The organism is Alteromonas pelagimontana (genome assembly GCF_002499975.2).
GTDB classification, from domain to species: Bacteria; Pseudomonadota; Gammaproteobacteria; order Enterobacterales; family Alteromonadaceae; genus Alteromonas; species Alteromonas pelagimontana.
In genome coordinates this window covers 1499457-1730142 of record NZ_CP052766.1, presented here as the reverse complement: position 1 = coordinate 1730142, position 230686 = coordinate 1499457, and the positions used below count along the sequence as shown (strand labels likewise).

The following is a 230686-nucleotide window of genomic DNA, read 5'->3' as shown; positions in this document are numbered from 1 at the left end:
CCAGAACTAAAAAGTACCGTTGATGAGTCAATCTATGTAATAGGCGACTGCTGCGGTTTTCAACAGCAAGATGGCAGCTGGGTGCCGCCGCGAGCGCAATCGGCTCACCAAATGGCAACCACCGCCGCTACCAACCTTATCAACACTTTTCAAAATAAGCCTTTAAAAACCTACCGTTACAAAGATTATGGATCTTTGGTGCACCTAAGTCGCTACAGTACCGTAGGAAGTCTTATGGGGTCGCTGGCAAATAGCAGTATGTTCATTGAAGGGCGGCTGGCGCGGATAGTATATGTTTCTTTATACAATATGCATCAGTTTGCCGTACATGGCCGGGTGCGAGGATTTTTTACCTTATTAAGCCGTAAGGTAAGTAACATTGTTGGGCCTAAGCTAAAACTGCATTAATGCCAATCCGCAGCGCTAGTTGCAAGGCACTTAGATAAACGCCGGCACAAGGTACGCAAATGGGGCCTGGAATAAAGCCGTAAGTTAAGGCTTCTGTGGTAAATGCTTAATGTTGTCGCTACTTATCGAGAAGCCAGGTTACCCTGAACGGGAGCTGCCGTATCTATATGGCAGCGCCATATTCAACCGCAGGATGTCTTCAAGGAAGTTGTTATTACGACGGGACGGAATCATTCTGTTCGCTAGCGACATCTTGTTGGTTCAGGCTTTGCAGCGCGCAGTGCGGTAAAAACAGGTTTGTTTAATCTCAGAGAGGCATTAAAGGGTGAGCGCCCTGAAATTACGGCCCCAATAATATTATCTATACAACGCCCATAAAAAAGGAAGTGTGGATGAAGCCATTCCATCTTATCGCCGTTGTTGTTCTCATTGTTGCCACCATGTTTTATTACAGTGGTAATACGGTTTCTGACAACGCTACAACAGATTTCCCGCAGGTAATGACGCCGGGACTCCGCGATAAGGTTGATCGAGATGATCCAGTGACAGGCAGCCGTATCCCTGATGCGGGAGGGGCTTCGGTTGTCCCGCCTCCAACCAGCGGGTTACGATCTGATCCGGTAGCTGACAGGCCAGAATCTGAAGAAGCTCGGTTGCGAGAAACCATTCGAGCCGCGGAAACAGCACAAGAACTTGAAAACCTCTTCTTTACAACGCAAGGAATAAGCAGCGAGGTATTAGAGAAAGTGCTTCAAGATAAAGAAACCTTTCAGATACTGTTAGGCACGTTATCATCAATCTCTGCCAGCACAGTTGCTAATAATCGCGCGGATAAATTGCATCATGTTATTTACAACGAAGTGTCTCCATATATTTATGCAGAAGATTATGCCTGTGCAGGCATAATTTGTGCGCTACAGTTCACTTCTCCCGAAGCAGATACCAGCAAGTTTCGCGTATTCCAACAATTTCAAAATAACCATTTTTTCACCGGCACTTTATCAAACGCTAACGGTGACACAGATTATGAAATGCTGTTTTTTGCCAAAGATAGAAGCGATGAATTTTCTTCAACACCATAGTCAAAACCATAGCCGAAATCACAGATGAAATACTTTACGTTTTCTTTTCTACTAGCGTTATCAGCCTGTTCGAACAGCGACTGGCGTACAGCGTCGCGAGAGCCAGCGGGCATTGCTCCAGCACCTTCACAAGAAAAAGACGCAGTAATAGAAGTGTACGCTGCGGATGCATTTAGCTGGCGAGGTTGGCTGGCTGTTCATACCTGGATTGCAATAAAGCCTGAGAATGCTGAGCAATATACTGTTTATGAAGTAGTGGGTTGGCACGTCCGCCATGGCTCATCAGCCTTACGTCAGTATCATACCGCTACCCCGGATCGTTACTGGTATGGCGCGAAACCTTACAAGGTGCTGTCGATTATAGGCCCAAAAGCGGGTGACCTCATTCCAAAAATAAATGAGGCAGTGAAAGAATATCCTTGGGCAGACCAATACAGGCTTTTTCCCGGCCCCAACAGTAATACATTTCCTGCCTGGGTAGGCCTGCAAGTGCCGGAACTGGAACTAAAAATGCCGCTTCGAGCCATTGGTAGCGGCTACGCAAGATAGCTTTTTGATATGAGTGACTACTGATATGCAGACCGGCACTGCTGTACCGGCCTGTAATGGAAGGTAGAATTAATTCCCTAATAACTCAAACTTTAGCCAGTTGAAATTAACATCAGCACCGGTGAAGTTAATCCGTAAGGTTTGGCTACCGCCTTCGGTAATCGTCACCTGCCCCAACGAATGCGTTACAAAGCTTTGCCAGCCGCCGGTAGCTTCCACATTGTCGGTGGCAAATTCAGCGCCATTTAACGCTACAGTATAGCCTCCTGCCCCCGTATTTGACGCCACTCGAGAGGATACCTGGTACGTACCTGCCCCCAGTGTCACCGCATACTCAAGCCATTCCCCGCTTGCTGTCCAACCTACGTTATAGCCGCTGTTAATATCGGTGGTAGGTTCAATGTCGACATCATCGTTACGATACGCACCGCCGTTGTTGCCCGCGTCACTATCGTTCCAGTTGCTATAATTTTCTGCCTCAACAACCACGCTGGTGGTGACAAGCGTTTCGCATCCGCTCTCATCTACACTGGCCCCTGCAGGCGTATTAGCGCACTGATCTACGCCATCATTAACACCGTCTCCGTCAGCGTCGCCAGCAGATGTGGTTACTACTGAGTAGGTTTGGGGCGAGGTATCCGTTACTGCACCATTTGGCTGCAAGTAGGTAAACCAATACGTGATGGTGTCACCTGCGCTTAGCCCGTTAACACGTGTCTCATTGCGTCCAGCTTCAATATTCATCCGCAGGTTCTGCTGGTTTTGGCCATTGATGGTGTAGTGGACGTCAGCCCAATCGGCAGTGTTGACAAAAAATACTATGCTGTCAGCGCTGACTTGCTCAACACCAGTAGCGCCGTCACTAATGGCACAACCATTGCCATCGACTTGTGTTCCTGCAGGAGTGTCAGGACAGTTGTCTGCGCTGTCCGCTACGCCGTCTCCGTCGGAGTCGGAATTTTGGTTCACCGGCACGGGATTATCGCTACCCAGGATAGAAAATTCCGCAACCTGAGTCATACCGCCACTGTTGTTCATCATGTTAATTCGATAGAACTGCCAGGCAGTGGTGTTACTGAAACTGAATTCCCGTGTTTGAAAGCGTGAACTGAAATCTTCATTCGACCGGCTATCAAGCGTTGTCCAGGTTACACCATCACTTGAGCCCTGAAAATTCCAACTCATAGGGTCCCGCTCGGGCGCATCGTTTGCTGAGGTTATCCGGTATCCGCTGGCAGGATACGCGAAATCCGCAGTTTGATATTGCAGCCAGGCAGAGGCATGAAATGTTAAATACTTGGTAGTAGTATCATCATCAAAGGCGTTTTCAGCGCCTTCGTTTGCCGGTGAATCGTTATGCTGGGCGGTGAATGTGCCAGGCACGTCTGTTAGATCAATGGCATTTGAGGAAGCAGGACAACCATTGTTAGCCGCATCACCCGCTGTAGTTGGACACTGATCATCATTATCGTTGATACCGTCGCCGTCACTATCTTGAACCACTGGGCCACCGCCGCCAGTCCAGACAATGTCATCTAGCGCCATTTCAAAAGCGTAGGTGGGAATTTGTCCGTCTACCGAGGCTATGTTAAAAGGGTTTGAAATTGACTGCAGCGCCACCAGTGGTCCTGCTAAATCAGATACAGGTATAACGGCTTCCGCCCAATCACCGTTTCTCACCAGCCCGTATTTGGTAGTGTTGGCGGGAAATTCAATCCAGTTTTCGTTAGTGTAGGTATCTGCAATGCCCACTTTGAACGACACATCGGCAGGAATTTTAATTTTAAAGTGCACGTCGCCATCAGCAAAATTGCTCAGATCCCGCGGTTGACGTGACTGGAAGCCGCCACCAAACCACTGGCTTGGAGAATATTGCCACGCCAATACGTTATCACCTTCATAAGGTGGTGTGGTGCCATCGGTAATAGACGTCTGATTCCACACGTAGATATCTGCATCCACACCCGGCTCCAGTTTGTTATTGGTGGGAGTATTATCGGTAAACACACCAAAGGTGCCGGTTTCTTCAGGCACCGTATTGCCAAGGAAAATTTCGCCCTGGCCGTCTAACTCGTAAATTCGGACATAATCAACCACCATTTTCGCTGGAAGTGGCGCTGTAACCTGGCCGTTGGTCTGGGCATCGGTAAAAGTACCGCCGACTGCAAGGTCCATTAGCAGATAAAAAGGCTGCTGGAATTCATTGGACTCTTCGCTGATGGTAAAAGGTTGGGAATACATCTCGTATTCGACGCCACCATCCACAATTGCAAAGCGGATCTGTGATTCCGTCCAGTACAAACGATAGGTGACAAAACGATTCGCAAGAGACGAAGATGAGAGGTGGGCGTTGTCGGTTTGCCAGGCGGTGCTGGCAGCACAGGAAGGATTACCGTCGCTACATGCCGCATCTGCGTAAAAGATCAGGTTGGAGCCCACGTAATTATTAAGTGGAGCGCCGGGAAACCCGGCGTCGGCGCGTTGTGCAGCCGACTGCCCCATTTCCATAATATCGATTTCTCCTTTTGCAGGCCAGCTTGATGTACTGGTTCCCAACATCCACAACGCCGGCCACAAACCAGTATCAACGTTTGGCGTTTTAGTACGCATTTCAATCATGCCGTACTTTATCGCCAGCTTATTGCTACTTTGAATTTTACCTGAGGTAAACGCTTTGCCGCCGGTCGCCTGATTGCGCGCTTCCAGCACCAAGCCTTTATTTCCTGGCTCGCCAGCGATATCCTGAATATAGACGTTATCCTGGGCGTACCACTGCAGTTCCTGATTGCCCCACCCACACAAGCCTTGGGCACAACCATCGCCTTCATCAATGTTCCAGATATCGGTATTAAAGCTGTTAAAGTTGTCTTCCCAAATTAGGTTTCCCACTGCAGCGTGGGACTGACTACTACAAAAAGCCAATGCGCTGGCTAGTGCAATTTTAGATAATTGTCTGGAGGAAAGCGTAATTTTCCGCATCCTGTGAATCTCCTCAGTTGAGTTAATTTCTGCTATCACGTTGTCGTTGAGCAGTGGTAATTATTCAAAACCCAAGGCATTGGCTAAAGAAAATCCATTCAAAAAGCCAGGTTTCAGATAATCTTCAAGTAGCAGTGCTAAGTGAACGATCGGCGCTTTACTGCCTTTCACATCAACAACTCACTACCAAGCTGCTAATCATTTTCCCCAAGCGCAAGGCACTTATACTTATAATTTTCAACCTTGCATTAACTTAACCGTAACATGTAAGCGCTTTCAAATAAACCTTGGTTTGTTGCTTTTGAAGATTTCAAATCAATATGGTGGCGTAGAATCAGGCTTTTCGGGGCGGAAGATCGGAAGGTGCACAGTTGAGCAGTACGCTATCTGTGCGGTTCTTTAACTTGTAAGGCGGTTAAAGTCCACTTCAGGCAGGTGCTGAAAACCGGGCTTGGCTATATAGAATCCTTGTATAAGTGAAATACCGGCGTTAACCAACCACTCAAGCTCTTCTGCAGTTTCAACGCCTTCGGCTACAGGAGTAATATTTAAGTCATCAAATAAACGAAGCATGTGAGTCAGTATTGCCTGACGGGGAAAATCCCGATGGATGTTGCGAATTAGCGCAATATCTATTTTAACGATCTGAGTTTGCAAATTGGCCAATAACCCGAGCCCGGAATAGCCGGCACCAAAATCATCTATCGCAGTAGTAAAACCAAGCTCGCTGTAACACTGAATAATCTGATTAATATGGGCGGAATTTTGAATTCTCTCTGACTCGGTGAATTCGAACATAATTTTTTCGGTAGGAAAATCATGTGTTTTTGCCGTTTCCAGAGTATTGCGGATGCATCGCTGCGGAGTAAAAACAGCGTTTGGCATAAAATTAATACTAAGAAGACAGTCGATATTCAGTTCAGCAGCCATAACAATGGCTTTCATTCGGCAGCGCTGATCAAAAGTATAAAGGTTTGCTGCATTGACTTGAGAAATAATGGAAAAAGCAGATTCTTCATTGGTGCCCCTTACCAATGCCTCATAACCGAATACCGTGGCTGTTTTTACATTTACGATAGGTTGAAAGGCCATGGTGAACTCAAAATCAAGCTGCAGGCCTTCATTACAACCCTGACAATAGTTACGGCCTTTCTGCGGAATTTTCTCTGCCATTTTACATCACACTTTTGAAGGTTCGGTTAAGTGATGAGCACCTGGGTGAAGTGCAGTATCCTGATTTTCTTTTTAAAGAACATCAGGACATACCCTTGGCTCAATTAACGCTTAAACAGCTACTGTTTAACGCTCTCGCTGGAAAAATCCTATTCAGTGTATTACTAAGCATTTTCCAGTCGGAAGCCATTTTGTCTGCCTGTTGCTGAGTGAGAACACTTCCATATTTTGCTTCACGGTCAGCTTCTACTTTGTCATAATGAAAAATCTGCATATCAACATCATTACGGTTTTTAAACGCGTCGAACATGTTGTCGATATTATGTTGCGAATCATCAACAAAAACGATGGCTTTAAACTTTCGCTGCATTTTATCCAGGATACCATTAAGCATTTCGCCTTTATTCAGTCCGCTTGTCATCAAAATACCTTCCATATAACTGACTTCGCGTTTTCGCATTTCTTTAAATACAGGTGCACTGGCCCCTAAAGGCGCAAGTGCAGAGGGCGTAAAGTCAATTCCCCTTCGCTCCAGTTCACGCTCGGTGGCAGCGCGATACTTAGGTGCGCGAGAGGTAAGAGCAACCATGGTATTGCCTTGTTGCTGCCAATTTCGGATAAGCGCGGGAACATTCTGTTCAGTCAGTTGCATCGGTGCTAATTCATAAAGTAAACCGATGGTATCTTCAAATAAACACGCCACCTTTTCATCTTCTGTGGGCTTAATCGCTAACTTTTCGCGCTGCCACTGGTACCAGATATCCCCCCCTAAATCAGACGTACTGGTAAGCAGCGTATTATCGATATCTGACACAATAAGTACCTGATCGGCGCCATACCGCTTGTTTAATGCTGTAACAGCGGCATTTACATCGTTAAAAGCACTGACCTTGGTTACCGTAGTCGGAAAGTCCTGCTGAGGTACATTGGCACAGGCGGTGACAGAGAGTGACAATACTATGGCAAGGGCCATGTTTTTGAATATGATGTGCATGGTTTCTCGTTATGTTTCGCCCAACTTATCTGCCATAACCAGATCACAATTCTTACTGTGTCTATAGTGTATACAGCTGTGGGGATAATTGGTTTGTTTTGACGACGAATTTATGACTATTTTCTCTTTCCTTGTTAGAGAAAACAAGAACCAGACTCTTCAACGACATTGTTTCTTCCTTCAGATATCTCCGCAATATTGAGCCAGATGGTGGGAATGTATCGTTTAACGGAGCGTTTTTTTCCTAACTCGCCCCTATACTAATATTGTAAATAGTAACAAGAGACGCAAATGCAAAAGTGGTTATTGCTGGTAAGCTTGCTTTTTCTGTCGCCCTGCTGGGCAGACGGTAAGCAGGATGCTGTCAGTTTTCAAACTGCTGATGTTGTTGCTGCTGGTGACTATTTGCCAGAAGAAAAAGCAGAGAAAAGTGCGACCAGCGAGCCTGACAATCCAGATACGTTGCTGTTCGGTTGGCGTGAGCTGATCGATTCGAAAGTCCGTAGTTCGTACGCTGTAACAGCTTCGGCTTCTATTTTTAAGAATCAATATCCTTCCAGTATTCGTGCTCCGCCCGTTCTCCTTATTTGATGTTCGCAATCGTGCCTGATGGCGCGTGTAGTTTGTTAGCAAAATTTGAGGAAATTATTATGCACGTTTTACCTTTATATAAAATCGAAAGCGTTGATAAATTGGTGTGGCCTGTTGCGCCTACTCGCATTACAACCCAGTCTTCGGCGTTGACAATTTTTACCGATTTTAAAGAACATATGCCCTTGGTCATTGATTCTGCCACTCAGGCGGTGGAGCTGGAAAGGCTGATGAAGCAGTCGCATGTAAAAATGAAAATAGTGCTGGATCATAGCGGGCAATTTGCAGGGATTGTGACGTTAAATGACTTATCCGAACAGCGTATCATGCAAAAAGTGGCGCATGGCGCTACGCGTAGCGAGTTGAAAGCCATTGACTTTATGCAGCCAAAGTCGATGTTGCAATCTTTTGATTACGCCCAGCTTTCGCGCTCAACGGTGGGCGATATTGTGGAAACCTTAAAGGACAGTGGCCAGCATCATTGTCTGGTTGTCGATAGGGAAGCCCATGAAATCCGCGGAATAGTGAGTGTAAGTGACATTGCAAGACTATTGCGAGTGCCATTGGATATACAGTTGCAACCTTCTTTTTCAGCATTGTCGAAAGTCATTGCCGCGTAGCTTTAAAATAAGAGTAAGAAGCACCTCCGCTTCTTACTCTTTATTAAAATCTCATGCAAATGGAGCGGATACCACAGGACGTAAACGCTGAGTAAGTGCAGGCCCGAATGAGCACGTTCGGCTAAGAAACGCTAAGCTGGTTACTCAGCAAGAATTAAACGCGATTGAAAAGCGATCGGCGTAAGTGCAGCGGCATCTTGTCGTTATTTGCTGAATACAATCTGAGGAATTCGTTTTCATTCCGGTTTAGTATAACAGCCAAATTTTATCTTCCGTATTTCGCCATCGTATATAATTAAAATCATCCCTCAGCGCGCGTTGTCTTTCGAATAGGCAATTGTTATGAAGCAGGTTCACGGCGAATATCTCATTACTTTATCAGGTAATATCCAGTTAACTCAGGCGTATGGGCCTTGGAACAAAGAATGTGTAGAGGCCTTTATCTACGATTATCGACACGAATTAGGCGAGGCTGCGACAAAAAACTGGGCTGATATTGTGGTGTTGAAGGGCGAAAGCTTGCTTGTTCCGGATGCAGAAATTCTATTACAGGAAAGCGTGCTTAGGGTGTCGCAAATCGGGCTTCAAAGAGTTGCAATCGTGACAGGTGAATCTATGGTGAAAACAACCTCACAGATGCAACTCGATAGACTTTACAGTTCAACAGGCGTGCCGCACTGCTTTTTTTATCAGTATGCCGATGCAAAGCAGTGGCTAGCCAAGTTCGGTTTTGTGACTGAGCCCCATACCGAGAATGCCCATTTAGACAAACTGGGATGACCTGATTTCCTCCGTTTGCAGCTTAATTATAACAATGTTACGTTTTCTTAACAAACTGGAATGAATATCGCAAGGGATTCTAGCAGAAGAGGGTAGGGAACGTTGGGCAAAGTGCTAAGGGTTCCTACAAATGTATTTTTAAAATCAGGAGCACGTTCCTATGACAACGACTCACAACCCGCCTGCGGTGGTAATGAAAGCATTTACCTGGGCCTATCAGGAGTTAGGTTTGACCGCAAATGAAGCCGCAGTGATGTTGGGCATAAGTGAAGTGGCAATGCACGAAACTGCTTTGGTAGGTTTTGAGGTCGAAACACCGGAAAGCGAACTCCAACTGGCTTTTATCCGTTTGTATCATTTACTCTATGCGTTGTTAGATGGGGACACTGATCTCATGGTTGACTGGTTCACGCGCACTAATCCTCATCTGAATGTCATCCCTAAAACAGTTTGCCACAATCTACCCGGCATAGAATATGTAAATGATTATTTGGAGAGCATTCAAGGAAATAAGGAGATTACGGAGGTTTCATACATTACCGCGCATCCGCCTGAGGTAGAAACGGAGTTGGTGTCTCGTTAAAGACGGTCGCTTTTCCGCCGTATTTATCCGAAGGCTGAAGGATAACTGACTTCCCCAACAGGCGCTTCTCCTTCAAACACCGCTCCTAAAAAGTGAGTGGCCGGTACATCTGGATAATAAAGTCCTGCGATTGGCCGGAATCCGAAACGTTGATAGTAAGCCGGATCGCCGAGCAGTACACAGCCTTTGGCACCTGTTTCTTTTAGCAGCTCCACAGTGCTCTGAATCAGCTTACTTCCTCCGCCTTTACTTTGCCATTCAGGTATAACTGATACCGGACCAATTCCAAACCATTTCTTTGCACCAGAGGATATCGTCACTGGCGAGACTGCAATATGGCCTATCATTTTTCCATCTTCTTCGGCAACGCGAGATAAAATAAGGCGGCCTTCTTCTCGCAGTTCATCAACAATGCGATGCTCTTTATGATTAGAAAAAGGGGCATTTTTAAAAGCAAGTTTAATAATTTCCCGAATTTCAGAGATATCTTCGGGTTGTTCGGGGCGAATTGTGAGAATCATTTGGCTCAGCCTGTCCTTCAGTATAGTCCTTTTTACTTGGCTCGGTCCGATGTCGTCAGGCGCTCGCCACCGCAAAACCGCGCATAGGATCAGTAGCATTGTTAGTTTTTGCCTGCGCCGACATATCACGCTGCCAGTGAGAGAAAAAATGTAAGTTTACGGTTTCGAACTTCAACTGGTGGGTAAAATAGTGTTTGAGCTGGTTCATCACTGAAAATTCACACCCGACCCAGACAGCGGGCTTGCCCTGCGGTAATTTCAAATTCATCACGCTTTTAGCCAATGTCTCCAGGGGACCAGATTTCCAGATAATCTCAACGCCCGGAGGTTTATTAACCGGCATAATGTCTTTAAGTGAGGCGACATGAATAACTGCAAAGCCTTGCGTATTTGGAGCCAGGCTCTCAAGCTGATTAGCAATGGCTGACATACCTGTGGAATCACCGGCGAACAGCACCCAATCATAGTCGGTTTTGAAACTTTTCTGTGCTACAGGCCCTTTTATTACAATAGTGTCGCCAATTTTCGCCGACTGCGCCCAGCGTGCCGCGGGTCCAGGCGCAGAGGTCGTGGGCAAAGTGGCAATATCAAGGGTTAGCAGCTTCAATTTTCTTTCCACCGTGCGGATACTGAAGCTTCGAGAACAGCAATCTGCATAATCTTCAATGGCATCCTGTAAAGGCGATCCGTCGGCATTGAACTGAAGGTTGATATAACTCCCGGGCAATACTGGAGGGAATTTACGCATGGCTGAACCGCCTAACACAATGCGCTGAATATTAGGTGTCAGGGCTTCGGTTTTCTGCACCGTCAGGCGAAACGGCCGATTCACAGGAGTCAATGCCTGAAGACCTGTGACCACTAATTTACGAAACGCATTCATTATTGGCATCCGTGATCTGCTTTCAAATATATGAAATGAAGATACCTATGCCAGAATTAGTCCAACTTTTCGAAAATCTGGATCAATTTGAACCCTCGTTGGATCGCGCCTCCCAATCCTGCTGATCTTTGCGTTTATCCAGTTTATGTTGATCTTCCGAACGGCCCTGACGCCAGTAGCTGCTTATATAGAGAGACTGGTGAGTTACCTGCTTCTCATTACGAAGTAACGCACGCATTTGACGCATGGCAGAAAATTCACAGGCTACCCAGGCCGCAGGTTCTCCCGGCAACCACTCAAGTGCGGCAACGGTGTCACTTAATGCGGACACTTTTTCATCAGTTGTCCAAATGATTTCCACTCCATCTGGCTTGCGAAGAGTTTGTTTATCATTCTCACTGGTGATGTTTAGTACAGCGTAACCTTGTGTAGCGGCGGGCAGGTTTTCCAGATGACTGGCGATGGCGGGTAAGGATGTCATATCACCTGCAAAAATAACCCAGTCAAATGTCTCGGGTAGATCTTTTGTTGAACCTGGGCCGCCTACGAGTATTTGTTCACCCGACGCTGCGCGCCGCGCCCAATCCGAAGCAGGTCCGGAATGCCCGCCTTCCCCATGTAGTGCCATATCCACGGTTAACGTTTTGTTGGCTTTATCTAATGCGCGGATGGTGTAGGTGCGCATTTGCGTCTGCTCGCGATCGGTTTCAGGAGTCGTCACGGGGTTGCCATCAAAGTCGAAAAGAAATTTGATATAACTGCCGGGCGAGACATCAGGATAACTTGCTAAATCATCTCCAATTAGAGTAAGCCGCCGCATATTGTCAGTAAGAATTTCATTGGTATCTACAGTCAACAGGATGGGTTTTCTTTGCATATTATTTCTCTAATCATTCTAAATGATAACTATTATCATAGGTAATGGAAAAAGTAGCACGTTATATGCGATGAAACCTGAGTTACGTGAGAATAAAAGAGACAAAAAAAAAAGGGGCACTTAACAGGCCCCTATCGGTTTAATGACCGAAACTTTGGAATACACATGGAATCTTAAACAGCCAAGAGATGGGATAGGCTGCTTAAGAGACTGCACTGTAACAAGGGCTAAATGATTTTGCGGCCTGGAATATGATACTTAGGTATAATATCATATACCAATTGGTGGAGCTACGTGTCAGCGATAATATGTGGCGTATTGCTTCGCTATTCTTACTTGAAGTTATACTAATCCACATTGTTGCGGATTGTTAGTAATCATCAATGCGTGCAGCCATTCCATAAATAGAACCAGACGTTTAGGTAACTGTCGTCGAGAAGGATAAAGTACATTTACCGGCATGGGCTCGGCTTCATATTGCGGTAAAAAGGAAATAAGCTGGCCGGATTTCAAGTATTTCAATACTCCCATGGCGGGAATTTGTGCAATGCCCAAACCGTGTAAGCAGGCAGACAACTAGGCGTCGGTGCCGTTTACCGCCAGACTGCTGGCCATGGAGTAGTGGTGCAACTGATCATTTTTGATATATTCAAATATGGCATCGCCAGCCGTTAGCGGGGGCGAATAATCGATAAGACGGTGGCGAGAAAGTGCCTCTAAAGAATCGGGAACTCCGTATAGCTGGGCGTAGCCGGGGCTAACACAATTGATGATTCGATACCGAGTAAGTGGTTTGGCAATTAACGAGCTATCGAAAAGTTTTCCTACGCGAATAGCGCAATCAATGCCTTCTTTAACCAGATCCACCCGATGATCAGCGCTGCTTATTTTGAACTGCAACCGAGGGTAGGTCTGACTAAAGTCGTGCAAATGTGGAAGGACCACAGTAGACGCAAAGCGGCTTGGCATATCCACGCGCAGTACGCCTTTTACTTCATCCCGTGTATGTTGAAACTGGCTTTCCAGCGCATCCAGTTCAGCTAAGATATTGCGACACTGAGGCAGATAGGCCTCACCATCTTGTGTCAGTCGTACGCTACGCGTACTTCGATGAAGCAATCGCGTGCCGAGCGAATTTTCTAAGCCTTGAATAGCGCTGGAAATGCTGGACTTAGGCAACCCTAATGATTCCGCAGCTTTGGTAAAACTGCCTGAATTCGCCACCAACACAAACCGTCGCATTGCCTCCAGTTTATCCATATTTATTCGATTGTGCGTTTTTGATGAACAATGTTATCACTTGTACCGGGTTTCCTGATAACAGTAAACCACCTAGTCTTAACCTGCATATCATTTACAGGAGAACATTATGACTACACTTGCACTTATTACTGGCGGTAGCCGTGGTTTAGGAAAAAATACGGCGCTTGCTTTGGCGGACAGTGGTACTGACATCATCATTACCTACCATAGTAACGAAGCCGCAGCAAAAGAGGTGGTTACACGAATTCAAAATAAAGGACGCCAAGCACAGGCGTTACAATTGGATACTCGCGATATTGCTGCTTTGGACGATTTTATCAGCCGTCTAAAGGCATTGATGAGCAATGATTTTGGTTGTAAGAATGTCAATTATCTCGTGAATAATGCTGGCTCAGGGGTGCATGCGATGATGGCAGAAGCCTCAGAAGAGATACTTGATGATATGTTAAATGTACATGTAAAGGGGCCATTTTTCCTGACGCAAAAAATGTTGCCAGTTATGGCCGATGGTGGCCGTATCCTGAACATCTCATCTGGCTTAACGCGTTTTTCTTTTCCTGGCTCCGGCCCCTACGCTATGGCTAAAGGTGCTGTTGAAGTAATGACGCGATATATGGCAAAAGAGCTTGGCGAGCGGGGGATCCGCGTTAATACGTTAGCGCCGGGCGCTATTGAAACCGACTTTCGTGGCGGCGCTGTACGAGACAACAAGGAGATGAATGCGATGATCGCTTCTCAAACGGCACTGGGGCGGGTAGGTCTGCCCGACGACATCGGCGGTGCCATAAAGATGTTATTGAGCAGCGAAGCGGGTTGGATCAACGGCCAGCGTATTGAAGCCTCTGGCGGTATGATGCTTTAAGTTGGCTAAGCTGCACGTTCTGGTTATTAACTAACAGCCGTTCGTGATTGTGCTATCCATAGAAAGGCAAACGAATACATCATTCAGAACCCTGTGTATACACTGTGCAATACATGGATGCTGCGGCACAGCGATCAAAGAAGGTTTATAGCCTGTTGTGAATGATGTCGTCGTTATGACTCATAGCCAGGAAAGTCATTTAGATAAAGGGGAGCGTTCTGTCTGCATATCTGCCTCACAATACATCGCTGTAAGGACGTGTCTCTTCAACGATGAAAGCAATGGGTGTTGTTTAATTTCCCGGAAGATTGGAAATTCCATTTTGTCTTTGGCATCATGTGCGCCCCTCAGTAGATCAAGGGATTGAATTTATGATAAAAATACTGATATTACTGCTCGCTACATTATCGATTTCAAGCTGTTCACAGCGGCCAAGCTATAAGTCTATGCAGGAGAATTTTATCGCGCACAAAGCGACGTTTATTATGATTGCTAAAATGGCTTGTGACATTGGAAAAGAGCAATCCGTAAGCCGCTACTCGCTTGAGGGACAGTCCGAAAGAGAAGATGTTGTGCTGGAGCTTGCCGACACCTTGGGGATCAACAGCATAACGTACCAGAAAAAGTCGGAAAATTGCACGCTGCTGATGCCGGTTTGGGAAGACGATTCTACAGAAATACAGCAACAATTCGCCTATCGTTACAACATTTCCGAGCCGCGCCATTTTGATGCCGAATTCCATCAGTATGATGCTATCGCTTCGCGTATTTCTGAAGGAAAAGCCGATGAAGTTGCTTTTGATATGAAGCTTGCCAAACGGTGGTTCTTCTCTTTGCTTTATCGAAGCAAGCTTCATAGAAGTGTCGCAAATTAAATTTTTCTTTTGCTTATACTATTGCTCTATCTCTGAGTTAAACACACATCAATGAGGGTTAGTATTTTTTCGGATATTTCCCCGGCACCAGTATAAATTACTTTTACGGCCAAAAAAAAGCACCCGCCATAAAGCGGGTGAAAATCAGAGGTATTGATAGGCCTAGGACGGCCTGGAGGGGAGATTAACTGTCAACAGACAGTTCACTTACGACGTCCTCAACGTCATCAGTGTTCTTCGCAATGGCTATAGCCAAATCCCGTTCGCTTTCGGATTTCACTTTGCCTGATAAGGTAACAATCCCTTGTTGAGCGCGGACTTCTATGTCACCACCAGATAATTTAGACTCAAGGAGTAGGCGTGCTTTTATCACTGTCACTACTTTTGCATCCTGCAATTCCCCGGCGAACGATTTCCATTCATCGTCATGATTTTCTGGTGTAACAACGGTTAATCGGTTATCAACTCTGACTACTCCTTTTAGCGACTCCACCAATTCCGTGGCAAGTGCTTTGTCAACTTCAGTGTCAACTTTTCCGGTTAATATAACCGTGCCATCCCTGACATCCGTGTTAATGTCAAACGTGTTGAGTTTTCCGTTGAATAACAATGTCGCTTCTGCTTTGCCATCTATCCATGCATCCTTGGCCGACGCTTTCCATTCATTTCGCGATTCGTCAGCTAGCACCGGCAGAGAAGACATAGCAAACGTAGCGATCATTGCTAAAGAAAGAATATTCCTTTTCATTGCTATATCCTGTTATTCAAATATCCGTTATTTATCATAAAGCTATATCTGTGCCACATTTTTCTTATCATAAGTTTACGCAGTAACACCTTGAAACAAATGATTTTTTCCATATTTGTGTCTTTACGCTCTGAAACTTCAGGTAGGATCTGTGAAGATTTTACTCAGTGGTGTGTCGTTTCTTTCATACACTTTCTCACTATGGTTGAGAAAACAAAAAATAGTCTTTCAATGATGTAGAAACTCTCGGAATTTGCCAACTGAGCCAAGGCATCTTACTATTCTAAATTGCTCCATTTACAGACTCTGGACGAACGATGTTCAATAACCACTTAAAGGCAGAAATAATACAGTTAAAGGAAGAGCTTTTTCATTTACGCCAGATCCGGGAGAGCTTAGATACTGAAATGATTTATGTCCGTTTGGACAATCAGGGCGGTGTAGAATACGTAAATGAGAGTTTTAAAAAAGAACTAGGCTATCAGGATAAGGACATCGTGGGTAAAAAATTCCTACAGTTTGTGCCAGATATCGCAAGGTCAACTCCTCATTTTAAAAAGTTTGCCGCCTCTCTGAAAGATGCTTCTCATTATGCCGGTGTGGTGCAGTTTCTGAAGCGGGATAACAAAGAAGGATGGCTACGAACCATTATGCAGCCAGTCCTAAGCTCTCAAGGGGTGGTCAAATATTTTACCCTTCATTGCAGTGATCTCACACGTACAATTAAAACGTCGCTGGAGCATGAAAACCTTGTACAGGCTTTAACTCGTTCAACAGCGGTCATTGAATTTGATCTGGAAGGAAAAATTTTAACAGCCAATGATGCGTTTTTAAGTGCAATGAAATACCGATTGGAAGATGTAAAAGGAAAACATCACAGAATTTTCTGTGAACCTGAAGAGTACAATTCCAGTGATTACGAGAATTTTTGGAACCGGCTACGGAATGGCCAGTTCGTTGCAGATCGTTTTAAACGGATAGATAAGCAAGGTAATGCTGTTTGGCTCGAAGCCTCTTATAACCCGGTAGCTGATAGTCATAAGCGGTTATATAAGGTGGTAAAGTTTGCCACTGTAATTACTCCTCAGGTGGAAAGAGAGCTGGCTGTCTCACAAGCAGCAGATATTGCTTTTCACACGTCGAATCGCACTGATGACGCCGCTAAGCGAGGTCGGAAAGTGACTAATGAGCTGGTCGAAGCAATGAATGTTCTGGCTAGGCAAATGGAATCAGCCAGTAGTGGCATCGGTGCGCTGGATGAGCAGTCAGTGAAAATAAGCAAAATTATAAGCAGTATCAGCAGCATTGCCGATCAGACCAATTTGTTAGCACTTAATGCCGCAATAGAGGCCGCGCGGGCTGGAGACCAAGGCAGAGGCTTTGCTGTGGTAGCAGATGAAGTCAGACAGCTGGCGTCTCGCACCACATCCTCTACCGAAGAAATTGTTTCGGTAGTGCAACATAATCAAACGTTGGCAGCAGAGGCCGTGTCGTTGGTAAATCAAGGTAAGGCTCAGGCAGAACACGGCTTAGCGCTAGCTAGTAGCGCAGGTAGTGTAATTCAAGAAATTCAGCAAGGCGCTCAAGAAGTGGTTGATGCTGTAGGCCAATTCGCGGACCATCTCAAAGAATAATTTGCTGAGAGGGTGATACTCTCACTTTTTTTTAAAAACGATAGCGCTGCAGGATGTTGTATTCCAGCGCTCTACTTATTTAAGCCGCCGATATTTACCCCGTGGCCATTACCTCTTCTCGCGCTGAATGAGTTCACATCAAGGTAGATTAGTAAGGCAGCATTAAAAAACAAGTAAAAATCTCTTTCCCGACACGCTGTAAAATCGGCTCTGCTGGTGCCCCCATGCACCAAGACTTCGGCTAATAATTATTCACTGATTGTTTAAAAAACATTCGCGATCTCCTGCCCGCATTCTCTTATCAGCCTAAGAACAAAGACCTGGCACCGCCACATTTTAACAATATAAATTATTGCTTAGCGTACTAACTATATGGTATTTTAATTAGCACGCTAAGTAATTGAGGAGGTTCCATGGAAAGCCAAATAGGGTGGTTATTATCCCGAGCTGCTTATGGATGGCGAAACGCAGTTGATCATTACATGGCGGAAATAGGCCTGACACAGTCACGCTGGATGGCAATGCTTCATTTAGATCGCCTGGGCGAAGGGTGCAGCCAAAAGGAACTTGCCGATACGATGGGAATTGAACAGCCTTCCATTTTGCGCACTCTTAATAATTTGGAAGAGGCCGGCATAGTGGAGCGGCGTAATTGTGCGCAAGACGCCAGACGCAAAACGCTCTGGTTTACAGTGAAAGGGCGCGAATTACTCGAACAGGTTGAAGATAAAGCCAAAGCTGGGCGTCAGCACATGCTCGAGGGTATTTCACTCAAAGAGCGTAAAGAACTGGGCGTGCTATTAGACAAAGTGATCAGTAACTCTCAACATTTTTTAGAAGCGGAGAAAAAATGACAGCAGATGCACAATTTAACCGATGGATGAGGCGGGCGGCCGTTCTGTTCGTGTTGGTATTTGGTTACATTATGGTTGCTGATGTTACTATTCCTATGACGCCGCACTCAATGGTACAGCGCCCTGTAGTGGCCATTGCTCCAAGAGTTTCCGGTGAAGTTATTCAAGTTGCAGTAACCAACAATCAGCAAGTGGCTCAAGGAGACGTTCTATTTACTATCGATCCCCGAGATTATGAAATTGCGGTAGAAAAAGCGCAACTGGCGCTGAGTGAGGCCAAGCAGGAAAACGAAAACCTTCAGGCGCAGTTGGCCAAGGCTGAAGCGACTGTTGTTCAGGCTACGGTAAATCATGAGGAAACGGTAAGAGAACAAAAGCGGTTGAAAACGCTTTTAAGTCAGAATCTTGTAAGTCAGCAGCTGGTTGATCAAATGTCTGCTCAGGTAGATTCTGCGGCAGCAGAATTACAAGCAGCAATTCAAAGTAAAAGGTCGATTCAGGTACAACTGGGTGAGCAGGGTGATGAGAATCTTCGTGTACGAATAGCCCAAAACCAACTGCGTCAGGCCGAATTGAACCTGTCGCGAACCACAGTAACAGCGGCGGATGACGGCTTTATTTCTAATCTCCAGTTGACTCGCGGTGTTCAGGCGCAGGCAAACCAGCCCCTGATGTCGTTAGTGGTGACTGGCAAAGAACGCATTGCGGCGGATTTTCGCGAAAAAAGCCTTAATCAGATCAGCCAGGCGGCTACCGCACTTGTGGTTTTTGACGCGCTGCCCGGGAAAGTGTTCACAGGAAGGTTAACATCGAAAGATTTTGGTATTGCGGAAGGCCAGCTTTCTGCCGATGGTAAGCTGGCACAACCAGAAGAATCTGATCGCTGGGTACGAGATGCTCAGCGGGTGCGGGTATATATTGCTTTACAGGATGCTAAATTGCCGCCCTCGCTAGTGACAGGAGCCCGCGCAACGGTTCTGCTGGAAAAAAGCAGTTCAGGCTTTTTCCACTGGTTAGGTAAAACGCAGATGACTATCGTGAGTTTATTGCATTATGTCTACTGATTTTACCGTGCAGGAGCAACGTCGCCTTCTTCGAATTGCGTTTGGCGCGTGCATTGGTTTTACCATTTCGAAAGTGATGAACTGGCCCTACGGCGTTTTTTTTACCGTTTACCCTATGCTGCTTCTGGGCATGTTGCCCAAGTTTGATAGCTTGGTGGCTTTTCAGTTTTTAGGAAGCGTGACAATTACCGGAGTGGAAATTTATCTACTGAATATTTTCTTTAGTGAATCTCCACTGCTAATGACAATGGGCGTGTTTGCAGTATTTGCCGTACATTTTCGGTTTATGGCTGTGTCCTCGCATTTTATGATGTGGGCTTCAGGTCTCATTTCCTTGTCAGTGCTACTTCACTTTTCGAGTTATCCTGGCACGTCATTAAGCGATATGATGATGGCGACATTTTTGGCGACCTTAATTTCGGTATGCAGTGCAGCCTGCCTTTACTGGATTATTCCTGAAAAAGAGCCGGTGCCGATGCCGCCTAAGCAGCAATTATCAGCGCCGCAGATAAACCATCGCATGCTGATGGGCGCGTGCCTGGCTACCATCTCCTTTGTGGTATTTCAGATTTTTGACTTAAAAGATTCTTTATCTGCCCAGGTCGCCACTGTTTTGGTGCTATTTCCAATGACATACCAGGGCACACTTACCAGCGCATTCAAGCGCGCGAAGGGTGTGGCACTCGGCTGCGCATTAGGAATTACCGTACAAATTATGATGTACGACTTAATCCAGTATTTGCCGTTAGTGGTTCTGGTTATGTTTATGACCGTAATGTTTGCTGCAAAGCTTCATCTAATCGAAAGATCAGGTTCAGGGATGGGATTTGGCGCATTAACCACATTAGGCATATTATTTGGCCAGTATCTACAACCTAATGCGGATATGTTTTACAGCGGGTTATACCGGTTATCATCGGTGGTCGGCGCCCTGTGCGTTTTAATGATAGTTGCCTATTATCTTGATGGCTTTCTTAACAAATTTGCTGCCACTCAAAATACCTAGTATTGCAGGTCAATGGATACGGGATAACTACTTGACGGTACGGCAATGATTAGAGGTATAGTGATATACGTTAATCATCAGCAGGAGGCATAACGTGCACGATCACGGGCATCACGGGCACCATCATATTCCCCAAGATACCAGCCGCATTGGTTGGGCGTTTTGGCTGAATTTCATCTTCACTATTATTGAATTTATCGGTGGTTGGCTAACCAATAGTGTGGCGATCATGGCTGATGCCGTTCATGATTTGGGGGATTCACTTTCCATTGGCCTTGCCTGGTATTTGGGCAGGGTAGGGCACCGGCAAGCTACCGAACAATACAGTTACGGATATAAACGCTTAAGTTTATTAGGTGCACTGATAAATGGGGTGATACTAGTCATAGGTTCGGCGTGGGTATTATCAGAAGCGATCCCTCGGCTTTTGGCCCCTGAAATGCCTGGCACCGAGGGTATGATTGCCTTGGCCATACTTGGAATTGCCGTCAATGGATACGCTGCGTTTAAATTGCAAGGCGGCGGCTCCCTAAATGAAAAGGTGCTTAATTGGCATTTGCTAGAAGATGTATTGGGCTGGGTAGCCGTGTTAATTGTGGCTATTGTATTGCATTTTTATCACTGGCCTGTACTGGACCCTTTGCTGTCGGTACTGTTCACGTTATTTATTCTGTTTAATGTGTTGCGCTATGTTGTACAGACAATGAAGCTTTTTTTGCAGGCAAACCCTGACAGCGAACAACAGCGTAAGATGCGCGATGCGCTATTTGAAGTAGATCATGTAAAAGATATTCATCATATGCACTTCTGGTCTCTGGATGGCGAGCATCATGTACTGACGGCGCATCTTGTATTATCAGTAGACGCAGACGCTGTTTTGCTTAAATCGTTAAAAGAGCAGGTGGACGGCAAGCTTGCGCCTTTTTCGTTAGCGCATACTACCATTGAGTTTGAGTTGCCTGGCGAGTATTGCCGCGATGGAAATGAGCTTTATCCTGATTGTGACCATGACCATGACCATGACCATGACCATGACCATGACCAACAAAAAAGGGGCAGATAACTGCCCCTTTTCACTTTCTTTTAGGTCAAGCGCCTGATTATTTCTTGCAGTCGGCCGTATTGTCGCTTTTCGCTTCAAAACGAATATCTGAAACCCTCAAGCTGGTGGCACGCTCGCTGGTGATTAAAAGCGGCGTAAAGACTTCCCCAAACTGAGCGCCCATATCTTTTAAACAAGCAGTAGGGATGGTCACCGTTTGCCATTCTTGCGTTGGCTGTGCGTAGTCAGACAAATTAATGGCATTCTCGCAGTTTTCTTTGCAGGCAACAGAAAGCGCAAGACCTTCAGCCGTATCGCTCAACTGAATATCCATCTTCAGAGAACCGGTTTCTGTAGCGTAGTCCCGCAGATCTTCAGGAAACGGCGCAAAAAAGGCAACCTCGCCACCAGCGCTCTGCCAGGTGAGTTGCAGCGCATCTTCCTGAACCCGGCGGTCGGTGGTGCGAACTGATAAACCTGGTAATTCGAGAATATTGCTGTTCATCACCGCTTCTTCGGTACCTTTACGTGCACGTAGCTGCCAGGGCTTCTGCACGCTGAGAGCGAAGATATCATGCTGAGCAGCGGTACCATCCTCTGCCGTGTCAATGTCTACGGGCAGAGTATCAGAGAGCGTATCTTTTTCACCATACTGCAAGCCGTAGCCGTAAGGGAATAGCGGAGTTTGATCGTCTCCCCGATTCACCGTAGCCTGAGATGGCGTGGCCGGCCAGGAAAAAGATAATGCACCACTGACAGGAAACGGCGTGTCGCCTTGTGCATCTTTAAACAGAACATCGGCCACCCCGCCGCCTTCTGAACCCGGCAACCAGGCGACAACGAAAGCATCACTGGCGTTAAGTTCAGGGTTTACCCACAGCGGACGGCCAGTAATAAATACCGAAACAACGGGAATACCTTCAGCTTTTAACTTTTTCAGTAGCGCTAGATCTGATTTTTCGCCACGTTGATATTCAACGTTCGACAAGTCTCCATTACCCTCGGCATAGGGGTTTTCACCAAATACTACAATGGCGACATCTGGTTTTTCCTCATAGCTGCCGTCGGCGGAAAGGGTTGTACTGCCGCCTGCTTCACCGACTACTTCTTTGATACCGCCAAAAATGGAGGTAGCGCCAGGAAAGTCGCTGTTTTCATTGCCCGTGCCCTGCCAAGTAATGGTCCAGCCTCCGGATTGCTTGCCAATGTTGTCAGCAGCATCACCCGCTACCAGTATGTTTGCTTTCGGTGAAAGCGGCAGAATACCGCCTTTGTTTTTCAGCATTACTAAAGACTTGCGCACTGCTTCACGGGCGATAGCACGGTGTTCGTCTGAGCCAATAACGCTATTGTCAGCAGAAAGTGCGCGTTTGGCCGGTGACGGTAAATCAAATAAACCGGCCCGAATTTTTACCCGTAAAATACGACTTACTGCATCGTCTAGACGTGACTGCGGAATTTCTCCACTTTTCACCTGCGCAATCAAGTTCTCGTAAAGCGGCTTCCACGCGGCAGTAGGAACCATGTAGATATCCAAACCGGCATTAATTGCCTGAGAGCAGTTTTCGTTTGTGCAACCATCAATCTGGCCGTGACCGTTCCAATCGCCAACTACAAAGCCATCAAAGCCCATTTTGTCTTTTAACACGTTAGTCAGCAGATATTGGTTGCCGTGGATTTTTTTGCCATGCCAGCTGTTAAATGAGGCCATAACAGATTGAGCGCCAGCATTTAACCCTTGAACGTAACCTTGCGCGTGAATCTTAAACAGCGTTGCTTCATCAGCAAGATTGTCACCCTGATCGTCACCGCCTTCTGTACCACCATCACCGACGAAATGCTTAACGGTGGAAATAACGTGACGATCGTCAATATTGCCGTCGCTGATATCACCCTGTAAACCGCTAACAATAGCCCGAGCATATTTACCTACAATTTCAGGATCTTCGGAATAGCTTTCATAAGTGCGTCCCCAGCGATCGTCTCTGGCAACAGCGACAGTGGGGGCAAATATCCAGTCGATTCCTGTGGCGCGTACTTCCTCAGCAGTGGCAGTGGCAATACGGCGCACAACGTCAGGGTCGTTCATTGCACCTAAACCAATATTGTGCGGAAACAGTGTTGCGCCAATTACGTTATTGTGGCCGTGAACGGCATCTGTTCCCCACATGGTTGGAATGGTAGAGCCATCAATTGAGTCATCGACAGACGCTTGATACATCGATTCCGCCAGTGCTATCCAGTCTTCTACCGTAGCATGCTTATTATTGTTGGGAAATGCTCCTCCGCCGTTCAAATAAGAGCCAAAACCATATTTGCGCATGTCTTCCAAAGTTATATCGCGAATTTCAGGCTGGATGACCTGAGCCACTTTCTGCTCCAGCGTCATGTCGGCTAAAATAGCTTTTATTCGCTTTTCGACATCTTGCTGATTTGCGGTTTCATAATTCACCGCAGGCCAGTAGTCAGGCGCAGTGGTGTCTGATGAGGGAGGTAGCGTAGGCGTTGCCGCTGTCTTTTGACTGGTACTGTTGCAGCCAGCGAGCAGTAAAGTAACCAGCGTAGCGCTGGCGGTCTTTTTCCAGAAAGATGACTTCATTATCGAGTTCCTTTTTGTGTTGTCACAGGCGCAGAGCCAAATACGCCGTAATAAGCAATATAGACATAACAGACAAGCGGCAGCAGGAACGACAATTGCAGTCCGATTGTATCTGCAAGTACACCTTGCAACAGCGGCACGACTGCACCGCCGACAATAGCCAGACATAACAAACCTGAGCCTTTAGCGGTTTGCCGCCCAAGCCCCTTTAACGCCAGGCTGAAAATGGTCGGGAACATGATGGAGTTGAATAACCCGACAGCCAAAATTGACCACATCGCGATGGCCCCAGAAGTATTTACAGAAACCACAATCAATATGCAGGAAACCAGGCTATTAAAAGCCAGACATTTACCAGGACTGACTTTCTGCATTACCACAGCGCCGATGAAGCGGCCCACCATAGCGCCACCCCAATAATATGCCAGATAGCTAGCTGCTTGGCCTTCACTCATACTGAGCACATGAGATGAAGCAAAATAGTTTACCAAAAAGCTGCCGATGGAAACTTCTGCACCAACATAAGTGAAGATTCCCAGTACCCCGAGAACCAAATGCTTATGCCCCAGTACACTACTGTCGGGCGACGCTGCTAATTCAGCATCATTATCCTGAGTGGAAGGAAGCTTTACTTTTACCATCGCAATTGCCATCACCACAAGCACGCAGGCAAGGCCGAAATAAGGAGCAATAACGGAATTGGCATCAGTCTGTGCGCTCACTTCATCATGTGCAGCAAATAACAGCATGCCGCCGATGATGGGAGCGACAGTTGTACCCAAAGAATTAAATGCCTGAGTCATGGTAAGGCGACTCGATGCTGTTTTCGGGTCGCCCATGATAGTTACAAGCGGGTTAGCAGCCACTTGTAAAATAGTAATACCGGAGGCTAGAACAAATAGTGCGCCAAGAAACATCCAGTACTGCGCAAACATTGCCGAAGGTATGAATAGTAAACATCCTATTGCTGCAGTAAGTAAGCCCAGCCCAATTCCCTTCTGGTAACCAATTCGTTTTACCAGCAATCCCCCGGGCACAGAAATAAGAAAATACGCACCAAAGAAACAAGACTGTACCAGCATCGCCTGAGTATAGCTCAGCTCGAACAGCGCCTTAAGATGGGGGATCAGAATATCGTTCATAGCAGTAATAAAACCCCACATGAAAAACAGTGAGGTTAAGGTGCCGAGGACGAAGTTCGATGCTGAGTAAGGCGCTGACGCGTCTATTGGTGAAGATGATTCCATATAGTGTTCTCTTGTCATTAAAGGAAAACGAGCATTTTGATATTTTTAGTTTTTTTCCATTTAACAAAAAGGCTTCTTTACAGCGATTTTTGTTAAAATTGTGTTGGGAGTATATTCACAATTCAGCAAAATGCAAGCGCTTACATTTTGTGTGTAAAGTGCACACTTGTGAGGTCTCTTCGTGGGCACTGTCGCCGGCATTTGAAATTGATATTGGTTCCCGGCATCAGCGCCACTAGTAGGCAATACTAATCCGCAATGAAGTGCATCGCGAGCTGGGGTTATTTATTATAGAAAATCGATAAATATATTGGCAGTTAAACGACCCGTCGCGGGATTATCATCAATATCAGTGTCTGTGTTTACCAGCGTGGAATGTAACAAATTACCTGGATAAATGGCTAAACGATTGGGTTTGTATTCAATTTTGTCGTATAGCTCGTAATGATCGTTTGTCTCAGTGCAATAAGCCGGTAAGGGTTCCCCGAATTTCATAAAGTGCTCTTTTGTAGAATCCAAATAGACACTTTCTCGGGACGCCGTAATACTTTCGAATCCCGTCGGGCGGTGGCGAAAAAAGCCGGTATCACCATGACATCTATCACTTAGATAGTGTAAGACCGCGAAGTAATAGGGGTTAGTACTGTCAAAATGTGGTATTCGCTGCAACACGTGCAATTCTTCTGGCTGATGCGTAATCAAGGAATAGGTGGTGGCCTGTGGCTTTAGGTTCAAAGCCTCGGGGATCTTGTACAGCTCACATATCTGCAAGTATATGCTCTGCAACACCTTGATAACGTATGAACGCGGTAAGTTAGCTCTATTACCGGGGTAATAGGTGCTAGCGCGTGTGAACTGGCCAAACTCACATGCATTAGCAATAACATCTTTGGTATCCAGCAAAAAGTCATCGATGACCATAACAGGTGTCTGCTCTTTGCCAACTCTGATAATCTTAATTTCAAAATCAGGGTTAATAAGTTTTTTCTCAACTGGCATAATTTAGCTACCTACTGACTCAAACTCTCGTTGCCTGACAGTAATGCCTGATAAAATCCAGATGGTTAGGCCAATTATTCACCTTACGCTTTACCCCTGCTTTTATTGTATCGAGAAAATCCTTTAACTCTTTGTCACTCATTAAATCAACAATTGGATGGTATTGTTTGGGCATAAGACCCTGGCCCAGCATAACTTGAACCCAGGATGTCTCTCCAAAGAGTTCTTCAGCAAGTTTCAACGTTTTGCCACTTTGCTGAAATAAGTCCATTCGATGTTTTAGCGTGGTGGGTATCGACATATTTTTACAGTAGCGCCAAAAAGGCGTATCTGTTCTATCGGTAAGATGGTAGTGCAAAATCACGAAGTCTTTAATATTCTCGATTTCACTTCTGCACTGACGGTTGTATTCGTCGACTGACGCTGGGTTGATTCCCTCAGATGGGAACATTAACATAAGGCGAACTATCGACTGTTGGAATAAGTGAATGCTTGTGGATTCCAACGGTTCAATAAATCCTGATGATAACCCAATGGCCACGCAGTTTTTGTTCCAGTATTTACGGCGAGTGCCAGTACGATACTTGATTACACGAGGTTCATTGAGCAGTTTTCCTTCCACATTTTCGAGCAGTAACTGTTTGGCCTTTTCATCAGACAGGTACTTACTACAAAAAACTAATCCGTTTCCGGTACGGTTCTGTAGCGGTATGCGCCATTGCCAGCCGGCATCGTGAGCGATAGAACGTGTATAGGGAACGGCTTCGCCGACAGTTTCAGTTTGCACTGCAATGGCACTGTCGCAAGGCAACCAATGATCCCAGTGCTCATAGCCGGTATGCAGTGCTTGTTCAATTAATAAACCGCGAAAGCCACTGCAATCAATAAACAGATCCCCTTCAATCTCTTGCCCCGATGCCAGCGTTAACGATTTTATATAGCCGTTGTCTTCCCGCAGATTGACCTGGGTTATCGTACCTTCAGTGCGAACACAACCATGTCTTTGCGCCAAATTACGTAAAAACTTTGCGTAAAGGCCAGCGTCCAGGTGAAAGGCATAATTTTTGTCCTGATTAGCCAGTACGGCAAACCGTCCTTCGCGACATGCTAAATGCTCTGGGATATAGTCGCCGATTTCGGAGACCATGTTTTGCCTCAAACCCTTTAACCAAAAGTGCTGAAAACCGGCAGCCCAGCAGTCTTTCCCTAAAAAGCCAAATGAGTGAATGTAGTCCTGATTGATATCACGCCAATTCTCAAACGCTATGCCTAATTTAAAAGTGGCATTGGTCGCCGCCATAAATTCTGCTTCGTCGATACCCAGTAATTTATGTAGTACCAGTAGCGTGGGAATAGTTGCTTCGCCGACGCCAACAGTAGGAATGTCGTCTGATTCAACGAGGGTGACGTGTAAATTTTTACCTAATAATTTACTTAAAGCCGCCGCGCACATCCAGCCAGCGGTGCCGCCACCGGCAATAACAACTTTCTTAATTTGACTACTCATTGGTATCTTCCTTCAAAAGCATAGAACTGGTTCGGCTACACTTTTAGTTTATTCAGTAATTCAGCACGCAGTTTGCGCGCTTCCATGGGCGTCAGCGGCTGACTAAGCATGCCTTTCCGATCGTCGGGAATATGATCCTGATCACCGGGTTGATGTTCGAAAATATAGTGATCAAACAACGCTTTCCATGCCTTGCGTTGCGCAGGGGGAAGGTTTCTTAGACTTAAAATAGCCAACTCGAGAGCATTTTCAGGCCGTCCCATAAAGGCCGGACTATCCCGCCACCAGTGTGTAATTAATACGTTAAACGGGGTTAGCGCTTCTACATGATGCCACCACATACCCGGGAGGTATAGAGCATCTCCAGCATCCAGATCAGCAACCTGGGCTGCCTGTAGTGCTTGCTCAAATTTCGGGAATTTAGCAAAATCAGGATTGGCAAAATCCACCAGACTGATATCCCTCCCGCCAGGCGATAGCTCCATAGGTCCGACATATAAATTAGCAACTTGCTCGGGAGGAAAAAGCGTATAGCGCCGCTTACCGACAGCGCAGCATGCCAGATTGTTGGGAAAGTCATAATGGGCAGCGATGCGACTACGATTGCCAATCCAAATGTTGGTAAGCGGTTGCCATTCATCAAGTCCGGCAGAATTTTGATTGGCAAAGCCGGGCAGCCAACTATTTACCTCGGTTGAGGCAACGTAAATGGTCGGTGGAGTAGGGTCGTCTGCATGCTTAAAAATCCTATCGAGTATTTGATGTAAACTCGCTTTGACTGCTTGGCAATTAAAGCCGGACATATCATCATTATAAAAAACCCTACCTTTAATTGAGGGTTCACCGTAAGCAGTAAATACCAATTGGCCATTATATAAACTACGTAAATAATCTGCTGCTTTCTGCGGCGATTCGATTCCAGCCTGAACTATTGGCCATTCGTGAGCAAAACCTTTTAGGAGTATAGGCTCACTAGACTGCAGTACGTCCTGCGGGATCTGGCCGGGCTTACAGTCTGCTCGTTGTTGGATAGGGTTTTTTAGTGGCTGCATGATAGTAACGTCAATCTATAAACCTAATAACGCGTTTTTACGATTCATTAAATGTCGGATATTTGCTTGAGAAGCAATGGCCATATAAATGGGTTGTAAGTACTCTTGGCGGTGAAGCTGGGCAAGTTCATCTGCACTTAACTCGCTGAGCCTATCTTCATTGATAGTGTAAAAACCTAGCATTTGATATTGAGAGCCGTCATTTAACGTAATATCTAACGTAAAAGATTCGAGTAGCTCCAGTTCAATTAAGGTGTTAATAAACTTTTCACTATCTATCATGCCATGGTGAATGACTTCCAGCATATCGGCAACTGTATCCAGGTACGGGCTATTTCCGCCGTGAGGCAGGAACAGCGCTTCGCCTTTTTCAGTATTAACACGAGGATTTTCCAAATCAATATGTAACATACGTTGGCTTTTTTCTTCACCATTTTCCTGCACTTTATGAATGCCAATGGAAAAAGGTTGTCTGGCTATGGTTAACGGAATATAACCTGCGTCCCATTGGTTATCCTTTAAAAACAAATTTTCATTGTTTTCAAAGCCAAATAAAGCCACAGCGTAAAATTTCCCTGTATTGGCATCTTTGTGAAAAAACACCGGATAATAGGATTGTAAGCTTCTAAATTCTGAAGGAAAAGTAAGGGTATACCAGACGTTATCACCATAAGTTTCTGAACGCTCGATAATGACCTTTATGTCCTGGTGATCAACATTGTTTACTAATACATTTTTTGCCATAAATATTCCTGCTTATAATTCTGACTATAGCTTGTCTACTTTCATTAGATCTTGGGCAAGCCATATTTTTTTATTTTATTGAGCAACTCACGATTTCCCGGCAAAGCAGCTAATAAGTGTTTGCTATGCTGCATATTCTCAGCAAATAGCCGCTCTGCTTGTGCTGCTTTATTTTTTCTTTTTCTACCAAGTACGTCCCCACTTTCGAAGCCCATACCATACAAAATATATTGAAAACTAGCAGTGGGAAATAGCGCCTCCGTTTGCGGAATATCGTAGTGGCTAGGTGGCTGATACTGCCAAAGAGTCAGCAGTTGCTGTAACGACTCGGGAATGGTTTGATTGTCGCGGTTATCCTGCCAGTAGGCTGAATCCGTTCTTTTACTCAGTACGTAATGCAGTTTAAGAAAATCGATAATATTTTGCCAACGCTGGGAAAATTTCTGGTTAAATCGTTTTGCAACAATTTCCATATCCTGTTGAGTTCCAGGCAATTGCTCACTCAACATTTTGGCAGATAATTCAACTAAGGCTAAAGCTGAAGCTTCCAGAGGTTCAATGAACCCAGCAGACAAGCCAATTGCAACACAGTTATTTTGCCAGAACTTGCTTCGATAGCCAGGTTGAAAGCTTATTTTTCGCACCGCCACAGATTCGCTTACTTGCTGGCTTGCTGTCTGAGCAATATATTGGCGCAGCTGTTGCTCTGCGCTATCGTCAGAAATATGTTCGCTAGAATAGGTATGGCCAACACCGCGGCGCGAAGGCAAACCAATATCCCATATCCAACCTGCTGTTTGGGCTGTTGAGTGGGTAAAAGAATTGATAGGGCTATTTTCGCTGGCATAAGGCACATGGGCTGCCAGCGCTGAATCATTAAATAAAGTATGTTTACAATCAACAAAAGGTACCTTGAAATGCTGCCCTAACAACAGCGACTGACTGCCTGTGCAATCAATAAATAAATCACCGATAAGCTCGCCATGTTTGGCAGTAGCAATAGACGCAATATCGCCGTTTTCGGCGCTAGTGATGTGCGTGACATGGTCAATAACCTGCTTTACGCCTAATTTCTGAGTGCAATGCTTTTGTAAAAAGGCGCCTAACTTTGCAGCATCAAGATGATAACCGTAATTGGCGGCATAGGAATATTCAGCAGTGGAAATTTGTTTTGGCGCCAGATGCCTTTCGCTTAAGTGTCCTTGTGGACAAACGGCATTAGCAAAACTGATTTTGTCTTTATAGACTTGCCAGTATGGAGCAATATCTAATTCTTGATTACCTATCGGTAAGGTAAAGGGATGAAAGTAATGGTCGTTGCCATTTAGCCAGTTGTTAAACTGTGAGCCTTGTTTAAAACTGGCGTCGCACTCAAGAAGAAACTCGGTTTCGCTAATGCCCATTTTTTCTAAAGTGGCACGCATGGAGGGCCATGTTCCTTCACCCACACCCACAGGCGCGACAATATCTGACTCCACCAAGGTGATATTAATGGCATCATCGCCTTGCGTGTTATACTCAGCGGCAAGTACGCCTGCGGTTAACCATCCTGCGGAACCGCCCCCGACGATAACAATGTTGTTAATTTTGTCACTCATACTGCGTTACCTGAGTTTTAATTTTTCCTAAAGCCTTTTTGCATGTTTTGCCTTTCATGGTTGTCACACTTTGCTGGTTTTATAACACCTATGCATTTAAGAATTAACCAAAGAGTGAGTTAACAGTAAAAGCCTTTAGGAAAAAAGGCCACATGAACCAATTTGATTCAGCGGCCTTGATCAAGCTGCTATTAATATTCTAAGTTAAATTAGAATGTATAGCGTACACCTAAGTTATAACGGGCGCCCTGTTGCGTTACGTTTAACACCTGCGCTTCGCTGCGACCGCTTTGACGCAAATATTCGTTGGTAATGTTGATACCGTTTAAGAATAAAGTTAAACCTTCTACTTGCGGTACGTCATAACTCACGGTTAAATCTACCTGACTATAAGCTTCGGTATAGCGCGGAGACGGGCCCACATCGCCTTGGAAACCTGAAACCAGGAACTTGTCACGCCAGTTATAAGCAACACGGACCGACCAGCCATAGTTTTCATAAAAGCCCACTACGTTGGCAGTATCACTGATACCAAACTCGGCAGTTTGAGGTACACCAATAACGAAGTTGTTATAGGTGTTGTCGGTATCAACTTTGGTATAGTTAACTATGCCGCCAAACCCGGTATCCCAAAACAGGTGTTGAACCGCAAATTCAAGTCCATCAAAACCTTTCTCTTCACTTGAGTTAGAAGGTGTCTGGATTTTGAATTCAATTTCTTCATCCGTCTCGGGGTTAGCCAGTACTATGATATTGCCGGCCTCCATGTAGACGTGCTCTGGGTCGCTTTCGTGGTATGTATCATAGATATACTGACGTTGCTTAGCACCCTCGGGGCCTACTTCAGCCAATGCTTCTTCAAAATACGGACCATTGGCCGGAGTATAAACACCGAACTTAGTGGGCACGTCGATATACTCGATATCGTTAGTGACATCCTTCTTAAAATAACCCAGTGATACGTAGCTACCTTCGTCATAATACCATTCTGCCGATAGGTCATAGTTATCTGACTCCAAAGGTAACAGACCTACGGTACCGGTAGAGCCATTAAAGCCATCTATACGACCTGCTTTGGTGAGTACAGTACCAGCAATCATGTCGCCATAGCTGGGACGCCCAATGGTCTTGCTATAGGCGGCACGCAGTATTACATCCTCGACCACTTCTATATTAAAGTTAAAGCTGGGTAAAAAGTGATCGTAGCTACCGCTTTCACTTTCAAAAGTGGTCTCAGGTGCAGAAGGATCGCGTAAATAAACTTCGGAATCGCCCTGCCATTGCGCTACCATTTGGTAAACGGGTACTGCTGAGGTAGAGCTTACATCCGTATCTTCATAACGTACACCTATATGCACGTCATAATACATATCCGCAAAATCACCTTCATAATTGTACTGAAGATACACTGACTTCATTTCTTCTTTATTGTAGCGATCAGTTTGTGAGGCATAATCAGTAGATGGGCAGAAGGAGTTACCGCAATCGCCGATAGCTTGTAGGCTTAGTAGTTGAGCAGCTTGTTCACGGACACCATGAAAATCGAAATCAAAGTAGGTGTCCATAATTTCGAAATCTTCCATGCCATAAATACCCTGGAAGTCTTCAAAGTTGCCACCGCTGACATCATCGAATTGATCATAAATGCTTTCACGAGGGAAATATTTTTCGTCAAACATTCCAGCCTCGCCTTCACCACTCCAGTTACCGCGGTCAATATTTTTTGTTTGACCATGGTTTTCGGTGGTAGTTAACGCGATACCAAAATCAATACTACCCGCTTCTTCAAAAATATACTCACCGCGGAACTGAGCTTGTTTGACGTCGGCACGGTTGCGGTTGTTGATAAACGTACTACCGGTTACTAACATGTCTGAAGATTGAATGTCGTTACCACCACGAACCGCAAGTATAGGTAAGTCACCAGTAAAGTCAGTTGCTGTGGCCTGGCGCACAAAACCGGCCATAGCTAGGTTATTATTTGAGCCAAATTCATTGTTTGGTGTATTTTCAGCTGATGAATCATGGTAATCCAACTCTAGGGTTAAACTGTTATTCACTTCCCAGTTTAAATTTAGACCTAAAGATTTTGTTTCATCACGAACACCAAAATCACCCGCACCCATTGCAACGTCTTTTAGATCTGTACCATAGTCTTCTGAATAAAGTAGAGGAGTGGAGATAGGGCCATCTGTCCATACGTTTCTAGAAGGGGTAAAGTTATACCAGGCAGAAACATCATTAAACTGAGTGTCAGTATCTTTTTTAACATAGGTGTAATCTAACGTTGCAGTTAGGTTATCCATTGGGCGATATTGCAAGACTAACTGCGCATTACTGCGTTTGCGCTGTTGTTCTTCAAACTTATAAATAGTGGTTTGCGGAACAGAATAGATGTCACCTTCGCCAGGGCGATTGGTTTGGAACTCGTCTTTAGGTACGCCACCCCAGCCTGGATTAGCGCCAGGCGCACCGCTCCAATCCTGGTCAACTGTGCCTTCAAAACTGCGCCAGCCGGTGCCAACGTTAGCTTGTTGATTACCGCTTTCACGCTCTGAATAACTGGCAGAAATGGACACACCAAATTTTCCGTCATCAGAAGTATTGGAATAAATACCAGACAGCTCTGGAGTTGTACCACCGTCAGTAGCCGAGGTGTCATTGAGTACCTGTGCACTGACAGCTGCGTGTTGCCCAGGGTTATTTAAGGGGCGCGCGGTCAGAATGTTAATGGTAGCACCAATACCACCGGTGGGCACTTTGGCGTTGGAAGTTTTATACACTTCTACACCACTAACACTTTCAGCAGCAATGTTAGAAAAATCAAAGGAACGAGAGCCGGTAGTGGTTGGCAACTGTCTGCCATTTAACGTTACTAAGTTACGTGCCCCACTAAAACCGCGAACACTTACCTCACTACCTTCGCCATTAGCACGGTTAATTGATACACCGGTAATGCGCTGCAAAGATTCAGCTAGGTTAGTATCTGGAAACTTACCGATATCTTCAGCATTAATCGCATCAACAATACCGCTTGATGAACGTTTGACGTCCATGGATTTAATCATACTGCCACGGATGCCTGTAACATTGATGACTTCCACAGCATCGTTATCGTTTGAAAGCTCCTGTGCTGACAACGGCGTCATAACCATGGAACCGAGAATTAACGACAGGCTCGTCGCTAATCTACTTTTATTAAAGGTGCTAGTTTTCATGTGTGTGTCCCTTTGTGTTTGTTGACTCTACAGCAATATTTTTTGCCGTAATTTCCCCAGCTCTTACAAACTTTCAATGACTGGATTATCAATAAACGGTAAATGTAAGCGCTTTCAGGGAAAGTAAAACAAAAGTCTCAAAAGGTCAACAAATAGTTAACAAGCTGCCTAAATTTTGTATCACCTTTATGAATTCGCGTTTTTGTTGTCGCGAGGCTAACGGCGCTGGTAAGTGAATAAACCGGTTGACCGTTAGCGATTGGCTGAGCTACCTTCATTTGCAAGCATTTGTTAAGGCAGCGGTAATGGGCTTTCTGCTGCATCAACCCAATCAATAATTCGAATATCGATTGAAACGCCACATGAGAAAGTCCGGCTATTAAGGTGACGCTACGTTCTCGCGTACATATGCTTTGAAAAAAGCCGTATATTAGAATTGAAGTTAAGAGATGCGACATTGATGAGCCAGCCGCGCTTAAGTGTAAAGCCTGGTTATCGAACAATCTCAGGCAGTAACCGCTGGGCTTTACCAGCAGGAAGACAATAATGATAGAACAAGCAAGAAAGCAGCGGGTAGTTATAGCAGGCGGCGGCACGGCTGGCTGGATGGCCGCTGCGGCTATGACCCGAACGTTAGGCAAACAGGTGGATGTCACGTTAATTGAAAGCAGTGACATTGGCACTGTTGGGGTGGGCGAAGCCACTATTCCTACGCTGGTTTTCTTTCATAAACTTTTGAAAGTCAGCGAGCAAGAGTTTATGGCTGCCACCCAGGCTACCTTCAAGCTGGGAATAAACTTTGAAAACTGGAAAGAGGTAAACCAGAATTATCTACACGCTTTTGGTGTAACCGGAAAAGATTGTTGGGCTGCAGGCTTTCAGCATTTCTGGTTGAAAGGGTTGCAACAAGGCTTGAGCACAGACTTTGGTGATTACTGCCTGGAGCGGGTCGCCGCAGAAGCCGGTAAATTTGCCCATTTACCCAATAACGGGTTGAACTATGCTTATCATCTGGACGCCTCTTTATACGCCAAGTTTTTGCGTAATCTGGCCGAGAAGGAAGGTTTGCGGCGTATTGATGCTAAAATTCAGCAGGTATTCACGCGAGAAGACAACGGCTATATAGAAAGTGTCCTTCTTGATGATGGTCAAAAAATTGAGGGCGATCTATTTATTGACTGCACCGGCTTTCGCGGTTTACTGATTGAACAGACCCTGCACACCGGCTACGAAGACTGGTCGCACTGGTTGCCTTGTGATAAAGCAATTGCAGTACAAACGGAAGCGCAAGCTAGCCCTATTCCCTACACCCGCAGCATTGCTCATGAAGCTGGCTGGCAATGGCGAATTCCGTTGCAGCATCGTGTGGGTAATGGCCTGGTTTACTGTAGCCGTTATTGGTCTGATGACGAAGCCATGAGTACGTTGCTGAACAATATTGAAGGAACACCGCTTAATGAGCCTCGGGTGATTCCTTTTCGCACCGGCCGCCGCCTAAAGCAGTGGAATAAAAACTGCGTGGCGCTGGGGTTGGCAAGCGGGTTTCTTGAGCCGCTGGAATCCACCAGTATTCACCTAATTCAGCAGGGAATTGTGCGTCTGTTGCGAATGTTCCCTCATACAGAAATTCAACAAACTGATGTCGAGGAATATAACCGACAAACGGATTTTGATGTCGAGCACATTCGCGATTTCATTATTTTGCATTACCATGTTACAGAACGGAAAGATTCTCCGTTCTGGCGGCATTGTCGGCAAATGGAGGTGCCGACATCGCTGGCGCACAGAATTAAGTTGTTTAAGGAAACAGGACGCATATTTAGAGAAGCCAATGAACTGTTTGATGATTCCTGGCAACAGGTAATGATAGGGCAAGGGCTCATGCCAGCCAGCTATCATCCTATTGTTGATAACATGAGCCGGGAAGAATTAACGCATCTGTTAAGCCAAATCAGAAATAACATTACCCGCACCGTTGAGCGTTTACCTACCCATGAACAGTATTTAAAACAATACTGCCAGTAAATGCTGTGCAGGCTTCGAAACTTCGGAGCCTGCCGTTCTTGTACAAATTCAACCCATCCTGATACCTCACCACCTTATCCTTACCGCGTAAATCTTCTGAAACTTGTTGCGAAGAAAAGCTATATATCTCAATATCAAATGATAATCATTATCATTACTGTTCAAACATTGTGAAGTGTGTTTTAAGTTTCGCTGTCGCCGCTACTGTCATATCAACCGCTGTCAAAAGCGAAGATGGCATTGAAAAAGTGGTGGTGACAGGTACACGTACGCCAAAATTACTCGCCAGCTCTCCTGTTAAAGTCGATGTTATTGACGGTCAGGCCGTTGCGCGATTAAGCCGGGGCACTCTGCGTCAAGTGCTTGAAGTAATGCCTGGGGTGGTGGTTAAGCGTAGTGCCAAAGACGGTTACAACATTCAGTTAAGCGGTTTTAATGGTGACCACGTGCTGGTTCTATTAAACGGGCAGCCACTACTTGCGCCGACCGGTTCAGCAGTCGATCTGGATCAGATAAGCGTTAGCAATATTAAGCAGATTGAAATAGTTCGTGGCGCAGCTTCTGTACTTTACGGCAGCGCGGCCATGGGCGGCGTTATCAATATCATTACCGACACTCAACCTGCGTCACATTTAAAAGCAGATTGGGAGCTAGCACGAAATACGGGTAATGAAGTGGAAGGGGATGAATGGGGGCATCTTTATCGCCTTGAAGGTGCACAAAACTGGGACCACTGGCAGGCGACGTTTAACGCCCAGTCTATTGCCCAGCCGGGGTTTGATTATAACTCAGATACCATCAATCAAAATGGCGCAGAAGTCGATAAGTTATTCGCCAATGGCGGCTTACGATACAGCGAAGATGGGCTTGTAGTCAGTTGGAAATCCCGCTGGTTTAGCGAGGAAAAATACAAACCTGTGTCTGTCATACCCGGCCAGGCAGACATCATTTCCTATTTTTCCGATGTTAATCAGTGGCAGCATGATTTTCGTATCGAACAACCAAAAAACGGGTCTATTAATGCGCGCTACATCACTCACGATGAAACCAGCGGAAACACGAATGGATTAAGAAATACGTCGATTCAACTGGCCGAGCTGGAAGGTCAAAAAGTCTGGATGCGGGATAAGGTGGAGTGGGTTGGTGGTTGGGTTGTTCATCAGGATAAGCTGGACCAGATCCGTATAGATAGCACTATTCCAGAAGTCGATGATGCCTCTCGCAACAGCGTCGAAGCATATGGTCAGGGAAACTGGGAACTGCATGATAATCAGTATCTGGCGGGCGTTCGAGTGCAACGGGATTCAGACTTTGGCTGGCACCACGCTATCCGCGCCAGCGTAAGTGTACCGTTTCGGTTGGCCAATGCCCGCTGGACATGGCGCGCTGGGGTGGGTGAAAGTTATCGCGTTCCCAACTTAAAAGAACGCTACTACGTTTTTGACCACAGCAACTTAGGTTATATGGTATTGGGTAATGCCGAGTTGGTGCCAGAGACTGCGATTAGCGGCAATATGGGCCTCGCCGTAAGCTGGTGGACAAATAAAGATAGCTGGCAAGTTAACGCCGATATCAATGTCCATTATTCAGATGCTGACGACTTCATTACTACCCTTACTGATGCAGAGGCATCAGCCGAAAGTGGTTTGGATATTATGCAGTATCAGAATCTGGAGCAGGCGATTCTCTCTGGCTTCGATGCCTCTGTAGACATGACTTCCGACACCTTATCTTTGCAGCTTAACTACAGCTTCTTACACGCGCTTGACGGCAATGACAACCGTTTGCCCGAACGCCCCCGCCACCAGTTGAAAGCCTCTGCAACATGGAAGCTTCCACGGATGAGCGCCGACTGGCAGCTATATGGCGTTTATGAGGGAGATGTGGCGCCCAGCGAAAGTTATACCGGCGTGTATGAAGATACTTCCTTTACCTTGAATACCGTGTTCCAGCAGACATTAACCCCGCACTGGCAGTGGCGGCTTGGGGCAGAAAATCTACTGGATAATCATCAAAATACTGCGTTTAGTAATGCGGGATTATTTGACGCAAGAAGCCTTTCCAGCCGCCGAATTTACGCCGGTGTTACCTATCAGTTTTATTAAACAACGACAAAAGGAGTTCCTATGAAAACGCCAAGCTGGCTTTTCATCATAGCATGTATCGCAATGCTCACCGCCTGTGGTGGCTCAGGTTCAGATTCGCCTGCAACTGAGCCCACACCCCAAATCGGTTCAGACGAAGGTACCGGCAACGACGACAACACCAATCCAGTGGTAGAAGGAACTATTTACGGTCCTTACAGCACCGGCTCGGCCAGTGAACCTGCTACGGTATACTTCGATTTAGACTCAGGCGAAGTGGTGGACTTATCTGAAGCCGCGGCTGCAACAGACACTCAATGGGATATTGCGTTTCGCCGCACAGAGGTGATGGTAAATACCCATCAAGATACGGCTGTCAGCGTTTACTTTACCGGCAACAACGCAGATTTTTATGATAATGCCGGTGAACCCATTGCCAGCAGCTTCCTCAATGCAACAGTCGATAGTGAATTAGATGATTATCTTGCGGTTAAAGCCGCATCGATACCTGCGGCTGAAGAATTTATTACCGACTCAGAATCAGAGGTTATCGGCGATACCTTCTACAACTATGACATGAGCACGCATGTGGTTACCGCCGCCGATGATGTGTATTACGTAGTGGCGTCAGACGAAAATTATACCAAATTTCGTATCACTGATATCCAGACCGAAGGCCGCTTATTAGGCGAACTTATCCTTGGAATTGCGCATCAAAGCAGCCTGGATGGCGCCAGTGAATTTGCCGATGAAGTGTCTTTAAATCTAAACACGGTTGGGTGTAGCGAAGATATATATGTCGATTTTGATACTCAGCAAATCGTTACTGCGGCTGATGGCTGGGATTTATCCATTCCCTGTGGTGACGGCGCTGCTGAGTTTGCGCTAACTATTCCCGATGATGCTACGGTTTTAAAAACCGATATAGCGACCTTTGCTGGTATTGATGCCGAAGCCGCACCTTATTATGGCTTTAGCGCCAATCAGGTAACCCGCTATGCGTTTGATAATCAGCAGTGGTATTACTACGACACCACCAGCCACCTGCTTTACTCCCAGTTTGGCGTGTATCTGATCAAGGTAGGCGAGACAACATATAAATTTCAGATCACCAGTTACTATGATGATGAGGGAACATCAGGTAATTACAGCTTCCGTTTTGACCCTGTTGGTGAATAATGAAAGTTAATCTGAAAGCCGCTGCAGGATTAGTGTTGTCATTTGGTCTGTGGCTGGCTATGCCAGCGCAGGCTGAGGCTATACGAGTTGTCAGCGCTGGTGGAAGCGTAACCGAAATTATATTCGCCTTGGGTAAGGGCGATATTGTGGTAGCTACCGACAACACCAGCACGTATCCGCCTGAAGTAGAGGTTATCACCAAGCTTGGCTACTTTCGGCAGTTAAGCGCCGAGGGTGTGTTGGGGCAGCAGCCCACTCATCTTATTGGAGCTCAGGCTACTGGGCCCGACGCTATGCTTAATCAAGTTGCCGGCGCGGGAGTGAATGTCACCATTTTAGACGAGCAACGAAGTTTGGCTGGGTTGATAGAAATGATATCTGTAGTAGCGAAGCTGCTGAATGCAGATGCCGCAGGTGATGAACTAAAACGCACTATCTTGCAGGACGTTGAAGCTGCCAGAGCTCAAGCGAAAGCCGCTGATATTGCCGGTCTTACGGGTTTATTTGTGGTGGCAAACAGTGAGCGCGGTCTTACAGTGGCGGGTAACGACACCGTGCCCCAATCGCTTTTCGACGCGCTAGGAATCAGTAACGCCGCCAAGCAAGTAAACCAGTACAAGCTGATGGATAATGAATCGATTGTTAAGGCACGGCCTGACTTTATTTTAATTGCCAGTCATGCTGCAACAGACGATAGCGCCGTTACGCGCCTTTGCGACCATCCCGCACTGGCCGCCACTCCCGCTGGTCAGCATTGTACTATTGCGCCGCTCAAAAGCAGTATCGGGCTTGGCTTATCGCCTCGCTACGCGCAGGCTCTTCAGGCTGTCACGCAGATTGCCGGGCAGGCTCGCGCTGCTACTCGAGTACAAACTAAAATACGATGATTGCCCAAGCACCAGAGGTCTTACCGGACAATCGCCACTTTTACGCTCGCCATCGAGCGAGGCTGGTAGGTATTGCAGTGCTTTTCGCGCTTCTACTGCTAGCAGCTTACTTTGCGATAATGAGCGGAAACTTTCCTATTCCTTTTAGCGCATTGCTGCAGTCTTGGTTAAGGGCGGGGCCGTTGCCGACGGAACTCTCTACGCCAGCTTATATTGTAAGTCAGTTGCGTTTGCCACGAGTACTGCTTGCTGGGTTGATAGGCGCCATGTTGGGAATGTCCGGGTGTGCAATGCAAGGATTGGTAAGAAACCCGTTGGCAGATCCCGGTCTTATTGGAATTTCGGGTGGCGCTGCTGCCGCGGCAACGTTAAGTATGGCTGTATTTCCTCCAGCCATGGCTGAGTTAGCGCCATACTGGGTGACAATATGGGCGTTTGGCGGTGCACTTGCCGCAGTCTGGCTGGTAATTCGGCTTGCTAACACGCCGGCAGGATTATCTGTTGCCACTTTAATTTTAGCGGGCGTGGCAATTAACGCGCTAACCGGTACAGTGATTGGCGCGGTAAGCTACGTCGCCAGCGACGATGCCCTGCGGCAAATTTCCTATTGGACAATGGGTAGTCTGGCAGGAGCTAACTGGTCAACGCTGACAATAATTAACCCCAGATCGGCTTAAGCAACAACCATCGCATTGCGCTCAATGTCACTGATATTAAGGGATGGCTTGTTTTCTTTAAGACAATAAGCCACCAGACCAGCCATTAAATTGAGTGTAAAACCATTTATACTCCGATGCCTTGAGTGCTCAATGTATGAAATGTTCTTTAATTGGTCGTTGATAGTTTCAATAATGAAGCGCTTCGATAGCATCGCTCTGTCCCATAAAGACATCGCTTTTGCTTTCATATTTTTGCGAACCGTGGTGATAAGTTTGACGCCTTTCTCAAATAAATTAGCTTCTAATGCTTTGCTCAAATACCCTTTATCGCCATACAATTTGTCGGGTAAATGTCGAGCTAATTCTTCGACAGGTTTTGTGTCATGGACATTCCCCGTCGTCACTTTTGTCGCCACGATTTCACCCAGATGGTTCACTATCAAGTGTAGTTTAAAGCCGTAAAACCAGCCCATTGTTCCTTTTCCTCTTTGCGCTATCCCGTCAAAGGTTTTATGGCGAGGTATGCGAATGTTATGGCAAACCTTTAGGCTGGTAGAGTCAATGAATTCAATGCCTGTAGGCTTTCCCTTTAAAGTACTGAAGTAGGCACACATGGGCACAATTGTTCGCGGCATCACTTCTAAAAAGCGCGTATAACTAAGCAAATCCGGAAATGCGTTGCGATAAAATACTCTTACATATCCCGAGTAATAATTCTTAAAATCGCGATGATGTGACATGTGAAAACCGATGATGATTGTCATCATTTCACTCATTGACATACGGCACTCACGTCGTCGTCTTCTGGTGCCGTCTTCAAGTAGCTGCTTTTGCCATTGGGGAATAAACACTTTGCAAAAGTCATCGACATCGCAAAATAATTCAACTAGATTCTTCATGCCTGTTCCTTGTTGATTTGGTCATTTCTTTGTCGAAAGATCCGATCTTGGAACAGGCTTTTAGTTCAATTTCTTAAACAGGATTGGGGTTAATTACAACAACGGCCGCTGTCAGTTGCATAGGTTTATATTGCTGCCGTAGCGCCATGAACCTACTGGCCTTGGGCGAAAAAGACGCGCTGTATCTGGGCTTAAACGTCACGCGCTACAAGTCCCTGTTGCTCTGGCTAGTGGCGTTTGCAGTCGCAATGGCAACAGCGCTGTGTGGAATTATCGGCTTTGTCGGTTTAGTTGTTCCGCATATCGGCAGAACCCTGTTCGGCGTTGACCACCGTTACCTGATGCCAGTGACCGGATTGTTGGGAGCGCTGTTGCTGATTGTCGCCGACACGCTTTCCCGCGCATTGTTTCCACCTTTGGAAATACCTATTGGCATTGTCACTTCAGCAATCGGCGCGCCGTTCTTTCTATACCTGTTGTGGCAGCAAAAATCCAAATCCGGGAGGCTATTGTGAAAACGCCCGCTATCCTAAAAGTGGAAGGGCTGACTGTGAAACAAGGTAAACGGGTTTTGCTGGAAGATCTTTGCTTTACCGTTGCCAACAAAGAGTTTGTCGGCGTAATTGGAGAAAACGGCTGCGGAAAATCTTCACTCCTTGCTCATCTTAGCGGCACTGATGATACCGCTAATACCCAAGTGAGAATGAACAACCGGTTATTGAATAGCTATGATCCTAAGGAAATGGCTTGCCAGCGGGCGGTGATGCAGCAAATTACTACAGCGCCCTTCGGATTTCTGGTAGAAGAAATTTTACTGTTAGGACGTAGCCGTTATAAAGAATCCACCGCAAATGCACTGGCATTAATTAACGATGTTGCTCAATTACTTGATATCCGCCACCTGATCCCGCGCAATATACAAACCCTTTCAGGCGGTGAACGGCAACGGGTATTTTTGGCCAAGACAATACTGCAGCTGTTAAACGTGGGTACGCGTCTTCATATTGCAGATTTTACCGGTAAGCTTTTGCTGTTGGACGAACCGACTTCGGCGTTGGACATACGCCATCAAAAAGCTGTCATGGTGGCGCTACAAAGTTTAAAGCAGGCTGGGCTTGCAATAATCTGCGTTAGTCACGACATTAATTTGATTACCCCTTATTGCGACACTATTTTACTGCTCGCTAATGGCGGTTGTCTCGTGAAAGGCCCGCCAAAAGCGGTGTTGACGCAGCACTACCTTACACAATGTTTTCAAACGGAAATTGCGGTGCTGTATCGGGAAGACGGCTCACATTTTATTTCTTTTTAGAATAAGGTTTCATTATGACAATTCTTAATATTGCAATCGAGGCAAAGCACCTCTGCCGCAAAGAACATTCGGGAGTATTAAGCACTCATTCCACATCCATGCCCGGATATCCCTTCGGTTCGGTAGTTCCTTTTTTTCTTACCGCGCAGGGCGATGCCATTATCTACATTAGTAATATCGCCTTACATACACGAAATATCAAAGCTAATGATAAGGTAAGCCTGACGATTTTTGACGCTGAGCAAGACGATTCCCAGTCTAACGGACGGGTAACAATTATGGGTAACGCTGAATTGTTTGATAACGAAACAATTGCTGCGCAGTATTACCGGTTATTCCCGCAAGCACGAAAATATCAACAAACTCACGATTTTTATTTTTACAAAATCAAAACCGAGCGAGTCCGCTTTATCGGCGGGTTTGGTAAAATTCACTGGATAAATAAGGAATATTGGCAGGTAGAGGCTCAGGATTGGCATAGTGATCCCAGCAATATGATTGACCACATGAACAAGGAGCATCAGGATGCCATGCAAGCTATTTTGCAAGCCAACTTTGACGTAAAAGCTGAAAATATCACCATGAGCAGTGTGTTTCCTGAGGGCGCACATTACCTGGCTGCAGATAACTCTCCGGTGTATGTGCCATTTGCCACACCATGTGAAACGCCAACGGACGTGAGAAAAGCGCTGGTAAGACTGAGTCAGGAAGCGCGTCTTTTTCTAAGTAATACACCGCCTTGATTAGATGCATTCCTCTATCTCTGAACTAATTCCATATCAAGGTGGAGTAGTATAAGCAGAACGATGTGAATAATCCGGTTTACCATGTCCTGCCTGAAATAGGCGATGCCTGCTAGATCATGCCTTTTGCAGGCACTTCCTTCTTCTTTCTTTATCCATGGCAATGAGTGGAAAACGGTCTTATTCAGGCACCGGGGCGTTTGTTGCTATATCAACTTTCATAACGCCATAACTAAAAAATTTATGTAAACAATATGTGATAGCAAATGAAAGCGCTTACAAGTAATGGTAAAATATTAAGGTTTGAGGCGAAGCCTGTTGTTACTAGGCGCTACGAAGAAAAGACAGCCACATAAAAATTTGAGCCTGCTCCCAGCGTTTAGATTTCGCCATACTTTACATAAATTACTTTCGGGAAAAATTCTCCGTCATGGCTATAATTGCGAAGCCCAATACACCGTTTGCCGATCCTATGTTTACCATTGGTGTGGCGACATCCTCTTTCCAAATCGAGGGTGACGCTACAAATAGAGAGCGTTCTATTTGGGACACTTTTTGTGAACAGAGCGGTAAAATCCAGGATAACAGTAATGGACTGATTGCCTGTGATCACGTGAATCGCTGGCAGGAAGATATTGAAATTATAGGTTCGCTGAACGTCGACGCATATCGTTTTTCTGTCTCCTGGCCGCGTGTTATGAAGGCGGACGGCACTGTGAATCAGGCGGGGCTGGCTTTCTATATCAACATGCTAGATGCCTTGAAAAATAAAGGGATAAAAGCTTACGTGACGCTGTATCATTGGGATCTGCCGCAATTTCTTGAAGATAAAGGCGGCTGGCTTAACAGAGAAACTGCCCATGCCTTTGTTAAGTATGTGAATGTGGTCACCGAGGCTTTTGGCGATAGAGTGTTTTCCTATGCCACGCTCAATGAGCCTTTCTGTAGCGCCTATCTTGGTTATGAAATTGGTGTTCATGCTCCAGGAAAGGTAGGTAAGGAATACGGTAAAAAAGCCATTCATCACTTGCTGCTCGCTCATGGTCTGGCAATGCCGGTGATCCGTAAAAATGCGCCGCAGGCAGAGTGTGGTATCGTGCTTAATTTTACGCCTTTTTACCCGGCATCAGAATCAGTTGAAGACCGCGCGGCAACACAGCTCGTGCACGAACATTTTAACAATTGGTATATTCAGCCTATTATCGAAGGAAAATACCCAGCATTGCTTGAAAGTTTGCCCGAGGCCTATAAACCGGTAATCGAACAAAATGATATGGAAATAATTTCTCAACCCATTGATTTTTTAGGGGTGAATTATTACACCCGTGCGGTTGTTAAAGATAATGGCACTGAAGATCCTGACCAACTTCCTCCTCCAGATGGGTGTGAGACCACGGCCATGGGATGGGAAGTGTATCCGCAGGGACTCACCGATCTGCTGGTACAGTTACATCGCGATTATAAACTTCCACCTGTTATTATTACCGAGAACGGTCTTGCCAGCGATGATGTGCTAGAAAATGGAAGAATTGATGACACTCAGCGTCTGCGTTATTTGCAATCCCATATGGATGCGGTAAGTGATGCAGCTGCTCAGGGCGTCAAGCTTGCCGGTTATTTTGTCTGGAGCCTGTTGGATAATTTTGAATGGGCGCTAGGCTATGAAAAACGTTTTGGTATAGTTTACGTAGATTATAAAACTCAAAAGCGCACGCCGAAAGCCAGCGCCTTCGCTTTACAAAAGATGTTGTCTGAACGCAAAAAATAATGAAAAAAAACAGGTGTGTGCATGATCAGTAAGCGCGAAAAAGTAGCCTATGGTCTGGGAGATACCGCCAGTAATCTCATCTTCCAGACAGTAATGCTGTTCCTCACCTTTTACTACACTGATATTATCGGGCTTGCGCCAGCGGCTGTGGGCAGCATGTTTCTCGTGGTGCGTATTTTTGACGCAGTTACCGATCCTTTGATGGGGGCGATGGCAGATCATACTCGTACCCGCTGGGGATCATATCGGCCGTACCTGCTGTGGCTTGCGCTGCCGTTTGCTTTATGCAGTATTCTTGCTTTTACCTCACCACCTTTTTCTGCACAAGGACGGTATTACTACGCATTTGGTACCTACGCTTTGCTAATGTTGATGTACACCGCGATTAATATTCCCTACTCGGCCCTTGGCGGAGTAATGAGCGCGGATGCCAAGGAACGTGTCTCCATTCAGTCATATCGTTTCGTTTTCGCTATGGGTGGCGGCTTACTCGTGACTTCCTTTACCTTGCCACTTGTAGATTATTTTGGGCAGGGAGATCAGGCGCTTGGCTATCAGTACACCATGATTGCCATGAGTGTTCTGGGAATGTTGTTGTTCATACTTTGTTTTGTCGGAACCCGGGAAAGGGTTAAGCCCACCAGTGGTGTAAAATTTTCGTTTAAGACCCAGTTAACAGCGCTAAAGCAGAATGACCAATGCCGCGTACTCTGTGTGGTTGCCCTTGTTCTTCTTACCGGAATGGTGCTACGCAACACGCTGGCAATTTATTATGTAAAATATGTTTTGCAGCGTCCCGATGACGTTACGACGTTTGTGACGGCTGGTATGATCGGGAGTATCATCGGCTGCGGTCTGGCCAATCCTCTTGCACGGGTAATTTGCAAAGTAAAAGCGTACGCTGCTTTGCAGTTAATTAGTGCGGCGATATGCTTTATCAATTTTTTTATCCCGCAAGATGCGTGGTGGACGGCAATCAGTCTTCATTTTCTATGGGGATTAATATTGCAAATGGCCACACCGTTACTGTGGGCTATGATTGCCGATGTCGCTGATTACGGCGAATATAAAACCCAGGTTCGGCTAACGGGAATCACCTATTCTACCGTAGTATTTTTTATAAAGGTGGGGTTGGCGTTGGGTGGCGCTTTATGCGGATGGTTACTGGCGCTGTACGGGTATGAAGCTAATGTTTATAAGCCTGCTGTTGCTGATGGTATCGTCCTCTCTTTTTGCATGTATCCTGCTATCGCATCAATAGGTGTTGCGATTATTATGCGCTGGTATAAATTAGGAACCAACGAGGTAGCAACAATGCAGAGTGAACTTGCGTTGCGTCGGACTCAACTGGCCTGAAACCCAAAAAATTGCTCCCGCGCGGCCTCACGCCGACAACAGAACCCGTAAATTTCGGTTAAAGAAAAAATGGTACCAACATTCGTTTGGTGACATCAGGAATGATAAAAATATGGTGACGATCAAGCAGGTAAGCGAACTCGCTGGAGTTTCTTCAGCAACCGTATCGCGGGTAATTAATAATACCGACACGGTAAAAGAAAAAACACGGGAGCTAGTGCTAAATGCTATGTCTCAACTCGGTTATCGCCATAATGTGCTCGCGGCGTCGTTAGCGTCTAATAAAACCAACACCATTGGATACGTGGTTCCGGAGCTGCATGGCTCTTTTTTTGGTAGCATGATGGCCGGTTCTGAACATGTTTTGCGCAAAGCTAAAAAGCATATGTTTGTTGCTACAGGTCACAGTGACGAAGCGCTAGAAATGCAGGAAATTGAGGCGCTGTTAAGCCGGCGTTGTGATGCGTTGATTTTGCATGTTGAAGCTGTCAGCGACGATTATCTCATCCATCTTGCCAAACAAGATGTTCCTATGGTGATAGTGAACCGATATATCGAAGACATTGGTGATAACTGCATCAGCCTGGACAATGTTAAAGGTGGCTACATGGCTACCCGTCATCTTATCGAGCAAGGCCACAAAGACATTGCGTATCTCTCTGGTTCGCTATTTAAAGCTGATGGCGTAAATCGGTTGATAGGTCACAAGCAAGCGCTTGCTGAAGCGGGTATCGAATACAACCCCGAATTAATGGTAGAAGGAGACTTTCAGGCGAAATCTGGTGAGGCAGGGGTGTATGAATTGTTTGATGCCAAGCAACATTTTACGGCTGTTGCCTGCGCGAATGATGAAATGGCGTCTGGTGCTATTAACGCCTTACGAGCGCGTGGAAAACAGGTACCTGAAGATGTTTCTGTTATTGGTTTCGATAATATAGACTTCTCCAGTTATCTCACGCCAGCATTAACTACCATCAATTATCCGGTGCGTGATATTGGCGCAATGGCTGCCCGGTGGATTTTAAACCACGCCTATGGCGATCATAAAATGACGCTAACGCACATTCTCGAACCTGAACTTCTTGTCAGGGGCACGACGAGAAATCTCTGATCGATAACTGTCATTACAGCTATCTACTCTTGTTTCTTTACAGGATCTGCTCTGTTTCCTGGTACCGCTTTTTCGCCATTGGCGACGTTATGAAACACTGTTACTAACGCGGCATAAAGGCAGAAGCATCTGTAACGGTTGTGTGCGCAGGGCGAAACAGCAAATAGCTATACTAATGCGCCTTGATTAGACTGATTCCTCTATCTCTGAGCTGAGCACATTAAGGCTGATTATTATTAAATACCCGAAATCATCTACAGCGAATATTTTATTCAGAAACGCTTTATAAGTGCGGTGGCTTGCAATTGCACATAAAATAAAGGAAATTCGCCTTATATAAAAATTTCCCTTAATGTATCCTCTAATACCCTGTTTTCTCTATGGTCAATTGTCCAAAAGTAGAAACATGTTCTATTTTTAAACTCACAGAGGTGTTTGATACTATCGAGTATCTAAGCCACGAGGGAGCCGCCACGTTTTATCGGCAAAGTGGAGTAAGAAAAATCTATGCGCAATAACCAGCCCGTCACACAAAAAGAATACAAGTTTCCCAAAACATCGCGGTTAATATCTTCAACAGATCGCAGAGGGGTCATAAGTCATTGCAATAAGGAATTTATTGAAGTCAGCGGCTTCAGTAGAGAAGAGCTGGTGGGAAAGAACCACAATGTCGTTCGCCATCCAGATATGCCTGCCAGTATTTTTAAAGAAATGTGGAGCACGCTTGAAGCTGGCAAGATTTGGATGGGATTGGTCAAGAACAGAAGAAAAAATGGCGATCACTATTGGGTATCTGCCTACGTCACACCGGTATTTGATAAAGCTGAAGTTGTTGGATACGAATCGGTACGTGTTCCCGCGCTCGATTCTGAAATTCAGCGCGCAGAAAGAAGGTATTCACGATTAAGAGCCGGTAAGTCGAGTGCTGCTGTCAGCGAATTATTGTTTCATTACGTAAAGGCTTACACTCCTTTTTGGCTGATCGGCCTTCCGTTAGTGGTAGCAGTGGGCTTTCTTGGCGGTTGGTTGGCTGCGGCCGTCTGTATTGCTGGTTTGGTGACTATAGCGGGTTGGACGCTTAGCAAAGTCAAGAGCGAGTGGACTGCTTTTATGGCGCTAAGCCCGGAGAGTTACAGTAACGCGTTAGTCGCTCAAACATATTTTGGGGATTTTGGCGCGCGATCCCGCGCAAAACTCGTATTAGCTTGTGAACTTGCGCGCAGTCGCACTGCACTGACACGGATTGAGGATGCCGCTGCTGGGCTGAATAATATAGCCACGACTACCCATGAACAGGCGGAATTCACCAGTAGCGCGGTGGTTCAGCAAAATCAGGCGACGCAACAAATTGCGTCTGCAGTGATGCAAATGTCTCAGGCGATTCAGGAAGTAGCTGAAAGAGTAGAAATGAACGCAGAAAGTGCTAAGTCTGCATCTAGCAATGTCGAAACCGGAAACCGCAAAGCGGATGCTGCACTGCAAGCGATCAAGGAACTGAAAGAGGCGGTAAACTCGATCTCTGAGACAGTGCGCGAACTAGCACAATCCACCTCAGATATCGGTGAGGCCGCCAGTATTATTTCAACAATTGCAGAGCAGACTAACCTGTTAGCGCTCAATGCAGCTATTGAAGCGGCGCGAGCCGGAGAGCAAGGCAGGGGATTTGCCGTCGTTGCCGATGAAGTGCGTTCTCTTGCTTCCAAAACTCGACTGTCTACGGACAAAATCCACAACATAATTAAGATCTTAGCGGAACGTTCTGAAAGAGCTGTAAGAGTGTCTGATGCGGGGTTGGAATCCGCGCAACGTGGAACAGAAATCGTGGAGGAAACGCGACAGACCTTGGCTGATATTAATGTCGCTGTAGGCGGCATTGCAGAACAAACTGTCGAAATGTCTTCAGCAGTGGAGGAGCAAAGTTCTGTGGCTGACCATATCAATCAGCAAATTTCCGAAATTGCAGAAAGTGCGGGCGATACTCAACGCTCATCCGAAGCATCATTGAATGCCAGCATGAAACTTCGCGATACCGTTAATCAGGTACATTCCGTTATCGTCCGCTTCACTAACAAAAGTTCGAGGGGATACGATGACAAACGCTGATACCAGAGCTAAATAAACAACTGAGTAGCGTAACCTGCCTCACGACTAAACGGATGGCAGTTAAAACAAGTCGCGAAGCAGTATCCTGCGAACAGCTGCCTTTATAATGTTCACAGTTCTGGGATGTACGCCAAAAGCGCAGTAATAATTCTTTAGCGTTGGTTTAATCCAGTGTGTAAAGCCTGCTTATAGGCAGCTATTGCAGGCACAAAGCTGCATAACCAGGTAGCCGCAATCACACTAAGTACTACTATCGCGCTGGTAGAAGTGAAAAGATTCCCTGTGAGAAATAATCCGTATTGTTGATTAAGTAAGCTTGAGAAAATATGTAGCAGCCCACTCACTAAAGCAAAAGACAGGGCACAACCGCTGATGGTAATTATTAACGCTTCAGCTTGTACCAACCAGAGAATAGTTAGGGAGCCGGCACCCACAGCGCGAAGTAAGGCAATTTCATGTCTCCGTTCGCGCATCGAGGCTAGGAGCATAGTCATTAACCCTATCAACGACGAAAACAAAATCAGCAAGGAGATCCCCCGTAAGAGCTTCTCTACATTACCCATCAGTTGCCACAATTGAGCTAAAGCCACACCGGGTAAAATTGCCAATAGCGGCTCCGCCTTATACTGATTTACTATTTGTTGAACTTGTAACGCTGCAATTCGATTCTCCAACCCCAACAGTAACGCCGTAATTTTTTCGGGAGGGGAGGTTGAAAGGGTATGGGAGTCACCTTTTTCTTCAGCTGAAGTTGACGCCGCCTCTTCACCTTGCCTGTGAAAAGAGGGTAACGTACCATGTTCATGGGCGGCTTCAATGCCATGTAATGTCACGTGAACTGCTTTATCAACTGGCGTTCCTGTCGGAGCCAGAATGCCCACGACAGTAAAAGGATGCGTGTCGTGATGCGTAAAGCTGACCTTTCCCAATCCATGAGAGATCACAATTTTTGAGCCGATGGTATAGTTTAATTCTGCTGCGACTTCCGAACCCAACACAGCCGAATAATCGTCAATAAACTCATCTCCATCAGCAAAATTTAACGACTGCTTATTGCCGTACTTAAAATGTTTGAAGTAGTCATTGTTGGTTCCCACAACTCTAAATCCTTTATGGGCATCCCCCAGAGAAAGCGGAATATACCACTTTACATTCGGCTGGCTGGTTAACTGAGACACGCTATCCCAGCTGATTCCATTCGTAGCATTCCCGATGCGAAACACTGAATATAGCAGCAGGTTTAGCTGACCCGTTCGAGCTCCCACAATCATGTCAACATCAGAAACCGTCCGCGTAAAACTCTCTCGGACCTGACTTCTGATAAATTCAACGCTCAGCAACAGACTAACGCTGATAATTATTGATATCAGTGTTAATAGCACCGATACCCATCGGTTTTTTAAACTGGCGGCGGCAATAGTAAAGATCATGATCTGTTCCGGGCAGCCTGATTGATATCGCAGATATCAATCTTGTATTTGAAGAACCCAGCCAGAGCAGGATCATGACTAACAAATATCACAGCGCTGGCCTTTGCGGTCGCTAGTAGTAGTTCCATAAACTTATCTCTAGCACTGGCATCCAATGCAGAAGTGGGTTCATCTACTATCAGTAGTTCCGGCGCATTAATTAGTGCGCGAGCAATCGCTACGCGTTGTTGTTGACCAACGCTGAGATTATCTGCACGCTTCTCTAGCAAATCTTCAGAAAGCTGTAAGCCAGCAAACAAAGCATGAATTTTATCTTCTGTCAGCTCTTTGCCGCTTCCGCCAAAATATGCGGCAACTTCAATATTCTGTCTCACCGACAAATAGTGAATAAGGTTAAACTGTTGGAACACTACGCCTATATGCCGGGACCTAAATTTATCCCGCTGACGCACGGACAATGCTGAAAACGGTTGATCGAGTAATCGTATTTCACCTTCATTCGGCGACAGGGCACCAGTAATTAAATTTAGAAATGTACTTTTTCCTGTACCTGAGGCACCCGCAATAAAACAATGCTCATTACGCCCGAGCGACCACTGAGGAATTCGGATTACATCAGCTTCGCCGCTATGGTAGGCAAACTTAATATCCCGCAGGGCAACAGCCAGCGAAGATTCATTTCGGCACGGCACCGTAGAAGCAGCTTGAGCGGGCTGAGGCATTGTAATATTACTGAACACGGCTTCTCACATCTTTACGCATTAATGCCCCTTTATAACAGTGAGCGCCTTTCCCTTTCAATGCAAAATGTCCTGCCTGCTGCCGCTCCTGTCTTTTCTCCCGCTAAATGTTACAAAGCTAACCGTTAGCTTTTAACTTTACTACTTCGGCAGACTCAGCTTCTAAAACATTTTCCAGCGGCGCACCCTTAAGCAAACGTGCCACAATATCTTTGTTTTTCGCCAGCAGAATAGATAACTCTTCAGCCGTATCCACTTCAAGCTTGATACCTTTTGCATGAATATAACCTGCTAAATTATCAGCAACCTCTAGCATCTTATCGTATTGATCAGCGGCTTTCTTATCAGAGGTCACGAGTTTTTCCACTCCCTTATGAGTTACGACATACTGTGTACTAATCGCCATTAATTGCTCCAACAAGTTGTAAGGATGAGCTAATACCCTACCGCAAATAACTGTATAAATAAACAGTGCAAAGGATTAATTTTAACGTTAAGCAAGAAAAGCATATCACAGGAGGGGTCCGCCTATTTCAGTCGCTGCTGAAAATACGTGCTTAAGTAAGCTTGTGAGGCAACTGTTTAGACAGAGAAAAAACCTGAAAGGGGAACTCGCAATGACATGGCGCGTGCCCAACCCCCGCCTAGTTGATCCTAGGGCGTTGTCATTAGCACGTTATGTTATGGAGCTAATGATGGTGAACAAATGATGTTCACCAAACATAAACTGCCTAAGCACCTTAATCTATACGGCCTATGGGGGGCGGCTTCCGCGGCTTTACCACATTCGGTGAGGTAAAGAGTATGTTAGTGGTCATTCCCGCACTAACCAAAGCTAGTTCTTTCTCATTAAGTTCACGCATTATAATTCTAAAGTTGTTATATATGCTCATTTAGTCTTACTTTCCTCTCTTTTTTATCGTCAGATTACATTAGAATATTCATATGAATACCTGCTTGCTAGGATAGCAAAGCGATCATTGTCCGCAGTTGAATTAGAGACAAGGAAGGTGAGAAATGAGACAAGGATGTATCAAAGTCCTATTTTTTATATTAGGTTTTTTCTTTTCAAGCAGCTTTGCTACCAATCTGGATCTAGTAAATTTTACCCGTTCAACGAAAGATGCGCCTACTGGTGTTTTAGAAGCGATCGTTGTGAATGATTCAGGCATATGGTTAGGTGGAGAGAATGGTCTTTATGGTTTGGTGGGTAATGAGACTATCCATTTACATAGCAAAAACACCGTTTTAAATAGTAGCTATATCACTGACATAAAAGAGATAAATAAAAACGAACTTCTCATCGCAGCGTACGGCGATGGGCTCTATCTATTTAACGGTATTAGCAAGCGTTTCAAGAAGCTAAATCTACCTTCACAATTACTCACTTCTTACTGGAAATTTTCATCCAATGAGGATGTTATCGCTATTACGACTATAAACAATGTTTTGTTTATCGATCGTCAATCCTTCGAATATCTTTATGATCTAAAATCTCTCGGGGTTCACGTAAACGGAACTGTAATGGCTATCCAGATGGATCAGGACGAAAATGTTTTGTGGTGGATAGATTCTAATGCTGGTGTTTATTCACTATCGCTTACCAGCCGCTCCTGGACTTTACTTAAAAAAAATAAATATTTCAAGAACGCTAAAGAACTTTCTGCCATTTATGTAGAGAAAGATAAGATATATATTGGAACAGATATAGGCTTAACTATAATTCGGAGAGATAATTACCAAACGAAAACGATCTCCAGGAGAGGAAAAGGTACATCTAAACCGCGAACAGAAGATGAAATAAATAATATAAAGAGAAATCCGAACGGAAAATTATGGGTTTCGGCAGAAAAACTCTATGAGGTAAATATTGAAAAGGAAACTTTCACGTCTCCTCATCTTCTCTACCCTACTTTAGCAGGCGAATCAGTTCAAATTACCACAGAGTTTATATTTGATGATATTGGCAATCTCTTTGCTCTAGATTCTCAAAAAGGTCTTGTTATCTTACCGATTACCACTTCTGCAGTTTCTTTCATGGACCACTTAGGCGAAATTTTTAAAAAAAATATAAAAGAAGCTAAATTTGTTAACGACGAAGAATTTATTTATACCTCAGATGCCGAAGTAGGATTATACAATATTAAATCAAGAAGCTCTCGTAAGATCCGGACAGATACGAAATCACGATTATTAATTGCAAAAGCTTCAAAAGAGATTACAACGGTAGTTAGTGAAGAAGGTGAGGTATATGTCGTAAGTTTGACTGAGGGGCGTATTATAGATAAATATTCTATTCCTTTTGGTGTAACTGATTTTACATCGGTCTTGGATGCTGAAGAAAATGAAGATGGCGAAATGTACTTGGCTGTGGAAACTGGAAGTGGAGATTTTCTTATTTCTTCTTCAAACGCCTACAATAAAGTTTTTCTCTCCGGAGGTGTCTCGTCCTTAGATATTTTAGAAAGTGGAGATCTGGCTATCGGTGTAAATGCTGTTGGAGTTTATGCTCTAAGTCCGGCAGGAAAATTTAGAAAAATTACCGAAAATTATCCCTTTAACCTCAGTGCTTTCACGTGTCTATTTGATGATGGGGAAGGATTTTACTGGTTTTGTACTTCTGGCTCTGGGTTGAAACGTCAATCCAAGCTTGATAGAAAAATTGTGGATATAGAAAAAATTGATTCAGATTATATACGTGGCTTTAGCAAGCTGGGCGCAAATCGGTTTCTTGTATCTACTAATTCTGGGCTATTTACAATAGATGAGGCAGGAAACGAAATTTTCGAAGTCGGGTCTACCTTTGGCATTAAAGATTTTGATTTTGAATACAATGGATTAGTAGGCTCAAATAAATATACAGTCGTTATCGGGGATAACTTCAATTATATTTTAGACAATAAAAAGTTTATTCAGGCGGTTGAGAGCTATAAAGCACAGAAGAGTTTCGTAACTTTAAATTATTTTAGCGCGTTTGATGATAAGAGAAATATCATCGTACCATTTAATAAGAGGCTCTATGAGGCGATAGAAAGAGATGAAGAGTTAATTGTAGAATATTCGGAGTTTATTTTTGAAATCGGGTTAACGGTGACAAATTATCTGCAACGAAATTATCTTTCTACTGAATACAGACTTAAAGGTCTTAATGATGAATGGATTCAAGCAGAATCATCACATCCTAAAATCGTATATTCCTCCTTATCCCCCGGTAATTACGAATTCCAGGCAAGAGTAGTGGATCCTCGTAGTAAGGCGGAGCAGCCTGTATCTTCGTTGAAGATACGGGTACTACCGCCTTTCTGGTTGACCTGGCAAGCCTTTGCTATTTATGGCACTGTCTTTTTGTTGTTTTTGGTGTTTTGTTACCGCCGGTACAAGGGTTCTATTGCTATACAGGGCTCCCGTTTATCAGGAATGGTAAATGAAAAACAGGTGGCGCTCGAGGATAGCAACTCCTCTATAAAACGTATTTTACAACGCAAACAAACTCTATTCACCAATGTTTCTCATGAATTGCGAACGCCACTATCTTTGATTATTGGTCCGCTTGAGCAAATTAAAGAAAGTCCAGATGATGCAGGTAATCTGGAGCGTATAGATTTGATTGCACGCAACGCTAAACGCTTGCAAAGTTTGGTAAACCAACTGCTTGAAATTGAACGGCTAGAAACTATAAAAGAATTACCCAAACAAGCTTATGACCTAGATACCACGTTGCCCGCGATTATAGCCAACGTCAAGACTCTGGCGGATCTTAAACAACAGTCCTTTTCCTATACAACATCTGGCCATGGCACCATTCATTTACTACAGGATTCGCTGGAAAGGATTCTGTTTAATCTGGTTTCAAACGCAGTGAAGTATACCGCTGAAGGCGGGCGAATTTCTGTAAAGGTATCTTGTAGCGAACTCCATCTTGTTATCACAGTGTCGGATAATGGCGTTGGAATGACTGAGGAAGAGGTGAAAACTGTATTTAATCGCTTTACCCGGTTGCAAAACGTAGGCGATGAAGATGGTGTGGGGATAGGGCTGGCGGTAGTTAAAGAAAGGGTTCTTGCCAACGGCGGTTGGGTGTCGGTAAAAAGTCAACCGCAGCAGGGGAGTCGTTTTACTGTTCATTTACCCATGTTTGAAACCGAGTCACCCATCTTACAATCACTTGCACCGATAATCCCTATTGTTGAAGAAAATGAAGAACCTGATGTCGACGTGACCGAATTTGACGCTGGCTCTTCCAAGCCGGTTGTATTAATAGTAGAAGACAATGCGGAGATGCGTGCTTATCTTCATGATGTCTTGCGAACTGATTATAGGTGTGCCACTGCCAAAGATGGTAAACATGCTCTGGAAGTGGCTAGAGCCATTGTTCCAAACTTAATTGTCACTGACTTTATGATGCCGAAAATGGATGGGCTTGAATTAGCGAAAGCGGTGCGTGAGCACGACGTTATCTCCCATATTCCAATAGTACTGTTGACCGCAAGAGGCGACAGCAAAACCCTCACCGAAAGTCTGGTAGCAGATGTGGATTGCTACCTCACAAAGCCGGTGGAAAAGAGGGAGTTGAAGCTCCGCGTGCAGAACTTATTATCTCTTCGAAATACGATTACAAAAAGTCTCTGTGAACAAATAGGAAATTCTGCAACTGACTGCGAAGAAAATGAAAAATTGCCCGACTTCGCTAACGAAAAAGATCAGTCGTTTTATGTAAAGCTATCTGGTCTTTTGGAAGCCCATTATATGGAAGAGGGCTTTAACCGGACAAAAGCTTCGGAATTAATGGCAATGAGCGGTCGGCAGCTTCATCGCAAGATGGATGCGATGTTCGATCTCACTTTTGTTGATTATCTCAAACAATATAGACTAAAAAAGGCGAAAGCAATGCTTCTGAACGGAACCCAAATCACTCAGGTAGCTTATGATGTCGGCTTTAGTTCGCCCTCGTATTTCAGTAGCTGCTTTAAAGAGGCCTATGGAGCTACGCCTACTCAGTTTCTGGAAAGCGGGGAAAAAGGCTCCGTGAAGATCGGTGAACCTGTAACAGATTCTGTGTAGCTGCGATTCAGCTAATATATTTTGGCGTTCCTCGACCTCAATAAGAAAGAAAGCGACCCGGGCTGACAACTTGCCCGAAGGCTAACTTATCGCATCGATAAAATTGCCTAATCGGGCAGATGCAGGCTGACCATTTTGTAAACGCCGAGCATCTCTTGCCACTTCCTGCTGAAGTTCATCCTGAACCGTACGCAGCTCCGAATTCCAATCCTCCGCCCCGTTTTCCTCTGCTAACGCGTTTTGTGCGTCGATAAGGTTTTGTAATACCTCGGCTTCTTCGCGCAATACCTCAATAAGTTCCTCTGTTGTATCCACTTCAACAGGGTTCTCTGCTCTTAACGCCGCTAAACGAGCCTCTTCCTGCTCTGCTTCCGCTAATGCCTGCTGTTGTTGCAACGTAGGGCTCGTTTGAGTAGCAAGGGTATCGGCATTTTGTGAAACGACATCAGCGCCCGCTTCAGCTCTCGCGTCAGCCTCTTCGTTTATTTGTTCTTGTTGCTCTGCCTCGGCACGTCGTTCAGCATATAACTCTTGTTGCTCCAGGTCAGCTTCCCGTTGGCGTTGCTGTAGTTCTTCTCGCTCGCGAATTTCCTCTGCGAGTTCCCTCTGGCGCTGCTCTCTGGCTTCGATTTCTTCTCTTATCCGCGTTTCACGACGTTGTTCTTCTTCTTCCCGCCGCTCAACTCGCTCCTCTTGGCGATCTTCACGTTGTTCAATTTCTTCACGAACGCGTGCTTCTCGCGCACGCTCCTGCTCTTCAATATTTTCTGTCCGCTCAGCTTGACGCGTCTCACGTTGCTCAATCTGCTCCTGAACACGCTCTCGTCTATTCTCTACTCGACTGTCAGTGCGTTCAGCTCGTTCCTGCTGCCTTTCTTCCCTATTCGACACTTGCTCGTCAATCCGCTCCTGTAACTGCTCCCGCGCTTGTTGTTGAGCCTGAGCGCGCTCTTCCTGGCGAAGCGCTTGTTGCTCTCGAAGGCGCTCCAACCGCTGTTGCAAAGTCTCTTCCCGCAACCCTTGCTGGTTTGAGTGATCGGTCACAGGTTGTGCTTCCTGGGGAGAAGTTCTAACGCCAGAAGATTCAGTAACAAAATCACCTGATTGGTTCCTAATTGTCCGAATTTCTGCCAGAGCATTTGCAGGTAACTGACCAATTGTCATATTTGGCTCCTTACATATCAAACACACAGGAGAGGTGCTTGGGGTATTTCATCTTCTTGAGGTTGCAACATTGGCGCCACACCTTCTAGTACACGGCTTCTTACACAAGAAGCAGAATTCACGGGAAAAACATTTTTAATAGCAAAGGGTTACCCTTCAGTGGTAGCCTGCATTTTAGGCGGTGTCAGAAAGAGGCTTGAAAGGTGCCTGTGACTACCGTTATAGAATGTGTAATTTTTACACAATAATACGCAATCGGTATCCAGATACGAACAGGGTTTTATTATGATCTTACAAAAAAAGCTGCTGAGCTCTTTAGCGATGCTCAGTTGTTTAAGCGCTTCAGCTCAGGCAGAAAATGCAATTTTCTCCGCATCGCCCGTTACCATTGATGGTAAAGGTAATGAAGCAGTTTGGGCAAAGGCTGAATGGCATCCAATTGATCAGTTAATGGTAGGTGAAAAGCCCACTCCTCAGGATTTTTCAGGACGTTATAAAGCTGCCTGGGATCAAGGGCAGTTGTACCTGCTAGTAGAGATAGTTGACGATAAACTGGAAGATACGCATCCTAATCCAAAGGTCCAGTACTGGGATGATGACACGCTAGAGATTTTTCTGGATGAGGATACTTCAGGTGGCAACCACTTACACAGTTACAATGCCTTCGCTTATCACGTTGCTTTAGATGGTAATGTGGCAGATTTCGGTAATAACACCTCCGAAAAAGAGCAAGTGGTGTTATTAAATGATCATGTTAAAAGTGTGTGGACACGTAGCGATGAGGCTCCTTTCCCCTTAACCTGGGAAGTGGCAATAAAGGTTTATCCAGATAGCTATTCAATGTCAAAACCGGGGAAACCTGTGGTGTTATCAGAGAATAAAACATTGGGTTTTATGGTGGCCTATTGTGATAACGACGGCAGCGCTGAACGCGAACATTTCGTCGGCTCCCACGCCATTGAACCAGTAAATGGCGATATGAATCGTGGCTATATTGATGCTTCCGTATTTGGAAAACTTACTCTGGTGAAGCCTTAACTATAGCGATTGGTGTCACTCGCCTGTTGAGCCAGGCGCGATAGGTGCAATAGAGTTTGTGCAGCGTGGCGTGTGATTGATAGAAGTAAACATCTTCAACCTTGCGAGGGCGGGAGTGCGGCATAAGTCATGTTGTTCTGCCCGCATCATCACGTTGATCAAATGTCTTTTGAGCAGCTATCGAAGTAGGCCGAGCATTTCCTCATAGCCGCTGGAAACGCTAATTGCTTCGATGGGAATAGTTTTTAATTATAATAGCGGTCAATAAACTGGGCCGCCTTTTACATCGACTGTACTAATCGTCTATTTGAAGAGGCTGCGCCGGTAGCGTTTTTTCATCCCTTCGGATACTGGCATCCAGTTTCCTGAAGCTTTACCAGTGGCATTCTGGCGTCACCATGGCAGCGTAGAATTATTTGTCAGCAAGGCAAAAGGCTCCTGCTGAGTAAGTACGTGTTTAGGCGTCTCGGTACAGTAATTTTAATCTCCGCCGCCTACGATCTGCACTTGTGCCAAATCGGTGTCTCCTTTTATGACTTTATAAATGGCATCTTGCACAAGCGTGCGCATGCCGTCAGTCATGGCTTGCTTTTTCATTTCGGAAACACTGGCTTCCTTATATACCAAAGAACGCAGTTCAGGCGTCATACCCAACAACTCATGTACCCCGGTCCTGCCACGGTAGCCGGTTCCGCCGCACTCATCACAACCTTTTCCTCGATAGAGCATAACGGGCGTATCTAACTGCAGTTCGCCAATGAATTCCTTCCCATACTGACGCTCAATGAAAGAAATATCTTCAGCTGAGGCTTCATATGGTTCCTTACATTTTGCGCATATTGTTCGAATCAAGCGTTGCGCAAGAATGCCTACACAGGCATCGGAAAAGTTGACGGGATCTAATCCTAAGTCCAATAAACGGGTAATAGTTTCTGGCGCTGAATTCGTATGAAGTGTAGACAAGACCAAGTGGCCTGTTAGGGATGCTTCAATACCAGCATGGGCTGTTTCTTTATCCCGCATCTCACCAATAAGAATAATGTCAGGGTCAGCCCGTAGGAAGGCGCGCAGCGCATTGGCAAAAGTAAATCCTATTTTCGGACTTACCTGGACTTGTTGTAAACCTGGTTGGGTAATTTCCACCGGATCTTCGGCGGTCCAAATCTTTTTCTCCGGCGTGTTTAAATAACCTAATATCGCGTGCAGGGTGGTTGTTTTACCAGAACCGGTAGGCCCTACAACTAACAAAATGCCATGTGGTTTTTTTATCATTTGTTCAAGTCGCGTCATGCTGGCCGGAGCAATATTCATCTTTTCAATAGGCATGGCGCCGCCTGATGCCAGAATACGCATCACCACACCTTCACCCGCAACTGTGGGAATGGTCGCCACCCGCACTTCAACCAACTGGCCGCCCATCCGAAATGCCAACTTGCCATCTTGCGGTACTCGCTTTTCTGCAATGTTCAGATTTGACATTATTTTTATACGGGCAATAACGGCACTATGATGTGAGTTTGGCACCTGGTTCAGGTCCCGACAGACACCATCAATTCGCATGCGCACTCGCGTAGGAGCGTTCTTTTCAGGATCAATATGAATATCAGAAGCATTGAGTCGTTTGGCATCATGCAAAATACGGCTCACCAATCGTACTACGGCGGGGGCATCATCAGAAAGCTCATCAAGCATCTCTTCTTTATCTTCTGACGCTAAGCCGATTTCATCGAGAATTTCGCTCATTTCGCCCGGCGCGCCATTGCCGCCCCCTTCCCCCAGATACTGCAGTATGTGAGAGGGAAGACCTACAGCAATATCATACACATCAATGCCCAGGGCACTTTCAATTTCCATTAGTAAGGCAGCGTTATTGGGCTCAGCCATAAGTACAATGGGTTTGTCACGCACATCTGCTATTACGGCAACAAAGTTACGCTTTAAGTAGGATAGGTTCAGCCTGCTGTCACTTTGGTAAAGGTGATATTTATCGGGTAAATAAGGTAAAAAAGGTACCTGAAAGTGAATAGAAAGGGAGTTGCCGATCTGGGCTTCGCTGAGTCGATGCTCAGACATGAGCCTTTGGATTATCTGGCGATTGTCCTGGCTGGTTTCTACAAGCTCTTTTAATACCCTTTCGGTAAGAATGCCATGATGAAGTAACAAATCAAAAGGGTTATTTGTACCTCCCAGCTCATATCGAAATTTATTTCCTAAAATATCAGCTAGATCCCGAGCCAGGGTCAGGTCAGTATCATTGAAAGCTCCCACCTGCTTATTGATGATTTGTATGACGCCCATTAATACCCCTGCGTTCATTACCGGCACGCATAGAATGTTTTGAGTTTTGAAAGCGGTAGTTCGGTCAAATTTACCTGCAAATCGCAAACGAGGGTGAATACTCTGCAATTCATGAGTGTCATAGGGGTCTGAAATCATCAGAGGCTTTTGAGACAGCGCTACATAACCGGCAATGGATAAAGGACTGATGGGAACCTTAATTTCCATGGTCTCTGCGCCAGTTTTAAAACGGGCCACCAGATCCTGGTGCTGACTGCGCCGCTGAAAAATGCTCATGCGTTTGGCATCGAACAATTGCAGAATGATCGGCTCAAGCTCCTGATACGCATCCAGCAGCGATGAATGACCACTCAGTATTCCGTTAACTTCATCGAGTGCTTGTTGTACGGTTGTGCTCAGCATGTGCGACTTCTTTTGCAAATCCCTGATATTTTAGCGTTTGTACTTTTCTAAACTCATAAGAGGCCAAGAAAAATGCTTAGGGATAGATATGACGAATTTCAACCTATCCTACTGTTAGTATCTGGAGGTAGTCTAGCACTTTTGAAGCAACCCATTGTTATTAAACATAAGTAGAGATGAAAACGATGGAGAATCCCTTTTTCATAGTAATTTAACCGGTTTAGCTTGATGCGAAATCAGGAGAACACTTACTGTAAGCCACCCGATTAACTATCAATATTTTCCACTACAGATGAAGATATACCTAAATGTCGCTGACATTGCACTAAAGTTGATTAAGCAAACAGGTATATACTATGAGCGTTAGCGCTAGAGTTAAAACGATTATAGGTAGTTCAGTTGTTGTGAACCTCCGGTAAAAAAGCAAAGGGCTGCGCTGATGGCGGATAATCCCTTAATAAGTCCTAGCTTCGATAAATTAGTATGCGTAATTTTCCGTTTTGACAAGTTAGCCTCCGCTGCTCGTAACTAAAGAAAGTTGTATTGCTTATCGTATCGCGCAAGACGAGCAATAAATTCTAGCTGAAGAGAAATGTGAACGATATTTTTATGAAGAAGGCAAAAGATTCCTCGGCCTTCTTGCGGTTCAGCTATTCCTGTTTTTTAACGGCGCGAATGCATACCATCGTAGAAGCCCAAACCCAAACCTCTTCCAAATGCTTCAGCTTGGTCTAGCATCCAATTATAAGTAGAGATAGTTCCACCAACCGCAAACCATAGAGGCATGCCGCCTGAAACTTGCATAATTTCATTAGCTGATAATTCAGTTTTCATAGATATTTTACTCAACGTACCATTTTCGCCATATCATCAACAACGCCGTTACCAATCATTACATTGTTATAGAAATAGTCAGCGGCATAGCCAAAAGAATTCATTTTTCTGGTGAACCATTCGCTCATAAAACCGCCTGCAACCGCGTGTATTTCACTAGAGCGTGTTGATCTTTGTGGTATAAAAAATAAACGGCATGAAGACTGGTATAATCCATTTCGCCAAAAACAAACAATACCGAAATCAACATGCCGAGAACTATGTTAACAGATGCCCAATGGGCGATGCTATCCCGCGTAATGTATTTGAGTGGCCGAGTCTATTCAAAGCCGGAACACAGAATGACATTTGAAGGAATACTTTATCGTATGAGAACAGGTATTCCATGGCGTGACTTACCCTCAGAGTTTGGTGATTGGAGCGCCATCTTCCGGCGATTCAATTTATGGTCGAAAAAGGGTGTGTTGGCCTATATGTTTGAAATATTAAGCCGCGACAGTGATACCCAATGGCTGTTTCTCGATGGCAGTATCGTTAAAACACATCAACACGGGTGCGGTGCTGCGAGTGATCATGATGAAGCGATAGGCAAAAGCCGGGGCGGGAACTCGACGAAAATCCACTTAGCAGTGGATAGTGGAGGATTACCTGTCTATTTTGAATTATCGGGTGGGCAAGCGCATGACGTACGCTTTGCCGAGTCATTAGTGTTCAACTCGCCGGCAGCCGAAATAATTGTGGCAGACAAGGGGTATGACAGTGATGGTTTGAGAGAGACCATTGAGGCAACAGGTACAGTATCTAACATCCCGAGAAAGGCGAATAAAAAGCGTGGTAATGCGCATATGGACTGGTGTCTATACAAATATCGCCACCTTGTTGAAAATGCATTTTTGAAAGTGAAAAAATATCGGGCCATTGCGACGAGATATGAAAAACTAGCCAGAAACTACCATTCGATGGTATCTCTGGCTTTTATTATGATGTGGTTACCGATGTATGCTGAATAAAATATGTACAGCAAAGATCAACAGACTCTAGTTGATAATACTTCCATTATAATTTCCTTGTTAGATTCACGGGCATTCACAATTAAATGCCTCCTAATCTTACTAAGCTCAAACAAGAAGACTACTGCTCTGACGGACAAACTACTTCTGTTGCGAAAGCTCTGCTTGCTTACGCTCGTAACGCATTTTCCAGATAAAACCGAGGACAATAAACAGCAATGTTGTATTAAACCCTTCACTGTTATAGAAAGATACGTTATTGAACAAGCGATCATAAATAGAACCGCCGATCCCAACACATGCTCCAAAGCAAAGCATAGAAGAAAAAAAGAGGTGGATCTTTTTGTAATCACTCGCGGACACTTGCATTTTAAACGCTCTCATTGTTACCAAACCTTCACTGTATTCCTTAACCATTCATATAGGGAAGTGGTCGAAGGTACAGTTTCTCCTAGTTAAGTTATGAATGGGTGTGAGATATCGCTTAGAAATCCAACATTCTGCTTGCATTCAAACTCCACATCAGTATAATTCGCGCCCACTGCCCAAATGGGGGCATGGATTTTTAGCCGCAGCCACACTGCTTTTAGGGTGGATGCCGAAGTCGCAGAGTAAAAAACTGTAGCTGGCGTGTTAAAAGAAGAACAGGGTTCCGATTTGGAACCACCGGTTTACGCACATCTTTTCATCCCAAACAAAAGGGGAGTGAAAAGGTGAATTTTTTTGTTCTTTCGATTGGAGCTTAATCGATGCCAAATCAAAGAATTCGTATTCGTTTAAAAGCGTTTGATCACAAGTTGATCGATCAGTCTACGGCTGAAATCGTAGAAACGGCGAAACGTACTGGTGCTCAGGTCAGCGGTCCAATTCCTCTGCCTACTCGCAAAGAACGCTATACAGTTCTGATTTCTCCGCACGTTAATAAAGACGCGCGTGATCAATACGAAATCCGCACTCACAAGCGTTTGGTAGACATCATTGAACCAACTGATAAAACAGTTGATGCTTTGATGCGTTTGGACTTGGCTGCCGGCGTTGATGTTCAAATCAGCCTGGGCTAACAAGAGAGGGTTATAACAATGGCGATTGGTCTAGTCGGTCGTAAAGTGGGTATGACTCGCATCTTCACTGAAGATGGTACATCTATCCCTGTGACTGTTATCGAAGCGACCCCAAACCGTGTAACTCAGTTACGTACTGATGACACTGACGGTTATCGCGCTCTTCAGGTTACTGCTGGAACCAAGAAAGCGAACCGCGTTAATAAAGCAGCAGCTGGGCAATTTGCTAAAGCTGGTGTTGACGCTGGACGTGGTCTGTGGGAATTCCGTCTTGAAGATAACGAAGGTAGCGATATTGAAGTAGGCAGTGAAATCACTGTTGAAATCTTTAACGACACCAAGAAAATTGACGTGACTGGCACGTCTAAAGGTAAAGGCTTTGCCGGAGCTATTAAGCGTTGGAACTTTAGTGGCCAGCGTCAAACTCACGGTAACTCTCTTTCTCACCGTGCACCTGGTTCGATTGGTCAAAACCAAACGCCAGGCCGCGTTTTCAGAGGTAAGAAAATGGCTGGTCAACTTGGTAACAAGCAAGTGACTACGCAATCTTTGGAAGTCGTACGTGTGGACTTAGAGAACAACCTGATCCTAGTTAAAGGTGCCGTACCTGGCGCAACTGGCGGCGATGTTATCGTCAAGCCAGCTGTTAAAGCGTAACGTCTGGGGAGTGAACTGATGGAATTAACATTGAAAGACGCGCAAAGCGCTCTTGAAGTATCCGAAGCGACCTTTGGACGTGAATTTAACGAAGCCCTGGTTCATCAGGTAGTCGTTGCTTACGGTGCCGGTGCTCGTCAGGGTACTAAAGCGCAGAAAACGCGTGCAGAAGTTCGTGGTGGTGGTAAGAAGCCATGGCGTCAAAAAGGTACTGGCCGTGCTCGTGCCGGTACAATCCGCAGCCCAATCTGGGTCGGTGGTGGCCGTGCATTTGCTGCTAAACCTCGTGACTTTGATCAAAAAGTTAACAAGAAAATGTACCGTGGTGCTATTAAAAGCATCCTATCTGAGCTGGTTCGTCAAGAGCGTTTAGTCGTTGTTGAGAAATTTGGTGTTGATGCGCCGAAAACTAAAGCTCTGATCAGCAAACTGAGTGACCTTGAGTTAAGCGATGTTTTAATCGTGACAACCGAGGTTGATGAGAACTTGTTCCTGGCCGCGCGTAACTTGTACAAAGTTGATGTGCGTGACGTTTCAGGTCTTGATCCAGTTAGCTTGATTGCGTTTGAAAAAGTGCTAATCACTGCTGATGCGGTTAAACAACTTGAGGAGGCGTTAGCATGAGAGAAGAACGTCTACTGACGGTGCTTAAAGCGCCTCACGTTTCAGAAAAGTCGACTATGGCTGCTGAAGCGAACAACACAGTTGTATTTAAAGTAGCTAAAGATGCGAACAAGGCTGAAATCAAAGCAGCAGTTGAAAAACTGTTTGAAGTTGAAGTTCAGGGCGTTCGTACCGTAAATGTTAAAGGTAAGACTAAACGTCACGGTGCATCTTTTGGTAAACGCAGCGACTGGAAAAAGGCCTACGTGGTTCTTAAAGAAGGTCAGGACATCGACTTTGTCGGTGGCGCTGAGTAAGAAGGGGATTAGAAATGCCATTATTGAAAGCTAAGCCAACTTCTGCCGGTCGTCGTCACGTTGTTCAGGTTACTAACCCTGACCTGCACAAAGGTGCGCCGTACGCGCCTTTGCTTGAAAAGAACAGCAAGTCTGGCGGTCGTAACAACAATGGTCGTATTACCGTACGTCACATTGGTGGTGGACATAAACAACATTACCGTGTGATTGACTTTAAACGTAACAAAGATGGCATTCCAGCCACTGTTGAGCGTTTAGAATATGATCCAAACCGTTCTGCAAACATTGCTTTGGTACTGTATGCAGATGGTGAACGTCGTTACATCCTGGCACCGAAAAATATTAAAGCTGGTGACCAACTGAACTCTGGCGTTAACGCACCTATTAAGGCAGGCAACGCATTACCAATGCGTAACATGCCAGTAGGTTCTGTTGTACACGCTATTGAAATGAAGCCGGGTAAAGGTGCGCAAATTGCACGTTCAGCTGGCGCATACGCACAGATTCTAGCGCGTGACGGAAACTATGTAACACTTCGTCTACGTTCTGGTGAAATGCGTAAAGTATTGTCTGATTGCCGCGCCACCATTGGTGAAGTTGGTAATGCAGAACACATGCTGCGCTCACTGGGTAAAGCAGGTGCGACACGCTGGCGCGGTGTACGTCCAACCGTTCGTGGTGTTGCCATGAACCCGGTTGATCACCCACACGGTGGTGGTGAAGGTCGTACATCAGGTGGCCGTCACCCAGTCACTCCTTGGGGTATTCCTACCAAAGGTAAGAAAACTCGAAGTAATAAGCGTACCGATAAACTTATCGTACGTCGTCGAAACAAGTAATAGCGAGGATTCACCATGCCACGTTCTCTCAAGAAAGGTCCATTTATTGACCTGCACTTGTTGAAGAAGGTAGAGGCTGCAGTGGAAAAGAACGAGCGTCGTCCAATTAAAACTTGGTCACGCCGTTCCATGATCATCCCAGATATGATTGGGTTGACCATTGCGGTCCATAACGGTCGTCAGCACGTTCCTGTCATTATTAGTGACGAAATGGTCGGCCATAAGTTGGGCGAATTTGCGCCAACGCGTACTTACCGCGGCCATGTCGCGGATAAGAAAGCCAAACGATAAGGGGTAGGAAGATGGAAGCATTAGCTAAACACCGTTTTGCCCGTACTTCGGCACAAAAGGCACGCTTGGTTGCGGATCAAGTTCGCGGAATGCACGTAGAGAAAGCACTTGAGCTTCTGACGTACAGCCCAAAGAAAAGCGCAGTACTGCTTAAAAAGGTACTGGAGTCTGCGATTGCAAATGCAGAACACAATGAAGGCGCTGACATCGATGAATTAATCGTTGCGAAAGTCTTTGTTGATGAAGGCCCAACTATGAAGCGTATCAAGCCACGTGCTAAAGGCCGTGCTGATCGTATCTTTAAGCGTAGCAGTCACATCACTGTGGTTGTAGCGGATAACTAGGAGTAGATAATGGGACAGAAGGTACATCCTACAGGTATACGCCTGGGTATCAGCAAACCATGGACTTCTACCTGGTACGCTAATACCGCAGATTATGCGGATAACCTGTTTAATGACCATCAGGTACGTCAGTATCTGACTAAGCAACTGAAAAACGCTTCACTTTCTAAAATTGTGATCGAGCGTCCTGCCAAGAGCATCCGTGTGACTATTCACACTGCGCGTCCTGGTGTGGTCATCGGTAAGAAAGGTGAAGACGTTGAAAAGCTGCGCAGCTACGTATCTAAGCTAGCCGGTGTGCCTGCTCAGATTAACATTGCCGAAGTTCGCAAGCCTGAACTTGACGCACAGCTTGTTGCTGACAGCATTTCCAGTCAGTTAGAGCGTCGTGTTATGTTCCGTCGTGCTATGAAGCGTGCGGTACAAAATGCTATGCGTCTGGGTGCTAAAGGTATCAAAGTTCAAGTTGGTGGCCGTTTGGGCGGAGCAGAAATTGCGCGTTCTGAATGGTATCGTGAAGGTCGCGTTCCGCTGCACACTTTCCGTGCAGACATCGATTACGCAACCTCTGAAGCGGCAACTACCTACGGTATCATTGGCGTTAAGGTATGGATCTTCAAAGGTGAGGTTCTAGGCGGACTGCCTACAAACCAAGAGCAGACTCCACCTGCTCAACCTAAGAAGAAAGGCCGCAACGCTAAGCGAGAGGGCTAATCATGTTACAACCAAAGCGTACGAAATTTCGTAAACAGCATAAAGGTCGTAACCGTGGTCTTGCTATTGCGGGTAGCAAAGTAAGCTTCGGTACCTATGGCCTGAAAGCAGTTGGCCGCGGTCGCATGACAGCGCGTCAAATCGAAGCAGCGCGTCGTGCTATGACTCGTCACGTTAAGCGTCAAGGTAAAATCTGGATTCGGGTTTTCCCTGACAAGCCAATTACTGAGAAGCCTCTTGAGGTTCGTCAAGGTAAAGGTAAAGGTAACGTAGAGTACTGGGTATGCCAAATTCAACCTGGCCGCGTACTGTATGAGATGGAAGGTGTTCCTGAGTCTCTTGCACGCGAAGCGTTTGAACTGGCAGCGGCTAAACTGCCATTTAAAACAACCTTTGTAACTCGGACGGTGATGTAATGAAAGCAGCTGAACTGAAAGACAAAAGCGTAGAAGAGCTGAATGCAGAGTTATTAAACCTGCTACGCGAACAGTTCAACTTACGCATGCAGCATTCAACCGGTCAGCTTGAAAAAACTGCCCAGTTGAGAACTGTGCGTCGTACCATCGCGCGTGTTAAAACCATTCTGACTCAAAAGGCTGATGCGTAATGACTGAACAAAAAGTTCGTACAGTGCAAGGTCGTGTGGTCAGCAACAAAATGGAAAAAACCATCACTGTTGTTGTTGAGCGTTTTGTAAAGCACCCTATCTACGGGAAGTTCATCAAGCGTTCTACTAAACTACACGCACACGACGAGAGTAATGTTTGTAACGAAGGCGATATCGTCACTATTAGTGAATGTCGTCCTTTGTCTAAAAGCAAAAACTGGACTCTAGTCGATGTAGTAACTAAAGCTGGCGTATAATTTAGCTTTAGTTTCTGATAAAAAAGGGCCGCTCTTTCGAGCGGCTTTTTTGTATATCCGGACTATCAAAATTTCCTATTGCTCCGGCCCGGCCTAAGCTTTTCCTTCAGGATCTTAACGATCTGCTTGTCTGTGTCTCGGAGAGGTTTAGAAGAACTTTTTAAACCCATCAAAAAAATTTTCACCAATCCATGCGGTACGTGGCAGCTATTGAAAACGACAGGCATTCAAAACATAGCTGCGATTTGTTCATATAACCGCGGGATGCATTGTAATACTAACGTGCTCTGAACTGATTACACATCTAGAAGGATTAGTACAAGAGGCTTACAACCAATTCAAACTAGCAATCAGCTTTTCTACCGATTGACTCCGCGCTTTCTTTACTACACATTACGTTAATTTCGCCACTAAATTTCCACGTAGGAAACGATCGAAATAGTAATTGTAAAGAGTAATACCGTAATTTTAATAATTAATTAACTTGGTAGCCTGACGTAAATTTAATTACTATCAGGAACAAGGATGAAATTCTCAACATTCACTGGCATGGTCATAGCGGGATTTCTATTGCAGCCAGGAAGTAGCGAATCCGCTTCTTTGACACTAAATGAAAAAGAGTATTTTGAAACTCAGGGGCTGAATATTCTGGTTTTCAGCAATTGGTATAACGGTCTCTTTGGTGACTCTAAGATTAGCGGCGTGGAGGTCATCCATCATGGAAATCGCATGGCGACCAACGGGGACATTAGGTTAAGCGCCACTCCAGAGCAGTGGGATCCCATTCCAGAGTTCATCTCTCGTAAGGTTAATGAAAAAGAGCAGAGTATTGAAGCGTTCCTGAGGTATCCTGACTACAACTTCAGTTACTCAGTCAAAGCTACGCCAGTTGAAAACGGCGTGGAAATTTCAGTGAATGTTCCAAAAGCTGTACCGGCAGCGCTCGTCGGAAAAGCAGGTTTTAACATGGAGTTTCTTCCTGCTACCTACTTTGAAGCCTCCTTTTTGGCAGACGGAAATCCGGGACATTTCCCCATCTACCCTACGGGTAAAAAAGAAATTATCGGAAGTGTTGAGCCTGAGGCGCTTGCGTCAGGGAAGCATCTGGTTCTGGCCCCTGAAGATACCAAAAGACGGATTTCAATTAGATCGAACGAGAGCACTCTTAATCTTTATGACGGCAGAGGCAAGGCGCAGAACGGCTGGTTCGTAGTCCGCGGCCTATTACCAAAAAACAAAACCGGAGAAGTGTTAAAGTGGGCGATAACCGCCAGCATTCAAGAAAACTGGCTGCGCCAGCCGGTGATCGGACATTCGCAAGTGGGGTATCTGCCTTCACAGCAAAAAAACGCGGTAATAGAATTAGATGAAAATACGCCTGCGCTAGCAGAAGCGAAGTTACTTCAGGTGCAACCAGATGGTAGTAAAACTGTGGTGCTCAGCGAGAAGCCTCAGCCGTGGGGGAGCTACACGCGTTACCAATATGCCACCTTTGACTTTTCTTCAGTGACAACGCCTGGACTATATCAACTACAGTACGACGATACCGTAACTGCTTCCTTTCCAATCGGCGACAGCGTATACAAGAGTGCCTGGCATCCTACGCTCGATCATTATTTTCCAGTGCAAATGGATCATATGTTAATTAATGAAGCGTACCGGGTCTGGCACGGTGCTTCCCATCTGGATGACGCATTGCAGGCACCTCTGAATCACGAACATTTCGATTTGTACGCGCAAGGGCCGACCACCGACACACCCTACCAGCCGGGAGAGCATATTCCAGGTCTGAATGTGGGGGGCTGGTACGATGCTGGTGATTACGATATCCGTACCCAAACCCAATACGCAACCGTGAGTACCTTAGTTGCTGCCTGGGAGGAATTCGCGCTAACCAGAGATACCACTCTGGTTGACTATGAGCGGCAATACGTGGATATACACGTTCCTGATGGCAAGCCGGATATCCTGCAGCAAATTGAACACGGGACTCTTGCCCTGGTGGGACAATTTGATGCCGTGGGTCATGCCATTCCGGGCATCATTGTGCCGGATATCAGCCAATATACCCATTTGGGCGATGGTTTAACCATGACAGACAACCTGATATACCAGTCAGCTATGAAAGAGACCGAGGCTGACGGTGTCAACAGTGGCAAGTTTGACGACAGGTGGGCTTTTACCAGTAAGTCTACCCCTTTAAATTATGGTTCCATTGCTGCGCTGGTTGCTGCCAGCCGGGCACTGGCAGATTACAATCCACAGCTTGCTGAAAGGAGTTTCACTACAGCGGAAAAGGCGTGGGACGAAGAGGCCGCTAAGCAGCCAGATATTTTTAACCATGGCAATACCACAGGCGGAAGGCTGGAGCCGGAAAAGCTAAAAGCAGCAGTAGAGCTTTTAATTACCACCAAAGAGAACAAGTATAAACAAGCGGTTGCTGAGCTGTTACCTGAAATAGAGCAGCACTTTGGTGAAAATGCGATTTTGGCAGTACGGGCATTACCGCTGATGGATAAGGAGTATCGAAATCGTGTAAAAGCTGCAGCTGGCGCTTATAAACAGGAGCTGGACGTCATTGCCCAGCAGACACCGTACGGAGTGCTAATTACCGAGGGTGGATGGGCAGGGAACGGCACCGTACTGCAAATGGCAGTGAACCAGTACTACCTACACAAAGCATTTCCCGAGATGTTTAGTACGCAAAGCATCTATCGCGCACTGGATTATATTTATGGTACTCACCCTGATTCTGACATTTCTTTTGTATCTAACGTGGGAACAGAATCTAAAAAGGTGGCCTATGGTATGAATCGCGCCGACTATTCTTTTATCTCTGGTGCAATCGTGCCCGGTGTGCTTATTCTTAAACCGGACTTACCTGAAAACAAAGAAGACTGGCCGTTTATGTGGGGAGAGAACGAATACGTTATTAATCTTGGCGCCACTTATATTTTTACGGTCAACGCTGCGCAGGCATTAGCCAATCAACATTAGCACCAGGCAACAGGCAGCCTATGAAGCCGCCTCTATCTAAGAAGCGGCTCTTAACGTACGCAGTCGTGGCGGATTTGAATCAGCTATCCGCCGCGATTTAGCTTCTTCTGTACGGCGACGAACCTGTAGGTACCAAAAGCCAGAACGGCAATACCGCAAACTGAGAGAAGCCAGGCAATCGCTGTATAAGATTCCAATGAGGAAAAGAATTGAAACAAGACCGCAGATGCGGCGAGTAGCGATAATCCTGTGCGAATATAGGCGAGAAAAGTCCGTTCATTGGCCAGCCGAGTACGCTCCAGTGCCAACCGGTCTCGCGTATCTGTATTTTCAGCCATGATCACCTTACAAAATAAATAGCCTTACTGACTATAACGAAACGAACCCGAATACGTTCAACTTTAGTATCAGTTTTTTGTTCACGCCACCCAATCCATGTGTTTCCACGACATGCTGAGTCCGTATAGTTAATCAGGGAGAGATCGTGAATGATTTTAAATGACAGACCCTTTCAATTTTCGCTGAATGAACAATGACTAAAGGTGTAATAGCCAACCTGCTGGAACAGAGTTACGCTTGGCTAAATAGCTGTTCGTAAGTGTGCTACACATGAAAAGGCAAAACCGGGTATCATTCAGAACTGTCCGTAGGCGCTGTGCAACAACAGCATGGATGCTGCGGCTGAGCGCCCAAGGAAGGGTTTACAGCGTGTTCTATGGTGTCCTCGTTATGACTCATACTTCGAAACAGTTATCTAGTCGTTAAGAATAATTTTATGAATTTGTGAACAGCAAATTATAACTATTTTTAGTGTGACGATTTCTGTTCTATTCGTACGCGTACCCTGGAGAAAGACCTATTTAACGTTATAGCTATGGAAAAAGCGCTTGTTTACGCGCCTTGTCTCACCGCATCCATGGAGACTTCTAAGTTTAGTTATGAGCTTTTTGATTCAGCCACAGTAAGTTTAGAAGAACCACCGTATTCGTTAGATGATTCACCGACCAATTCGGCACCCCATTTCCGTAACCTTTCAAATCCAGCGAGACAACCACCCACTGCTATTAATGCCATAAGCATCCCGGTAAGGCCAAGAAAGGCTCTTTCAGAAAATAACGTCCAAATGAACTGGCCGACACAAAGAGTAGCCACCACCAGTAATGTTGGTTTACGACCAATTCTGGCTACAATAAATACCCCCAGCGGCGCACCCAAAGCCACAACCGGTGCTGCTGCCAACCAGTTTTCAAATACACCGGCTTGAAAGCCTTGACCAGGAAGCGTTTTTACCGCTACACCAAGAATGGAGGTAAAAGACATAATCACTACAGAGGTAGGAATGGCAATTTTCAAGTCTGCTCGACAGATCAATACCAGCGCGGTGTACAACACCATATCTATTCCCACCCCAGTTACTGAAGCAATGGTAGCGCCTGCCAATAGCCCTATCCACAAGCCCAAACGAAAGTCCCAATTCTCGTTAAATTCTGTCATGCCACTGTGCCCGGCGATCTCGCTAAGGCGGTATAAATGCAATAATCCGAAACTTGCCCACACTACGGCAAACACTAATTTTATCCACAGTTCGGGTACATGAGGCGCAATGAAGAAAATACCCAGTGGCGTGCCCACAAGTGACCCCAGCATAGCACCCTTTAAAATTGACCAAGCTAGTGGCTGGCGTCGGGCTAAAATAAAGATGCTGGCGCTGGTCATGCCTATCGCTTGAATGGCAAAGCTGAAATCTCTTCCTAAGCTGGCAGGCAGTTCGAACAGCAGAACCAGGACCGGAAAGCCGACAGTTCCTCCACCCATTGGGGTTGAGCCTGCCGCATAGCTACCAATTGCCATTGCCAGCGCCATAGGCCAGTGAGCCACAGCCTCAGGCCACAGACCTTCACCAGCAACCAGCCACAGCCATGCGCCATAGAATAGCCCCAACCATATAAACCACACCCATAAAAACTGCTTAGGTTTAGCCAGCAAGCCCATGTAAATACGCCTTTCGTTTCAAGTTGCGCGAGTATATCAACAAACTGTTAACACTTACTAGCGAGGAAGAAAATGTCGCTTACATGAGCAATCGTTTTTACTGAGACGGGAGTGGAAAGAGCTAAAATGGGTATGCTTGAAAATCTATACTCCTATAATAGTATGGAGAGCATAAAGCCAGAGTGCACCACCAGTGCTTGATAAGTTCCTCTTTTGCCAGTACATTATGACGCACTTAGGGGAGTAGTCTCTCGCTTCACGCGAGGAAATTGTCAACAATCTCCGGGCTAGATCGTCCGTGGCAATTTCGAGCCTTTTGGTTTTGACAAGACTTAAGACATATATTCATATCGGGCAGGTATGGAAATGTGTCTTATGATCTGGTTTCTGCCCCAAGGAAATTGTGTGCGACATCTCTATTTTATCCCTTTACCTATGCCTTCCTTGGGCTTGTTTGTCACCGGGTGTTCCGGCTATCGCCAGTTTATTCTCATCCTCTTCCCTACATTTCTCAATTTGATAACTTCCGAAAACAAAACAGAGCCATACCGGCCGGTTTTCTTTTCGGCTTGTAACACGTTTGATATATACAACCTGGGACGCTGCGCCCTTTCTCATTGCTTACCCAAAGCAACTACATCACTCCACGCACTGTGGCTTTAATAACTAGAATTAAGGAAAAAATATAATGCTCTTAGCATCATTGGCAATAATCGTAGGCTTCGCTCTGCTGGTTTGGAGCGCCGACCGTTTTGTAGACGGAGCTGCAGCGACAGCGTCTCATGCCGGGCTGCCTCCGCTTCTTATTGGTATGGTAATCGTTGGTTTTGGAACTTCAGCACCAGAAATGGTGGTTTCAGCCATAGCAGCATTAGACGGAAACCCGGATTTAGCCTTAGGAAACGCCATTGGCTCCAATATCGTTAACAGCAGTTTGATTCTCGGCGTGACTGCCGTTATCGCCCCTATTGCGGTTCATTCGAAAATTGTTAAAAAGGAACTTCCTTTGCTGCTATTAATCGTGCTGCTTTTAGGCGGCTTATTATTGGATGGTAACTTATCGTCAATGGACGCAGTGATATTGCTAGCAGGATTTTTTGGCGTCATCGGGTGGTCGGTTTTTTCTGCATTAAGTAGCCGCGGTGATGCATTAGAAACCGAGTTTTCGCAAGAAATGAGCGAACAGCAGATGCCGCTAGCAAGAGCAATAATGTGGTTAATTGTCGGACTGGCAGTGTTAATAGCGAGCTCGCGATTGCTGGTTTGGGGCGCTGTGGAAATTGCTTCCGCGTTGGGTGTGAGCGACCTGATTATCGGTCTTACTATTGTAGCTCTGGGCACATCTTTACCTGAACTGGCGGCATCCATAATCGCTGCGCGTAAAGGCGAGCACGATATAGCCATTGGTAACGTAGTCGGTTCTAACATGTTTAATATTCTCGCAGTTGTAGGCATTGCTGGCGCTATTGAGCCTATAAACCAATTATCCGCAGGTGTTTTAAGCCGTGACTGGGCAGTGATGTTTGCGCTTACCATTGGTATGCTGCTAATGGCTTACGGTTTTGGCAAACAGGGGCGAATCAACCGGTGGGAAGGCGGCTTGCTTGTGAGCGCGTATATCGCCTACAACGGCTTTCTTGCTTATCAGTTACTATTGTAGCCAGCGCGCTTTCGAAAATATTTTGAAAAACTCGAAGAAATATCCGAAGAGCGATTTTTTGTCACATACCTGTACCACAATCAGGTCGAGGGTCAGCGGTTTCAAGGCAGAAAGGTATCGCTACAGTTGAAGGCGGAGAAAGATGACCAGAGTAAGATTCTAAAAAAAGCGGCCAGCAAGGCTTAAAGCTTAAGCTATGAAGACTAAGAAATAGTCGGTGACGTTAATAATGCGCGTTCCCCAACCAGATGTGAAGTAATTACAACTACAAAACCACTGCACATGGTATGGAAATGTTAGGAAATAGTATGAATAGTATTATCGAATTTTTTACCGAGCATCAGTTGCAACTTATTGCGCTAGCAAAAAATGCTTTGCTTACGGTAGTTATTCTTTTAGCAGCAAGTATTGGCGCTAAAATTTTAAAGCAGGCAGTTTATAAAGCGGTATTCCGCCTGAGTAAACACGATGAAATCATTAGTAAACTGCTGATGTCTCTAGCAGGATACGTAGTTTATCTTATTGCTCTGGTCATTATTCTGGATCTCTTTGGCGTCAATACCGCCAGCTTAGTGGCGTTGGTGGGGGCGGCGGGTTTGGCTATCGGTCTGGCGCTAAAAGATACCTTAAGCAACGTTGCTGCAGGAGTGATGCTGTTGTTCTTAAAGCCGCTTAAAAAGACTGAATTTGTAGAAGTCTCCGGATTCTCTGGCAGCGTAACCGATTTGGGTTTGTTTACCACTCATCTTGAAACCGTAGACGGCTTGTTCATTTCCATGCCTAACAGCACGGTATGGGCCAGTACAATCAAAAATTTCAGTAGAAACACGCGGCGACGAATGGACATCACAGTAGGAATTTCTTACGGTGATTCAATTGAACAGGGGCTGCTTGCTTTGCGGGAGATGGTTGAAGAAGAGAGCCGCTTACTGACCACTCCAGAGCCTCAGTTTATTGTGCATACTTTGGCTGATAGTTCCGTCAACCTTCAGTTACGGGCGTGGGCGAATACCGTCGATTTCTGGGAAATATACTGGAAGTTCCAACGCACAATTAAAGATAAGATTGAGAGCAAAGGGCTTTCCATTCCTTTTCCGCAACGGGATTTACATATTATCCGGCACGACGCAGAATCGGCTGCGCAATAGGGTAGGGCGAGGCTGCAGGCCTCGCTACGCTAACAGCTAATCGCTATTTTCCTTGTCGAGAAGAATTAACTGTCAGCGTAAAAACTACTGCTAATAACGCCAGAAAGCTGGAAAGAACAGTGCAAGAACGGTAAAGTATTCAAGCCGACCTAAAATCATTGCGCCTGAAAGGAGCCAGCAGCCTTAAGAAGTCATCAAAAATTTCTTACCCAGATGCTGTATAGTCATCTCTGATGGCTCTGCTGGAGTTTCTTTGCTTCAGAATTCGGCCAAGAAACCGTCGTTTATTGTTAAAAATTATTCGCGAGCTCTCCCTGTTCTGAGTGCTCATCTGTGTTCGCCGGACACCGCTATTATTCTGCTTGCCCGTAAGCAGCACCTCTTCTGCCTTATCCGGTTACAAATATCTACATCTTGCTGCATAACTACAATGATATCCTTGCCAAACAAACGGCGTGCTCGACCGCTTTTGACATTCGTAACGTGAAGAACTTCAGGATTAAAAATTTGTTAGCGGTTCCTAATCATTATCAAGTAGCGCTAGCCATTGGCTTAGCGTTTATGTGCTTTACTGAGACGGCCCTTGCCAAAGGTGTCTCCGCTAATTTGCCTTTACAGGTGCATCCACGCGTCGAAGCCCAAATTGATAAACTGATGGCCATCACCAGCGGACCGCCGCTGACAAAACCCTACAAAGTGGTAGAGCTTGAGCGGCGCGTAAAGCAAATAGAGAGCAACTATCTTCAATTATTTAATGAATTAGACCTATACTTACAGAAGTACCAGAAAGCTGCGGGTATCACTGATGTTAATGCAACGGTAGCTGTCGCCGACTCAGGAGACATGTTACGGCCGAACACGCGAGGAGGCTTTTTTAGTGACAGCTATTCGTTTGGAGCCTCGGGCTTTTATCAGCCTTCCGACTACTTGCTGGTATCGGCTGGCGGTACTTTTAGTGAACACGCTGACTTTCGTCACACCAACACTTACGTTACCGTAGGAATGGAATATATCCAGCTAGAAGCGGGCTATCGGGAACACTGGTTTTCACCTTTTAAGTATTCTTCAATGTTAGTGAGTACACACGCCAAGACCTCACCTTCTGTTACATTTAGCAACGCTTCCCCCATTACAAGCTGGGACATACGCTACGAAATTTTTTACGCTAAGCTGGAAGAGGTTGAGGAAATCCGGCTCGGTGAAAATTATTATCACGGCAGTCCGCGTCACGGCGGCATTCACCTTAGCTTTTCACCGCTGGATTTTTGGTCTATTGGAATCAACCGAACCCTTCAATTTGGTGGCGGAGCGAGAAGTTTCTCCTTTGGCGATGTGTTTGAAGCACTGCTGAACCCAGCTGGCAAAGATAATGTTGGAGATATCGAAACCAATGATCCTAACTATGAGTTTGGCAACCAGCAGGCATCAGTGACAACTGTATTTAATCTCGATTGGGGAACGCCTTTTCAACTGTATGGCGAATTGGGCGGTGAAGATACCGTGGGCGAGTCAAATTACAGCCTGGGCAACCAGTCACTCTCTTTTGGAATTTATCTGCCTGCTTTAACTGATTCCGTGTCCTTACGTTTGGAGCATAATCAGTGGGCAACAAAATGGTACGTACATCATTTGTATCCAGCGGGCTACACCAATGCGGGAGTCATTATGGGCCAATGGGCGGCAGAGCAGCGGCTGGAAGGGACCTCACCGAAAGCGTCGGTAGACACCCTTGGCATTGACTGGCAAATCGATCCAATCCGCCGAATAGAAACGGTGGTATCGCTGATTCAGGCTGACGCAGAGGCGGCTGTAGAAAATTACGAAACAGGCTACCAGATTCAGCTTGATTACACCCAAATCACACCATATGGAGAAATCGGAGTAGGCGTGTTATTTGGCAAAAGCACATTAGGTGAAAACCAAAGTGCGTTACAACTCTCCTATTTTTGGTAATATGATGCCCGCTCTCATCGACCGGTTCCGCAATGCCAGGCGGGTGCTATACATGAGTCATCTTGCCCTGGGAGACTATCTCTATCAACGCACATTTTTGCAGCAACTGAAAGAAGCCTTTCCTCATATCGTCTTAGACGTTTGGTTTGATGACTTTAGACGGGTAGGAAAGTCCTGGCAGCAGGGTCGCAACGATATTATGTCTGAGTGGCTAAAAACGGAGCCATTTATTGATGCGTTTTACCCTCTCGTTAGCTGCCGACAAGAGCGACTGGCTCAGTTCAGGCAGGCAAAGGAAAAGCAGTACGACATTGTTCTGTTTATTGGTACAGCAAGAAGCTATCGCTTTGCCTATTATGCCAGACGGATTGGCGGTGAAAATGCGTATTGTGCTGGCGTGGTGGAAGATGCGGCGTGGAGCCCGGTGCGTCACTGGTTTTTTCGGCACCTTGATCTCTGCATTCAGGATACAGCCAAAACCCGTAAAACCTACGTGCTACAGTACTATGGTGATTTGTTCCGCCAGCTTACCGGAATTCATCCGGTAACAGAATTGAGCCCGTTGAAGATCCCCGAAACCAGCGCCAAAAAGGTGGCAGTACAACTGAAAGAATGGCACGCTCGCTTTAATACCCGTATGGCGTTAATGGTAAATGCTGTTTCCACCACACCGAAACGGGACTATCCGTGGAAGAAAATGGCAGATGTTCTTGAGCGTTTGTATCGCCAAAAGCCGGGTTGCTTGTTTATTGTTAATACACCGCCACATCTTGTGGATGAGGTAGAGGCACAAGTAAATCAATTGCATGCTGGCAAAGGAATACCCTGTGTGTGTTTCACCTCGCAAACAGGCGTAGACGAATTATCGGCATTAGTTGACAAAGTAGATGGTGTATTGAGCGTTGAAACAGCAATTATCCATTTCGCCGCAGCAGTAGGTACTCCGCTAGTGGCATTAATGCGCCAAAAAACCTCGAACTGGTGTCCACCGAGTGCCCAAAAAGCTTTATTTTCGCCTACCTATGTTGACGAGATTAGTGTGAGTGACGTCACCAATGCGTGTCTTCAATATTTGCTTTGATCTTCATCTACATGTGCGACGTCGGGGGTCTCCTGCGTGAAAAGGGATTGGTAGAGGGAAGCGTATTTTTTCGCCATGGCTTCAGGCGTAAAACTGCGGGTTACATGTTGGTAGGCGTGATTCCCAACCTTCTCGGCGAGTGCTTTATCCTGCAAAAGCCGCAGCACAGCATCCTTAAGCTGGCCAAAGTCGCCTGGCATGATCATCAAACCGCTTTTTTCATGCTCGATGATGTCCGGAATACCGCCTACCGGAGTGGTAATTATGGGACGTTTACATACCGCTGCCTGTAGCACGGTGACGCCCAAACCTTCGGCATACACCGGATGCAGTACCACATCAATGTTCGGTAAAATACGATTAACATGTTTGGTAAACCCGCATAATTTAACGTGGTCGTTTAACTGGTAGCGGTCGATAAGCGTCTGGTAATTTTCCTTCTGCCTTCCTCTGCCAAAGAGTAAACAGGTGATATCAGGATTTTCTGCAAGGATATCGGGCATAGAAACAATAATATCCGCTTGCCCTTTGCGGGGAGACAACTGAGCAAAGCTGGCGATTACCTGATGATGCGCCGGAATATTGTATTTTTTATTTAACCAATTGCGATTGGGTGAGTGGGTAAATTCCTTCTCTTGGACGCAGAAGGGGATAATGTGCTGCGATATATTCTCCGGACAGTGATTTTTTACTACCTCCTGTACACCGTGAGACACACTCACCACAGCCTGAAAGTGACTATATTTAAATTTAGCCAGCAGGCTTTCAGGATCGTCTGCGCGGCGGGTGCAAATAGCGGGAATACCAGAAATTTTAGCGGCCAACGCGCCCCATAAATCGCCCCCCCGGCGGCTATGCACGTGAACAATGTCAGGTTTATGTTCTTCAATAATATCCCGCACTCTGTACACGCTGGTAATATCCAGCGCACCTCCAAATGGAATGGGCAAAGTCTTGCAGTTTTTCAACGTTAACGTAGCCAGTTCGCTGGATTCCTGACACACCAGAATGTGTTCAAAATCATCTTCTGAAAGCGCGTTAATCAATAAAATGACCTGCTTTGCTCCTCCGTGAGCGCGTCTTCCGAATTCAAGGTGCATTATGCGCATCTTCATGACATTACTCCGAACGTGCCCAAAACAGGGAAGATTTGAGCTGTTAGATGACGCACGAGCTTACTGCGGCAAGGCGTAACTACCTGGCATAAAAATCGAGTTATAAAAGAAAAATGTAAGTGATGAAAAAGAATAATTGGCAGACAACGTACCATAAAATTTCCGTTAGCGTGGTGGACCACAAGGTTGTTGACGCAAGCATGTAGAGCAGAAAGCGTATCACTATTCGTAAACTGCCCACGTTTTTCCCATGCTTCAGTTCGATGATAAATATACGCTTAAGCAATGGGAATAGCTCTAGGGCGTGACCTTTTCTGTTCATTTTTGCAATCTGCCCGCAGCTTTCTTAATAAACCTGTCGTCCTTGTTGTTGCTCAATACTTACCGAGGCAAGAGCATGAGTGAGTAAAAATTCATCGATAGAAATAAGTAAAAACTTGTTATCCGAAAAGCCGTAAAGTCAAAGCAAAGATGTATTGGAAGGAATTGTCTCAGGCACATACAATGCGCGATAACCTTATCCACCGAGCCGCAGACAGAAAAAATGCTTCGTCTGCTCGTATAATAACCGGAATTCACATAATTAAATGAACCGTACCTCACCCTCATATCAGCCAACATTTATGCAGGAAGCGTGTCGCTGGCTGTATTCTTGGCTATTAGTGTTAATCATTCCTTTTGTGGCCGTTGCCTTACTGTTGCGAGGGAAAGGGCAAGACAAACCCGCTGGTCATAAAGCTTTGGAGCGATTGGGCGTAGCGCCAAAACCTGCCAGCCCGCAAGGCTACCTGTTTCACTGCGTCTCAGTTGGAGAAGTGGTTGCTGCTTCCGGACTTATAAAACGTATAATGCAGGAAGAGCCTGACATGGCGATAACCGTTACAACTACCACGTTAACGGGCTCAGCGCGCGTGAAGGAGATATTTGGAAACCGTGTTAATCACAGCTATTTGCCTTTCGATTTGCCGATTTGCATGTCAATTTTATTGAACCGATTATCGCCCAAGATGGTTGTAATAACCGAAGTGGAGTTGTGGCCTAATCTCATTCACACCTGTTGGCGGAAAAAAATTCCTGTTCTCGTTGTTAACGCTAGAATGACGGATCGCTCCGCTCGCCGATATAAAAAATTCGCGTCGCTATTTACGCCCATGCTCAATAAAGTGGCACATGTTTGTGCGCAAGGACAAAGAGATTACGACAACTATCTGCTACTTGGCATTCCCGCTGACAACTTGACTCTTACCAACAACATTAAATTTGATCAGGCGGCGGTGCAGTCAGCATCTGGACCTGCTTCTTTTATGAATGTTGCTTCATCCACACGACCAATTATTGTAGGAGGAAGTACTCATGAGCCTGAAGAAGCAATGTTACTGCAAGCGAGCCAAAGTCTGCGCAAGAAATTCCCTGACCTGCTTCTTATTCTGGTGCCACGTCATCCAGAACGTTTTGATGAAGTGGCCCGTGTGATCAAGCAGAAGGGAGCTGCATTTGTAAAAAGTAGCGAATACGACAGCGTGCCAGAGAATTGTGCAGTGGTCCTTGTTGATGAAATGGGTAAACTTAATCATGTCTACCAGATTGCCTCGATTGCTTTTGTCGGCGGGAGTATTGCCCAGCGCGGGGGGCATAACGCGCTCGAACCGGCAGCAGCAGGGCTCCCTGTACTGATGGGCCCCAGCAGACACAACAACCCCGAAATATGCCATCATCTGGAGCTACAGGGCGCATTAATTTTAGCTCGCGACAGTGACGATATTTCAGCACAGTGTGAACAATGGCTATTAAAGCCTCAGTTGGCTATCCAGTGCGGCGAGAGCGGCCGTAAAGTCATTTCAGATAATGCAGGTGCAACAGAAAAAGCCCTTGCCTGCATTCGAAGGTGCTTCAGTAAAGAAAGCTGAAGTTAAAAAGCTAAGGGAGCTGAATAAAAAACAGACCCCATGATGGTGCGATTTTTCAATATATTGCACCTCAAAAAAGAATGAAGGAATGCAGTAAAGATAAAGGGTTGGGTAACACTTTGATTTTTCAATATATATTTAAAGTTGGTATAGCGGTTGCTTTTATCTTGCCGACGCTGTAGTTCAGGTAGAAAACAAACAATCACGCAACCTAATAAGGTGCACCTGATTACACGTTTTCCAGGGAGACGTACCCTGCCACGTTGTGGCAGGGTACTATTTTCTTCATCTCTGCATTATACGAATTCTCGCGCTGAGAGAGCATACATCAATGTGGATTAATATCAGACCGGATCTCCCTCCGGAGCAATTAAACTTATCAGTCGCCAGCCCGGTTTAGGCAACAATTCTTTGCCAAACAAAACGGTGTGGGCTCTATTATTCTCATCAATAGCGATTAACGGCGTAGCTCTACCGCCATAAGTCTCCAGGTAGTTCGTGTAGCTAAACTCTTCTGTTAAACGCGTAGTTTTTACTAAAGCTCCCCGGGCCACCGCTGTCGCCAGGTACCCATAGGTTACGCCTTCGTCGAATAACGAAAGTTTCTGTGCATAGTGTTGTCCCACCTGATGACTGGGTCGCGTCGCCTGCTCATTATTAGTCAAACCCCATACCTTGTCTTTGCCCATAGTGTACTCAAAATGATAGGCCACCATTGGGTTAAGCTGTTTATAAGGAGACATAATAAGTACCGTACCAAAGGTATTCATTTCCATTGTTCGCGCTGCATGATCAGACATCGGGTTACCGAAGTACGCCGGTATTTCAGCCATTCTGGCCTCCCGAATTGCATCCCAGTTGGTATCGGCAATACACACAGGAATTTTTTGGTTGATCATTTCTTTTGCCATCATGCGATTAAATTTGCTGCCGCCAAAGATTAAAAAACGATTTGGCGCCGGAGCCCTTACTTGCAGAAGTTTGGCCACACTACGGGAGGTCAGGCTTTGCACCACTACTGTGGCAATAATGACGAGAAAAACGATAGGAACAATAACGCCGGCACCATCATATCCAATTTCTTCAAGCTTGAGTGAGAACAGCGCAGATACTGCGGCTGCGACTATACCCCGTGGCGCTATCCAACTAAGTAAAGCCATTTCCCGCCAATTAAGCCCGGTCCCGACGGCTGAAATTAACACTGACAATGGCCGAGCAATAAACATAATTGCACCCAACACTATTACCGCGCCTGCACCGACTTCAATGATTGAGTTCAACTCCAATCGAGTTGCCAGCAATATAAATAGACCCGAAATTAGCAGCACACTTAAGGTTTCTTTGAACTCCAGAATGTCTTCCACCTCAACGTTTTTCATGTTCGCCAGCATCATGCCAGTAATGGTAACAGCAAGAAGCCCTGACTCATGAGCAACATAATTAGAGGCAGCAAATACACCTAAAATGAGCGTAAGAACAGCCGTGTTTTGCAGGTAATGCGGTATCCAGTTATTGCGTAGCGCCAAGCCTAAAAAATAGCCGGAAAAAATACCTAAGAAGAAGCCAATTCCGATTGTTTTGCCAAAAGCAATGAGGGTGTGCGTAACTGCGGTGGCTTGAGATGCAACGATGTATTCAAACACTAAAACCGCTAACAAGGCGCCAATGGGATCAATAATAATTCCTTCCCAGCGCAAGATATTCGCCAAGTTGGTTTTTGGCCTGACCGTTCTGATCATCGGCACAATAACGGTGGGGCCTGTGACCGTCACAATTGCTCCGAAAAGTGCAGCCAACTGCCAGGATAAATCGAGAGCAAAGTGCGAGGCTACAGCTGCAACAATCCAGGTAACCAGAACGCCCACCGTGCAGAGATTACGCACCATGTTTCCGTGGCCGGCAATATCAGTTAATTTAAGGGTAAGCGACCCTTCGAACAGAATAATCGCAACAGATAACGACACCACCGGAAATAACAGGTCGCCAAATAACGCATCAGCGTCAAGTACATTAAAAACTGGTCCGATTATGATACCAACGATCAGTAAGGGTAAAATGGCGGGAAGACGGACGCGGTATGCCAGATACTGACAAGCAATAGATAACAGGCCAACACTGACCAGACTAAGTAACGGATCTGACAAATTTATTTCCTTATTTGATAACGCAAAATAGTAACTGGCGGTGAGATATGAGCAATATGATTGCTTTTCTTTGCTAGTTAATACTTAATGAATGAAAAGAAAGATGATTTTTTCGATATAAACGCTGAGGCTTTTGCTTTGCCGAACTTTCATACTATGAATATCCTGTCATTTTAAGATAGGGTATAATAGCAGCAACTGAATATCAGCAATTCATTTCCTTCGTGCAGTATGGATAAAAAGATGTCTGTAACCACCCCTATAAAACTTTTCTTCGCACTTCTGTTACTTGCCTGCGGAACATTGGCTCACGCGGGACCGATTAAAACCGATATCGTGCTGCTGGTGGATGAATCAGGCTCTATGGGGAATGGCCGGGATAGTCTTATTCATGCCAATTTGGCTGCTCATATCAACAGCTTTTCTGATGCTTTGGCTTCGCAAGGGGTTGAAGCCAGATTTGCTCTTATCGGATTTGGGTTGGCGGGTAATCTTTTTCGCCAGCTAAGTGATTTTGGTTCTGCTGAAACATTTTCTTCAGCCGCGAATCAACTATCATCTGGCGGTAATACTGAACCTGCCTATGATGCTATGGCATTTGCGCTGGATTCGCTCAACCGCTATTTTGTTACGCAGCCTTTAGCTTACGCTACCGACGCCATCAAAAATTTTATTCTATTTACTGATGAAGGCGACAACTCGCGAGAATTTGATAAAAGCGCTATTGCCACAACGCTGGCTGAGAATAGCGCTTTACTTAACGCAGTGGTGCCGTCGGATTCTTCCACAACAAGTGGTTTCGTTGAATTAGCGCTTGAAACTGGAGGCAGAGTATTTGATTTAAATGAGCTGGAAACCACCAGTGCCCAGCAGGCGCAATCTTTTCTTGCTCAATTAGGTTTAGCCAAAGCTGAAGAAACATTCGATTTCTGCCGCCAACATTCGATACATGCTGCCTGTAGCGGTGTTGGGCCGCCGTCTGTTTCAGAATCGGGAACTGGCGCGCTGGCAATGCTTTTCCTTACATGGCTGTGGTTCCGCCGCTTTATCCGAGGGTAATGCAGCGTTACCCTTACTCGCTTTAACGTATTGCGTTTCCCCCCAGACAATCTACCTATGGTGACTATTTTGAAAATCGCATCACTCTTGTGTGCAGTGATATATCTTTCCTCTTGCAGTTTATCGACCGCAGCTCCCCAGCGCGGATTTTCGGTCATTGACGAATACAAGCTTAACGACAAGCTAAAGGAAACATCGGGTCTTTTTTGTGAAGAAGACCGCGCCTATACAATCAACGACTCTGGTAATGCACCCTCTATTTTTCAGATTAATACGCAGGGTAAAATAATGCAGACATTGTCGTTAGCTGAAGGAAATTATGATTGGGAGACAATCACCGCTGACGTTGATTATTTTTATGTCGGCGATGTGGGAAATAATGCTGGTGATCGTCAACGTTTGATAATTGAGAAAGTGTCTCGGGCAACAAAGCAGGTTGAACTGTCAATCAATCTGAAATATCGAGATAATCAACCTAAACAGAATTTGCCTTACGCTCATGATTTCGACGCTGAAGCAATGGTAGCGAAAGACGGAGATCTCCTGCTTTTTTCAAAAAGCTGGGAAACGGGAGTGGCTCGGGTGTATCGTCTTTCTACAACGAAAAGCCACCAAACGCTTAAACCAATAGAGATGATTCATGACTTACCAGGCGTAATCACCGGCGCAGACTGGGATGCTGACAATAAACGTTTCCTCATCGTCGGCTATACCAGTACTCCTTTTGGTATATTTACTCCTTTTATCGCCACGCTGACAGAAAATTTTGAAGTAAAAACAGTCGATGCGTTGGATGGATACGGACAAGTAGAAGGGGTCTGCGCGTTTGCGAATAACGAGATATGGTTCAGCCAGGAAAGCGCTCCCTTTCACGATGCTAAGATTGTGAAAATCAAATTCAACTAGGACCTGTCTTGCTCGTTGCTGGTCACTACTCACTTAGGTACAACAAAACTCGGTCAGCAAAGGCCAACAGGCTCTCATTTTTCTGATTGGAAAATTGGCTCAGCATTATTCTTATACTCTTAAAGCTATACCTATTGCTCCGGCTTATCTGTTTATACTTTGTACAAGTGCGAAAAAGCTAACGTAAAGCAGAATCCGGAGAAACCTTGATGGGGCGTTTAACTAAGTCAGCTTGTGGAATGATAGTCTGGCTATGGAGCTTATCAGCCTTTTGCGCCACCTCAATCACGAGCAGGCCGGTGAGTGGTTAACCGATCAACTGGCACTGTCAGACAGCCTCAATGTGAGTTTTACTAAAACCAAAATTAGCTTTAAGGGCTGTAGCCAACGGGAATATCGTCTGGCCTTCGTGCAGGAAGTCACCTCTGGAATGGAACTTGAAGCAGTAATTCATTATGAAGAAGGGAAGCTGGACTTTGGCTTAACCGACCAAAAAGTGAGTTCTCAGGCTTACGAGATGATATCCTGGTGGCAGATGCACAATTACCGGCTGGGCCTAGGCAAAAAGGTGGTGGCTCGCCATGATATCGTATCTCCGCTGGCTACAGGATTTACCCTGCCTAAAAGTGAGGCTGTGGCAGTATACATAGAGCTTCCCGGGTTGTTTGAAGCTCACACAGTGGCTTTTGCCGCCATTCAGGAATCCTGGACAGCGCAGGAAGATATGTCGCTTCCCTGGCGTACCAGCAGAGACAACCAGTTAAACGTAAATTATACAATCGCGTTCTAAACTCACGTTGGTGGTAGCACAATCGGCACTAACGTGGAAATTACAGTAATTCGCCTCTCTGAGCTGATCTCACATCAAGGCGGGTTACTTATTGTTCAATAACTATTCGTGACTTACCCTCGCCACATTCTTTATCAAGTCTTGCGTTTCTAAAGCTTAAAACGCGAAACCTGACTGGCAAGCTCAGAAGCCAGATTATCCAATTGTTCACTTACTCTCACCAACTGTGATGCGGTTTCTAAATTATCATTACTGCTGGTACTGATATCATTGATGTTAACGTTGATATTTTCTACTACAACGGTTTGTTCTTCCGTGGCTGTGGCAACTTGGGTGTTGATGTCATTAATTTCATTGATACCAGCAATGATTGATTGGAGCACCTTATCAATTTCATTGGTAGCGGTAACCACGGCTTCTGTCTGAGCTTGGCTTGTTTGCATCTCAGCAACGGCTTGTCGCGAATCAAGTTGAAACTTATCAATTTTTTGCTGAATTTCGTCCGTCGCACTGGCTGCACGCTGGGCAAGAGCTCTCACTTCGTCAGCCACCACCGAAAAACCGCGGCCATGTTCTCCCGCTCTGGCCGCTTCAATGGCCGCATTCAGTGCCAGTAAGTTAGTTTGTTCAGAAATGCTGCGAATGGTGTCTAAAATACTACCTATGGCTGAAGTATGCTCATCCAACGCGCGAATAACATTGGCAACGTTAGTCACTTGATTAGCCAACTTTTTGATCAATTGAACTGCGTCTTTTGTTAACGTACGTCCCTGGTCGGAGGTGGTGCTAGATTCATTTGCGTGGCTGGCGGCTGCCATGGCTGAGCGCGCAATTTCATTTACCGTAGTGCCCATCTCGGTCAGCGCTGCTGCAACTTGCATAGTATGATCACGTTGTACCTTACTAATTTCCTCAGTTACGCGGGATTTGTCGGCCACATTTGATGCTGATTCTCTTAGCCGATTACTGGTTGCCGCAACAGCGGAAATGGTGCTGTGTAAGCTGGCAATAAAATTGTTAAACCCTTCTACCAGACGACCCATTTCCTTTTGTTCCGGCACATTAATACGCAAAGTAAGATCGCCCTCACCGCGACCAAGATTTTGAAAAACATCCGCGAGCCGCTCAATGGGCCGAGTAATACTGCCAGCTAACCAAACACCAATAGTCGCAAACACCACAGCAATCAGTAGCGCCCATAACACCATCTGCGTCGTGGCTTTATCCAGCTCGTCATAGAGTTCCGCTTCCGGCACCTGCGCAACGACGTACCAGCCCGCACTTTTAACAAAGGTACTGGCGAAAAGCATTTCCTCGCCATTCACTGTTGCCGTTGCCAAATTGAAGTCATTTTTGTTCAGCAACATTGCTGCGGCATCAGAACCTGCAATATTGCCAATGTTTGCGCTGCCCAACAGCTCCGTTTTTGAATGGGCGATAACTGTACCGTTGCCGTCCACCATAAACACCAATCCGGTCGCAGCAATCTTTACCCGGTTAAGAATATCGACAAGTTCGTCTACCGACTTCGCCACTCCGGACATGCCTCTGCCGTTTACCTGCTGGTAATTGGCGAATAACCGATAACCCTGACCCTTTTCGTTATATAAGCTTAGCGAAATGGGTTCGCCACTCTCTTTGTAAGCGAAAAACCAGCCATCCGCGTTATCATTCTGGAGTGTTCTTAGAAATCCTTCCTGATTCCAGTATTTGTAGGTGAAGCGGTCAACATATGATGCCACTGTCAAATTATTAAAATTTACCAAATCTTCCAGATAGTTTACTAATCTGGCTTCGCCCGCTTGTTCTGCACCCGCCGCTGACCAGGCGTTGATGTCAGGATTAGTGGCAATACTTTGGGCCACAGTTTTCATCACGCTGACTTCTTTGTCTACGCGATTGGCCACCTGCTTTACCATATTTGGCAGTTGTGCATCTTGCACGCTGTTATGGAGTAGGTCCCTGGCAATCCATTGGCTAATCGTTCCCACCAGAATAGTTGAGGCCAACACGGCCACGATGAGAGCAATAATAAGTTTTTGCTTGATGCTGAATGCGCTAAAGAACATAACTTCTGACCACGTTCGGTATGTTAATTGGAATGTTTTGTAGTTAATACTAATCCGCAATAATTTGTGCTCTCTCAGCGCGAGAAAAGCCGCGCATCGCTGGCCGCACCTTGCTGGCCGCACCCGAAGGGAGATAGAGAAATCCATCCCTGCGTTATTTCGGTTTGAAAGGCCTCAGCATCGCTTCACCAATGGGACTTGATTAGCTGGATTTCTCTATCTCTGAGCTGGTCACATTAATGAGGATTAGTATAAGACGTTGCAGAAACTGCCTCAGCAACGTCAGGTTTTTATTATATAGCTTTTGCGGCGGGCCAGAGCACTAAGTTGTTTAATGACCGTACCCTTATTTTACGCTTCCGCTCTACTTTGCCACAATTAACGTGTGCGGGTAAAATGAAATTAGCTCGGTGATAAACTCGAACAAAATTCCCGCGTTGAAGAGCGGGAGTTTGCTGATCGGCTACCTATACTAAATCTTTAGGGCTGATCACACATCAATGAGGGCTAGTATTAATTTTCGTTGTTCTTTTCGGGAACGGGAAAGCCTCTGTCGCGCATGAGTGCATCAACTTTCGCGTCGCGCCCTCTAAACGCGCGATATGCTTCTGCTGGGTCCATAGCATTGCGCACGGAGAACAGGTATTTCACCAGACGCTGACTTAACTCTTTATCATAAAATCCACCCGGGGCTTCAGCAAAAGCTTCTGCTGCGTCAGCCGTAAGCACTTCTGCCCACATGTAGCCATAGTAAGCAGCTGCGTAGCCTTCACTGGAAAATACGTGACCGAACTGCGGGCTGCGATGGCGCATAACTACTTCTTCCGGCATATTCAGTTTTTCCAGTTGTTCACGTTCGAATGCATCGGGCTCAATCTTATCTGGATCTGTAGTGTGATATTTCAGATCCATGATAGCTGATGCCATATATTCAGTGGTTTTAAACCCTTCATTGAACGTGGAAGCTTTTTTGATTTTGTCTACCAGTTGTTGAGGAATGGGTTTGCCGGTTTGATAATGCACCAAAAACTGATTAATGACTTCATCGGTGGTAAGCCAGCGCTCAAGGAGCTGCGACTGGAATTCCGTGTAATCACGCACGCCGGAATGAGACGAGGGATATTTTACATCTGCGGAAAGAAAGTGCAGGGCATGGCCAAATTCGTGGAAATAGGTTTCTGCATCGTCCCAGGAAATAAGCGTTGGCTCGCCATCTGCCCCTTTTACAAAGTTTGAGTTGTTGGAAGCTAAAACGGTTTCCCTGCCATCGAACGTGGTGTAAGAACGGTACGTTGTTGCCCAGGCTCCTGAGCGTTTTCCTTCGCGAGAAAACGGGTCGAGATACCAAAGGCCGATGTAGTCACCACTGTCTTTATCGGTGACTTCCCATACTTTTACATCCGGGTGAAACACGGGTACCTTGCCAGCCTCAACGGGGGCAAAGTGGAAGTTGAACAACCTGCCAGCAACGTAAAACATGGCTTCACGAAGTTTATCCAGTTGCAGATACTGTTTTACTTCGTTGGAGTCTAAATCGTATTTTGCTTTTCGCACTTTTTCGGCGTAGTAGCGGTAGTCCCACGGCTTAATGGTAATATCTGCGCCTTCTTTATCGGCAATTGCCTGCATATCAGCGACTTCTTCCTCTACCCGCGCAATTGCCGCCGGCCACACTTTCATCATCAGATCCATGGCGTTTTCCGGTGTTTTTGCCATACGATCTTCTAAGCGCCACAGAGCGTAATTGTCGTAGCCCATCAGCGCAACACGCTCATCTCTTAGCTTAAGAATTTTTTTGATGATTTCATTATTATCCTGAGCATCGCCGTTATCGCCGCGGTTGTAATAAGTGCGCCAGACTTTCTCACGCAGGTCACGATTGGTTGAATACGTCAGGAAAGGATCCATAGACGAGCGGGTATTGGTAATGGCATATTTACCTTCTTCACCGCGAGATTTAGCAGCTGCAGCGGCTGCTTTAACAAAAGTATCTGGCAAACCTTCGAGATCATCTTTAGTGATATAGGTGACATAACCTTCTTCATCTGCCAAAACATTATTGGAAAAGGTGGTGTATAAGGTGGCAAGTTCCTGATCAATCTCGGCATATCGCGCCTTCGCATCACCTTCAAGTGAAGCGCCATTGTGGGCAAAATTGTTGTAAGTTAACCAGGTAATTCGCTGTTCTTCTTCTGATAATGAATCTAGCTCGTCACTTTCGTAAACCGCTTTTACTCGTTCAAAAAGCTTTTTGTTCTGAATGATTTTTGAGGAAAACGCCGATAATTTGGGAGACATTTCAGCTTGAATCTCCCGAAATTCCGGACTCGACATATTCGATCTCCAAATGCCGTAATAGGTATAAACCCGGTCAAGTGCTTTACCTGCGCGCTCCATGGCAACAATTGTGTTGGCAAAGGTAGCGGGCTGTGCATTATTGGCTATGGCGTCGATTTCTTGTAAATTCAGCGCCATTGCTTTTTCCAGCGCCGGTTTAACATCTTGTAAATTCATTTTGTCGAACGCCGGCACGCCCCCGTACGGACCTTCGAAGGGTTGCAACAGTACGTTATCGAATTGCTCATGCTGGGCGGCGCTAGACTTGTCATGCGTGGCGGTTGGTGCGTGTTCTGCCTTTTGGTCTGAACAGGCGCCCAGTGCAAAAACTACGGCTATGGTGGTAAGTGATGCTGTAAACTTTCTCATGAAGTTTTCCTGTCTCATTACATAAATGGTCATACTAGAGGATACAGTTGGAAAATAATACGGCTGAGCTCAAAACGAGAAATCAGTGCCCTTTTAGAAGGACAGTAACCGACTGAAATACCCGGTAAAATCTGCCATAGCATCAGTGGAATTTTTTTGTTGAAAAACTATTGAATAACAGGGCGTTCAACCGCTACACTCCGCGCCTTTAATCATCTATAGCTATAGCGCAAATTTTCATGTTGGAACTGTTTTTACATAGCGCCCCCGTATTACTGGCGATAGCTTCTTTCTGGTCTAATACTGAGCGTAAATTGTTGATGCTAAATCTGGGTTTATGCATCACGATCACACTGTTGTTGGCGTTTCAGCAGGCATGGGGCGGCGTATTAGTGATGAGTGTAGCGGGAGCCAGTACCAGCTATAGAATTATTAGTGGCAAACTGCTGAGGCAGCGCCTGACGCTGCTGCTGATTATGCTGATGGCATCAATGATTGGTATCGTAAACAGTATGACTGGCAAAACCGGATGGATTGAGATATTGCCGCTCTTTACGTTTATCTTTTACCGCTTTGGTGAGTTGCGATGCAAGGAAGCGGGACTGCGTTTGTGCATGATTTCCGGCTCACTTATTTTCACTGGCTATGCCGTGATCACTCACACCTGGGGTGTGGCGATAACAGAAATGCTGTTTGCTTTATCGAACGGCTACTATTTTTATCGGATAAAGCGACGCGCTTTACCCGCCGCCCTATAAAATATCAGGCAAACACCACTGTTTTATTGCGGTGAATAATGACGCGGTCTTCCAGGTGATAGCGCACGCCATGAGCAAGCGCTGTCACTTCGCAGTCTTTTCCCTTGCGAACCATATCCGCTGCACTATCACTGTGGCTGATGCGTTTAACCGCTTGTTCAATAATCGGCCCTTCATCTAAGTCTTTAGTAACATAATGGCAGGTTGCGCCGATAAGCTTTACGCCCCTGTCATAGGCTTGCTGATAAGGCCTGGCACCCGCAAAAGAAGGCAAGAAGCTGTGGTGGATATTAATTGCTTTGCCCTGTAACTTATTGCATAGGTTGTCGGGCAAAATTTGCATAAATCGGGCTAATACGGTGAGGTCAATCTGATATTCATCCAGCAGTGTGCCAATCTTATCAAACGCCTTTTGCTTCCCTAGCGCGTTAAAATCAATCCAATAAAATGGCACTTCATACCAGTCAGCAAACTGTTTCATTTGCGGATGATTCGAAATAATGCAGGGAATATCGCAATTCAGTTCTTTAGTGTGCCAGCGGTGCAGTAAATCCACTAAGCAGTGAGAATCTATGCTGCCTAATAAAGCCACCCGTGGTTTTTGGCGCGAGTCAGACAATTTCCACTGCATCTGGTATTCCTGGGCAAGCGGCGTGAATTCCTGCACAAAGCTAGCGTAATCCAGCTTTATAGAATCAGCGCCAATTTCGTGGCGCATAAAAAATCGGCCGGTTTGCAAATCAGTGTGATGATTGGCTTCAACAATGGTGGCCCCATGGTCAGCCAAAAAACGTGAAACACTGGCCACAAGCCCAATCTGATCAGGGCAGTCGATAACTAAACGATAGGTTTGCTGCATGATATTTTCATTATTCCAAATGCGATGCCACTGTTTTACCCAGCCTTACGGGTTGTGTAAAGTGCAGAAAAAGTATAAGTCATATTAAGCCGCGCTTTAGCTGCTCGCGGATAGACAGAAGAGATTGAAGTTGCCAGCTTTGACGAACGGGGTAGACCACGCCCGAAGGTGTGGAGACAGATTCAAATAAATGAAAATGGTTAAAGCTACAGGTGACTGAGGGCGGTAACAGTGGTGCAGGGACGGCCGCTGTGACTTTGCGTACCAGTGTGACGTGGGGAAGGTATTCGCGATTGTCCAAGGCAATGCCAACACGGCGCGAGACCTGACGGATCTGTTTGGCCAACAGCGTTAATTCTTCTGGCACTTTAGTTGGGGCGGCAAACATAATTTTTGGCCCTCCCCACATGCCGGTAGAATCCAGACACAATGTTAAAGGCGGAGCCGAGATATCATCAAGAGCCTGAATGAGCGCTTCATGCTGCCGCGGGGTGACGTCGCCCAGAAAGGCCAGAGTAATATGGTAATTGGCTGCAGGAACCGCAACAGGTGTAGCAGCGGTTGATGCTCCAAAACGTTTTTTTACAGGTTTTTTTCCTGCTGGCTCGCGAGGAGAGATCTCCGGCAGTGCTTGTTGTCGCCAACTTTCCAGTGATAGCTTTTCCTTTGGGGCTAAGTCTAACCCAATAAAGCAACGCATTATCTTTTTCCTCTTTTACTCGTAGTATAACAGTGGATCGAAGCGCATATTCGTGGCGGGTAAGTAATGTTAATCCGCGCTGAGAGAGCACACATTATCGCCGATTAGTATAAAATGCCTGATATTTCCTCAATCTTCTGTAGAGCCTAATCATCCGACTGTATGAATACAAGCCACGTTAAGTTACCTGCCCAAGCCATAGTGGCACCGCTTTGCGGTGTAATTGACCACCGTAATGTTATTGTAGGAGCACCGCCGGGCGCAGGAAAGTCTACGTTATTGCCGATGGCGTTATTGTCGCATTTTCCCGCCGGGCGCATTGTTATGCTTCAGCCTCGTCGGGTGGTGGTGAGAAGTCTGGCTACCTTTTTAGCCTCCCAACTGGGTGAGCCGGTGGGGCAAACGGTGGGCTACCGTATACGCGGTGAAAGCAAGATTAGTCAGCAAACCCGACTTGAAATTATTACTGAAGGCGTTCTGACCAGAATGATTCAGCAAGACCCGGAGCTTTCCGGCGTTACGGTAATTATGTTTGATGAATTTCACGAGCGAAGCCTGCACAGCGATTTCGGTTTAGCATTGGCAATTGAGGTGCAGCAAGGGATACGCGACGATCTCCGTCTGGTTATTATGTCTGCTACGCTTGATGTGACAGCGCTACAGATGCTGCTACCAGATGCCGATGTGCTAACCAGCGAAGGGCGTATGTATCCGGTGCAGGAAAAATACGCCGGTCAAGGAGAAGCACGCACACTGCGGGATCGTATCGTCGCCCTGGTGCGCGATGTGATACACGATCAGGCGGGAGACATTTTAGTTTTTTTACCAGGAGCGGGAATCATCCGCGCTGTAGAGCAGCAGTTGGTTCAGCATGCGAATAACGGCGAAGTTATAGTTCATACTCTTTTCGGCGCGATGGAAAAGCGAGCGCAGGACGCCGCTTTACAGCCGGACCCGCAAGGCAGGCAAAAAGTGATATTGGCGACCAATATTGCCGAGACCAGTCTTACTATTGAGGGGGTAACGGTAGTCATTGATAGCGGCTTGGAAAATGTCGCCAGTTTTCATCCCGGCAGTGGCTTCACGCAGCTTAGCCAGCAACTGATTTCACAAGCATCCGCTACACAGCGAAAAGGACGTGCGGGGCGCCTCGGCCCCGGCGTTTGTTACAGACTCTGGGCACAGGAATATCAAAGTCGTTTGGCGCCACACTCGGTGCCGCAAATTCTACGGGAAGATGTGTCGTCGTTACTCTTAGAAGCATTAAACTGGGGAACTCAGCTTTCTGAGCTGGCGCTGCTGGATCAGCCGTCCCCTGCGCAACTGGATGCCGCGGTACAGCAACTTGAAGCTATCGGCGCACTGGATCCTCAACGCGGTATTACAGGCTATGGGCGAAAACTGGCTGAGTACCCCTGCCACCCTAAAATTGCTCACATGCTTATTCATAGCCACCACTGGGCGGTGCGACTTGAGCGCAAATTTCTGACGCAAGCTGCCGCAGTCATTGCCGCACTGGCGGAAGAATTGGGCGGCAACCACGGTTCACTTACTATTTCGGATTACATACAAGCGTTAGACGCCAGTGCAGTTTCACGGCTGACAGAACAGGCTCGACGATATCATCGTCTAAACGATCCCTCTGGACCAGAAGTTCATGTTAAGGCTTTGCCTTCGGAAGATCTCGCTTTGTGTATTGCATTGGCGTATCCAGAGCGAATTGCTAAAGCGCGCAGTAACGGTCAGTACCAGCTTGCCGGTGGAAAAGGGGCGGTATTACCCGCCGAAAAGACAATTTCAGCACCGTGGCTGGTGGTTTTGCACGGTCAGCAGTTGGGCGCAGACATAACCATGCGTTTGCTCGAACCTATTGCAGAAACCGTCTTACAATCGGTGTTTGCCGATGGATTTCGTTTTGTCGAGAAGGTAACGTTTAACGCCGAGAAAAAACAGATGGAGGCCCGGCGCGTCTATGGCTTCCACAAAATTCTGCTAAATAGTGAGCCAGTCGCACGCGTTCCTGATGCGGTGTGGATTAAAGCATGGCGGCATTATTTAGCGGAAGTTCCTATTGCAGAGCTCCCTGTAGACGATGAAGTCTGGCAATGGATGAACAGGCTGAGTCTGGCCCGTGCTTTACATCTTCCGCAACCTCAAGCTTATGATGCTCCACCGGAATGGCCTATGACGAAAAATCCTTTCACGTTATTGGAAAAAGACGTTGTAGACACTGCACTGGCAGCATGCCGTACGTTAAATGATATTAGAAAAATCAACTGGACTAAAAAGTTGCAGTTATCGTTACCCTGGTCTCAGCAACATGCGCTGGAAACCTTTTTACCAACAGTGTTTACTGCTCCTACCGGAAACCAACGTCACTTGGTTTATAAAAACGACGGCAGTGTAATGTTGTCAATAAAAATGCAGGAAATGTATGGTTTTAATACCAGCATTACAGTGGGCGAGGGCCGCAAAACGGTAACGGTGGAATTGCTGTCTCCTGCTGGGCGACCACTGCAGATGACTTCAGACTTAGGGGCTTTTTGGACAGGCAGCTATGTGGCTATACAAAAAGAGATGAAAGGTCGGTATCCGAAACACTACTGGCCCGACGATCCGACCACTGCCAGCCCCACCACTAAGACGAAAAAAGCAATGGATTGATTAATAACGCGATTTATTTTTAGTGAAACCCCCGGCAATAAAGTGACACATTAAATCTACTGATCACACTTTGCTGCCATTGGCATAGATCCTCAAGACATGCTTATATAAGTGAGTTGTATAAAACTTACACAAAGTCAAATGAGGGAGAAGACATGAGCAGAGTTGCATTGGTCACCGGTGGAACACGCGGTATTGGCGAAGCCGTCAGTCTGGCATTGCAGGAACAGGGCTACACGGTTGTGGCTAATTATGGTGGGAACGATGAAGTTGCAAAGGCTTTTACAGAAAGAACAGGCATTCCATCTTTTAAGTTCGACGTGTCAAATTTTGAGAAAACCAAAGCGGCAATGGATCAAATTGAAAATGATTATGGCCCAATCGATATTCTCGTCAACAATGCAGGGATCACGCGCGACGGTACCATGCACAAAATGAGCTTCGAGCAGTGGGATGCGGTGATACAAACCAATCTGGCATCCTGTTTTAACACTTGTCGGTGTGTAATTGACGGTATGCGCCAGCGCGGCTTTGGGCGTATTGTTAACATTGGTTCTGTTAACGGTCAGGCGGGGCAATACGGCCAGGTAAATTACGCTGCAGCGAAGTCAGGAATTCATGGTTTTACAAAAGCCCTGGCGTTGGAAGGGGCATCTAAAGATGTGACGGTGAACGCTATTGCACCAGGTTATGTCGATACTGATATGGTAAGAGCGGTTCCTGAAGAAGTATTGAAGAAAATTATTGCGACTATTCCGGTAGGGCGATTAGGAAAGCCAGAGGATATCGCCCGTAGCGTGTTGTTCCTCATTCGAGACGACGCGGGTTTTATTACCGGTTCCACGCTTTCTATTAATGGCGGTCAGCATATGTACTGACCGCCACGTGCAGCAGACAGTTAACTGGTGCTGTCTGCTGCCGGCGTCACGCCCATTGCTCTCATCACATCCAGACCAGGAAAGCCATCGGCAATCATATCATTCTTAATTTGATATTCTCTGATCCCCACGCGCGTGGCAGGACCGATAATGCCGTCGGGTTTACCCACGTCAAAACCCTTCTCATTTAGTGTTTTCTGCAAACGTATAATGTCATCCCGGCTATAGGCGGGAAGTTCGGGAAGCGACGCCATCAAACCAGATTCGCCCGCGATTCGATCTGCCAGTTTGCCTACCGCGATGGCGTAAAATTCAGAATTATTCCAGCGCATAATCACGCGGAAGTTTTTATATGCCATAAAAGCAGGGCCTTTATGACCGGCTGGCACCACCACGTAGCCTTCCGTTTCACCTTCGCCAAGAGGGCTGCCATCTGCTTTGGTAATACCCAATTTATTCCACTGCGAAAGGCTGCGCTGTTGTTTATAACCCGTCAGCCGATAATCAAAATCTTCTGGTAAAGTAATTTCACGACCCCAGCGAAAACCTGGCTGCCACCCAAGCTGAGAAAGAAAGTTTGCAGCAGAAGACAATGCATCTTCTTCACTGTCCCATAAGTTAATTTTGCCGTCGCCGTCACCATCAATGGCGTAACGGCTATAAGCCGAGGGCATAAATTGCGTATGCCCCATCGCCCCGGCCCATGAACCTACCATGTTGGCAGGCTCCAGCGCTTCCCGTTCAAGAAGAGCAATGGCAACCATCAGTTCCTGCGTAAAATAATTGCTTCTTCTCTCGTCGCAAGCAAGGGTGGTAAGGGAATCCAGCACCGGCATGGTGCCTTTATAGGTGCCGAAATTTGTCTCGAGCCCCCAGAAAGCAACGAGATAATGTGGCGGAACGCCATACTTATCGTTTAGTTGCTGCAACAGTTGCCGATGCTTTTCATACATCTCGTGGCCTTTGTTGATGCGCCACGGGGTTACCCGTTTGCTATAATACCCAGGAAAGGTCTGCACAAACTCGGGCTGGCTTCTATCCAGCTCAATGACCCGAGGCTGGAAGCTAATTTCGTCAAACACCTGCTTTGCGAGTTCGGCATCAACACCTTGCGACACTGCTTTTTCGGCAAGTGCGGTTTTACATTCATTAAAATTACTGGCGGCATGGGCTGAAGAAATCGCTGTCAAAAGCGACAGAATAGAAATGCGCAGCCCACACGATAATGTGCGTTTCATAACATCCACCTTTGCTGGTTAGATCACCATGCTACCTCAAGTGGCGGTATGTTAGCGAGGAGAAATCTGTCCAAGCGACAAGGTCTTTAACTACGCGTATTTGTGAATAAAATCCGTTATAAGAGGACGAATATGCCTTCTGAACTTGGAACCACTAAAAATTCCATAGTGACCGGCGCCTTGCTGAATGTGATGACGACGCATAGATTTGGGAATGTTTTTGCAGATATCCTGAGCTGCTTCAGTCTGGCCTAAACCGCAGATATCATCATCTGCACCTTCCACCGTCAATAAGGCAGTGTTATCGATGGCTTCAAAGTTTACCGGTTCGCCCTTGTAAGTAATGGCCCCACGAGCAATCTCATTATTTTTGAAAACTCGCTCAATGGTTTCAAGATAAAATTCGGCTGGCATATCGAGTACCGCCATGTATTCATCATAAAACGCGCGAAAACGATCGGCATCTTCTTCTTCACCAAACACGAGGTTTTGGAAAAAGCTCATATATTTTTGCATATGGCCCTGATGATTCATGCTGATAAAACCGCCCAGTTGCATAAAGCCGGGATATACCCGTCGCCCTTCACCGGGGTAGCCATACGGAACCTTCATAATAGCCACGTTTCTGAACCAGGACATAGAGCGTTCTTCCGCAAATTCATTGACTCGCGTTGGATTTTTACTGGTATCCAGAGGACCGGCCATCAACGTGAGTGATTTGGGTACGCACTTATTTTGTTTTTCTGCCATCACCGCTGTTGCAATAATGGCTTGCACGGTAGGTTGGCATATTGCAATCATATGCGTGCCGGGGCCCAAAAATTCCAGAAACTCGATGAGGTATTCTACGTAACAATCAAAGGTAAAAGGCCCTTCTGCTAAAGGAACTTCCCGGGCATCAGCCCAATCGGTCACATAAATCTCGTGATCCGGCAACAATGCTTCAACCGTGCCTTTTAATAACGTGGCAAAATGGCCTGATAACGGCGCGACCAACAAGACCTTATGGTCGTCTTTCACGCCCACACGGTTAAAGTGGATCAGGTCACAGAAAGGTTTACTAAATACTACATCTTCTTTTACGCGGCAGCGTTTGTTCTCTATTTTTATCTCGTCGATATTGAACCCCAGCTTTTCGTAGCGTTGTGTCAGCCGCATTGCAGTTTCCAGCGAAGCGCGGGTAAGGCGGCCGGGCAGAGTGTGGGAAAGAAGATTGGAAGGATGACTCGCAATGTCATTCATTAGGCTAAGTCCTTCATGCATAATATATGCACCGCGTGTCAGATACTCATAAGCCTGATAGTTCATTACGTCTCTCCTCAAAAGCTGACTGGGGTAAGACCTGGGTAGGAATTGTGGTATTAATTAGATACTAGCTGCAGACTGAGTTTTGGCAGCGAAATCCTGACCCATTCCTTTGAGCATTTCACCCGCTTTTTGCTGAGCTTCATTAAGAATCGTATAGCTGGATTTAGCTGTATCTGACATTGTTTCCTGCACACTTTCCATATAGGCTTTATTTGCTTGTGCCAGTGCAGTCACATCTCGCTGCTGAGAGATTTTCTCAAAATAAGACATTCCTTCGCTCATTAAAGAAGAGTACATTGAGCTTTGTTTTTCCACTAGCGTCTGCATTGTGTTTACATTCAGCGCGGCTAAATCGGTCATCGGTTTCATAGCGTTTTTCATTTGTTCATTCATTTGTTCAAACATGAGATATCTCCGTTATTTTAAATTAGTCTGTAGTTTTCGGCGTCGCTGGCTTCTTGGTGGCCGACGTGGTGTCACGCGACCGAGATGCTGCTTTCTTTGGCCCCGAAGACTGCGCGGCCTTTTCTGCCAGTTTCTTGGCTTCATCCGCAGCATTTTGTGTTGCAGCCTTTGTTGCCTCAGCCGTTTTGTCCGTGACTTCTTGCGCTGATTCAGCGGTATCTTTGGTTGCCTTTTGCGCCGCCTGAGCCACAGTTTTAGTGGTTTCTTCAGACGCTTTTTCGGCACTATTGACCATATCTGCCGTCTGTTCCACATTATCTTGGATATCAGATCTTACGGTAGATGCGTTGGTATCGAAGCTACTTTTCATAACGTCAACGACCTGCTCACGCATGTCGTTCAAAGCGGCAAACGTCTCTTTTGACGCGCTCGTGATGCGCTCTCTGAAAGATTCAGCGAACTCGGCATTAGCAGCTATCACGCCTTGCAGTTCTGTCTGCATAGTTACGCTTTCCATATACTTTACGCTGTCGCTCATCAGGCCGGTAAACAGCTCTGTCTGATGCAAAGAGAGCGTTTCAAGCGTCTTTGCGTTCACTTCAAAAAAAGTGTTTACAGGTTTAGAATTACTTTTCAGTTGTTCTGAAAACTTGTTAAACATATTTATCTCCCAACGAACCGTTATCCATTAAAGGAACAATCTAAATTGCTGCATCGCAGCATAGCGTTGAGTAAATAATAGACAATCGGCAGGGGAAGTCAAATGCTTTTGCTGCAAAGCAGCATAAAGGGTTAGAACAATAATTTATAAGCAGATGGTATTTCATGCTGCGGCGCAGCAAACCACGGCAGCACTATTTTTTGGATTTTTTCGCAGGGGACCAGGTTTCCATATTTTGCTCGACAATCTTGCTGAATATAGTAAAGGGATTGGAGTCCACCATGTTTTTCATCATGCCCTGCATCTTATCTTGCTGCGCAATAAAGTTTACCAGACTCTGTTCAAGATATTCACGCACATAAGGTTCCATATCGCTGTCATAAAACCGGATAAGTTGTTTTAGGAGCGTGTTGGTAAGTAGCGACTGATGCACGTTACTTTCCGATTCACTGATAATTTGCAGCAGCAGTGACTTGGTTATGTCTTCTTCAGATTTGGAGTCTATTACCTGGAAATCTTTGCGGTCATTGATCAGTGTCTTTATATAATCCAGATTTACGTACTGGCTACGGGATGTATCATAGAGTCGGCGGTTTGGGTACTTTTTGATAGTGATCATAACTGCGGCTCTGCATTGGGGAATTGGGTGAGAGTAGCGTAAAAGGGGAGAGGCAGGCAAGCGGATAGCGTAGCTCCCTATGAGAACCCGAAAGAAAGGCTACTTTACTAAATAGCGGTTTGTACGTGTGCTATACATAAAAAGGCAAAACGAGGAGATCATGATACCGTATTTTAAATGGTGTGTTCGGTATGACTCATACTTCGGAACAATTATTTAGGCATTTTAAAAAAATATTGAAGGATACTTTACTTAAGCGTCGTGTAAAAACGACACAATAAAGCCTCTGTGCGGCTGGATTTCAGGCTCGTAATCAGTAACCCGCTGTTAATTAGAGGTATTTGTGTGGTGGTATGATTTTGGCTTTAGCACTTAGGCTGGTTTACTTTTTAGCTAGCGCCCTTTTCCGGGGTCCCTAGATCTGACTTGGAGTCAATGATGAATAAATTCGCGAAAAATCTTCTCATGAGCGCCTTCGTTGCCGCCTGCGCTACTTCTTCTGCTTTTGCCGCTCAGGAAGGCGCTAACAATCAGGCTTCCGAAAGCCAGATGACTGAAAGCGCACCCCAGTCGCAAAACTTTGATGATGATACTTTGATGAAATTTACTGAGGCAATGCAGGCCGTAGGACAGGTTGCAAATAAATACGATGCCGAATTCAAGAAAGTAGAAAGTCCAGAAGAAGCAAAGAAAATTCAACAAGCTGCGCAAAGTGAAATGGTAGCAAAAATTGAAAAAACCGGTCTTTCTGTTCAAACGTACAGCACCATCGCTCAGCAAGTACAAGTTGACGAAAAGCTGCGTGACCGGGTTCTGAAAATGGCAAATATCGAAGAAAACAGTTAATTTTATTCAGGGCTGAGTTGCAGAATTTGTAGTGCAGTAGAAAAAATCTGCAATTGCTGTCCCAGTGTAGCCAAAAAATCTGACTTGCTTGTCACTGCTCAACATTTCACTTAGCTGATTAAGTTGGGTAGCTGGCGCAGCAGACCAAACAGGTTTATTAAGAGCAATACGCGGAAAGCAAATTCTAACAGGCTCTATAGTCGCTACCTAATGAAATAGAAGCAGAAAAGGAATTATTCCTTATCTGCTTTTTTTCGCCTTCTCTTTCTACTAAACCTCTGCCTGCGAGCTGATCACCCATTATTGCGGATTGGCAGTATTCTTTTTCTGGATTTCGCAGCTCTGGACCTGTGTCCTTACTATCAATGCGCATTACAGTTGGCGCCGCGCATAGCTTCCGGGGGCGGCTTCTATGACAGGAAAATCTTTATGTTTTCCCGGTTTTACTGCCGCAGTTTTTTGCTTGCCATGGGAAAGCAACCATTGATGCCAGTCTGGCCACCATGAACCCTCTTTTTTAGTAGCACCGTCAAACCATTCACTGGCAGTTGCTGGTAACTCTGCGTTTACCCAATGTGGATATTTTCCGCTTTCCGGGGGAGTAATTACCCCCGCGAGATGTCCGGAACCTCCTAAGACGAACCGCGTATCTCCTTTAACGAGTTGTGTACCTTTATAGGCGCCTTGCCACAACACGATATGGTCTGCCAGGGTGGAAAGGAAATAAACCGGCATATCAATATTTGCCAAATCGATAGGCACACCGTCTATTTGTATTCCACCAGGTTGTTTAAGCTTATCTTCCCAATATGTTGTCCGAATATACTGCTTAAAGCACGCTGCAGTTATATTAGTGGCATCGCTGTTCCAGAACAAAATGTCAAAAGGAGCCGGATCTTTCCCTTTTAGATAATTGTTGATGAAGTACGACCAAAACAGATTATTCTCTCTTAGCATACTAAAGCTCAGGCCCAAAATGCGGCCGTCGTAAATTCCTTTGAGTTCCGCATGTCGCTCCATAATCGGCAATGCTTCTTCGGTAAGATAATTACCCACTTCACCAGGCTCGCTAAAATCCAATAACGTGGTTAGAAGGGTCAGAGAGGCGATTCGCTCATCACCTTGAGCACGAAGATAGGCGGCCGTCATACCTAATAAAGTTCCGCCTACACAAAATCCAACCATATTCAGTTTGGATTGTTGGGTTATCTGGGTGACAACATCCATTGCCGCTAAAGGGCCTAGCCGCATATAACTGACAAAGTCATGTTTAGCCAAACTGGCATCAGGATTAATCCAGGAAATCATGAATACGCTGTGGCCCTGATCAAGCAGCCCGTTTACCACCGATTTATTCTCATCAAGATCCAGAATGTAATATTTATTGATAAACGGCGGGACAAACAAAATCGGCGTTGCGTAAGTCTTTACTTTTTTTGGCGCGTAATGAATCAGTTGCATCAACGGGTTCTGGTAAATTATTTCACCTTTCGTTGTTGCTAAATTTTCCCCCAGCGCAAAGGCAGACATATCAGTTTGCGTAATTTTAAACGCTTCAAGGGGGCTTTGTTCTAAATCATGCATGAAATTCTCAATGCCCTTGACCATATTCTGGCCTTTGGTTTTAAGAATTTCTTCACACACTTCGGGATTAGAAAGCAGATAATTCGTTGGTGAGACCGAATTGATATATTGGCGGGTATAAAATTTGACTTGCTCAGCCGATTTAGGATCTTTGAATTCCATGGATTCAATCATGCCTTGCAGCATTTTTGAATTAATCAGGTAAGCTTGTTTAAGATAACTGAACACAGGATTGTCCTGCCAGTCACTGTGAGAAAATCGCCTATCGTTACTTTCTTCGCTTACCACGGCGGCTGCTTTTTCTCCCAGCATTGCCTTCGTTGCTTGCTGCCACAGTTCAGTTTGTTGCCGCATGAAGTCCATCTGGTTCTGTATCAGCTTAGCGGAATTTACCTCAACCTTGCCCGCCAACATAGAATGGAGTTTTTCCGGATCAAACATTGCTTCGGTATCTGCACTGTCACTGCGGCGACTTAACACCTCCTGCACCATGGCATTAAACTGATGTGCGTATTTATTTAGCGTATCAAGAATATCATCTTCGTCTTGCTGTTTCACAAGACACCTCCACAGTTATTTTTTTGCAGTACCTGTTGAGGCTAATCCCTCGAACATTTTTTGATAGAACGAGAAAGCTTGCTGGCTACCATCAAGATACGGCTTTAGCATTGACATCATTGCGTCTGTGTTGCCGTTTTGCATCTGCTCTGAAAGTGTGGAAATGCTGGTTTCGTAAAGCTTGCTCATATCCGGCCATCCCATCAGTTCGCGGGCTTCTTTGGGTGATATATCAACGTCTACGGAAATTTTCATCGGTGTTTCCTCGCTGAAACGGGCATAGAAGAATTGGGTAATTACACTGGTAATTGTGCGCTTAAACCAGCAGAATTCACGCTGTGTTTTCCCATCATGGCATGATAAGTGGCTAAAAAACAAACGCAAGCGAAAAAAAAGCGCATTAGTTGGCTTGGGCTGTTCTTCAAACTGACGTTCGTCGGCATCGTGGTGCTCATTGGCTATATGATTTATCTTGATGCGCAGATCCAGCATACCTTCAACGGAAACAAATGGGAGGTTCCGGCCCAGATCTTCGCACGTCCCTTAACATTAAGTAAGCAGCAGGAAATTACACCTAAAGAAGTGCTGGAAGAATTACAACTGCTGGGTTATCGGAAGGTAAACCGCGCTGACAGTAGTGGTGAGTACACTTATCAAACCAACACGCTTACGGTAATGCGCAGGGCGTTTAATTTCGCTGACGGATTCGAACCTGTTCGAAAATTAAAAATTAATTGGCAAAGCTCAAAAATTGTCAGTATTGAAGATATCAATGCTCAGCAAAATGTAGGAACAGTAAGGCTGGAACCGTGGTTGGTGACACGGTTAGTCAGTAGCAGCCGCGAAGACCGGATGCTGGTGCAACTTGAAAACGTTCCAGAAATGTTACCCAACATGTTGACGTTGGTTGAAGACAAAAACTTCTATAGCCATTTTGGTGTTTCACCACTTTCTATCCTGCGCGCGCTGGTTGCCAATATTAAAGCAGGTAGAACCGTGCAAGGAGGCAGTACATTAACCCAGCAATTGGTGAAGAACCTCTATCTTTCACGGGAAAAGGCTATCACTCGCAAAATGAAAGAAGCGTTGATGGCAATAATCATTGACGCACGCTACAGCAAGTCGGAAATTCTGCAGGCTTATCTCAACGAAGTCTTTTTGGGTCAAAACGGTGATATGGCTGTACATGGCTTCGGGCTAGCGAGTTACTTCTATTTTGATCGGCCCGCAAATGAATTAAACGCGGCCGAAATGGCGACATTGGTGGCAATGATTAAAGGCCCTTCTTATTATAATCCCCGCAGCCATCCCGAGCGGGTGCTGGAACGCCGGAATCTGGTGTTGCGTGTGATGTTTGATGCCAACGAAATTGACAGGAATCAATACGAACAATACGTCAATATGCCATTAGGTTTAGCCTCCGGGGATAGTCTGGCAAGCGGCAAACATCCAGCTTTCATGGAGAAAGTGCGGCGAGAACTCACCGATATTCTTGCTGATCCCTCTTTGCGCGATTCCGGCGTAAAAGTTTTCACTACGTTGGATATTTACGCTCAGCGCCGGGCAGAAAAAGCAGTGCGTGAAACGCTAGAAGGTCTGCAGGCAGATCGCAGTGCGCAGCTAGAATCCGCCATGCTTGTTACCGATATTACCAGCGGCGAAATTCGCGCCATTGTGGGCGGCCGTAATACGGGTTACAAAGGTTTTAACCGGGCGCTAGATGCGCATCGGCAGGTGGGATCCTTGATAAAACCGGCGGTATATCTTACCGCTCTGGAAAATCCGGCAGAATTTAACTTAGCTTCACCGCTAGAAGATAAACCTATCACGTTAAAAAGCAAAGGCGGAAAACTGTGGTCGCCGCTCAATTCTAATAAAAAATTTCAGGGGCAGGTGCCGCTTATTACTGCACTGACAGAATCGCTTAATGTGCCAACTGTTAATCTCGGGATGCAAGTGGGTCTGGACAATGTGGCTGATACTATCAGCCGCCTTGGCGTTAGTACTACTGTGGATCGCGTGCCAGCGCTCACGTTAGGCGCTATGTCAATGGCGCCTGTGGAAATTAATCAGATGTACCAGACTATTTCTAATAACGGAAGGTACGTTCCGCTTCACACCGTGACCGCTGTAGTTTCGGCGAACAACCGTTTGCTCTGGCGACAGGCCGAATTTTATTCTCAGCGAGTAGATGAAGCCGCGACCTATTTATTAAATTACGCGCTATATAAGGTGACGATGGAAGGCACTGCGAAACGAGTTGGTAAAGCTTTTCCCAATATCAATATGGCAGGTAAAACCGGAACGACAGACGATTACAGAGATAGTTGGTTTACCGGCTTTGATCGCAATAACGTTATTACGGTGTGGGTGGGGAACGATAATAACGAACCTGTTAATCTTACTGGTGCCGGGGGGGCGTTGCCTGTTTACGTTAATTATCAGAAGTTGCAACAACCAAAATCGTTATCGCGACGTTTTCCCCAAGGCTTGGGGATAGCTCATTTTGATGCCGCCACAGGTGCGGTCAGCATCCCGGGTTGTCCTAATAGTATGAGTGTGCCTGCTATACTGGATGTATTGCCGCCCCCCAGCCAGGATTGTGCCGGCAAGCCAGTGCAGGCTCCTGAAGAGGAAAAGGGATGGTGGGAGCGCTTATTTGGTTCTTAAAGCAACAAAAAAAGCCCCGGAAAATCAGAACAACGCCAGGAAAATAGCTGTAATTAATACTAATCCCCCTTGATGTGTGATCAGCTCAGAGATAGAGAATTCCATCTAATCAAGGCGCATTGGTGAAGGAATGCCCAGGCCTTTCGAACCAATGTAACGCAGGGTAGATGGAATCCTCTATCTCCCTGCGGGCGCGGCTTTTTCAGCTTTTGAGCTGCGCCAATTGCGTTCGATTTAGCGCCACTAAACCTTCACGAAATTGGCTTGTCAAAAGTTGAAAAATTCTCGCGCTGAGTGAGCACACATTAAGGTGGATTAGTATAAGGCTTAGTCGCGAACTTCGTAACGTTATTCCGATTTTCCGGGGAATAGGTCCCAGGGAGTGGGATTAACACAAGCGGTGCACGAGCATTCGTACGCCGCTAAACAACATGGCTCCAACCAAGTAAGCCGCTATTGGACCAATAACAATAAGCAACAGTGCGCCGGAATGAATCATGGTTCTGTCCTTACACGTCATCATTCTCAGTTCGCACCGTCACATTCTCTTTTTTGACATTACGAACAGTAATTTTAGCGACCATTTCTTTTGGTTGGATATCTGGTTCAAACTGATGGCTGGCCGTCAACACCTCATACGTTACCTGAGTTGATAACTCTTGCTTGGTTAGTTGCCCAGCGTGAGTGACAAAAGCATCTATAGCACGTTGTAAAGGAGCCTGGGTTGAGTTTTCAGCAGCTACAGCGTTAGCAGTCATAATCCCAGTTAGGGTAAAAGCGGTGAGTACACGACGAAAAGTAAACATAAATCCTCCTGATATAATGGTAATTAGACACTGCACTGGTAATGACTGCGTGGCAGGTATCTCTTAAGTCGTTCACACTAAAGCGATAGTTGTGCCAATCAGAAAATAAAATATAAGATTTTGAAATATAACGATTTTTATTTTACTTTTTACAGGCGGGAGTTATCTGGAGGATGAGTGAAACCAAATTGTGGTGAGTTTTTTAAAACAGTTAGTGAAATTCACCAACTGTCTTAAAAAGGCGTTTGCCGTTATTGCATTGCGATAGCTATTTTCGCAATTTTTCTATGACGGTGATAACGCCAACTATTAATGCGCCAGCGATAAACCCTATTAACCCGTCAACTAAAACGGGGGTAACGGGACCTAAGGCAGGTATTGCTTTACTTGCCATCTCGGAAAGATGATGTAATTGAGGGATATTGTGGGTGAGAATACCACCTCCTACTAAGAACATGGCGATGGTTCCAATCAATGAAAGTGCTTTCATCAAAATGGGAGCCGAAATTAATAAGCCTCTCCCTAAGTTTCGCTGTAAGACATTCCAATTTCCGCTGAGGGACTTCTTCAACAGGTAATTGCCTAAGTCATCTATTTTTACGATACCCGCCACTAAGCCATAAACACCAGCGGTTATCAGTACGCTAAGGGCACATAGCACGCCCACCTGAGTGATAAAATTGGCTTCCTGCACACTACCTAATGCAATGACCACGATTTCAGCAGAAAGAATAAAATCGGTGCGAATGGCTCCTTTAATCTTTTCCTTCTCAAGTGCAACCAAGTCCACGTTTTCGTCTGCTAACTGGCGAAGACGTGCTTCTCGGTCTTCCTCACTAGGACGAAAAAATAGCCGGTGCAGTACTTTTTCCGAGCCTTCAAAACATAAATAAAGTCCCCCCATTACCAGGAGAATAATTACAAGAACGGGTACAAAGGCGCTAATTAGCAGTGCGGCAGGAACAATAATAACCTTGTTTAGCAATGAGCCCTTTGCCACCGCCCACACAACCGGCAGTTCACGTTCTGCCCGCACTCCACTAACCTGATTGGCGTTTAGCGCGAGATCATCTCCCAGTACCCCCGCAGTCTTTTTTGCGGCGACCTTAGACATAACAGAAATATCATCAAGAAGAGTAGCGATATCATCAATTAAGGCAAGTAAATTGGCTGCGGCCACGGTAAGGTCCTTGTTGGCAAATAAATAAGCATACTTGGGAATTTTGCTATAAAGCAACTTGGTGCAGAGGAAAACTCTCTGTTCTACATGGATAGTACTTGCTGTTTGTCGAGGATCACATGGAAAACTACCAAATAGCGTCAATATGTACAGCATTATTATCTATCTGAGCGGAAAATCTTCTCTTATACATCCTGTGTGATGGTCAAACTTCTTTTCTACTAACCGCAAAACGAGCGGCTTGGGGCCGTATAAGACTGGCAAATTATTCATTTGCGCTGGCGTGAAACTTTCTCGCTGCTAGCTGTCTTTCAAAGAACAATAGCTCTCCCACGGTTTTAGCGTCCTGATTTTATCTTTCTACTTATTTCCTCTATCTTCCTGTGAGCGCGGCCAGCAGGGCACGGCTTTTTCAGCTTTTGAGCTGCGCCAGCTGCGTTCGGTTTAGCACCACCAAACCTTCACAACACTGGCTTGTCAAAAGTTGAAAAGTTCTCGCGCTGAGTGGGCACACCTCAAGATGAATTAATATTACTTCCAACAGTAGCTTTTAGTTCGATAGCTGCCTTTTCCATTAAGCGAAACCTTACGGTCAACAAAAGAAATATTTAATAATACTTCCCAGCATGAATGACGATTTTACTTAATCTTCATTTTTCAGATAACAAGAAGTAATAGCTTGATTTTAATTTTACATAATTCAACGAAGCTTAAACAATTTAAAGTAGCGGCGCTGATAATTTGAGTTGTATTTCCATTTATCAAGATGTTCTATATCTTTTTCTTCTTCTATTGAAATCATCATTATCCGGAATATAAACCTTGTGCTTATGAAACCTTTACACGCCTGCGGTAATTTTTATGTTTAAAACTATGGGTCAAGTCTTTAATAATTACCCTGCCTAAAAATGTCTTATTGTTTAATGTTGAGTATTTTCTTTAACTTACAAAGAGGTATCGATATTGTTGATGACTGGGGATTTTTAAATGAAATTTTAAGAGGGTTTTAATAAAAGCATCGGCACAGTTTCTGCAAAAAGCCGTGTAGTCTTCTCACAAATATCAGTTTTTTTGAGGGGGATTTTTTACATATCTCAATATCTAAGGAGACGAGTAATGACAGAGAAAAATCAGTACACGATGCAGGATCCGCGGGAACAGTACCCTCTGCACAATCCCAAGGCTAACGATTCGCAGCCAGAGCCCGCCCTTGATAAAAAGCTAGACCCTAAAGCTGATCACGGTGAAGAAAGCTATCAGGGAGCCGGAAGATTGAAGGGTAGAAAGGCGCTGATAACCGGCGGGGATTCTGGTATCGGACGAGCGGTAGCTATCGCTTTTGCGCGCGAAGGCGCGGATGTAGTTATCAATTACCTTGAAAGTGAAGAAAAAGATGGTGCGGAGACGCTGAAGATACTGAAGGACACCGGCCAGCAAGCTTACAGTATAGTCGGTGATATCACCGATGAAAAGTTTTGTGAATCCCTTGTGCAACAAGCAGCGGACAAGCTGGGTTCGATAGATATTCTGGTAAACAATGCAGGTAAACAGCAGTTTGTTAAAGAATTGGCCGACCTTACCACCGAACAGTTTCAAAAGACCTATGCTACCAACATTTTTGCTATGTTCTGGATAACTAAAGCGGCTGTACCGCTGATGCCAGCCGGAGCAAGTATTATTAACACCACATCAATCCAGTCTTACCAGCCTTCCCCAGGATTGCTCGACTATTCATCAACTAAAGGCGCCATCACTGCGTTCACTAAGAGCTTGGCTAAAATGTTAATTGAAAAAGGCATACGGGTAAACGGAGTGGCGCCCGGCCCTATTTGGACGCCTCTGCAGCAAAGCGGTGGCCAACCTGAAGAGAAGTTGAAGGAATTTGGCGGACAGGTACCGATGGGCCGGGCGGGTCAGCCGGCAGAATTAGCTCCCATGTATGTTTATCTGGCGTCCCAGGAGTCGAGCTATGTAACAGCAGAAATAATGGGAGTGACAGGCGGTGGTCATCTTCCTTAAAAATGCCGACGAAAAGGTTGCCGAGCCTATCCTGATGCGCAACCTTTTATATTGAGAGACGCCGTTTTTGCGGCGATGGCATGAGGGTTAGCTGGGTACAGCTAACTCATCTGCATCAGGTAAAACCTTACGAACATAACAGTACTAAAGGAGAAAGTAATGTCTCATGAAATGTATCGTTCTTGTATAGATGCTTGTAACAGCTGTGCTACAGCGTGTTATCACTGCGCGACGGCCTGCCTAACCGAAGACGACGTAGCAAAAATGGAGGATTGCATCCGCACTGACTTAGACTGTGCGCAGATATGCCAGCTAGCTGCAGCTGCCATGGCACGTGGTAGCCAATATGCCAAACAGATTTGCAAACTGTGCGCCGAGATTTGTCGCAAATGTGGTGAGATATGCAAGCAGCATGAACATTCTCACTGCCAGGAATGTGCAGAGGCCTGCATGAAGTGTGCGGAAGAATGCGAAAAAATGTCTGCTTAATCGCAGGCAAAAGATAGAGAAGCCCTGGCAGTGATTATTAGCTTGTCAGGGCATTTTTTTGTTTCGTACACCGTCGCAGTAAATACCACAGATTAATCAGGGTTCCTTAGAATGATATTCTTTGAAAGTTGGTTTGAGATCTTCCGCGTTGCTGTTTCCGCTGTGGTTATCTATTTTGTGTGCATCATTTTCGTCAATGTATTCGGAAAAAGATCAACCGCAACTATGAATAATTTCGACTGGATCGTGACTGTCGCCGTGGGTTCGATATTAGGATCTTCAGTGTTGCTTAAGAAGGTAGTCATCCTCGAAGTTACAACGGGTCTTCTGGTTCTACTTTCTCTACAGTACATTTTCACGTTGCTTTCTTCTCGTTTCAAAGGCTTTGATAAACTAATGAAGAAGAATCCCGTTTTGCTTTATTCCAAAAGCGGCTATATCACGCAGAATATGCGAAGAGAGAGAATTACAATAGAGGAAGTCAAAATGAACATTCGTCAAAAAGGATATGTCGATGAATCCCGTATATCTGCTGTGATATTTGAGCCCAATGGACAGTTAAGTATTTTGCCTAAGCCAGGAGAGGAAAAAGGGATAGAGGATAGCGATAATTTATCTGCCAAACTCTCTTAAGAAGTTAACAAAACTTAGGGTTTTTATCGTCTTAATCTACTTGATTTCTATCGACCTAAATTTTAATGCTATTGGTGCTGCGGAATCATTATCTAAAAATGATCGCGAATCATTTACCAGAGAAAATTTCCAGGGCAACCGCATGAGTGAGCGAAAAGCCATCAGCTGAGAAACTTTCCTGTTTCTCAAGGCTGCTGAATATATATTTATTCACGCTCTTACTCTAAATCTATGCTGAGAATAATATTGGAGTGTCGCGAGAACAAACCGCGAAGGTAAATAATACGGCACCTTACTACCGCGGCTTTTAACTGATAATATTAATGGCCTTTAACAAATTTAAAGAAACGGCTGTCTTTATCGTCCTGGTACAAAAAGCTCAGATCGCTCTCGTCAAACGTGCTAAAAAATTCTTGCCACTCAACTTCTTCTAAATCGTCATCGTTAGAAAACTTGACTCTTAGTAGTCCGGCACCATCGCCATCGTCTTCTGTGCCTTTTACAATGGCGGGCTTGCCATCGTGCTTTTCAATCCAGGATTTTATTTTGTCATGATCTTTAGTGCTATTTGCAGAACTCATTGCTTTCTCCTGTCGTGGTTAATTCAAAGAGTTGAATTTGCCTGATTTTTACGTAAGGCGTCATAATCTGGATTATTCGAATCAGACTCTCCGTCGGCTTCGCACACGTAAATTTCATGGGCAATACGCTTGATATTGGTAAAGCCTGCTGCGCGTAACAACGCTAACACACCAGCATGATTTGCTGCCCACCAGTTAGTCGGATCATCAGCAAAGCGCTTTTCAATAAACGCCATTTGCGGCCAGCCGTCCTGCAACATAACTTCTCGTTTATCCAGTGGATAATTGTCTTTAACTTCTACTACTTTATCACCAGGCATTGTCATCGTTTGGAACACCATTGTGCCCCGACAACGCCGCCTGATGATATCCAGCGCTAAAAGAGGATAGCGCAGGTGATATAGCACACCCATAAACCATACGATATCGTATTGCTGATCATCATCAGCCAGCTCATAAACTGCTTGCTTTTTAAAGGTCACCTTCCCTTGGCTAGGCATCAACGATTGTGCCCATCGCGCCTGATTAAGGTAGTGGTCATCCAAATCTATAGCGGTAACATCCGCACCGCGCCCGGCCAGCTCAAAGCTATAAAAGCCGGCGTTACAGCCGATATCCAGTGCGCGTTTACCTGTGAGATCTTTTGGGATGTGGGGTTCGATTTGCTGCCACTTAAACTTGGGGAAATCTCCTAAAAAATGTTCCGGCGCAGTATGATTGCCGTCGGGCAGATGAAGGTTGTGGAACCATGGGCCAAGTTCGTCAATTTTTGCTTTGGTTGTCATATTCATTAGACTTTCCTTTAAGCTACTGAGCCGCTACAGAGGCGACACTTTCATCAATTGCGACTAATTCGTACCAGTAATTTTCCAGTTCCTGAGCACGATGCTCGCTGGTGTGATGCGCAAGTACTTTTTGGCGCAAATTATCGCCCAGTGTCGCTCTCTCGGCGTTACTCATGTTGAGATAGCGGGTGACATCGCTATGCGTACGGGCCAGCAAAATCTCATCATTAATGCTGAAGAACTCATCAATACCGGACCACACGTCACTGATGATTGGCGTGCCGCAAGCGGCAGCTTCAAACAGTCGTACGCTGGGGGAATATCCCGCGCGGATCATATCCTGTCGGGTTACGTTGAGAGTAAAACGCTGTTCATTATAAAAATGGCGGTGCAAGTGAGGCGGAATATGTTCGCTGTGTAATACATTGGCAGGCCAGCTTACGCTTTCAGGATACTGTGCTCCGGCAACATGCATTTGTAGCGACGATTGCTGGCGCGCAGGCTGTAGCAGCAATTCTTCTACCGTCGGCTGCCGATCATCGCTGTAGGTACCAAGGTAGCCGAGGTCATATTTGCGCTCCGTATCCTTTTCAGGATAGTAAAGTTCGGGATCAACAGAGCAATACAGCGGCTTGGCACAGCGCGCGCCGTACTTCTGCTCTAAAAATTCAAGAGTAGGCCCGCCGGTAAAAGACAGATAGAGATCAAAACGCGAGATATCATCCGCAGTGAGATATTCACATTCTTCTTTTGCCAATTTGGCAAGCGTGACCGGAGTGTCGATGTCATAAAAGGCAAAACACGGAGCTGATACCTTCTCAATAAGATCAGTCAGTGCAGCGGCATCGGGAGTGTATGAACCGAGAATAATAAAATCGGCATCATTTATTAATTCCCGATGTTTATCCAGTTCAGCCAGTTCCTGGTAAAGCACGGTTTGACAAAATGCTGGCTCTGGCATATCCCGATGATTGGCATACCAGGGAACATCTCTTTCAAAAAATGTCACCTGGTGGCCGCGCCGGTTTAATGCCTTAATCAGACTGCGAAATGTAGTAGCATGTCCGTTGCCCCAGGAAGAGGTGATAGATAAGCCAAAAAAAACAATATTTAGTTGCTTCACAAATTACCCTCTACTCTTTTATACATAGGCACGACTGGTGCGTTCGGCCTTCATAATCTGCTCGAATTGTTCTGCGCGATGACTATAAGTATGCTCTGCCAGCACGCGCGCTCGCGCCGCCTGACCAATGCTCTTAGCTCGCTCTACCGACAAATTTTGCAGGTGTGCAGTGACTTCATCACCATTTCGGGCAACCAATACTTCGGTGTCTGGCTCTAAAAATTGTTCTACACCTTGCCAATAGTCCATGATCAGACAGGCTGCGGCTCCGGCGGCTTCAAAAACCCGGGTAGGGGGTGAGAATCCTGTTGCTGCCATACTGTCACGGTTGATATTAAGTACCGCCAGCGGGCTACAGTTAAAGGCATTGTGATCCCGAGTATAAATATGACCGGCGTAATCTAAATTAGGAATGGTTTGCGCAACATCTTCCCATCCGCTGCCTCCTAACAAAAACTGCTTATCATGCAACTGCTGGGCAGGCTTAAAAAAGAACTCTTTCACTCTGGCTTCTCTATCGGGTAGACGATTTCCCAAGAACCCTAACAGTGCGGAGCTAAATCGTGAATCCGGTTCTACCGGGTGGTGAGTAGAGGGATCCAGCGCATTATAAATAGGCTGGCAATATTGCGCGCCCAGCTTGGTGTATTCGTCGATAACCGGATTGCCGCCACCATAGGTTAAGACCATGTCATATTCCGGAATTAACTCACGAAAGGGGTCGTTGGCGTTCTCTTTTACCCGTGCCAGCGTGGCTGGCGCATCAACGTCCCAAAATATTGTGGTGCTATCGCCACAATATTCCAACACTGCTTGCTCCAGCCATTCATCAAGCACGCCCACGCCACTGGCTTTTACCACAATGTCAGCCTTCGCTGCTTCTTTTAGCTGCGCCAGAGCTGCTTCTTCGGTAGGTTGATACACCCTGACCCGTGCCCAGGAAGGATCTTCCATATCACGGTGCTTCTGGCGATCAAACGCATCGGGTTCGTAAAATGTCACTGTGTGGCCGCGTTCGGCAAGGGCACGAATGATGCCACGGTAATAGGTTGCGGCGCCATTCCAGTAAGATGACACCAAGCTCGAACCAAAAAACGCGATGTTTAATTTCATAGATAAGTTTCCTGAGTAAGCAATTGTGAATCACGGGGCGTACTGAGGCTGCGAGGTTTCACATCCATACTGTTGCAAATTTTTAATAATTGGTCGACGCGGTGGGCGCAGGTGTGGCCAGAGAGAATGGTGTTCAGGGCATGTTGCGCCATTTCAGCAGCATAGTCGTCATCATTCAGTAGCGCTTGCATGGCTTTTTGCATCTGGTCGCCATTCTTGACAACAAGATAATCTTCGCCTGGAGTGAACAGATTTTCAGCATCTTCCCAGGGGGCGCAAATTAGCGGAATACCGCAAGCCATAGCTTCAAAAGGGCGAATGGTAGGAATACCCGGAAGCTGTTCGGTATAGAATTTACGTGGAATGTGCACCGTCATCCGATGATTGGCAAAGACGTCGGGCGCGCGAAAGTTGGCTAGCCAGCCGTGATACTTGATCTCCCAGGCTTTCAGTTTAGTCAGAACTTCCGGAGGATAACGAACACCAAAGATATTGGTGGTCAATTTAAGTTCCTGCGTGGGCTGAAACAGAAATTCCTGCAATGTCTGAGTGCGCTCATTGTCGCCCCAGTTGCCCACCCAAACTACATCTCCCTTTACAATATCGTCGCTTGGCTGGTGAGGGTAGAATACATTGGTATCAGCAGCCTCATGCCACGTCCACACCTGATTATGCCACCCGTGCTGCCGGTACACTTCGCTTAGCACCTCACCGAAAGCAAGAATGCCATCGTAATATTCAAGCTCGAAAGCTTTTATGCCGTTAGGATCGCTAATGGCGCGGTGATGGGTATCGTGAAATAGCAGGCGAAAAGCTGGATTGGTTTTTCTCACTTTGCCCAGGCCATTTACCAGCCAGTCTTCATTCCATTCGTGTACGATAACCACATCAGCGTTATCTGTGGCCTGAGTGAGATCCAACGAATTTTTGTCATATTGAATACTGCTTAGATTGGGATAGTGCTGGCTGAACTCCTTTAGCGGTTGCTCGCCATGATCTTTAACTAAGTTAGCTTTGCTCCAGCTATCAGCAGGTTCATAGGTTGTTACCGTATGTCCTTTAGCTAGTAATTCAGTGACAACGCCGCGCAAAAAGTGCGCGTTGCCGTGATTCCAGTCGGAAACCAGAGAATGGTAAAAAAGCACAAAATTCATAAAGTTACTCCAGCAGAAGCAAAAGACGTTTTAGACGGTGAATGGCGACTAGTTAACATCTGGTGATAAGTATCATAGTAGCCTTGCGCCATAGCGCTTTCGCTATAACGAGCCGCTCGGCGCTGGGCTTTCGCAGCTTGTAAGCGGCGTAGCTCGGGGTCGTCGGTTAGTGATGCTAACGCGGTGTTTAAAGACTGCGCATCATGAGGATTCACATAGGTTGCTGCATCTTCCCAGACTTCTCGCAGGCTCGGAATATCGCTTAGTACCAGCGCATTTCCCGCGCGCGCTGCTTCTAAAATAGCCAGACCAAAAGGCTCATAAAAGGCAGGGGCGACATATATCTGACTTTGGTAAAGCCATGGTGCCAGTTGGTCTTCTGCCAGCATTCCCAGACAGTGCACATTTTCAAATTCAGCACTGCCGCCGTTGGGATCCTCGCTTTGCCCGGCGACATATACCGGCCAGCTCAAATCAGCGCTGATGCTGGCAAGCAGAGCCAGATTTTTAGCTTGATCCCACAGTCGACCCGCGGCAAAAATGTAGGGCGCTGAGGGAATGTTCTGAGGTTCTTCCAGAATGGGCTTGGTGTCACTCGCGGGCAAGGCTGGCCAATCCCGGCCGTTATAAATTATCTGTGAGCGACGAACGGAACCGTATACGTTTTGAAAGCTATTCAACATTGCATAAGTAGGCGCAACTAACGTATCGACTGATTGCGCACTTGCAGTCACCATTGATTTATACTGCTTCCAGCGCTGTTCATCAGGATCACGACCCAGCGTGGCTTGCCACCAGGTATAAACGCAAGAGTGAACCACCATCAACACTGGTGCATGCCAATTGAGATCCCCATGCGCCAAGTCATTCAAGTGTACGAGATCCGGTTTATATTCCTCTTGCAGCTCCAATAGCCACTGGGCAGCTGCGTTTACATCCTGTTCCGAGTCTTCCATCCAGCACAGTCGAAAATTGCTTTCAAATATTGTTGTTGCGCTTAGCTGTGCCGATTGTCGGCGCTGCTGCTCTGTCATTGGCGCACCCATGGTGGCAAGACCTACCTCCACACCTAACTGATTGAGCGCACGACAAAGACTAATTGCATAGGTCCAAACTCCGCCGACGGTGTCAGCGGTCATCAGTATCTTCATCGCTGATAGATCCTGTCGATGATTTGAGCAACCGTGGCAACTTGCTCTACTTCAGCGTCAAAGCGAGGACTGGTACCCAGTTGCTGAGCCCAATGACATAAGGCGCGACCGCCCCAATCTTCGGGAAAGCTGGCTAATTGATTGCGCTGGGTTCCTCGCAAATGAAAAGTCTCAAAATCAAAGAAAGATCCATTCACATTGCGAAGCTCCATGCCTCCTTGGGTGCCAAAAAAGCGAGCACTAATGACCGCATCCTGGCCTGCATGTAAATTCCATGAGCAGCCTAGCTGTACATCGCAATTGCCCAGCTGGAAGCCAATATTGGCATAGTCTTCAACATCGTTAATCGGAGTTTGGAGACGGTTACCTCCCTTATATAAGTGACTGGATAAGCCACGTATCTCGTTGGGTCCCAGCAGCCAAAGCGCCAGGTCGATTAGATGAATGCCTAAGTCAATAACACAACCGCCGCCTGAGCGGGAGAAGTCATAAAACCAAGGCTTGTCGGGGCCGTACGCGTTGTGGAACACCAGCTCAACACTGAAAATTTCACCTAGCTCGCCGCTGTTGATCAGTTCGCGCATTTTCTTCACGCCATCAAGATAGCGATAGGAAAAGTCGATGCCGAGGAGCCTGTCGGCATTGCGAGCCGCTTCAATGACAGCCGTGGTTTCGTCGCTCGTGCGCGCCAGAGGCTTTTGACAAAACACCGCTTTTTTAGCGGCCAGGGCGGCTAAACATTGTTCTTTATGGAGCGCGCTTGGGGTGGCGATGACTACACCATCAAGATCATGAGTAAGAAGTTCTTCCAAAGAAGTTGTTACCTCAGCATCCTGTGCACACTTTTTTTGGGCCTCAAGCGCGTTCTGCTGATGAGAGTCACAAATCGCGGCAATTTCAGCGTGGCCGCTATTTGCCAGCGCTTCCATGCGCAACTGACCTATCCAGCCAGTTCCTATAAATCCCAGCCGTGGTTTTACGCTTGTGGCGGGCGGGGCATCCATTACTGCGGCTAACGTCATAGCTCAATCCATCCTTTAATAAATCCATCGGGTCGTTCTTCCATCATAGAAAACGCTTTATCCACTTCTGCTAACGAAAATTTATGAGTCAGTACTGATTCGGGTGATATCCTGCCACCAAGAGTGGCTTTTATGCCCGCACGCATGCCTTCAACATAACGCTCTGGCGCCCGCTCATGGGCGTTGATTACGTCAATTGCGCGCCAGTTCCAGGTTTGCATATTGACCTGGCGCAGCCCATCCTGATGAAAGCCAGCAATAATAAGTTTGCCGTACTCGGCAATCATTTCGGTGGCGGTATCTAAGGCAAACTGTAAGCCTGTGACTTCAATCACGCGCTGGCATCCCACACCGTTGGTTTTCTCAACAATTTTGCAGGCGTTGCCCCACCAATCTTCGGTATCCAGCGCTGTGGTGGCTCCGAATTCCAGCGCTTTATCTCGGGCAAACTGCCGTCGGGAAAGCACGTGGACGTTCGCTCCTGCTCCCACGGCCAACTGAACTAGCAGCAAGCCGAGAAAGCCAGCACCTACAATAGCCACATCTTGACCGGCCTGAATATCGGCGCGGCGAAAGATATTCATGGCACAGCCAATGGCCTCGCCGGGAAAAGGGCGACCTTCGAGCTCATCCGGTAGTAGAACCGCTTGTGAAGCGTCGGTACAGTCATAGTCGGCAAACCCATTTTCAGTCAAAAAAGCAACTCGCTGCCCTGGCTTAAAGCCGCCAACCTCAGAACCACACTCAACAACCCGGCCCCAAGGTTCGTGTCCAGGATTACCCGGCGGGAGCGGGTACTTTGTCCATTCCCGGCCCTGCCAATCAGGCAGGCTTGAAGCGCACACTCCACAACCTTCTACTTTGATTAGCAGTTCGTTGGCTTTAGGAGCAGCAATTTCACGTTCTTCTACCGAAACTGTTGCTGGTGCGCCGACTATTGCTGCGCGTTGCTGCATTTGTTGTTCAGGTAGCTTGCGGGCGAGGGCGTCAAGCAATTGCATGATGGTCAACTCCTTTTTTAGCCAATTGCAGGTTTAATGGGGAATAAGAAGTGTTTCGTTCGATCCATAAGCGCATATTAGCGAGCCCTTCTTCAATGCCGACTTGAGGTTTCCAGCCAGTGGCCTTTTCGAACGCGCTAGTATTAGAGACATAATATTTTTGGTCGCCTTGACGCCAATCGTCGAACCGGCAATCTGGTTTTACGCCAGTCAATGCTTCCAGCCGGCTTAATAATTCCCGTAAACTGATTGCATTGGCCTTGCCGCCGCCGATATTGAAGGCGCGCCCGGAAAGCTGCTGAATATTTGCCTGCGCGGTAGTCATAGCGTTAATTAAGTCTTTCGCATACAGCACATCACGAACCTGACAGCCATCCCCGTAAATGGTCAGCGGTTTATTCCGTAGCGCTTGCAGCAGGAAGTGAGCTACCCATCCTTGATCTTCAGTGCCAAACTGATGTTCACCGTAAATGCAGCTCATTCTGAAAACGACAGCAGGGAGGTTGTAGCTTCTGGCATAATCCAGTACGTATTGATCTGCAGCGCCTTTTGAACATCCATACGGACTATGAAAATCCAGATGCTGCTGTTCGCTCACGCCATTTTGAAACTGGGTCGCTTTGGGAACATACCTTTCGCCCCGCATTTCCAGCTCCACGTTTTCAAGCGCGCCGTACACCTTGTTGGTCGAGGTAAACAGCAAGGGCGGTGGCGACGACAGTCGGCGCATGGACTCCAGAACATTCAGCGTGCCGCGCAAGTTAATATCGAAATCGTATTCTGGGCTGTCAAGGCTGGTAGTCACCGCCACCTGAGCGGCGAAATGATAAACCTGAGAAGCGTGGTCAACGGCATCCCGCACCAGATGAGCATCGCGAATATCGCCGATTTCCAGTTGTACCTGATCGCCAAATTCGTCACACAGCCATTCAAGATTCTGCTCAACGCCAGCGCGGCCGAGATTATCGAAAATCAAGACTTGTTTGCCTTCGTTAAGTAAATGCTTGGCGAGGTTGGTACCCACAAAACCCGCGCCGCCGGTGATTAGCACTGGCTTTTCGTTTCGAGACGAGCTGGAGGCTTTGGAAATTTGTGGCCGCGGGCCGTTAGTCGGCGCACGTTTTAAACCAGCACCGCTGTCAAAAACCGACTGCGACAGTTTCCGCAACCCATCGATGCCACTTTGTTCCCAAATGCGGTAAATAAGTTTTGGCGTCCCGTCTGCCGTTTTCAAACCAAAGTGATAGTGGCGTTCATCTTCGTGAAAACCATCCTGATGGCTTTCATAAGGGTGAAGATCATAGCCGCAGTACCAGTAAATCCGATCTGCAGGTGCTTCAAGCACTTCAATGAATTTTTTAACCTGAATAATTTCGTCATGTCGCCAGGTGGAATATCCAACTTCGGTTATCCATACTTCGGGCTTAAGCTGGTGGTAATCCAGTACTTCTTTTACCTGACGGATTTTGTCGGCCCAGGTTTCTTGAGTGAACTCCCAGGTACCGGGGAAACCATGAATACCAACAGCGTCGAAATTCTGAACTACGCCGCGCTCACACATCAAACTAAGCCAATTGGGATCGGTAGGACACATGCCTGCTAATACCGTCTTTTTCCCCATTTCCCGGGCGCGCTTGGCTGCCATGGTGATCATTTCACTGAAAATTTCCCAGTTAGGATCCAGGTGCCAGTCCCAATCATTGAGGTTATTCGGTTCGTTCCAAAGTTCGATCCACGAAAAATGTTCGTCATAGTCGTTGATCATGGTTTCAACAAAGTGAACGTAGTAAGAAATATCCCGGGGCGGTGCCGAGGTCTTTTCTTCAATGCCGATTGACGGCGGTGTGTAGGTAAAGCATGGAAGAATCTGCACCTCTTTTGCCAGCGTGGGCACTAGCCAGCGAAACCATTCACGACCTTCTTCAGTGTGCCAATCGGCCCAGGAAAGGCCTGTGCGCAGATACTTGATATTTAATTTACGAAGATCTTTAATTAGCGCTAAGGCTCTTTCGTGCTCTCCAGGTCGCAGCCATTCCAGTACCCCCAGAGCGGGGGAGTTATTGGCGTTTTCTTCTCTCATCTGCTCAACCCCCTGCTGGATAACTCGCTACGCATGCTGTCAACGCGATCATTGGCGCTTTGTTTTTGCAGCCACTGAGCAAGCTCGTCCAACCCTTGCTCTAATGAAACCTGGGGGCGGTAACCCAGCAGCTTTTCCGCTTTGCTGATGTCACCGAAGCAATGGCGAATATCTCCTACCCGATATTCTCCGCACACTTCCGGTGTGAGATGGGATTTGCCCAGTTGAGCGGCGACCTTTTCGGCCAGTTCGAGAATAGAGTAATTATTTCCGCTACCGATATTAAAGACTTGTCCGTTGGCGGCATCGGATTCCAGTGCCTTTACACAGGCCTGGGCAATGTCATGAACGCTCACAAAATCACGCCTTTGCTGACCATCTTCAAAAATTACTGGTGCACGATCATTTAAATAGCGCGACGAAAAGATAGCAAGCACACCAGTGTAAGGATTAGACAGTGCTTGTCGTGGGCCGTAGATGTTGAAAAAGCGCAGGGCTGTGGTGGGAATGTTGTAGGCTTCACCTACCATCAAACAGAGCTTTTCCTGGTCATACTTGGATAATGCATAAACTGAGGAAGGAGCGGGAAGCTTATTTTCGTCAGTAGCAATGGGTCGTAAAACCTGCCCATTAAGTCGGGGGTCCCAATTGCTTTTCTTCAGCTCTTCCGGCGACCGTTCATGTGGAAAAACAGTATTACCACTTTCGTCCAAATAAGCACCTTCGCCATACAGACTCATGCTGGAAGCCACTACCAGCTTTTTCACAGGCTTTTTCGCTATCGCTTCCAGCAGTACCGCGGTGCCAACATTATTGGTTTGCGTGTAGTGACAGATTTCGTACATGCTTTGCCCAACACCCACCGCTGCCGCCAAATGAAAGACGGCATCGACATCTTCCAAAGCTTGTGTAACGGCGTCCATGTCTTGCACATCACCGCGCAATTTCTCTACTCGCTTGTCAAGATAGTCCGGCCAGTCATTGGTTTCATGAACCTGGGGAGTCAAGTTATCTAAAACCCGAACGTTATAGCCGGCTTGTAACAGTTGATCAGCAAGATGTGAACCTACGAAACCTGCACCGCCTGTTATGAGGATACGATCCTTCATTGTTATCTCCAGTAATTTTCAGAGGCTTTTATTAATGATCGAGAATGAATGCGCTCGCCGTTTTACAACGAACAAATATTGTTACCCTGTGAACGACGGGTTATTCAACCGGTCGCAATGGGCATAAGAACGGGTTCTTCATCCCGTCGTACAGCGCTTTTTACCGCCAGCAAATCATCAAAATAGCTGATTGTGCTCTTAAGGCCTTTCTCAAGAGGAATACGTGGTTTCCAACCCAATGCTTCCTTTGCTCGATTGATATCCGGTTTGCGCCGCACAGGATCATCTGTAGGAAGAGGGTGATAAACAATTTCTGATGTAGAGCCGGTCATGGCAATAACCTGATGAGCGAGTTCTTCTACAGTGAATTCGCCTGGATTACCAAGATTTACCGGTCCAACGAAATCCGAAGGTGAGAACATTAACGCCAGCAAACCTTCTACCAGATCGTCAACAAAGCAGAAGGACCGGGTCTGACTGCCATCGCCGTAAACCGTAATAGGTTCATTTTTCAGCGCTTGAACAATAAAGTTTGAAATTACTCTGCCATCATCCGGCTGCATGCCTGGGCCGTAGGTGTTAAAAATACGCGCAATTTTGACAGGTGTGCCGTAAGTGCGATGAAAATCCATACATGTAGCTTCGGCGCACCGCTTGCCTTCGTCATAACAGGCGCGGGGCCCGATAGGATTAACGTTGCCAAAATAATCTTCTGTTTGCGGATGCACACTGGGATTACCATAAACTTCGCTGGTAGACGCTTGCAGTAAAGTGGCATTACAGTTTCTGGCAAGCGTCAGCAAATTTGCCACGCCTAAAGTATTAGTACGGATGGTTTGGAGCGGGTCTGCCTGATACTGAACGGGAGAAGCGCAACAGGCGAGGTTAAAAATCCAGTCGACATCAATGTCTATCGGCTGCGCCACGTCTTGTTCAAGAAGAAAGAAATTTTCGTGAGATGACAAGTTGGCTTTGGTGCCGCTTGAAAAGTTATCTACACAAAAAACTTTGTAGCCATCACGTAATAACCGGTGACTTAGATTCGTACCTATAAATCCAGCCCCGCCGGCGATAAGCACTCTTTTTTTAAGATGTGCCATAGAACCTCCGTCGTAGAAACTAAAGAAGTTACCTAGTTACTGCATAAGGCATTCGAATGGGAGGAAATGCCATAAATGTGCCGCTTTATTAAACTTATTTAATGATTAGGTAGAGGGAAGGCTATAAGCTTCTACAGCAGTGTCTTCAAGGGGTAAGTTGGAATATTCTGAAAAGGTATAGCAATAGGTCGAAGAGTTTTAACATTCCGTTAAAGTTACACATCTTTTGTAATATTTTCTTAGTCAACGTTATTGCAAGAAGTGGAGGTTTGGAAATATTTGCAATTAAAACTGCTGGTTAAAGTATAGCCGACCTTTTTAACTTCTACCCCTCGTTACACCTACACTTTCTTTAATTTCATGCCTGCAATTCTTGTGACAGAACGCCTAAAATTGACCCGCATAGATAAGTAGTTACTCGTATGCTCACGGATCGACATTAGAATATCTGCGCACGTATGGCGCTGAAGATTTGTATCATCCTTTTGCACAACCGATTAAATTTTTAGCGAGCTCATTTGTCAGCAGGGTCTACACCTTGCTTGACCGTTTGCATCATTTCGTAAGGTGTTAAATTTCTATGGCAGAACAATTATCTTTGACCGGAGTGCTTAAGCATCTTGACGACGATGCCGATGATCAGAAACTTACGATTGGGCAGGTAGTAAGGACGTTTGGTGGTCGGGGCTACGGGCCCCTGTTACTGGCATTAACTTTAATTGAGATTTTACCTACTGGTGCGATACCAGGTGTACCTACTTTTGTTTCTGTGTTGATTGTAATGGTGGCGGGTCAATTGTTAGCGGGCCGGGAAAGCCCGAAGGTTCCTCAAAAGCTGGCGGAAAAAGGATTTAATCGAGATAAATTTACTAAAGCACGGGAGAAACTTTATCCTTATACCAATAAAATTGATCGAATATTAAAACCCCGCTTATCACAATTCACCAGCGATACAATGAAAAGAGTGGTGGGCGGTATCTGCATCCTATTGGCACTGGCCATGCCGCCGCTTGAATTGTTTCCTTTCGCATCATCAGCACCGGCGTTGGCCATTGCATTATTTGCAGTAGGTTTAAGTACCCGAGACGGGTTGGTTATTTTGATTGGTTTAATTACAGCCAGTATCGTAGCTGCCGGAACGGTATATTTACTGGCGTTCTGATCGGTTTTCTTCTGTCGGCGAGTCTGTTAGCCGTTTTTCTTGCGGATATCGCTTAATACGCGCATCAATATATTTGTTAATTTCACCGTTTCTTGGCGTGCACTTTAGTCTTCCCCCGGTCCATTGGCTAAACAGAGCCACAGTTTTGTTAATTGTACTTGAACAGTTCACATTCACTGGCGCGGGCGCATCACTGGCTTTCCCCTTTTCACTTCCTTTGCGGCTGTCTGTAATAACCGGAGATTTTTGCTGTTGATGATAATTTTTGGTGGCTTCTTCGGCTAACGCATCAATCTGAGCGCTCTGACGTTGGCTGAAATAATTATTAAGCGTTTGCCTTGTCGTTAATTTTGGCTTTACCGGGTGTTCAGGAGCAAAACTGTCTGAAACCTCACTGGTTGTAGCAGGTGCCGGTGTAATATTCGCTGGCTGTGCTGGCGCGGAGGCGGTCGGTGGATTCGCTTCTTCCTTCTTCTCCTCAGGGCTCCGTTCCTGCAGAACGCTTTTTTCTTCTGACAAAGATGGCGCTATCGGTGGTGCGGCAATAATTAGTTTTGCCTTTATGGGGGGAGAATAAAGCGTCTTTGGCGACCTTGAGAAAGAAGAAAAAATGACAATCAAAACGACTCCTGTGTGCAGCAACAGTGAAATTATCCACAGCCATCTGCCACTATTATTCCTGCCATGGGTTTTGGCCATAACAACAGCGCGCTCTGGCGCGTACACAGGGGCAATAATAGATGATGTCATACCTTGTTGCAGACCTGTCTTACCCTTGATAGTTCCCTGATTTTCAAATCGGGATATTTCCGTGAAATTGCGTCTGCACAGTCTTGGGCAAGAGCATGAATGAATAGAAATTCAGCAGATTAGAGAAATAAGCAAAATTTCTTACCGGAAACGCTGAAAATTGGCCCCTGATAGCTCTGCGGGAGTAACCCTGCTCCAGAAGTTAGGCCAAGAAATCTTCACTTATTGTTTAAAAATTATTCGCCATCTCTCCCTCCTGCACAGTCATGGTTCATTTACTGTGCGATGCACTGTCGAGGTGCATTAAAATTTAAGTAAATGTCTCCGTTAAATGTTAACTCTTTGATACTTAGACAATTTAATAATTGGCACAGCTCTTGTGTTACTGCTCAACAAGATACTCAATGTGCAAGAAAAGCCACTATTAATTGGGAGCAACGCAATGAAATTAGTCACAGCGATCATCAAGCCCTATAAGCTGGATGATGTTCGTGAAGCCATTTCCGAAATCGGTATCGACGGGTTGACCGTTACCGAAGTGAAAGGTTTTGGACGTCAAAAAGGCCACACTGAGCTCTATCGAGGAGCAGAATATCAGGTGGATTTTTTACCAAAAGTGAAACTCGAAATCGCTGTTCAGGATGATCAGGTCGAGCGTCTGGTGGAATCTATAGTGGACGCTGCTAAAACCGGCAAAATTGGAGATGGCAAAGTCTTTGTCTATGACCTTGAACACGCTGTACGTATTCGTACCGGCGAGTCAGATGGTGATGCGTTGTAGATAAGAATAATGAATTTGCGGAGATAAGCATAATGGAAACAACCTTTGAACTTGGGTATGCACTAGATACTTTTTACTTTTTAATATGTGGCGCCTTGGTAATGTGGATGGCAGCCGGTTTTGCCATGCTGGAAGCGGGGCTGGTACGAGCTAAAAATACAACAGAAATTCTAACGAAAAATATTGCTCTGTTCGCCATTGCCAGCACCATGTATATGATTTGTGGCTATAGCATTATGTATGACGGCGGCATTTTCTTAGATGGCATTATGATTGATGGCGCAACGGGCGTGACAGAAGAGCCAGCTACTTACGCTCCATCAGCGGACTTTTTCTTTCAGGTAGTGTTTGTGGCGACAGCGATGTCAATTGTCTCTGGTGCCGTTGCAGAACGTATGAAGTTATGGGCATTTCTGGCTTTCGCGGTAGTAATGACCGGCTTGATTTATCCTATGGAAGGTTCCTGGACATGGGGCGGTGACGCTGTTTTTGGTATGTATACGTTGGGAGATTTAGGCTTCTCCGACTTCGCAGGTTCCGGTATCGTTCACTTGGCTGGCGCGTCAGCGGCTCTTGCTGGCGTACTGATTCTTGGCCCCCGGAAAGGCAAATATACTGCCGACGGTAAAATTAACGCCATTCCTGGCGCAAACCTGCCTCTTGCTACCATTGGAACCTTTATTCTTTGGATGGGCTGGTTTGGCTTTAATGGTGGTTCAGTGTTAGCAACGGCAACTGTAGAAAGTGCCAACAGTGTGGCAGTAGTGTTTATGAATACCAATGCCGCTGCCGCCGGAGGTTGTATTGCTGCATTGATCCTCGCACGTATCATGTTTGGCAAAGCGGACCTAACAATGGCACTCAATGGCGCTCTTGCCGGACTAGTGGCTATCACTGCTGAACCTTCAACGCCTACTCCTCTGACAGCTACTTTATTTGGTGCTTTGGGCGGTCTGCTGGTGGTGTTCAGCATAGTAGCCCTGGATAAGCTGAAAATAGACGATCCCGTAGGCGCAATTTCAGTGCACGGTACCGCAGGGTTGCTTGGCTTGCTTCTGGTGCCTTTTACTAACGACGGAAGTTCTTTTACTGGACAGCTGGTTGGCGCATTAACCATCTTTGTATGGGTTTTCGTGGCGAGTCTAATTGTTTGGGTTATCTTGAAAGCGGTTATCGGCATTCGGGTAACAGAAGAAGAAGAGTTTGATGGCGTTGACGCAAGCGAATGCGGATTAGAAGCTTATCCAGACTTTACCGGCGGACGTTCGTAACCATTTTAAATGGAATAATGAGATCTTGAGCAGGCAACTATAATAATAACTGATAATGCCTGAGTCACCACTGTTAAGCCTCGAGGTTGCGAGGCTTTTTTCTATTAATACCGATCCGCATAAGAAGCGTTTAGCGCGTGTTGATTTTTGGTGCCCGGACTTGGTTCAAAATATACCTTTTTGATTGCAGCGGGAGCTATCTATCCTCGTTTTTTTCGACAGGATTGAGTACAACTTCATTTTACCAGAGCAATTGGCGAAATATCCGAAGCGCGGTACTCTCGGTTTAAGTAACTGGAGAAAATTATGAAAATACACAAGTTTTTGTTGGCGTTGACGCTGTTATGGTGTGCTCAAGCTGCAGGATATGACCGGGTTACGGGTGAAATGTTTGCCAGCCGTTCAGAGGTAATGGCTCAGCACGGTATGGCGGCCACTAGTCAACCATTGGCGACACAGGTCGCGTTGGATATTCTAAAGAAAGGCGGCACTGCGGTAGACGCTGCCATCGCAGCCAGTGCCATGTTAGGGGTGGTTGAACTAACAGGTAGTGGGGTAGGAGGTGATTTATTCGCTATCGTCTGGGATGCTAATAAGAAAACGCTCATCGGACTTAATGCCTCTGGCCGCTCCCCGAAGAGCCTCACGAAAAACTATTTTGCCGAACAGGGCTTGGTAAAAATTCCCTCTTTCGGCCCTCTTCCTGTTTCCGTGCCAGGGGCCGTAGATGGCTGGTTCATGCTTCACGAACGCTTTGGGTCTTTGCCGATGACAACGTTATTAACCCCAGCGATTGAATATGCCCGCAATGGCTATCCGGTTTCTGAGCTCGTTGCTTATTATTGGCAGATGAACGCTGATCGTATTGGCAAGTACGACGGCTTCGCCGAGACTTTTTTGCCCAATGGCAAAGCGCCCGCAAAAGGAGATATTTTTAAAAATTCGGCGTTGGCAGCAACGTATGAAAAGATTGCTACGGCGGGACGAGATGCTTTTTATAAAGGCGACATTGCCCGAACCATAGCTGCTTATATGAAAGAGCAAGGCGGCTTTCTCAGCTACGAAGATCTTGCCTCTCACAAATCGGAATGGGTATCGCCGGTTTCTACAAACTATCGAGGCTATGATGTCTGGGAGTTACCGCCCACCGGTCAGGGTATAGCTGCCTTGCAGATTTTAAATATTCTTGAGCGTTACGATTTAGAAAGTATGGGTTTTGGTTCCGCTGATTATATCCATACCTTCGTGGAAGCTAAAAAACTGGCCTTTGAAGACAGAGCAAAATTTTACGCCGATATGGATTTTAGCGACATTCCTGTGGATTGGTTGATCTCCAAAGACTACGCTGCCAAACGTCAGGCACTGATAAAGCCCGATAAAGCGAGTACCCACTATGATGCTGGCGTGTATGAGGGAGATACGGTGTATTTAACCGTGGCTGATAAAGAGGGCAACATGGTCTCGCTTATTCAGAGCAACTATCGCGGGATGGGGTCAGGAATGACGCCGCCGGGATTGGGCTTTGTACTGCAAAATCGCGGCGAATTATTCACTATGCAGGCCGGCCATGGGAATGAATATGCGCCTGGAAAACGCTCTTTTCATACAATAATTCCTGCTTTTGTTACGCATAATGGAAAACCATGGTTAAGTTTAGGAGTTATGGGGGGAGCAACGCAGCCGCAAATGCACGCCGAAATTCTGGTCAACCTTATTGACTTTGGCATGAACTTGCAGGAAGCCGGAGATGCTCCGCGAATTCTGCATAGCGGGTCAAGTAGCCCTACCGGCGCTCTCATGATGGATGCCGGTGAAGTGCATCTTGAATCCGGCTTTGAAGAAAAAGTAAAGCGTGAGTTAATGGAGCGAGGGCATGTTTTGCAGCCGGTGACCGGTGCCTATGGCGGTTATCAGGCTATCGGCTGGGACGCAAAAAGAAAATTTTTTATCGGTGCATCTGAAAGCCGAAAAGATGGACAAGCTGCTGGGTATTAGTCAAACTTAATGATCGCCAAAATAATATAACAGCCATATCGGGCAAGCGGAAAACTTAGCATGACTCAACCACAAAAAGGCGTGTGCGCTGAACCCAACCTGCATGCACAATATTTGTTACTGAACGTTGTTGACGAGGATAGTCAGGCCGTTCGGGCGAAGCTGGGGCGAGTGCTGGACATATTTGAACATTTTGAAAATGAACATTATGAAGCAATGGTCACCGGCGTTGTTGCTATTGGGGCTAATTACTGGACAGAACTGTATCCCGGTTTAATTCCAACCGAGTTGTCTCCCTTTCCCGAAATGCAGTGCGAAGATCGCAGCGCGCCGGTACAGCCATGCGATCTGTTCATTCAAATTCGCGCGGATCGGCTGGATATTTGTCACGCAGTAGGTCTTGAAGTGATGAACTTGCTGCGCCTGCATGTAGAGTTGGTAGAACAAATTCGTGGCTTTCGTTATTTAGATGGTCGCGATTTGAACGGCTATCTGTATGGTACCGATAATCCGCGGGGAATGAAGCGGCGGGAAGTGGCAATTGTCGGCGAACAGGATCCGGATTTTACCGGTGGCAGTTACATCCACGTGCAGCGTTATCGGCATGATCTGCGGCGCTGGTTTAGTCTATCTGAACGCCAGCAGGAGCAGGTGATGGGGACCAGTCGCCAGCATAATCTGCCGAGTCCGGAACAGACCGCAGCGTCTCATTGCATACGCGCCAGCGCCAAAGGGCCTGATGATGATACTTCGCGCTTGCTAAAACAGGGCATGCCATACGGTGACATGAATATTCAGGGTTTGGTGTTTGTCAGTTGCTCGGCCAGTTCACAGCCTTTTAAAGCTATGTTGCATAGCCAGATCGTCGGCCCAGGTGATGGAGACTATGACCGCTGGCTCGACTTTACCAGTGCGGAAACCGGCGCGGCCTTTTTTGCGCCATCAGTTTCATTTATTCGTAATGAGGGCCAACGTTAGCAAGATTATTACTTAACAAATCTACAAGCCGCCGGTCACTTCAATAAAACTGCCGGTGGTAAAAGAGGCGTCGTCAGACGCTAACCAGTAGATTGCTTTTGCCACTTCTTCTGCCCGACCGCCGCGTTTAAGAGGAATTTGTGCTTTTAAGCGATCTACCCGCAAAGGCTCACCTCCATCGCTGTGCATATCTGTATAGATTAATGCCGGTCGCACGCCATTTACCCGAACGCCCTGTGAAGCGACTTCTTTCGCCAGTCCTAAAGTTATTGTATCCATTGCGCCTTTTGAAGCGGCATAATCGATATATTCGTTAGGTGCGCCAGTTCTGGCAGCAGCAGAAGATACGTTCACTATTGCGCCGCCATTACCCCCGTAGCGGTAAGACATACGTTCGACCGCGGCTTTTGAACAAAGGAAACAGCTCATCACATTCGTCTGCATAATGTGGCTAAAACGCGCTTCGTCAATCTCTTCCATTCGTGACTGAGCTTGCAGAATACCGGCGTTGTTTACCAGCACGGTAACCGGGCCTAGCTCGTTGTCTACCGTATTAAAAAGGTGGGTTACCTCACTACCTATGGCGACATTGGCTTTGACGATAATACACGTAGCTCCCAGAGCCTGAACTTCAGCTTGAAGCTTTTCAGCAGCGGCGTTATTCGTGCGATAATTAATGGCTATTGCATAGTCATTTTTTGCGAACTCTAATGCTGTGGCCGCGCCTATCCCACGGCTTGCGCCAGTAATAATAACCACTTTTGAGGATTTGTTTGCCGACATTTAACCCCGTCCTGGCTGCAGAAATAAAAAGTAAGATGCAATAATCTGCTTTTACTGAATAGTTAAGGCTCCATCCCAGTTGCTCTCCAGAGCAGCATGCCGATATTGTTGGCAAACATCAATGTGATGCTGGGGCAGAATATCCTCAGGATTTATCTGCAAAGCGCGATGAAAATGATTAAGCGCGCCATCCCAATCCTGACGAATCCGACACGCCAGGCCTTCTACAATATGACTATTTATGGCGTAACGCTTTTGCTGCTCTTGCAGTGGCAGGTGACTTAACACTTCGTACACTTCAATTGGGGCTCGGCGCCCTTTTACCCGCACCCAGTCCAGCAGCCGCGTTTTAAGCGGATAATCTGCGCCCACGGTTTTCAGCAACTGAGCGCTTACTACGATATCGGCATTGTATTTAGGCGCGAGGGATTCCAGACGATAGGCAATATTGACACTGTCGCCCAGCACAGTTGTGTCCATGCGATCATCTGAGCCTACGGTGCCAATAATTACCGGCCCGAAATGAACGCCTATGCCGATATTTATTGCGGTATAGCCACTGTTGCGCCGATGTTCGTTATAAATAGACAGCGCTTTACGCAAATCAATGGCAGCGCTGATCGCATCTTGCGCTTTGTTTTTGTGGGTGCCGCCTGGGTGATCGAATAACGCCATAATGGCGTCACCAATAAACTTATCGATAAAGCCATTATTTTGATGAATGGGGTCGTTCATACGCAGGAAATAGGAATTGAGAAAATTCATCAGCTCCTGAGGTTTCATCAGTTCCGATAAGCCGGTAAAGCCGCGAATATCACAGAACAAAATAGCAACTTCATCTTCATCAGCATGCCCGAGCTCTAATGTGTTTGTACCGTGTTTGGCAAAGTGTTCAACGAATTGTCTGGGTACAAACTTTCGGAAAGTCTGTGTGAGTCGCATGGCCTCATCTGCCTTTTCCTTAAAACGCCTTTCTTTGTCCACCTCTGAAGCATTGTCACTGGACTTTGTAAGAAATTGAGGAGCCTTGGAGACAGCAGGGGTGGAGCTATGATGTTTTTGGCGTAGATACAGGAACGTGACTACAACGCTGTAACTAGCGGCAGCGATCAGCAGTACCAATAACAGCGTTGTGTAAGCCACGCCAGAGCCCTTATGGCGGCCTAATTAAAGGCTGCCAAATACCTTATCGGCTGCATCAAGGGTGGCGGCAATTACAGAAGCATCATGCATTTTAGAAACAAACCCTGCTTCATAGGAAGCTGGAGCAAGATACACACCCTGTTCCAGCATGCCGTGATAGAACTTTTTAAATTGTTCAGTATTGCAATTTATCGCCTGTTGATAATTGGTAACGCGTTTTTCCTCGGTAAAAAAGATGCCGAACATGCTGCCGGCGACATTGGTGGTTAAAGGAATGCCATGTTTGTCAGCCAACTTTGCAAAACCGTCTGCCAAAGCTTGAGTTTGTGCGAAAATTCCTTCGTACAAATTAGCATCCTGAAGCTGTTCCAGCGCCGCTAATCCTGCCGCCATTGCCACCGGATTGCCTGACAGCGTACCAGCCTGATACACAGGGCCAGTTGGGGCGATATGAGTAAGGATTTCGCGCTTTCCACCAAATGCGCCTACGGGCATTCCGCCACCAATTACTTTGCCCAGGCAGGTTAAATCGGGTAAAACCTGATAGCGTTCTTGTGCGCCGCCTCGGGATACGCGAAAGCCAGTCATCACTTCGTCAAAAATCAGCAGGCTGCCGTAGTCGTCGCAGATTTTTCGTAAGCCTTCGAGAAAGCCTTCTACCGGAGGAATACAATTCATATTACCGGCCACGGGCTCAACAATAATACAGGCAATGTCCTCACCTTCTGCTTCAAACACCGCTTTTACACTGTCGATATTATTATATTCAACGGTAATAGTATGTTCGGCGACGGACGCTGGCACACCGGGTGAACTAGGCACTCCCAATGTTAACGCGCCAGACCCGGCTTTAACCAATAATGAATCGGCATGCCCGTGGTAACAGCCTTCAAATTTTACAATTTTGTTGCGACTGGTGTAGCCTCTGGCTAAGCGGATAGCAGACATAGTGGCTTCTGTGCCGGAATTTACCATTCGAACCATTTCCATGGAAGGCACCATCTCAGCTACTTTTTCTGCCATGATTACTTCAGCTTCGGTGGGTGCGCCGAAGCTTAAGCCATTCGCAGCTGCCTGGATTACGGCTTCGCGAATTTTATCATTGTTATGACCGAGAACCATTGGCCCCCACGATTGCACATAATCAATATACTTTTTGCCGTCAGCATCCCAGATATAGGCACCGTCAGCTTTAGTAATAAAACGCGGTGTTCCTCCTACCGCTTTAAAAGCTCTAACCGGAGAATTAACTCCACCTGGAATGGTTTTTTGCGCGCGAGTAAAAAGTTCTTCAGATTTGTGCATGAAATTAACTGCTCTTATTGCTGTGCCATATGACATCGCGTTCGTACTGGTTTACCAGGTTTTCTACGCCTAGCGTTAGCGCGAACAGCGCCATTCTTACCAGTACGCCATTATCGGTTTGTCTGAATATAGCAAGGTTCGGGTTTAGATTTAAATCGTTATCCAGCTCATTGGCTTCTTTACGGGAATCCCGTGGAAGCGGATGCATAATAACGGTTTTGGACTGAAAATGTTTGGTGTAAATGGCCTGGTTGAGGCGAAACTTGCCCCGGTATTTGTTGGCTTCTTCCTGGGAAGGAAAGCGTTCTTCCTGAATACGGGTCTGGTAACAAATATCCGCATCCATGTTGCCTTCTAACTGATCAGTAATTGTCAGGCGGTGACCGGCATTTTCGATTGTATCGACAATGGGAGCGGGCATTGCCAGCTCTTTAGGTGAAATCAAGGTGAAATGCAGATTGTTGTACTGGCATAACATTTTCGATAAAGAGTGGACGGTGCGGCCGTATCGTAAATCCCCAATCATGGCGATATGTAAGCCATCAATATCTTTTCCGTGGTACTCGACTTCACGCTTAATGGTAAACAGGTCAAGTAGCGCCTGAGTAGGGTGTTCATTGGCGCCGTCGCCACCGTTGATCACCGGAACGCGACTGCCTTCGGCAAATTCTGCCACCGAGCCAGCGGCGGGATGGCGCATGGCGATAATATCTGAGTAGCCGCTGAGGACACGAGCAGTATCGTATAAAGATTCACCCTTTGCCAAGGCTGAGCTGCTCATGCCAGTGGTTTCACGAACCTCACCGCCAAGCAAATTAAATGCAGTGCCAAAGCTGACGCGTGTACGGGTGCTGGGCTCGAAAAAAAGATTGCCCAGAATGGCTCCATCCAGAACGGTAGTGCGTTTCTCTCTGCGGGCGTACGGCTGCATACTTTTGGCCACTGCAAAGATTTTATCAATGGCGTCGCGGTCAAATTGATTAACCGAAAGAATATGGTTGCCGGTAAAGTCTGACATGGTGCACTCATCAATCAATGAAAACTGGCGTAGTTTAGCAAAGTCCGCTGGTTCTGTAGAGCGTTCAAGTTTGCGGTGACAAGAATTTTATTATTGCTGAAATTATACAGGGCAACCGCATGAGTGAGTGAAAAATCATCGGCTGTGAAAAACATGTGAAATTTTCTTTTCCGCAACGCCGTAAAATCATCTCTGATGGCTCTGCTGGAGCATCCATGCTCCAGAAGTTCGGCCAGGAAACCTTCACTTATTGTTTAATAAGTATTCGCGATCACGCTCTGCGAAGTTATACCTGCCAAACGTAAACCGCTTGGTATTAATTGACGTGATTAGGCCACCCAAACGCCGCATGTGCCATTGAAAATAAGTATAAATGAACGTAACTGCAAGAAGCTCTCCCCTGTTAAGTACAATTTAAGATAAACTAGTGACTGATATCCTTCGTATTCTTCGAGAGTGTCGTGCAGCGATTTAATCAAAATCAGCAAAAAAAGCGTCAGCAACGCTGGTGGCGAACAGATTGCGAGCAATGTCGTCGCATGCGCCTGTATGCGATTTGGGCTTTGATAATGCTGGTGGTATATTTTTATGTCTTCAACTGAAGCCGAACCTATTTTTATCCGCGCAACATCTAAGCGCAACGGAATTACCACGCTCATCATTGGTATAACCGGCTTGTTATTATCGGCGTTGTGGCTGTCCGTTGCACCAGAATGGCTGTTCCTGGCAGGCGTATTCCTTACCAGCGCATCAATTGTCACTTTGCTTATTGGCTGGTTTAAGCTGCGTGAGCCCGACCACAGCATCGAAATCTCTCCCGCTGCTGTTGTTTATCATCACCGGCTAGGTAACTGGAGGCTTGACTGGGACAACATACAGCGAATCGATTGTCCCAGAGTGGCGCGGGGATTAGAACAGGTCGAATTAGAAGCTATAGGGTTCAGGCTAAAAAGTTATGATCCCTTTTTACGTAGCGTTTCCCCCCGGCTGGCCACCCATATTCTTATGGAACAGCGCCCATTGTTAATGCAAAATCCTGATACCAACTGCTCTACAGGTGCATGTTATGGCCACGAGATGTTCGATGATAAGCATTTTCAATTAGCAGACGGGGAAGTGCTATCGGGCGTGAAAGCTATGCTGGCTAATCGTATGACGCACCTTCGTGAAAGGCTGGGTTACGATGTCTTTATTTCCTCTGCGGATTTAGATCGCGAGCCATTGGAGTTTGTTAGTCTGATGCGTCAGTGTCAGCAAACCCGACATCAGGTGTTAGGTACTACCTAGGGCCTGCAAGCGTCGCCAAAAAGCTTTGTTATATACCTGCCTTGCTCATGATTTGCTTAGCTGACATTTCTTGACTAGAAGGGGCTTCGCCGTCTGCGCCGCGATCAAAACAGGTTTATTTATAACAGAGTTCGAACAGTGAAACATCTGAGCGGCGTTAACAATAGAAATGTGAATAAAGCGACAGTCTTCATTAAGCGCCTTTAACGTGCGAACGTGCGTCGCCTCAATAGCTTTTTGCAGGCTAGTGCGCCATTTCTCTCAGAAGCTTCTTGCCTTCGGCAGACACGATTTCGGCTTCCAGAATAAAACTGGGTAGATGTTCAGCAACAAGAAAGTGCTGTCCTAGTTTTAGCGCGCTTTCGAGCTCTTCAGCCAAGCTCTGAAGCTTGGGTACGCCGGTATAACAAGTGGCGCCATGAAGTTTATGGATCTCTGCTTGCAGCTCAGGGTAGTTACGGTTGTCCCATTCCTGCTTGATAATTTCGATAGAAGGAGAAAGCAGGCGGACAAAATCTCCAAGCAATTCCCGGGCGGCAGCGGAATTGTGATTACTGCGCTTTAATCCAAGTTGCCAGTCCAGCGTAGGCAAAGCGAGACTTGTGGGGGCGTTCGGCTGGCACCAGCGCTTGATCAAATCGAGCAGGGTGCCGATTTCCATCGGCTTAGGTAAATAGTCATCCATTCCCGATTGCAGTAAACGTTCCTGCTCTTCTTTAAAAGCATGAGCGGTGACTGCGATAATCGGCGTACCCAAATTTAGCGGCGACTGGCGAATAAGTTTCGATGCCTGTAGACCATCCATGCCCGGCATTTGTACATCCATGAGAATCAGATCGTATTCCAGCGACTGACATAAATTTACCGCTTCCTGACCGCTCATTGATGTGGTTAACCGGACGGGGGAATTATCCAGCCAGGTCTGCAGTAGCTTAAGGTTCATTTCCATATCATCCACCGCCAGAATACGTGCTTTAGGTAAATTACTGATTTTATCCTGCATGGGATTTTTGCTGCTTTTCGCGCGGTAATGCAGTAGACCGTCAAGTTTGGTCAGCGTGAAAGGCATACGGATTTGCGTGTGGAATTGTTGAGTCAGATTTGGGTATTGATTAAAAGGATCAGGTCCGGAATACCAAAGGATTCGCTTTTGCGCGGGGAACTGCATTAATTCGGCCAGCATGGTATTTCGCTGATCAAGTTTACTTACCGGCAATACTGCAAACAGATAGTCGGGGTTTATATCCACAGTACTGAGATACGCCAGCGACTCTACCGAAGTGACTTTTACTCCTAAATAAGTCAGCATGGTGGCAGAAGCGCGGCGCGTGCCCGGAACGGGATCAAACAACACGACCTGTTTATCAGTCCAGTCTGGTGAAGGCGTAAGTGAAAATTTTTGGCTTAGCTGATTGGTTCTTAACGTAACCATAAAAGTACTTCCCGCCCCAGGCGCACTTTTCAGGTTAAGGGTGCCGCGCATCAGGCGCACCAGTTCGCGACAAATTACCAGTCCTAACCCAGTACCCTGGTAATTGCGGTTAAGAGAATCATCAACCTGAGAAAAAGCATTAAAAAGTTTCTTTCGGTCCTGTCGGCTGATGCCAATCTCGGTATCTTCAATTTTAAATTCCAGCTCATGAATTCCATGAGGTAAGGAGCGTCCTTTTACCCCAAAAGTGATGGTGCCAGCAGAGGTGAACTTGAGCGCGTTACTCAGCAGGTTATTTAGAATCTGCTTTATGCGAAATACATCGCCGATGAGTTTTTCCGGCAACGGAGCAAGTTCATAAATAAATTCAAGCCGTTTGGAATGGGACGACTTAGACATAATCGTCACCATCTCCTCCAGCAACTGGTTTGGTGAAAACGGCTGATTATTAATTTGCAACTTGCCCGCTTCGATTTTGGAGAAATCCAGCACGTCGTTAACAATGCTTAACAGGTTATCTGCGGCAGTATTGATAATACGCACCTGCTCCTGCTGCTCTGAAGGTAGGGCAGTATGCGTGAGTTCCCGGCTGAATCCTAAAATGGCATTTAAGGGCGTTCGAATTTCGTGGCTCATATTGGCCAAAAATTGCGATTTAACATTGCTGGCTTTAATGGCATCTTTACGGGCAATATCCAGACGCGCGTTTTGCTCTTCTATCAGTTCCATGTTATGACGCAGATCATTGGTAGCCTGCTCTACTTCTGATTCAAGCTGGCTGCGGCTTTTTTCCATTAAAGCTAAAGAGAACAATGCCGCTTCTAAAAATACCCCCACTTGAAAGCAATAGGTGGTAAAGACATTGCTAGGCAGCAGCCCGATTAAACTTAACATGCCTACAATGGCGCCGGAAGCGAGCATCGTCCAGGCGAAAATGAAGTATCTGGCAGGCTGAAAACGATTAATGAAAGCTTCAAAACCCGCATAAATATAGCTGCAGATTGCCGCCATACCCACGCCGTAAACAATGTTGTTTTTCCAGATATGGGGCAACAGGTTTAACATACAGACAATACCGACAAATACCTGCGCTGCCAATAAAGCTAAAACAACGGGATGGGCAGTGGGAGCGTGATGTTTGGTTTCCAGAAAAAACAAGGTAAAAAGACCGGAGCTGATACCAATTACAACAAAAATCATTTCGGTGTGAGAAGCCAGCCAAGGCGGCAAACCTTCAGTGGCAAAAAGTTGAATGTGACCGCCCCAGACAAACTGCCAAAGAATAACGGCCGCTATATAACCTACATAGGCAATCAGGCTCGGTTCCCGCACATCCACGTAAAGCACTAAGTTATACACGGCAAGAATAAATAACCCGCCATAAAACAAGCCCCACAGCAGGCTATCTAATTGCGATTCATAGCTGTGACGTTTTTCCGGCTCAACGGCCAACGGCACAATAAGGCTGGAAGAGTGGCTTTCCACCCGCACAAATAATTCTAATGGCGTGGCGATTGGCAAACTGGCGCGTAACGTGGGTACGCGATAAATTTGTTCGCTTTGCAGTTTTCCCTGATGACTTTGTAAAATAACTTCATCACCAGCCACAAGATAAAAGTCCACTTTATCCAGCTGACTGAAATTGATAGCGAAAACCCAGTCAGTGGTATTACTGACATTGCTAAGCTTGTTATAAAGCCAAAGCCCACTGTTGTGAAAGCCGAAATTTGGATTGTCGTCGACGTGCCACTGAAAATCCTGACGATGTTTGAGCACTTCGCCGATGGTAAGAGGCGTTTCTCTCTCATAGTAAAACGCGAAGTTATTTGACAGTTCTATCTCTGCGTCTTCATCAAACAATTGTATGGTGGATTGTGCTTTTGCACTCGCACAAGCGAGCATCAGCATCACCCAAAGGCTGAGTTTTAACAATGTTCCGACGCGCATACGTGCTTATTTACAAAATTATAATTATGCGCTCTATTAAACCACCCCTAATCATTTTTGTACATTTGAAGAAAAGGTGGCTAAAAGAAGCTAATTCTGGAAAGGATGATTAGAGCATGTTGATCTTTGAAAAAATGAACAGCAAAGGCTAACACGCGCTATGGATTATGCGCGCCGCACAAATTACCGCGGAGCTGCGTATTGCGTTGAAGATGGCTTTGCCCCACAATAAAGTTAAGTTGTAGTGGTAAAAAACATAATGAATAAGGCTTCATGAGCGACCAGATCACCATCAATCGAGACGGAATTGAACAATTGCCGTTAAGGCGTTTCACCGAAGACGCCTATCTGAACTATTCTATGTACGTCATCATGGATCGGGCTCTGCCTCATGTGGCTGACGGCCTTAAACCCGTGCAGCGACGTATCATCTACGCTATGTCTGAACTTGGCTTAAGCGCTGCTGCCAAGTATAAAAAGTCGGCCCGGACAGTAGGTGACGTGCTCGGTAAGTTCCACCCCCACGGCGATTCAGCTTGTTATGAAGCTATGGTGCTGATGGCGCAGCCATTTTCTTACCGATATCCCTTAGTAGACGGACAAGGCAACTGGGGAGCACCAGACGATCCCAAGTCTTTTGCGGCCATGCGTTACACCGAAGCGCGGTTGTCGAAATTCAGCGAAATTCTGCTTAACGAAGCTGCCCTGGGAACGGTGGATTGGATACCTAACTTTGACGGCACGCTAAAAGAGCCAAAAATTTTGCCCGCGCGCCTGCCCCACATTCTGCTGAACGGCGTAACGGGAATTGCAGTGGGCATGGCTACAGATATTCCTCCGCACAACGTTCGGGAAGTGGCAAATGCCTGCGCAAAATTACTGGATAACAATCGTACCGAATTAGCCGAGCTTCTTGAAATTGTACAGGGGCCAGATTACCCCACAGATGCAGAAATCATTACTCCTCGAGCGGATATAGCTAAGCTTTACGAAACCGGACGCGGCTCAATAAAAATGCGTGCGGTTTATCATGAAGAAAGTGGCGATATCGTAATTACGGCGTTACCGCACCAAGCTTCTGGTGGCAAGATTCTCGAACAGATTGCCGGTCAAATGCAGGCCAAAAAGCTGCCCATGGTAAGTGATTTACGTGACGAATCCGATCACGAAAACCCGACGCGTCTGGTGATAACCCCACGCTCCAATCGGGTGGATGTTGAGCAGCTCATGCAGCATCTGTTTGCCACCACTGACCTTGAAAAGAGCTATCGGGTTAACCTGAATATGATTGGGCTGGACGGACGGCCGAAAGTCAAAGATTTACGCACTATTTTATCTGAATGGCTGGTGTATCGAAAAGATACCGTTACCCGCCGCTTACAGTTCCGGTTGGACAAAGTGCTTGCGCGGCTTCATATTCTTGAAGGTCTAATGATCGCATTTCTCAACATTGATGAAGTGATTGAGATTATTCGAACCTATGAACAGCCTAAAGCGGAGTTAATGAGCCGATTTTCATTGTCGGATAAGCAAGCGGAAGCAATTCTTGAGTTGAAATTGCGACACTTGGCAAAGCTTGAAGAGATGAAGATCAGAGGCGAACAGAATGAACTGGAAGAAGAGCGTGCTAAGCTGGAAACGCTGCTCGGCTCTGACCGCCGTCTTAAAAGCTTAATCAAAAAAGAAATTTTGGAAGACGCCGAAAAATACGGTGACGATCGCCGCTCACCGATAGTGGAACGTGGTGAGTCTAGAGCGCTTTCAGAAAAGGAGTTAATTCCTTCTGAAGCCGTGACAGTCGTGTTGTCGGAGAAAGGTTGGGCACGTTGCGCTAAAGGTCACGACGTAGACGCACAAGCACTGAGTTATAAAGCGGGCGACAGTTATCAGGTCAGCGCGACGGGCCGCAGTAATCAGCCTGTCGTGTTTTTAGACAGCTCTGGACGAGCATTTTCCTGCGATGCTCACAGCCTGCCATCGGCCAGAAGTCAGGGCGAACCACTGACAGGACGCTTCAGCATTGTAGGGGGAGAGCACTTTGCCCACGTGTTGATGGGGGGCGATAACCAGAAGTATCTTATGGCTTCTGATGCAGGCTACGGATTTGTCGGAACTTTTGCTGATATGGTTAGCAAGAATAAGGCGGGTAAAGCTTATCTATCTTTGCCTACGGGAGCGAAGGTCTTAACGCCACAGCGGGTGGGAGATATGGCCTCGGACTGGTGTATGTCTATTTCTATTGATGGGCGTATGTTGCTGTTCCCTATAAGAGATTTGCCGAGCCTGGGCAAAGGTAAAGGAAACAAAATTATTAATATACCTTCAGCAAAAGCGCAGTCACGGGAGGAATATGTCAAAGTTATTGCGGTTGTGCCTGCAGGGGCGTCTGTGAAGATAGTTGCAGGTAAACGTGCGATGACGCTAAGTCCCTCTGATCTTGAGCACTATCAGGGAGAAAGAGGGAGACGCGGAAATAAGCTTCCTCGAGGATTACAGCGTGTGGATGAAATTTCAGTTATCAAGTCGCAAATTTCTTCAGAATCATCTGAATCCTCAGACGACGATATAAACCTCTAGTCGAGATTTATTACTGCGAATCAGCGCGCAACGATCATGCGCGCTAGTTTTTTTATTATCCCGTAGTGCGTAGTGATCAATATCACTGCGGAACGCTATTACTTGCTCTTATGCGCCAGCTTGTGCGCGTGTTCCTCCCAATGTGCGCCGTCAAAAGACACTATTTTCAAGTTCGGCGCCGGATCGTCCAGGCATCTCGCGTTTACGCTTACACCATCTGGGTTAGACCGGGGAATATAAAACGATTTTATGCCGCAAGTACGGCAAAAATAATGTTTAGCCACTTTAGTGTTGAAAGTGTAACAGGCTAAATTTGATTCACCGCTTAGCAATTGAAAATCACGCTTTGGCACAATTAGGTGCAAATATCCCGACTTCTTACAAATCGAGCAGTTACATTCGTCTACCTCAATATCGTTTGCACATTGCACTTCAAAGGTAACGTCACCACAGTGGCAACTTCCAGAATAACGGTGTTTTTCAGTCATAATACTAATCCGCCTGAAACAAGAGAAAGAGGCCCAAAGTAACAATATTTGGTGGTAAGAAAAAGCCTGCTGAAAAGCGTTGAGGGAAAAGATTGTAAGAAAAGTGTGGGAAGTCTACGGGTAAAACAGGAGGTGCCACGTTGGAAGAAAGGCGATAACACAGTAATCAGAAGAAATAAATTTCCTTCTTGACTGAATGAACGTTTAACTCTCGCTTTATTTGCTTTCCCTCATGCTGCTTCGCCGCTGAAGAAAAAGGCCTTTGACGGCTTGCTGTGCTCTCCAGAGGAGATAAGGATGCCAGTGTTCTTTATCTTCGGAAGCAGAACTACCGGCTCCCAATAACTTATCAATTACCGGGAGCCGTCTCACGCTAAAGCTATTTACCCTTTAGCATTCGTACTTTCAAAGATTTTATCTGCCGAAGCGGCGACAAAGCCCTGGTACAGCTTACCTTCCGGCAACTTATAGCGCTGGGCAAATTCATAAAAGCAGCTGGGAATAGCCACTGTTTCATCAGAAAAACTCACCTCAGCACGGTCAGCCATCGTAGAAGACTGCGCCAGATATACCGATTCACCACCTTTAATTTCACCACCGGAAGTATTCAATACAACGCCGGCGTCTTTTAAAAGTGAATTCACTTCGGCCAATTCATTGGTTTGTCCTAAATGGTTCACGCTGACGGTAAAATGATTGGCTCTAAAACCCCAGGCCGCTAACCACGCCGCATATTCAGATTCACTCAGCAAGGTGTCATAGTCTTGCTTGGATACATCCCAATGACGACCTGAATAAAGAAAGTTATCTGCGGTGACCACATCTTCATCCATCTGATCAACCAGCTTTTGAATAATATTCTGCGCTTGATCAGAAAGTTCTTTTACCCGCAACTCGCTGATAAAGACTTTTGGCTTGGTGTCATCAGGATGCTCAAAATGCTTAGCAGTGAGCTTTTTAGCTTCAAAGTTGTAGTCGCCTTTCGCTTCGTAACCCAGGTTTAAAAAGTGCGCCGCCAACTTATCTAACGAGGTTTTGTCTAAATCAAAGGTGCGAAACGCTACATGATCATTAACGATTTCTTCACCATCTTCTTCACTAACCAGCAAAGCGTGAATTTTGTGAGCGGAAGGCGTAATAGACACGTAATCCTTCCACATGTTGCTATACAGTGCATCAATATCATTATGCATATCGGGTAAATCCTTCTTCGAATTACAGAGTCAGGCCAGGGCTTAATGCGCCAGGCAACGTCACTTTATCCAGTTCTACAGAGGCCACCGGATAAGCGCAGTAATCTGCTGCATAATAGGCACTGCCTCTGTGATTACCGCTTTCTCCAATACCGCCGAACGGCGCAGCACTGCTGGCGCCAGTGATAGGCCGGTTCCAGTTAACAATGCCAGCGCGAATACGTTGAAAGAAGTAACGATAATCTTCTTCGCTGTCGCCTAAGAAGCCAGCTGATAAACCAAAGCGCGTGTTGTTGGCTTCAGCAATGGCATTATCAAAATTATCGTAGCGAATGACTTTTACCAGCGGACCAAAGTGTTCCTCGTCTGGCAGCGCGTCTAACATATCTGTGACGTCGATAATTCCTGGAGTTACAAAACCTTTGGTTTCATCTTTTTGCGCTAACCGCACCAATACTCTGCCGCCCGCATTTTCAAGCTCATCTTGCGCTTTTACCATCATTTTCGCCGCACTAGCAGAAATCATAGCACCCATAAACGGCTGATCGTCGGCGTCATAATCACCAACCTTTATATTGTTGGTGACTTCAATAAGCCGGGTTATTAATGCATCACCCTGTTCTCCTTTGGGGATAAACAAGCGACGCGCGCAGGTACAGCGCTGTCCCGACGTAATAAACGCCGACTGTACAATGTCATGTACCGCTGCATCTGTGTCGGCAACATCTTTAACGATAAGCGGATTGTTGCCGCCCATTTCCAGCGCCAGAATTTTCCCCGGATGACCGGCAAATTGTTCATGAAGAAGTTTGCCGGTGCGAGAGCTGCCGGTGAAAAATAAGCCGTCCAGACCAGGATGAGAGGCCAGCGCTTTACCGGTTTCGACTTCACCTTGAACCAGATTGAGAACGCCGTCGGGCAACCCAGCCTGCGCCCACAGTTTCACCATTTCTTCGGCAACAAAAGGGGTTAGATCGCTGGGTTTAAATACAATAGTATTTCCGGCAATCAGGGCAGGAACAATGTGGCCATTAGGAAGATGACCTGGGAAGTTATAGGGGCCAAATACTGCTACCACGCCATGAGGTTTATGTCGAATAAATGCCTGACCCACCGGCATCGGGTTTTCCACTGTGCCTGTACGTTCATGGTAAGCCTTTTCAGAAATACCGATTTTGCCTATCATAGCAGCAACTTCGGTAGCGGTTTCCCATTCAGGTTTACCCGTTTCACGAGCAATAATTTTGCTAAGCTGCGCTTTATTCTCAGCAAGTAATTCGCCATATTTCTTGACGATGTTCAAACGTTCTTCAAAAGATTTTGCCGCCCACTGTGGAGCGGCATGTCTGGCGGCGGAAACGGCAGCATTAATTTGCGGGGATGTCGCTGATTTACCTTCCCAGATAACCACGTTTTTTGCTGGATCAACAGATTGAATGTCGTGTCCTTCACCAGCTATCCATTGACCATTGATAAAGTGCGTATTTTGCATGTAGGAATCCTTTTTTAGTCTCTGAATTTAACGGGGGCAAAGCGAATCGCATCCCCTTCTGAGAGGTTGAGCGCTGCTGCGGCCTGACGTGACAATACGGCAACCTGCTGTTCCTCACTCACCGCCATTTCAGTGGCGACTGCGCGAAAATCCTCGATAGAGGTGTTGATGATATAGCAGGTATGTCCATGTGCAGCTGTCTGATCGTCAATGACTATCGGCAGTTTACGACTGTTTTGCGCAGTGCGAATATGGCTCAGATTTGCTTCAACTGTTGGGCCGCCATCAAAAATATCTACATAGCCTCTGCAACTGAAACCCTCTTCCTGTAACAATTGCAGCGCAGGGCGGGTTTTGGTGTGTACCTGACCAATAACCTTCTGCGCCTCTTTACTCAGTAGATTTACGTAAATAGGGTATTTAGGCATCAGTTCGGCAATAAATACTTTATTGCCAATACCCGTTAAATAATCTGCGGTGGGGAAATCCATGTAGAAAAAGTGCTCTTCCAGCCATTCCCAAAAAGGTGAACGTCCATCATCATCACTCACGCCTCGCATTTCTGCGATAACAGTTTCTGAAAACCGTTCACGGTGTTCCATCATAAACAAAAAACGCACCTTCGAAAGAAAGCGACCATTGATGCCGCCTCTCGCCTGCTCACGCAGGAACAACGTGCAAATTTCTGTTACACCGGTGTAGTCATTACAGAACGTTAAGATTTCCGCAGTGTTATGAATGTTAAGTTCTCTGGAAGCGTGCACCACTTTGCCTAAGTGATAATGATAAAATGCATCGTCCAAACCGACAGCAGCTTCAATACCTGTTGTACCGACAACTTCACCTGTCAAAGTATCTTCCATAACGAACAGGTATGACTCGCTACCAGGCGACATAGCATTTTTGGCGAATGACGCTTCAGCTCGGTCTATCTTTTTTTTCAACAGCGTTTCGTTGACTGGCAAAGACGTAAAGCCTATGCCAGATTCAACCGCAATATCATGCAACGCTTGATAGTCCTTCGCTGTGATAGGGCGAATAATCTTCATGTTCGCTTACTCCACAAACTGCAAAAGTGAGTTACTTGGCGTTAACAACGGCAGCAACAGCACGCTCAAAACGCGCCAACCCTTCTCTAATATCTTGCTCTGGAATGATTAAAGAAGGTGCGAAACGCACCACATTCACGCCAGCGACAAGGCACATTAGTTTTTCGTTAGTCGCGGCATTAAGAAAATCACGCGACCGGCCTGCATATTCTTCGTTTAACGCACATCCTAAAAGCAAACCTTTACCGCGGACTTCAGTAAATACATTATATTTACTGTTGATCTCATCCAGCAATTCGCGGAACAGCTTTTCTTTATCAGTGACACCTCTTAGTACGGCAGCATCATTAACTACATCAAAAGCACGTTCTGCTACTGCACAAGCCAACGGATTGCCGCCATAGGTGCTACCGTGAGTCCCAGGTTTCAGGTGAGAAGCAATGTCAGCTGTGGTCAGCATAGCACCAATGGGGAAACCGCCACCTAATGCTTTAGCCGTCGTCAGGATGTCAGGCGTGACGTCCAAACCCATATAGGCGTAAAGATGGCCTGTTCGACCTACACCGGATTGTACTTCGTCAAAAATCAGTAACGCATTATGCTTGTCACAAAGCTCGCGCACGCCTTTTACAAACGCAGGATCAGGAGAAATAATTCCACCTTCTCCTTGTAATGGTTCCATCATAACGGCGCAGGTTTTATCTGAAATTAAAGCTTCAAAGGCAGCTAAATCGTTGTAGTCGCAGTGATCGATCGCCCCTGGCTTTGGTCCAAAACCATCAGAATAAGCCGCCTGCCCGCCAACGGTAACGGTGAAAAAGGTGCGGCCGTGGAAACCTTTGTTGAAAGCGATGATCTGGCTTTTTTCTTCACCATATTTTTCCAGCGCAACACGGCGTGCTAATTTCAGCGCGGCTTCATTGGCTTCTGCACCGGAGTTCGCAAAGTAAACACGCTCGGCGAAGGTAGCCTCGGTCATTTTTTTTGCCAGACGTAAAGCCGGTTCATTGGTATACACGTTGCTTAAATGCCAGAGCTTATTACCCTGATCTTGCAGTGCCTCAACCAGCGCCGGATGGCAGTGACCTAATACGTTTACTGCAATACCGCCAGCAAAATCGACATATTCTGCGCCGTCCTGGTCCCAAACACGAGAACCAACTCCACGAACCGGCACCATACTGGCCGGGTTATAATTCGGAACCATGACCTCATCAAACGTTGCGCGAGTGACATTCATCTGCATTTACCTCTGTTTGGTGCACCCTGGGCGAAAATATAAAATGATTTCCAGATGCAAAAAGTGAAAGATTTGGCCTGCTAGTATGCCATTTTTGCGATGCGTTGTCTTGCCGTGATTAGGCTGAATCCCTTGTTTTTAAAGGGGTTTGATATATTTTGCAGGAAAAGTGAATAACTATTTAGTTAGAACGATAAAAATGTTGATTAAGCGTGAGGCTATATAATAAATGAGTGTAGCAGGTGAACAGGGTGGCGCGGGATATTCATGTGCATGCATGAATATCCACAAAATTTACTTTGTTTGGTTAGCCAATGAGGATTAGCATAAAATCCGTGTTCTCACACAAATCCGCTGCAATTTTGTCGGCATTCACCTGTTGCAGCGCAATTAAAGAATTTGCCGATGAACGAATTTTGTTAAAGCCTGGTGAAGATCCCGCAGACGATCACCCTGTGACTCTATCAACGCTTGGCGTTGAACCTGTTCAAAGAGTGTAATTTATACCCGTGCTGCATTGTAGCTATCAGACAAAAGCAGGAAGTTCTCCAGCAGTCCATGACCGTGTTCGGTTAACAGGGATTCAGGATGAAACTGTACGCCCCATAAAGGAAAGTCGCAGTGGCTGATCGCCATAATCTCCTGATACCCATGTTGGTGCTCACACCAGGCATCTACCTTAAAACATGAGGGAAGGGTGGTGGGCTCAACAACCAGAGAGTGATAGCGAGTGGCGTTGAAGGGTGTTGGCAACGCCTTAAACAGCTGTTGCTGGCGGTGTACTATCTGTGAAACTTTTCCATGTCGGATTTCTTTAGCACCAATCACTTTACCGCCAAAAGCCTGTCCAATTGCCTGATGGCCCAAGCACACACCTAGTAGCGGAACCGTCCCGGCAAAATGTTTAATCGCCGCTAAGCTAATTCCTGCATCAGTTGGCGTGCAAGGACCCGGAGAAATCACCAGTTGTGCTGGGGCCAGATGCTCAATATCCGATAACGAAATCTGATTATTTCGTACAACCTCTACTTGCGCACCCAGCTCAACAAAATAGCGCGCCAGGTTATGTGTAAAGGAATCAAAATTATCAATCAGTAACAACACAAGCTGGCTCAGCTAAATAAAGTTAAGGTTTAGGCAGAAATCCTAAAGCATTATACACCTGCTTTAATGTGGTAGCTGCTCGCGCAGAAGCTTTTTCAGCCCCTTCTTTCATTACGCTGTCCAGATAAGCGCGGTCTTCACGCAGAACCTTAAAACGCGTTTGGATAGGTTCAAGCAGGGCAACAACTGCGTCAGCGACATCACCTTTTAGATGACCATACATTTTATCTTCGTACTCAGGAACCAGCGCAGTAATGGGCTTACCTGTGGCAAGCGAAAGCAACGTCAGTAAATTCGATACACCGGGTTTTTCCGCCTGGTCAAAGTAGACGCGTGCCTGTTCGTCAGAGTCGGTGACCGCACGTTTAATTTTCTTCGCCAGCTTTTTAGGATCTTCTAACAGCCCGATAAAGTTATTTGGGTTGTCATCAGATTTTGACATTTTTTTTGTCGGTTCCTGCAGGCTCATGATACGTGCGCCAAACTCAGGAATAAAAGGATCGGGAATAGTGAAAATGTCGCCGTAAAGATTGTTCATTCGAGTCGCGATATCCCGCGATAGCTCCAGATGCTGCTTTTGATCGTCACCCACCGGAACCTGATTCGCTTGATAAAGTAAAATATCGGCCGCCATTAAGGCTGGATAGGTAAAAAGCCCGGCGTTGATGTTGCTGACATTTTTCGCTGACTTATCTTTGAACTGCGTCATGCGGTTTAGCTCGCCCATCTGCGTGTAGCAATTGAGGATCCAGGATAGCTGTGCATGTTCTGGCACATGAGATTGCACGAACAGCGTGCTTTTTTGCGGATCAATTCCGCAGGCCAGGTAAAGGGCTAAGCCATCGAGACAGGCGTTAGTCAACGCCTCCGGCTCCTGACGAACAGTAATAGCGTGTAAATCCACCAACATGTATAAGCAATCGTGGTCATCTTGCATGGAGACCCATTGTTTAAGCGCACCCATATAGTTGCCCAGGGTAAGTTGTCCGGAAGGCTGACAGCCACTTAATACTATGGGTTTATTACTCATGCTTTCTTTTACCTACTTAAAATAGAATATGATGATGGTGTACGGCCAGCGTTTAGACGTGAGCCAGTTCATTGCGCATCTGCTTTATGACCTGCGCGTAATCAGGAGCATTAAATATTGCTGACCCTGCAACAAACATATCAGCACCAGCTTCCGCTATGGTGCGAATGTTATCCACTTTTACTCCGCCGTCAATTTCAATTCGAATATTTTGTCCGCTTTGGGCGACGCGCTCTTTTACTTGCCGCAGCTTTTCATAAGTCGAGGGGATGAATGATTGCCCGCCAAAGCCTGGATTTACTGACATGATAAGAATATGGTGCAATTTGTCCATTACATGATCAAGATAGTGCAAGGGGGTAGCAGGATTAAATACCAGCCCAGGCTGACATCCCGCATCAATAATAAGTTGTAGTGAGCGATCAATATGCGTAGCCGCTTCGGGATGGAAGCTGATATAGCTAGCACCGGCATCAGCAAACTTACTGATAAGATCGTCGACGGGAGAAACCATCAGATGTACGTCAATAGGTGCGCTAACCCCGTATTTGCGTAGCGCTTCACATATCATTGGCCCAAACGTAAGATTCGGCACGTAGTGGTTGTCCATCACGTCAAAGTGAACAACGTCAGCGCCTGCTGCTACCACCGCATCTACCTCTTCTCCCAGTCGCGCAAAGTCTGCCGACAAAATAGAAGGTGCAATTAAAAATTCTTTCATAAAAACTCCATCTTAAAACCGCCTGCCTTAACCTTACGGGCAGTATAACCTAATCGGTTAAATATTTTTCTAGCTAATGAAAACAGCACATTTACACTTTATCTGCGGTTATCAGGGAAAGCCGAGCCTGGAAAATATGATAACTTCAACCGATTTCATCTCTGCCTCTTGTTGGGGAGCCTGCCTTGTATTGGTGCAGGAGTCCGCCCAATAGCACCCAGACATCTTGAAATAATCACTTTGTAATATCCATTTAAGCTTTTTATTTCATGAGCTTATCGATATTCCTCTAATTTTTGCCGTTGAAAAATTGTGGGCATTAACTTTGCGTTACCGTCTAAAAGAATAAGAAATAGACAGAAATTGCGCAGGAAATGTCCAGTTAAAATTCAACGGAGAACACACGTGAAAATTATTAAAAGATCCATACTGGCGGTTGCCGTGACATCAGCAACGCTAATTGCCACTCCCACCTTTGCTGACGCACTGACTGCAAATGTCAGTGTGACCAATAACTATATTTGGCGGGGCCTCACGCAAACCACCAATGATGCGGCAGTGCAAGGCGGTATCGATTATTCAATGGACAATGGCTTTTATGCCGGCACCTGGGTTTCTAATGTAAATTATGGCGCCGATGATGTTTATTCCTATGAGCACGACCTGTACTTTGGTTTCTCTGGTGAAGCACAAGGTTTTACTTATGATGTCGGCTATTTGTACTACAACTACGATGATGCTGCAGAATTTGATTTCGGTGAAGTTTATGGCACGATTGGCTATGAAAACTTTAGTGCGTCGTTATATCTGTTAGCGAATACAGAAGCAGACGAAGGCGAAGGTCAGGACTTTGGTTTTGCACAAGCGTCTTATGTTTCCTTGGATTACGTGATTCCAATGGCTAGTGGCACTGAAATTGGCTTACATATCGGGCATCATCAAGGTGACTTCGCCGAAGCGTTCAACGGTTTGACTGAGAGCTATAACGACTGGGGTATTACATTGTCTCGCGATAGTTTTGCTTTCATGGTTAGCGGAACCGATATGGATGATAATGAGCCAGCCGCAGGTACAGCTTACGACAACGATTCAGTGAAATTTACCGTTTCTTATGCGGTCGATTTTGAACTGTAAGTATTGTTATCTCTTGAATATCTAAGGTTGTCTGTACTCCTGCCTTTGAAATCGCTACGAATGTTGGCGAACCGATTTAGATTTACTAAAAGCGGCTCTTTATGAGCCGTTTTTTTTGGAATACGAAAAGTCAGCCCGCAGTATCCTCAGCTTTAATGGCAGCATGCTTTCTCATTGTCATTATAGCAATAAGGTGTGGCGTGAATAATTGACCTGCTGGCGGTTTCGGGATTTTTTCCTTGCTTAGAAAGCGAGAAACAATCTCAAGATCAGGTTGTGGTATTGCGGCGAAAGATTATAATGAGGTTAATTATTAAGCGGTGACAAGTATGTTCAAATCAGGAAGAACAAAAGCGCTATTGGCAGTTTGCGGACTGGCTACCGGAATTTGGGTGAGCCAGGTGGTTGGCCATGTCACGCCAGAAGCTGCCTGCGATCATCAGTTGAAAATGGAATTTAATTCAGCGTTATCCGCCACTCATCTGCAAAATCCCTGTTTACCCGGCGAAACCAGCCATGTTAGCTGGTTATCCTGGGTATCTGGAAAGTCTCAATCTTATCAGTTTCATTTTCTGGATTTGCTTGAGTTACTCTACGGGAAAAGTGGTGATGGAGAATTTAATCCACCCACTTCACGGTAATAAGCATGTCTGAAAGCAGCCGTCCAAGAATTATTGATATCATCATGAGTGTTCTAGCGAGTGGTTTCGGGGTACAAAGCCACAAAAATTATCAGCGCGATTTTACCACAGGCACTTTTTTAGCTTATCTGGCGGTTGGTATTGTGGCGTTTCTCATCTTAATTGCTTGCCTGTTCTTAATTGTCTCACTTGTTTTGGCAAACTAAACCGTTTTTTATGGCGTGGAATACTTTTTAGGCGACACCGCGCACGGGTCGGCCGAAGGTGGAAAGAAAGCGAGTATTTCAGCGGCAGGTTTTCGCAGTGCACCATTTTGGCTGATAGAGCGTTTAACCGATAACATACTGATTGACGCACCTTGGTAGAGCTGCCGGGTAATCGGTAAATCGTGGTTAGAGATAAGAACTGGTATACCACGATTGTTCGAGGCCCGTCGGGCTAAGGTTGCCAGCTTAGATTGTGCGTCCATACCGAATGTTGGAGAAGCGTAGCTGGTAAAGGCCGCGGTTTTACTGATAGGTGCATAGGGGGGATCGCAATAAATTACATTGCCTTTGCGGGCACGGCTGAAAATTTTCTCAAAGGGCAAGCAAGTAAAGGTAGCACGCTGAGATTTTTCTGAAAAATTATACATTTCCTCCGCTGGAAAATAAGGCTTTTTATAGCGTCCGAAAGGAACATTAAAACGCCCGCTAAGGCTGTAACGGCAAAGTCCGTTGTAGCCGTGACGATTCAAGTATAAGAACAGAACAGCACGATAATATTCATCGTTAGTCTGGTTAAATTCCTCCCGTAAATCGTAATACATTGCTTCAGTATTATGATGGGAAGTAAAGAAGCGGCGAGCATCGTGAATGACTGCCTCAGGCTGTTCTTTTAAAAAGTTATAAAGATTAATAAGGTCGGCATTGATATCATTAAGCAAATAACGTTTGAACTGTGTGTTTAAAAACACCGAGCCCGCGCCGACAAAAGGCTCAATAAGTTTATTGGCCTGTGGTAACTGGGCGTTGATATGTTCTACCAGACTGTATTTGCCTCCGGCCCACTTTAAAAAGGCACGGTTTTTCTTTTGCATCATGCTGCTCGAATCTTACCTATACGCATTAAAAACCGCAGTCTACGTGAAAACAGAATGGAAATGATTAAGAGGTTCAGCACTGGAGAATCAATTAAAGTAGTTCCACAGGCTCCAATATACCGATTGTATCTGGCATCTGTTATCGCCACAACCAGCAATGTTTCTGTTTGCGTATGTTCTGCAGGATTATTCTGCTATACGGCTATTCTTGGTAAGTAATCGCTGTTGCTCGTTGGCCGGTATAAAAAAGCGTTACATGCATGAAATACAGCTTTTACTTCGTTACCAGTAGTTTCAATCCGCGTGATAGTTGCTTACGCCTGGATAAAACATCATGGTGCTCTATCGAATGCGAACAACGCCGAGTAAGGCTGCTTTGTGAAACGCCCGTTGATTACCAAGATGCTAACGCTCTACGGAGGCGCTATTTAAAGGGGGGCGTTCTTTTAAGTATGAGCGAGCGTAGCTTGTCAACGCCGAATGCGTGTTGTGAACCATTTTCACTACGAATGGATTTAACCCGATGATTTTATTTTTTTACTCACTGCTACTACTGCTCTTTGGGCTGGGAACAAAACTTTGGCAATTCGGTGCCACAGCCTATCTTCTGGAAGATTTTCAGTTCGACTTACCATTAATTATTTTCAACTATTTGGGAATAATTGCGTTATGGGGCAGGGCGAAAAAACGTAAGCTTGGGCCGAGGCTGTTCTGGAAAGTATATTTTATTGCGCTATTAATAAGCATTTTTGCTGTCCCACTTTTTGACGATACGTTGCATGCCATGGCACAACAATATGGTTGGTTATCTGTAATGACGAGCTTTGGGATATCACTGTTGCTGATGTGCCCCTACTACTGGGGAGTGTTCGATTTCGCTTTTCTCACGGCAACCAAGGGAAAGCGGAAGTGATCTGCTTCTGGTGCTTCTTTGCACCTTTGTATTGGGCAGCTAACCGCAACCCCTGGTAATACTAATCACACTTTGATGCGTGATCAACTCTTAAATAGAGGAATCTATTCTAATCGATGTGCAATGTGGATCAGTATAATACCCGTTTTAAGAAAACGAGACGTTAGCGCGAAGGCTGACATTGGAACATATTCACGCCCTGGAACTGAGTCAAGAGTGGTTGAAAAACTTCTTAGCGCGCAGCAGGCAAGGCTACTTTCGCTCATTCAACCGTGGCGCAGGAAGTGGATATTCGAATCAATTTTTGCTTCCTTTTTTTGTCGTGAGTGATTCCAGCTATCAGAGGGGCGGCCGACTCTGTTTCTGCCGGCATCTTTAGCACGATATAATGCTGCATCCGCAATTCTGAATAGTTCTAAACTTTCCTCCGCATGATTAGCCACGAGGCTGGCCACACCAAGGCTGGCAGTAACCATAACCTGCTTCCCCGATTCCAGATTGCACGATGTTTCTTCAATTACAGAACGTATTTCTTCAGCGAGTTCAACAGCGGCTTCCTCTTCCGTATTGGGCAACAGAACAGCAAATTCCTCACCGCCATATCGGGCAGGTAAATCTATGTACCGATGAACCGCTTCTCGAATGCAGTCTGCGACATGCTGAAGGCACCGATCGCCATTAATATGCCCGTAGGAATCGTTAAATCTTTTAAAACGATCAACATCCAGCAAAATCAGGCTTAGGGGAGTACGTTCACGCATGCTCCGTAAAGTTTCTTCTTTTAGTCGCTCATCAAGTTCTCGACGATTAGCCAAACCAGTGAGCTCATCCGTCGAGGCCATTTTCCTTAGCGACTGGTTTTGATCAATGACTTTATGCTGCAAAGAAATAGTTTCAATTACCAAGGCAATGGCTACTGCTGAGGATGAAACAATACTTAGGACGCGCGCTGTGTACCACCCATAGCTAAAACGGGAGCCCCCGTAAATCGTCACAATACCTTCGCAAGTTGCAGCTAACATTGCCACCGCCAGCCAGGAATAAATTGAGCTGGAAAACTGCCCTTTAACAATCACTGTAAAAAGCGCGACAATGCAACTGAGGATAACAATTGGACCCACTACAACTGATAACATGTCTGAATATTGATAAGAGAGATCAATCAGATTAGGAAGTGGCCACCACGAGAACAATGTGCTTAAGATGATCAGTGAAGCGATGAAGCCTGCGGTAGTAAGTAACACAGAAGACCACAGCTTAAATTTCCGTTTAGCGACAAATTTAGAACCATTGAGAAGCATACCGATTGAGATCAACACCGGGAATCCGACATGCCAGAATGTCCACAGCCATGCAGCATCTGTACTGCTCGCGGAAATAAAACTAAGGGAAGAAAATGCATCCGCTAAGAGCACGACCTGAAAAGGCGCAAGCAGTGCCACCCATGAATAAGCAATAGATAAGCATAAAAAAGTTAATCTTCGAGTCACTTTAAATTGTGAAAAGAGTAATATTGCTGTGACGACTGCAGAGATGAAAACGGTAGTACCATAGATACCAACGAAACCAAGTGCCATCCCTAACTGTTCTTGGGCGCTGCCAACTGTCCAGATGCTGCCCAATAGTACCAATACCGCACTAATAGCGATAAATATATACTGGCCTTTTCCCGGCGCAGAATTGAGCAGCTCGTGTTGCATAGTACTTCCGAAACCTAATGACCACAGGCGTTCGCTGAAACGCGAAAGGCTGGGTTGATATGTAAACTAAACATGCATTTCCGATCTTCAATACGGAAGTACGTACTATTATAGACGGAGGATCAGTTAATAGGGGGATGTTTAAAGAATATTTAAAATGCCTTATCGTCAATATAGAATATGATGATATCGATAAAAATAATTGCTTTCCTCGGGCTGTTAGCGTGCAAGAAAGCGGTCTAACTGATTAGCAAATGCTTGCCGGTCCTGTTGATTCAACGGAGGGGGACCACCAGTGTGCACACCGCTAGCTCGCATTGTATCCATAAAGTCTCTGATATTGACCCTAGAGCGGATATTTTCTGAAGTAAAAAGCTCTCCGCGGGGACTTAATGCCGCCGCCGATTTCTCAATGACTTCCGCTGCTAATGGTAGATCACTGGTAATAACCAGATCACCCGCTTCAACGCGTTTAACAATTTCATTGTCTGCTACATCAAATCCGCTGCTCACCTGAATTGCATCCACATATCTGGAATTCGGGACCCGAACCGGCTGATTGGCAATAAGCGTCACTTGGATCTTTTTACGATCAGCTGCCCGAAACAAAATTTCCTTTATCACCACAGGACAAGCGTCCGCGTCTATCCAAATTTTCATTACCTTCCTTTAGGTTTTTTGTTTGTACAAGATAAGCGGCTAAAATTATTCGGAGCCCGCTTGTTGTAGCTCTTCCAACACTTGGGAGCCGCGCTTTACGAACGCGTTCTCTTTACCAGGAAACGGAGGAAGCATATCAGCAGCTTGTCTGGCTAAAGCCAGCGAGGAGAACGGCTGATGAAATATCAGCACGAACCAGTCGCCGCCATAGCGCGTGGTACGATAAATCCAAACCTGTGACTGCAATTCGTAATCCGCCATAAATTGCTGTAATAGATTGCCGTCTTTCAGCCCTGCTAACTGAATGACAAAATCCTCATTTCGTAGCGTATTTGCAAGCATTGCATTGTCTACCTGCACGGATACAGGTTGTTCGGGCACGCTCTCAGATGTAGCACGAGCAGTATCAGCTGCGACTGCTTTGAGTTCACCGGCATCACTTGTTGCTACCTCTGCGCTTTCTTCCGGGGTCTCACCACGTGGAATAGCCGGAGCGTTGTCGCTGATGCTGCTATTGTTATCTTCAAGGTTGGTGATAGGAGTTTGAAGTGCGCTATCGGCAGCGCCTTGTTCATTGTCGTTCGGTTCCTTTTCCACAGGGGCAGTGGCTGCAATGGCGTCTTTCCATTGCCTGACAAGCTGGTCATTATCACCAGACTCAGCGTTTTCAGATTCGTCTTTTAACGGCGAATTTTTGGACGCTTCCAGTGCTTGTTCGACATCAGCGAGCTCGGCAAATGAGGAACCTGCGACTACCTGCGGTTGGGGCTGCTGCGTAGGCTCTGCATCTATTGGTGCAAACAGGCTGTTGATATTGTCGCCGTAAAGCCAGGTTAATATAGCGACGAAAAAAGCCAAAAAAAGCGCTGTCATTCCCACCCAGAACCAAGGTGATTTTAAACGATTAGAGGGAAGGGCAACGGCCGAACTTTCCTGTCGCTTGGCAAGATGGGCGTGAAATGCTTCACGTCGTTTTGCAATCATGCGGTCAAGATCGCTTCCAAGCTGTTCTGAAATTACAGATTGGCTGCTTATCAACAGTGGTGTATCTGTATTCTTCGCAGGTAGCCACTGCTTCGCGCTTTCGGCCCAACGTGTTTCCCCAAACAGCAGAACATTCAAATGTTGCTTATTGCTGGCAAAACGGCTTTGCAGCACTAAATCCCACAACTCCTGAAGTAATCTGTCGGGAAGATGTTCGGCTTGGGTAATTGTGATCAGTATCGGGCCGCTATGCTGGTTAAGATCGGCCAGTAATTCATTGAGCGGACGAACATAGCTTCCGACTACCTGACCCAGCAATTGGCGACAAAGCTGTCGGCGATAATCCGACAATTCCATGGAGGCTTCAGCAGTAATGAACGCAATTTCCGTATCGTCATGCTGCTGAAAAACAAAGGCTTCTAAGGTTTTCTTTTGCTGGGCAATGGAATCCCCGCTGACAAATATCAGCTGCGAAGAATAATTGACCAGATACTCAAGTCTTTCGTGTAATTCGGAGTGCACCGTTTGAACCTTTGTTCGTCATCCTTGCTGCGAAAAATCCCTTGGCACTGTAATGTTTATTGAAGAACCTGCCGCAGAATACTTTCAGTCACATCTTTGGTGACAACAGCCTTTCCAATGCCCTGAGGTAACACAAAGCGAATATTTCCGGCTTCCACTTTTTTGTCTCTGCGCATGTGCTTAATGTAAGCATCGTACTCCATGTTGTCTGGACCAGTAACAGGAAGCGCAAATGCTTCCAACAGTCCCTGAATACGAAGCGCTTCCGCGGAGCTCATCCAGTTCAGGTGCATGGCAGTATGACAGGCCATAACAGTACCTGCTGCTACCGCTTCGCCATGTAGCCAGTTGCCATACCCTTGTTCTGCCTCAATAGCATGACCAAAAGTATGACCTAAATTAAGTATGGCACGCAATCCGCCTTCCCGCTCATCTTTTGCTACCACATCGGCTTTAATCTCACAGCATCGCAAAATGGTTGCTTTTAACGCCTTTTCGTCCAAACTGTTCAGCGCATCATGGTGGCTTTCCAGCCAATCAAAGAAGGAAGCGTCGTAAATAATGCCATATTTGATGACTTCCGCCATACCGGCAGCAAATTCTCGAGCCGGGAGTGTGGAAAGCGTCGCAATATCGATGGCAACCAGAACGGGCTGGTAGAACGCGCCAATCATATTTTTGCCTAGCGGATGATTAACTGCCGTTTTGCCACCTACTGAAGAATCGACCTGAGAAAGCAAGGTGGTGGGCACCTGAATAAAGGGCACTCCGCGTTGATATGTTGCGGCAACATAGCCGCAAAGGTCGCCCACTACGCCACCACCCAGTGCAATAAGCGTTGTATCTCTGGCAGCATTCATTTCAAGTAACCTTGTCATGATGACGCCATACTGTTCAAGCGACTTGTACTGCTCGCCGTCAGGTATGGTGATGACTTCAACAGACTTGTCACCACACGCCGCAATCATATCGTCAAGGTAAAGGGGAGAGATGGTGTCGTTGGTAACAATGACTGCCAGCGGGCCTTTTATATAAGACGCAAAAAAGCCAGTCTGCTTTAACAGACCGGCTTCAATGTGAATAGGATAACTACGCTCCCCAAGTTCTACAGTTAAACGGGACATGCGCGTAGCTCCTTCTTCGTTATAAGTTATAAACCAATTTTACTAATGATTTGATTTGCTACTGCGCGGGCAGACTGATCATCAGTATCTACAATGTAATCTGCAACTTCTTCGTACAAAGGATTACGCGAATCAGCAAGATCACGCAACACCTGCTCAGGGTCACCCTTTTGCAGCAGCGGGCGACGCTTGTCGCGTTGTGTACGAGCAACTTGCTTATCAATTGTGGTTTGTAGATAGACAACAATGCCGCGTGCAGATAAACGGTTGCGAACAGCTTTAGTTACGATAGAACCGCCACCAGTGGCAAGCACGATACCTTGTTTATCTGTCAGATCATTGATGACAGTTTCTTCGCGCTTGCGGAAGCCATCTTCACCTTCTAAATCGAAAATCCATGTGATGTCTGCGCCAGTGCGGCGTTCGATTTCCTGATCGGAATCGTAGAATTCGAGGTGAAGTTCGTCTGCCAGATGTCTGCCTATGGTACTTTTACCTGCACCCATTGGGCCAACCAAAAAGATATTTCGTTTTTCAGCCATATTTGCTTATATCACAACTTTTATAATGTTAAGGGTAGTGCGTCTAGCCTGTTTCTGACCACCCGTTCACTCGTGCTTATTCACTTGCCAATAAGCACCACGCCTAAAACCTCGCTTAAATTTCGAGAGCGCGATTATCTCAGTTTCCCGTGTAACGATGCAAGTTTTGTTGTGCTTAAAATGTACTTCTTTGTTTTTCAAAGGGTTAGGCTTCAGAAAAAGCAGAAAAAGGGGGCTTTCCTATACCCTGTTTAAAAAATCCTTATTTTAAAGGCTCTCGGTGACTATCTTTGGCGTAACAAATATCAGCAATTCACGCTTTTGCGAGATTGTAGAAGTGTTTCTAAATAGAGCGCCGATTCCGGGTAAATCACCAAATAACGGTATTTTTGAAATATCATCGGTGTTTATCTGCTGGAAGATACCTCCCAATACCACGGTTTCGCCATTTTCCACCAGTACCTGGGTTTTTATTTCCTGCGTGTCGATAGCCACTGCCGGGCCTGTAGAGGTCTGAACCGTGTCGCCCCGAGTATCCTGAGTAACAACAAGATCTAAAATAATGCGGTTATCGGGGGTAATGTGCGGCGTTACCGTCAAACTTAGTACTGCCTTTTTAAATTCTACCGACGTTGCTCCACTTGAAGTGGCCTGTACGTATGGAATTTCAGTTCCTTGCTCAATATAGGCTTCTTGCTGGTTTGCCACAGTAATGCGTGGGCTCGCGATAATTTCACCTTTATTTTCAGACTCAAGTGCAGACAGTTCCAAATCTAAAATAGTGCCGTCGACCAGGCTGGCTACCTGAAATCCTATTCTACCGGCGGAGTCATTGGTTACAGGAAGGTTGACGTTAAGACGGTTGTTAAGTGAGGGAATAACGCCGCCAGCGACAGTACCCGCGCCTTCCAGAGAACCTGAAACGCCATCATCGCCCTGCTGATCAGTAAAACCCCAGCGGACGCCTAGTTCCTCACCCACGTTATCACGCACAGTCACCATACGAGATTCAATTAATACCTGTTTTACCGGCACGTCCAAGGCCGTAATCATCAGACGAGCTTCGTCAATGGATTCCTGCGTGTCTCTTACTAACACGGTGTTGGTTCGTTCATCCACCGTGACGGAACCACGATCTGTCAGTATTCCTCCCTCCTGCGTTTTTAAAATATTCGCTAGAGCTTCGGCTTTGGCATAATTCACAACAATGTTTGCAGTTCGTAACGGCGCCAGATCAGCAACCTGTTTTTTCGATTGCAGTAGCTGAGTTTCCCTGGCGGTCAGTTCTTCTGTGGGAGCAACAAGCAAAATATTTCCTTCCAAGCGCTTATCCAATCCTTTAATTTTTAGAATCATTTCCAGCGCTTGATCCCAAGGCACACCAGAAAGACGAATAGTCACATTGCCGGTGACTGTATCGGTGGTTACCAAATTAAAGCTGTTTACCTGTGCAATAATTTGCAGTACCTGACGTACGGGCACATCTTGAAAATCCAGAGATATCGGATTACCGGTATATTTGGAGTCATCCTGAAGCTTTTTAACGTCTTCTGCGGTCATGGGTTCAATTTCAACGCGAACAAGTTTATCTTCCTGACTGTGGCGCGCAAACACTTGCCCTTCGTACCGCAATATCACGCGGGCGCCAGTTTCATCCTGAAAAGTTTCGATACTTGATACCGCTGTGCCAAATTGCGCCACATCAAGCTCTACTAGTTGATCGTTCGCTAATTCAGTACCAGGAAGCAAAACGGTAAGTTCACCTTGCGCTTCAATTATCTGCGGTTTGCTTTTTTCGTTATTAAATTCGATGGTGGTGATCGCAACCTTTTGTCCTTGGCGCTTAAAACGAATATCCATTAAAGTAGAAGAAAATGGCGCTTGCTGCTGTGAATAAGGATCAAGTAGCACCGGCTCAACGGTTTGAGCGACGGCAGGTTCTGCCAGAACTTTAAAAAGTACCAACATCACAACAGAACCGCTTAACCAGTACCATTTGCGGCCACTACGGTTAAGTTTTTTATTAAATATGTATCGCTCAGACATTTTTGTTTTCTCCTGCTGTCGAAGACATCGTCAGCGTGGTTTCTTCGCGTTGCCAGCAACCCGCGCCATCCGGCAGCAATTGTTCTATCATGACAGAATTATTGGTAATTTTTTTTATGGTGCCGTAAAACAGCCCCACCTTGCTGCCAACTTTCGCTTTATGAAGGCTGCCATCATTCGATTTAAACAATACCCATTTCACCCCTTGACTGGTAAAACTTCCCCCTAGAGACAAGGCGTCCAATCCGTAATTTTCAAGCGCTTCTTTTCGCCGGCCGAAGTCGGGTTGAACACAATTTGCCTGCTTTGCCACGACAACCGGTTCTGAGCGTTCTAACGGGGGAGCAAAGGGACTGCGCAACTTTGCGGCCTTATATGTAAAGGCAGGTTGTGTTTTAAATTCTGGGTAAGGCTCAATTCTTACCTGCGTGTTTTGCTTTACCTGAGCAATATATGCCACCAGATCATCAGTCTGAGGCGCGCACGCGCTCAGGGAGCCAAGACAAAAAAGCGAAAAAATGATAGGGCGGATCTTCATTTTTTATCATCCTGCACATTTGCTAATGCTGTGCGGTACGTCTTTGCTTGTAGCTGCAAACGTAATCTGCCTTCGTTTTGAGAAATAGTAAAGTCATGCAGCGTAACGATACGCGGTAAGTCGGCGATTTTGGAAACAAATTCTCCAAAGTTGTGGTAGCCCCCGGAGACTTCCATTTCAATAGGTAACTCGGTATAAAATTCCTTTGGAATTTCTTGTTGCCAGTTAAGTAACTTAAAATTCAAACCCGCCGTAGTGCCTACATAGGTTATATCGTCCAACAGCCCGGGCGTTTCGTTGCTGGTGGGAAGAGATTTCAGCATGGAGGAGAAGTCTTCTTCAATTTTATCCAGTTGCGCTTTATAGGCCGATAGATTAACTGCAATGCGATATTTTGCTTCAAACTGCCTTTTCAGTTCTTGCTCTTTAACCTCCGCGGCATCAAGGACCGGTAATTTAGGGCTGACAATAAACCAGTAGCCTAATCCGCCGACCAAAATGGCAACAAACAGTGAGACTACAATTTTTACCTCTTTCGGCCAAATGGCAATCTGTTCGAAATCCAACTCATTAAGTTCTTTTAACTTACTGAAATCAAAATTCATTTTTTGCCTCCAGTGCTGATTTCGTCTTCGGGCTGGGGAGGCGCAATATTGGGGCTAATGGTAAACTTTAAGGTAAAGTCACTAACAGCGTCTCGTTCGCTGGTATCAGCTACAATGGAAGAGAGTTCTCCACCGGAAAAAACAGTTGAGGCATCTAAACGGCGCATAAAGTCAGACAAGCGGATATTAGAATCACTTACGCCTTCCATTTGAATCGTGTTGCCAATACGGCGCATTGACTTAAAAAATACTCCGGGAGGAACAATTCGCGCCAGCTCGTCGAAAACCGCAGGGGCCACATTCCGGCTTACCTGTAATTGCTCTATAAGCGCCATTCTCTGCTCGATGGCGTTTTTGCTCTCTTTTATCTTTTGAATTTGCGAAATTTGCGAATCCAGCGCAGATATTTCCCCTTGAATATAGTTATTGCGGACGTTCTGGTTACTTATTTGCTGGTCAATAGCCTGCCCGATAAACCAGCAAACTAGTCCTACAATTGCCGCCACAGCGCCCAGCGCGCCAATATACTGTTGTTTTTGGTGCTGACGCAGTTTTTCACGCCAGGGAAGCAGGTTTACATGTGCCATGGGGTAAAACTCCGGCTTGCGAGTCCTGCTGCAATAGCAAGCTGGGGAGCCAATTCTTCTAAACGTTTCTGATCCAGCTTAGGGTTTATTGTCATGCCCGCAAAAGGGTTAAACATTTCTACTTCAATACCTAAATCCTGAAGCAATGCTTCGACCAGCGGAAGAAGTGTTGCTCCACCGCCGCTTAGCAGAAGCTTATCCGGTCTGCTAGCGTGCAGAGTACTGACATACATCTGGATAGCGCGGTTTATCTGTTGTTGCAAATTGGCGGTGAAAATGGGTAGCGTATCTTGTATCCAACTACTCGGCAAAGAACCGTTCATGAGTTGCTTTTCAGCGTCTTCCCGTTCCAACATCTGGATAGCGGCGATATCCTGAACAAGAGCGTTCATACCAAAAGCATGCTCTTTACTGTAAATCACCTGGCCGTTTTGCCAAACGCAAACCTGAAGCAACGAAGCGCCGACGTTAATACAACATACTCTTTCATCTTCTGCGGCGCGGGGATAGAAATACGCAATAGCATTGCCCAGAGCGTAACCTTCAATATCCACAATTTTGGGTTCATAAGGAACTTCCCGCACCAGAGTAATGCGGCTATCTACTAAATCTTTATGGGCGGCAGAAAGCAAAACATTCACTTTACCGATATGGGATTTGCTTGGGCCAATCTCCTCGAAGTCCAGATAAACTTCTTCCAGCGGATAAGGAATTAAACTATCCGCTTCAATTTCGATTTGGCTTTCCAACTCAAAGTCGTTCTGATCCGGCTCCATATAAACGGTTTTACTAATTACGGATGTTCCCGCCACCCCGATTGCGACATTTTTGCTTTTTGTTTTTAATGCGTTTTTTACCTTTTTAAGAGCAATGCTTACGGCCTCGTAATCTTTAATTTCTCGTTCGGCAAAGGCAATTTTATTTATGGCTTCACATGCGTATCCTTGCAGAACATAGTTGTCGCCAGATTGTTCGATCAACACTGCTTTTATTTGACGTGTGCCTATATCAAGGCCCACAATGGGGGGCAGCTTTTTTTTGAACAGCGATTTCATTTGCTGGATTCCGAAATTCTCATATGAATGCTCTACGTTAGGATGTTACGCAATTTTTTTGAAGTTTAGGGTTCTAATAACCATTCGTACGTATAAAATACAAATCATTTTGGCGTGTTAGCCTTGGTATCATAGTCTTCGTGAAGCATATTAAACTCCTTATTTTACTCATTTCTATTGGCAGCCTTGTTGGAGCTGTTGCGTTGGTTGGTATCTATTTTTATATCAAACCTGACTTGCCAAGCGTCACTGTCCTGAAGGATGTACGTTTGCAGACGCCTATGCGTATTTACACTCACGATGGAAAACTTATTTCCCAGTACGGTGTTAAACGGCGGATTCCGGTAAAACTTGAGGATGTTCCGCAAGATTTGATCAATGCTGTGTTAGCCACAGAAGACAGCCGGTTCTATGAACACTATGGCATCGATCCCATTGGCTTAGCACGGGCGGCATTTAATTTACTGCTGACAGGTGAAAAACAGCAGGGAGCAAGTACGCTGACGATGCAGCTGGCGAGAGGCTTTTTCCTTTCCCGGGAAAAAACGTATATCCGCAAAATCAAAGAAGTTTTCATTGCGTGGCACATAGAACAGGTGCTTTCTAAAGAAGAAATTCTTGAGCTTTATTTGAATAAAGTGGAGCTAGGCCACAGAGCATTTGGGGTAGGCGCTGCCGCTCAGGTCTATTACGGTAAGTCTTTACAAGATTTAGATCTGGCGCAGCTTGCCACCATTGCCGGTCTGCCTAAGGCGCCTTCTGTGCTTAATCCGATAAGCGGCCCGGAACGCTCTAAGGAGCGCCGCAGGGTAGTATTACTGCGTATGCTGGATGAAGAATTGATTACGCAGGCACAGTTTGACGAAGCTTCTGCTCAGCCAGTTTCAGCGAAAAAACATGGCGCCGAAATAGAAATCGGGGCACCGTATCTGGCTGACCTGATGTATTCAGAAATGGTAAAGATTTACGGCAAGGAAGAAGCCGAAACCGGCGGTTACCAAGTCTACTCCACGGTACCTTCTGCAACCCAGCAAGCGGCGCAACAAGCGGTGGTTCGTAATCTGCACGATTACGACGAGCGTCACGGCTATCGGGGACCTGTTTCATATCTCTGGGGAAATCCAGACTCACAAAAAGCGAATAAAGAGCCCACCAAGCAGAATCAGTCACCAGCAAATGATGCTTGGAGCGAAAAAGAGATTCTCAACGCGTTGGCCCACGTAACCCGCTACTATCCGTTAGTGCCTGCGGCTGTTCTTGCCGTAAATGAAAAAAGTATTGATGTACTGGATGCCGATGGCGAGCGAAGAACCATTACCTGGGAGAATTTGGACTGGGCCAGAGCTTACATTACAGATTCTCGCCAAGGGGATGAGCCTGAAACCGCCAATGATATTGTGTCTGCAGGCGCAGTAATTTATCTGCGTCAGCAGGAAGGAGAGTGGCGGATTTCGCAGATCCCTGAAGTGGCTGGTGCGTTTGTCGCTATTAATCCTCATAACGGTGCAGTTCAGGCAATAGTCGGAGGTTACAGTTTCTATCAAAGCCAGTTTAACCGCGCCACTCAGGCTAAGCGTCAAGTAGGCTCAAATATTAAGCCGTTCATTTATTCTGGGGCCATTGAAAATGGTTATACGCTCGCCAGTATTATCAATGATGCTCCCATCAATCAGTGGAATGCCGCAACAGGCGTGGCTTGGCGCCCACAAAATTCGCCTGCAGAATATGACGGCCCTATCCGTCTACGAGTGGCGTTAGGAAAGTCGAAAAACGTTGTGTCTGTCCGGCTATTGCGCGGCATGGGAATTGACGTCGCCGTGAAACACCTGGAAAAGTTTGGTTTTAACCCTGACGATATTCCCCACGATGAAACTGTCTCTTTAGGGTCAGGCTCACACACGCCACTGGAAGTCGTGCGGGCGATGTCGGTTATAGCCAATGGCGGCTTTTTGGTTCAGCCATTTTTCATCGACAGGGTGCTGAATGAAAAAGGCAAGGTGTTGTGGAAAACCGATCCGGTGTGGGATTGCAATCCCTGTAGCGATAATGAAAGATCGGAAGCTGCAGTGGCAACCCGCGAGGATGCTGACGTAGAAGCATTGTTGGCAGCACAGTTGGGAAGTGAAGTGGCTCTTGGGCAGGAAGCTGAACAAAAAACGAAAAAGTCTGCTCCGCAGGTTATTTCATCGCAAAATGCTTTTCTTGTAGCAGATATGATGCGAACGGGTGTGCGTGCTAACGGAGACTGGAACAAGAAAACCTACTGGCTGGGCACCGGCTGGCGGGCGCGCAATCTTCTACAGCGTACTGATATTGCGGGTAAAACCGGAACAACGAATGATTCGCGCGATACCTGGTTTAGTGGCTTTCATCGCGACTTAGTGGCGACAGCATGGGTTGGTTTTGATGATCCGAATCGAAATCTCGGGCGCGCCACGCGTAATCAAAATTTAATCAACCGGAATCCAGAGAAATTTAACTGGATAGGCAACGCCATGATTGGCGCAGAGGATGGTGCAAAAGCCGCAGGTCCGGCATGGATAAGATTCATGCAAGTGATGCTGGATGACGTACCTTATGCGCCTATGCCGATTCCTGATGATCTCGTGCGTGTACGCATTGATCGTACCACTGGAAAGTTGACCCGACGCACAGACCATACGACACTGTTCGAATATTTCCTGCAAGGAACCCAACCTACTGTCTATGTGAGAGATGATGAGGTGGTGGATCCTGCACAAGAGGATGATAACTCGGCCCTTGAGCCCGAGGAGATATTTTAATTTGATTACCTTACAGGCGCAGGCGTTCACCGTCTGATAAAACGCGGAAACATAATGTCAGAAGATTCAAACCGATACCTCTATATTCCCCATTCGGGGCCTTCGTTGCTGGAAACACCGCTGCTGAACAAGGGCAGCGCGTTTACGGCGCGTGAACGTGCTTCCTTTAACCTGACTGGGCTGTTGCCGCCCCGGTACGAAAGTATTGAAGAGCAGGTTGAACGCGCGTACATGCAGTACAACACTTTCGATGACGCGTTAAATAAGCATATCTATTTGCGTGCGATTCAGGATAACAACGAGACGTTATTTTATCGTCTTATTCAGCGTCATATAGAAGAGATGATGCCGATTATTTACACGCCCACGGTAGGCGATGCGTGTGAACAGTTTTCAGATATTTATCGCAGTTCTCGTGGCTTATTTGTTTCCTGGGAAGAAAGGCATCAGCTGGATGACATAGTAAGGAATGCCACTAAACGTAAAGTGAAAGTGATAGTGGTCACAGACGGTGAGCGTATTTTGGGATTGGGCGATCAGGGCATTGGCGGTATGGGGATCCCCATAGGAAAACTGTCGCTTTACACGGCATGCGGCGGGATTAGCCCAGCCTATACATTGCCGGTTATGTTGGATGTGGGCACGAATAACGAAAAGTTATTGAATGATCCTATGTACATGGGGGCGAGGCACCCGCGTATATCTCAAGACGAATATGATGAATTTGTTGATATGTTTATCAAAGCAGTTAAACGCCGCTGGCCTGACGTTATGATTCAGTTTGAAGATTTCGCTCAGCCTAATGCGATGCCAATCCTCAGCCGCTACCGCAAAGAAATCTGCTGTTTTAACGACGATATTCAAGGTACTGCTGCGGTGACATTAGGAACACTGTTAGCCGCGTGTCGTATGAAACAAAAACCACTTTCTGCTATGAAGGTGGTATTTGTAGGCTCAGGTTCAGCCGGCTGTGGTATCGCCGAAATGCTTGTGCAGCAAATGTGTAAGGAAGGTCTGTCTGACGAACAAGCTCGTAAACAGGTGTTTATGATTGACCGCTTTGGCTTAATCACCGAAGGAATGGTTGGTTTACGGGATTTTCAGCAAAAGCTGCAACAAAAGCAGGCCGATTTGGCACAGTGGACTTACAGCGGCGATTATCCTTCCCTTCTTGACGTAATGTATTGCGCAAAGCCCGACGTATTGATCGGAGTTTCGGGGCAGCCAGGTTTATTCTCAGAGCAAGTGATTCGGGCGATGAAACAAAACTGCCATCTTCCTATCATTTTTCCTCTAAGCAATCCTTCTCGTCAGGTAGAAGCGCGACCTGAACAGGTTATTGAATGGACGGATGGCGAGGTGATTATTGCGACCGGCAGCCCGTTTAAACCGGTGGTTTATAAAGATAAGACATATTTCATTGCTCAATGTAACAACAGTTATATCTTTCCCGGTATCGGACTTGGCGTAATAGCCAGTAAAGCCAGATTGATAAGCGATGAAATGCTAATGGCAGCGAGTGATGCCTTAGCTTCAGCCTCGCCTATGGTGAACAATGGAGTGGGAGCTTTACTGCCACCTTTAACACAGATTGCTCAACTCAGCAGAGAAATTGCCTTTGCTGTGGCGCGGGTAGCGATGCAGCAAGAACTGGCGCTTGAAATGACCGATGAGGCGCTCAGATCCAGTATCGAAAGAAATTTCTGGCAAGCTGAATACCGCCCCTATAAGCGCGTCAGTATTTAGATAAAAGCAGCGCGAACAGCTTTGTTCGTGCTGCTTTTATGAGCAATACGCAACGAAGTGATCATTCAGCGAGGATAGGAAGGTCCTGCGCTTGGCATGGACCATCTGGCAGCTTTCGGCGCTTTAGTCCCTCGCGTTTTCACTATTTTTTATTGCCTGATTTTTCTCTTTTCTTAAGCATCGTTCGCTAATCTTTTTTAGTATAAAAATCGGCCAGCGTATTTGAATGGCAACAAAGATAGATTCTGATTTACGCGTCCGCCTTCCGTAGATGTTATCGGTTTTTTCTCTATTTCCATAGGCAGATCCGCACACAAGCCATTGCTCAGCGTGCCCCCCCGTTTGCAGACAAAGAAGCCGTACGTTACTTTGTGAACACAAAGCAAGTGCGACTGATACAGCTTCAGGAAGTGAGGCGGCTAAGCTGGCTGAGGAAAACGTGACTTCCTAATTCTGCGCAGCTCTGTTGCGAAAGAGGCTTGAACGGGAACTCTATTTTCTCTGGGCTGATCGCTTATCAATGTGGATTAGTATAACTATGTAAATTGGAAGGAAAGTGTTGCAGAACTGCAACATTAATCTTTATCTACCCTGCAGAAGGTACTCTTTTTTCTATATAATCATTTGAATATTAAAGCTTTTAAATTAGTGGCACGGACCTTGTTATAACAGTGCTAGAAAGCAAGTATGGAAAGCAGCCACCGAGTCGACAAGCCTGTTGTTTAATCATCAGCTAGCAGAATTAATGGCATATCTTTCCCTGAATTTATAAGACTAGTAGGACAAGCACTAGTCTGTCAGTTTGCGGGCAACGGAGTGTCCGCCTTTTATTTCCCTGAATGCCGTTGCAAAGGTCGCCCGCAGTAGATTCAACCAAAGTCGCGATTGACGCGTACCACACTTTAAGACAGTAAAAGGAGTTAGAGATGAGCAAAAGTGATGAGTACACTCCGCCTAAAGTGTGGAGCTGGAACCAAGACGAAGACAGCGGGTGGGCAAAGACTAACAGGCCTATCGCTGGACCAACTCACGAACAAGCGTTACCCGTTGGTGAACATCCCTTACAGCTGTATTCCATGGCGACCCCTAATGGACAGAAAGTCGCTATAATGCTGGAGGAGTTACTGGCATTAGGTATTAAAGAAGCAGAATATGATGCCTATACCATTAACATTGGTGATGGCGATCAGTTTTCCTCTGGTTTTGTGCAGGTGAACCCCAATTCCAAAATACCAGCCTTGATGGATCATAGCGTAAGTCCGCCGTTACGGGTTTTCGAATCAGGAGCAATATTGCAGTATTTGGCTGAAAAGTTTAATGCTTTCATCCCGGCAGAGCCAATAGCGAAAGCAGAATGTCGTAACTGGCTATTCTGGCAGGTAGGAGCAGCGCCATTTTTGGGAGGAGGCTTCGGACATTTCTATCATTATGCACCTGAAAAACTCGAATATCCCATCAATCGGTTTACGATGGAAACAAAGCGCCAGTTGGATGTGTTAGATAAACATCTGGCGTTTAATCATTACTTAGCCGGTGACGAATATTCCATAGCGGATATTGCGGTATGGCCGTGGTATGGCGGGTTAGTACTGGGAAAATTGTATGACGCGGCAGAATTTCTGCAAGTTGATGAGTATTCTCATGTGAAGCGATGGGCCACTCAAATTGCTGAGCGTCCGGCGGTTCAGCGGGGAATTATCGTAAATTGTACTTGGGGTGAGAGTGGACAGGTACCCGAACGTCATAGTGCTAAAGACATTGATGAAGCAATCGTAAAGTAAGCGAAGAGGATGTTCATTTCTCGCACTTTAGTATTAAATCTGACGGAAAAATCGTCTTTTTCTACAAATTAAGTTGTAAAAATCTCTGACACTAATAATTTCATCGATCTAAAAAAAACTTTGGGGTATGAGAGTATGAATAAAAATGCCCCGTTTACTGCTTTGGATCAGTAAATGGGGCATTCAGCTTCCTTTGGAATGGAAAGGGGATGGCAAATTCCAAACTTAATGCACTTTGGAATGGATGAAGTTGTAACGAATTTGCCAAAAAACGTAAAAGTATGGAGGTTTTCCTCCACGCTTTTCCTATTTCTTACAGCGACTATTGCAACAATTTCATTTTTTCATTAATGCAATATGGGGGCCAAATAGCTAAGTCGTTGTTTTACATCATAAATTATTCCTAATTGAAGCGCTCGTGTAAAATTTACCGACATCGTGTAAATTGTTCCCAGAGATTTCCTTCGTGTCGGGTAGATAGCTTCAGATCTTCCAGAGGCCAAATTTTCCGTTAGATTTTTCATCATCCTGCCGGTAAACCTTATGACTTCTCCCTAGGTAACTTTCATGGAGACAATTGTCTTATTGAGCACAAATTGATAGGGTAGGCACATCACTTCTATCTTTGCCATCACACCCGCCGTGTTGCCTACTATCCAATGAATTTACCCGACTTCAATTTTGCTCAGGCTGTAGGAATGTTGAGCTTTGCCCTCGGTATTTTGTGTTTTTATCAGCATGATGACCGACGGCTCAAAATTGTCATGGTAATCATGAACCTGAACCACACCTTGCATTTTGCCTTACTTGGTTCAGTGACAGCCGCGCTCAGTGCGCTGTTATCAGTAGCTCGTACCGGTTTATCATTAAAAACATCTTCAAAACCGGTTGCTTATATCTTCATATTCATTACGTTTAGTTGGGGAATATACTTGTCGGATTTCTGGTATGACATGTTTCCTATCGTCGGCAGTTGCATTGGCACCTACGCTATTTTTTGCTTAACGGGTATCCGTATGCGAATAGGATTTTTACTCGGAGCTCTTTGCTGGCTAACAAACAATATTCTGGTGGGATCAATTGGGGGCACATTACTGGAATTTACTTTGCTGGTTGTGAACCTGTTTACGATTCGACGTATTCATAAAGCCTCTAAGACCTCAATTCCTTACGAAAGCTAGCGCCTCTCCAGTCACGCATGAAAATAGTGGCATATTGGACTTGTCGACCTTTGCTACACAACTGAACAGCAAAGGTCAACAGGCCTTAGTAGCATATCGGAAAAGTTAGGGTATAGTGGAGCGTTAACGTCACAAACCTGAGTCTGGAAAAAGCCGCGCGCCATCAAAAAAGCTATGTAACCCCAATCCTGTTTAAGAAATTGAACTAAAAGCCTGTTCCAAGATCGGATCTTTCGACAAAGAAATGACCAAATCAACAAGGAACAGGCATGAAGAATCTAGTTGAATTATTTTGCGATGTCGATGACTTTTGCAAAGTGTTTATTCCCCAATGGCAAAAGCAGCTACTTGAAGACGGCACCAGAAGACGACGACGTGAGTGCCGTATGTCAATGAGTGAAATGATGACAATCATCATCGGTTTTCACATGTCACATCATCGCGATTTTAAGAATTATTACTCGGGATATGTAAGAGTATTTTATCGCAACGCATTTCCTGATTTGCTTAGTTATACGCGCTTTTTAGAAGTAATGCCGCGAACAATTGTGCCCATGTGTGCCTACTTCAGTACTTTAAAGGGAAAGCCTACAGGCATTGAATTCATTGACTCTACCAGCCTAAAGGTTTGCCATAACATTCGCATACCTCGCCATAAAACCTTTGACGGGATAGCGCAAAGAGGAAAAGGAACAATGGGCTGGTTTTACGGCTTTAAACTACACTTGATAGTGAACCATCTGGGTGAAATCGTGGCGGCAAAAGTGACGACGGGGAATGTCCATGACACAAAACCTGTCGAAGAATTAGCTCGACATTTACCCGACAAATTGTATGGCGATAAAGGGTATTTGAGCAAAGCATTAGAAGCTAATTTATTTGAGAAAGGCGTCAAACTTATCACCACGGTTCGCAAAAATATGAAAGCAAAAGCGATGTCTTTATGGGACAGAGCGATGCTATCGAAGCGCTTCATTATTGAAACTATCAACGACCAATTAAAGAACATTTCATACATTGAGCACTCAAGGCATCGCAGTATAAATGGTTTTACACTCAATTTAATGGCTGGTCTGGTGGCTTATTGTCTTAAAGAAAACAAGCCATCCCTTAATATCAGTGACATTGAGCGCAATGCGATGGTTGTTGCTTAAGCCGATCTGGGGTTATGTAGATAGTTAGCGGGCATCACTTCTTGTCTCCCTTTTCAGGTCTAAAAGGAATAGAAATGAGAAACGGAATTTCCATAATGTTGCTGCTGTGGTGGGTTAGCGGTTGCACTACGCTTAACATCAGTGAATCTCAGATAATGCAGCCGATGCACTCTGACGTCGCTTCCGTACAAGTAATAGCTTCGTTACCCGAGGGTTACCAGCAGCATACACATTGGGTTGAGCAGGAAGACGGCAGGCGAGCCTATGGTGTTTCAGCGCGTCATCCTGATAATTCTATTACCATCCTTTATTTTGGGGGCAATGCTTTCGATGTCTCCAGTCAAGGGGCGGGAATAGTAGAAGCATTTACCAAAATGAATGTGAACATATTTTTATTTGACCATCCTGGTTACGGCAAAAGTACAGGCACTCCTTCTGTAGAATCTCTTAAGTCAAATGCAGTGGCAAATTTTGACTACGTAAAAAGCATGGTAAAGGGCAAGTTGCTGGTGCACGGGTTGTCGCTCGGTAGCTTTGAGGCAGCGCATGTAGCGATGCGACGTCCTGTGGACGCTTTAGTGTTAGAAGCTGGAGCAACTAACGTAACAGAATGGGCTGATACCCTCGTTCCTTGGTACGCCACGCCGTTTGTGAAGCTGGAAATAGATGATAAGTTAACCAAAGTGGATAACGTGGAGGTAGTGCAGTCACAAACTGCTCCTCTGCTTATAATGGTAGGTGAGGACGATCAGCAGACTCCTCCGCAATTATCAAAAAAACTTTATCAAGAGGCAATCACTACGCGCAAAAGATATCACGTATTTCGCGGTTTAAAGCATGGTGAAGTAATGGGCGATACAGCAGTGTATACAGTGTACAGCGCCTTTCTTAAGTCGTTAGAGAACCCCGGTGACGGCAATGCTGAGCCATCTCTCTCCCTGAAATCACTGCCTTAGTTCGTAATACGGGCCTCATAATTCCTTTCGCGGCCTAACTTATCCTCCCTTTCCAACAACCGGCTAAACGAAGCAGGAACGGGTCAATCTTTTAAATCGATTAAAGTGATTAGTAATGCGAGATAGATTAGATAATAGCGATTAGTTACTCTTCACCGCAAGAAGGGCCTCAACAAGAAGCGCCTGATAACCATGTTGTCGAAGCTATCGCACTGAGGCGGTAGAAATTGGTTTACCCTTGAGGATTTGAAAATGAGTAATGAAAGACGTTGTCCGATGACTACCAGCGCAGGCGCCCCCGTAGCGCAAGATAATCAAAGTCGCACTGCGGGAGCTCGTGGACCAGTTACTTTTGACAATCACTATCTTTTCGAAAAGCTGGCGCATTTTAATCGCGAAAGAATACCTGAAAGAGTTGTTCATGCCAGAGGCAGTGCTGCGTACGGAACATTTACATTAACCAAAAGTTTATCAAGTTATACTATTGCAGACTTCTTGCAAAACGTGGGTCACCAAACTGATGTGCTGCTGCGCTTCTCTACAGTAGGCGGCGGTCAGGATTCAAGTGATTACGCCCGCGATCCCCGCGGCTTTGCCTTAAAGTTTTATACTCAGCAAGGAAATTGGGACATGGTCGGAAACAACACGCCAGTGTTTTTCCTGCGCGACGGCATTAAGTTTCCTGACTTTATCCATAGCCAAAAGAAGAACCCGCGCACTAATTTGCCGGATCCTCAGGCTATCTACGAATTCTGGGCAAATAACCCACAGTCGTTACATCAATCTACCATATTGATGTCTGATCGCGGTATCCCGTTGTCCTATCGTCATGTCAATGGATACAGTTCTCATACGTTGAGCTTCTGGAACCGTGACGGCGAGCGTTATTGGGTGAAATGGCACTTTAAAACTAATCAGGGTATTAAAACGCTGACTAATGAAGAAGCGGCTAGAAGGCCGGCATATGGCGCGCAACAGGATTTGGTGGAAAGTATCGACAAAGGTGACTTTCCTTCCTGGACAGTAAAAGTGCAGATCATGACGCAGGATGATGCCAGATACTATTACATTAATCCCTTTGATCTTACTAAAGTCTGGCCACATAAAGACTTTCCATTAATTGAAGTCGGGCAATTGGAGCTGAATCGCAACGTAGATAACTTCTTTGCAGAAAATGAACAGGCTGCTTTTGCACCCAGTAATTTAGTGCCGGGAATTGGCGCTTCGCCAGACCGGATGCTGCAGGCTCGCCTACTTGCGTACCAAGACGCGCATCGTTATAGAATGGGCGCAAACTACAATCAGATTCCGGTAAACGCTCCGCGTTGCCCTGTACACAATTATCAGCGGGACGGCGCATTTGCAGGAATTAACCCCAATCTTGCAGGCAGCGGGGCGAACTTTTATCCGAATAATCGCGGTAATCAAGGAGCGCCGGTAGCTGTACCGGAGGTTGATGAGCCGCCTATGCCGCTGGAAGCAGATGCCTGGCTAGATGTACATAACAACGAGAATGACGATAACTTCACCCAAGCGGGTCAGCTATTTCGTCTGATGAGTGAAGATCAGAAAAATCAATTGGCATCAAATATTGCTGGTGGATTAAGTCAGGCAACCGCAGATGTTCAAGAAGCGATGTTTGCTCAGTATGAGCAAGCCGATCCTGACTATGCTGCAAGAGTAAAAGCGGCAATAGCGGCGATAGAGTAAAAGTGGTTCTGCCCGGGGGAATACCTTCGGGCAGGCTCCAAGAGAGCGAACAAGACCGTCCGCCCGCCTGTCGAATAGCTCTGCACCTCCCGTCTTGCCAATATCGCTATGATACAAATCCACCACGTGCCGCTTTCGCACAAAAAACGCTCAATAGTCGCGCTGGGTTTAACAATGGCAGCATAAGCTGCCATTGTTAAAGGAGCGAAAGAGTATAAACTTTTGAATTGCGCTGGTAATTGTAGAGTTCTTTCTTGGCTGTAGGTAATGCGCTGATATCTGCAGGCACAAATCCGTGCTCGAGAAACCAATGACCGGTCACGGTGGTTAACACAAATAACGTGTGGACTTCCGCTTCTAAAGCACGCTTTTTAAGTTCTTCCAAAATTCGATCACCGCGGTTCTTCCCCCGATAATCCTGATGCGTGGCTACACAAGCCAGTTCAGCGCTACCGTCAGCCGGATAGATATAAAGCGCGGCGCAGGCGATAATCATCCCGTCGCGCACAATAACGGTAAACTGGTTAATCTCACTTTCAAGACGTTCGCGAGAACGTTTAACCAGTGCTCCACTTTCTTCTAATGGCTTAATCAGCTTAAGAATACCACCAACGTCATCAATAGTGGCACCGCGCAGCTGTTCATAATGATGCTCAAGTACCAGGGAGCCGGTGCCGTCGCGGGTAAATAGTTCCTGTAGTAATGCACCGTCTTTTTCATAGCTGATACAGTGGGCGCGGGGAATGCCGGCGCCAACGCTGGTGGTGAGGGCGCTCAGTACCGTTTGTTCTGTCTGAATTTCTCCTTGCGATATCATCTGTTCCAATTGCGGACGTTCAATGGTTCTTAACAACTTACCATCTTGATTAAAGATCCCATCAAAATTGGAAAACACGATTATCTTATCCGCTTTTAACGCAATGGCGGCTTGCGTAGCGACGTCTTCATGAGAAAGGTTGAAGACTTCGCCGGTAGAGGAATATCCCATGGGTGAAAGCAGGACAATGGAACCATCGTTCAGATGATCATTAATGCCAGTAGTGTCGATACGCCGAACCAGACCGGTGTTTTCAAAGTCAATACCACCACGCACGCCCATGGGTTTAGCTACCACAAGATTGCCCGACGCCACGCGAATTTGCGCGCCATGCATCGGAGAATTGGGCAACCCCATAGTGAACAACGCTTCAATTTGAGACCGCACTGACCCGGCAGCGTCTTTTACACATTCTAATGTTTGTTTGTCGGTGATGCGTACAGCATCAGCAAAGCGCCCTTCAATTTGTCGCAGGGCCACACGTTGATCTATCTGAGGCCTGGCACCGTGCACAATAACAACGCGCACGCCCAGACTGTTGAGCAGAGCAATATCATGGATGATATTGGCAAAGTTACTATGTTCAATGGCCTCGCCGCCGAACATCAGGACAAAGGTTTTGCCCCGATGCGCATTAATGTAAGGCAATGAACTACGAAACAGCTTAATTCCATCGTAATGGGACAGCACCATAGGGAATACTTATCCTAATTTATCCAGGTTTTCCAGTTCCTGATACAGCGCTTTTGTCACCGTTTCGGCACTGGTTCCACCGAGTATATTGCGTTTATTTACGCCGTATTCCAGTTGCAGTACCGGATAGACGTCGTCATCAATTTTTTCACACACGGCTTGCAGCGCCGACAACGGTAGATCTTCAATAGCGCAGCCCGCGTTAATCGCCGCTACCACCACTTGACCGGCGATATCATGTCCCGTTCTAAATGGAATGCCTTTGCCTACGAGGTAATCCGCCAGTTCTGTTGCGTTGGCGTAACCTTGTGTAGCGGCTTCCCGACAACGGGCTTCGTTAATATCCAGCGAATCCAGCACTTCGCTGGCGATGCACAAACAGCAGTGCCACTGGTTTACTGTATCAATGGCGCCTTCTTTGTCTTCCTGCATATCCTTGTTGTATGCCAACGGCAGCCCTTTCATGGTAACCAGCAAAGCTTGCAAGCTGCCAAACACACGGCCGCACTTGCCGCGGATCAGCTCCAGTGCGTCTGGATTTTTCTTTTGCGGCATCAATGAAGAACCCGATGTTACGGAATCCCCTAGCTGCAAGAATCCCGCTTCGCCTGAATTATAAAAAATCAGATCTTCTGCCATACGAGACAGATGCATCATGCTGGTGCTGGCACAAAATAGCAGTTCTAACACAAAGTCTCTGTCGGATACCGCATCCAAACTATTAAGGCAGGGTGAGCTAAAACCCAGTTCTTTGGCGATATTTTCCCGATCAACCGGGTAGGTGGTGCCTGCCAGTGCGCCTGAACCCAACGGACATTGGTTCATCCGCTTTTTAAGGTCAGAAAGGCGACTTAAATCCCGTTTAAACATTTCCACATACGCCAGGCACCAGTGGGCAAAGTGAATAGGCTGGGCACGTTGAAGATGCGTATAACCAGGAAGTATGGCTTGTTGATGGCGACTGGCGGTATTTAGCAGCGACCGGATGACGCCGATTAAATCGGCTTTTAACGAGCCGATGTGTTCGCGTACCCAAAGACGAAAATCTGTGGCTACCTGATCGTTTCGGCTGCGTCCGGTATGAAGTTTACGGCCAATGTCTCCCAGCTTTTCGATTAACGCCGCTTCAACAAAACTGTGAATATCTTCTTCCGGGCTGGCTGCGAAATCCAGCTCACCGTTTTCAGCTTGAGTTTTCAACGTAGTTAATGCCGCCTCTAACTGCGATTGTTCATCAGCAGTGAGTACCCCTGCTTTTTTTAATGCCCGAGACCAGATAATGGAACCCTGCATATCCTGCGTGGCCATGACCTGATCAAAAGGCAGGGAATCGTTAACCTGCCGGAACATGCTGCTGCTATCTGCCGCGAAACGGCCGCCCCACAAAGCCATACTTTTCTCCTTATTGTTGCTTTTTCAGCGCTTCGATTCGGCTTGATAAACTGAACAGGCGGATAAAGCCTTCTGCATGCTTCTGGTCATATACATCATCGGCGCCAAAAGTCGCAAAGTCTTCGGAATACAAGCTGTTAGGAGAGCGACGTTGGGTAACGGTGGCCTGACCTTTATACAGTTTAACCACTATATCGCCTGTCACTTTTTTAGCAAAAGTAGCAGCACCCGCTAACAATGATTCGCTTAGCGCGGTGAACCAGCGGCCATCATACATGACGTGCGAAAATTCCAGCGCCAGTTGTTCACGGTATTTCAAGGCGGCTTTATCTAACACCATTGTTTCCAGTGCTTTGTAAGCCTTCAGCATTACTGTGCCGCCTGGAGTTTCATAACAACCGCGAGACTTCATGCCAACCAAACGATTTTCCACAATATCAATGCGGCCAACACCATGTGCAGCAGCGATGGTGTTCAGTTTCACTAACGCGTTATACGGTGACAGCGCTTCATCGTTAACATGAGTCAGTTTACCTTCGTTAAACGACAGCGTAACGCGCTCGGCTTTATCTGGCGCTTCTTCAGGGTCTACTGTCAGGGTCCATACCTGTTTCGAAGGCTCCTGCCATGGGTCTTCTAATTCGCCACCTTCGTGGGAGATATGCCACGCATTGGCATCACGGCTATAAATTTTAGTAGCTGATGCTGATGTTGGAATGTTGCGCTCTGCCAAGTAGGCGAGCAAATCTTCACGAGATACCATATCCCATTCGCGCCACGGGGCCACCACCTGTAAATCCGGTGCCAGAGCGGCAAAGGTGCTTTCAAAACGCACCTGATCGTTGCCTTTACCGGTGCAGCCGTGGCTTAAAGCATCGGCACCGACTTTACGTGCAATGGCAACCTGTGCTTTGGCAATAACCGGACGCGCCATAGACGTACCCAATAAATATTCGCCTTCGTATACCGCGCCTGTTGTAATCGTGGGATAGATGTATTCGCTGACAAACTCTTCTTTTAAGTCAACGATGTGGCATTCGCTGGCGCCAGAGGCAATGGCTTTGTCATGCAGGCCTTGCAACTCTTCATCACCTTGACCCACATCAGCGGCAAAGGCCACCACTTCACAATCATAGTTTTCTTTTAGCCATGGAATAATGGCTGATGTGTCAAGCCCGCCAGAATAGGCCAGTACCACTTTTTTTACTTTTTGCATAAAACCCCGTCCTCTCAGGAACCTAGTAGATGAGTTAAAATGGCATTTTGCCCGTGCATTCTATTTTCAGCCTGTTGCATCAGTAACGATTCGGCGCTATCAATGAGAGTACCGGTGATTTCCAGATCCCGGTGCGCAGGCTGACAGTGCATCACGAAAGATGCACCGGTTGCCGCCATCATGGCTTCATTTACCTGATAGGGCATAAATTTGTCTTTAATGATTTCCAGCGGCGTGTCGTCACCCATGGAAAGCCAGGTGTCAGTGTAGATGACATCGGCACCTTTTGCGGCGGCGAAGTTGTGGCTTTGAGTAATTTGCGCGCCGGTTACTTCGCCAATTTGTTTCGCTTTGGCAAAAATATCCTGATTGACTTCGTGACCTTCTGGCGTCACTACGACCTGATGACAACCCAATAGCGCCCCTACTATCAACAAAGAATGGGTGACGTTGTTGCCATCGCCTACATATGCCATAGTGACGCCCTGGGTTTTGCCAAAACGTTCAAACACAGTGAGATAATCGGCCAGGCCCTGGCATGGATGATATAAATCGCACAGCGCATTTATTACAGGAACTTTTGCAGCTTTGGCAAATTGTTCCAGCGTACGATGAGAATAAACCCGCGCTACAATGGCATCGGCCCAACAGGCAAGATTCGCAGCCATATCTACAGCATCTTCACGACCAGCCAACTTGCCAGCCTGACTGTCCAGATACACCATATGGCCACCCAGACGATTAATGCCAATGTCGAAACTGACGCGCGTTCGCAAAGACGGCTTCTCAAATAACGCCACCACCGACTTTCCAGCCAGTACATTGGCGTAACTTGCCGGTGACTGCTTTATCTCTACCGCCAGCGCCAGCAATTTCTGCATATCTTCTGGCGACCATTCTGCAAACGTCAGTAAATCCTGTTTCATTGCTTTTCTCCCGCCTTCACAGGCTGTGGGGTGATTCGTGTTCCAGTGTGTTGTTGTAATATGTCTTCAAGTGAGGCGCTCCAACTGGCAATTGTCACAGGCTTGCCTAACGAATTTGCCGCGAGCATGGCAGCATCGGTTTTCACCTTCATTCCGTCTAATATCACGCCGTCGACAACCAGCTTATCAATTGCGGTTGCATCCAATTGAGTGAGCAATTGTTTACTTGCATCCAATACACCCTTAACGTTGGATAGCAAAATGAGTTCGCCATTCACTAATTGGGCAATGACTGTAGCGGCTTGGTCTGCATTTATATTCAGCAACCTGCCTTGTGCGCTGCTACCGATAGAACTTATCACCGGCAAAAACTGCTGGGCCAGCAACGAGTTAAGCAAGTTTGCATCTTGTGCGACAGGCGTACCGACTGCACCATACTTATCATGCATGGCCGTACAATTAACCATATTACCGTCCAGTAATGACAATCCTACAGGCGTAATTCCCGCTTTAAGCGCCGTAGCGCAAAGCGTCTTATTAGCGCTACCAGCCAGCGCGCCACAAATGTAGGGCATGTGTTCGTCAGGTGTTACCCGCAAACCATCAATTTTACTGCTTGTCAGGCCAAGGCTGGCCATTAATGTTTCAACTAGCGGACCGCCGCCGTGCACCAGCACAACCGGCCGCTGGTGCATAATCGCCTGAATATTTTGTAACAGATTATCTGCTGCCGCCTGATCCTCAAGTAGGGCGCCACCAACTTTAATGACTATGGGTGACATAAATTCACGCTCCAATCAGGCCTTTGGTTATCGGCAGGTTTGCTATTAGATTGGCGCACTGAATTGCTTGAGATGCGGCACCCTTCATTACATTATCAATGGCTGATGTAATGACGGCATAGCCGCTGTTTTCGTCCAGCTTCCAGAACAAATCTACATAAGGCGTATAGGCAACATCATCAATTTTAGGAAAACTCTCACGCAGGCGAACAAAAGGTTTGCCGTTATAAGCATGCTCGAATGCGTTTTGCAAATCGGCGGCTGTAGTACCCGCTGCGGTTTTTATAGTTACCGTAGCTAAAATACCTCGTTTGAAATTTCCCAGGTGCGGAGTGAAAATGACATCAGTGCCCAAATAGGCTTCAATTTCTGGGGTATGTCTGTGATTTAACACGCCGTAAGCCTGTAAACTGACTTCGTAAAAGCTGGTGTTAAGGCTGGCTTTACGCCCGGCACCGCTTACTCCCGACACGGCATTGATTATTGGTCGCACGGTGGCATCCAACAGACCCGCTTGAACTACAGGTTTTAAGGCGCTTAAAGAGGCCGTAGGGTAACATCCTGGTACCGCCACAATAGAGGCATTTGCAATGTCATCGGCGTACCATTCGGCCAGCCCATACACGGCTTTAGCAAGACTGTCATTAGCGGTGTGGGCGAAGCCGTAGTGTTTAGCAAATACCTCAGTATTTTGTAGACGAAACGCACCGGATAAATCAAGAATTTTTGCTTTCCCCTGGCTAAGGGTATTCATCCAGTCATGGCTGGCTTCATGGGGAGTAGCCAGAAATACTAAATCCATGCTTTGACTGAGAGTGTGCAATAGGTCGTCGCTTATGGGCTCTAAAATCTGAGAAGTCATATGCGCAAGATTACCGTGTAATACAGACACCGGCTTTCCTGAATCCGCACTTTGTGCAGACACAAATGTCCGTGCAAGCGTCATATGAGGATGATTGCAAACTAACTCAACGAGTTGAGCGCCGGTGTAACCACTGGCTCCAATAATTGATACTTGTAACATAGGATTCAATTTATAAAAGAAAGAGAAAAATCACTTTTTACCTTTGACTCGATGCAACCAAAAAGTGGGCTGCGAATCAATACGGCTTACAAAGGTAAAAAGTGTGCTACCGCAACTGCATTCACGCCAATAAATCGTCGTGAGTACTGCAATGGGCAGCTAGCCAGGGGAGAGCTAAACTGTTTTAGGGGTTCAACCTGCTGGTCGCGCCTGCTGGTTGGTTCTGTCATTATTAATTCCTGTGAAATTCTCTCTTGACGACATTAGAAGCAAAAAGACAGTAATCACCGCTGCTTCATCGTTAGAGATCGCTAAACCGTTGTCCATATTACTGATATGGAATATTTATGCAATAAAAATGTATAACTATTTTAAGGTGAGTAATTGGCGAATCTATTGTTTAATCATAAGCAAACAGATGTGACAGCCAGTTGACAATTACCTTTTTTATTATGAATATTCATTACGTTTTGAGGAAAGATGAATAGCGGCTTCCAATACCCTATTCAGATGGACAGGTACAGGATGCAATTATGAGTGAATATACAGTGGCACTGGTTGCCCATGATCATAAAAAACCCGAGTTGCTTGCGTGGGTGAATAAGCATCTTGCGGTAATGCAACGCTGTAAAATTGTGGCAACAGGAACCACTGGTGGTTTAATAGCTGAGGAAACCGGGTTGGAAGTGACTCGGTATAAGAGTGGCCCATTAGGAGGTGATCAGCAAATTGGAGCGCTTATTGCGGAAAATCGGCTTGATGCATTGTTCTTCTTCTGGGATCCGCTGAACCCTGCTCCGCACGATCCGGATGTGAAAGCTTTGCTGCGGCTATGCTCTGTTTGGAATGTGCCAGTAGCATGTAACAGCGCCACCGCAGATTTGCTGGTAACCTCTCCCTTATTCTTAACTGAAGATTATTTGCCGACAAAACCGAATTATTAAGTAATCGGGATCTGCGATAAGTCGCAAACAAGCTGGAAAAGGCCAGCTTGTTTGCATGGCTGCTACATCAAACGTCGCTGCGGATGAAAATCACGTTGTTTAGGCCCATGCCGCCACTCGCGCTTTTCTTTTAATTCTGCTTGTTGTTCATCAGTGAGTACCCCAAGCAGTTGTTGACGGGCTTTTGCTTTAGCCAGTAGTTGTTCCACCAAATCACGCTGATATTTAATTGTCAGCGCTTGCCAGGCGTCATCGTTAAATTCTGCCTGGCGGATGATTGCTTGTTCTTCGCTGGAGAAAGCCTGCATTAAGGCGTGAAGTTGCGCATGATTACTTTGCTGCGCATCAACTAGCGCGGCGATTTGATCTTGCTGCGCCGCGGTTAAATCCAGGTTTGAGAAAGGCAACGGTTTTTCTTTTCGATTCTTTCTGCTTTTCTTTGCCTCATAAAAAGATGCCTTTTCTGATTCAACCGAAGCCAATTCTGCTTGCTGTTCATCGGTAAGCAAGTTAAAAATCTGATTCTGCAATTTGGCAGCGGCCAAGCGTCGAGTGAGGAATCTGGTAAGTTTTTCTTCTGTTACGGCCACCAAAGTTGCGTCATCCAGTTTTTCACCGGTGCTTTCGTCAAACGCCGCAGGTCGCCTCGATTTTCTCAAATCTGTATCGACACTGTCGGTGCGAAAAGTCTTTAGCGCCAGTTTAATCTCTTCCTGCTGGGATTTTGAAAGATCCAGGCTGCGGAGGCTATGCACTATTTCTGCTTCTGGCATAGGTGGACGTTGAAAGTGAGCGCTGGAGGAAAAGCTAACTAGCATTGAGCTCATCAAAGAAACTAACAGCAATTTTTTCATAACATGTCTCCTTTATTAGACGCAAACAGTGTAGTTCAGCGCTGTGTAAAGTAGGGCAAGGAATGTGTAAAGCTTGTGTAAAGGCTGCATTAGTTGATTTATCTGATGGTCTGAATCCCGGTACTCTTCAACAAGGTGCTCTACAACCAGTGTATAATAGGATCACTCAACATGAATCAGTCAGTATTTTCAACAGCTGCAGTTGCACAACAGACAACGTCAGGAACGGCAAACGTCGGGCTTCAGGAGACTTTTATGGAAACTGCCACAACATCAACTATTGCTCAGCTTCGGCCGATTCTGATTATTGATGATGATCGGGAGCTGACAGAAATGCTCAAGACTTATCTGGAAGGCGCAGGCTATCAAATATCCATCGCAAATGATGGCGCGCAAGGACTTGCATTAGCAACGTCTGGTACTCCAGTCGATTTAATCTTACTGGATGTCATGATGCCGCAAATGGATGGCTTTGAAGTGCTTAAAAAGCTGCGGATCACGCATCATACTCCTGTTCTGATGTTAACCGCCAGAGGTGATGACTATGACAGAATTCTGGGGCTGGAATTAGGCGCTGATGATTATCTGCCCAAGCCTTTTAATCACCGTGAGCTGGTTGCCCGCATAAAGGCTATTTTCCGTCGGTTGGAACTGACTAACAGCAGCCGCCAGCAGCAGGAGTTAAACATCAACAACATTCGTTTAAGTATGGACCGTCAGACGGTTCACAGCCACGGCCAGGAAATTACGCTGACCGGCACCGAGTTTGCTATTTTACGTTTGCTGATGGTGAATGCGGGGCAGCTTGTTACTAAAGATGACATCAGTCAGAAGGTGTTGGGCAAGCCATTGCTGGCGTTTGACCGCAGTATTGATATGCATGTTAGTAATATACGTAAAAAATTGTCCCTCGCCAGTCATGATGAAAAAATTAAAACCATCCGTGGCTCAGGCTACTTGCTGCGAATTTCATCATGTTTCAGCTAAACACGCTAAATCCTGCCCGTCGGTTGATGGGGCGATTGTTTTTATGGTTTTGGATCACTTTCATTCTTACTGGATTGCTAGCGTTATGGTTAGGCAGTGTATTCAGCGAAGACGTAGAAATTGGCACGCCGAGTGAAAAAGAAATCAGAGCGCTGGATGTGGCTGTCAAGCGGATAGGCCTCGGCGAAAAGAAGAATCTGCCTCTGCCGCTGATACTTGAGCGCGGCAGTCGGCAATCTCGTTATATGTTGTTTGCGATTAATTTGGAGAGCAAAGATATTTTGCGCGGCGCTGGCCCGCCAATGCGTCCGCAAGATCGTAAAGATCTGCTGCAAGTTGCTACACAACAAGTCCCTATTTCTTTAAAACGTCGAGGGCTTAAAATTTTAGGTCCCAAACCCTTTGTCTTTCAGCAGGTAGAATATGTGCTGTTTATGGCTACGCCTAATCGGTCTACTGATCATGAAAAATCTCTGTTTTGGGTGATTGGTTTGGCTATCATTATGACGGTGGCGCTTTCTTATCTGTTTGCTAAATCTTTAGTGAAACCCATCCATCAGTTGCAGGAAACCAGCCGTCGTTTAGCGAAAGGTGACTGGCAGGCCCGGGTCTCTGCAACGGCTTACAGGCGAGATGAATTAGGTGAGCTAGCGCGGGATTTTAATACGATGGCAGAGCAACTGGAAAGTATGTGGAATGGCCAGAAGCGTTTACTGGCAGACATTTCCCACGAATTGCGATCGCCCCTTGCAAGGCTGCAAATGGCGTTGGGAATAGCTTATCAGCAAGAGGTGGACCCGGCCACGCTGACGCGCATCGAACGTGAAGCCGAACGCATGGAAGCGTTGATTAACCAGTTACTGCAATTAACACGCGCCGAAGCGGCATCACCGCAAATGAGCAGCATCAGCTTATCCGGATTGCTGGAAAATGTGTTTGCCGATGCCCATTTCGAAGCAAGCAATGTTAATAAACATTTTTACGTCAATCCGCTGCCTTCTGAGCTGGTGAAAGTAAATGAGACGCTTATTTGTAGCGCGATTGAAAATGTAGTTCGTAACGCCATCCGCTACAGTTATACCGAGGTAAAAGTTGTGGTCACCACCACTCCCACGCAGTGGCAATTGGAAATTATGGATGATGGCCCTGGTTTGTCTGAAAAGGAGTGCGAAGCAATTTTTACACCTTTTTACCGAGCTTCTTTGGCGCGAGAGCGAGAATCTGGCGGCGTTGGGTTAGGGCTGGCAATTGCAAAAGCTTCGGTAGATTTGCATCATGGTACCATTCAAGCGACTCCTATAAAATCGGGAGGATTGAAAATTACCTTCAGGCTGCCTCGCGATGGAAGATGACATGAATTGGAAGTTCACCCGCGAATCGCAACTCGCACACGCATTGGTAAGTGAAATTAATCCCTTTTGGTCAGAGCAGGTTACCACCGGTCAATTTACTGGCAAACACAATGTAAAGGTGCACTACGCGTGGTGTATGCCACTGCATCCCCGCTCAGCAGTGGTTGTAAGTTCTGGGCGCATTGAAGCGTTGTTAAAATATAAAGAAGTTATTTACGACTTTTGGCGCAATGATGTGGCGGTATTTATTCTGGATCATCGGGGGCAGGGGCAGTCCGGTCGAATGACAGAGGATCCTCACCAAGGATATGTTGCCGACTTTGAAGATTATGTCGATGACTTACTTTATTTTGTTCAGCAGATAGTCCAACCCTGTATAGCGGTTGACGGTCGGGGCCCGCTCCCGCTTCACCTGCTCTGTCACTCCATGGGTAGTGCTATCGGCGCACTGGCAATTTTACGGGAGCCAACGCTTTTTCAGCGGGCAGTATTTTGTTCTCCCATGTTCGGTATTCGGCCACCTTTACCGCACTGGTTTGCAGAAATGGTAATTGGTGCAAGCCGAGCGGTAAACTCTCTTTCTCGCTTACCAGCCGCATATTTTTTTCGGCAAAAAGGTTACCATGCCGTTGCATTTGATGATAATCGGCTTACCCACAGCAACATTCGTTATCAGCTTTTCCGGGAGCTTTACGAACAGCAACCGGAGTTACAGCTAGGCGGCGTGACTACACAGTGGCTGTATGCCGCGTATCTTGCCATTGCTGCAATTGAAAAACGCGCTGCAGATATAACTCTTCCCGTTCTGGTGTTAAGTGCCTCGGAAGATAAAGTGGTCGATAATGTTCGACAAAAACGCATTGCCGCAAAGTTCGGCGACTGCCAGTATGAGGTTGTTCATGGGGCATTTCATGAACTGCTGATCGAAAGTGATGAGTACCGTGATAAGGCGCTGTGTAAAATTCTGACTTTTCTGAGTTAACGTTTCCAACCTGCTCTAGCAATTTGTCTGGCCGTTGGTGCTTCTCATGTGTCAAATGGTCGCTTTGCCTCCAATATGCCTGTTTTGCTCCAAAACGCTTCCTCACCCGTAAAGCAACTATTCAATCGGTTTGGTACATCCGGTATTCATTACAAAATCAGTTGAGGGAGCAGGATGCACGAATTCAATATTGGCTTGCTGGTTATTGCTGCCAGTGCTTTAGTGCTTGGCTTGTTATCAAAGCCATTGAAGCGAATCGGGCTTCCCGACGCATTTACGCTTTTACTATTAGGAATCGTGTTAGGTCCTACCGGTATCGGCCTGCTTGATCCCGCGAAATGGGGGAAAGAAATGGTCATTCTGGAGCAGGTGGCTCGTCTGGCATTGGCAATAGGTTTAATGGGAATCGCCATGCGCTTGCCCAGATCTTATATTTTCCATCATTGGCGATCGCTCAGTGTGTTATTGCTGGTGGGAATGGTATTTATGTGGTTGTGCAGCAGCGCGCTCACTGGCTGGATTTTAGGTTTACCTATGGGCGCGGCCTTATTAATCGGTGCCGCTGTCACGCCCACCGACCCAGTGGTTGCTTCTTCCGTTGTGACAGGCAATGTGGCAAAAGAAAATCTTCCAGCTTATCTGCGCCGCATCATCTCCAGTGAGTCCGGCGCAAACGATGGGCTGGCTTTTATCTTCGTCATGGTTGGTGTTTTTGTATTGACGCTGCCACCCGGCGAGTCCATGACAATGCACGTACTGGAAGTGATAGTGGGGGATGTTCTGGTTGCGCTCGTTATCGGAGTAGTTATCGGCTACGCAGTAGGCTTTGCTCTGCGTAAAGCTGAAGAAAAAAAAGTTATCGAACAGTCTTCAATGCTAATGATTACCACAGCGCTTGCGCTGATGACTCTCGCTGCTGTAAAGCTGATGGGAAGCGACGGCATTCTTGCAGTATTTGTGGCCGGATTAGCCTTTGACTGCCAGGTAAATGCGTCTGAACGTCAGGAAGAAGAAAGGGTAGTAGAGGGTGTGGACCGATTTTTTACTTCTCCAATATTTATTTTGCTTGGTCTAATGATTCCCGTGAACGAATGGCTATCGCTGGGCTGGCCAGCACTTGCCCTTATTGTAGCAATACTGCTATTTCGCCGTTTACCATTACTTCTGTTGCTGGGCGGCCGGATGCGCGACCTGCCATCAAAACTTGATGGCGGATTTGCGGGCTGGTTCGGGCCGATTGGTGTCGCTGCGCTCTATTACGCCGCCTTGGCGCATCATAAGACTGACGTTACCGAGCTTTGGCCGGTAGTTAGTTTATTGGTGGTGTCGTCTATTGTTGTGCACGGGCTTACTGCAATGCCTTTTTCGCACCTTTACCGGCGGCTTAAAAAGTCATGATATTAACATTAAGCAAGTAAGGCTCAGCATAGGTTTAACGCTGAGCTTTCGCTTGCTCCTGAGTCTTGTTTCTTAGTCCCGCCCAATCCATCATCTGCAAATCACTACTAACTTGTTTAATGACATCCAAAACTCTATTCTTGGCGGCTACATCGCATCGTCACTAAAAGCAGAATATTGTTATGTTAGATATCGTTCTTTACCAGCCTGAAATCCCCCCCAATACTGGCAATATTATTAGGCTCTGTGCCAATACCGGATTTGCCCTTCACCTGATTGAGCCGCTAGGTTTTGAATGGGATGACAAACGAGTGCGACGGGCAGGTTTGGACTATCATGAGTTTGCTGATGTTAAACGCCACAGCAGTTTGGACGCCTACATTAAATTATGTTCGCCCGCCCGTATTTTTGCCTGTACAACAAAGGGTAAAGCGTTTCACAGCGATGTAAGTTACGCAGCAGGTGATGCTTTGCTGTTTGGCCCTGAAACCCGCGGATTGCCTGATGAAATCATTCAGTCATTGCCAGCGCAACAGCGGGTGCGTATACCGATGTTGCCCAACAGCCGAAGCATGAATTTATCCAACGCTGTTTCTGTTTTTGTTTACGAAAGCTGGCGTCAGCTGGGTTACCCTCAAGCTCGGTAAAAGCTATTGAGACAACTTTCAGCTGTAGTGTGTAGGGTTCGTGGAGTATCCTGGGCAACAGCATGAATGAATAAAAATTCAGCAGTCTTAAGGAATAAGCAAAATTTCTCATCCGAAACGCCGTAACATCATCCTGATGGCTCTGCTGGAGCATCCATGCTTCAGCAGTTCGGCTAAGAAACATTCACTTGTCGCTTAAAAATCACTCGAAGTCTCTCTTTGGCGGAGTATCACAAGCAATACTCAGTATGATTTCGCAAACGTGAGAATGTGGGAAATTTTGGTATTCTGCACAGGTTAACGGGCAAACCCCGCGTTTCGTAAAGTATCTGTAAATGTTCTCGCCACGCCGAGGGTCGGTCTGGTAGTTTTTGGTTTTTTAAGACAAGGTTTTGTGGTGTCTAAATCTCGCTTTATCTGGATAAAACGCGCAGGAATAACGGCGCTTTTCTGTTTATGTATTTTCGCAACCTACGCTTATGTCGTTTCGCCTGATAGCCCAACCTCTTCTTTTCTTATGCAGCCAGTACGGCAGGGCGATATTGAGAAAACCATTGTTGCAACAGGAAAACTTGAGCCCAAGCGCTATGTAAATGTAGGCGCGCAGGTATCGGGGCAAGTAAAAAAGATATATGTAGAAGAAGGCGATGTCGTTAAAGAAGGCCAGTTGCTGGTAGAAATTGACGCCACAGTTTTTGAAACTCAGGTGCAAAAGGCCGAGGCGGCACTGGAAAGTAAAAAAGCGCAGCTGACGCAATTGAAAGCGGAAAGAGAGCTGGCGCTGCTTCGAGCAAAGCGAAATGAAGAGCTAAATCAGCAAGACGCCGTCAGCCAGGATGTGGTGATAAGCAGCCAAACGGACGTAAAAGTACTAGAGTCAAAAATCATTGCTTCTACCGCAGAGATAAAAGCCGATGCCGCGTCTCTTGCAGGGGATAAAGCCACTCTTGGGTTTGCCCGAATTTACGCGCCTATTGATGGCACTGTCGCCTCCATTGCAGTCAGAGAAGGCCAAACCCTCAACGCCAATCAAAACGCCCCTGAGCTTATGCAGATTTCCGATTTTACCACTATGACGTTGCGCGCTGAGGTGTCTGAAGCTGACGTAGATGATATTTCTCGCGGGATGCCGGTATACTTTTCTACACTGGGTAATACGGAAAAGCGCTATCAGTCAACGGTGCGGCAGGTGCTTCCAACACCGAATGTAGTGAATGATGTCGTGCTTTATCAGGTACTGGTGGACATCGCTAATCCAAACGGAACGTTAATGGATTCGATGACCACCCAGGTATTTTTTGTCCAAGCGAGCAAAAGTAACACGTTAATTGTGCCTGTTGCCGCAGTAAAGCGACGAGGGCCAGAACAAATTGTTATGACCCAGAAGGGAAATGCACTGCAACCGCTTCCCGTGACCACTGGCGTGCGTAATCGAACTGAAATAGAAATTATTGAGGGTTTGAAAGAAGGCGACAGCGTTGTAGTGGGGCTGAAAGAGGGCGCTGAAATGCCGAACAGCAACCGAGGCTCTACGTTTGGTGGGGCAATGCCCAGAGGCCCCCGTGGGATCTGAGGCACCATTAATTCAGCTTCAACAGGTTTCCCGTAGCTATCATACTGAAGGTAATGCAGTTACTGCTCTGGACAATATTTCCCTGACCATTAACAAAGGCGAATTTGTAGCCATTATGGGGCAGTCTGGTTCGGGTAAGTCAACCCTTATGAACATACTGGGGTGTCTTGATAAACCCAGCGCAGGGCACTATTCCATTTCGGGGCAGGCGGTTGCTTCATTAAATCCGGATCAGCTTTCGGCACTGCGGCTGAAGACTTTCGGCTTCGTTTTTCAACGTTACCAATTGCTTTCGACTCTTACGGCTACTGAAAATGTGGCATTGCCCGCTATTTACAGCGGCATGCAAAAAACTGAGCGTACAGCCAGGGCGCAGCAGTTGCTGGAAAAACTAGGGTTATCTGATCGTTTCGATCATCGCCCCGGTGAGCTTTCTGGCGGGCAGCAGCAGCGGGTTTCTGTCGCTCGAGCGTTAATAAATGGCGCTGACGTTATTCTGGCCGATGAACCTACGGGTGCGCTCGATTCCGCCAGCGGTGAGCAATTGTTAGATCTGCTTAAAGCGCTTCACCAGGAAGGTGTGACTATTATTCTGATTACCCATGACACGCTGGTGGCAGAGCATGCTAATCGGCAAATCCATTTATTGGATGGGAAAATTGTCAGCGATAGTGCCCGCCCTGCTGCTAAAACTGAAGATACTTCCCCGTCAACCACCGCCGCTACGGTAAAAGTCTTTCCCAGTATCTCCAGCACCGCTGCCTTGAGCATGGCCTTTAGTTCGCTTCGTTTAAACTGGTTTCGCACCATGCTTACGCTGTTGGGCATCATTATTGGTGTGGCAGCGGTAGTAACAATGATGGCAATTGGCGAAGGGGGTAAAGAAAATGTACTTAAACGCATTGAAACCATCGGCACTAACCTAATTTCCGTGCGTCCCGGCGGCCGTAATATGCGAAATACCGGAGATATTGCCAGTCTTTCACTGGAAGATGCGAATGCATTAAAGGAAATTCCTGGAGCCATGTATGTTGCGCCAGAGCGGTCCAGTCGTTCGACGATACGCTATGGCGAAAATGATTTTTCCGGCCGGATTACTGGCACAACGCCAGATTATCTTTACGCCAAAGATTGGGAAATGGCACAGGGAGTGTTTTTTTCTGAGGAAGATATCACCAATTATGCGCCGGTAGTGGTTATCGGCGATACGGTTGCGCTTAGCCTGTTTAATGATCGCTATCAAGCGGTGGGCAAATACATTTTAATGGAAAACGCTTTTTATCAAGTGATTGGTGTGCTGAAAGCTAAAGGCTCCAGTGGTGGCGGAATGGACATGGACGACGAAGTGCTCATCCCCGTTACCACTGGACGCTTAAAAGTGTTTGGTAGCGACTTTCTCAGTGGCATCACCATTAAAGCGGCAAGCACTGAAATTGCCAAGCCAGTGAGTGAGGCAGTGCTGGCGATGCTTACACAGCGTCACGGCACTGAAGATGTTATGGTTCGTACGACGGATGCGTTGGTGGAAGCGGTAACGGAAACGCAAAATACTCTTACCTGGTTATTGGCCTCAGTGGCAGCTATTTCGCTTTTTGTGGGCGGAATCGGGGTGATGAATATCATGCTGGTAAATGTGTCTGAGCGGAAGCGAGAAATTGGCTTGCGTATGGCAACCGGCGCGAAGCCTGGTGACATATTAAAACAGTTCAATATTGAGGCTTGGGTAGTTTGTGTGCTCGGAGGTCTGGCGGGTGTCGTGCTAGGGTATGGAGTAATAGTTATTGTGTCACAATTTAATATACCAGTGGCCTATACCCTCACACCCCCGTTGCTGGCATTCGTTACCTCGTTGGCAGTAGGGTTGATATTTGGCTACGCCCCCGCGCATAAAGCGGCAAGACTTAACCCTATAGATGCCCTGGCAGAGGATTAAAAAATTGAAATTTCTTACGTTATCGCCATGCCTGCTGCTCTTGTGTGCTTGCTCCTATACACCGGCTAACTATCAGGCGGCGACGCAGCTGAATTTACCTGAGCGTCTTCAAACTGCGGCGCCAGCAACCGCTTTATCTATTGATAGACAGTGGTGGGAAGCTTTTCATACCGAGGAACTGGATGCCCTCATGGGCAAACTGGCGCAGCGCAATTTGACAATTGTCGAGGCTGAACTGGCACTTTCCCGTGCCAAGCTGTTATTACGGCAAAGCCAGGCTGATAATACGCCTTTTGTATCTGCTAGCGTTTCTGGCAGAAGTAATCGTGATGTAGAAAGCGGGACCAGCCAAAATGGCGTTTCTGCTGGTATCAGTGTTGGCTACGAAGTTGATATATGGGGGAGTCGGGATGCAGAGCAACTGGCCCGGCAACTGGATATTAACATCGCAGAATATCAGCAACACAGTATCGCTTTACAGGTGCAAAGTTTGCTGGCAACAGCGTACTTCAACTATTTGTCGCTGCAGCGTCGCCAGGAAATCGTGCAGCAAAACGTAGATGCAAGTCAGCGCTTACTCGATCTGGTAGAGCTTATATACGAAGCGGGAGACGCTTCAGGCATCGAAGTCAGTCAGCAACGAAATACCTTGATTTCTTCGCAGGCAGAGCTGCTAAATATCAATAATCAGCTCGCGCTTAGTCAGCGGGTAATTGCTGTACTGCTGGGTGATAATCAGATGTCTGCCATAGACGTTGACCGGCTTATTACTTCTATTGCGTTACCTGAAATTGACTTAGTCCAGCCTGCTGCACTTCTACGCTCTCGCCCGGACGTAAAATTGGCTGCCACGCAGTTACAGCAGGCGGATATTTACCTCTACCAGGCCGGGATCCAAGGTTTGCCAGGTTTAAATTTGAGCGCTGACGTATCAGCGAGCGATCTGTTAGATCTAGCCTCCGGCTGGACCATAAGTGCATTAGCAAACTCCGCCGCTACGCTGTTTGACGGCGGACGAATCGAGGCAGGAGAACGCATTGCAGAAGTAGATATTCAGCTAGCGCTAAACAGCTATCGCCAGATTACCCTTGGCGCAGTACAGGAATTATTAGACAGCCTGGATACTTACGGTTATCAGAAAGCAGCGTATTTATTAGATATGGCATCACTGGAGAATAACGAACGGTTATACCGTTTAGCAGAAATCCGATATAAAGCCGGCGATACTGATTTTCTAAACCTGCTTAGCGCTCAACGCAGCTGGTTTTCTGCACAACTGGCGGTTATCAACAGCTATAACAGCGCGTTAACCACCGCTGTGGATGTTTATCGTGCTGCTGGTGGACGGCCGCAGCTATCAGCTACGCCGTAGAAGCCAAAGGTTGATTTGCTTAATGGGGCTGGAAATTCTGCCCCATGTACGCCTACCTTTATTCGTTCTTCAAATCTCTACCTAACAATGCCATTGCGGCATCTTTGGGCGATTTACCATGATAGAGCACTTCATAGATTTGCTCGCAAATCGGCATTTCTACACCGACTCGCTTCGCCAAGGTGTGGACTTCTTCGGTATTTCGATAGCCTTCAACCACCTGACCTATTTCTTTCATGGCCACTTCCATCGATTTGCCACTGCCAAGGGCTAAACCAAAACGTCGATTACGCGATTGGTTATCGGTACATGTCAGCACTAAGTCGCCCAAGCCTGCCATGCCCATAAAAGTTTCCGGCTGGGCACCTATCTTCACGCCCAATCGAGTGAGTTCAGCCAAACCCCTGGTAATTAGGGCAGTTCTGGCATTTGCGCCAAAGCCTAAGCCGTCGGCAAGGCCGGCGCCAATGGCAATGACATTTTTAACCGCACCGCCCAATTGGACGCCGATAAAGTCAGGGTTTTTATACACCCGAAATGTGCGGCTACAGTGCAACTTGGCAGCAAAGTCGTTCACCAACTCTTCATTAGTAGAAGAAAGAGATACGGCGGTGGGTAAACCTGCTGCCATCTCTTTGGCAAAAGTCGGCCCGGACAGAACGGCCAGCGGATAATGATCGCCGAGAACGTCCAAAGCAACATCGCGAAGCAAACGGCCGCTACCGGGTTCCAAGCCTTTCGTTGCCCAAATAATTCGCTGATCGTCGCGCAGCATAGGCTTAAGTGTTTCCAGCAGGCCTTTGAAAGCGTGGCTAGGTACTACTACCAGGATATCTCGGCTGCTTGCAACTGCACTTGCTAAATCCGCTTCTACATTAAGTGCCGGAGGAAACTTGGCCCCAGGCAAGTAACGGCTGTTTTCACGAGCGCTTTGTAGTGCCTGCATATGCTCGCTGTCGCGCCCCCATAATTTGGTGGGTACCAAATTACGTGACAGACAAAAAGCAAGGGCGGTGCCATATGACCCCGCCCCCAATACCGTTACAGAATCTGAATTCATAGGTTTAATAAATTATGAATCCAGTGTCTGCGGTTGTTGTCCTTCCTGGCCCTGTTGTGCACGTTTTTGCATGTATGCAGCAAATATCGCGTCAAAATTTACCGGAGTCAGGTTAAGTGGAGGGAATGTACCGCGGTTCACTAAGTTGGAAATGGTTTCGCGGGCATAAGGAAAAAGCATATTGGGGCAGAAAGAGCCCAGCGTGTGCGCCTTATTTTGATCCGGCATGTCGCCAATGCCAAAAATGCCAGCCTGTTGTACTTCACACAAAAACGCAGTTTCTTCGCCGATGCTAGCTGTAACAGTGACAGATAACACCACTTCATACATATTTTCATCCACTTTATTTGTTGTGGTATCCAGATCTAATTTAATTTCTGGTTTGTACTCTTTAGTAAAAATAGCCGGAGCGTTAGGTGATTCAAACGAAATGTCTTTGACATAAATACGCTGGATATTAAATTGAGGGGCTTGTGCCTGCTGGGCAGCAGCAGAGCCATTTGTAGTTTGATTTTCGTCAGCCATGATACTTCCTAATTATTTAATGATGCTAAGGTCAATTTCCCTTACTGATTCAACAGCGCATCGAGTTTATCTTGTGTGTCCAACAGAATCATATCGTCACAACCACCAACATGGAAATCATCGATAAAAATTTGTGGAACAGTCCATCCACCGTTAGCACGCCTAATCATTTCATCGCGGAGTTCTGGATGCTTATCAATAGCATACTCCGTATACTCTACGCCTTTTTGAGCCAATAGCGCTTTCGCGCGGTGGCAGTAGGGGCAATACCCCTTCGTATACATCTCAACTTTGCTCATATGCAGGTAACCTCATTTTGATACGGGCAACCCAGCATTCTGCCAAGCGTTAATACCGCCTTTTAGAACTTTGACGTCATCAAAACCGGCTTTATTCAACGATGACGCTACGCCTCTGGCACTGTTACCCATTGCGCATACAACAATAATGGGCTTGCCCTTCACATTTTCAAGCTTTTTGAAGTTTTTCGCCCGTAATTCTTCTGGTTTTATTTGTCTTGAACCCAAAATATGGCCGAGTTTAAAATCTTTCTCGGGACGGATATCCAGCACAACTGCATCCTGCTTATTGATAAGCTGGGTGGTTTCATGAGTATTAACTTCTTTTATTCCTGAAGTAAAGGTGTTGATGTAGGTGTAAATTAACATCAATACCAGTGCAACCCACACTCCCGCTAGCAGTAAATTGTTGCTTGCAAATTCAATAAGCTGATCCATGTACCTCTAACCTTTACCTGATAGACCAAAAAAGAGTGCAAAGTATATAGAAAAACGCCGTAGAAACCAGTCTGCCATCATTGTGGGTTTTTTTGCATCGATAGGTCTTTGAAAATTGAAAACTTATAATACTTTTTATCATAGCCTGCATTTGTAGCAATTACCTTAAAGGAAGGCTCAATCTAGTTGCACTCACAGAGCTAGATATGGAAATTTCCGCCTATGTTGTTCGCAAACGATGATATCGCAAAAAAAGTGTTTACGTACATCTGTGCCACGCTGCACTTGCTGGGTATGCAAAAACCTGCTGAAATGGAGAGAATTTAATTGCGGCAGTGAAACAGTGGTAACGAGCAAGCGGTCAACAATCCTTTACACTCTTCAGCTTTTAGTTGTAATTGGGGGGTGGGTAGCGTTGCCGTGGGCTCAGGCGCAGGAAACACAACAGGAAAAACTGGCGGAGTTACAGGCAGAACTCAAAGCACGCCAACAGGCATTAGCGTCTAATCAGGCGTCAGCAGAAGAGCTGCAAGAAGTGCTAAAACGTTCAGAGGTGGAGATAGGGAAAGTCGCGTCAAGTTTAAATCAAACCCAAACTTCTCTGGCAAATAATCGCCAGGAACAGAAAGCATTAGAGGCTGAGCAAACTGAACTAAAAAAAGCCATTTTGCAGCAGCAGTCACTACTGGCCAGCCAACTCAAAAGTGCTTTTATGGCAGGACACTACGATTACGCAAAAATGATTTTCTACCAGGATGAGGCTCGTTCATTTGAAAGGGTGCTCACTTATTATCAGTATGTGAATAAGGCTCGGCAGCAGGAAATTACCCGCTTTCGTGATAATGTCAGTCGTTTGGAAGCGGTCAACATGCAGTTGGCTAATAAAGCACAAGAACTGGCCGCTTTGCTGGAAAAGCAAAAGTCGCAACAAAACGTATTGATTGCACGTCAGTCAGATCGTAGGGAAACGCTGAACAAACTAACAGCCACAATTGCTTCGGATGCCGCAAAAGTTGATGAGCTGCAAGCCAATGAAAAAGCGCTGATGCAGGCTATCGAAGAGGCCAGAATTGCTGCCGAGCGAGAAAAGACCGAGCTCGCGGGATTAGCGACCAATAAAGGAAAACTTCTTAAGCCCGCGGAAGGTAAAGTGCGCAAGCTCTTTGGGGCTAAGCGGCAAGGCCAGGTTCGTTGGAAAGGGATTATTATTGAAGGCGCAGAAGGCGCTGCAGTAAAGGCTATTTCACGGGGAAGGGTGCTGTACGCCGATTGGTTAAAAGGGTTTGGGCTAGTGACCATTGTTGATCACGGCAAAGGCTATATGAGTGTGTATGGGCATAATCAAGCGCTGCTAAAGCAAGCCGGAGATCAGGTAGGTTCTGGCGAAACTATTGCGTTGGTGGGACAGAGCGGAGGCCAGAGCTTTCCCAATCTTTACTTTGAAATTCGCCATAAAGGTAAAGCCTTAGATCCGTCGTCCTGGCTAAACATATAGCAATGGAATTTGCGTTCATCATTCCATAAGCAAGATTTCATTTATTCGCATTCCAATTAGTTATCATCATGTTATGCTAACGGATATGCAGTCTAACGCGCGCTCTACATGTGAGCAGACGTAGTCAGCAACTTTGATATACCGAATCGTGAAAGTCTAAAACGTCATAACAGGTGCGCTTGATCAGGTTTAAAATGTGGTTTACGAAAGTCAGGCTAAAAACTTTTCGGTTTGCAGTTACATGGTGCTCTCTGCTACTGGTTCTGTTAATCAGTGTGCCATCGACTGCGTTGGCATCAGCCAAGATTATATTAATTCTTGATGACATGGGTTATCGTCTTTCCGATAGAAAGGCGTTAAGTTTGCCGCAAGAAGTCACCTTTTCAATTTTACCTCACACGCCTCTTTCGCTCGAATTATCTGAGTACGCCCATGTACAAGGGCGCGATGTTATGCTTCATATGCCGATGGAAGCGGAAAATGGTAAAGCGCTTGGGCCAAATGGTCTTACTGAAGGGATGGTTGCGGCCAGTATTTCAGAAACTTTTAATAATGCGTTGGCAAGTGTGCCTTATGCTATCGGGGTTAATAATCATATGGGAAGTAAGCTGACAAAGGCCCGCTTGCCGATGCAAATGTTGATGAATGCGATAAAAGAAAAGGATCTATTTTTTATTGATAGCCGCACCACCGCTGATTCAATAGCGGAATCAACTGCTCGCCAACAAGGGATTCTCGCTGCGAGAAGAAACGTGTTTATTGATCATGACCACTCTTTAGTGGCCATGCATGAGCAGTTTCAACGACTAATAGATATTGCCAAGCGTGACGGGGTGGCTGTGGGAATTGCTCATCCGCACCCCGGAACCCTTCGATTCCTTGAGACTGCACTGACAACATTAGATGCAGAAAATGTTGAGCTAAGCTCGGTGAGTGGCTATTTTCATCCGGCCCACGTAGATCCCACCCCGCAGATCGCTATTGAAAAACGCTCCATTGCTCCCGAATAAAAAAGATTAAAATATCTTCTGTTGTTATTTTGCATTATCGCTAAAATGTTATATTATAACGTTAGAGGGTAATTCCGCCGCCGCAGAGTGTTTATGAAATCATCAATCGACAATCCTTCAAAATTAGACAGAATGGGTATTTGGATATCCAGCCTGTGCGCGTTTCATTGTCTGGCGTTGCCGGTAGTCGTTCCGTTATTACCCTTGATTGGTTCTACTTTCTTTGCGCAGGTATGGTTCGAGCGTACGATTCTTTCTATTTCCATTGTAATGGGAACCGTAGCCTTGCTAGTGGGAGCTGTTCGCTACCACGGGCAGTATTACCCACTGGCGTTGCTGTTGTCTGGAGGTGGAATTTACTGGTTCAAAAATATTTTTGGTTCCGCCTATGAGCCTTTCACTATAGCGACGGGTGCTTTGCTGATTGTCGCCGGACACTGGATTAATATGCGGTTATGTCGTCAGTGCCAGTGTTGTGGTAAACCTGGCATCTCCGAACATTTTTCAGAAGCCTCCCGCTCCTCTTAGAGTCGGGCTGTCCGATTAGTAGGGCGAATCTACCTGATTTGCCAACACTGCCTTGGCGATGTCAGGTACATTGGTAAAGATGCCGTCGGCTCCCCATTTAGCCAGCAAACGCATATCATCAGGTTTATCGACAGTATAAACCAGCACTTTTAATCCAGCGTCTTGGGCGTCTTTAACATAACCTTCATCAATGACATCCAAATCCATGTGAAGCGAATACGCTTGCAGACTGGTCGCAAAAATAGGGCCGTTTTCAGGATAAGTAGCCGTTAGCGCGCCAATTTGTAGGGCTGGTCTCGCCGCTTTAAGCTTTTTCAACCAAGCGTGGTTGAAGGAGGAAATAATAAGATTGCTGGGGTTTAGCGAGCTTTGATTCAGTGCGATATCCAGTTCCTTGAGCCAGGCATTTATATCTACCAGATGTTTTATTTCAATATTACAAATTGCGTGACTGGGCATCAGCGCCATAACTTCAGCAAGGAAAGGAATTTTTTCGTTGTTGCCAGCGTTCAGACTGCGTAGATATTCTACGGATTGGGCGGTAACCAAGCCGCTGCCATTAGTGGTTCTTTCCAACCAGCGGTCGTGAATGACTATAGTACGGCCTTCAACCTGGTAAGTATCAAACTCAACGCCCGTTGCGCCAAAATCAATGGCTACCTGAAAAGCGTCCAGGGTATTTTCTGGTGCTACTTTACAGGCTCCGCGATGCGCTATTACCCACATTATAAAGGGTCCTTACGATGCAATTTTTGCGTATTAATTGTCTCGTAAATCGAGGCGGAAGTGACTAATAGCCCCCCAATTACGGTTTTCCACGATGGGTATTCTTCTAACAATAACACCGCTAATACAACGCCATATAGCGGCTGCATACAAGCAATCAGGGAAAATGTCTTTGCCCGTAAATGGATGAGAGCCGATGCTATTAAAGCATGGGGCAGGGCAGTGAATACTGTCCCTAGCAGAACCAGCAGCCAGAAGGTAGAAGAAGACGCATCGGTAAGGGCGACGCTGCCCGTTGGCAACAGACATACACAAACGACAAGGGTTTGCCACGCCATGGCTTTAGCGCCCGAATAATGCGCAAAATGCTGACGGTGAATCAAGTTTCTGAATGAATACAGGCACGCCGAGCCTACTCCTATGGCAACGCCCAGTGTAACCTCGTTGTTTAACGAACCCTCAGGCACAATAAGAGCGATGCCGATGAACACAGTCACTGCGCTAAAGAAATCTTGCCAAACCAGCCTTATCCGCTCAAAAAGTGGCTCAATCAGTACCGTAATAACGGGAAAAGTAAACAGCGCTATCATGCCCACCGATACGCCTGCGTATTGCATGGCAGCGAAATAGGTGGTCCAGTGCAGGGCCATTAAGGCGCCAAGCCCTGCAGCTACAATATAATCACGCCGGTTGTTTAACCGTAACGTTTCGCCGCTCAGGCGTAGAAATAGAACCAATGCCAGGCAGGCAAAAACTGATCGTCCCAGCGTGATGTCGGTCGCGCTTAAAGGAATGATTTGGGAAAACAATGCCGTCCCGCCAAGCAGGACAACTGTAAGATGAAGCGTTATCAGGCTTCTTTTGACAGGATTCATCCAGTCAGTCGTCTATGGCCTGAGTGATGGTTGCCATCGGACGACCCAACCGCGTGACTTGGCCAGGAGCAAGATCAGTAAAGTTAACTTTGTCTGGTTCAAAACAAACAATTACCGTAGAACCTAATTTAAATCGGCCCATCTCATCGCCTTTTGCCAGCTTAACGCTGGACTCAGCGTCCTGCTCATACTGCCAATGCTGTACGTTTTTACCCGATGGCGGCGTAATGGTGCCGGCCCATACTGTTTCTATACTGGCAACAATGGTGGCGCCTACCAGCACTACCGCCATTTTCCCCACCGGTGTATCGAAAATAGTGACCACCCGTTCGTTGCGAGCGAATAAATTAGGCACGTTGGCGGCAGTCAGGGGGTTTACGGAAAATAGATCACCAGGAACGTATACCATGTCCGTTAAGGTGCCTTCATAAGGCATGTGAATCCGATGATAATCGCGCGGAGCAAGATAGATGGTTGCGAACTTGCCATTTTTAAACGGCTTTGCCAACTCTGGCTTGCCCCCTAACAAGGTGGTGAGGCTGTAGTCATGACCTTTGGCCTGAAAAATACTATCTTGATGTATGGTGCCAAACTGACTTACCGCACCGTCCACCGCCTGCACAATAGTGTCGGGTTCCGGCGCAATGGGGCGTACTTCTGGTTTATAGGCGCGGGTGAAAAAGTCGTTGAACGTTTTGTAATGTTCAGGATTAGGATAGATAGCTTCGCTCATATCTACTTTGTAAAACTTAATAAAAAGTTTTATTAAAAAAGTAGTCAGGCCACCAGCCTCTGCCGCGGCAAGTTTACCGACCAGGCGAGACATAAGATGCTTAGGCGAAATATATTGAAGGTTTACTTTAAACCAATCCAGCACAAAAATTCTCCATTAAAGTAACACGGGGATTGTACCCTATCTTTTACCGGCGGCTACCATTTAAACGTTATGGCTCATCAGCCTTTGGCATAAGTACGGGCGTTAATAAGGGTTAGTATAGCTTGGGCGCTGTTCTTCAAGTGTCGCCAGAATTTTATGATAGCTGGCATAGCGGGCAGCGCTTATTTCGCCTCGCTCTACAGCTTCGCGTAATAAGCATCCCGGGTCGTTAAGGTGCTTACAATCGCGAAACTTACAGCCGCCCAGGTAGTCTCTGAATTCAATAAAACCCGAAGTGACACGTTCTACAGGAATGTGCCACAAATTAAACTCCCTGATACCTGGCGAATCAATTAAGTCTCCGCCTGCTGGCAGGTGCAGTAGTTTCGCTGCCGTCGTAGTATGCTGGCCGAGCCCGGAATTATCAGATACATCACCTACCAGCTCATCCGCATTTGGTAATATTTGATTAATAAGACTAGATTTACCGACCCCGGACTGTCCAACAAAAATACTGATTTTATCTTTTAAGCAGGCATTTAAACTAGCTAGACCTTCCGAATTTTTACAGCTTGTAAAAAGCACCTCGTAACCGAGTGATGTGTAAGTAGCGAGCTGGGCAATGGCATCTTCTCTTTCCTCTGCCGATAACAACTCAACCTTATTCAGTACGATAATGGGCTGAATGCCAATGTCTTCGCAAGCAACCAGATAGCGATCAATAATGTTCAACGATAGGCTGGGGACAACGGCGCTGACAATGATAATTTGGTCGATATTAGAGGCAATGGGTTTTACGCCGTCGTAGAAGTCGGGTCGGGACAACAGGGAATGTCTGTCTTCCACTATTTCTATTACGCCACTGACGCCGGATTCACTGTCGGCACCTTTGCTGAAAAATACTTTATCGCCACAAACTACGGAATCTATGGTGCGCCGAATATGGCAGCGCGCGACTACACCGTCAGCGTCTTCTACATCAGCGTGTTTGCCAAAGCGGCCGATAACTTGACCAGAAAGAAGAGAGGCTTCATCCGCCACAGGAGAATTTGACTCCGGGCTTTCCTGCTTATCCTGTAGCCGGCGATTACGATTTGCGGCTACCTGGCGTTTCTGTCGTTGTGTGAGTTTTGGTTTTTTCGCCACGATTACTTGTTAAGTTAGCGTATACTATGGCAATGATACCGTTTGTCAGGCACCTGTGCCATGCTAATTGAAAGGAAGTATTATGAGTAACGAAAATGTTGGCAAAAATAATCTGAATCTTGTTTGGATTGATATGGAAATGACCGGACTTGATCCTGAGACATGTAAGGTGTTGGAAATTGCTACCATTGTTACCGATGCACAACTTAATATACTTGCTGAAGGCCCTGTTATTGCTGTCCATCAACCTGACAGCCTGTTAAACGAGATGGATGAGTGGTGCACGCGCGTGCATGGTGAGAGCGGGTTAACGCAGCGCTGCAAAGAAAGTACGATTAACGAAGAAGAAGCCGCTCGCCTAACGATCGCTTTTTTAAGCGATTGGGTAGAGGCGGGAAAATCCCCTTTATGTGGAAACACCATCGGACAGGACCGGCGGTTTATGGTGAAGTACATGCCTGAGCTGGAAGCTTATTTTCATTATCGTAATGTTGATGTTAGTACTATAAAAGAACTGGTACGGCGCTGGAAACCTGAAGTGTTAGCCGGATTTTCAAAAAAAGGAATACATTTGGCACTAGATGACATACGCGAATCAATAGAAGAAATGAAGTTTTATCGGGAACAAGTGTTCACGATTTAGGCTCTTAAGCATAAAAATTAAAAAAATTTGATTTAGGTGTTGCGTTGGGCAAGATTTTTTGTAAAATGCGCACCACTTCAAACGAAGTGCCAAAAAACACGAAATTATGCGGGAATAGCTCAGCTGGTAGTGTACATACCTCGCCATGAAAGGGTCGCCACGAAGTGGTTGCCAAGATCCTTGGCTGGTATGACAACAGATGTCCTACAACGCAACAGAAATTATGCGGGAATAGCTCAGTGGTAGAGCACAACCTTGCCAAGGTTGGGGTCGCGAGTTCGAATCTCGTTTCCCGCTCCAATTTCAAACCTTCATTATTAAATATCCTCCGTCTCTCTGACAGCTCCCCAAAGGGTCGCGACCGGATGCCGGCCAGCGAGTGTCGCCCAGTTACAAATCTCGTTTCCCGCTCCAATTTTGAAAACCGCGTTTTTAAATTTTCTCCGCTTCTCGAATCTCTCTGCAGTCCCGCAAGCCTTAACGAAGAATTCGCAATGTACTAATTCACACCGATGCGGATTAGCAAAGGTCAACACTCGCTGGGGGCCAAACTCTAATTATAGCCTCAGTAACATTCGGTGACGAAAGTTACGGACTCATTGCTATTTGCCACTAACAATCCCCACTAACGTAAATCCATCATGCAAAAATTTACCTTTGCTTGAAAAGAGGTCGCAGTAGCCGTATTCTCGCTGGTCTAACCAGATATTCGCGCGGAAAGCTTAATGAGACCGAAGAACCCGCTACGGCAATTTGTTGTAACAGTCAATCGTTATCCCCGTTGGCTATGTCGTCGACTGCTTACGTGGATGTTCCGTGTTAAAGTTAAACTTACAGGCACAGTTGGTTTGGAGATACTGCAGACTGATCTGAAAGCTGTTACCTTCCGGCAAAAAATTATCGTAAAGTACAAAATCATATCGGCAGCGTGCATGCTGCGGGTATGGCATTACTGGCAGAGTCGGCAACAGGGTTTGTGGTGGGAGTTAACCTGCCTGCCGACAAATTGCCGTTAATAAAATCGATGAACTTTCGCTATATCAAACGGGCCCGGGGGGATATGCAGGCCGTGGCCTTTTTGACTGAAGCGCAAATTAAAAAAATGGAAGAGGAAGAAAAAGGGGAAGTGACAGTGGCGGTGAAGGTAACCGATGCACACGGAGTTGAGCCGGTTATATGCGAAATGCTATGGGCCTGGATCCCTAAAAAGTCATAGTAATATGAATTTATTTTGAAGGCTGTCGCAGAACCACATTTTTGTTTGACAGTAGCACCATTCCCATCTAATAGGTTGAGTAGCGATTTTCTGGCGCGCGCCAATTTTGTAAACTGATGTCTGCATTGCGAAGGGGCGTGCAGTCACAATGAAATATACGGAGTCAGGCCATGACACAGCTTACTCGGGCATCACTTGTCCAACGTCCATTTATCGATCGAAAACATTACCCATACGGTTTTGCCCGTTCAGGCGACTTTTCTATAGGTGAGAGCAAATTACTTACCCAGTGGGGCAGCTTGATCTCTGCGCTAATTGACGGTGAACTCCAACCTGAAAATAGTGAAGAACAGGGATACATTGATGCGGCGCTAGGACGTCACGCTCCGCAAACACCTACTGAGAAAGCATGGGTAAAATATCAGCAACGTATTAATCGACCCAAAGCAGCCAGTATATATGGTTCAAAGAAAGCTGCGGCGATGGCCGATGATGATGACAGAGGTGATGATCACGACACCGACTTAGATATAGATGACGATTAACGTTAATAGAATGTAAAATAATTTCGTTTTTAGGCGTAATTATCGCCTGGTGAGGTATATTCATCCTAATTATCTTAAATATTGGGATATATATCTCACTTTCGGTAAATTTGGTGTTTTATCTTCCTAATTCCTTCGTTATAGTCCGGCTAAGTCAAAAACAATGACAACCCCAACCATACAGGAGATAGCACTGTGAAAATGATGTCGGGCGCCGCCATGGTAGTGGAAGCGTTAAAAGATGTAGGAGTTACACATGTTTTCGGTTACCCGGGTGGTGCCGTTCTTGACATTTATGATGCGCTATTTGCGCAGGATGATGTCAAACATGTGCTCGTGCGTCACGAACAAGCGGCTGCTCATATGGCCGACGGTTATGCGAGATCGACTGGCAAAACCGGCACAGTGCTCGTTACTTCAGGTCCTGGTGCAACAAATACCATAACCGGTATCGCCACTGCTTACATGGATTCCATTCCCATGGTGGTGCTGTCCGGCCAGGTGCCGTCCATGCATATCGGTGAAGACGCGTTCCAGGAAACCGACATGGTGGGATGCTCACGTCCAATCGTAAAACACAGCTTTCTGGTAAAGCGTGCTGTTGATATACCAGAAGCTATTGCGAAGGCCTACTACATTGCGAATACGGGGCGTCCTGGTCCGGTGGTAGTAGACTTACCAAAAGATCTGGTTAATGTTCAGGAAGAGCACCCCTACGTATTTCCCAGTAGCGTTGCTATGCGATCTTATAACCCCACTGAACGTGGCCACATGAAGCAGATCAAAAAAGCAGTAGCTTCTTTGCTAAAGGCCGAAAGGCCGGTGCTATATGTGGGTGGCGGGGCAGTGACCTCTGAAGCCTCTGCGCGGGTCATTGAGCTTGCGGAAAAACTGCATGCGCCGGTGACGTGCACATTAATGGGGCTGGGGGCGTTTCCGGGTACGCATGATCAGTTTGTGGGTATGCTGGGCATGCACGGCACGTTAGAAGCGAACAAGACCATGCATAACTCTGACTGTATTCTTGCTCTGGGAGCTCGCTTTGATGATCGCGTGACCAACAATGTGGCGAAATTTTGTCCTCACGCAGATATTATTCATGTTGATATCGATCCCGCTTCCATTTCAAAAACCATTAACGCGCATATTCCGGTAGTGGGTTCTGTTAATACGGTACTGGAACAAATTCTTCAGCAACTTGAAGGCACATCCTTTGCCGGGCAGCAAGACAAGCTGAGTGACTGGTGGCAACAAATCGGTCAGTGGCGTAGCCGCAATTGTTTAAAATACGATCAGGGCGATACCGTTATTAAGCCGCAACGGGTAATAGAGTCGCTTTACAGGCACACGAACGGAGAAGCTTACGTCAGTTCAGATGTGGGGCAGCACCAGATGTTCGCTGCGCTATATTATCCTTATGCCAAACCACGACAGTGGATAAATTCTGGAGGCCTTGGCACCATGGGCTTTGGTCTTCCTGCTGCGATGGGCGTGCAATTTGCCCATCCTGAGGCTGTGTCTGTAGTGGTGACGGGTGACGGCAGTATTCAAATGAATATTCAGGAGCTTTCTACCTGCCTGCAATATAACCTGCCGGTTAAGATTATCTCGCTGAACAACCGCGCGTTGGGCATGGTTCGACAGTGGCAAGATATGATTTATAAAGGCCGCCATTCCCATTCCTATATGGATTCTATGCCAGACTTCGTGAAGCTTGCAGAAGCCTATGGTCACATTGGTATCAAAGTGGATCGGTTAGATGAACTGGATGCCGCGATGGAGAAGTGCTTCAGCTACAAAGATCGTCTGGTGTTTATGGATATTTCGGTGGATCAAAACGAACACGTATATCCAATGCAGATTAAATTTGGAGCCATGGATGACATGCGCTTGAGCAAAACGGAGCGAACCTGATGAAGAGAATTATTTCGGTATTAATGGAAAATGCACCAGGCGCCTTGTCCCGAATTGTAGGTGGTTTTTCACAGCGGGGTTATAACGTGGATTCGCTCTGTGTTGCGGCCACTGACGATCCTAGCTTGTCACGGTTGACCATCACTACTCACGGCGACGATAAAGTTATTGAACAAATTACCAAGCAGGTAAACAAGCTTATTGATGTATTGAAGGTCGTCGATTTAACCGAAGGCGCGCACATTGAGCGGGAACTGATGCTAATTAAAGTCGCGACACGTACCGAGGCCGTTCGTGCTGAAGTAAAACGTAACAGTGATATATTTCGCGGCAGTATTGTTGACGTGAACGCCAATAACTATACGATTGAAGTTACCGGGACCAGTGACAAGCTGGATGCTTTTGCCGTTACCATGAGCCAATGTGCTGAAATCATCGAATCGTCGCGAACCGGAGTATGTGGTTTAGCGCGGGGAGACAGAGCGCTCCGACCCTGAAATTATACATCCAAAGTGATATCGGTTACTTAGGTATGATTCAATCTTAAGCCGGTGCTCTACCGGCTTCTTTCGTTTCGTGTCGCAGGGAGTCCTGTTTCAGGAATCTTTTCCGTAATAAATTTCCATTCGCAGCGCCACACCATAAGAAGGTTCAAAATCTTCTTCTCTTAACCATAGTACAAAGGGTTCCACTTCAAAATACAGCCACTCTCGAAGCGGATTGGTCCGCCAACGCATGCTGGTGTAAACCTCGCCAAGTTGATAATTCGGGCGGCTGGCGCCTTCAGTAAATACTGTGTAGATAGCAGCGGAATGGTCACTTATTGGCTTTAAATATTGTATTTCGTGACGCCACAACCAGTCCTCTGAAGCGTCTCTATAGTAAAAGCGGTTATTAACGCGAAAAACATCATCGTTAGGACTGATATATTGTATTGAGGCGCCAAACTCACTGCCAAAGTGGTCTCGCGTATACAAATAGGCTTCGGCATCGTAAAAAAGGGCTAATGAACTGCCGAGCGGTTCCATGTCTTCAAATCGACTTTTTACGTATACCTGGCCCCTGCGCCCAGTGCCGATGCGGTGAGAAAGCCGAGAGTCTTCGCTGCGTTTAAAGCGCAACGCGAGGGTGGTATTGTCACGGCGACTTTGAATAGGTGTGCGAGCGGCCTTAATCGTATCCTGATCATCGAAATCCTCATCGTCGCTTAAGAGCAGATCTACCCGATTTTGCAGGGAAGGTAGCTTGACTCTGATGCGGAAGCGCAGATCCATTTCAGCCAGATCGCGGCTGCGGGGTTCCCATCCTAAACGTATACGTCCTTCAGCACGGGCATTTTTATACTCTTCGCTGCCTTCCATCGCAAAAAAGCTGTCTAGTTGTTTGACTGTATAGTCCATGGACTCGGTAAGATTTCCTTGCCATTTATCTATCCACTCGCCTGATTGTGGAGAACGATCGCGATTTGTTGAGTTTGTCTCAGATGTCGAACGTTCCACCGCACTTAGTGTAAGCGGCGCTACCGGCGCAGGTTGGTTTCTGGCAAATGCAGAACAAAACAACAAAAAGAGACAGGACATACTGTATGATCAACTACTTATCCGTGTATAACTCTAGCATGATGTTATACGCTCAGCAGGTCAAATAGATCCTGCTTTAAGAGGAAATGTGACTTGATCGAAATAAACTCAGGCATCTTGAAAATATTATCGTGAAAGCTGATGCTGGCAATGGCATACTGTGGTTCTTGACGTTTCGGAGGTTTTTATGGGCGGGATAAGTATATGGCAGTTACTCATCGTATTGGTGATTGTCATCCTATTGTTTGGTACCAAACGTTTGAAAAGCATTGGTTCCGATTTGGGCGGTGCGGTGAAAGGGTTTAAGAAAGCGGTCACTGATGAAGAGTCTGACGCTGATTTTGCTGATAACAAGCGGATGGAAAAGAAGTCTGCTGACGAGTCAGTGACAACTGAAACCAAGAGTGACATAAAAGATAAACCCTGATGTTTGACATTGGCTTTTGGGAATTATTAGTGGTGGGTGTGGTCGCTTTACTGGTGCTCGGGCCAGAGCGATTGCCAGGTGCTATCCGCACCACAATGAAAACCGTCCGTAGTGTGAAAAGTACTGCTTCCGGTTTTAAACAGGAAGTAGAACATCAGCTACGAGTTCATGAGTTGCACGAAAATCTCAAAAAAGCTGAACAGCAGGGTTTGGAAGATATTTCACCAGAACTGCAGAAGAGCGTTGATGAATTAAAAAATGCTGCGGAATCGGTTCAGGAACCTTATAAAAAGAAATAAATGTCAGACACCAATACTCTCATAGCGCATTTAATTGAGCTGCGCAATCGACTACTATGCGCTCTTGCCAGTGTTTTGCTGGTCTTTGTGTGCCTGGTGTATTTTGCTGATGATTTATATCATCTGGTAGCCAAACCTTTAATGGACGTGCTGCCAGAAAATTCATCAATGATTGCTACAGATGTAGCGTCCACATGGTTCGCGCCGATAAAATTAACGCTGGTGCTTTCGTTTTTTATTGCTATTCCCTACGTGCTCTATCAGGTGTGGGCATTCATCGCTCCCGGCCTTTATAAGAACGAGAAAAAGCTCGTCGCGCCACTGTTATTTTCCAGTACGCTATTATTTTACGCAGGCATGGCCTTCGCGTATTTTGTTGTCTTTCCTCTGGCATTTGCATTTTTTACGGCTGCTGCCCCAGCTGGCGTTACAGTCAGCACGGATATCAGCAGTTATTTAGATTTCGTGCTGAAATTATTCTTTGCCTTCGGCGTTTCCTTCGAAATTCCTATCGCCATAATATTGATGTGCTGGACTGGCATGACAGACGCGAATAGCCTGCGGGCTAAACGTCCTTACGTCATTGTGGGAGCATTTGTGATTGGTATGTTGTTAACTCCTCCTGACATCATTTCACAAACTTTGCTGGCTGTGCCGGTTTGGCTGCTATTTGAAGTGGGAGTCATTATCGGTGGTATTTACGAAACACGTAAAAAAGATGATGAATGTGATGATTCTGACTCCGCTGTAAATCGTGATCATTAGAAAGTGTTGACCTTTGCTGTTCGAATTTTGTTCAAAATAAACCTGTTTTGATTGCTGCGCGAGCTATAAAGCCCCTTCTTGGTGAAAAAGCCTCCTAAGTAAATAGTGAGCAACAAAGAGCAAGACAGGTTTATCAAGAACCCTGCGGGCAGCGATTGCAGGTAGATAAAATATTCTATAATAACGCAAACTCTACAAATTAAGGATAACCATGAAGAATACGACCATACGGGCAATATGTGGCTTGGTGTTTTTTATTTTTTCCGCTTTTGTTAACGCAGAAACGCTCAGTGAAGCATTAGCCTCATGTCAATCAAACGATGATAGTCTGCAGCGGCTGGTATGTTATGACAAGCTCGCTAAGAACGTAAAACGTTACGAAAAGTCAAATCATGCTGTGGTTAAAACATCTTCTGCTTCTGCTAGTCAAAAAGAAACGTCTTCAGCGGCTGTCGCGAAATCCAACCCGCCGCAACAGCAAGCTTCACAGCCGGTTGAGTCGGCGTCTTCCACGGTATCAACTTTTGGACTGGAGCAGCGTCAGGAAGAAGAAGCTGACCGCATTGATGCGAAGGTGGCGGAAGTGTCAGAAGGTGTGCGGGGCGAAATGATCATAACCCTCGACAGCGGAATGGTTTGGCGCCAGGTCAGCCCTGAAGCAGGCATCAGGCTTGAGACGGGGCAAGAAATTTATATTGAAAAAGGAATGTTTGGTTCGTTTTATCTCAGTTATGAGGATATTAACCGCCGTATTAAGGTTAAGCGAATCAAGTAATGAGATGGTTTGATGCTGGCGTTAATCTGCTTGATGCCCGGCTTGATCCTGACGCGGTAATACGGGCGTCAGTTGAAGCCGGTGTCGATAAGCTGTGTGTAATTACTACGCAGCCAAAGGAGTGGGCGCTTGCTGCAAAGCTCTGTCGCCAGTTTCCAGAACACTTGTGCTTTACGGTTGGCATTCACCCTCATTGCGCCAAACTTGCTACGGATCATGATTTATCTCAACTGAAACATTTCATTCGACAACCTGGGGCAGTTGCTATAGGTGAATGCGGCCTGGATTTTAATCGCAATTTTTCGCCGCCAGATGTTCAGGTAGCTGTTTTCAAAGCGCAGTTAGCTATTGCTGTTGAAATGAATATGCCCGTTTATCTGCATGAAAGAGACGCCTTTGATACGCAAATGGAATGTCTTATGCCTGTAGCTGATAAACTGGTTGGCGGTATCGCTCATTGTTTTACGTCAGACGCAGAATCAATGCATGCGTATGTGGATGTTGGTTTAGATATCGGCGTGACGGGGTGGATTTGCGATCCGCAACGGGGAGAGGCTTTGCGCGAAGCCGTATTGTCGCTGCCGCTGGAGCGCCTTGTGCTTGAAACCGACGCGCCGTACCTGTATCCGAAAACACGAAAGCCTCGCCAGCGTCATAATCAACCAGCTTGTTTACCTTTCATTGGTCAACAGATCAGTGAACTTACTGGTATTCCACCTGCCATAATAAGTCAACGCAGTTATGCTAACACCCTACGGTTGTTTCAGTTAGCTTAGTAGGAACCTCATGCCATTAAATGCGAAAGCAGTACGCAGGTATGATATATGGTTACTTACTATCACTGTTGCCGTTGTGGCGCTTTTTCTGTTACTGGCTCAGTCGCTTTCCCCACTGGTACACCAAAATGAGCGGGTGCAGAACGTTAGATACGCTGAAGATACTCGTGATAGATGGGATATAACCAGTAAGAGTCAGATTGCCGAACTGCCTTGGCAAAAGGTGGAAAATCCCGTTAACCTGGGTATGAACCAGGTTAATTACTGGTTTACTTTTACAGTATCCCCTACTCCTTCCAGTTTAGGTACCTACTTACTGGAAATTGCCTATCCGTTGCTGGACGACGTTACTGTCAGTTTTTATTCGGCGCAACAGGATGCTCCAATTGCCACTTTCACCGGCGGCGACAGTAAGACGTTTTCAGCCAGACACATTCTGCATCCATCACTGCTATTTTCCGCACCTGCCAGTAATGAACCATTAACAGTCGTGATTAAGGCAAAGACATCTGGATCTCTAAAGCTGCCTATTCGTCTCTGGGAGGAAAAGGAATTTATTGAATACACTGCACTGCACAACGTGTTGATGGGGCTATTTTTTGGTTTTCTTGTGGCGATGGGGATCAGCAATCTGTTCATATTCCTTACCACTCACAAACATACATTTCTGGTATATGCAGGCTATGTGTTCTCTCTTACATTGACCTTGGCTTCTATCAATGGTTTGGCCTATGCGCACCTATGGCCTGATCAAATTTGGTTTCAGGAGCGGGCCGTAGCCGTTTTTGCCAATGCTGGAATTATGTTTGCTGTTATATTTTCTCACGGGTTGCTGGAAGTAGGAAAGCACAGCCCGTTGATGGGACGGGTGTTAAAACTGTTCAGTTGGTTGTTTTTTGGGAACATTCTAATCTGTTTGCTGTTGCCTTACGCGTATCTGATAAAACTGTTTTTATTGTTATTAGGGGTAGTGGTACTCATCACTTTCTCTTTAGGAATCTGGTTAGCAATTAAAGGCATTGTCATTGCGCGTTATTATTCCTTCGCGTGGGCAATCTTGCTATTTAGTGGCTTTACCGTCAGTTTAGATTATCTGGGCGTGGTTATTCTGCCGGTTCCATCCAATTACTTATTGATGCTAGGGGCAGTTGTGGAAACACTGCTGCTGGCCCTGGTGCTGGCTATCAGTTATAGCCATAATCGCGAAGCTATGTTTGATGCCAAAGAATCCGCCTTGGCCCAAGAGAAAGCAGCGCTGCTGGCAAAACAAGATTTGCTTGCCGTTCAGCAAAAGTATCAGGACAAATTAGAGTATCAGGTGCAAGAGCGTACGTTGGAACTGGAAGTCGCTCTTCGGGAGCTTTCCCAAGCCAATCAAGAGCTAGAAAATCTCAACACCATTGATTCACTAACCGGGATCCGCAATCGCCGCTACTTTGATAAACGTTTAGTAGCGGAAGGGCGACGAAGCCGACGTGAACAAACACCATTGAGCGTGGCTATGATCGACGTTGATTATTTTAAAACGATAAACGATACCTACGGCCATGCCGCTGGTGACGCTTGTATCTGTCACGTAGCAAATCAATTAGTTAACATGCTACGTCGTTCTGCAGACGATGTTTGTCGGTACGGCGGAGAGGAATTTGGTATTATTTTACCCAATACCGATGTTGAAGGCGCCAAAGGGGTGCTTGAACAAATGCGCGAGCAGATTGCACGAACGCCGGTTGAGATTGATGATAAAGCCATCTATCTGGCGATTAGCGCAGGAGTGTCGACAACTGTTGTTGCGCGGGAAGACCATGAACTGGCATTATTAAAACATGCCGACGCGATGCTTTACGGCGCGAAAGACGCTGGCCGAAATCGCGTTTTTGCTGAAGAATTACCAGGATAACCTATGACTATTTCTGCTTTTCCCGCACGGCGCATGCGTCGCCTTCGTGCTCAAGACGCACTGCGTAACATGGTAGCTGAAAATCAGCTTACCGTTAATGATCTTATTTATCCCGTTTTCGTTCTGCCCGGTAAAAATAGCCGACAATCTGTGGTATCTATGCCCGGCGTGGAAAGACTTTCCATTGATTTATTGCTCAAAGAAACAGAAAAACTGGCCGAGTTGGGTATTCCCGCTTTGGCGCTATTTCCGGTGACTCCGGCGGATCAAAAAACCGAAGGTGCGGAAGAAGCATTTAATGCCAACGGAATAGCGCAACAAGCTATGCGCAGTTTAAAAGCAGAGTTTCCCCACATCATGCTGATGTCCGATGTGGCGCTTGACCCTTTTACCTCCCACGGCCAGGACGGATTGGTAAATGAAAGTGGTTATGTAGAAAACGATAAGACGGTTGAGGTGTTAGTCAAACAGGCTATTTCCCATGCTGATGCTGGCGCCGATATTATTGCGCCTTCAGATATGATGGACGGAAGAATTGGTACAATTCGTCAGGCGTTGGAAAAACAAGGCCACACAAATACCTGCATTATGGCGTATTCAGCGAAATACGCTTCTGCGTATTACGGTCCGTTTCGAGATGCAGTAGGATCGGCTGCCAATATCAAAGGTGGCAACAAAAAAACTTATCAGATGGATCCTGCCAATTCAGATGAGGCTATTCACGAAATAGCGATGGATATTCAGGAAGGCGCAGATATGGTGATGGTGAAACCGGGTATGCCATATCTGGATATCGTCAGACGTTGTAAAGATGAACTTAAAGTCCCCACCTTTGCTTATCAGGTAAGCGGTGAATATGCCATGCATCAGGCAGCATTTGCCAATGGCTGGCTAAACAAAGAAGCCGTTATACTTGAATCACTATTGGCCTTCAAACGTGCTGGAGCAGATGGCATTCTTACTTATTTTGCCCGTGAAGCGGCGCTTCTGTTAAAGCAGAGTTAAACGCTTTAATTCATCAACGGCGCAGGCGCGCTGAGCGCCTTCGGACTGAACCCGTTCGGCCCGAGAGCATTTGAGCTCCGCCACGGCTGTTATACTCATCCGTTTGAACGTGTGGTCACTCAGCGCGAGAATTTTCAACTTTTGACAAGCCAATTTCGTGAAGGTTTAGTGGGGTAAAATCGAACGCAATTGGCGCAGCTCAAAAGCTGAAAAAGCCGCACCCTCTATCTCTGAGCTGATCACAGGTCAATGTAGAGTAGTATTACTCGCAACACAGCTCCCATCCCGCCCGATGTTCCAACCAGCTTTCGTTTGCCATTTCCGCTTTAATTAACGGGTGGGCTTTTAACCATCCTTCAGGGAAGGTGAGAAGCCATTTTTCCCCTTCGACTTTTAATTCTACTTGCGGTATATGTTTGTTCTGCCTACGCAGACATAACACCACCGCAATCCGTAGCACTCGCAAAAGACCCAGTAACATCGGGCGAACTTCATCGTGATAATTATCAAACAAGCTGGTATCAATGTTCAGTCGGTGCGATAGCACCAAATCGCGAATAGCAGCACGCTGAAGTCGTGTGTAGCCAGGTAAATCTATGTGGCTAAGAATGTAGGCACCATGTTCATGATGCTTTTTGTATTCGATATGCAAACCGATTTCATGCAGCGACGCCGCAGCACCCAGTACGGCTTCAGTATCAAGATGACAGAGATTTGTCTGAGCACAAAGCTGATGACATAAGTTTAAAGCTAGCCCCCGTACCGATTCCGAATGATGCTTATCAACGTGGTAACGGCGAACGGTCTGGTTTAGCGTTTGTTGGCGGCGGTCATTTTCCTGCAGATTATCCAGCATGCCGTAAATCAGGCCTTCTCGCAGGGCACCACCAGAGATATTCATTGTTTGTATATTCAAACGCTCGAAGAGGCTGATGAGAATTGCCAGGCCGCTAGGGAAAATTGGCTGCCGACTTGGTTCCAAACCTTCAATATCAAGCTTATCGATAGCACCGCATTCAACGCATTGCCTTTCTAATTCATACAGGTAATCCAGCCTGATAGCGTCACTGATCCTTTGGGTGATGAGAATTTCAGTGATAGCCTGTGGCGTACCAGATGCACCTAAACAATTATGCCAGTCAAAACAAAGAAAAGGGTCAGCGACAGTATCCAGTAAAGCATGAGCCTGCGCTTTTGCAGCGGCAAAATTACTTTCGTTGATCACACCTTTTTTGAAGTAGCGCTCCATAAATGTAACACAGCCCATATTCAGGCTGACCAGATGAATAGGTTGCATGTCATTACCGATAATTATTTCGGTACTGGCGCCACCGATATCGATAACGAGTGTATTGCCCTGATTTGCGGAAGTATAAGCGACGCCAAGATATATTTGTCGAGCTTCTTCTTCGCCGCTGATCACATTGAGTTTATGGCCCAAAATTTCTTCAGCTCGCTGGATAAAAACGTGCGCATTGGTGGCTAACCGCAGGGTTGCAGTAGCCACGACTTTCACATTAGATCGGGGAATATCCTGAAGCCGCTCGGAAAAAGCCTGCAGGCATTGCCAGCCTCGTTCCATACTCACTCCATCTAACGCCAGATCGTTGTTTAATCCGGCGGCAAGACGAACTTTCTGCTTCAATTTTCCAATGATCTGTACATTGCCGTTTACAACATGCACCACAACCATGTGGAAGCTGTTAGATCCTAAATCCACGGCTGCGTAATATTCGCCGTGGCTTACCATGTCATATTGTAATTCCGACTGCATAGGCTAGCTTTTGTTATGAGGACGGGAGTTACTGTTACCACTGCGCCCTTTATTGCCGCGCCGGGAAGTGTTGCGGGCATTTGGGGTACGTTTGCGCTGACGCGGACGCGGTGGCTTAATATCGTCTAACAGAACAGAGCGGTCGTAGTCAGTCACTGGAATAGTATGCTGAATATATTGTTCAATTGCAGGAAGATTGAGCGCATACTTTTCGCAAGCAAAACTTATGGCCTCTCCACTTCTTCCAGCCCTGCCAGTACGACCGATACGATGTACGTAATCTTCCGCATCATCAGGTAAATCGTAGTTAAACACATGAGTGACTTCTTCTATGTGCAATCCGCGAGCCGCAACATCGGTGGCGACTAAAAGGTCCAGCCCACCTTTGGTGAAGTCTTCTAAAATTCCCAAACGCTTTTTCTGCGGCACATCGCCACTCAGTAAACCTACCCGATGACCATCAGCCGCTAGCCAGTCACAAATTTTTTCACAAGCATGTTTGGTATTGGCAAATATGATGGCTTTTTCCGGCCACTCTTCTTCCAGCAGTGTCAGAAGTAACAACATCTTATCTTCATCAGACGGATAAAATAGCTCTTCTTTTACCCGAGTGGCGGTTTTTCTTTCCGGCTCAATTTGTACGTGCGTTGGGTTGTTCATGTGCTCATAGGCCAGCTCTTGCACACGATAGCTCAGCGTAGCCGAAAACAGCATACTCAGACGTTCTGTGGCAGGAGGCATGCGGCGGAACAAAAAGCGAATGTCTTTAATAAAGCCCAGATCGAACATTCTATCGGCTTCGTCCAACACCGCAACCTGGATATTTTCCAGCGTAAATACGCCTTGCTTATAATAATCCAGAATGCGACCGGTCGTACCAATAACTATATCTACCCCTTCTTCTAGAACTTCGCGTTGACTTTGATAACCTTCGCCCCCATAAATGAGGCCAAGTGACAAACCGGTATGTTCGCTGAGCAATTTTGCATCATTGAATATTTGTACGGCAAGTTCGCGAGTTGGTGCCATAATTATGGCACGAGGTCCGGGCTTTGCTGTTTTTGGTTGAACAGTAGTTTGACCAAGCAGGTAGTGGAAGGTCGCGACCAGAAAGGCAATAGTTTTACCAGTACCGGTCTGGGCCTGGCCAGCGATATCCAGCCCTTCCAACAGCGGGGGCAGAGATAGCGCCTGAATTGGCGTACAATGGGTGAAATTGGCTGCCGTTAACGCCTCAACTACTTTGGGGTTAATGGGCAGATCAGAAAAATATGTTTCGGTTAAATGAGTTGTTTGCATAGCTTATAGCTTATCAGTGCTTGCATTAAAAAACAGTTTCTTATAACACTACTGGTAGAGCTGAGACAAATCAGCGACAGACCAAATACGGAGAAAAGAATGAGCGACAAAATTATCCAGTTAACTGACGACAAGTTTGAAGCAGACGTTATCAATGCTGACGGTCCTGTGCTGGTCGACTTCTGGGCAGAGTGGTGTGGTCCTTGCAAAATGATCGCACCAATCTTGGAAGAAATCGCGGGCGAATTTGCAGGCAAGTTAACAGTTGGTAAGTTGAATGTCGATGAAAATAATGAAACACCGCCAAAATATGGTATTCGCGGCATTCCTACCTTGCTACTTTTTAAAGGCGGCAATGTAGCTGCGACTAAAGTAGGCGCATTATCAAAGACGCAGCTTACAGAATTTCTAAACGATAACCTGTAGCTTTTTGCGGGCATAAAAGCCGATATCTTTTTAGGGGTAATAACCTTTAGATATCGGCTTTTAATATTTTGCAGATCTAACATCTGTGAGCCCAGGCTTCACGCCTATATCTTACGTCCCGGTTTCTGTGGTAACCCCTAAACGCACAACGCTACTTGTAAAAAAGCAGAGAATCATTTTACGATATAAGATAAAATTATTCTCTTCATTGTATTTCGATGATTTAAAAGTTTTTAACATTTACAAAGTAAAAAGCTGGACGTTGAGGATTTATAGTGCTAACGTTTCTTTAGCGCTCACCCGAGCAGCGTTCTGCTTGTCCAAATCCGGGCATTACTTAACCCTATTCTAAGAATTGTCGTGACCAATAGTCCTGAAAGCGAAGCCCAATCACAAAGACCCACCAGTATGAATTTAACTGAATTGAAGAATAAGCCAATTAGCGAATTGGTAGCCCTGGCCGAAGAAATGGGCCTGGAAAATATGGCGAGAGCCAGAAAACAAGACATCATCTTTTCTATCCTGAAAACTCACGCCAAAAGTGGTGAGGACATTTTCGGTGACGGTGTACTGGAGATTCTCCAGGATGGATTCGGATTCCTGCGTTCAGCAGATTCTTCCTACTTAGCTGGTCCGGATGATATTTATGTGTCTCCGAGCCAAATTCGCCGGTTCAATTTACGTACTGGTGATACAATTTCTGGAAAGATCCGCCCCCCGAAAGACAGTGAGCGCTATTTTGCGCTGCTGAAAATTCGCGAAGTGAATTTTGATAAACCAGAAAATTCCCGCAATAAAATTCTTTTTGAAAACCTCACTCCCCTTCACGCGGCTTCTCGTCTGCGTATGGAGCGCGGCAACGGTTCGACGGAAGATATTACTGCGCGGGTACTTGACTTGGCATCGCCAATCGGACGCGGCCAACGCGGTCTGATTGTGGCACCGCCAAAAGCAGGTAAAACGCTATTACTGCAGAATATTGCTCAGTCTATCGCGGCTAACCATCCTGAGTGTGAACTGATGGTGTTGCTGATTGACGAACGTCCGGAAGAGGTGACAGAAATGCACCGTCTGGTGCAGGGCGAGGTTGTTGCGTCTACCTTTGATGAACCTGCCAGCCGCCACGTTCAGGTTGCTGAAATGGTAATAGAAAAGGCCAAGCGTCTCGTTGAGCACAAGAAAGATGTGGTAATTCTTCTGGATTCCATTACTCGACTGGCCCGAGCCTATAACACAGTTATTCCTTCCTCGGGTAAAGTGCTTACCGGTGGTGTAGATGCAAACGCATTGCATAAACCAAAACGTTTCTTTGGTGCTGCACGTAATGTGGAAGAGGGCGGTAGCTTAACCATTATTGCTACTGCACTTATCGATACCGGCTCTAAAATGGATGAGGTTATCTACGAAGAGTTTAAAGGTACCGGTAATATGGAATTACATCTTAATCGCAAAATTGCGGAAAAACGGGTATTTCCTGCCATTGATTTTAATCGCTCAGGTACACGTCGTGAAGAGTTACTGACAAATCAGGATGAGCTACAGAAAATGTGGATCTTGCGCAAAATTGTGCATGAAATGTCGGAAATCGATGCTATGGAGTTTTTAATCAATAAGCTTTCCATGACCAAGACCAATGATGAGTTCTTCGACTCGATGAAACGCCAGAAGGGTTAATCTGCGTGTATTTTTTAAAAAAAGGTGCTGAGAATGCACCTTTTTTTTGTTTCTAATTCAAGGTAAAAATGCTGCGTAGCTGTTCTCAGCGTCTCTCTTTTCTCCCTTCTTTAATTCAAATTCCCAATTATTCTTATCGCTTTACTATACTCATCCGCAAAGGGTAGAAAATCTGTGCGTTTTATGTTCAAGTATTATGCTGAAACCGTAAGTTTCTGCAACCAAATTGCAGAACTGCAATTATCGTAAATCAAAAGGAGTGCAACAACCACCTTTGCCCTGTGAGGCATCAGCAGAAGATGTTGCACACAAATGACTAAAGCAAAAGTGATCTTGTCATGACCCAAACCCTGGAAACAGCCACAGAGTCTAATCTTTACAGCAAAACAAAAGAGAATAAAAAGCAGACGAAAGTTAAGCGTTGGCTTGAGGGCCGTTTTGCTCCTGTAGGCATAGAAATTAATGGCGACAAGCCGTGGGACCCTCAGATTCACGATTCCCGGTTTTATGATCGGCTCTTTCGAGAAGGTAGTGTGGGGGCAGGTGAAAGCTATATGGACGGCTGGTGGGATTGTGTTGAGCTGGACGAACTCTTTAATCGCCTTCTTAGTGCCAAGCTGGATGTGGCTCTTAAGACGAAGTGGGCTTTTATTAAGCATATACTGGTAGCGCGAATCCTCAATCTGCAAAACCAGAAACGCGCGTGGCAGGTTGGCGAAGCCCACTACGACGCCGGAAATGATTTGTATCAGCTAATGCTGGACGACACCATGGCTTACTCTTGTGGTTATTGGCAAGAAGCAGACAACTTACATCAGGCACAAATTGCCAAGCTGGATTTAGTTTGTCGCAAAGCACAACTGCAGAAGGGGGAACGTGTACTGGATATTGGCTGCGGCTGGGGCAGCTTTTCCCAGTACGCTGCGCAACATTATTCGGTGGACGTTACCGGTATAACGATCTCCAAAGAACAACAGCAATTAGCGCAGGAGCGCTGTAAAGGTTTACCGGTAGACATTCAACTTAAAGATTACCGCAGCTTAAAGGGTAAATTCGATAAACTTATATCCATTGGAATGTTTGAGCATGTAGGGCCAAAAAATTACTCGGCGTACATGAAAAGCGCGCATAATTTAATGAAAGATGAAGGTATTTTCGTCTTACATACCATCGGTTCTGCGGTCTCTCAGCAAGGCACTGATCCGTGGATTCATAAGTATATTTTTCCTAATGGCGCCATTCCCTCCCTTACGCAGATAAGTCAATCCTGCGAACCCTATTTTGTTATTGAAGATGTGCATAATTTCGGACCCGATTACGACCGTACACTCATGAACTGGCAGCACAACTTTGAGCAATCCTGGGCACAGATAAAGCACTTGTACAGTGAGCGGTTTTACCGCATGTGGAATTATTACCTGAAAACGTGCGCTGGTGCTTTTCGATGTCGGAATCTTCAGTTGTTTCAACTGGTATTGCGCAAACGCCACAGCCAGTTACCGCGCTATAGTAGCCCGCGGTAATGTTCAGGCAAAGTCAGGTCATTGTACAAATTCTCTATCTCTGAACAGAGCACATCATTGCGGATTAGTCTTAGGTAAGCCAAGTAAGCTCTGCTGTCTTAATGGCTGTGGTGCTTTTCATCCCGCCGCAATTGGTTTACTTTTAGGTTTTCACTATTATGGATAATTTCTTATGTATCGTCGTTTATTGTCGTTAGCATTATTCGGGGCAGCATCGTCGCTTTATGCTCAAAGTACTGTTGAGCAACAGGTAGAAAACATTCAGCCCCAGGTAATTGAATGGCGACATCACTTTCACGAGTTTCCGGAATTATCCAACCGCGAGTTTGAAACCGCCAAATACATTTCTAAATACCTTAAGTCGCTTGGCTTAGCCGTTACAACAGGCGTCGCAAAAACCGGCGTTGTGGCGGTGCTCGACAGTGGCAAGCCGGGCCCTGTTGTGGCGCTTAGAGCAGATATGGATGGCCTGCCCGTGCCAGAAGAAGTGGACTTGCCGTGGAAGTCGACACAAACCGCAGAATACAATGGCAAGACGGTGCCCGTAATGCATGCCTGCGGGCACGACACTCATATGGCAATGCTAATGGGCGCAGCCAAAATTCTTACTGATATGAAAGGCGACCTGCGCGGAAAAGTTAAATTTATCTTTCAGCCTGCTGAAGAGGGAGCTCCTCCCGGCGAAAAAGGTGGTGCTGAAGTCATGGTCCAGCAAGGCGTATTAAAAAATCCAGATGTAGATGTCATCTTCGGCTTACACATTAATGCAAATACGGACATCGGCAAAGTGCGCTATAACCCGGGCGGTAGCATGGCGGCCGTCGATCCATTTAAAATAGTTATTCAGGGTAAGCAGGCTCATGGCGCTTATCCGTGGAAAAGCGTTGATCCCATTGTAACTGCAGCACAAATGGTGATGGCATTACAAACAATTGTTAGTCGCGAAGTTAAAGTCATTGATGATGCGGCCGTTGTTTCTATTGGCTCAATTCATGGTGGAAATCATTCTAACATTATTCCTAATGAAGTAGAGCTGGTAGGCACCATTCGTACCTTAAATAAAGATGCCCGTGAATTAATGTACGAAGCCATGCCTCGTAAAGTCAAAGGGATAGCAGACAGTATGGGGGCTGAAGCGGAACTTACGCTTCCGTTAGATTACAGTTACCCTATTACCTATAACGATCCTGAGCTAACCGCCACTATGTTACCTACGTTGGAGCGTACTGCCGGTAAAGATAATACATTGCTATCTAAGCCGGTTACCGGCGCGGAAGATTTTTCCTTCTATCAGGAGCAGGTCCCGGGCCTGTTTTTATGGGTAGGAGGTAAACCTTTGGATGTGAGCGAAAAGGACTCACCGGCACATCATACGCCTGAATTTTATGTTGACGATAAAGGTATGCAACTGGGGGTATCCCTTCTCACTAACCTCACGCTGGACTATATGAAGCAGAACCAAGGAGCCGATTAATTAGCTCCTAGGCAGCGCAAAAAAATCTGCGCTGCCTAAATCGTTTAAAGCACGGTGTTATCGAGAAACTTTTGGTAAAGTAGCGCGACCATCATTCTTATTGCCCACCAGGTAGAGCACCATGTAGCCTAGTAAAGCAGATACCGCTGACCCGGCCAAAATACCTACCCTTTCATCAAAAATTCGGTTTACACCAGTTTGTTCAAACGCGAGAGCGCCAATAAAGAGGCTCATGGTAAATCCTACGCCGCAGAGCAACGCACATCCATAGATATGTTTTAGGTTTAATTCGTCAGGCAATTGAGCCAGTTTTAGCTTAATTACCAAGTAACAAAAGCCAAAAACGCCAACCTGTTTTCCAACTACCAACCCCAGAAATATACCGACTGTCACGGGATGAATTAGGCCTTCTAAGTTGATATCCGCAAAACTAATGCCCGCGTTAGCAAAAGCAAAAATAGGTAAAATAGCAAAACTAACGGAGGGGTTTAAACTGTGCTCTAATCGAACCACCGGCGAATAATCCGGTGACTTAGAATCTCGCATAGGAATAAAGGCTGCGAGCACCACGCCCGCTAAGGTGGCGTGTACACCAGATTTTAACATCGCCACCCACAGGATGATTCCTACAAGCACATAAGAAGGTATATCGACAACATTTTTTCTGTTCATCCACCAGAGAACCAATAAACAGCCCGCTGCTATCGCTAACGCTATCTCGGTGATATTACTGGTATAAAAAAGAGCAATAATTACGATGGCACCGATATCATCAATGATGGCCAGGGTTACCAGAAAAAACTTCAGGCTGGTGGGTACCCGGCTGCCGAGTAACGCAAGAATGCCCAGCGCAAAAGCAATATCTGTAGCTGCAGGTATTGCCCAACCTGAGATAGCGACAGGGTCGTGCCAGTTGATAGCAACGTAAATGGCGGCGGGCAATAACATACCACCAAATGCTCCTGCAGCGGGTAATACTATATCTTTGGGATTGGAAAGCTCTCCTTCACACACTTCCCGCTTAAGTTCAAGGCCCACAAGGAAGAAAAATATCGCCATTAAGCCGTCGTTAATCCACAGTAGCAAAGGCTTATCGATACTCCAGGTGCCTGCGGAGATAGCCACAGGAATCTCGATGAGTTGCGCGTAGTAAAAATAAAGTGGTGAGTTGGCCACAATCAGCGCCAGTGCGGTGGTAAACATCAGCAAAATTCCCGCAGAAGATTCTCGCTTTAGAAAGTCCGATACCACATTGTTCATTACCACATTACTCCATTATTCAGGTAGATTAGGTGTCTTGCAGCTTAGAGGAAGTGGTAGAACGCTTTTCCGCTCAGCTGAAGGTGTATATTAACAGTAACGTTCTGGCATATGGGCGTCAAAGGGAAACCAGCAAATACGCGCTTTCTTTTGAAACTTAGGCTACACGCTGACACTTATCGCGACTGAATGAAAGCGTTTCTGAACGGGAAATGCTGCTGGCCGCACTGAGCTCTATAAAATCATTCATAACTTATAGGTGGGTTTTGATGATGCGGGATCACTTCCTTTTGGTGCCTGACATCGGGAACTATGGGCATTCGCAATATTTTACGCTACAATCGCCGGCTTTTCCGGGCTTGTGGGCGTATTGATTTACCGGCTTATAGCTGGTTAAGCTAGGGTTCCGCAACGCACCGCTTCAAACCGTCGAGGAAACTGTTGATGGCTAAAGTTGCTATTGTCATGGGCTCTACATCAGACTGGCCCACCATGCAGCAAGCTGCACTGATGTTAAAAGAATGTGGCGTGGAATTTGAAGCCAAGGTGGTTTCTGCGCACCGTACGCCTAATCTGTTAGTTGAGTTTGCTGAAAGCGCGGAAGCAGAAGGGTACAGCGTTATCATAGCTGGGGCGGGTGGCGCAGCCCATCTGCCGGGCATGATAGCCGCACATACCCATTTGCCGGTTTTTGGTTGTCCGGTTAAATCTAAAACCCTCAATGGCCTGGACTCGCTGCTCTCTATCGTACAAATGCCCAAAGGTGTGGCGGTTGGAACTTTGGCTATTGGTGAAGCAGGTGCAGCTAACGCCGGACTTCTGGCCGCACAGGTTGTTGCCCTACATGATGAAAAGGTGCGGGAAGCAGTTCAGGCGTTTCGTAAAAAGCAAACCGAAACGGTATTAGCAAACGGTAGTTTGGAGCTTGACGAATGAGGGTGCTGGTTTACGGTTCAGGACAATTGGCGCAGATGATGTATCTGGCGGGGTGCCCGCTGGGTATTGATGTCCAGGCCGTCGATGTCAACAGCGACACTATTGTCCATCCCGTCAATAAAACGCTACTGGAAAGCAATCTGGAACTGGCTATTGAATCTGCGGATGCACTTACCGTTGAATTTGAACATGTACCGGAAAGGTTACTTGAGCAGGCGGCAAAAACCAGTAAATTAATGCCTTCTATTGAGGCCATTTTGGTGGGAGCGGATCGGGTTCGCGAGAAGCGCCTGCTGGACCGCTTGTCTGTGCCGAACTGCCTATATCAAATTGTTTCCGATATCGAACAACTTGATGAATGTGTAGCGAAGCTTGGTGATAAATTAATTATTAAAGCCAGCCGAGATGGCTACGATGGTTATGGGCAGTGGCGGATGACAGATATTGCTCAGCTAGACGAGCTTAAAAAAGCGTTAAGCGCGCTGGATCTGAACGCAGTTCCGCTGGTCGTTGAAAAAATGCTGCAATTTGATCGTGAGCTTTCGCTAATTGGAGTCAGAGGGAAAAAGGGGGAAATAAAAATTTACCCTCTTACAGAAAACCTACATCACCAAGGCCAGCTTCACGTTTCAGTTGCGCCGGCACTGGATATCTCACCCGCACTGCAAAGTGAGGCTGAAAACATTTTTACCACTCTGGCAGAAGGCATGGAGTATATCGGTGTGCTGGCAGTGGAAATGTTTCAGTGCGGCAATACCTTACTGGTTAACGAACTGGCGCCGCGGGTTCACAATTCCGGGCACTGGACATTAAGCGGTAGCGATACCAGTCAGTTCGAAAATCATTTGCGAGCGGTGGCGGGATTGCCATTAGGCGACACAGTGGCAAAGCAACCCAGCGCGATGGTCAACATCATCGGTTGTTGCAGCTTCTCCCGCGATTTGCTGAGTATACCGGGCTGTCATTTGCACTGGTACGGTAAATCCGTACGTGATAAACGTAAAATGGGCCACATCAACGTAACTGCCGACAGCTATATATCCTTGGGTGAAAAACTTGAACAGCTTGCACAGTATTTGCCGCTTGAATATTTTCCCAAGCTGTTAAAAGAAGCCGCTCGGTTAAAGCAATCTTATACTACTCCATGCTGATTGAGCACATATTGAGGTGGGTTGGTATTCGTGCTTGACAACCTATTCGCTATCGCTAAAATACGCATCCGCTGTGGATGCAGCGAGTTTTAAGAGTGTGCCGACTTAGCTCAGTTGGTAGAGCAACTGACTTGTAATCAGTAGGTCGCCAGTTCGATTCCGGCAGTCGGCACCATTCTTTTCTTTCTTACCTTTCTCGATTTGCTATGCTTCCCTAGAATGTTTATAAACGATCAGGGAAATACTATGCGTTTAATTAAACCAGCTTATATCGTTTTCGCATCTTTTTGCGTTTGTCTATCTTCGTTTGCTGTCGCGGCCGCAGGAAAAATCAGTGTTTCTGATGTTTACGCACGCGCCACGTTCCCGATGGCAGAAACCGCCGCTGTGTACATGCAAATTGAAAACAGCAGCGATGCCTCTGTAACACTGCAACAGGTAACCGTTAGCGAAGAGCTAGCCGCGGATGCCCAACTTCACACTACTTTGTTGCAAGGC

At 46.3% G+C, this 230686-nt stretch carries 199 protein-coding genes, 2 tRNA genes and 3 pseudogenes (2 of these 204 only partly in view); 108 read left to right on the top strand and 96 right to left on the bottom strand.

The annotated features are described in order from the left end of the window. The 3 genes from CA267_RS07770 to CA267_RS07760 all read left to right on the top strand — a co-directional run. A protein-coding gene (locus CA267_RS07770; protein WP_075608014.1) for an NAD(P)/FAD-dependent oxidoreductase crosses the window boundary here: on the top strand, positions 1 to 408 show its final stretch. 885 nt of this gene lie to the left of the window's left edge; the window shows 408 of its 1293 coding nt (coding positions 886–1293); its start codon lies beyond the left edge, outside the window; it ends in the stop codon at positions 406 to 408. A 392-nt stretch (positions 409 to 800) separates the two neighbouring features. Then, entirely contained in the window at positions 801 to 1490 is a 690-nt protein-coding gene (locus tag CA267_RS07765) for a hypothetical protein (RefSeq protein ID WP_075608015.1), read from the top strand. A 24-nt stretch (positions 1491 to 1514) separates the two neighbouring features. Further along, positions 1515 to 2039, top strand: coding sequence for a DUF3750 domain-containing protein (locus CA267_RS07760; RefSeq protein ID WP_075608016.1), 525 nt, complete (start codon positions 1515 to 1517; stop codon positions 2037 to 2039). A 69-nt stretch (positions 2040 to 2108) separates the two neighbouring features. Here CA267_RS07760 and CA267_RS19130 read toward each other — a convergent pair whose 3' ends face one another. The 3 genes from CA267_RS19130 to CA267_RS07745 form a co-directional block, all read right to left on the bottom strand. Continuing rightward, the gene (locus tag CA267_RS19130; RefSeq protein WP_075608017.1) at positions 2109 to 5018 is read right to left on the bottom strand and encodes a carbohydrate-binding domain-containing protein; all 2910 of its coding nucleotides are present in this window, start codon (positions 5016 to 5018) and stop codon (positions 2109 to 2111) included. Between the two features lie 399 nt (positions 5019 to 5417). Further along, positions 5418 to 6191, bottom strand: coding sequence for an EAL domain-containing protein (locus CA267_RS07750; RefSeq protein ID WP_075608018.1), 774 nt, complete (start codon positions 6189 to 6191; stop codon positions 5418 to 5420). 100 nt (positions 6192 to 6291) lie between these two features. Continuing rightward, positions 6292 to 7185 (bottom strand): DUF2608 domain-containing protein, encoded by an 894-nt coding sequence (locus CA267_RS07745; RefSeq protein ID WP_217358056.1) that lies wholly within the window; start codon positions 7183 to 7185, stop codon positions 6292 to 6294. A 291-nt stretch (positions 7186 to 7476) separates the two neighbouring features. Here CA267_RS07745 and CA267_RS07740 point away from each other — a divergent pair, with 291 nt between their 5' ends. The 4 genes from CA267_RS07740 (at position 7477) to CA267_RS07725 (ending at position 9759) form a co-directional block, all read left to right on the top strand. Beyond that, the gene (locus CA267_RS07740; protein ID WP_075608019.1) at positions 7477 to 7776 is read left to right on the top strand and encodes a hypothetical protein; all 300 of its coding nucleotides are present in this window, start codon (positions 7477 to 7479) and stop codon (positions 7774 to 7776) included. A 59-nt stretch (positions 7777 to 7835) separates the two neighbouring features. After that, complete coding sequence (locus tag CA267_RS07735; protein ID WP_075609944.1) at positions 7836 to 8396, top strand: CBS domain-containing protein; 561 nt, start codon at positions 7836 to 7838, stop codon at positions 8394 to 8396. 342 nt (positions 8397 to 8738) lie between these two features. After that, positions 8739 to 9176, top strand: coding sequence for a hypothetical protein (locus CA267_RS07730; RefSeq protein ID WP_075608020.1), 438 nt, complete (start codon positions 8739 to 8741; stop codon positions 9174 to 9176). A 160-nt stretch (positions 9177 to 9336) separates the two neighbouring features. Beyond that, positions 9337 to 9759: an MbcA/ParS/Xre antitoxin family protein gene (locus CA267_RS07725; protein WP_075608021.1), complete on the top strand. Its 423-nt coding sequence runs from the start codon at positions 9337 to 9339 to the stop codon at positions 9757 to 9759. Between the two features lie 23 nt (positions 9760 to 9782). Here the strand turns inward: CA267_RS07725 and CA267_RS07720 are convergent, their stop codons facing one another. From CA267_RS07720 to CA267_RS07705, 4 genes and pseudogenes are all read right to left on the bottom strand, one after another. Continuing rightward, a complete protein-coding gene (locus CA267_RS07720; RefSeq protein WP_075608022.1) occupies positions 9783 to 10280 on the bottom strand; it encodes a GNAT family N-acetyltransferase in 498 nt (165 codons plus the stop codon). Between the two features lie 55 nt (positions 10281 to 10335). Next, positions 10336 to 11163, bottom strand: a complete 828-nt coding sequence (locus CA267_RS07715) for a siderophore-interacting protein (protein WP_170669031.1) — start codon at positions 11161 to 11163, stop codon at positions 10336 to 10338. A gap of 82 nt (positions 11164 to 11245) precedes the next feature. Continuing rightward, positions 11246 to 12040, bottom strand: coding sequence for a siderophore-interacting protein (locus tag CA267_RS07710; RefSeq protein WP_075608024.1), 795 nt, complete (start codon positions 12038 to 12040; stop codon positions 11246 to 11248). A gap of 342 nt (positions 12041 to 12382) precedes the next feature. Further along, positions 12383 to 13282: pseudogene (locus CA267_RS07705) on the bottom strand (LysR family transcriptional regulator). Between the two features lie 127 nt (positions 13283 to 13409). On the opposite strand from CA267_RS07705, the gene CA267_RS07700 reads away from it, so the two are divergent. Together CA267_RS07700 and CA267_RS07695 are read left to right on the top strand one after the other, a co-directional pair. Beyond that, on the top strand, positions 13410 to 14165 hold the full coding sequence (locus CA267_RS07700) for an SDR family NAD(P)-dependent oxidoreductase (protein ID WP_075608025.1): 756 nt from the start codon (positions 13410 to 13412) through the stop codon (positions 14163 to 14165). Between the two features lie 371 nt (positions 14166 to 14536). Then, on the top strand, positions 14537 to 15040 hold the full coding sequence (locus tag CA267_RS07695; RefSeq protein ID WP_075608026.1) for a hypothetical protein: 504 nt from the start codon (positions 14537 to 14539) through the stop codon (positions 15038 to 15040). Positions 15041 to 15224: 184 nt separating this feature from the next. Here the strand turns inward: CA267_RS07695 and CA267_RS07690 are convergent, their stop codons facing one another. Next, positions 15225 to 15788 carry a BON domain-containing protein gene (locus CA267_RS07690; protein WP_075608027.1) on the bottom strand — a complete coding sequence of 188 codons (564 nt, stop codon included), beginning with the start codon at positions 15786 to 15788 and terminating at the stop codon, positions 15225 to 15227. Positions 15789 to 16105: 317 nt separating this feature from the next. On the opposite strand from CA267_RS07690, the gene CA267_RS07685 reads away from it, so the two are divergent. The 5 genes from CA267_RS07685 (at position 16106) to CA267_RS07665 (ending at position 21409) form a co-directional block, all read left to right on the top strand. Continuing rightward, positions 16106 to 17422 (top strand): methyl-accepting chemotaxis protein, encoded by a 1317-nt coding sequence (locus CA267_RS07685; protein ID WP_075608028.1) that lies wholly within the window; start codon positions 16106 to 16108, stop codon positions 17420 to 17422. Positions 17423 to 17835: 413 nt separating this feature from the next. After that, the gene (locus tag CA267_RS07680) at positions 17836 to 18276 is read left to right on the top strand and encodes a MarR family transcriptional regulator (protein WP_075608029.1); all 441 of its coding nucleotides are present in this window, start codon (positions 17836 to 17838) and stop codon (positions 18274 to 18276) included. Next, positions 18273 to 19340, top strand: coding sequence for an HlyD family secretion protein (locus CA267_RS07675; protein WP_075608030.1), 1068 nt, complete (start codon positions 18273 to 18275; stop codon positions 19338 to 19340). The genes CA267_RS07680 and CA267_RS07675 overlap by 4 nt, the downstream gene beginning before the upstream one ends. Further along, positions 19330 to 20346 (top strand): DUF2955 domain-containing protein, encoded by a 1017-nt coding sequence (locus tag CA267_RS07670; protein WP_075608031.1) that lies wholly within the window; start codon positions 19330 to 19332, stop codon positions 20344 to 20346. Before CA267_RS07675 ends, CA267_RS07670 begins: the two co-directional genes overlap by 11 nt. A 94-nt stretch (positions 20347 to 20440) precedes the next feature. Then, complete coding sequence (locus CA267_RS07665; RefSeq protein WP_083638265.1) at positions 20441 to 21409, top strand: cation diffusion facilitator family transporter; 969 nt, start codon at positions 20441 to 20443, stop codon at positions 21407 to 21409. A 37-nt stretch (positions 21410 to 21446) separates the two neighbouring features. Here the strand turns inward: CA267_RS07665 and CA267_RS07660 are convergent, their stop codons facing one another. The 8 genes from CA267_RS07660 to CA267_RS07625 all read right to left on the bottom strand — a co-directional run bounded on the left by CA267_RS07660 (position 21447) and on the right by CA267_RS07625 (position 34352). After that, entirely contained in the window at positions 21447 to 23987 is a 2541-nt protein-coding gene (locus tag CA267_RS07660; RefSeq protein ID WP_075608033.1) for a glycoside hydrolase family 3 protein, read from the bottom strand. Beyond that, entirely contained in the window at positions 23987 to 25234 is a 1248-nt protein-coding gene (locus CA267_RS07655) for a sugar MFS transporter (RefSeq protein ID WP_075608034.1), read from the bottom strand. The genes CA267_RS07660 and CA267_RS07655 overlap by 1 nt, the downstream gene beginning before the upstream one ends. Before the next feature lie 288 nt (positions 25235 to 25522). Then, positions 25523 to 26233: a DUF6445 family protein gene (locus CA267_RS07650; RefSeq protein ID WP_075608036.1), complete on the bottom strand. Its 711-nt coding sequence runs from the start codon at positions 26231 to 26233 to the stop codon at positions 25523 to 25525. A 19-nt stretch (positions 26234 to 26252) separates the two neighbouring features. Further along, positions 26253 to 27740, bottom strand: a complete 1488-nt coding sequence (locus CA267_RS07645) for a tryptophan halogenase family protein (RefSeq protein ID WP_075608037.1) — start codon at positions 27738 to 27740, stop codon at positions 26253 to 26255. A gap of 35 nt (positions 27741 to 27775) precedes the next feature. Further along, positions 27776 to 28792, bottom strand: coding sequence for a cupin-like domain-containing protein (locus CA267_RS07640; protein ID WP_075608038.1), 1017 nt, complete (start codon positions 28790 to 28792; stop codon positions 27776 to 27778). 15 nt (positions 28793 to 28807) lie between these two features. Continuing rightward, complete coding sequence (locus CA267_RS07635; RefSeq protein WP_075608039.1) at positions 28808 to 29536, bottom strand: SapC family protein; 729 nt, start codon at positions 29534 to 29536, stop codon at positions 28808 to 28810. A 44-nt stretch (positions 29537 to 29580) separates the two neighbouring features. Then, positions 29581 to 31134: a tryptophan halogenase family protein gene (locus CA267_RS07630; protein ID WP_075608040.1), complete on the bottom strand. Its 1554-nt coding sequence runs from the start codon at positions 31132 to 31134 to the stop codon at positions 29581 to 29583. A gap of 209 nt (positions 31135 to 31343) precedes the next feature. Beyond that, positions 31344 to 34352, bottom strand: coding sequence for a TonB-dependent receptor (locus CA267_RS07625; RefSeq protein ID WP_075608041.1), 3009 nt, complete (start codon positions 34350 to 34352; stop codon positions 31344 to 31346). 546 nt (positions 34353 to 34898) lie between these two features. Here CA267_RS07625 and CA267_RS07620 point away from each other — a divergent pair. The 5 genes from CA267_RS07620 to CA267_RS07600 all read left to right on the top strand — a co-directional run bounded on the left by CA267_RS07620 (position 34899) and on the right by CA267_RS07600 (position 41204). Beyond that, the gene (locus CA267_RS07620; protein ID WP_075608043.1) at positions 34899 to 36377 is read left to right on the top strand and encodes a tryptophan halogenase family protein; all 1479 of its coding nucleotides are present in this window, start codon (positions 34899 to 34901) and stop codon (positions 36375 to 36377) included. A 170-nt stretch (positions 36378 to 36547) separates the two neighbouring features. Next, the gene (locus tag CA267_RS07615; RefSeq protein WP_232367611.1) at positions 36548 to 38482 is read left to right on the top strand and encodes a TonB-dependent receptor plug domain-containing protein; all 1935 of its coding nucleotides are present in this window, start codon (positions 36548 to 36550) and stop codon (positions 38480 to 38482) included. A gap of 21 nt (positions 38483 to 38503) precedes the next feature. Continuing rightward, the gene (locus CA267_RS07610) at positions 38504 to 39640 is read left to right on the top strand and encodes an HmuY family protein (RefSeq protein ID WP_075608045.1); all 1137 of its coding nucleotides are present in this window, start codon (positions 38504 to 38506) and stop codon (positions 39638 to 39640) included. Next, complete coding sequence (locus CA267_RS07605; protein WP_075608046.1) at positions 39640 to 40527, top strand: heme/hemin ABC transporter substrate-binding protein; 888 nt, start codon at positions 39640 to 39642, stop codon at positions 40525 to 40527. Before CA267_RS07610 ends, CA267_RS07605 begins: the two co-directional genes overlap by 1 nt. Continuing rightward, entirely contained in the window at positions 40524 to 41204 is a 681-nt protein-coding gene (locus CA267_RS07600) for a FecCD family ABC transporter permease (RefSeq protein WP_075608047.1), read from the top strand. The genes CA267_RS07605 and CA267_RS07600 overlap by 4 nt, the downstream gene beginning before the upstream one ends. Here the strand turns inward: CA267_RS07600 and CA267_RS07595 are convergent. Next, positions 41201 to 42085, bottom strand: coding sequence for an IS982 family transposase (locus tag CA267_RS07595; protein ID WP_170669017.1), 885 nt, complete (start codon positions 42083 to 42085; stop codon positions 41201 to 41203). The two genes, CA267_RS07600 and CA267_RS07595, sit on opposite strands and share 4 nt — an antisense overlap. A gap of 89 nt (positions 42086 to 42174) precedes the next feature. On the opposite strand from CA267_RS07595, the pseudogene CA267_RS07590 reads away from it, so the two are divergent. The 7 genes and pseudogenes from CA267_RS07590 to CA267_RS07560 all read left to right on the top strand — a co-directional run. After that, positions 42175 to 42600: pseudogene (locus tag CA267_RS07590) on the top strand (FecCD family ABC transporter permease); the annotation flags it as partial. Further along, positions 42597 to 43397: an ATP-binding cassette domain-containing protein gene (locus CA267_RS07585; protein WP_170669030.1), complete on the top strand. Its 801-nt coding sequence runs from the start codon at positions 42597 to 42599 to the stop codon at positions 43395 to 43397. The pseudogene CA267_RS07590 and the gene CA267_RS07585, both read left to right, overlap by 4 nt. Positions 43398 to 43411: 14 nt before the next feature. Continuing rightward, on the top strand, positions 43412 to 44140 hold the full coding sequence (locus tag CA267_RS07580) for a HugZ family pyridoxamine 5'-phosphate oxidase (protein ID WP_075608048.1): 729 nt from the start codon (positions 43412 to 43414) through the stop codon (positions 44138 to 44140). A gap of 430 nt (positions 44141 to 44570) precedes the next feature. Then, on the top strand, positions 44571 to 45908 hold the full coding sequence (locus tag CA267_RS07575) for a GH1 family beta-glucosidase (RefSeq protein WP_075608049.1): 1338 nt from the start codon (positions 44571 to 44573) through the stop codon (positions 45906 to 45908). A 21-nt stretch (positions 45909 to 45929) separates the two neighbouring features. Further along, entirely contained in the window at positions 45930 to 47264 is a 1335-nt protein-coding gene (locus tag CA267_RS07570) for a glycoside-pentoside-hexuronide (GPH):cation symporter (RefSeq protein WP_075608050.1), read from the top strand. 112 nt (positions 47265 to 47376) lie between these two features. Continuing rightward, positions 47377 to 48375 carry a LacI family DNA-binding transcriptional regulator gene (locus CA267_RS07565; protein ID WP_075609946.1) on the top strand — a complete coding sequence of 333 codons (999 nt, stop codon included), beginning with the start codon at positions 47377 to 47379 and terminating at the stop codon, positions 48373 to 48375. A gap of 507 nt (positions 48376 to 48882) precedes the next feature. Continuing rightward, positions 48883 to 50478 (top strand): methyl-accepting chemotaxis protein, encoded by a 1596-nt coding sequence (locus tag CA267_RS07560; RefSeq protein WP_075608051.1) that lies wholly within the window; start codon positions 48883 to 48885, stop codon positions 50476 to 50478. 152 nt (positions 50479 to 50630) lie between these two features. Here CA267_RS07560 and CA267_RS07555 read toward each other — a convergent pair whose 3' ends face one another. The 3 genes from CA267_RS07555 to CA267_RS07545 all read right to left on the bottom strand — a co-directional run bounded on the left by CA267_RS07555 (position 50631) and on the right by CA267_RS07545 (position 53054). Beyond that, positions 50631 to 51908, bottom strand: a complete 1278-nt coding sequence (locus tag CA267_RS07555) for an ABC transporter permease (RefSeq protein WP_075608052.1) — start codon at positions 51906 to 51908, stop codon at positions 50631 to 50633. After that, entirely contained in the window at positions 51905 to 52630 is a 726-nt protein-coding gene (locus CA267_RS07550) for an ABC transporter ATP-binding protein (protein ID WP_075609947.1), read from the bottom strand. The genes CA267_RS07555 and CA267_RS07550 overlap by 4 nt, the downstream gene beginning before the upstream one ends. A gap of 136 nt (positions 52631 to 52766) precedes the next feature. Beyond that, complete coding sequence (locus tag CA267_RS07545; RefSeq protein WP_075608053.1) at positions 52767 to 53054, bottom strand: YebG family protein; 288 nt, start codon at positions 53052 to 53054, stop codon at positions 52767 to 52769. A gap of 611 nt (positions 53055 to 53665) precedes the next feature. On the opposite strand from CA267_RS07545, the gene CA267_RS07540 reads away from it, so the two are divergent. Further along, positions 53666 to 57709, top strand: coding sequence for a hybrid sensor histidine kinase/response regulator transcription factor (locus CA267_RS07540; RefSeq protein ID WP_075608054.1), 4044 nt, complete (start codon positions 53666 to 53668; stop codon positions 57707 to 57709). A gap of 81 nt (positions 57710 to 57790) precedes the next feature. On the opposite strand, the gene CA267_RS07535 is transcribed toward CA267_RS07540, so the two are convergent. Continuing rightward, positions 57791 to 58873 (bottom strand): coiled-coil domain-containing protein, encoded by a 1083-nt coding sequence (locus tag CA267_RS07535; protein WP_075608055.1) that lies wholly within the window; start codon positions 58871 to 58873, stop codon positions 57791 to 57793. 285 nt (positions 58874 to 59158) lie between these two features. Here CA267_RS07535 and CA267_RS07530 point away from each other — a divergent pair, with 285 nt between their 5' ends. Beyond that, complete coding sequence (locus CA267_RS07530) at positions 59159 to 59911, top strand: sugar-binding protein (RefSeq protein ID WP_083638271.1); 753 nt, start codon at positions 59159 to 59161, stop codon at positions 59909 to 59911. A 480-nt stretch (positions 59912 to 60391) separates the two neighbouring features. Here the strand turns inward: CA267_RS07530 and CA267_RS07525 are convergent, their stop codons facing one another. Both CA267_RS07525 and CA267_RS07520 read right to left on the bottom strand, forming a co-directional pair. Next, positions 60392 to 62611: a GspE/PulE family protein gene (locus CA267_RS07525; protein ID WP_075608056.1), complete on the bottom strand. Its 2220-nt coding sequence runs from the start codon at positions 62609 to 62611 to the stop codon at positions 60392 to 60394. A 663-nt stretch (positions 62612 to 63274) separates the two neighbouring features. Then, positions 63275 to 63445, bottom strand: coding sequence for a hypothetical protein (locus tag CA267_RS07520; RefSeq protein ID WP_170669029.1), 171 nt, complete (start codon positions 63443 to 63445; stop codon positions 63275 to 63277). Between the two features lie 248 nt (positions 63446 to 63693). Here CA267_RS07520 and CA267_RS07515 point away from each other — a divergent pair, with 248 nt between their 5' ends. Further along, positions 63694 to 64455, top strand: a complete 762-nt coding sequence (locus tag CA267_RS07515; protein ID WP_075607988.1) for an IS5 family transposase — start codon at positions 63694 to 63696, stop codon at positions 64453 to 64455. A 141-nt stretch (positions 64456 to 64596) separates the two neighbouring features. Here the strand turns inward: CA267_RS07515 and CA267_RS07510 are convergent, their stop codons facing one another. Next, a complete protein-coding gene (locus CA267_RS07510) occupies positions 64597 to 64839 on the bottom strand; it encodes a hypothetical protein (RefSeq protein ID WP_075608057.1) in 243 nt (80 codons plus the stop codon). A gap of 365 nt (positions 64840 to 65204) precedes the next feature. Between CA267_RS07510 and rpsJ the strand changes: the two genes are divergently transcribed. From rpsJ to CA267_RS07450, 12 genes are all read left to right on the top strand, one after another. Then, positions 65205 to 65516: a 30S ribosomal protein S10 gene (gene rpsJ / locus CA267_RS07505; protein WP_010179497.1), complete on the top strand. Its 312-nt coding sequence runs from the start codon at positions 65205 to 65207 to the stop codon at positions 65514 to 65516. Positions 65517 to 65534: 18 nt separating this feature from the next. Further along, a complete protein-coding gene (gene rplC, locus CA267_RS07500) occupies positions 65535 to 66173 on the top strand; it encodes a 50S ribosomal protein L3 (protein WP_075608058.1) in 639 nt (212 codons plus the stop codon). Positions 66174 to 66191: 18 nt separating this feature from the next. Then, the gene (rplD, locus tag CA267_RS07495; protein ID WP_075608059.1) at positions 66192 to 66797 is read left to right on the top strand and encodes a 50S ribosomal protein L4; all 606 of its coding nucleotides are present in this window, start codon (positions 66192 to 66194) and stop codon (positions 66795 to 66797) included. After that, the gene (gene rplW, locus CA267_RS07490; protein ID WP_075608060.1) at positions 66794 to 67093 is read left to right on the top strand and encodes a 50S ribosomal protein L23; all 300 of its coding nucleotides are present in this window, start codon (positions 66794 to 66796) and stop codon (positions 67091 to 67093) included. Before rplD ends, rplW begins: the two co-directional genes overlap by 4 nt. Before the next feature lie 14 nt (positions 67094 to 67107). Next, complete coding sequence (gene rplB / locus CA267_RS07485; RefSeq protein WP_075608061.1) at positions 67108 to 67932, top strand: 50S ribosomal protein L2; 825 nt, start codon at positions 67108 to 67110, stop codon at positions 67930 to 67932. 15 nt (positions 67933 to 67947) lie between these two features. Continuing rightward, positions 67948 to 68223, top strand: a complete 276-nt coding sequence (gene rpsS, locus CA267_RS07480) for a 30S ribosomal protein S19 (protein WP_075608062.1) — start codon at positions 67948 to 67950, stop codon at positions 68221 to 68223. 11 nt (positions 68224 to 68234) lie between these two features. Further along, positions 68235 to 68567, top strand: coding sequence for a 50S ribosomal protein L22 (gene rplV / locus CA267_RS07475; RefSeq protein ID WP_075608063.1), 333 nt, complete (start codon positions 68235 to 68237; stop codon positions 68565 to 68567). 9 nt (positions 68568 to 68576) lie between these two features. After that, positions 68577 to 69281, top strand: a complete 705-nt coding sequence (rpsC, locus tag CA267_RS07470) for a 30S ribosomal protein S3 (protein WP_075608064.1) — start codon at positions 68577 to 68579, stop codon at positions 69279 to 69281. A gap of 2 nt (positions 69282 to 69283) precedes the next feature. Next, on the top strand, positions 69284 to 69697 hold the full coding sequence (gene rplP / locus CA267_RS07465) for a 50S ribosomal protein L16 (protein WP_075608065.1): 414 nt from the start codon (positions 69284 to 69286) through the stop codon (positions 69695 to 69697). Continuing rightward, positions 69697 to 69888, top strand: a complete 192-nt coding sequence (rpmC, locus tag CA267_RS07460) for a 50S ribosomal protein L29 (RefSeq protein ID WP_075608066.1) — start codon at positions 69697 to 69699, stop codon at positions 69886 to 69888. Before rplP ends, rpmC begins: the two co-directional genes overlap by 1 nt. Next, positions 69888 to 70145, top strand: coding sequence for a 30S ribosomal protein S17 (rpsQ, locus tag CA267_RS07455; protein WP_075608067.1), 258 nt, complete (start codon positions 69888 to 69890; stop codon positions 70143 to 70145). The genes rpmC and rpsQ overlap by 1 nt, the downstream gene beginning before the upstream one ends. A gap of 525 nt (positions 70146 to 70670) precedes the next feature. After that, entirely contained in the window at positions 70671 to 73142 is a 2472-nt protein-coding gene (locus CA267_RS07450; RefSeq protein ID WP_083638273.1) for a glycoside hydrolase family 9 protein, read from the top strand. 83 nt (positions 73143 to 73225) lie between these two features. On the opposite strand, the gene CA267_RS07445 is transcribed toward CA267_RS07450, so the two are convergent. Further along, positions 73226 to 73480 (bottom strand): YidH family protein, encoded by a 255-nt coding sequence (locus CA267_RS07445; RefSeq protein WP_075608068.1) that lies wholly within the window; start codon positions 73478 to 73480, stop codon positions 73226 to 73228. Between the two features lie 598 nt (positions 73481 to 74078). Further along, positions 74079 to 75134, bottom strand: a complete 1056-nt coding sequence (locus tag CA267_RS07440; protein ID WP_075608069.1) for a sulfite exporter TauE/SafE family protein — start codon at positions 75132 to 75134, stop codon at positions 74079 to 74081. 688 nt (positions 75135 to 75822) lie between these two features. Between CA267_RS07440 and CA267_RS07435 the strand changes: the two genes are divergently transcribed. The 4 genes from CA267_RS07435 (at position 75823) to CA267_RS07420 (ending at position 80976) form a co-directional block, all read left to right on the top strand. Next, the gene (locus tag CA267_RS07435) at positions 75823 to 76794 is read left to right on the top strand and encodes a calcium/sodium antiporter (protein ID WP_075608071.1); all 972 of its coding nucleotides are present in this window, start codon (positions 75823 to 75825) and stop codon (positions 76792 to 76794) included. A gap of 308 nt (positions 76795 to 77102) precedes the next feature. Beyond that, positions 77103 to 77942, top strand: a complete 840-nt coding sequence (locus CA267_RS07430; RefSeq protein ID WP_075608072.1) for a mechanosensitive ion channel family protein — start codon at positions 77103 to 77105, stop codon at positions 77940 to 77942. A 507-nt stretch (positions 77943 to 78449) separates the two neighbouring features. Beyond that, positions 78450 to 79895 (top strand): capsule assembly Wzi family protein, encoded by a 1446-nt coding sequence (locus CA267_RS07425; protein WP_075608073.1) that lies wholly within the window; start codon positions 78450 to 78452, stop codon positions 79893 to 79895. Beyond that, positions 79855 to 80976: a glycosyltransferase family 9 protein gene (locus tag CA267_RS07420; protein ID WP_075608074.1), complete on the top strand. Its 1122-nt coding sequence runs from the start codon at positions 79855 to 79857 to the stop codon at positions 80974 to 80976. Before CA267_RS07425 ends, CA267_RS07420 begins: the two co-directional genes overlap by 41 nt. Here CA267_RS07420 and CA267_RS07415 read toward each other — a convergent pair. Beyond that, positions 80961 to 82091: a glycosyltransferase family 4 protein gene (locus CA267_RS07415; protein WP_075608075.1), complete on the bottom strand. Its 1131-nt coding sequence runs from the start codon at positions 82089 to 82091 to the stop codon at positions 80961 to 80963. The two genes, CA267_RS07420 and CA267_RS07415, sit on opposite strands and share 16 nt — an antisense overlap. A gap of 587 nt (positions 82092 to 82678) precedes the next feature. Here CA267_RS07415 and CA267_RS07410 point away from each other — a divergent pair. After that, the gene (locus CA267_RS07410) at positions 82679 to 83998 is read left to right on the top strand and encodes a 3-deoxy-D-manno-octulosonic acid transferase (protein WP_075608076.1); all 1320 of its coding nucleotides are present in this window, start codon (positions 82679 to 82681) and stop codon (positions 83996 to 83998) included. A gap of 344 nt (positions 83999 to 84342) precedes the next feature. On the opposite strand, the gene CA267_RS07405 is transcribed toward CA267_RS07410, so the two are convergent. Then, positions 84343 to 86142 (bottom strand): cation:proton antiporter, encoded by a 1800-nt coding sequence (locus tag CA267_RS07405; protein WP_075608077.1) that lies wholly within the window; start codon positions 86140 to 86142, stop codon positions 84343 to 84345. Between the two features lie 243 nt (positions 86143 to 86385). Here CA267_RS07405 and CA267_RS07400 point away from each other — a divergent pair, with 243 nt between their 5' ends. From CA267_RS07400 to CA267_RS07390, 3 genes are all read left to right on the top strand, one after another. Next, on the top strand, positions 86386 to 87201 hold the full coding sequence (locus CA267_RS07400; RefSeq protein ID WP_075608078.1) for a vWA domain-containing protein: 816 nt from the start codon (positions 86386 to 86388) through the stop codon (positions 87199 to 87201). A gap of 69 nt (positions 87202 to 87270) precedes the next feature. Continuing rightward, positions 87271 to 88107 (top strand): hypothetical protein, encoded by an 837-nt coding sequence (locus tag CA267_RS07395; protein ID WP_139316218.1) that lies wholly within the window; start codon positions 87271 to 87273, stop codon positions 88105 to 88107. A gap of 253 nt (positions 88108 to 88360) precedes the next feature. Then, complete coding sequence (locus CA267_RS07390; protein ID WP_075608079.1) at positions 88361 to 88897, top strand: hypothetical protein; 537 nt, start codon at positions 88361 to 88363, stop codon at positions 88895 to 88897. A gap of 149 nt (positions 88898 to 89046) precedes the next feature. On the opposite strand, the gene CA267_RS07385 is transcribed toward CA267_RS07390, so the two are convergent. Beyond that, entirely contained in the window at positions 89047 to 90966 is a 1920-nt protein-coding gene (locus CA267_RS07385; protein ID WP_075608080.1) for a methyl-accepting chemotaxis protein, read from the bottom strand. A 513-nt stretch (positions 90967 to 91479) separates the two neighbouring features. Next, positions 91480 to 93672 (bottom strand): M3 family metallopeptidase, encoded by a 2193-nt coding sequence (locus CA267_RS07380; protein WP_075608081.1) that lies wholly within the window; start codon positions 93670 to 93672, stop codon positions 91480 to 91482. Between the two features lie 239 nt (positions 93673 to 93911). On the opposite strand from CA267_RS07380, the gene CA267_RS07375 reads away from it, so the two are divergent. Further along, a complete protein-coding gene (locus CA267_RS07375; RefSeq protein WP_075608082.1) occupies positions 93912 to 94430 on the top strand; it encodes a YgjV family protein in 519 nt (172 codons plus the stop codon). A gap of 4 nt (positions 94431 to 94434) precedes the next feature. Here CA267_RS07375 and purU read toward each other — a convergent pair whose 3' ends face one another. Beyond that, positions 94435 to 95289 carry a formyltetrahydrofolate deformylase gene (gene purU, locus CA267_RS07370; RefSeq protein ID WP_075608083.1) on the bottom strand — a complete coding sequence of 285 codons (855 nt, stop codon included), beginning with the start codon at positions 95287 to 95289 and terminating at the stop codon, positions 94435 to 94437. 79 nt (positions 95290 to 95368) lie between these two features. Continuing rightward, complete coding sequence (thpR, locus tag CA267_RS07365) at positions 95369 to 95989, bottom strand: RNA 2',3'-cyclic phosphodiesterase (protein WP_075608084.1); 621 nt, start codon at positions 95987 to 95989, stop codon at positions 95369 to 95371. Between the two features lie 162 nt (positions 95990 to 96151). On the opposite strand from thpR, the gene hrpB reads away from it, so the two are divergent. Beyond that, positions 96152 to 98653 carry an ATP-dependent helicase HrpB gene (hrpB, locus tag CA267_RS07360; protein ID WP_075608085.1) on the top strand — a complete coding sequence of 834 codons (2502 nt, stop codon included), beginning with the start codon at positions 96152 to 96154 and terminating at the stop codon, positions 98651 to 98653. Between the two features lie 155 nt (positions 98654 to 98808). Next, entirely contained in the window at positions 98809 to 99531 is a 723-nt protein-coding gene (phbB, locus tag CA267_RS07355) for an acetoacetyl-CoA reductase (protein ID WP_075608086.1), read from the top strand. Between the two features lie 20 nt (positions 99532 to 99551). On the opposite strand, the gene CA267_RS07350 is transcribed toward phbB, so the two are convergent. The 5 genes from CA267_RS07350 to phaR all read right to left on the bottom strand — a co-directional run bounded on the left by CA267_RS07350 (position 99552) and on the right by phaR (position 103762). Beyond that, on the bottom strand, positions 99552 to 100769 hold the full coding sequence (locus CA267_RS07350; RefSeq protein ID WP_075608087.1) for a lytic murein transglycosylase: 1218 nt from the start codon (positions 100767 to 100769) through the stop codon (positions 99552 to 99554). 90 nt (positions 100770 to 100859) lie between these two features. Continuing rightward, positions 100860 to 102077: a polyhydroxyalkanoate depolymerase gene (locus CA267_RS07345; protein ID WP_075608088.1), complete on the bottom strand. Its 1218-nt coding sequence runs from the start codon at positions 102075 to 102077 to the stop codon at positions 100860 to 100862. A gap of 57 nt (positions 102078 to 102134) precedes the next feature. Next, on the bottom strand, positions 102135 to 102482 hold the full coding sequence (locus CA267_RS07340; RefSeq protein ID WP_075608089.1) for a phasin family protein: 348 nt from the start codon (positions 102480 to 102482) through the stop codon (positions 102135 to 102137). 22 nt (positions 102483 to 102504) lie between these two features. After that, positions 102505 to 103143: a phasin family protein gene (locus CA267_RS07335; RefSeq protein ID WP_075608090.1), complete on the bottom strand. Its 639-nt coding sequence runs from the start codon at positions 103141 to 103143 to the stop codon at positions 102505 to 102507. Positions 103144 to 103336: 193 nt separating this feature from the next. Further along, positions 103337 to 103762 (bottom strand): polyhydroxyalkanoate synthesis repressor PhaR, encoded by a 426-nt coding sequence (gene phaR / locus CA267_RS07330; protein WP_075608091.1) that lies wholly within the window; start codon positions 103760 to 103762, stop codon positions 103337 to 103339. 435 nt (positions 103763 to 104197) lie between these two features. Here phaR and CA267_RS07325 point away from each other — a divergent pair, with 435 nt between their 5' ends. Beyond that, positions 104198 to 104608 (top strand): DUF4168 domain-containing protein, encoded by a 411-nt coding sequence (locus CA267_RS07325; protein ID WP_083638279.1) that lies wholly within the window; start codon positions 104198 to 104200, stop codon positions 104606 to 104608. A gap of 372 nt (positions 104609 to 104980) precedes the next feature. Here CA267_RS07325 and CA267_RS07320 read toward each other — a convergent pair whose 3' ends face one another. Together CA267_RS07320 and CA267_RS07315 are read right to left on the bottom strand one after the other, a co-directional pair. Next, entirely contained in the window at positions 104981 to 106750 is a 1770-nt protein-coding gene (locus CA267_RS07320; RefSeq protein ID WP_075608094.1) for a PHA/PHB synthase family protein, read from the bottom strand. 15 nt (positions 106751 to 106765) lie between these two features. Further along, positions 106766 to 107005, bottom strand: a complete 240-nt coding sequence (locus CA267_RS07315) for a DUF6489 family protein (protein WP_075608095.1) — start codon at positions 107003 to 107005, stop codon at positions 106766 to 106768. A 144-nt stretch (positions 107006 to 107149) separates the two neighbouring features. On the opposite strand from CA267_RS07315, the gene mrcB reads away from it, so the two are divergent. Further along, positions 107150 to 109420 (top strand): penicillin-binding protein 1B, encoded by a 2271-nt coding sequence (gene mrcB / locus CA267_RS07310; protein ID WP_408609418.1) that lies wholly within the window; start codon positions 107150 to 107152, stop codon positions 109418 to 109420. A 509-nt stretch (positions 109421 to 109929) separates the two neighbouring features. Here the strand turns inward: mrcB and CA267_RS07305 are convergent. Together CA267_RS07305 and CA267_RS07300 are read right to left on the bottom strand one after the other, a co-directional pair. After that, positions 109930 to 110226: a hypothetical protein gene (locus tag CA267_RS07305; protein WP_075608097.1), complete on the bottom strand. Its 297-nt coding sequence runs from the start codon at positions 110224 to 110226 to the stop codon at positions 109930 to 109932. 268 nt (positions 110227 to 110494) lie between these two features. Then, positions 110495 to 111406 carry a DUF808 domain-containing protein gene (locus tag CA267_RS07300; protein WP_075608098.1) on the bottom strand — a complete coding sequence of 304 codons (912 nt, stop codon included), beginning with the start codon at positions 111404 to 111406 and terminating at the stop codon, positions 110495 to 110497. A 1116-nt stretch (positions 111407 to 112522) separates the two neighbouring features. Here CA267_RS07300 and CA267_RS07295 point away from each other — a divergent pair. The 3 genes from CA267_RS07295 (at position 112523) to CA267_RS07285 (ending at position 114547) form a co-directional block, all read left to right on the top strand. After that, positions 112523 to 113425 carry an SDR family oxidoreductase gene (locus tag CA267_RS07295; RefSeq protein ID WP_075608099.1) on the top strand — a complete coding sequence of 301 codons (903 nt, stop codon included), beginning with the start codon at positions 112523 to 112525 and terminating at the stop codon, positions 113423 to 113425. Positions 113426 to 113584: 159 nt separating this feature from the next. Further along, positions 113585 to 113914, top strand: a complete 330-nt coding sequence (locus CA267_RS19230) for a four-helix bundle copper-binding protein (protein WP_075608100.1) — start codon at positions 113585 to 113587, stop codon at positions 113912 to 113914. Positions 113915 to 114139: 225 nt separating this feature from the next. Further along, positions 114140 to 114547, top strand: coding sequence for a DUF421 domain-containing protein (locus CA267_RS07285; RefSeq protein ID WP_083638519.1), 408 nt, complete (start codon positions 114140 to 114142; stop codon positions 114545 to 114547). 320 nt (positions 114548 to 114867) lie between these two features. Here CA267_RS07285 and CA267_RS07280 read toward each other — a convergent pair whose 3' ends face one another. From CA267_RS07280 to CA267_RS07230, 11 genes are all read right to left on the bottom strand, one after another. Then, the gene (locus tag CA267_RS07280; protein WP_075608101.1) at positions 114868 to 115128 is read right to left on the bottom strand and encodes a hypothetical protein; all 261 of its coding nucleotides are present in this window, start codon (positions 115126 to 115128) and stop codon (positions 114868 to 114870) included. Between the two features lie 23 nt (positions 115129 to 115151). Next, positions 115152 to 115919, bottom strand: a complete 768-nt coding sequence (locus CA267_RS07275) for a TIGR04290 family methyltransferase (RefSeq protein ID WP_075608102.1) — start codon at positions 115917 to 115919, stop codon at positions 115152 to 115154. Positions 115920 to 115935: 16 nt separating this feature from the next. Then, the gene (locus CA267_RS07270; protein WP_075608103.1) at positions 115936 to 117036 is read right to left on the bottom strand and encodes a CgeB family protein; all 1101 of its coding nucleotides are present in this window, start codon (positions 117034 to 117036) and stop codon (positions 115936 to 115938) included. An 18-nt stretch (positions 117037 to 117054) separates the two neighbouring features. Continuing rightward, on the bottom strand, positions 117055 to 118149 hold the full coding sequence (locus CA267_RS07265; RefSeq protein WP_075608104.1) for a CgeB family protein: 1095 nt from the start codon (positions 118147 to 118149) through the stop codon (positions 117055 to 117057). Further along, on the bottom strand, positions 118146 to 119303 hold the full coding sequence (locus tag CA267_RS07260; RefSeq protein WP_075608105.1) for a CgeB family protein: 1158 nt from the start codon (positions 119301 to 119303) through the stop codon (positions 118146 to 118148). The genes CA267_RS07265 and CA267_RS07260 overlap by 4 nt, the downstream gene beginning before the upstream one ends. Next, positions 119300 to 120454: a glycosyltransferase family 4 protein gene (locus tag CA267_RS07255; protein ID WP_083638280.1), complete on the bottom strand. Its 1155-nt coding sequence runs from the start codon at positions 120452 to 120454 to the stop codon at positions 119300 to 119302. Before CA267_RS07255 ends, CA267_RS07260 begins: the two co-directional genes overlap by 4 nt. After that, on the bottom strand, positions 120451 to 121476 hold the full coding sequence (locus CA267_RS07250; RefSeq protein ID WP_075608106.1) for a Gfo/Idh/MocA family protein: 1026 nt from the start codon (positions 121474 to 121476) through the stop codon (positions 120451 to 120453). The genes CA267_RS07255 and CA267_RS07250 overlap by 4 nt, the downstream gene beginning before the upstream one ends. Continuing rightward, complete coding sequence (locus CA267_RS07245; RefSeq protein WP_075608107.1) at positions 121473 to 122477, bottom strand: MDR/zinc-dependent alcohol dehydrogenase-like family protein; 1005 nt, start codon at positions 122475 to 122477, stop codon at positions 121473 to 121475. Before CA267_RS07245 ends, CA267_RS07250 begins: the two co-directional genes overlap by 4 nt. Beyond that, complete coding sequence (locus CA267_RS07240) at positions 122464 to 124557, bottom strand: NAD-dependent epimerase/dehydratase family protein (RefSeq protein ID WP_075608108.1); 2094 nt, start codon at positions 124555 to 124557, stop codon at positions 122464 to 122466. Before CA267_RS07240 ends, CA267_RS07245 begins: the two co-directional genes overlap by 14 nt. Then, complete coding sequence (locus tag CA267_RS07235) at positions 124554 to 125666, bottom strand: NAD-dependent epimerase/dehydratase family protein (RefSeq protein ID WP_075608109.1); 1113 nt, start codon at positions 125664 to 125666, stop codon at positions 124554 to 124556. The genes CA267_RS07240 and CA267_RS07235 overlap by 4 nt, the downstream gene beginning before the upstream one ends. Positions 125667 to 125770: 104 nt before the next feature. Continuing rightward, positions 125771 to 126766, bottom strand: coding sequence for a UDP-glucuronic acid decarboxylase family protein (locus CA267_RS07230; RefSeq protein WP_075608110.1), 996 nt, complete (start codon positions 126764 to 126766; stop codon positions 125771 to 125773). Between the two features lie 580 nt (positions 126767 to 127346). On the opposite strand from CA267_RS07230, the gene CA267_RS07225 reads away from it, so the two are divergent. Next, positions 127347 to 127928 (top strand): exopolysaccharide biosynthesis protein, encoded by a 582-nt coding sequence (locus tag CA267_RS07225; protein ID WP_075608111.1) that lies wholly within the window; start codon positions 127347 to 127349, stop codon positions 127926 to 127928. On the opposite strand, the gene CA267_RS07220 is transcribed toward CA267_RS07225, so the two are convergent. Then, a complete protein-coding gene (locus CA267_RS07220; RefSeq protein WP_075608112.1) occupies positions 127914 to 128678 on the bottom strand; it encodes a cell envelope integrity protein TolA in 765 nt (254 codons plus the stop codon). The two genes, CA267_RS07225 and CA267_RS07220, sit on opposite strands and share 15 nt — an antisense overlap. A 442-nt stretch (positions 128679 to 129120) precedes the next feature. Between CA267_RS07220 and glnK the strand changes: the two genes are divergently transcribed. The 4 genes from glnK to CA267_RS07200 all read left to right on the top strand — a co-directional run bounded on the left by glnK (position 129121) and on the right by CA267_RS07200 (position 133703). Further along, complete coding sequence (glnK, locus tag CA267_RS07215) at positions 129121 to 129459, top strand: P-II family nitrogen regulator (protein ID WP_075608113.1); 339 nt, start codon at positions 129121 to 129123, stop codon at positions 129457 to 129459. A 32-nt stretch (positions 129460 to 129491) separates the two neighbouring features. Then, the gene (locus tag CA267_RS07210; RefSeq protein ID WP_075608114.1) at positions 129492 to 130730 is read left to right on the top strand and encodes an ammonium transporter; all 1239 of its coding nucleotides are present in this window, start codon (positions 129492 to 129494) and stop codon (positions 130728 to 130730) included. Positions 130731 to 131036: 306 nt separating this feature from the next. Beyond that, positions 131037 to 132725, top strand: coding sequence for a gamma-glutamyltransferase (gene ggt, locus CA267_RS07205; RefSeq protein WP_075608115.1), 1689 nt, complete (start codon positions 131037 to 131039; stop codon positions 132723 to 132725). A 60-nt stretch (positions 132726 to 132785) separates the two neighbouring features. Then, positions 132786 to 133703 (top strand): Dyp-type peroxidase, encoded by a 918-nt coding sequence (locus CA267_RS07200; RefSeq protein WP_075608116.1) that lies wholly within the window; start codon positions 132786 to 132788, stop codon positions 133701 to 133703. A gap of 21 nt (positions 133704 to 133724) precedes the next feature. On the opposite strand, the gene CA267_RS07195 is transcribed toward CA267_RS07200, so the two are convergent. From CA267_RS07195 to CA267_RS07180, 4 genes are read right to left on the bottom strand one after another with little or no spacing between them, the layout of a single operon-like run. Continuing rightward, on the bottom strand, positions 133725 to 134486 hold the full coding sequence (locus tag CA267_RS07195; protein ID WP_075608117.1) for an SDR family oxidoreductase: 762 nt from the start codon (positions 134484 to 134486) through the stop codon (positions 133725 to 133727). Positions 134487 to 134537: 51 nt separating this feature from the next. Then, complete coding sequence (locus CA267_RS07190; protein WP_075608118.1) at positions 134538 to 135629, bottom strand: adenylate/guanylate cyclase domain-containing protein; 1092 nt, start codon at positions 135627 to 135629, stop codon at positions 134538 to 134540. Between the two features lie 24 nt (positions 135630 to 135653). Next, a complete protein-coding gene (hemL, locus tag CA267_RS07185) occupies positions 135654 to 136934 on the bottom strand; it encodes a glutamate-1-semialdehyde 2,1-aminomutase (protein ID WP_075608119.1) in 1281 nt (426 codons plus the stop codon). Between the two features lie 4 nt (positions 136935 to 136938). After that, complete coding sequence (locus tag CA267_RS07180) at positions 136939 to 137952, bottom strand: aspartate carbamoyltransferase (protein ID WP_075609953.1); 1014 nt, start codon at positions 137950 to 137952, stop codon at positions 136939 to 136941. Positions 137953 to 138540: 588 nt separating this feature from the next. Here CA267_RS07180 and CA267_RS07175 point away from each other — a divergent pair. After that, positions 138541 to 139239, top strand: coding sequence for a DUF2982 domain-containing protein (locus CA267_RS07175; RefSeq protein ID WP_075608120.1), 699 nt, complete (start codon positions 138541 to 138543; stop codon positions 139237 to 139239). Between the two features lie 244 nt (positions 139240 to 139483). On the opposite strand, the gene CA267_RS07170 is transcribed toward CA267_RS07175, so the two are convergent. Beyond that, the gene (locus CA267_RS07170; protein ID WP_097349191.1) at positions 139484 to 142618 is read right to left on the bottom strand and encodes a hybrid sensor histidine kinase/response regulator; all 3135 of its coding nucleotides are present in this window, start codon (positions 142616 to 142618) and stop codon (positions 139484 to 139486) included. 273 nt (positions 142619 to 142891) lie between these two features. Here CA267_RS07170 and parC point away from each other — a divergent pair, with 273 nt between their 5' ends. Beyond that, positions 142892 to 145195 carry a DNA topoisomerase IV subunit A gene (parC, locus tag CA267_RS07165; RefSeq protein WP_075608122.1) on the top strand — a complete coding sequence of 768 codons (2304 nt, stop codon included), beginning with the start codon at positions 142892 to 142894 and terminating at the stop codon, positions 145193 to 145195. Positions 145196 to 145293: 98 nt separating this feature from the next. Here parC and CA267_RS07160 read toward each other — a convergent pair whose 3' ends face one another. The 8 genes from CA267_RS07160 to rpe form a co-directional block, all read right to left on the bottom strand. Continuing rightward, a complete protein-coding gene (locus CA267_RS07160) occupies positions 145294 to 145683 on the bottom strand; it encodes a GFA family protein (protein ID WP_075608123.1) in 390 nt (129 codons plus the stop codon). A gap of 383 nt (positions 145684 to 146066) precedes the next feature. Continuing rightward, positions 146067 to 146876 carry a DUF1338 domain-containing protein gene (locus tag CA267_RS07155; RefSeq protein ID WP_075608124.1) on the bottom strand — a complete coding sequence of 270 codons (810 nt, stop codon included), beginning with the start codon at positions 146874 to 146876 and terminating at the stop codon, positions 146067 to 146069. 22 nt (positions 146877 to 146898) lie between these two features. Next, positions 146899 to 148368, bottom strand: coding sequence for a succinylglutamate-semialdehyde dehydrogenase (astD, locus tag CA267_RS07150; protein ID WP_075608125.1), 1470 nt, complete (start codon positions 148366 to 148368; stop codon positions 146899 to 146901). 14 nt (positions 148369 to 148382) lie between these two features. Further along, positions 148383 to 149417: an arginine N-succinyltransferase gene (gene astA, locus CA267_RS07145; RefSeq protein WP_075608126.1), complete on the bottom strand. Its 1035-nt coding sequence runs from the start codon at positions 149415 to 149417 to the stop codon at positions 148383 to 148385. A 31-nt stretch (positions 149418 to 149448) separates the two neighbouring features. Then, positions 149449 to 150657 (bottom strand): aspartate aminotransferase family protein, encoded by a 1209-nt coding sequence (locus CA267_RS07140; RefSeq protein WP_075608127.1) that lies wholly within the window; start codon positions 150655 to 150657, stop codon positions 149449 to 149451. Between the two features lie 501 nt (positions 150658 to 151158). Further along, on the bottom strand, positions 151159 to 151761 hold the full coding sequence (locus CA267_RS07135; RefSeq protein ID WP_075608128.1) for an anthranilate synthase component II: 603 nt from the start codon (positions 151759 to 151761) through the stop codon (positions 151159 to 151161). Between the two features lie 22 nt (positions 151762 to 151783). Then, the gene (gene trpS / locus CA267_RS07130; RefSeq protein ID WP_075608129.1) at positions 151784 to 152791 is read right to left on the bottom strand and encodes a tryptophan--tRNA ligase; all 1008 of its coding nucleotides are present in this window, start codon (positions 152789 to 152791) and stop codon (positions 151784 to 151786) included. A 52-nt stretch (positions 152792 to 152843) separates the two neighbouring features. Beyond that, positions 152844 to 153512, bottom strand: a complete 669-nt coding sequence (gene rpe / locus CA267_RS07125) for a ribulose-phosphate 3-epimerase (RefSeq protein ID WP_075608130.1) — start codon at positions 153510 to 153512, stop codon at positions 152844 to 152846. A 405-nt stretch (positions 153513 to 153917) separates the two neighbouring features. On the opposite strand from rpe, the gene CA267_RS07120 reads away from it, so the two are divergent. The 3 genes from CA267_RS07120 (at position 153918) to CA267_RS07110 (ending at position 155493) form a co-directional block, all read left to right on the top strand. Further along, a complete protein-coding gene (locus CA267_RS07120) occupies positions 153918 to 154646 on the top strand; it encodes a TorF family putative porin (RefSeq protein ID WP_075608131.1) in 729 nt (242 codons plus the stop codon). A gap of 329 nt (positions 154647 to 154975) precedes the next feature. Next, complete coding sequence (locus CA267_RS07115; protein ID WP_075608132.1) at positions 154976 to 155287, top strand: hypothetical protein; 312 nt, start codon at positions 154976 to 154978, stop codon at positions 155285 to 155287. 5 nt (positions 155288 to 155292) lie between these two features. After that, positions 155293 to 155493, top strand: coding sequence for a DUF2970 domain-containing protein (locus CA267_RS07110; RefSeq protein WP_075608133.1), 201 nt, complete (start codon positions 155293 to 155295; stop codon positions 155491 to 155493). A gap of 8 nt (positions 155494 to 155501) precedes the next feature. On the opposite strand, the gene CA267_RS07105 is transcribed toward CA267_RS07110, so the two are convergent. After that, positions 155502 to 156368 (bottom strand): Dam family site-specific DNA-(adenine-N6)-methyltransferase, encoded by an 867-nt coding sequence (locus CA267_RS07105; RefSeq protein ID WP_075608134.1) that lies wholly within the window; start codon positions 156366 to 156368, stop codon positions 155502 to 155504. Positions 156369 to 156891: 523 nt separating this feature from the next. On the opposite strand from CA267_RS07105, the gene CA267_RS07100 reads away from it, so the two are divergent. After that, complete coding sequence (locus tag CA267_RS07100; RefSeq protein WP_075608135.1) at positions 156892 to 157281, top strand: hypothetical protein; 390 nt, start codon at positions 156892 to 156894, stop codon at positions 157279 to 157281. A gap of 266 nt (positions 157282 to 157547) precedes the next feature. On the opposite strand, the gene CA267_RS07095 is transcribed toward CA267_RS07100, so the two are convergent. From CA267_RS07095 to pilM, 10 genes are all read right to left on the bottom strand, one after another. Beyond that, the gene (locus CA267_RS07095; protein ID WP_075608136.1) at positions 157548 to 158981 is read right to left on the bottom strand and encodes a sensor domain-containing diguanylate cyclase; all 1434 of its coding nucleotides are present in this window, start codon (positions 158979 to 158981) and stop codon (positions 157548 to 157550) included. 219 nt (positions 158982 to 159200) lie between these two features. Next, positions 159201 to 159641 (bottom strand): YaiI/YqxD family protein, encoded by a 441-nt coding sequence (locus tag CA267_RS07090; protein WP_075608137.1) that lies wholly within the window; start codon positions 159639 to 159641, stop codon positions 159201 to 159203. A gap of 45 nt (positions 159642 to 159686) precedes the next feature. Next, the gene (locus CA267_RS07085) at positions 159687 to 161147 is read right to left on the bottom strand and encodes an SPOR domain-containing protein (protein WP_075608138.1); all 1461 of its coding nucleotides are present in this window, start codon (positions 161145 to 161147) and stop codon (positions 159687 to 159689) included. Positions 161148 to 161203: 56 nt separating this feature from the next. After that, positions 161204 to 162271 (bottom strand): 3-dehydroquinate synthase, encoded by a 1068-nt coding sequence (aroB, locus tag CA267_RS07080; protein WP_075608139.1) that lies wholly within the window; start codon positions 162269 to 162271, stop codon positions 161204 to 161206. Positions 162272 to 162297: 26 nt separating this feature from the next. Next, positions 162298 to 162813: a shikimate kinase AroK gene (aroK, locus tag CA267_RS07075; RefSeq protein ID WP_075608140.1), complete on the bottom strand. Its 516-nt coding sequence runs from the start codon at positions 162811 to 162813 to the stop codon at positions 162298 to 162300. A 267-nt stretch (positions 162814 to 163080) separates the two neighbouring features. Continuing rightward, the gene (locus CA267_RS07070; RefSeq protein WP_075608141.1) at positions 163081 to 164859 is read right to left on the bottom strand and encodes a type IV pilus secretin PilQ; all 1779 of its coding nucleotides are present in this window, start codon (positions 164857 to 164859) and stop codon (positions 163081 to 163083) included. Then, entirely contained in the window at positions 164852 to 165397 is a 546-nt protein-coding gene (locus CA267_RS07065) for a pilus assembly protein PilP (RefSeq protein WP_075608142.1), read from the bottom strand. Before CA267_RS07065 ends, CA267_RS07070 begins: the two co-directional genes overlap by 8 nt. Beyond that, positions 165394 to 166002, bottom strand: a complete 609-nt coding sequence (locus CA267_RS07060; protein ID WP_075608143.1) for a type IV pilus inner membrane component PilO — start codon at positions 166000 to 166002, stop codon at positions 165394 to 165396. Before CA267_RS07060 ends, CA267_RS07065 begins: the two co-directional genes overlap by 4 nt. Beyond that, on the bottom strand, positions 165999 to 166589 hold the full coding sequence (locus CA267_RS07055; RefSeq protein WP_075608144.1) for a PilN domain-containing protein: 591 nt from the start codon (positions 166587 to 166589) through the stop codon (positions 165999 to 166001). The genes CA267_RS07060 and CA267_RS07055 overlap by 4 nt, the downstream gene beginning before the upstream one ends. Then, the gene (pilM, locus tag CA267_RS07050) at positions 166577 to 167644 is read right to left on the bottom strand and encodes a type IV pilus assembly protein PilM (protein WP_075608145.1); all 1068 of its coding nucleotides are present in this window, start codon (positions 167642 to 167644) and stop codon (positions 166577 to 166579) included. Before pilM ends, CA267_RS07055 begins: the two co-directional genes overlap by 13 nt. A gap of 140 nt (positions 167645 to 167784) precedes the next feature. Here pilM and CA267_RS07045 point away from each other — a divergent pair, with 140 nt between their 5' ends. From CA267_RS07045 to CA267_RS07015, 7 genes are all read left to right on the top strand, one after another. Beyond that, complete coding sequence (locus tag CA267_RS07045; RefSeq protein WP_075608146.1) at positions 167785 to 170427, top strand: penicillin-binding protein 1A; 2643 nt, start codon at positions 167785 to 167787, stop codon at positions 170425 to 170427. 54 nt (positions 170428 to 170481) lie between these two features. Further along, a complete protein-coding gene (locus CA267_RS07040) occupies positions 170482 to 172173 on the top strand; it encodes an NAD-dependent malic enzyme (RefSeq protein WP_075608147.1) in 1692 nt (563 codons plus the stop codon). A 926-nt stretch (positions 172174 to 173099) separates the two neighbouring features. Beyond that, entirely contained in the window at positions 173100 to 173954 is an 855-nt protein-coding gene (gene yghU, locus CA267_RS07035) for a glutathione-dependent disulfide-bond oxidoreductase (protein WP_075608148.1), read from the top strand. A gap of 659 nt (positions 173955 to 174613) precedes the next feature. Continuing rightward, positions 174614 to 175135 (top strand): YgjV family protein, encoded by a 522-nt coding sequence (locus CA267_RS07030; RefSeq protein ID WP_075608149.1) that lies wholly within the window; start codon positions 174614 to 174616, stop codon positions 175133 to 175135. A gap of 269 nt (positions 175136 to 175404) precedes the next feature. Beyond that, positions 175405 to 176289 (top strand): IS982 family transposase, encoded by an 885-nt coding sequence (locus tag CA267_RS07025; protein ID WP_075607931.1) that lies wholly within the window; start codon positions 175405 to 175407, stop codon positions 176287 to 176289. 74 nt (positions 176290 to 176363) lie between these two features. Beyond that, positions 176364 to 177245 carry an alpha/beta hydrolase gene (locus CA267_RS07020; RefSeq protein ID WP_075608151.1) on the top strand — a complete coding sequence of 294 codons (882 nt, stop codon included), beginning with the start codon at positions 176364 to 176366 and terminating at the stop codon, positions 177243 to 177245. A gap of 252 nt (positions 177246 to 177497) precedes the next feature. Then, positions 177498 to 178955 (top strand): catalase, encoded by a 1458-nt coding sequence (locus tag CA267_RS07015; RefSeq protein WP_075608152.1) that lies wholly within the window; start codon positions 177498 to 177500, stop codon positions 178953 to 178955. A 196-nt stretch (positions 178956 to 179151) separates the two neighbouring features. Here CA267_RS07015 and argA read toward each other — a convergent pair whose 3' ends face one another. From argA to argC, 6 genes are read right to left on the bottom strand one after another with little or no spacing between them, the layout of a single operon-like run. Further along, a complete protein-coding gene (gene argA / locus CA267_RS07010; protein ID WP_075608153.1) occupies positions 179152 to 180465 on the bottom strand; it encodes an amino-acid N-acetyltransferase in 1314 nt (437 codons plus the stop codon). A gap of 9 nt (positions 180466 to 180474) precedes the next feature. Continuing rightward, positions 180475 to 181857 (bottom strand): argininosuccinate lyase, encoded by a 1383-nt coding sequence (gene argH, locus CA267_RS07005; protein ID WP_075608154.1) that lies wholly within the window; start codon positions 181855 to 181857, stop codon positions 180475 to 180477. A gap of 10 nt (positions 181858 to 181867) precedes the next feature. Continuing rightward, entirely contained in the window at positions 181868 to 183073 is a 1206-nt protein-coding gene (locus CA267_RS07000; RefSeq protein ID WP_075608155.1) for an argininosuccinate synthase, read from the bottom strand. Between the two features lie 14 nt (positions 183074 to 183087). After that, the gene (locus tag CA267_RS06995) at positions 183088 to 183999 is read right to left on the bottom strand and encodes an ornithine carbamoyltransferase (protein WP_075608156.1); all 912 of its coding nucleotides are present in this window, start codon (positions 183997 to 183999) and stop codon (positions 183088 to 183090) included. Continuing rightward, a complete protein-coding gene (gene argB / locus CA267_RS06990; RefSeq protein WP_075608157.1) occupies positions 183996 to 184781 on the bottom strand; it encodes an acetylglutamate kinase in 786 nt (261 codons plus the stop codon). The genes CA267_RS06995 and argB overlap by 4 nt, the downstream gene beginning before the upstream one ends. A gap of 4 nt (positions 184782 to 184785) precedes the next feature. Next, positions 184786 to 185805: an N-acetyl-gamma-glutamyl-phosphate reductase gene (gene argC, locus CA267_RS06985; RefSeq protein ID WP_075609954.1), complete on the bottom strand. Its 1020-nt coding sequence runs from the start codon at positions 185803 to 185805 to the stop codon at positions 184786 to 184788. A gap of 533 nt (positions 185806 to 186338) precedes the next feature. On the opposite strand from argC, the gene CA267_RS06980 reads away from it, so the two are divergent. Further along, positions 186339 to 186749 (top strand): methylglyoxal synthase, encoded by a 411-nt coding sequence (locus tag CA267_RS06980; protein WP_075608158.1) that lies wholly within the window; start codon positions 186339 to 186341, stop codon positions 186747 to 186749. 62 nt (positions 186750 to 186811) lie between these two features. On the opposite strand, the gene CA267_RS06975 is transcribed toward CA267_RS06980, so the two are convergent. Continuing rightward, positions 186812 to 187603: a Spy/CpxP family protein refolding chaperone gene (locus CA267_RS06975; RefSeq protein ID WP_075608159.1), complete on the bottom strand. Its 792-nt coding sequence runs from the start codon at positions 187601 to 187603 to the stop codon at positions 186812 to 186814. Positions 187604 to 187858: 255 nt separating this feature from the next. Here CA267_RS06975 and CA267_RS06970 point away from each other — a divergent pair, with 255 nt between their 5' ends. The 8 genes from CA267_RS06970 to CA267_RS06935 all read left to right on the top strand — a co-directional run bounded on the left by CA267_RS06970 (position 187859) and on the right by CA267_RS06935 (position 197847). Continuing rightward, positions 187859 to 188590 carry a response regulator gene (locus CA267_RS06970; protein ID WP_075609955.1) on the top strand — a complete coding sequence of 244 codons (732 nt, stop codon included), beginning with the start codon at positions 187859 to 187861 and terminating at the stop codon, positions 188588 to 188590. Beyond that, positions 188578 to 189942, top strand: a complete 1365-nt coding sequence (locus CA267_RS06965; protein WP_232367610.1) for an ATP-binding protein — start codon at positions 188578 to 188580, stop codon at positions 189940 to 189942. Before CA267_RS06970 ends, CA267_RS06965 begins: the two co-directional genes overlap by 13 nt. 1 nt (position 189943) lies before the next feature. Beyond that, a complete protein-coding gene (locus CA267_RS06960) occupies positions 189944 to 190924 on the top strand; it encodes an alpha/beta fold hydrolase (protein WP_075609956.1) in 981 nt (326 codons plus the stop codon). A 174-nt stretch (positions 190925 to 191098) separates the two neighbouring features. Beyond that, on the top strand, positions 191099 to 192322 hold the full coding sequence (locus CA267_RS06955) for a cation:proton antiporter domain-containing protein (protein ID WP_075608161.1): 1224 nt from the start codon (positions 191099 to 191101) through the stop codon (positions 192320 to 192322). A gap of 182 nt (positions 192323 to 192504) precedes the next feature. Then, a complete protein-coding gene (gene trmL, locus CA267_RS06950; protein ID WP_075608162.1) occupies positions 192505 to 192969 on the top strand; it encodes a tRNA (uridine(34)/cytosine(34)/5-carboxymethylaminomethyluridine(34)-2'-O)-methyltransferase TrmL in 465 nt (154 codons plus the stop codon). A gap of 397 nt (positions 192970 to 193366) precedes the next feature. Further along, positions 193367 to 194542 (top strand): efflux RND transporter periplasmic adaptor subunit, encoded by a 1176-nt coding sequence (locus CA267_RS06945; protein ID WP_075608163.1) that lies wholly within the window; start codon positions 193367 to 193369, stop codon positions 194540 to 194542. After that, positions 194532 to 196475, top strand: a complete 1944-nt coding sequence (locus tag CA267_RS06940; protein ID WP_075608164.1) for a MacB family efflux pump subunit — start codon at positions 194532 to 194534, stop codon at positions 196473 to 196475. Before CA267_RS06945 ends, CA267_RS06940 begins: the two co-directional genes overlap by 11 nt. A gap of 4 nt (positions 196476 to 196479) precedes the next feature. Next, positions 196480 to 197847, top strand: a complete 1368-nt coding sequence (locus tag CA267_RS06935) for a TolC family protein (protein WP_170669026.1) — start codon at positions 196480 to 196482, stop codon at positions 197845 to 197847. A gap of 58 nt (positions 197848 to 197905) precedes the next feature. On the opposite strand, the gene gpsA is transcribed toward CA267_RS06935, so the two are convergent. The 4 genes from gpsA to CA267_RS06915 are packed head-to-tail and all read right to left on the bottom strand — an operon-like array spanning position 197906 to position 200169. Next, positions 197906 to 198907: an NAD(P)H-dependent glycerol-3-phosphate dehydrogenase gene (gene gpsA / locus CA267_RS06930; RefSeq protein WP_075608166.1), complete on the bottom strand. Its 1002-nt coding sequence runs from the start codon at positions 198905 to 198907 to the stop codon at positions 197906 to 197908. A 12-nt stretch (positions 198908 to 198919) separates the two neighbouring features. Continuing rightward, positions 198920 to 199432, bottom strand: a complete 513-nt coding sequence (gene secB / locus CA267_RS06925) for a protein-export chaperone SecB (RefSeq protein ID WP_075608167.1) — start codon at positions 199430 to 199432, stop codon at positions 198920 to 198922. A 41-nt stretch (positions 199433 to 199473) separates the two neighbouring features. Beyond that, positions 199474 to 199731, bottom strand: coding sequence for a glutaredoxin 3 (grxC, locus tag CA267_RS06920; RefSeq protein WP_075608168.1), 258 nt, complete (start codon positions 199729 to 199731; stop codon positions 199474 to 199476). 12 nt (positions 199732 to 199743) lie between these two features. Beyond that, positions 199744 to 200169 carry a rhodanese-like domain-containing protein gene (locus CA267_RS06915; RefSeq protein WP_075608169.1) on the bottom strand — a complete coding sequence of 142 codons (426 nt, stop codon included), beginning with the start codon at positions 200167 to 200169 and terminating at the stop codon, positions 199744 to 199746. Between the two features lie 343 nt (positions 200170 to 200512). On the opposite strand from CA267_RS06915, the gene CA267_RS06910 reads away from it, so the two are divergent. From CA267_RS06910 to CA267_RS06900, 3 genes are all read left to right on the top strand, one after another. Beyond that, entirely contained in the window at positions 200513 to 201664 is a 1152-nt protein-coding gene (locus CA267_RS06910) for a murein hydrolase activator EnvC family protein (protein ID WP_408609413.1), read from the top strand. Between the two features lie 194 nt (positions 201665 to 201858). Beyond that, entirely contained in the window at positions 201859 to 202674 is an 816-nt protein-coding gene (locus CA267_RS06905; RefSeq protein ID WP_075608170.1) for a divergent polysaccharide deacetylase family protein, read from the top strand. Between the two features lie 93 nt (positions 202675 to 202767). Beyond that, positions 202768 to 203202 (top strand): MerC domain-containing protein, encoded by a 435-nt coding sequence (locus tag CA267_RS06900; RefSeq protein WP_075608171.1) that lies wholly within the window; start codon positions 202768 to 202770, stop codon positions 203200 to 203202. Positions 203203 to 203217: 15 nt separating this feature from the next. On the opposite strand, the gene CA267_RS06895 is transcribed toward CA267_RS06900, so the two are convergent. The 4 genes from CA267_RS06895 to rsgA all read right to left on the bottom strand — a co-directional run bounded on the left by CA267_RS06895 (position 203218) and on the right by rsgA (position 206826). Further along, the gene (locus CA267_RS06895) at positions 203218 to 203928 is read right to left on the bottom strand and encodes a glycerophosphodiester phosphodiesterase (protein ID WP_075608172.1); all 711 of its coding nucleotides are present in this window, start codon (positions 203926 to 203928) and stop codon (positions 203218 to 203220) included. Then, positions 203928 to 204803 carry a DMT family transporter gene (locus CA267_RS06890; RefSeq protein ID WP_075608173.1) on the bottom strand — a complete coding sequence of 292 codons (876 nt, stop codon included), beginning with the start codon at positions 204801 to 204803 and terminating at the stop codon, positions 203928 to 203930. The genes CA267_RS06895 and CA267_RS06890 overlap by 1 nt, the downstream gene beginning before the upstream one ends. Positions 204804 to 204807: 4 nt before the next feature. Next, a complete protein-coding gene (asd, locus tag CA267_RS06885; protein WP_075608174.1) occupies positions 204808 to 205680 on the bottom strand; it encodes an archaetidylserine decarboxylase in 873 nt (290 codons plus the stop codon). 102 nt (positions 205681 to 205782) lie between these two features. After that, the gene (gene rsgA / locus CA267_RS06880) at positions 205783 to 206826 is read right to left on the bottom strand and encodes a small ribosomal subunit biogenesis GTPase RsgA (protein ID WP_075608175.1); all 1044 of its coding nucleotides are present in this window, start codon (positions 206824 to 206826) and stop codon (positions 205783 to 205785) included. Positions 206827 to 206908: 82 nt separating this feature from the next. Between rsgA and orn the strand changes: the two genes are divergently transcribed. The 6 genes and pseudogenes from orn (at position 206909) to ilvN (ending at position 211641) form a co-directional block, all read left to right on the top strand. Then, on the top strand, positions 206909 to 207469 hold the full coding sequence (gene orn / locus CA267_RS06875; RefSeq protein WP_075608176.1) for an oligoribonuclease: 561 nt from the start codon (positions 206909 to 206911) through the stop codon (positions 207467 to 207469). A 225-nt stretch (positions 207470 to 207694) separates the two neighbouring features. Further along, positions 207695 to 207769: transfer RNA gene (locus CA267_RS06870), tRNA-Gly, on the top strand. Positions 207770 to 208194: 425 nt separating this feature from the next. Next, a pseudogene (locus CA267_RS06865) lies at positions 208195 to 208685 on the top strand (DUF4442 domain-containing protein). A gap of 170 nt (positions 208686 to 208855) precedes the next feature. Further along, entirely contained in the window at positions 208856 to 209230 is a 375-nt protein-coding gene (maoP, locus tag CA267_RS06860) for a DUF413 domain-containing protein (protein WP_075608178.1), read from the top strand. 195 nt (positions 209231 to 209425) lie between these two features. Then, entirely contained in the window at positions 209426 to 211144 is a 1719-nt protein-coding gene (locus CA267_RS06855; protein ID WP_075608179.1) for an acetolactate synthase 3 large subunit, read from the top strand. Next, positions 211144 to 211641 carry an acetolactate synthase small subunit gene (gene ilvN / locus CA267_RS06850; RefSeq protein ID WP_075608180.1) on the top strand — a complete coding sequence of 166 codons (498 nt, stop codon included), beginning with the start codon at positions 211144 to 211146 and terminating at the stop codon, positions 211639 to 211641. Before CA267_RS06855 ends, ilvN begins: the two co-directional genes overlap by 1 nt. 99 nt (positions 211642 to 211740) lie before the next feature. Here the strand turns inward: ilvN and CA267_RS06845 are convergent, their stop codons facing one another. Next, positions 211741 to 212724 carry a hypothetical protein gene (locus tag CA267_RS06845; protein WP_083638283.1) on the bottom strand — a complete coding sequence of 328 codons (984 nt, stop codon included), beginning with the start codon at positions 212722 to 212724 and terminating at the stop codon, positions 211741 to 211743. 187 nt (positions 212725 to 212911) lie between these two features. Between CA267_RS06845 and tatA the strand changes: the two genes are divergently transcribed. The 7 genes from tatA to hemB all read left to right on the top strand — a co-directional run bounded on the left by tatA (position 212912) and on the right by hemB (position 218671). Then, entirely contained in the window at positions 212912 to 213151 is a 240-nt protein-coding gene (tatA, locus tag CA267_RS06840; RefSeq protein WP_075608181.1) for a Sec-independent protein translocase subunit TatA, read from the top strand. Further along, on the top strand, positions 213151 to 213450 hold the full coding sequence (gene tatB, locus CA267_RS06835) for a Sec-independent protein translocase protein TatB (RefSeq protein WP_075608182.1): 300 nt from the start codon (positions 213151 to 213153) through the stop codon (positions 213448 to 213450). Before tatA ends, tatB begins: the two co-directional genes overlap by 1 nt. After that, positions 213451 to 214215, top strand: coding sequence for a twin-arginine translocase subunit TatC (gene tatC, locus CA267_RS06830; RefSeq protein ID WP_075608183.1), 765 nt, complete (start codon positions 213451 to 213453; stop codon positions 214213 to 214215). A 211-nt stretch (positions 214216 to 214426) separates the two neighbouring features. Further along, on the top strand, positions 214427 to 214990 hold the full coding sequence (locus CA267_RS06825; protein WP_075608184.1) for a hypothetical protein: 564 nt from the start codon (positions 214427 to 214429) through the stop codon (positions 214988 to 214990). Beyond that, on the top strand, positions 214990 to 215766 hold the full coding sequence (locus CA267_RS06820) for a TatD family hydrolase (RefSeq protein WP_075608185.1): 777 nt from the start codon (positions 214990 to 214992) through the stop codon (positions 215764 to 215766). The genes CA267_RS06825 and CA267_RS06820 overlap by 1 nt, the downstream gene beginning before the upstream one ends. A gap of 10 nt (positions 215767 to 215776) precedes the next feature. Next, positions 215777 to 217666, top strand: a complete 1890-nt coding sequence (locus tag CA267_RS06815; protein ID WP_075608186.1) for a sensor domain-containing diguanylate cyclase — start codon at positions 215777 to 215779, stop codon at positions 217664 to 217666. A 3-nt stretch (positions 217667 to 217669) separates the two neighbouring features. Further along, positions 217670 to 218671 (top strand): porphobilinogen synthase, encoded by a 1002-nt coding sequence (hemB, locus tag CA267_RS06810; protein WP_075608187.1) that lies wholly within the window; start codon positions 217670 to 217672, stop codon positions 218669 to 218671. A gap of 262 nt (positions 218672 to 218933) precedes the next feature. Here hemB and CA267_RS06805 read toward each other — a convergent pair whose 3' ends face one another. Further along, positions 218934 to 220445, bottom strand: a complete 1512-nt coding sequence (locus CA267_RS06805) for a Ppx/GppA phosphatase family protein (RefSeq protein ID WP_075608188.1) — start codon at positions 220443 to 220445, stop codon at positions 218934 to 218936. 3 nt (positions 220446 to 220448) lie between these two features. Next, positions 220449 to 221744: an ATP-dependent RNA helicase RhlB gene (gene rhlB, locus CA267_RS06800; RefSeq protein ID WP_075608189.1), complete on the bottom strand. Its 1296-nt coding sequence runs from the start codon at positions 221742 to 221744 to the stop codon at positions 220449 to 220451. A gap of 99 nt (positions 221745 to 221843) precedes the next feature. Here rhlB and trxA point away from each other — a divergent pair, with 99 nt between their 5' ends. The 4 genes from trxA to CA267_RS06780 all read left to right on the top strand — a co-directional run bounded on the left by trxA (position 221844) and on the right by CA267_RS06780 (position 226841). Then, a complete protein-coding gene (gene trxA / locus CA267_RS06795) occupies positions 221844 to 222170 on the top strand; it encodes a thioredoxin TrxA (RefSeq protein WP_075608190.1) in 327 nt (108 codons plus the stop codon). 408 nt (positions 222171 to 222578) lie between these two features. Next, positions 222579 to 223844, top strand: coding sequence for a transcription termination factor Rho (gene rho / locus CA267_RS06790; protein ID WP_083638521.1), 1266 nt, complete (start codon positions 222579 to 222581; stop codon positions 223842 to 223844). 338 nt (positions 223845 to 224182) lie between these two features. Next, entirely contained in the window at positions 224183 to 225367 is a 1185-nt protein-coding gene (gene cfa / locus CA267_RS06785; RefSeq protein WP_075608192.1) for a cyclopropane fatty acyl phospholipid synthase, read from the top strand. Positions 225368 to 225539: 172 nt separating this feature from the next. Beyond that, the gene (locus CA267_RS06780; RefSeq protein WP_075608193.1) at positions 225540 to 226841 is read left to right on the top strand and encodes an amidohydrolase; all 1302 of its coding nucleotides are present in this window, start codon (positions 225540 to 225542) and stop codon (positions 226839 to 226841) included. 57 nt (positions 226842 to 226898) lie between these two features. Here CA267_RS06780 and nhaA read toward each other — a convergent pair whose 3' ends face one another. Beyond that, positions 226899 to 228101, bottom strand: a complete 1203-nt coding sequence (nhaA, locus tag CA267_RS06775; protein WP_075608194.1) for a Na+/H+ antiporter NhaA — start codon at positions 228099 to 228101, stop codon at positions 226899 to 226901. 444 nt (positions 228102 to 228545) lie between these two features. Here nhaA and purE point away from each other — a divergent pair, with 444 nt between their 5' ends. From purE to CA267_RS06755, 4 genes are all read left to right on the top strand, one after another. Continuing rightward, entirely contained in the window at positions 228546 to 229037 is a 492-nt protein-coding gene (gene purE, locus CA267_RS06770; protein ID WP_075608195.1) for a 5-(carboxyamino)imidazole ribonucleotide mutase, read from the top strand. Then, positions 229034 to 230188, top strand: coding sequence for a 5-(carboxyamino)imidazole ribonucleotide synthase (locus tag CA267_RS06765; protein ID WP_075608196.1), 1155 nt, complete (start codon positions 229034 to 229036; stop codon positions 230186 to 230188). Before purE ends, CA267_RS06765 begins: the two co-directional genes overlap by 4 nt. A 99-nt stretch (positions 230189 to 230287) precedes the next feature. Further along, positions 230288 to 230363 (top strand) — tRNA-Thr (locus CA267_RS06760). A gap of 71 nt (positions 230364 to 230434) precedes the next feature. Beyond that, positions 230435 to 230686, top strand: the 5' portion of a protein-coding gene (locus CA267_RS06755; protein WP_075608197.1) for a copper chaperone PCu(A)C. Its footprint extends 228 nt past the window's final position; the window shows 252 of its 480 coding nt (coding positions 1–252); the start codon lies at positions 230435 to 230437; the stop codon falls past the right edge of the window.

Bases quoted from the DNA above. Each gene is read 5' to 3' on its own strand.
- CA267_RS07765 (WP_075608015.1), top strand. From the start codon at position 801: ATGAAGCCATTCCATCTTATCGCCGTTGTTGTTCTCATTGTTGCCACC.
- CA267_RS07760 (WP_075608016.1), top strand. From the start codon at position 1,515: ATGAAATACTTTACGTTTTCTTTTCTACTAGCGTTATCAGCCTGTTCG.
- CA267_RS19130 (WP_075608017.1), bottom strand. From the start codon at position 5,018: ATGCGGAAAATTACGCTTTCCTCCAGACAATTATCTAAAATTGCACTA.
- CA267_RS07750 (WP_075608018.1), bottom strand. From the start codon at position 6,191: ATGGCAGAGAAAATTCCGCAGAAAGGCCGTAACTATTGTCAGGGTTGT.
- CA267_RS07745 (WP_217358056.1), bottom strand. From the start codon at position 7,185: ATGCACATCATATTCAAAAACATGGCCCTTGCCATAGTATTGTCACTC.
- CA267_RS07740 (WP_075608019.1), top strand. From the start codon at position 7,477: ATGCAAAAGTGGTTATTGCTGGTAAGCTTGCTTTTTCTGTCGCCCTGC.
- CA267_RS07735 (WP_075609944.1), top strand. From the start codon at position 7,836: ATGCACGTTTTACCTTTATATAAAATCGAAAGCGTTGATAAATTGGTG.
- CA267_RS07730 (WP_075608020.1), top strand. From the start codon at position 8,739: ATGAAGCAGGTTCACGGCGAATATCTCATTACTTTATCAGGTAATATC.
- CA267_RS07725 (WP_075608021.1), top strand. From the start codon at position 9,337: ATGACAACGACTCACAACCCGCCTGCGGTGGTAATGAAAGCATTTACC.
- CA267_RS07720 (WP_075608022.1), bottom strand. From the start codon at position 10,280: ATGATTCTCACAATTCGCCCCGAACAACCCGAAGATATCTCTGAAATT.
- CA267_RS07715 (WP_170669031.1), bottom strand. From the start codon at position 11,163: ATGAATGCGTTTCGTAAATTAGTGGTCACAGGTCTTCAGGCATTGACT.
- CA267_RS07710 (WP_075608024.1), bottom strand. From the start codon at position 12,040: ATGCAAAGAAAACCCATCCTGTTGACTGTAGATACCAATGAAATTCTT.
- CA267_RS07700 (WP_075608025.1), top strand. From the start codon at position 13,410: ATGACTACACTTGCACTTATTACTGGCGGTAGCCGTGGTTTAGGAAAA.
- CA267_RS07695 (WP_075608026.1), top strand. From the start codon at position 14,537: ATGATAAAAATACTGATATTACTGCTCGCTACATTATCGATTTCAAGC.
- CA267_RS07690 (WP_075608027.1), bottom strand. From the start codon at position 15,788: ATGAAAAGGAATATTCTTTCTTTAGCAATGATCGCTACGTTTGCTATG.
- CA267_RS07685 (WP_075608028.1), top strand. From the start codon at position 16,106: ATGTTCAATAACCACTTAAAGGCAGAAATAATACAGTTAAAGGAAGAG.
- CA267_RS07680 (WP_075608029.1), top strand. From the start codon at position 17,836: ATGGAAAGCCAAATAGGGTGGTTATTATCCCGAGCTGCTTATGGATGG.
- CA267_RS07675 (WP_075608030.1), top strand. From the start codon at position 18,273: ATGACAGCAGATGCACAATTTAACCGATGGATGAGGCGGGCGGCCGTT.
- CA267_RS07670 (WP_075608031.1), top strand. From the start codon at position 19,330: ATGTCTACTGATTTTACCGTGCAGGAGCAACGTCGCCTTCTTCGAATT.
- CA267_RS07660 (WP_075608033.1), bottom strand. From the start codon at position 23,987: ATGAAGTCATCTTTCTGGAAAAAGACCGCCAGCGCTACGCTGGTTACT.
- CA267_RS07655 (WP_075608034.1), bottom strand. From the start codon at position 25,234: ATGGAATCATCTTCACCAATAGACGCGTCAGCGCCTTACTCAGCATCG.
- CA267_RS07650 (WP_075608036.1), bottom strand. From the start codon at position 26,233: ATGCCAGTTGAGAAAAAACTTATTAACCCTGATTTTGAAATTAAGATT.
- CA267_RS07645 (WP_075608037.1), bottom strand. From the start codon at position 27,740: ATGAGTAGTCAAATTAAGAAAGTTGTTATTGCCGGTGGCGGCACCGCT.
- CA267_RS07640 (WP_075608038.1), bottom strand. From the start codon at position 28,792: ATGCAGCCACTAAAAAACCCTATCCAACAACGAGCAGACTGTAAGCCC.
- CA267_RS07635 (WP_075608039.1), bottom strand. From the start codon at position 29,536: ATGGCAAAAAATGTATTAGTAAACAATGTTGATCACCAGGACATAAAG.
- CA267_RS07630 (WP_075608040.1), bottom strand. From the start codon at position 31,134: ATGAGTGACAAAATTAACAACATTGTTATCGTCGGGGGCGGTTCCGCA.
- CA267_RS07625 (WP_075608041.1), bottom strand. From the start codon at position 34,352: ATGAAAACTAGCACCTTTAATAAAAGTAGATTAGCGACGAGCCTGTCG.
- CA267_RS07620 (WP_075608043.1), top strand. From the start codon at position 34,899: ATGATAGAACAAGCAAGAAAGCAGCGGGTAGTTATAGCAGGCGGCGGC.
- CA267_RS07610 (WP_075608045.1), top strand. From the start codon at position 38,504: ATGAAAACGCCAAGCTGGCTTTTCATCATAGCATGTATCGCAATGCTC.
- CA267_RS07605 (WP_075608046.1), top strand. From the start codon at position 39,640: ATGAAAGTTAATCTGAAAGCCGCTGCAGGATTAGTGTTGTCATTTGGT.
- CA267_RS07600 (WP_075608047.1), top strand. From the start codon at position 40,524: ATGATTGCCCAAGCACCAGAGGTCTTACCGGACAATCGCCACTTTTAC.
- CA267_RS07595 (WP_170669017.1), bottom strand. From the start codon at position 42,085: ATGAAGAATCTAGTTGAATTATTTTGCGATGTCGATGACTTTTGCAAA.
- CA267_RS07580 (WP_075608048.1), top strand. From the start codon at position 43,412: ATGACAATTCTTAATATTGCAATCGAGGCAAAGCACCTCTGCCGCAAA.
- CA267_RS07575 (WP_075608049.1), top strand. From the start codon at position 44,571: ATGGCTATAATTGCGAAGCCCAATACACCGTTTGCCGATCCTATGTTT.
- CA267_RS07570 (WP_075608050.1), top strand. From the start codon at position 45,930: ATGATCAGTAAGCGCGAAAAAGTAGCCTATGGTCTGGGAGATACCGCC.
- CA267_RS07565 (WP_075609946.1), top strand. From the start codon at position 47,377: ATGGTGACGATCAAGCAGGTAAGCGAACTCGCTGGAGTTTCTTCAGCA.
- CA267_RS07560 (WP_075608051.1), top strand. From the start codon at position 48,883: ATGCGCAATAACCAGCCCGTCACACAAAAAGAATACAAGTTTCCCAAA.
- CA267_RS07555 (WP_075608052.1), bottom strand. From the start codon at position 51,908: ATGATCTTTACTATTGCCGCCGCCAGTTTAAAAAACCGATGGGTATCG.
- CA267_RS07550 (WP_075609947.1), bottom strand. From the start codon at position 52,630: ATGCCTCAGCCCGCTCAAGCTGCTTCTACGGTGCCGTGCCGAAATGAA.
- CA267_RS07545 (WP_075608053.1), bottom strand. From the start codon at position 53,054: ATGGCGATTAGTACACAGTATGTCGTAACTCATAAGGGAGTGGAAAAA.
- CA267_RS07540 (WP_075608054.1), top strand. From the start codon at position 53,666: ATGAGACAAGGATGTATCAAAGTCCTATTTTTTATATTAGGTTTTTTC.
- CA267_RS07535 (WP_075608055.1), bottom strand. From the start codon at position 58,873: ATGACAATTGGTCAGTTACCTGCAAATGCTCTGGCAGAAATTCGGACA.
- CA267_RS07530 (WP_083638271.1), top strand. From the start codon at position 59,159: ATGATCTTACAAAAAAAGCTGCTGAGCTCTTTAGCGATGCTCAGTTGT.
- CA267_RS07525 (WP_075608056.1), bottom strand. From the start codon at position 62,611: ATGCTGAGCACAACCGTACAACAAGCACTCGATGAAGTTAACGGAATA.
- CA267_RS07520 (WP_170669029.1), bottom strand. From the start codon at position 63,445: ATGAAAACTGAATTATCAGCTAATGAAATTATGCAAGTTTCAGGCGGC.
- CA267_RS07515 (WP_075607988.1), top strand. From the start codon at position 63,694: ATGCCGAGAACTATGTTAACAGATGCCCAATGGGCGATGCTATCCCGC.
- CA267_RS07510 (WP_075608057.1), bottom strand. From the start codon at position 64,839: ATGAGAGCGTTTAAAATGCAAGTGTCCGCGAGTGATTACAAAAAGATC.
- rpsJ (WP_010179497.1), top strand. From the start codon at position 65,205: ATGCCAAATCAAAGAATTCGTATTCGTTTAAAAGCGTTTGATCACAAG.
- rplC (WP_075608058.1), top strand. From the start codon at position 65,535: ATGGCGATTGGTCTAGTCGGTCGTAAAGTGGGTATGACTCGCATCTTC.
- rplD (WP_075608059.1), top strand. From the start codon at position 66,192: ATGGAATTAACATTGAAAGACGCGCAAAGCGCTCTTGAAGTATCCGAA.
- rplW (WP_075608060.1), top strand. From the start codon at position 66,794: ATGAGAGAAGAACGTCTACTGACGGTGCTTAAAGCGCCTCACGTTTCA.
- rplB (WP_075608061.1), top strand. From the start codon at position 67,108: ATGCCATTATTGAAAGCTAAGCCAACTTCTGCCGGTCGTCGTCACGTT.
- rpsS (WP_075608062.1), top strand. From the start codon at position 67,948: ATGCCACGTTCTCTCAAGAAAGGTCCATTTATTGACCTGCACTTGTTG.
- rplV (WP_075608063.1), top strand. From the start codon at position 68,235: ATGGAAGCATTAGCTAAACACCGTTTTGCCCGTACTTCGGCACAAAAG.
- rpsC (WP_075608064.1), top strand. From the start codon at position 68,577: ATGGGACAGAAGGTACATCCTACAGGTATACGCCTGGGTATCAGCAAA.
- rplP (WP_075608065.1), top strand. From the start codon at position 69,284: ATGTTACAACCAAAGCGTACGAAATTTCGTAAACAGCATAAAGGTCGT.
- rpmC (WP_075608066.1), top strand. From the start codon at position 69,697: ATGAAAGCAGCTGAACTGAAAGACAAAAGCGTAGAAGAGCTGAATGCA.
- rpsQ (WP_075608067.1), top strand. From the start codon at position 69,888: ATGACTGAACAAAAAGTTCGTACAGTGCAAGGTCGTGTGGTCAGCAAC.
- CA267_RS07450 (WP_083638273.1), top strand. From the start codon at position 70,671: ATGAAATTCTCAACATTCACTGGCATGGTCATAGCGGGATTTCTATTG.
- CA267_RS07445 (WP_075608068.1), bottom strand. From the start codon at position 73,480: ATGGCTGAAAATACAGATACGCGAGACCGGTTGGCACTGGAGCGTACT.
- CA267_RS07440 (WP_075608069.1), bottom strand. From the start codon at position 75,134: ATGGGCTTGCTGGCTAAACCTAAGCAGTTTTTATGGGTGTGGTTTATA.
- CA267_RS07435 (WP_075608071.1), top strand. From the start codon at position 75,823: ATGCTCTTAGCATCATTGGCAATAATCGTAGGCTTCGCTCTGCTGGTT.
- CA267_RS07430 (WP_075608072.1), top strand. From the start codon at position 77,103: ATGAATAGTATTATCGAATTTTTTACCGAGCATCAGTTGCAACTTATT.
- CA267_RS07415 (WP_075608075.1), bottom strand. From the start codon at position 82,091: ATGAAGATGCGCATAATGCACCTTGAATTCGGAAGACGCGCTCACGGA.
- CA267_RS07410 (WP_075608076.1), top strand. From the start codon at position 82,679: ATGAACCGTACCTCACCCTCATATCAGCCAACATTTATGCAGGAAGCG.
- CA267_RS07400 (WP_075608078.1), top strand. From the start codon at position 86,386: ATGTCTGTAACCACCCCTATAAAACTTTTCTTCGCACTTCTGTTACTT.
- CA267_RS07390 (WP_075608079.1), top strand. From the start codon at position 88,361: ATGGAGCTTATCAGCCTTTTGCGCCACCTCAATCACGAGCAGGCCGGT.
- CA267_RS07385 (WP_075608080.1), bottom strand. From the start codon at position 90,966: ATGTTCTTTAGCGCATTCAGCATCAAGCAAAAACTTATTATTGCTCTC.
- CA267_RS07380 (WP_075608081.1), bottom strand. From the start codon at position 93,672: ATGAGAAAGTTTACAGCATCACTTACCACCATAGCCGTAGTTTTTGCA.
- CA267_RS07375 (WP_075608082.1), top strand. From the start codon at position 93,912: ATGTTGGAACTGTTTTTACATAGCGCCCCCGTATTACTGGCGATAGCT.
- purU (WP_075608083.1), bottom strand. From the start codon at position 95,289: ATGCAGCAAACCTATCGTTTAGTTATCGACTGCCCTGATCAGATTGGG.
- thpR (WP_075608084.1), bottom strand. From the start codon at position 95,989: ATGCGTTGCTTTATTGGGTTAGACTTAGCCCCAAAGGAAAAGCTATCA.
- hrpB (WP_075608085.1), top strand. From the start codon at position 96,152: ATGAATACAAGCCACGTTAAGTTACCTGCCCAAGCCATAGTGGCACCG.
- phbB (WP_075608086.1), top strand. From the start codon at position 98,809: ATGAGCAGAGTTGCATTGGTCACCGGTGGAACACGCGGTATTGGCGAA.
- CA267_RS07350 (WP_075608087.1), bottom strand. From the start codon at position 100,769: ATGAAACGCACATTATCGTGTGGGCTGCGCATTTCTATTCTGTCGCTT.
- CA267_RS07345 (WP_075608088.1), bottom strand. From the start codon at position 102,077: ATGAACTATCAGGCTTATGAGTATCTGACACGCGGTGCATATATTATG.
- CA267_RS07340 (WP_075608089.1), bottom strand. From the start codon at position 102,482: ATGTTTGAACAAATGAATGAACAAATGAAAAACGCTATGAAACCGATG.
- CA267_RS07335 (WP_075608090.1), bottom strand. From the start codon at position 103,143: ATGTTTAACAAGTTTTCAGAACAACTGAAAAGTAATTCTAAACCTGTA.
- phaR (WP_075608091.1), bottom strand. From the start codon at position 103,762: ATGATCACTATCAAAAAGTACCCAAACCGCCGACTCTATGATACATCC.
- CA267_RS07325 (WP_083638279.1), top strand. From the start codon at position 104,198: ATGATGAATAAATTCGCGAAAAATCTTCTCATGAGCGCCTTCGTTGCC.
- CA267_RS07315 (WP_075608095.1), bottom strand. From the start codon at position 107,005: ATGAAAATTTCCGTAGACGTTGATATATCACCCAAAGAAGCCCGCGAA.
- CA267_RS07305 (WP_075608097.1), bottom strand. From the start codon at position 110,226: ATGTTTACTTTTCGTCGTGTACTCACCGCTTTTACCCTAACTGGGATT.
- CA267_RS07295 (WP_075608099.1), top strand. From the start codon at position 112,523: ATGACAGAGAAAAATCAGTACACGATGCAGGATCCGCGGGAACAGTAC.
- CA267_RS19230 (WP_075608100.1), top strand. From the start codon at position 113,585: ATGTCTCATGAAATGTATCGTTCTTGTATAGATGCTTGTAACAGCTGT.
- CA267_RS07285 (WP_083638519.1), top strand. From the start codon at position 114,140: ATGAATAATTTCGACTGGATCGTGACTGTCGCCGTGGGTTCGATATTA.
- CA267_RS07280 (WP_075608101.1), bottom strand. From the start codon at position 115,128: ATGAGTTCTGCAAATAGCACTAAAGATCATGACAAAATAAAATCCTGG.
- CA267_RS07275 (WP_075608102.1), bottom strand. From the start codon at position 115,919: ATGAATATGACAACCAAAGCAAAAATTGACGAACTTGGCCCATGGTTC.
- CA267_RS07265 (WP_075608104.1), bottom strand. From the start codon at position 118,149: ATGAAATTAAACATCGCGTTTTTTGGTTCGAGCTTGGTGTCATCTTAC.
- CA267_RS07260 (WP_075608105.1), bottom strand. From the start codon at position 119,303: ATGAATTTTGTGCTTTTTTACCATTCTCTGGTTTCCGACTGGAATCAC.
- CA267_RS07255 (WP_083638280.1), bottom strand. From the start codon at position 120,454: ATGAAGATACTGATGACCGCTGACACCGTCGGCGGAGTTTGGACCTAT.
- CA267_RS07250 (WP_075608106.1), bottom strand. From the start codon at position 121,476: ATGACGTTAGCCGCAGTAATGGATGCCCCGCCCGCCACAAGCGTAAAA.
- CA267_RS07245 (WP_075608107.1), bottom strand. From the start codon at position 122,477: ATGCAATTGCTTGACGCCCTCGCCCGCAAGCTACCTGAACAACAAATG.
- CA267_RS07240 (WP_075608108.1), bottom strand. From the start codon at position 124,557: ATGAGAGAAGAAAACGCCAATAACTCCCCCGCTCTGGGGGTACTGGAA.
- CA267_RS07235 (WP_075608109.1), bottom strand. From the start codon at position 125,666: ATGAAGGATCGTATCCTCATAACAGGCGGTGCAGGTTTCGTAGGTTCA.
- CA267_RS07230 (WP_075608110.1), bottom strand. From the start codon at position 126,766: ATGGCACATCTTAAAAAAAGAGTGCTTATCGCCGGCGGGGCTGGATTT.
- CA267_RS07225 (WP_075608111.1), top strand. From the start codon at position 127,347: ATGGCAGAACAATTATCTTTGACCGGAGTGCTTAAGCATCTTGACGAC.
- CA267_RS07220 (WP_075608112.1), bottom strand. From the start codon at position 128,678: ATGACATCATCTATTATTGCCCCTGTGTACGCGCCAGAGCGCGCTGTT.
- glnK (WP_075608113.1), top strand. From the start codon at position 129,121: ATGAAATTAGTCACAGCGATCATCAAGCCCTATAAGCTGGATGATGTT.
- CA267_RS07210 (WP_075608114.1), top strand. From the start codon at position 129,492: ATGGAAACAACCTTTGAACTTGGGTATGCACTAGATACTTTTTACTTT.
- ggt (WP_075608115.1), top strand. From the start codon at position 131,037: ATGAAAATACACAAGTTTTTGTTGGCGTTGACGCTGTTATGGTGTGCT.
- CA267_RS07200 (WP_075608116.1), top strand. From the start codon at position 132,786: ATGACTCAACCACAAAAAGGCGTGTGCGCTGAACCCAACCTGCATGCA.
- CA267_RS07195 (WP_075608117.1), bottom strand. From the start codon at position 134,486: ATGTCGGCAAACAAATCCTCAAAAGTGGTTATTATTACTGGCGCAAGC.
- hemL (WP_075608119.1), bottom strand. From the start codon at position 136,934: ATGCACAAATCTGAAGAACTTTTTACTCGCGCGCAAAAAACCATTCCA.
- CA267_RS07180 (WP_075609953.1), bottom strand. From the start codon at position 137,952: ATGTCAGACTTTACCGGCAACCATATTCTTTCGGTTAATCAATTTGAC.
- CA267_RS07175 (WP_075608120.1), top strand. From the start codon at position 138,541: ATGTCTTCAACTGAAGCCGAACCTATTTTTATCCGCGCAACATCTAAG.
- CA267_RS07170 (WP_097349191.1), bottom strand. From the start codon at position 142,618: ATGCGCGTCGGAACATTGTTAAAACTCAGCCTTTGGGTGATGCTGATG.
- parC (WP_075608122.1), top strand. From the start codon at position 142,892: ATGAGCGACCAGATCACCATCAATCGAGACGGAATTGAACAATTGCCG.
- CA267_RS07160 (WP_075608123.1), bottom strand. From the start codon at position 145,683: ATGACTGAAAAACACCGTTATTCTGGAAGTTGCCACTGTGGTGACGTT.
- CA267_RS07155 (WP_075608124.1), bottom strand. From the start codon at position 146,876: ATGCATAATGATATTGATGCACTGTATAGCAACATGTGGAAGGATTAC.
- astD (WP_075608125.1), bottom strand. From the start codon at position 148,368: ATGCAAAATACGCACTTTATCAATGGTCAATGGATAGCTGGTGAAGGA.
- astA (WP_075608126.1), bottom strand. From the start codon at position 149,417: ATGAAGATTATTCGCCCTATCACAGCGAAGGACTATCAAGCGTTGCAT.
- CA267_RS07140 (WP_075608127.1), bottom strand. From the start codon at position 150,657: ATGAATGTCACTCGCGCAACGTTTGATGAGGTCATGGTTCCGAATTAT.
- trpS (WP_075608129.1), bottom strand. From the start codon at position 152,791: ATGAGTAATAAACCCATAGTATTAAGTGGCTGTCAGCCTTCCGGACAA.
- rpe (WP_075608130.1), bottom strand. From the start codon at position 153,512: ATGAAAGAATTTTTAATTGCACCTTCTATTTTGTCGGCAGACTTTGCG.
- CA267_RS07115 (WP_075608132.1), top strand. From the start codon at position 154,976: ATGTTCAAATCAGGAAGAACAAAAGCGCTATTGGCAGTTTGCGGACTG.
- CA267_RS07110 (WP_075608133.1), top strand. From the start codon at position 155,293: ATGTCTGAAAGCAGCCGTCCAAGAATTATTGATATCATCATGAGTGTT.
- CA267_RS07105 (WP_075608134.1), bottom strand. From the start codon at position 156,368: ATGATGCAAAAGAAAAACCGTGCCTTTTTAAAGTGGGCCGGAGGCAAA.
- CA267_RS07100 (WP_075608135.1), top strand. From the start codon at position 156,892: ATGATTTTATTTTTTTACTCACTGCTACTACTGCTCTTTGGGCTGGGA.
- CA267_RS07095 (WP_075608136.1), bottom strand. From the start codon at position 158,981: ATGCAACACGAGCTGCTCAATTCTGCGCCGGGAAAAGGCCAGTATATA.
- CA267_RS07090 (WP_075608137.1), bottom strand. From the start codon at position 159,641: ATGAAAATTTGGATAGACGCGGACGCTTGTCCTGTGGTGATAAAGGAA.
- aroB (WP_075608139.1), bottom strand. From the start codon at position 162,271: ATGTCCCGTTTAACTGTAGAACTTGGGGAGCGTAGTTATCCTATTCAC.
- aroK (WP_075608140.1), bottom strand. From the start codon at position 162,813: ATGGCTGAAAAACGAAATATCTTTTTGGTTGGCCCAATGGGTGCAGGT.
- CA267_RS07070 (WP_075608141.1), bottom strand. From the start codon at position 164,859: ATGTCTGAGCGATACATATTTAATAAAAAACTTAACCGTAGTGGCCGC.
- CA267_RS07065 (WP_075608142.1), bottom strand. From the start codon at position 165,397: ATGAAGATCCGCCCTATCATTTTTTCGCTTTTTTGTCTTGGCTCCCTG.
- CA267_RS07060 (WP_075608143.1), bottom strand. From the start codon at position 166,002: ATGAATTTTGATTTCAGTAAGTTAAAAGAACTTAATGAGTTGGATTTC.
- CA267_RS07055 (WP_075608144.1), bottom strand. From the start codon at position 166,589: ATGGCACATGTAAACCTGCTTCCCTGGCGTGAAAAACTGCGTCAGCAC.
- pilM (WP_075608145.1), bottom strand. From the start codon at position 167,644: ATGAAATCGCTGTTCAAAAAAAAGCTGCCCCCCATTGTGGGCCTTGAT.
- CA267_RS07040 (WP_075608147.1), top strand. From the start codon at position 170,482: ATGTCAGAAGATTCAAACCGATACCTCTATATTCCCCATTCGGGGCCT.
- yghU (WP_075608148.1), top strand. From the start codon at position 173,100: ATGAGCAAAAGTGATGAGTACACTCCGCCTAAAGTGTGGAGCTGGAAC.
- CA267_RS07030 (WP_075608149.1), top strand. From the start codon at position 174,614: ATGAATTTACCCGACTTCAATTTTGCTCAGGCTGTAGGAATGTTGAGC.
- CA267_RS07025 (WP_075607931.1), top strand. From the start codon at position 175,405: ATGAAGAATCTAGTTGAATTATTTTGCGATGTCGATGACTTTTGCAAA.
- CA267_RS07020 (WP_075608151.1), top strand. From the start codon at position 176,364: ATGAGAAACGGAATTTCCATAATGTTGCTGCTGTGGTGGGTTAGCGGT.
- CA267_RS07015 (WP_075608152.1), top strand. From the start codon at position 177,498: ATGAGTAATGAAAGACGTTGTCCGATGACTACCAGCGCAGGCGCCCCC.
- argA (WP_075608153.1), bottom strand. From the start codon at position 180,465: ATGGTGCTGTCCCATTACGATGGAATTAAGCTGTTTCGTAGTTCATTG.
- argH (WP_075608154.1), bottom strand. From the start codon at position 181,857: ATGGCTTTGTGGGGCGGCCGTTTCGCGGCAGATAGCAGCAGCATGTTC.
- CA267_RS07000 (WP_075608155.1), bottom strand. From the start codon at position 183,073: ATGCAAAAAGTAAAAAAAGTGGTACTGGCCTATTCTGGCGGGCTTGAC.
- CA267_RS06995 (WP_075608156.1), bottom strand. From the start codon at position 183,999: ATGAAACAGGATTTACTGACGTTTGCAGAATGGTCGCCAGAAGATATG.
- argB (WP_075608157.1), bottom strand. From the start codon at position 184,781: ATGTCACCCATAGTCATTAAAGTTGGTGGCGCCCTACTTGAGGATCAG.
- argC (WP_075609954.1), bottom strand. From the start codon at position 185,805: ATGTTACAAGTATCAATTATTGGAGCCAGTGGTTACACCGGCGCTCAA.
- CA267_RS06980 (WP_075608158.1), top strand. From the start codon at position 186,339: ATGAGTGAATATACAGTGGCACTGGTTGCCCATGATCATAAAAAACCC.
- CA267_RS06975 (WP_075608159.1), bottom strand. From the start codon at position 187,603: ATGAAAAAATTGCTGTTAGTTTCTTTGATGAGCTCAATGCTAGTTAGC.
- CA267_RS06970 (WP_075609955.1), top strand. From the start codon at position 187,859: ATGGAAACTGCCACAACATCAACTATTGCTCAGCTTCGGCCGATTCTG.
- CA267_RS06965 (WP_232367610.1), top strand. From the start codon at position 188,578: ATGTTTCAGCTAAACACGCTAAATCCTGCCCGTCGGTTGATGGGGCGA.
- CA267_RS06960 (WP_075609956.1), top strand. From the start codon at position 189,944: ATGAATTGGAAGTTCACCCGCGAATCGCAACTCGCACACGCATTGGTA.
- CA267_RS06955 (WP_075608161.1), top strand. From the start codon at position 191,099: ATGCACGAATTCAATATTGGCTTGCTGGTTATTGCTGCCAGTGCTTTA.
- trmL (WP_075608162.1), top strand. From the start codon at position 192,505: ATGTTAGATATCGTTCTTTACCAGCCTGAAATCCCCCCCAATACTGGC.
- gpsA (WP_075608166.1), bottom strand. From the start codon at position 198,907: ATGAATTCAGATTCTGTAACGGTATTGGGGGCGGGGTCATATGGCACC.
- secB (WP_075608167.1), bottom strand. From the start codon at position 199,432: ATGGCTGACGAAAATCAAACTACAAATGGCTCTGCTGCTGCCCAGCAG.
- grxC (WP_075608168.1), bottom strand. From the start codon at position 199,731: ATGAGCAAAGTTGAGATGTATACGAAGGGGTATTGCCCCTACTGCCAC.
- CA267_RS06915 (WP_075608169.1), bottom strand. From the start codon at position 200,169: ATGGATCAGCTTATTGAATTTGCAAGCAACAATTTACTGCTAGCGGGA.
- CA267_RS06905 (WP_075608170.1), top strand. From the start codon at position 201,859: ATGTGGTTTACGAAAGTCAGGCTAAAAACTTTTCGGTTTGCAGTTACA.
- CA267_RS06900 (WP_075608171.1), top strand. From the start codon at position 202,768: ATGAAATCATCAATCGACAATCCTTCAAAATTAGACAGAATGGGTATT.
- CA267_RS06895 (WP_075608172.1), bottom strand. From the start codon at position 203,928: ATGTGGGTAATAGCGCATCGCGGAGCCTGTAAAGTAGCACCAGAAAAT.
- CA267_RS06890 (WP_075608173.1), bottom strand. From the start codon at position 204,803: ATGAATCCTGTCAAAAGAAGCCTGATAACGCTTCATCTTACAGTTGTC.
- orn (WP_075608176.1), top strand. From the start codon at position 206,909: ATGAGTAACGAAAATGTTGGCAAAAATAATCTGAATCTTGTTTGGATT.
- maoP (WP_075608178.1), top strand. From the start codon at position 208,856: ATGACACAGCTTACTCGGGCATCACTTGTCCAACGTCCATTTATCGAT.
- ilvN (WP_075608180.1), top strand. From the start codon at position 211,144: ATGAAGAGAATTATTTCGGTATTAATGGAAAATGCACCAGGCGCCTTG.
- CA267_RS06845 (WP_083638283.1), bottom strand. From the start codon at position 212,724: ATGTCCTGTCTCTTTTTGTTGTTTTGTTCTGCATTTGCCAGAAACCAA.
- tatA (WP_075608181.1), top strand. From the start codon at position 212,912: ATGGGCGGGATAAGTATATGGCAGTTACTCATCGTATTGGTGATTGTC.
- tatB (WP_075608182.1), top strand. From the start codon at position 213,151: ATGTTTGACATTGGCTTTTGGGAATTATTAGTGGTGGGTGTGGTCGCT.
- tatC (WP_075608183.1), top strand. From the start codon at position 213,451: ATGTCAGACACCAATACTCTCATAGCGCATTTAATTGAGCTGCGCAAT.
- CA267_RS06825 (WP_075608184.1), top strand. From the start codon at position 214,427: ATGAAGAATACGACCATACGGGCAATATGTGGCTTGGTGTTTTTTATT.
- CA267_RS06820 (WP_075608185.1), top strand. From the start codon at position 214,990: ATGAGATGGTTTGATGCTGGCGTTAATCTGCTTGATGCCCGGCTTGAT.
- CA267_RS06815 (WP_075608186.1), top strand. From the start codon at position 215,777: ATGCCATTAAATGCGAAAGCAGTACGCAGGTATGATATATGGTTACTT.
- hemB (WP_075608187.1), top strand. From the start codon at position 217,670: ATGACTATTTCTGCTTTTCCCGCACGGCGCATGCGTCGCCTTCGTGCT.
- CA267_RS06805 (WP_075608188.1), bottom strand. From the start codon at position 220,445: ATGCAGTCGGAATTACAATATGACATGGTAAGCCACGGCGAATATTAC.
- rhlB (WP_075608189.1), bottom strand. From the start codon at position 221,744: ATGCAAACAACTCATTTAACCGAAACATATTTTTCTGATCTGCCCATT.
- trxA (WP_075608190.1), top strand. From the start codon at position 221,844: ATGAGCGACAAAATTATCCAGTTAACTGACGACAAGTTTGAAGCAGAC.
- rho (WP_083638521.1), top strand. From the start codon at position 222,579: ATGAATTTAACTGAATTGAAGAATAAGCCAATTAGCGAATTGGTAGCC.
- cfa (WP_075608192.1), top strand. From the start codon at position 224,183: ATGACCCAAACCCTGGAAACAGCCACAGAGTCTAATCTTTACAGCAAA.
- CA267_RS06780 (WP_075608193.1), top strand. From the start codon at position 225,540: ATGTATCGTCGTTTATTGTCGTTAGCATTATTCGGGGCAGCATCGTCG.
- nhaA (WP_075608194.1), bottom strand. From the start codon at position 228,101: ATGAACAATGTGGTATCGGACTTTCTAAAGCGAGAATCTTCTGCGGGA.
- purE (WP_075608195.1), top strand. From the start codon at position 228,546: ATGGCTAAAGTTGCTATTGTCATGGGCTCTACATCAGACTGGCCCACC.
- CA267_RS06765 (WP_075608196.1), top strand. From the start codon at position 229,034: ATGAGGGTGCTGGTTTACGGTTCAGGACAATTGGCGCAGATGATGTAT.